Annotated in this window: 210 protein-coding genes, 3 tRNA genes and 1 pseudogene (2 of these 214 running past the window's edge); 97 read left to right on the top strand and 117 right to left on the bottom strand. The window is 68.5% G+C overall.

Translation table 11 applies throughout. The features are described 5' to 3' along the window. The 14 genes in view from G578_RS0108610 to idi are tightly spaced (at most 31 nt apart) and all read left to right on the top strand, a layout consistent with a single transcriptional unit that may run on beyond the window. Positions 1-1237, top strand: the 3' portion of a protein-coding gene (locus G578_RS0108610; protein ID WP_028793887.1) for a ferredoxin:protochlorophyllide reductase (ATP-dependent) subunit N. The gene continues 50 nt to the left of window position 1, outside the view; only the last 1237 of its 1287 coding nucleotides appear in the window; its start codon lies beyond the left edge, outside the window; it ends in the stop codon at positions 1235-1237. Between the two features lie 2 nt (positions 1238-1239). Next, entirely contained in the window at positions 1240-2814 is a 1575-nt protein-coding gene (gene bchB / locus G578_RS0108605; RefSeq protein ID WP_028793886.1) for a ferredoxin:protochlorophyllide reductase (ATP-dependent) subunit B, read from the top strand. Then, a complete protein-coding gene (locus G578_RS0108600; RefSeq protein WP_028793885.1) occupies positions 2789-6535 on the top strand; it encodes a magnesium chelatase subunit H in 3747 nt (1248 codons plus the stop codon). The genes bchB and G578_RS0108600 overlap by 26 nt, the downstream gene beginning before the upstream one ends. Positions 6536-6555: 20 nt before the next feature. Then, on the top strand, positions 6556-7455 hold the full coding sequence (gene bchL, locus G578_RS0108595; RefSeq protein ID WP_051244858.1) for a ferredoxin:protochlorophyllide reductase (ATP-dependent) iron-sulfur ATP-binding protein: 900 nt from the start codon (positions 6556-6558) through the stop codon (positions 7453-7455). Beyond that, complete coding sequence (gene bchM, locus G578_RS0108590; RefSeq protein WP_028793883.1) at positions 7455-8156, top strand: magnesium protoporphyrin IX methyltransferase; 702 nt, start codon at positions 7455-7457, stop codon at positions 8154-8156. The genes bchL and bchM overlap by 1 nt, the downstream gene beginning before the upstream one ends. Next, positions 8153-9589: a BCD family MFS transporter gene (locus G578_RS0108585; RefSeq protein ID WP_028793882.1), complete on the top strand. Its 1437-nt coding sequence runs from the start codon at positions 8153-8155 to the stop codon at positions 9587-9589. Before bchM ends, G578_RS0108585 begins: the two co-directional genes overlap by 4 nt. A 15-nt stretch (positions 9590-9604) precedes the next feature. Then, the gene (puhA, locus tag G578_RS0108580) at positions 9605-10375 is read left to right on the top strand and encodes a photosynthetic reaction center subunit H (protein ID WP_028793881.1); all 771 of its coding nucleotides are present in this window, start codon (positions 9605-9607) and stop codon (positions 10373-10375) included. Next, complete coding sequence (puhB, locus tag G578_RS25440; RefSeq protein ID WP_051244360.1) at positions 10372-11061, top strand: photosynthetic complex putative assembly protein PuhB; 690 nt, start codon at positions 10372-10374, stop codon at positions 11059-11061. The genes puhA and puhB overlap by 4 nt, the downstream gene beginning before the upstream one ends. Positions 11062-11080: 19 nt before the next feature. Continuing rightward, entirely contained in the window at positions 11081-11611 is a 531-nt protein-coding gene (gene puhC / locus G578_RS25435; RefSeq protein WP_051244356.1) for a photosynthetic complex assembly protein PuhC, read from the top strand. After that, complete coding sequence (locus G578_RS0108565; protein WP_245565580.1) at positions 11608-11913, top strand: hypothetical protein; 306 nt, start codon at positions 11608-11610, stop codon at positions 11911-11913. The genes puhC and G578_RS0108565 overlap by 4 nt, the downstream gene beginning before the upstream one ends. After that, positions 11910-12983, top strand: coding sequence for a magnesium-protoporphyrin IX monomethyl ester (oxidative) cyclase (gene acsF, locus G578_RS0108560; protein WP_038013921.1), 1074 nt, complete (start codon positions 11910-11912; stop codon positions 12981-12983). Before G578_RS0108565 ends, acsF begins: the two co-directional genes overlap by 4 nt. A 6-nt stretch (positions 12984-12989) precedes the next feature. Continuing rightward, entirely contained in the window at positions 12990-13835 is an 846-nt protein-coding gene (puhE, locus tag G578_RS0108555) for a putative photosynthetic complex assembly protein PuhE (RefSeq protein ID WP_028793878.1), read from the top strand. A gap of 31 nt (positions 13836-13866) precedes the next feature. Then, positions 13867-15087 (top strand): 5-aminolevulinate synthase, encoded by a 1221-nt coding sequence (gene hemA / locus G578_RS0108550; RefSeq protein WP_028793877.1) that lies wholly within the window; start codon positions 13867-13869, stop codon positions 15085-15087. 5 nt (positions 15088-15092) lie between these two features. Further along, positions 15093-15626, top strand: coding sequence for an isopentenyl-diphosphate Delta-isomerase (idi, locus tag G578_RS0108545; protein ID WP_038013919.1), 534 nt, complete (start codon positions 15093-15095; stop codon positions 15624-15626). 292 nt (positions 15627-15918) lie between these two features. Here the strand turns inward: idi and pufC are convergent, their stop codons facing one another. The 12 genes from pufC to G578_RS0108485 form a co-directional block, all read right to left on the bottom strand. Further along, positions 15919-16962 (bottom strand): photosynthetic reaction center cytochrome PufC, encoded by a 1044-nt coding sequence (gene pufC, locus G578_RS0108540; RefSeq protein ID WP_028793875.1) that lies wholly within the window; start codon positions 16960-16962, stop codon positions 15919-15921. Between the two features lie 14 nt (positions 16963-16976). After that, positions 16977-17936: a photosynthetic reaction center subunit M gene (gene pufM, locus G578_RS0108535; RefSeq protein WP_028793874.1), complete on the bottom strand. Its 960-nt coding sequence runs from the start codon at positions 17934-17936 to the stop codon at positions 16977-16979. Positions 17937-17954: 18 nt separating this feature from the next. Beyond that, positions 17955-18779: a photosynthetic reaction center subunit L gene (gene pufL / locus G578_RS0108530; protein WP_028793873.1), complete on the bottom strand. Its 825-nt coding sequence runs from the start codon at positions 18777-18779 to the stop codon at positions 17955-17957. Positions 18780-18977: 198 nt separating this feature from the next. Continuing rightward, a complete protein-coding gene (pufA, locus tag G578_RS29025; RefSeq protein WP_084618767.1) occupies positions 18978-19109 on the bottom strand; it encodes a light-harvesting antenna LH1, alpha subunit in 132 nt (43 codons plus the stop codon). Positions 19110-19122: 13 nt separating this feature from the next. Next, positions 19123-19350 carry a light-harvesting antenna LH1, beta subunit gene (gene pufB, locus G578_RS0108520; RefSeq protein ID WP_028793872.1) on the bottom strand — a complete coding sequence of 76 codons (228 nt, stop codon included), beginning with the start codon at positions 19348-19350 and terminating at the stop codon, positions 19123-19125. A 138-nt stretch (positions 19351-19488) separates the two neighbouring features. Next, complete coding sequence (locus G578_RS25430; protein WP_038013917.1) at positions 19489-19716, bottom strand: hypothetical protein; 228 nt, start codon at positions 19714-19716, stop codon at positions 19489-19491. A 31-nt stretch (positions 19717-19747) separates the two neighbouring features. After that, positions 19748-21211 carry a chlorophyllide a reductase subunit Z gene (gene bchZ, locus G578_RS0108510; RefSeq protein ID WP_028793871.1) on the bottom strand — a complete coding sequence of 488 codons (1464 nt, stop codon included), beginning with the start codon at positions 21209-21211 and terminating at the stop codon, positions 19748-19750. 3 nt (positions 21212-21214) lie between these two features. Beyond that, entirely contained in the window at positions 21215-22708 is a 1494-nt protein-coding gene (gene bchY, locus G578_RS25425; RefSeq protein WP_084618766.1) for a chlorophyllide a reductase subunit Y, read from the bottom strand. A gap of 11 nt (positions 22709-22719) precedes the next feature. Continuing rightward, on the bottom strand, positions 22720-23691 hold the full coding sequence (locus tag G578_RS0108500) for a chlorophyllide a reductase iron protein subunit X (protein ID WP_028793870.1): 972 nt from the start codon (positions 23689-23691) through the stop codon (positions 22720-22722). After that, positions 23688-24629: a chlorophyll synthesis pathway protein BchC gene (bchC, locus tag G578_RS0108495; RefSeq protein WP_038013915.1), complete on the bottom strand. Its 942-nt coding sequence runs from the start codon at positions 24627-24629 to the stop codon at positions 23688-23690. The genes G578_RS0108500 and bchC overlap by 4 nt, the downstream gene beginning before the upstream one ends. Before the next feature lie 112 nt (positions 24630-24741). Next, positions 24742-25890: a methyltransferase gene (locus G578_RS0108490; RefSeq protein WP_051244354.1), complete on the bottom strand. Its 1149-nt coding sequence runs from the start codon at positions 25888-25890 to the stop codon at positions 24742-24744. A gap of 14 nt (positions 25891-25904) precedes the next feature. After that, positions 25905-26774, bottom strand: coding sequence for a polyprenyl synthetase family protein (locus tag G578_RS0108485; protein WP_028793867.1), 870 nt, complete (start codon positions 26772-26774; stop codon positions 25905-25907). A gap of 105 nt (positions 26775-26879) precedes the next feature. On the opposite strand from G578_RS0108485, the gene crtD reads away from it, so the two are divergent. Together crtD and G578_RS0108475 are read left to right on the top strand one after the other, a co-directional pair. Then, entirely contained in the window at positions 26880-28493 is a 1614-nt protein-coding gene (crtD, locus tag G578_RS0108480) for a 1-hydroxycarotenoid 3,4-desaturase CrtD (protein WP_051244352.1), read from the top strand. Positions 28494-28516: 23 nt separating this feature from the next. Then, positions 28517-29335, top strand: a complete 819-nt coding sequence (locus G578_RS0108475) for a hypothetical protein (protein ID WP_028793865.1) — start codon at positions 28517-28519, stop codon at positions 29333-29335. A gap of 4 nt (positions 29336-29339) precedes the next feature. Here G578_RS0108475 and G578_RS29430 read toward each other — a convergent pair whose 3' ends face one another. Genes G578_RS29430 through bchI form a run of 7 tightly spaced genes read right to left on the bottom strand, consistent with a single transcriptional unit; the run spans position 29340 to position 36259 of the window. Further along, entirely contained in the window at positions 29340-29498 is a 159-nt protein-coding gene (locus G578_RS29430; RefSeq protein WP_156907238.1) for a hypothetical protein, read from the bottom strand. 4 nt (positions 29499-29502) lie between these two features. Then, complete coding sequence (locus tag G578_RS0108465; RefSeq protein WP_093148360.1) at positions 29503-29976, bottom strand: TspO/MBR family protein; 474 nt, start codon at positions 29974-29976, stop codon at positions 29503-29505. Between the two features lie 11 nt (positions 29977-29987). After that, on the bottom strand, positions 29988-31064 hold the full coding sequence (locus G578_RS0108460; RefSeq protein WP_156907237.1) for a phytoene/squalene synthase family protein: 1077 nt from the start codon (positions 31062-31064) through the stop codon (positions 29988-29990). Then, positions 31045-32586 carry a phytoene desaturase family protein gene (gene crtI, locus G578_RS0108455; protein ID WP_051244855.1) on the bottom strand — a complete coding sequence of 514 codons (1542 nt, stop codon included), beginning with the start codon at positions 32584-32586 and terminating at the stop codon, positions 31045-31047. Before crtI ends, G578_RS0108460 begins: the two co-directional genes overlap by 20 nt. 20 nt (positions 32587-32606) lie before the next feature. Beyond that, positions 32607-33557 (bottom strand): alpha/beta fold hydrolase BchO, encoded by a 951-nt coding sequence (bchO, locus tag G578_RS25420; RefSeq protein WP_051244347.1) that lies wholly within the window; start codon positions 33555-33557, stop codon positions 32607-32609. A gap of 9 nt (positions 33558-33566) precedes the next feature. Further along, positions 33567-35309, bottom strand: a complete 1743-nt coding sequence (locus G578_RS0108445) for a magnesium chelatase subunit D (protein WP_051244345.1) — start codon at positions 35307-35309, stop codon at positions 33567-33569. Continuing rightward, positions 35294-36259 carry a magnesium chelatase ATPase subunit I gene (gene bchI, locus G578_RS0108440; protein WP_342664895.1) on the bottom strand — a complete coding sequence of 322 codons (966 nt, stop codon included), beginning with the start codon at positions 36257-36259 and terminating at the stop codon, positions 35294-35296. Before bchI ends, G578_RS0108445 begins: the two co-directional genes overlap by 16 nt. A gap of 246 nt (positions 36260-36505) precedes the next feature. Here bchI and G578_RS0108435 point away from each other — a divergent pair, with 246 nt between their 5' ends. Next, positions 36506-36934: a c-type cytochrome gene (locus G578_RS0108435; protein WP_028793859.1), complete on the top strand. Its 429-nt coding sequence runs from the start codon at positions 36506-36508 to the stop codon at positions 36932-36934. 4 nt (positions 36935-36938) lie between these two features. On the opposite strand, the gene G578_RS0108430 is transcribed toward G578_RS0108435, so the two are convergent. The 5 genes from G578_RS0108430 to G578_RS0108410 all read right to left on the bottom strand — a co-directional run bounded on the left by G578_RS0108430 (position 36939) and on the right by G578_RS0108410 (position 41291). Further along, the gene (locus G578_RS0108430; protein ID WP_028793858.1) at positions 36939-37388 is read right to left on the bottom strand and encodes a hypothetical protein; all 450 of its coding nucleotides are present in this window, start codon (positions 37386-37388) and stop codon (positions 36939-36941) included. Then, on the bottom strand, positions 37385-38137 hold the full coding sequence (locus G578_RS0108425) for an enoyl-CoA hydratase-related protein (protein WP_028793857.1): 753 nt from the start codon (positions 38135-38137) through the stop codon (positions 37385-37387). The genes G578_RS0108430 and G578_RS0108425 overlap by 4 nt, the downstream gene beginning before the upstream one ends. Next, positions 38134-38934 (bottom strand): competence/damage-inducible protein A, encoded by an 801-nt coding sequence (locus tag G578_RS0108420; protein WP_028793856.1) that lies wholly within the window; start codon positions 38932-38934, stop codon positions 38134-38136. Before G578_RS0108420 ends, G578_RS0108425 begins: the two co-directional genes overlap by 4 nt. Positions 38935-39033: 99 nt before the next feature. Then, entirely contained in the window at positions 39034-39801 is a 768-nt protein-coding gene (locus G578_RS0108415; RefSeq protein ID WP_028793855.1) for an SDR family NAD(P)-dependent oxidoreductase, read from the bottom strand. Then, entirely contained in the window at positions 39798-41291 is a 1494-nt protein-coding gene (locus tag G578_RS0108410; protein WP_028793854.1) for an ABC transporter substrate-binding protein, read from the bottom strand. The genes G578_RS0108415 and G578_RS0108410 overlap by 4 nt, the downstream gene beginning before the upstream one ends. Positions 41292-41364: 73 nt before the next feature. Here G578_RS0108410 and sfsA point away from each other — a divergent pair, with 73 nt between their 5' ends. From sfsA to radC, 3 genes are all read left to right on the top strand, one after another. Next, positions 41365-42075 carry a DNA/RNA nuclease SfsA gene (sfsA, locus tag G578_RS0108405; protein ID WP_028793853.1) on the top strand — a complete coding sequence of 237 codons (711 nt, stop codon included), beginning with the start codon at positions 41365-41367 and terminating at the stop codon, positions 42073-42075. A gap of 70 nt (positions 42076-42145) precedes the next feature. After that, the gene (map, locus tag G578_RS0108400; protein WP_051244342.1) at positions 42146-42949 is read left to right on the top strand and encodes a type I methionyl aminopeptidase; all 804 of its coding nucleotides are present in this window, start codon (positions 42146-42148) and stop codon (positions 42947-42949) included. Positions 42950-43109: 160 nt separating this feature from the next. Beyond that, on the top strand, positions 43110-43808 hold the full coding sequence (gene radC / locus G578_RS0108395) for a RadC family protein (protein WP_028793851.1): 699 nt from the start codon (positions 43110-43112) through the stop codon (positions 43806-43808). Here radC and G578_RS0108390 read toward each other — a convergent pair. The 4 genes from G578_RS0108390 to G578_RS0108375 all read right to left on the bottom strand — a co-directional run bounded on the left by G578_RS0108390 (position 43805) and on the right by G578_RS0108375 (position 49220). Then, positions 43805-45085 carry an MFS transporter gene (locus tag G578_RS0108390; RefSeq protein WP_028793850.1) on the bottom strand — a complete coding sequence of 427 codons (1281 nt, stop codon included), beginning with the start codon at positions 45083-45085 and terminating at the stop codon, positions 43805-43807. The two genes, radC and G578_RS0108390, sit on opposite strands and share 4 nt — an antisense overlap. A 389-nt stretch (positions 45086-45474) precedes the next feature. After that, positions 45475-47211 carry an IlvD/Edd family dehydratase gene (locus tag G578_RS0108385; protein WP_028793849.1) on the bottom strand — a complete coding sequence of 579 codons (1737 nt, stop codon included), beginning with the start codon at positions 47209-47211 and terminating at the stop codon, positions 45475-45477. A 161-nt stretch (positions 47212-47372) separates the two neighbouring features. Continuing rightward, complete coding sequence (locus tag G578_RS0108380) at positions 47373-48575, bottom strand: pyridoxal phosphate-dependent aminotransferase (protein WP_028793848.1); 1203 nt, start codon at positions 48573-48575, stop codon at positions 47373-47375. Positions 48576-48761: 186 nt separating this feature from the next. Further along, the gene (locus G578_RS0108375; protein ID WP_211228880.1) at positions 48762-49220 is read right to left on the bottom strand and encodes a hypothetical protein; all 459 of its coding nucleotides are present in this window, start codon (positions 49218-49220) and stop codon (positions 48762-48764) included. A 386-nt stretch (positions 49221-49606) separates the two neighbouring features. Between G578_RS0108375 and G578_RS28300 the strand changes: the two genes are divergently transcribed. From G578_RS28300 to G578_RS0108360, 3 genes are all read left to right on the top strand, one after another. Further along, the gene (locus G578_RS28300; RefSeq protein WP_051244339.1) at positions 49607-51973 is read left to right on the top strand and encodes a methyl-accepting chemotaxis protein; all 2367 of its coding nucleotides are present in this window, start codon (positions 49607-49609) and stop codon (positions 51971-51973) included. Between the two features lie 80 nt (positions 51974-52053). After that, complete coding sequence (locus tag G578_RS0108365; RefSeq protein ID WP_169400838.1) at positions 52054-52692, top strand: PAS domain-containing protein; 639 nt, start codon at positions 52054-52056, stop codon at positions 52690-52692. Beyond that, positions 52689-53339 carry an RraA family protein gene (locus G578_RS0108360; protein WP_028793845.1) on the top strand — a complete coding sequence of 217 codons (651 nt, stop codon included), beginning with the start codon at positions 52689-52691 and terminating at the stop codon, positions 53337-53339. Before G578_RS0108365 ends, G578_RS0108360 begins: the two co-directional genes overlap by 4 nt. 83 nt (positions 53340-53422) lie before the next feature. On the opposite strand, the gene G578_RS0108355 is transcribed toward G578_RS0108360, so the two are convergent. The 9 genes from G578_RS0108355 to msrP form a co-directional block, all read right to left on the bottom strand. Beyond that, positions 53423-53776, bottom strand: a complete 354-nt coding sequence (locus G578_RS0108355; RefSeq protein WP_028793844.1) for a tRNA-binding protein — start codon at positions 53774-53776, stop codon at positions 53423-53425. 310 nt (positions 53777-54086) lie between these two features. Then, positions 54087-54518, bottom strand: a complete 432-nt coding sequence (locus G578_RS0108350) for a phasin family protein (RefSeq protein WP_028793843.1) — start codon at positions 54516-54518, stop codon at positions 54087-54089. 204 nt (positions 54519-54722) lie between these two features. Next, positions 54723-55547 carry a hypothetical protein gene (locus G578_RS0108345; RefSeq protein WP_028793842.1) on the bottom strand — a complete coding sequence of 275 codons (825 nt, stop codon included), beginning with the start codon at positions 55545-55547 and terminating at the stop codon, positions 54723-54725. Between the two features lie 104 nt (positions 55548-55651). Continuing rightward, the gene (locus tag G578_RS0108340) at positions 55652-56803 is read right to left on the bottom strand and encodes a M24 family metallopeptidase (protein ID WP_028793841.1); all 1152 of its coding nucleotides are present in this window, start codon (positions 56801-56803) and stop codon (positions 55652-55654) included. A 23-nt stretch (positions 56804-56826) separates the two neighbouring features. Next, entirely contained in the window at positions 56827-57591 is a 765-nt protein-coding gene (gene pgeF / locus G578_RS0108335; RefSeq protein ID WP_028793840.1) for a peptidoglycan editing factor PgeF, read from the bottom strand. Between the two features lie 44 nt (positions 57592-57635). Continuing rightward, positions 57636-58721: a class I SAM-dependent methyltransferase gene (locus G578_RS0108330; RefSeq protein ID WP_028793839.1), complete on the bottom strand. Its 1086-nt coding sequence runs from the start codon at positions 58719-58721 to the stop codon at positions 57636-57638. Positions 58722-58731: 10 nt separating this feature from the next. Then, on the bottom strand, positions 58732-59544 hold the full coding sequence (lgt, locus tag G578_RS0108325) for a prolipoprotein diacylglyceryl transferase (protein ID WP_028793838.1): 813 nt from the start codon (positions 59542-59544) through the stop codon (positions 58732-58734). Between the two features lie 38 nt (positions 59545-59582). Next, positions 59583-60332 (bottom strand): SDR family NAD(P)-dependent oxidoreductase, encoded by a 750-nt coding sequence (locus tag G578_RS0108320; protein ID WP_028793837.1) that lies wholly within the window; start codon positions 60330-60332, stop codon positions 59583-59585. 106 nt (positions 60333-60438) lie between these two features. Then, positions 60439-61440 carry a protein-methionine-sulfoxide reductase catalytic subunit MsrP gene (gene msrP, locus G578_RS0108315; protein WP_028793836.1) on the bottom strand — a complete coding sequence of 334 codons (1002 nt, stop codon included), beginning with the start codon at positions 61438-61440 and terminating at the stop codon, positions 60439-60441. Between the two features lie 137 nt (positions 61441-61577). Here msrP and G578_RS0108310 point away from each other — a divergent pair, with 137 nt between their 5' ends. Continuing rightward, positions 61578-62894: an MFS transporter gene (locus G578_RS0108310; RefSeq protein ID WP_169400837.1), complete on the top strand. Its 1317-nt coding sequence runs from the start codon at positions 61578-61580 to the stop codon at positions 62892-62894. Positions 62895-63106: 212 nt separating this feature from the next. Then, a complete protein-coding gene (locus G578_RS25405; RefSeq protein WP_084618763.1) occupies positions 63107-65179 on the top strand; it encodes an elongation factor G in 2073 nt (690 codons plus the stop codon). Between the two features lie 11 nt (positions 65180-65190). Here G578_RS25405 and G578_RS0108300 read toward each other — a convergent pair whose 3' ends face one another. From G578_RS0108300 to G578_RS0108290, 3 genes are all read right to left on the bottom strand, one after another. Further along, positions 65191-65496 carry a 4a-hydroxytetrahydrobiopterin dehydratase gene (locus G578_RS0108300; protein WP_028793834.1) on the bottom strand — a complete coding sequence of 102 codons (306 nt, stop codon included), beginning with the start codon at positions 65494-65496 and terminating at the stop codon, positions 65191-65193. A gap of 117 nt (positions 65497-65613) precedes the next feature. Next, a complete protein-coding gene (locus tag G578_RS0108295; RefSeq protein ID WP_084618762.1) occupies positions 65614-66768 on the bottom strand; it encodes a patatin-like phospholipase family protein in 1155 nt (384 codons plus the stop codon). Further along, positions 66768-67553 (bottom strand): 3-hydroxybutyrate dehydrogenase, encoded by a 786-nt coding sequence (locus G578_RS0108290; protein WP_038013909.1) that lies wholly within the window; start codon positions 67551-67553, stop codon positions 66768-66770. The genes G578_RS0108295 and G578_RS0108290 overlap by 1 nt, the downstream gene beginning before the upstream one ends. A 159-nt stretch (positions 67554-67712) precedes the next feature. Between G578_RS0108290 and G578_RS0108285 the strand changes: the two genes are divergently transcribed. Then, positions 67713-68159, top strand: a complete 447-nt coding sequence (locus G578_RS0108285) for a metallopeptidase family protein (protein ID WP_028793831.1) — start codon at positions 67713-67715, stop codon at positions 68157-68159. Positions 68160-68267: 108 nt separating this feature from the next. Here the strand turns inward: G578_RS0108285 and G578_RS0108280 are convergent, their stop codons facing one another. After that, positions 68268-69029 (bottom strand): SDR family NAD(P)-dependent oxidoreductase, encoded by a 762-nt coding sequence (locus G578_RS0108280; RefSeq protein WP_028793830.1) that lies wholly within the window; start codon positions 69027-69029, stop codon positions 68268-68270. A 102-nt stretch (positions 69030-69131) separates the two neighbouring features. Here G578_RS0108280 and G578_RS0108275 point away from each other — a divergent pair, with 102 nt between their 5' ends. Then, a complete protein-coding gene (locus tag G578_RS0108275) occupies positions 69132-69596 on the top strand; it encodes a DUF3429 domain-containing protein (RefSeq protein ID WP_028793829.1) in 465 nt (154 codons plus the stop codon). A gap of 159 nt (positions 69597-69755) precedes the next feature. Here the strand turns inward: G578_RS0108275 and G578_RS25400 are convergent, their stop codons facing one another. The 3 genes from G578_RS25400 to G578_RS0108260 are packed head-to-tail and all read right to left on the bottom strand — an operon-like array spanning position 69756 to position 73375. Further along, complete coding sequence (locus tag G578_RS25400; protein WP_051244334.1) at positions 69756-70715, bottom strand: D-2-hydroxyacid dehydrogenase; 960 nt, start codon at positions 70713-70715, stop codon at positions 69756-69758. Next, on the bottom strand, positions 70705-72513 hold the full coding sequence (locus tag G578_RS0108265) for an adenylate/guanylate cyclase domain-containing protein (RefSeq protein WP_028793828.1): 1809 nt from the start codon (positions 72511-72513) through the stop codon (positions 70705-70707). Before G578_RS0108265 ends, G578_RS25400 begins: the two co-directional genes overlap by 11 nt. A 28-nt stretch (positions 72514-72541) precedes the next feature. Next, positions 72542-73375, bottom strand: a complete 834-nt coding sequence (locus G578_RS0108260; RefSeq protein WP_028793827.1) for a ferritin-like domain-containing protein — start codon at positions 73373-73375, stop codon at positions 72542-72544. A gap of 108 nt (positions 73376-73483) precedes the next feature. Between G578_RS0108260 and G578_RS0108255 the strand changes: the two genes are divergently transcribed. Continuing rightward, positions 73484-74887: a M20/M25/M40 family metallo-hydrolase gene (locus G578_RS0108255; RefSeq protein WP_028793826.1), complete on the top strand. Its 1404-nt coding sequence runs from the start codon at positions 73484-73486 to the stop codon at positions 74885-74887. Between the two features lie 154 nt (positions 74888-75041). On the opposite strand, the gene G578_RS0108250 is transcribed toward G578_RS0108255, so the two are convergent. Continuing rightward, on the bottom strand, positions 75042-75494 hold the full coding sequence (locus G578_RS0108250) for a tRNA (cytidine(34)-2'-O)-methyltransferase (RefSeq protein WP_028793825.1): 453 nt from the start codon (positions 75492-75494) through the stop codon (positions 75042-75044). A gap of 189 nt (positions 75495-75683) precedes the next feature. Here G578_RS0108250 and petA point away from each other — a divergent pair, with 189 nt between their 5' ends. From petA to G578_RS0108225, 5 genes are all read left to right on the top strand, one after another. Then, entirely contained in the window at positions 75684-76214 is a 531-nt protein-coding gene (gene petA / locus G578_RS0108245; protein WP_028793824.1) for a ubiquinol-cytochrome c reductase iron-sulfur subunit, read from the top strand. A 16-nt stretch (positions 76215-76230) separates the two neighbouring features. Beyond that, positions 76231-77484, top strand: coding sequence for a cytochrome b (locus G578_RS0108240; protein WP_028793823.1), 1254 nt, complete (start codon positions 76231-76233; stop codon positions 77482-77484). After that, positions 77484-78266, top strand: a complete 783-nt coding sequence (locus G578_RS0108235; protein ID WP_028793822.1) for a cytochrome c1 — start codon at positions 77484-77486, stop codon at positions 78264-78266. The genes G578_RS0108240 and G578_RS0108235 overlap by 1 nt, the downstream gene beginning before the upstream one ends. A gap of 108 nt (positions 78267-78374) precedes the next feature. Further along, positions 78375-79262, top strand: a complete 888-nt coding sequence (locus G578_RS0108230; protein WP_028793821.1) for an S-methyl-5'-thioadenosine phosphorylase — start codon at positions 78375-78377, stop codon at positions 79260-79262. Between the two features lie 6 nt (positions 79263-79268). Continuing rightward, positions 79269-79691, top strand: a complete 423-nt coding sequence (locus tag G578_RS0108225; protein WP_028793820.1) for a tetratricopeptide repeat protein — start codon at positions 79269-79271, stop codon at positions 79689-79691. A gap of 207 nt (positions 79692-79898) precedes the next feature. Here the strand turns inward: G578_RS0108225 and G578_RS0108220 are convergent. Both G578_RS0108220 and G578_RS29020 read right to left on the bottom strand, forming a co-directional pair. Continuing rightward, a tRNA-Ala gene (locus G578_RS0108220) sits at positions 79899-79974 on the bottom strand. Between the two features lie 88 nt (positions 79975-80062). After that, positions 80063-80485 carry a TIGR02300 family protein gene (locus G578_RS29020; RefSeq protein ID WP_084618916.1) on the bottom strand — a complete coding sequence of 141 codons (423 nt, stop codon included), beginning with the start codon at positions 80483-80485 and terminating at the stop codon, positions 80063-80065. Positions 80486-80827: 342 nt separating this feature from the next. Here G578_RS29020 and aroA point away from each other — a divergent pair, with 342 nt between their 5' ends. The 4 genes from aroA to ihfB all read left to right on the top strand — a co-directional run bounded on the left by aroA (position 80828) and on the right by ihfB (position 85229). Continuing rightward, positions 80828-82156 (top strand): 3-phosphoshikimate 1-carboxyvinyltransferase, encoded by a 1329-nt coding sequence (aroA, locus tag G578_RS0108210; protein WP_028793819.1) that lies wholly within the window; start codon positions 80828-80830, stop codon positions 82154-82156. Next, on the top strand, positions 82153-82779 hold the full coding sequence (gene cmk / locus G578_RS0108205; RefSeq protein WP_028793818.1) for a (d)CMP kinase: 627 nt from the start codon (positions 82153-82155) through the stop codon (positions 82777-82779). The genes aroA and cmk overlap by 4 nt, the downstream gene beginning before the upstream one ends. A 242-nt stretch (positions 82780-83021) precedes the next feature. Then, positions 83022-84725 carry a 30S ribosomal protein S1 gene (gene rpsA, locus G578_RS0108200; protein ID WP_028793817.1) on the top strand — a complete coding sequence of 568 codons (1704 nt, stop codon included), beginning with the start codon at positions 83022-83024 and terminating at the stop codon, positions 84723-84725. A gap of 222 nt (positions 84726-84947) precedes the next feature. After that, entirely contained in the window at positions 84948-85229 is a 282-nt protein-coding gene (gene ihfB / locus G578_RS0108195) for an integration host factor subunit beta (RefSeq protein ID WP_028793816.1), read from the top strand. Positions 85230-85313: 84 nt separating this feature from the next. Here the strand turns inward: ihfB and pdxR are convergent, their stop codons facing one another. Beyond that, entirely contained in the window at positions 85314-86804 is a 1491-nt protein-coding gene (gene pdxR / locus G578_RS25390; protein ID WP_038013907.1) for a MocR-like pyridoxine biosynthesis transcription factor PdxR, read from the bottom strand. An 89-nt stretch (positions 86805-86893) separates the two neighbouring features. Between pdxR and G578_RS0108185 the strand changes: the two genes are divergently transcribed. The 5 genes from G578_RS0108185 (at position 86894) to G578_RS0108165 (ending at position 90841) form a co-directional block, all read left to right on the top strand. After that, positions 86894-87511 carry an FMN-binding negative transcriptional regulator gene (locus G578_RS0108185; RefSeq protein WP_028793815.1) on the top strand — a complete coding sequence of 206 codons (618 nt, stop codon included), beginning with the start codon at positions 86894-86896 and terminating at the stop codon, positions 87509-87511. Between the two features lie 174 nt (positions 87512-87685). Next, on the top strand, positions 87686-88054 hold the full coding sequence (locus G578_RS25385) for a LapA family protein (RefSeq protein ID WP_051244330.1): 369 nt from the start codon (positions 87686-87688) through the stop codon (positions 88052-88054). After that, positions 88054-88764, top strand: a complete 711-nt coding sequence (pyrF, locus tag G578_RS0108175) for an orotidine-5'-phosphate decarboxylase (RefSeq protein WP_028793814.1) — start codon at positions 88054-88056, stop codon at positions 88762-88764. The genes G578_RS25385 and pyrF overlap by 1 nt, the downstream gene beginning before the upstream one ends. Continuing rightward, positions 88761-89444: a phosphoribosylanthranilate isomerase gene (locus G578_RS0108170; protein WP_028793813.1), complete on the top strand. Its 684-nt coding sequence runs from the start codon at positions 88761-88763 to the stop codon at positions 89442-89444. The genes pyrF and G578_RS0108170 overlap by 4 nt, the downstream gene beginning before the upstream one ends. Beyond that, positions 89441-90841, top strand: a complete 1401-nt coding sequence (locus tag G578_RS0108165; RefSeq protein ID WP_028793812.1) for a dipeptidase — start codon at positions 89441-89443, stop codon at positions 90839-90841. The genes G578_RS0108170 and G578_RS0108165 overlap by 4 nt, the downstream gene beginning before the upstream one ends. 4 nt (positions 90842-90845) lie before the next feature. Here G578_RS0108165 and G578_RS0108160 read toward each other — a convergent pair whose 3' ends face one another. The 3 genes from G578_RS0108160 to G578_RS25380 form a co-directional block, all read right to left on the bottom strand. Then, positions 90846-91325: a hypothetical protein gene (locus G578_RS0108160; protein ID WP_028793811.1), complete on the bottom strand. Its 480-nt coding sequence runs from the start codon at positions 91323-91325 to the stop codon at positions 90846-90848. A 203-nt stretch (positions 91326-91528) separates the two neighbouring features. Continuing rightward, the gene (locus G578_RS0108155; protein WP_028793810.1) at positions 91529-92122 is read right to left on the bottom strand and encodes a carbonic anhydrase; all 594 of its coding nucleotides are present in this window, start codon (positions 92120-92122) and stop codon (positions 91529-91531) included. Positions 92123-92217: 95 nt separating this feature from the next. Then, positions 92218-93405, bottom strand: a complete 1188-nt coding sequence (locus G578_RS25380) for a pyridoxal-phosphate-dependent aminotransferase family protein (protein ID WP_169400835.1) — start codon at positions 93403-93405, stop codon at positions 92218-92220. A gap of 168 nt (positions 93406-93573) precedes the next feature. Between G578_RS25380 and G578_RS0108145 the strand changes: the two genes are divergently transcribed. From G578_RS0108145 to uvrB, 3 genes are all read left to right on the top strand, one after another. Continuing rightward, positions 93574-94311, top strand: a complete 738-nt coding sequence (locus G578_RS0108145; RefSeq protein ID WP_028793809.1) for an SDR family NAD(P)-dependent oxidoreductase — start codon at positions 93574-93576, stop codon at positions 94309-94311. Between the two features lie 162 nt (positions 94312-94473). Next, positions 94474-95892 (top strand): ATP-binding protein, encoded by a 1419-nt coding sequence (locus G578_RS0108140; protein ID WP_084618760.1) that lies wholly within the window; start codon positions 94474-94476, stop codon positions 95890-95892. A 107-nt stretch (positions 95893-95999) separates the two neighbouring features. Beyond that, entirely contained in the window at positions 96000-98192 is a 2193-nt protein-coding gene (gene uvrB, locus G578_RS0108135) for an excinuclease ABC subunit UvrB (protein ID WP_028793807.1), read from the top strand. A 34-nt stretch (positions 98193-98226) separates the two neighbouring features. Here the strand turns inward: uvrB and G578_RS0108130 are convergent, their stop codons facing one another. The 3 genes from G578_RS0108130 to G578_RS25375 all read right to left on the bottom strand — a co-directional run bounded on the left by G578_RS0108130 (position 98227) and on the right by G578_RS25375 (position 102580). After that, the gene (locus G578_RS0108130; protein ID WP_028793806.1) at positions 98227-100134 is read right to left on the bottom strand and encodes an AsmA family protein; all 1908 of its coding nucleotides are present in this window, start codon (positions 100132-100134) and stop codon (positions 98227-98229) included. An 88-nt stretch (positions 100135-100222) separates the two neighbouring features. Next, positions 100223-100465 carry an HP1242/YdcH family protein gene (locus G578_RS0108125; RefSeq protein ID WP_028793805.1) on the bottom strand — a complete coding sequence of 81 codons (243 nt, stop codon included), beginning with the start codon at positions 100463-100465 and terminating at the stop codon, positions 100223-100225. Between the two features lie 69 nt (positions 100466-100534). Next, entirely contained in the window at positions 100535-102580 is a 2046-nt protein-coding gene (locus G578_RS25375; protein ID WP_051244320.1) for a monovalent cation:proton antiporter-2 (CPA2) family protein, read from the bottom strand. A 283-nt stretch (positions 102581-102863) separates the two neighbouring features. On the opposite strand from G578_RS25375, the gene G578_RS0108115 reads away from it, so the two are divergent. The 3 genes from G578_RS0108115 (at position 102864) to uvrC (ending at position 107039) form a co-directional block, all read left to right on the top strand. Beyond that, positions 102864-103835: a calcium/sodium antiporter gene (locus G578_RS0108115; RefSeq protein ID WP_028793804.1), complete on the top strand. Its 972-nt coding sequence runs from the start codon at positions 102864-102866 to the stop codon at positions 103833-103835. Between the two features lie 24 nt (positions 103836-103859). Next, positions 103860-104639: an SDR family oxidoreductase gene (locus G578_RS0108110; RefSeq protein WP_028793803.1), complete on the top strand. Its 780-nt coding sequence runs from the start codon at positions 103860-103862 to the stop codon at positions 104637-104639. Positions 104640-105083: 444 nt separating this feature from the next. Continuing rightward, the gene (gene uvrC / locus G578_RS0108105) at positions 105084-107039 is read left to right on the top strand and encodes an excinuclease ABC subunit UvrC (RefSeq protein WP_425425913.1); all 1956 of its coding nucleotides are present in this window, start codon (positions 105084-105086) and stop codon (positions 107037-107039) included. Between the two features lie 294 nt (positions 107040-107333). On the opposite strand, the gene pgsA is transcribed toward uvrC, so the two are convergent. Further along, entirely contained in the window at positions 107334-107912 is a 579-nt protein-coding gene (pgsA, locus tag G578_RS0108100) for a CDP-diacylglycerol--glycerol-3-phosphate 3-phosphatidyltransferase (RefSeq protein WP_028793801.1), read from the bottom strand. A 134-nt stretch (positions 107913-108046) separates the two neighbouring features. Beyond that, the gene (locus tag G578_RS25370) at positions 108047-108952 is read right to left on the bottom strand and encodes a LysR family transcriptional regulator (protein WP_084618758.1); all 906 of its coding nucleotides are present in this window, start codon (positions 108950-108952) and stop codon (positions 108047-108049) included. Positions 108953-109038: 86 nt separating this feature from the next. Between G578_RS25370 and G578_RS0108090 the strand changes: the two genes are divergently transcribed. Beyond that, positions 109039-110235: an MFS transporter gene (locus G578_RS0108090; RefSeq protein ID WP_028793800.1), complete on the top strand. Its 1197-nt coding sequence runs from the start codon at positions 109039-109041 to the stop codon at positions 110233-110235. Between the two features lies 1 nt (position 110236). Here the strand turns inward: G578_RS0108090 and G578_RS0108085 are convergent, their stop codons facing one another. After that, a complete protein-coding gene (locus G578_RS0108085) occupies positions 110237-110770 on the bottom strand; it encodes a DUF2062 domain-containing protein (RefSeq protein ID WP_245565579.1) in 534 nt (177 codons plus the stop codon). 122 nt (positions 110771-110892) lie between these two features. Between G578_RS0108085 and mobB the strand changes: the two genes are divergently transcribed. The 5 genes from mobB (at position 110893) to G578_RS0108060 (ending at position 114195) form a co-directional block, all read left to right on the top strand. Beyond that, positions 110893-111405, top strand: a complete 513-nt coding sequence (gene mobB, locus G578_RS0108080) for a molybdopterin-guanine dinucleotide biosynthesis protein B (protein WP_028793798.1) — start codon at positions 110893-110895, stop codon at positions 111403-111405. Then, complete coding sequence (locus G578_RS0108075; protein WP_028793797.1) at positions 111402-112661, top strand: molybdopterin molybdotransferase MoeA; 1260 nt, start codon at positions 111402-111404, stop codon at positions 112659-112661. Before mobB ends, G578_RS0108075 begins: the two co-directional genes overlap by 4 nt. Further along, positions 112658-112909: a molybdopterin converting factor subunit 1 gene (moaD, locus tag G578_RS0108070; RefSeq protein ID WP_028793796.1), complete on the top strand. Its 252-nt coding sequence runs from the start codon at positions 112658-112660 to the stop codon at positions 112907-112909. Before G578_RS0108075 ends, moaD begins: the two co-directional genes overlap by 4 nt. A gap of 2 nt (positions 112910-112911) precedes the next feature. Beyond that, positions 112912-113361, top strand: coding sequence for a molybdenum cofactor biosynthesis protein MoaE (locus tag G578_RS0108065; protein ID WP_028793795.1), 450 nt, complete (start codon positions 112912-112914; stop codon positions 113359-113361). Positions 113362-113454: 93 nt separating this feature from the next. Beyond that, a complete protein-coding gene (locus tag G578_RS0108060) occupies positions 113455-114195 on the top strand; it encodes a metallophosphoesterase family protein (RefSeq protein ID WP_028793794.1) in 741 nt (246 codons plus the stop codon). A gap of 130 nt (positions 114196-114325) precedes the next feature. Here the strand turns inward: G578_RS0108060 and clpA are convergent, their stop codons facing one another. The 3 genes from clpA to G578_RS0108045 form a co-directional block, all read right to left on the bottom strand. Next, the gene (clpA, locus tag G578_RS25365; protein ID WP_038013901.1) at positions 114326-116686 is read right to left on the bottom strand and encodes an ATP-dependent Clp protease ATP-binding subunit ClpA; all 2361 of its coding nucleotides are present in this window, start codon (positions 116684-116686) and stop codon (positions 114326-114328) included. Between the two features lie 4 nt (positions 116687-116690). Continuing rightward, positions 116691-117017, bottom strand: coding sequence for an ATP-dependent Clp protease adapter ClpS (gene clpS, locus G578_RS0108050; protein WP_028793793.1), 327 nt, complete (start codon positions 117015-117017; stop codon positions 116691-116693). A gap of 262 nt (positions 117018-117279) precedes the next feature. Then, a complete protein-coding gene (locus tag G578_RS0108045) occupies positions 117280-117804 on the bottom strand; it encodes a phasin family protein (protein ID WP_051244314.1) in 525 nt (174 codons plus the stop codon). A gap of 314 nt (positions 117805-118118) precedes the next feature. Here G578_RS0108045 and G578_RS0108040 point away from each other — a divergent pair, with 314 nt between their 5' ends. Further along, positions 118119-119363 (top strand): D-alanyl-D-alanine carboxypeptidase family protein, encoded by a 1245-nt coding sequence (locus G578_RS0108040; RefSeq protein WP_084618756.1) that lies wholly within the window; start codon positions 118119-118121, stop codon positions 119361-119363. Between the two features lie 18 nt (positions 119364-119381). Then, positions 119382-119435: pseudogene (locus G578_RS30395) on the top strand (pentapeptide repeat-containing protein); the annotation flags it as partial. 18 nt (positions 119436-119453) lie between these two features. Here the strand turns inward: G578_RS30395 and pgmG are convergent. The 5 genes from pgmG to G578_RS25360 all read right to left on the bottom strand — a co-directional run bounded on the left by pgmG (position 119454) and on the right by G578_RS25360 (position 124709). Further along, complete coding sequence (gene pgmG, locus G578_RS0108035; protein WP_028793790.1) at positions 119454-120851, bottom strand: phosphoglucomutase/phosphomannomutase PgmG; 1398 nt, start codon at positions 120849-120851, stop codon at positions 119454-119456. Positions 120852-120863: 12 nt separating this feature from the next. Further along, entirely contained in the window at positions 120864-122207 is a 1344-nt protein-coding gene (locus tag G578_RS0108030) for a UDP-glucose dehydrogenase family protein (RefSeq protein WP_028793789.1), read from the bottom strand. A 65-nt stretch (positions 122208-122272) separates the two neighbouring features. Continuing rightward, complete coding sequence (gene galU / locus G578_RS0108025; RefSeq protein ID WP_028793788.1) at positions 122273-123142, bottom strand: UTP--glucose-1-phosphate uridylyltransferase GalU; 870 nt, start codon at positions 123140-123142, stop codon at positions 122273-122275. Between the two features lie 103 nt (positions 123143-123245). Next, positions 123246-123962 (bottom strand): DnaJ domain-containing protein, encoded by a 717-nt coding sequence (locus G578_RS0108020; protein ID WP_028793787.1) that lies wholly within the window; start codon positions 123960-123962, stop codon positions 123246-123248. Positions 123963-123965: 3 nt separating this feature from the next. Next, positions 123966-124709: a vWA domain-containing protein gene (locus G578_RS25360; RefSeq protein WP_051244312.1), complete on the bottom strand. Its 744-nt coding sequence runs from the start codon at positions 124707-124709 to the stop codon at positions 123966-123968. 143 nt (positions 124710-124852) lie between these two features. Between G578_RS25360 and G578_RS25355 the strand changes: the two genes are divergently transcribed. Together G578_RS25355 and G578_RS0108005 are read left to right on the top strand one after the other, a co-directional pair. Further along, positions 124853-125347 (top strand): GNAT family N-acetyltransferase, encoded by a 495-nt coding sequence (locus tag G578_RS25355; protein WP_051244309.1) that lies wholly within the window; start codon positions 124853-124855, stop codon positions 125345-125347. 305 nt (positions 125348-125652) lie between these two features. Further along, complete coding sequence (locus G578_RS0108005; RefSeq protein ID WP_156907234.1) at positions 125653-126132, top strand: hypothetical protein; 480 nt, start codon at positions 125653-125655, stop codon at positions 126130-126132. A 72-nt stretch (positions 126133-126204) separates the two neighbouring features. Here the strand turns inward: G578_RS0108005 and G578_RS0108000 are convergent, their stop codons facing one another. Beyond that, complete coding sequence (locus tag G578_RS0108000; RefSeq protein ID WP_028793785.1) at positions 126205-127092, bottom strand: division plane positioning ATPase MipZ; 888 nt, start codon at positions 127090-127092, stop codon at positions 126205-126207. A 231-nt stretch (positions 127093-127323) separates the two neighbouring features. Beyond that, a complete protein-coding gene (locus G578_RS0107995) occupies positions 127324-129381 on the bottom strand; it encodes a molybdopterin-containing oxidoreductase family protein (RefSeq protein WP_028793784.1) in 2058 nt (685 codons plus the stop codon). A gap of 166 nt (positions 129382-129547) precedes the next feature. Between G578_RS0107995 and G578_RS28290 the strand changes: the two genes are divergently transcribed. Then, entirely contained in the window at positions 129548-130660 is a 1113-nt protein-coding gene (locus G578_RS28290; RefSeq protein WP_051244306.1) for a matrixin family metalloprotease, read from the top strand. A gap of 24 nt (positions 130661-130684) precedes the next feature. Here the strand turns inward: G578_RS28290 and G578_RS0107985 are convergent, their stop codons facing one another. Then, positions 130685-131782, bottom strand: a complete 1098-nt coding sequence (locus G578_RS0107985; RefSeq protein ID WP_028793783.1) for an ATP-dependent 6-phosphofructokinase — start codon at positions 131780-131782, stop codon at positions 130685-130687. 93 nt (positions 131783-131875) lie between these two features. Here G578_RS0107985 and G578_RS0107980 point away from each other — a divergent pair, with 93 nt between their 5' ends. From G578_RS0107980 to G578_RS0107970, 3 genes are read left to right on the top strand one after another with little or no spacing between them, the layout of a single operon-like run. Further along, a complete protein-coding gene (locus G578_RS0107980) occupies positions 131876-132775 on the top strand; it encodes an amidohydrolase family protein (protein WP_038013900.1) in 900 nt (299 codons plus the stop codon). Positions 132776-132835: 60 nt separating this feature from the next. Next, positions 132836-133675: a thioesterase family protein gene (locus tag G578_RS0107975; RefSeq protein WP_028793781.1), complete on the top strand. Its 840-nt coding sequence runs from the start codon at positions 132836-132838 to the stop codon at positions 133673-133675. 2 nt (positions 133676-133677) lie between these two features. Further along, positions 133678-134148, top strand: coding sequence for a GNAT family N-acetyltransferase (locus tag G578_RS0107970; protein WP_038013898.1), 471 nt, complete (start codon positions 133678-133680; stop codon positions 134146-134148). A gap of 130 nt (positions 134149-134278) precedes the next feature. Here the strand turns inward: G578_RS0107970 and G578_RS0107965 are convergent, their stop codons facing one another. The 3 genes from G578_RS0107965 to G578_RS28285 are packed head-to-tail and all read right to left on the bottom strand — an operon-like array spanning position 134279 to position 137068. Continuing rightward, positions 134279-135205 (bottom strand): DMT family transporter, encoded by a 927-nt coding sequence (locus tag G578_RS0107965; protein ID WP_245565578.1) that lies wholly within the window; start codon positions 135203-135205, stop codon positions 134279-134281. Further along, positions 135195-136415, bottom strand: a complete 1221-nt coding sequence (locus G578_RS0107960; protein ID WP_028793778.1) for a CaiB/BaiF CoA transferase family protein — start codon at positions 136413-136415, stop codon at positions 135195-135197. Before G578_RS0107960 ends, G578_RS0107965 begins: the two co-directional genes overlap by 11 nt. Before the next feature lie 32 nt (positions 136416-136447). Continuing rightward, positions 136448-137068 carry a glutathione S-transferase family protein gene (locus tag G578_RS28285; RefSeq protein ID WP_028793777.1) on the bottom strand — a complete coding sequence of 207 codons (621 nt, stop codon included), beginning with the start codon at positions 137066-137068 and terminating at the stop codon, positions 136448-136450. A 202-nt stretch (positions 137069-137270) separates the two neighbouring features. On the opposite strand from G578_RS28285, the gene G578_RS0107950 reads away from it, so the two are divergent. Next, entirely contained in the window at positions 137271-138152 is an 882-nt protein-coding gene (locus tag G578_RS0107950) for a DUF305 domain-containing protein (RefSeq protein ID WP_028793776.1), read from the top strand. A 29-nt stretch (positions 138153-138181) separates the two neighbouring features. Here G578_RS0107950 and G578_RS0107945 read toward each other — a convergent pair whose 3' ends face one another. The 6 genes from G578_RS0107945 to G578_RS0107915 all read right to left on the bottom strand — a co-directional run bounded on the left by G578_RS0107945 (position 138182) and on the right by G578_RS0107915 (position 147544). Next, entirely contained in the window at positions 138182-139915 is a 1734-nt protein-coding gene (locus G578_RS0107945; protein ID WP_028793775.1) for a thiamine pyrophosphate-binding protein, read from the bottom strand. Positions 139916-140130: 215 nt separating this feature from the next. Further along, positions 140131-141102 (bottom strand): alpha-ketoacid dehydrogenase subunit beta, encoded by a 972-nt coding sequence (locus G578_RS0107935; protein WP_028793774.1) that lies wholly within the window; start codon positions 141100-141102, stop codon positions 140131-140133. Between the two features lie 13 nt (positions 141103-141115). Further along, entirely contained in the window at positions 141116-142132 is a 1017-nt protein-coding gene (locus G578_RS0107930; protein WP_028793773.1) for a thiamine pyrophosphate-dependent dehydrogenase E1 component subunit alpha, read from the bottom strand. A 97-nt stretch (positions 142133-142229) separates the two neighbouring features. Next, positions 142230-143249, bottom strand: coding sequence for a methylmalonyl Co-A mutase-associated GTPase MeaB (gene meaB / locus G578_RS0107925; protein WP_051244303.1), 1020 nt, complete (start codon positions 143247-143249; stop codon positions 142230-142232). Positions 143250-143405: 156 nt separating this feature from the next. Continuing rightward, on the bottom strand, positions 143406-145556 hold the full coding sequence (gene scpA / locus G578_RS0107920; protein WP_028793771.1) for a methylmalonyl-CoA mutase: 2151 nt from the start codon (positions 145554-145556) through the stop codon (positions 143406-143408). Beyond that, on the bottom strand, positions 145556-147544 hold the full coding sequence (locus tag G578_RS0107915; RefSeq protein ID WP_028793770.1) for a methylmalonyl-CoA mutase family protein: 1989 nt from the start codon (positions 147542-147544) through the stop codon (positions 145556-145558). Before G578_RS0107915 ends, scpA begins: the two co-directional genes overlap by 1 nt. A 137-nt stretch (positions 147545-147681) precedes the next feature. Here G578_RS0107915 and G578_RS25340 point away from each other — a divergent pair, with 137 nt between their 5' ends. Continuing rightward, complete coding sequence (locus G578_RS25340) at positions 147682-148590, top strand: potassium channel family protein (RefSeq protein ID WP_051244300.1); 909 nt, start codon at positions 147682-147684, stop codon at positions 148588-148590. Positions 148591-148714: 124 nt separating this feature from the next. Next, complete coding sequence (locus G578_RS25335) at positions 148715-150238, top strand: ArnT family glycosyltransferase (RefSeq protein WP_051244297.1); 1524 nt, start codon at positions 148715-148717, stop codon at positions 150236-150238. Positions 150239-150668: 430 nt separating this feature from the next. On the opposite strand, the gene cydC is transcribed toward G578_RS25335, so the two are convergent. Next, positions 150669-152327: a thiol reductant ABC exporter subunit CydC gene (gene cydC, locus G578_RS25330; protein ID WP_038013896.1), complete on the bottom strand. Its 1659-nt coding sequence runs from the start codon at positions 152325-152327 to the stop codon at positions 150669-150671. Further along, positions 152320-154080 carry a thiol reductant ABC exporter subunit CydD gene (gene cydD / locus G578_RS25325; protein WP_051244293.1) on the bottom strand — a complete coding sequence of 587 codons (1761 nt, stop codon included), beginning with the start codon at positions 154078-154080 and terminating at the stop codon, positions 152320-152322. Before cydD ends, cydC begins: the two co-directional genes overlap by 8 nt. Before the next feature lie 96 nt (positions 154081-154176). Between cydD and G578_RS0107890 the strand changes: the two genes are divergently transcribed. Beyond that, positions 154177-155094 carry an amidoligase family protein gene (locus tag G578_RS0107890; RefSeq protein WP_051244290.1) on the top strand — a complete coding sequence of 306 codons (918 nt, stop codon included), beginning with the start codon at positions 154177-154179 and terminating at the stop codon, positions 155092-155094. After that, the gene (locus tag G578_RS0107885; protein ID WP_038013894.1) at positions 155094-155798 is read left to right on the top strand and encodes a gamma-glutamyl-gamma-aminobutyrate hydrolase family protein; all 705 of its coding nucleotides are present in this window, start codon (positions 155094-155096) and stop codon (positions 155796-155798) included. Before G578_RS0107890 ends, G578_RS0107885 begins: the two co-directional genes overlap by 1 nt. On the opposite strand, the gene G578_RS25320 is transcribed toward G578_RS0107885, so the two are convergent. The 7 genes from G578_RS25320 to G578_RS0107850 all read right to left on the bottom strand — a co-directional run bounded on the left by G578_RS25320 (position 155759) and on the right by G578_RS0107850 (position 165229). After that, positions 155759-157321 carry a glycosyltransferase family protein gene (locus G578_RS25320; protein ID WP_038013891.1) on the bottom strand — a complete coding sequence of 521 codons (1563 nt, stop codon included), beginning with the start codon at positions 157319-157321 and terminating at the stop codon, positions 155759-155761. The two genes, G578_RS0107885 and G578_RS25320, sit on opposite strands and share 40 nt — an antisense overlap. 408 nt (positions 157322-157729) lie before the next feature. Further along, complete coding sequence (gene metH / locus G578_RS0107875; protein WP_028793767.1) at positions 157730-160393, bottom strand: methionine synthase; 2664 nt, start codon at positions 160391-160393, stop codon at positions 157730-157732. Next, complete coding sequence (locus tag G578_RS30390) at positions 160390-161451, bottom strand: homocysteine S-methyltransferase family protein (protein ID WP_028793766.1); 1062 nt, start codon at positions 161449-161451, stop codon at positions 160390-160392. The genes metH and G578_RS30390 overlap by 4 nt, the downstream gene beginning before the upstream one ends. An 18-nt stretch (positions 161452-161469) precedes the next feature. Then, the gene (locus G578_RS0107865) at positions 161470-162366 is read right to left on the bottom strand and encodes a homocysteine S-methyltransferase family protein (RefSeq protein WP_028793765.1); all 897 of its coding nucleotides are present in this window, start codon (positions 162364-162366) and stop codon (positions 161470-161472) included. Beyond that, complete coding sequence (gene metF, locus G578_RS0107860) at positions 162363-163229, bottom strand: methylenetetrahydrofolate reductase [NAD(P)H] (RefSeq protein WP_028793764.1); 867 nt, start codon at positions 163227-163229, stop codon at positions 162363-162365. Before metF ends, G578_RS0107865 begins: the two co-directional genes overlap by 4 nt. Positions 163230-163242: 13 nt before the next feature. Next, positions 163243-164226 (bottom strand): metalloregulator ArsR/SmtB family transcription factor, encoded by a 984-nt coding sequence (locus G578_RS25315; protein ID WP_051244287.1) that lies wholly within the window; start codon positions 164224-164226, stop codon positions 163243-163245. Between the two features lie 88 nt (positions 164227-164314). Next, positions 164315-165229, bottom strand: coding sequence for an SDR family oxidoreductase (locus G578_RS0107850; protein WP_051244284.1), 915 nt, complete (start codon positions 165227-165229; stop codon positions 164315-164317). A gap of 35 nt (positions 165230-165264) precedes the next feature. Here G578_RS0107850 and G578_RS25310 point away from each other — a divergent pair, with 35 nt between their 5' ends. Beyond that, positions 165265-165786 carry a GNAT family N-acetyltransferase gene (locus tag G578_RS25310; RefSeq protein WP_084618753.1) on the top strand — a complete coding sequence of 174 codons (522 nt, stop codon included), beginning with the start codon at positions 165265-165267 and terminating at the stop codon, positions 165784-165786. A gap of 194 nt (positions 165787-165980) precedes the next feature. On the opposite strand, the gene G578_RS0107840 is transcribed toward G578_RS25310, so the two are convergent. From G578_RS0107840 to G578_RS0107830, 3 genes are read right to left on the bottom strand one after another with little or no spacing between them, the layout of a single operon-like run. Further along, complete coding sequence (locus G578_RS0107840; RefSeq protein WP_156907233.1) at positions 165981-168038, bottom strand: ASKHA domain-containing protein; 2058 nt, start codon at positions 168036-168038, stop codon at positions 165981-165983. Between the two features lie 56 nt (positions 168039-168094). After that, on the bottom strand, positions 168095-169003 hold the full coding sequence (locus G578_RS0107835; protein WP_028793761.1) for a methyltetrahydrofolate cobalamin methyltransferase: 909 nt from the start codon (positions 169001-169003) through the stop codon (positions 168095-168097). Between the two features lie 31 nt (positions 169004-169034). After that, entirely contained in the window at positions 169035-169961 is a 927-nt protein-coding gene (locus G578_RS0107830) for a methylenetetrahydrofolate reductase (RefSeq protein WP_028793760.1), read from the bottom strand. A 212-nt stretch (positions 169962-170173) separates the two neighbouring features. Here G578_RS0107830 and G578_RS0107825 point away from each other — a divergent pair, with 212 nt between their 5' ends. The 3 genes from G578_RS0107825 to G578_RS0107815 all read left to right on the top strand — a co-directional run bounded on the left by G578_RS0107825 (position 170174) and on the right by G578_RS0107815 (position 171933). Next, positions 170174-170656 (top strand): PaaI family thioesterase, encoded by a 483-nt coding sequence (locus tag G578_RS0107825; RefSeq protein WP_028793759.1) that lies wholly within the window; start codon positions 170174-170176, stop codon positions 170654-170656. A 247-nt stretch (positions 170657-170903) separates the two neighbouring features. After that, entirely contained in the window at positions 170904-171461 is a 558-nt protein-coding gene (locus G578_RS0107820; RefSeq protein ID WP_028793758.1) for a helix-turn-helix domain-containing protein, read from the top strand. A gap of 4 nt (positions 171462-171465) precedes the next feature. Then, positions 171466-171933 (top strand): DMT family transporter, encoded by a 468-nt coding sequence (locus tag G578_RS0107815; protein ID WP_028793757.1) that lies wholly within the window; start codon positions 171466-171468, stop codon positions 171931-171933. Between the two features lie 84 nt (positions 171934-172017). On the opposite strand, the gene G578_RS30295 is transcribed toward G578_RS0107815, so the two are convergent. The 6 genes from G578_RS30295 to G578_RS0107785 all read right to left on the bottom strand — a co-directional run bounded on the left by G578_RS30295 (position 172018) and on the right by G578_RS0107785 (position 174984). After that, the gene (locus G578_RS30295) at positions 172018-172143 is read right to left on the bottom strand and encodes a hypothetical protein (RefSeq protein ID WP_281169156.1); all 126 of its coding nucleotides are present in this window, start codon (positions 172141-172143) and stop codon (positions 172018-172020) included. A gap of 23 nt (positions 172144-172166) precedes the next feature. Further along, on the bottom strand, positions 172167-172406 hold the full coding sequence (locus tag G578_RS25305; RefSeq protein WP_038013883.1) for a hypothetical protein: 240 nt from the start codon (positions 172404-172406) through the stop codon (positions 172167-172169). A 45-nt stretch (positions 172407-172451) separates the two neighbouring features. After that, positions 172452-172982: a GNAT family N-acetyltransferase gene (locus G578_RS0107800; RefSeq protein ID WP_028793756.1), complete on the bottom strand. Its 531-nt coding sequence runs from the start codon at positions 172980-172982 to the stop codon at positions 172452-172454. Further along, on the bottom strand, positions 172979-173821 hold the full coding sequence (locus tag G578_RS0107795; protein WP_028793755.1) for a S49 family peptidase: 843 nt from the start codon (positions 173819-173821) through the stop codon (positions 172979-172981). Before G578_RS0107795 ends, G578_RS0107800 begins: the two co-directional genes overlap by 4 nt. Before the next feature lie 24 nt (positions 173822-173845). Further along, positions 173846-174589, bottom strand: a complete 744-nt coding sequence (locus tag G578_RS0107790) for a tRNA1(Val) (adenine(37)-N6)-methyltransferase (protein WP_342664894.1) — start codon at positions 174587-174589, stop codon at positions 173846-173848. A gap of 176 nt (positions 174590-174765) precedes the next feature. After that, a complete protein-coding gene (locus tag G578_RS0107785; protein ID WP_028793753.1) occupies positions 174766-174984 on the bottom strand; it encodes a putative signal transducing protein in 219 nt (72 codons plus the stop codon). Between the two features lie 140 nt (positions 174985-175124). On the opposite strand from G578_RS0107785, the gene G578_RS0107780 reads away from it, so the two are divergent. Both G578_RS0107780 and G578_RS0107775 read left to right on the top strand, forming a co-directional pair. Then, complete coding sequence (locus tag G578_RS0107780) at positions 175125-176153, top strand: polyprenyl synthetase family protein (RefSeq protein WP_028793752.1); 1029 nt, start codon at positions 175125-175127, stop codon at positions 176151-176153. A 108-nt stretch (positions 176154-176261) separates the two neighbouring features. Further along, the gene (locus tag G578_RS0107775; RefSeq protein WP_028793751.1) at positions 176262-176894 is read left to right on the top strand and encodes a glutathione S-transferase family protein; all 633 of its coding nucleotides are present in this window, start codon (positions 176262-176264) and stop codon (positions 176892-176894) included. Between the two features lie 80 nt (positions 176895-176974). Here the strand turns inward: G578_RS0107775 and G578_RS0107770 are convergent, their stop codons facing one another. Next, entirely contained in the window at positions 176975-178000 is a 1026-nt protein-coding gene (locus tag G578_RS0107770; RefSeq protein WP_028793750.1) for an Ldh family oxidoreductase, read from the bottom strand. Between the two features lie 245 nt (positions 178001-178245). On the opposite strand from G578_RS0107770, the gene G578_RS0107765 reads away from it, so the two are divergent. Further along, positions 178246-178322, top strand: a tRNA-Pro gene (locus G578_RS0107765). Positions 178323-178490: 168 nt separating this feature from the next. Here G578_RS0107765 and G578_RS0107760 read toward each other — a convergent pair. From G578_RS0107760 to G578_RS0107725, 8 genes are all read right to left on the bottom strand, one after another. Next, positions 178491-179186: an HTTM domain-containing protein gene (locus G578_RS0107760; RefSeq protein WP_028793749.1), complete on the bottom strand. Its 696-nt coding sequence runs from the start codon at positions 179184-179186 to the stop codon at positions 178491-178493. Beyond that, positions 179183-179650, bottom strand: a complete 468-nt coding sequence (locus tag G578_RS0107755) for a hypothetical protein (RefSeq protein WP_028793748.1) — start codon at positions 179648-179650, stop codon at positions 179183-179185. Before G578_RS0107755 ends, G578_RS0107760 begins: the two co-directional genes overlap by 4 nt. 11 nt (positions 179651-179661) lie before the next feature. Next, on the bottom strand, positions 179662-182556 hold the full coding sequence (locus G578_RS25300; protein WP_038013875.1) for a CHASE2 domain-containing protein: 2895 nt from the start codon (positions 182554-182556) through the stop codon (positions 179662-179664). A gap of 44 nt (positions 182557-182600) precedes the next feature. Then, entirely contained in the window at positions 182601-183647 is a 1047-nt protein-coding gene (locus G578_RS28280; RefSeq protein WP_051244277.1) for an OmpA family protein, read from the bottom strand. A 4-nt stretch (positions 183648-183651) separates the two neighbouring features. Continuing rightward, entirely contained in the window at positions 183652-184110 is a 459-nt protein-coding gene (locus G578_RS25290; RefSeq protein WP_038013871.1) for a FecR family protein, read from the bottom strand. A gap of 125 nt (positions 184111-184235) precedes the next feature. Beyond that, a complete protein-coding gene (locus tag G578_RS0107735; protein ID WP_028793747.1) occupies positions 184236-185348 on the bottom strand; it encodes an NAD(P)/FAD-dependent oxidoreductase in 1113 nt (370 codons plus the stop codon). Positions 185349-185470: 122 nt separating this feature from the next. Further along, a complete protein-coding gene (locus G578_RS0107730; RefSeq protein ID WP_038013868.1) occupies positions 185471-186253 on the bottom strand; it encodes an SDR family oxidoreductase in 783 nt (260 codons plus the stop codon). Between the two features lie 131 nt (positions 186254-186384). Then, positions 186385-187041: a flavin reductase family protein gene (locus G578_RS0107725; RefSeq protein ID WP_028793745.1), complete on the bottom strand. Its 657-nt coding sequence runs from the start codon at positions 187039-187041 to the stop codon at positions 186385-186387. 360 nt (positions 187042-187401) lie between these two features. On the opposite strand from G578_RS0107725, the gene G578_RS25285 reads away from it, so the two are divergent. Beyond that, positions 187402-189525 (top strand): PAS domain S-box protein, encoded by a 2124-nt coding sequence (locus G578_RS25285; RefSeq protein WP_051244272.1) that lies wholly within the window; start codon positions 187402-187404, stop codon positions 189523-189525. An 11-nt stretch (positions 189526-189536) separates the two neighbouring features. Here G578_RS25285 and G578_RS0107715 read toward each other — a convergent pair whose 3' ends face one another. Next, positions 189537-190346, bottom strand: a complete 810-nt coding sequence (locus G578_RS0107715; RefSeq protein WP_038013865.1) for an alpha/beta fold hydrolase — start codon at positions 190344-190346, stop codon at positions 189537-189539. Between the two features lie 296 nt (positions 190347-190642). Here G578_RS0107715 and G578_RS0107710 point away from each other — a divergent pair, with 296 nt between their 5' ends. Continuing rightward, the gene (locus G578_RS0107710) at positions 190643-191212 is read left to right on the top strand and encodes a PAS domain-containing protein (RefSeq protein ID WP_028793743.1); all 570 of its coding nucleotides are present in this window, start codon (positions 190643-190645) and stop codon (positions 191210-191212) included. An 85-nt stretch (positions 191213-191297) separates the two neighbouring features. Here the strand turns inward: G578_RS0107710 and G578_RS0107705 are convergent. Together G578_RS0107705 and G578_RS0107700 are read right to left on the bottom strand one after the other, a co-directional pair. Then, positions 191298-191373 (bottom strand) — tRNA-Ile (locus tag G578_RS0107705). 190 nt (positions 191374-191563) lie between these two features. Continuing rightward, entirely contained in the window at positions 191564-193078 is a 1515-nt protein-coding gene (locus G578_RS0107700) for an ABC-F family ATP-binding cassette domain-containing protein (protein ID WP_028793742.1), read from the bottom strand. Between the two features lie 395 nt (positions 193079-193473). Here G578_RS0107700 and G578_RS0107695 point away from each other — a divergent pair, with 395 nt between their 5' ends. From G578_RS0107695 to G578_RS0107675, 5 genes are all read left to right on the top strand, one after another. Next, complete coding sequence (locus G578_RS0107695) at positions 193474-193773, top strand: hypothetical protein (protein ID WP_028793741.1); 300 nt, start codon at positions 193474-193476, stop codon at positions 193771-193773. Positions 193774-193904: 131 nt separating this feature from the next. Further along, positions 193905-194804 (top strand): pantoate--beta-alanine ligase, encoded by a 900-nt coding sequence (panC, locus tag G578_RS0107690; protein WP_051244269.1) that lies wholly within the window; start codon positions 193905-193907, stop codon positions 194802-194804. 88 nt (positions 194805-194892) lie between these two features. Beyond that, positions 194893-195957 (top strand): tartrate dehydrogenase, encoded by a 1065-nt coding sequence (locus tag G578_RS0107685; RefSeq protein WP_028793739.1) that lies wholly within the window; start codon positions 194893-194895, stop codon positions 195955-195957. 11 nt (positions 195958-195968) lie between these two features. Beyond that, on the top strand, positions 195969-197087 hold the full coding sequence (locus tag G578_RS0107680) for a threonine synthase (RefSeq protein ID WP_038013862.1): 1119 nt from the start codon (positions 195969-195971) through the stop codon (positions 197085-197087). Between the two features lie 5 nt (positions 197088-197092). Further along, on the top strand, positions 197093-197545 hold the full coding sequence (locus G578_RS0107675; RefSeq protein WP_028793737.1) for a MaoC family dehydratase: 453 nt from the start codon (positions 197093-197095) through the stop codon (positions 197543-197545). Positions 197546-197701: 156 nt separating this feature from the next. Here the strand turns inward: G578_RS0107675 and G578_RS25280 are convergent, their stop codons facing one another. The 3 genes from G578_RS25280 to acdA all read right to left on the bottom strand — a co-directional run bounded on the left by G578_RS25280 (position 197702) and on the right by acdA (position 201444). Continuing rightward, on the bottom strand, positions 197702-198427 hold the full coding sequence (locus tag G578_RS25280) for a class I SAM-dependent methyltransferase (RefSeq protein WP_051244266.1): 726 nt from the start codon (positions 198425-198427) through the stop codon (positions 197702-197704). A 98-nt stretch (positions 198428-198525) separates the two neighbouring features. Continuing rightward, positions 198526-200151, bottom strand: a complete 1626-nt coding sequence (locus G578_RS0107665) for a thiamine pyrophosphate-binding protein (RefSeq protein ID WP_028793736.1) — start codon at positions 200149-200151, stop codon at positions 198526-198528. A gap of 54 nt (positions 200152-200205) precedes the next feature. Continuing rightward, positions 200206-201444: a 3-sulfinopropanoyl-CoA desulfinase gene (gene acdA, locus G578_RS0107660; protein WP_028793735.1), complete on the bottom strand. Its 1239-nt coding sequence runs from the start codon at positions 201442-201444 to the stop codon at positions 200206-200208. Positions 201445-201547: 103 nt separating this feature from the next. Here acdA and G578_RS0107655 point away from each other — a divergent pair, with 103 nt between their 5' ends. After that, a complete protein-coding gene (locus G578_RS0107655) occupies positions 201548-202411 on the top strand; it encodes a LysR family transcriptional regulator (RefSeq protein ID WP_028793734.1) in 864 nt (287 codons plus the stop codon). Positions 202412-202681: 270 nt separating this feature from the next. Here G578_RS0107655 and G578_RS0107650 read toward each other — a convergent pair whose 3' ends face one another. Next, on the bottom strand, positions 202682-204355 hold the full coding sequence (locus G578_RS0107650; protein ID WP_038013859.1) for a formate--tetrahydrofolate ligase: 1674 nt from the start codon (positions 204353-204355) through the stop codon (positions 202682-202684). Between the two features lie 168 nt (positions 204356-204523). Here G578_RS0107650 and G578_RS0107645 point away from each other — a divergent pair, with 168 nt between their 5' ends. After that, positions 204524-205252 (top strand): VIT1/CCC1 transporter family protein, encoded by a 729-nt coding sequence (locus G578_RS0107645; RefSeq protein WP_028793732.1) that lies wholly within the window; start codon positions 204524-204526, stop codon positions 205250-205252. Positions 205253-205281: 29 nt separating this feature from the next. Here G578_RS0107645 and G578_RS0107640 read toward each other — a convergent pair whose 3' ends face one another. Beyond that, positions 205282-205950 carry a hypothetical protein gene (locus G578_RS0107640; protein ID WP_028793731.1) on the bottom strand — a complete coding sequence of 223 codons (669 nt, stop codon included), beginning with the start codon at positions 205948-205950 and terminating at the stop codon, positions 205282-205284. 278 nt (positions 205951-206228) lie between these two features. Between G578_RS0107640 and G578_RS25275 the strand changes: the two genes are divergently transcribed. Both G578_RS25275 and G578_RS25270 read left to right on the top strand, forming a co-directional pair. Then, on the top strand, positions 206229-207257 hold the full coding sequence (locus G578_RS25275) for a GlxA family transcriptional regulator (RefSeq protein ID WP_051244263.1): 1029 nt from the start codon (positions 206229-206231) through the stop codon (positions 207255-207257). A gap of 133 nt (positions 207258-207390) precedes the next feature. Further along, positions 207391-208656, top strand: coding sequence for an Hsp70 family protein (locus G578_RS25270; RefSeq protein ID WP_038013855.1), 1266 nt, complete (start codon positions 207391-207393; stop codon positions 208654-208656). A 270-nt stretch (positions 208657-208926) separates the two neighbouring features. Here the strand turns inward: G578_RS25270 and G578_RS0107625 are convergent, their stop codons facing one another. Further along, a complete protein-coding gene (locus G578_RS0107625; protein ID WP_051244260.1) occupies positions 208927-209670 on the bottom strand; it encodes a DUF1045 domain-containing protein in 744 nt (247 codons plus the stop codon). A gap of 123 nt (positions 209671-209793) precedes the next feature. On the opposite strand from G578_RS0107625, the gene G578_RS25265 reads away from it, so the two are divergent. Continuing rightward, positions 209794-210939, top strand: a complete 1146-nt coding sequence (locus G578_RS25265; protein WP_038013853.1) for an alpha-D-ribose 1-methylphosphonate 5-triphosphate diphosphatase — start codon at positions 209794-209796, stop codon at positions 210937-210939. 95 nt (positions 210940-211034) lie between these two features. On the opposite strand, the gene G578_RS25260 is transcribed toward G578_RS25265, so the two are convergent. After that, positions 211035-212918: a monovalent cation:proton antiporter-2 (CPA2) family protein gene (locus G578_RS25260; RefSeq protein WP_051244257.1), complete on the bottom strand. Its 1884-nt coding sequence runs from the start codon at positions 212916-212918 to the stop codon at positions 211035-211037. Positions 212919-213113: 195 nt separating this feature from the next. Here G578_RS25260 and G578_RS0107610 point away from each other — a divergent pair, with 195 nt between their 5' ends. Next, complete coding sequence (locus tag G578_RS0107610) at positions 213114-214283, top strand: iron-containing alcohol dehydrogenase (RefSeq protein ID WP_028793729.1); 1170 nt, start codon at positions 213114-213116, stop codon at positions 214281-214283. Between the two features lie 35 nt (positions 214284-214318). Here G578_RS0107610 and G578_RS0107605 read toward each other — a convergent pair whose 3' ends face one another. Further along, the gene (locus tag G578_RS0107605) at positions 214319-214804 is read right to left on the bottom strand and encodes a thioesterase family protein (RefSeq protein WP_038013850.1); all 486 of its coding nucleotides are present in this window, start codon (positions 214802-214804) and stop codon (positions 214319-214321) included. Between the two features lie 48 nt (positions 214805-214852). On the opposite strand from G578_RS0107605, the gene G578_RS0107600 reads away from it, so the two are divergent. From G578_RS0107600 to G578_RS0107585, 4 genes are all read left to right on the top strand, one after another. Next, on the top strand, positions 214853-215785 hold the full coding sequence (locus G578_RS0107600) for a hypothetical protein (protein WP_028793727.1): 933 nt from the start codon (positions 214853-214855) through the stop codon (positions 215783-215785). Between the two features lie 226 nt (positions 215786-216011). Then, positions 216012-217700, top strand: a complete 1689-nt coding sequence (locus tag G578_RS0107595; protein WP_139189093.1) for a tetratricopeptide repeat protein — start codon at positions 216012-216014, stop codon at positions 217698-217700. A 244-nt stretch (positions 217701-217944) separates the two neighbouring features. Continuing rightward, positions 217945-218715 (top strand): MlaA family lipoprotein, encoded by a 771-nt coding sequence (locus G578_RS0107590; RefSeq protein WP_245565576.1) that lies wholly within the window; start codon positions 217945-217947, stop codon positions 218713-218715. 92 nt (positions 218716-218807) lie between these two features. Then, entirely contained in the window at positions 218808-219431 is a 624-nt protein-coding gene (locus tag G578_RS0107585) for an MlaC/ttg2D family ABC transporter substrate-binding protein (RefSeq protein ID WP_084618748.1), read from the top strand. A gap of 259 nt (positions 219432-219690) precedes the next feature. On the opposite strand, the gene ettA is transcribed toward G578_RS0107585, so the two are convergent. Next, positions 219691-221373, bottom strand: coding sequence for an energy-dependent translational throttle protein EttA (gene ettA, locus G578_RS0107580; RefSeq protein ID WP_028793723.1), 1683 nt, complete (start codon positions 221371-221373; stop codon positions 219691-219693). A gap of 237 nt (positions 221374-221610) precedes the next feature. On the opposite strand from ettA, the gene G578_RS0107575 reads away from it, so the two are divergent. From G578_RS0107575 to G578_RS0107550, 6 genes are all read left to right on the top strand, one after another. Continuing rightward, entirely contained in the window at positions 221611-223212 is a 1602-nt protein-coding gene (locus G578_RS0107575) for an ABC transporter substrate-binding protein (protein WP_028793722.1), read from the top strand. 195 nt (positions 223213-223407) lie between these two features. Then, entirely contained in the window at positions 223408-223794 is a 387-nt protein-coding gene (locus tag G578_RS0107570) for a hypothetical protein (RefSeq protein ID WP_028793721.1), read from the top strand. Between the two features lie 128 nt (positions 223795-223922). Then, positions 223923-225137, top strand: a complete 1215-nt coding sequence (locus G578_RS0107565; RefSeq protein ID WP_028793720.1) for a BtaA family protein — start codon at positions 223923-223925, stop codon at positions 225135-225137. A 5-nt stretch (positions 225138-225142) separates the two neighbouring features. Continuing rightward, entirely contained in the window at positions 225143-225835 is a 693-nt protein-coding gene (locus tag G578_RS25255; protein WP_084618747.1) for a class I SAM-dependent methyltransferase, read from the top strand. Between the two features lie 291 nt (positions 225836-226126). Next, positions 226127-227053 carry a class I SAM-dependent DNA methyltransferase gene (locus tag G578_RS25250; protein WP_051244248.1) on the top strand — a complete coding sequence of 309 codons (927 nt, stop codon included), beginning with the start codon at positions 226127-226129 and terminating at the stop codon, positions 227051-227053. Between the two features lie 111 nt (positions 227054-227164). Beyond that, complete coding sequence (locus tag G578_RS0107550; protein ID WP_245565575.1) at positions 227165-227521, top strand: DMT family protein; 357 nt, start codon at positions 227165-227167, stop codon at positions 227519-227521. A gap of 69 nt (positions 227522-227590) precedes the next feature. Here the strand turns inward: G578_RS0107550 and G578_RS0107545 are convergent, their stop codons facing one another. After that, on the bottom strand, positions 227591-227725 hold the end of the coding sequence (locus tag G578_RS0107545) for an HpcH/HpaI aldolase/citrate lyase family protein (protein ID WP_028793718.1). It continues 762 nt past the right edge of the window; the window shows 135 of its 897 coding nt (coding positions 763-897); its start codon lies off the right edge, out of view; the stop codon is at positions 227591-227593.

Raw genomic sequence — 227725 nt, 5'->3', positions numbered from 1 at the left:
CGCCCCGATCCTGCGGGAGCGCGGCCAGCGTGAGGTGTTCTGCGGTCTGACCGGGATCATCTGGCTGCACCGCAAGATCCAGGACGCGTTCTTCCTGATCGTCGGCTCGCGCACCTGCGCCCATCTGATGCAGTCGGCCGCCGGCGTGATGATCTTCGCCGAGCCCCGCTTCGCCACCGCGATCATCGAGGATCGCGACCTGGCCGGGCTGTCCGACGCCAATGACGAGCTCGACCGGGTGGTCGAACGGCTGCTGGCCCGGCGGCCCGACATCAAGCTGCTGTTCCTGGTCGGATCCTGCCCGTCGGAAGTGATCAAGCTCGACCTGTCGCGGGCCGCGGCGCGCCTGTCGCAGCGTTATACGCCAGACGTGCGGATTCTGAACTACTCGGGCAGCGGCATCGAGACGACCTTCACCCAGGGCGAGGACAACTGCCTCGCCTCCCTGGTGCCGACGCTTCCGGAGGCGGACGCCGACACGCCGTCGCTTCTGGTGGCCGGGACCATCGCCGATGTTGTCGAAGACCAGCTCTGTCGCCTGTTCGAAGGGCTGGGCATGCCGGCCCCCGCGTTCCTCCCGGCGCGACGGGCCGGCGATCAACCGCGGGTCGGCCCCGGCACCCGGTTCCTGCTGGCCCAGCCCTATCTGCCGGAAACCGCCCGCCTGCTGGAGGCGCGTGGCGCCACGCGGCTGGCGGCTCCCTTCCCGCTCGGCGCCGACGGCACCACCGAGTGGCTGCGGGCCGCGGCCGATGCCTTCGGCGTCTCTGAAGAGCGGTTCCAGGCGGTCACCAAGCGCCCCCGGGCGCGGGCCGTGGCCGCCCTGCAGCATCACCGCGCGGCACTCGAAGGACGCTCGATCTTCTTCTTCCCGGACAGCCAGCTCGAGATCCCGCTGGCCCGCTTCCTGTCGCAGGAACTGGGGATGCGGCCGGTCGAGGTCGGCACGCCCTATCTGCACAGGGGCATCATGGATCCCGAACTGGCGCTGCTGCCGCACGGCACACGGCTGTCCGAGGGCCAGGATGTCGACCGCCAGCTCGCCCGCTGCCGCGCCGACGCGCCCGACCTCGTGGTCTGCGGCCTGGGCCTCGCCAATCCGCTGGAGGCCGAGGGTATGGCCACCAAGTGGTCGATCGAGCTCGTCTTCACCCCGGTCCAGGGCTACGAGCAGGCGGGCGACCTCGCCGGTCTGTTCTCGCGCCCGCTGGACCGCCGCACGCGGCTGGAGGTCTGACCATGAAGCTCGCGGTCTGGACCTACGAAGGACCGCCCCATGTCGGCGCGATGCGGGTCGCGACGGCGATGCACGGGTTGCACTACGTCCTGCACGCGCCCCAGGGCGACACCTATGCCGACCTGCTGTTCACCATGATCGAGCGGCTGCCGCACCGGCCGCCGGTGACCTACACCACCTTCCAGGCCCGCGACCTGGGCAGCGACACCGCCGAGTTGTTCAAGCGCACGCTGGGCGACGCCTACGAGCGCTTCAAGCCGCAGGCCATCATGGTCGGCGCCTCCTGCACGGCGGAACTGATCCAGGACGATCCCGGCGGACTCGGGCGCACCCTCGGCCTTCCGGTGCCGGTGGTGCCCCTGGAACTGCCCTCGTATCAGCGCAAGGAGAACTGGGGCGCGTCGGAGACGCTGTACCAGCTCGTCCGCGCCTTCGCCGGGGCGAACGCGCCGGAGCCGGGGACGCACCGTCCGCCGCGCGATCCGGCCGCCCGCCCGAGCTGCAACATCCTCGGCCCGACGGCGCTCGGCTTCCGCCACCGCGACGACGTGGACGAGATCACGCTTCTGCTCCAGCGCCTCGGCGTGGAGGTGCGCGTCACCGCCCCGCGGGGCGCGTCGCCCGCCGACCTGGCCCGGCTGGGGGAGGCGGATTTCAACGTGGTGCTCTATCCGGAGACCGGCGAGGCGACGGCGCGCTGGCTGGAGAAGACCTTCGGTCAGCCGCGCACCCAGACGGTGCCCATCGGCATCGGCGCCACCCGGGCCTTCATCCGGGAGGTGGCCGAGCTCGCCGGCATCGATCCGTCGGCCGAGCTCGACCGGGAGCAGTCCCGCCTGCCGTGGTACTCGCGCTCGATCGACAGTACCTACCTGACCGGCAAGCGGGTCTTCATCTTCGCCGACGCGACCCATGCGGTTGCCGCCGCCCGGGTCGCGGCCCACGAATTCGGTTTCGAGGTGGTCGGGGTCGGCACCTACGACCGCAGCTTCGCCCGGGATGTCCGCGCGGTCGCCGAGGAACTCGGCACCGAGGCGCTGATCACCGACGACTACCTGGAAGTGGAAGACCGGATCGCCGAGCTGCGGCCGGAGCTGGTGCTGGGTACCCAGATGGAGCGCCACATCGCCAAGCGGCTCGGCATCGGCTGCGCCGTGATCTCCGCCCCGGTGCATGTGCAGGATTACCCGGCCCGCCGCTCGCCGCAGATGGGGTTCGAGGGTGCCAACGTGCTGTGGGACACCTGGGTCCATCCGCTGATGATGGGGCTGGAGGAACACCTGCTCGGGATGTTCCGGGGCGATTTCGAGTTCCACGACGACGCCGGTGCCTCGCACCACGGCGCCGCCGCCACCGCCCGCCCGGCCGAGCCGGCGCCCGAGCCGGAGCCGGAGCAGCCGGCGAACGACGCCGACGGCCCGCACTGGAGCCAGGACGCCGACCGCGAGCTGCGCAAGATCCCCTTCTTCGTGCGCGGCAAGGCCCGCCGGAACACCGAGACCTTCGCGCGGGAGCGCGGGTTCGACACCATCACCATCGAGACGCTGTACGATGCCAAAGCCCATTTCGCGAGATAGGGCCGCCCCGCCCGTGCGGGTGGTGGTCGTCACGATGGACAGCCATCTGGCCAATGTCGTGCTGCGGGCCGGCGCCGAGCTGCGCCGCGACCTGCCGGGCCTTCGGATCGACTATCACGCCGCCTCGGACTGGGGCGACAATCCGAGCGCCCTGGAACGCTGCAAGGCGGACATCGCGGTGGGCGACATCGTCATCGTGACGATGCTGTTCATCGAGGAACACATCAAACCGATCCTGGAGGATCTGCGGGCGCGCCGCGACCACTGCGACGCCATGGTGTGCTGCCTGTCCGAGGGCGAGGTCGTCCGCCTCACCCGCCTCGGCAGCTTCAAGATGGACGGCAGCCAGAAGGGACCGCTGGCGCTGCTGAAGAAGCTGCGCGGGTCGAAGAACTCGAAGTCCAGCAGCGGCGCCGGCCAGATGGCCATGCTGCGCCGGCTGCCGCGGATCCTGCGCTTCATTCCCGGCACCGCCCAGGACATGCGGGCCTATTTCCTCAGCCTGCAGTTCTGGCTCGCCGGCTCCGACGTCAACGTCGCCAACATGGTCCGGCTGCTGGTCGACCGCTATGCGGACGGGCCCCGGCGCGTCCTGCGCGGCAGCCTGAAGGTCGGCGCGCCGATCGACTATCCCGATGTGGGCCTCTACCACCCGACGATCGAGGGCCGGATCGCCGAGCGACTGGACCAGCTTCCGCGCCGCAAGGGGGCGAAGGGCCGGGTCGGCGTGCTGGTCCTGCGCTCCTATGTGCTGGCCGGCGACACCGGGCACTACGACGCCATGCTTCAGACCCTGGAAGCCCGGGGTCTGGAGGTCGTGCCGGCCTTCGCCAGCGGGCTGGACTGCCGCCCGGCGGTCGAAGCGTTCTTCATGAAGGACGGCAAGGCCACGGTGGACGCGGTCCTGTCCCTCACCAGCTTCTCCCTGGTCGGCGGCCCCGCCTATAACGACGCCGCCGCGGCCGAGGACATGCTGGCGCGGCTCGACGTGCCCTACCTGATCGCCCAGGCGGTGGAGTTCCAGACCCTGGAGCAGTGGCGCGCCGACGACCGGGGCCTGCTGCCGGTGGAAAGCACCATCATGGTGGCGATCCCCGAGCTCGACGGCGCGATCGCCCCGACCGTGTTCGGCGGCCGCACGGGGACCACGACCCGCTGCGCCGACTGCGACCCGAGCTTCTGCGCCAACCGGGAAGGCGCGCGGGCCATGTGCCCGGACATGGAGCGGGTGCACAGCCTCGCCAGCAGGGTGGAGAAGCTGGTGGCTCTGCGCCATACGCCGATCGACGACCGCAAGGTCGCGGTCGTCCTGTTCAACTTCCCGCCCAACAGCGGGGCGACGGGCACCGCCGCCTATCTCTCTGTCTTCGAATCCCTGTTCCGGGTGCTCAAGGGCATGGCCGCCGCCGGATACCACGTCGAGCTGCCGGCCGACGTGGAGGATCTCCGCCAGCGCATCCTGACCGGCAACGCCGCCCAGTTCGGGGCCGACGCCAACGTGCTCGCCCGCATCCCGGCCGACGACCATGTGCGCGGCGAGCGGTATCTGAGCGAGATCGAGGCGGTCTGGGGCCGGGCCCCGGGCCGGCATCAGACGGACGGTCGCGCGATCCAGGTCCTGGGCGCCGCCTTCGGAAACGTCATAGTCGGAGTCCAGCCGGCCTTCGGCTACGAGGGCGACCCGATGCGGATGCTGTTCGAGAAGGGTCTGGCGCCGACCCATGCCTTCTCCGCCTTCTACCGCTGGCTGCGCGAGGATTTCGCCGCCCATGCGGTGCTGCATTTCGGAACCCACGGCGCGCTTGAATTCATGCCCGGCAAGCAGACCGGCGTGTCCGGCGCCTGCTGGCCCGAGCGGCTGATCGGCGACCTGCCGAACATCTATCTCTACGCCGCCAACAACCCGTCGGAGGGCACGATCGCCAAGCGCCGGGCGGCGGCGACCCTGGTCAGCTACCTCACCCCGCCGGTGACCAATGCCGGGCTCTACAAGGGCCTGATCGATCTCAAGGAGGCGGTGACGACGTGGCGCCAGCTGCCGCCCGACGCGGAGACCGAACGCGCCCGCCTCGCCCCGGTGATCCAAGCCCAGGCCGCCGGATTCGAGATGGCCGAGGCCGAGCCGGCCTGGAGCGACGCCGAGGCCGAGCAGAACATCCTCCGGCTCGCCGACCAAGTGACGGAACTGGAGCGCACCCTGATCCCGCACGGCCTGCATATCGTGGGCAAGCCGACCGGCCCGGAGGAGCGGTTCGACCTGCTGATGGCCGTCAGCGAGGCCCGCACCGGTGTCGAGCCCGACCCCGCCCTGGTCCGTGCGGTGGTCGCCGGTGCCGCATCCGATGCCGCGGCTCACGCGCAGACACCGGCGCTCCGGGAGGAGTTGGCCCTGCTCGCCGACATGAACGCCAAGCTGCAGGAATGCGTCGAGATCGATGCCCTGCTGCGGGCGCTGGACGGCCGCTACATCCGCCCCGTGGCCGGCGGCGACCTGCTGCGCACCCCGTCGATCCTGCCGACCGGCCGCAACGTCCACGGCTTCGATCCCTACCGGCTGCCCAGCGCCTTCGCCGTCGCGGACGGCGCTGCTCAGGCGGAGCGGCTGATCGCCCGCCATATCGAGGACGGCAACGCCCTGCCCGAGACCATCGCCATCGTGCTGTGGGGCACCGACAACCTGAAATCCGCCGGTGCGCCGATCGGCCAGGCCCTGGCCCTGCTCGGCACCCGGCCGCGCTTCGACAGCTACGGCCGGCTCTGCGGCGCCGACCTGATCCCGCTGGAGGAACTGGGCCGGCCCCGGATCGACGTGATGATGACCCTGTCCGGCATCTTCCGCGACCTGCTGCCGCTGCAGACCAAGCTGCTGGCCGAGGCCGCCTACGAGGCGGCGGCGGCCGAGGACGAGCCGGCCGACATGAATTTCGTGCGCAAGCACGCGCTGGCCTATCAGGCGGCCCAGGGCTGCGACTTCGAGACCGCCGCCCTGCGGGTCTTCAGCAATGCCGACGGCGCCTACGGCGCCAACGTCAACCTGATGATCGACAACGGCGCCTGGCAGGACGAGGACGAGCTGGCGGAGACCTATACCAACCGCAAGTGCTACGCCTACGGCCGCTCCGGCCGCCAGCAGCGCCAGCACGACCTGCTGGAGCGGGTGCTCGGCGACGTCCAGCTCGCCTACCAGAATCTGGAATCGGTCGAGCTCGGCGTGACCACGGTCGACCATTACTTCGACACGCTGGGCGGGATCGGACGCGCGGTGCGCCGCGCCCGGGGGTCGGAGGTGCCGGTCTATATCGGCGACCAGACCCGCGGCGCCGGCCTGGTGCGCAGCCTTGGCGAGCAGGTCGCCCTGGAGAGCCGCACCCGGGTCCTGAATCCGAAATGGTACGAGAGCATGCTCGAGCACGGCTACGAGGGTGTCCGCAACATCGAGGCCCAGGTCACCAACACCATGGGCTGGTCGGCGACGACCGGACAGGTCGCCCCCTGGGTCTACGAGAAGATCACCGAGACCTTCGTGCTCGACGCCGCCATGCGCGAACGGCTCGCCACCCTGAACCCGAAGGCCTCGGCCCGGGTCGCCAACCGCCTGCTCGAAGCCCACGAGCGTCACTACTGGTCACCGGATCCCGACACCCTGTCCGCCCTGCGCGAGGCGGGGGATGAGCTGGAAGACCGGCTCGAGGGCATCACCACCGGGACGGCCGCAGCATGAGGCACGGAAAGGACATCACCATGACACCGCCAGACGGCATCACCGGAACCGGCCCCCGCCAGGACGGCGAAGGCAGCGTCCAGGTCAAGATGGACCCGGCGCTCGACATCGGCAAAGCCAAGGTCTTCGCGGTCTACGGCAAGGGCGGGATCGGCAAGAGCACGACCTCATCCAACCTGTCGGTCGCCTTCTCCAAGCTCGGCAAGCGGGTGCTGCAGATCGGCTGCGATCCCAAGCACGACAGCACCTTCACCCTGACCAAGCGGCTGGTGCCCACGGTCATCGACGTGCTGGAGAGCGTGGACTTCCACCCCGAGGAGCTGCGGGTCGAGGACTTCGTCTACGAGGGCTACAACGGCGTCATGTGCGTCGAGGCCGGCGGTCCGCCGGCCGGCACCGGCTGCGGCGGCTACGTGGTCGGCCAGACGGTGAAGCTGCTCAAGGAGCATCACCTGCTCGACGACACCGACGTGGTGATCTTCGACGTGCTAGGCGACGTGGTCTGCGGCGGGTTCGCCGCCCCGCTCCAGCATGCCGACCGGGCGCTGATCGTCACCGCCAACGATTTCGACTCGATCTACGCCATGAACCGCATCGTCACGGCGATCACGGCCAAGGCGCGGAACTACGATGTCCGGCTCGGCGGGGTGATCTGCAACCGCAGCAACGCCACCGACCAGGTCGACAAGTACAACGCCGTCGCCGGCCTGCAGACCATGGCGCATTTCCCCGACCTCGACGCCATCCGCCGCAGCCGACTGAAGAAGGCGACGATCTTCGAGATGGACGACGCGCCGGAACTGGAAGCGGTTCGTGCCGAATACCTGCGGCTGGCCGCGGCCCTATGGGCCGGTGTCGAGCCGATGGAAGGCACGGCAATGCGCGACCGCGACCTCTTCGAACTCCTGGGATTCGACTGATGCTGAGCGCCACCTACACGGATCGCCGCCAACAGGTCGAAGCCTATTTCGACCGCACCGCCGCCGATGCCTGGGCGCGGCTGACCTCCGACGCACCGGTCAGCGGCATCCGGGCGACCGTGCGGGCCGGACGGGACCGGATGCGCCGCCTCCTGCTGGGGTGGCTCCCCGAGGATCTCGCGGGCCGGCGAGTCCTCGATGCCGGTTGCGGCACGGGTTCCCTGGCGGTCGAGGCGGCGCGCCGCGGTGCCCTTGTGACGGCGATCGACATCTCGCCGACGCTGATCCAACTCGCGCGCGAGCGGACGCCCGAGGACCTCGGCGCCGGACGGGTGGAATTCCTGGTCGGCGACATGCTGGACCCGGCGCTCGGCAGCTTCGACCACGTGGTGGCGATGGACAGCCTGATCCACTACCGCACCGAGGACGCCGTGCAGGCTCTGGGCCGACTGGCGCCGCGGACCGCCGGCTCGATCGTCTTCACCTTCGCCCCGCGCACCGCCCTGCTGACGGTCATGCACACGGCCGGCCGGCTGTTCCCCCGGGGCGACCGCGCCCCGTCGATCCAGCCCACCGCCCATGCCCGCCTGCGCGCGGCCCTCGACCGCGAGGGCTGGGTGTCCGGCATGCGTCCCTGCCGCAGCGAGCGGATCGACAGCGGCTTCTACATCTCCCAGGCCATGGAGCTCGCCCGGTCATGACGGAGAAGCGTCGCAAGCTGTCGGCCTTGTGGATGGAGGTGGGTCCCCGCTTCCTGCCCTTCGCCGACGCGGCGACGCCCGACCTGCCGCTCGGCCGGCTGCTGCGCCTGTCGCTGTTCCAGGTCTCCGTCGGCATGGCGATCGTGCTGCTGAACGGCACCCTGAACCGGGTGATGATCGTCGAAATGGGCGTGCCGACCTGGCTGGTGGCGATGATGATCTCGCTGCCGCTGCTGTTCGCGCCGTTCCGCGTGCTGGTCGGCCACCGCAGCGACACCTACCGATCCCTGCTCGGATGGCGCCGGGTGCCGTTCCTGTGGATGGGCTCGCTGCTGCAGTTCGGCGGGCTGGCGATCATGCCCTTCGCGCTCATCATCCTGTCCGGCGACATCACCACCGGCCCGCAATGGGTCGGCTATGTCGCCTCCGCCCTGGCCTTCCTGCTGGTCGGCATCGGTCTGCACACCACCCAGACCGCCGGTCTGGCGCTGGCCTGCGATCTTGCGACCGAGGAGTCCCGGCCGCGGGTGGTGGCGATGCTCTACGTGATGCTGCTGGTCGGCATGGGCGTGTCGGCCCTGGTGGTCGGCGGGCTGCTGCAGGATTTCAGCCAGCTGCGGCTGATCAAGGTGATCCAGGGTACGGCGGTGGCGACCATCGTGCTGAACCTGATCGCCCTGTGGAAGCAGGAGGCGCGGGATCCGTCGCGCACCCGCCCCGACCGGGCGCGGCCGAGCTTCGGGGAGTCCTGGACCGACTTCGTCCGCGGCGGCCGGGCCGGACGGCTGCTGCTCACCGTGTTCCTCGGCACCGCCGCGTTCAGCATGCAGGACATCCTGCTGGAGCCCTATGGCGGCGAGATCCTGGCCATGTCGGTCGGCGAGACCACGCGGCTGACCGCGCTGTTCGCTGCCGGTACCCTGGCCGGCTTCGCCATCGCCGCCCGCGATCTGGCCCAGGGCGGCGATCCGTGCAAGCTCGCCGCCTTCGGCTGCGTCGTCGGCGTCTTCGCCTTCTCCGCCCTGGTCTTCGCCTCGCCCCTGCAGTCGGCCGCCCTGTTCCAGGGTGGCACCGTGCTGATCGGGCTGGGCGGCGGCATGTTCGCCATCGGCACGCTGGTCGCCGCCATGTCCCTGGCGGAAGCCGGCGGCGGCGGCCTGGCGCTGGGCGCCTGGGGCGCGGTCCAGGCGACCGCGGCCGGCGGCGGCATCATGGTCGGCGGCGCGCTGCGCGATCTGGTCTCGCAACTGGCCGCGCGGGACCTGCTGGGCACCGCCCTGAACCACCCCGCCACCGGATACGGCGCGGTCTACCATCTCGAAATCGTTTTGTTGTTCGCGACCCTGGCCGTCGTCGGTCCCCTCGTCCGCTATGCCGGCGGACAACCGGGACCGTCACGGCAGAAGTTCGGGCTCGCGCAATTCCCCGGATAAGGGAGGGAGGAAGCCATGGAAATCGGCTCAGTGATTGGCAATATCGATGTGGCGCAGGTCGTCCTTTACGCCTTCTGGATCTTCTTCGCGGGGCTGATCTACTATCTGCGCCGCGAGGATCGCCGGGAGGGCTATCCCCTGGAAGACGCGGTCACCGGCAAGATGTGGCCGGTCGGCGCGCTGACGATGGCTCCGGTCAAGCGCTTCGCCCTGCCGGAAGGCGGCTATGCCGAGGCGCCGAACTACCTGCGCGAGGCCCGCACCCTGAATGCCGAACCGGTGGCCCGCTTCCCCGGCGCTCCGCTGCGCCCGGTCGGCGACGCCATGCTGGCCGGTGTCGGTCCGGGCGCCTGGGCCGAGCGCAAGAACATCCCCGACCTCACCGCCGACGGTGCCCCCCGGATCGTGCCGATGCGCTCGGTCGACGATTTCGGCGTGGTAGAGGGCGATCCCGATCCGCGCGGCATGCCGGTGGTCGCCGGTGACGGCAAGGTCGCCGGCACGGTCACCGAGCTCTGGGTCGATACCGCCGAGGTGCTGATCCGCTTCCTGGAGGTCCGGCTCGGTACCGGCGAGGAGGCCACCCAGGTCCTGCTCCCCGCCGGCTTTGCCGAGGTCGGGCGCGGCCGGGTCTCGGTGCCATCGATCCTGTCCACCCAGTTCGCCGCCGTCCCCGGCATCGCCGGTCCGGACCGGATCACCCGGCTGGAGGAAGAGCGGATCATGGCCTATTTCGGCGCCGGGCTGCTCTACGCCGACTGGCGCCGGCAGGAGCCGCTGCTATGAGCAACAGCGCGGTGATCTTCGGCGAGTTCGACGACTCCCGCCCGGTAACCGACGCCCCGGCCGCCATGGCCGGCGACGAGCGGATCGTGTGGCAGGGCGCGCCGGACTGGCGGCGCTTCGCCCTGTCGGTGATGAAGCTCCGCACCATCGCCCTGTATTTCGCCGTGATCATGGCCGCCCGTTTCGCCGCCGATCTGGTGGCGGGACAGGGTGCCGGCGCCGGTCTGATTTCCGCCGCCTGGACCCTGTGCCTGGCGGCTCCGGTCCTGGCCTTCCTGGCGCTCTACGCCAGGCTGGTCGCCCGGAGCACCCGCTACACGGTGACGACGCGGCGGATCGTCCTGCGCATCGGCGTGGCCATGCCGATGACCGTCACCGTCCCGGTCGGCCTGGTGGACACCATCGACCTGCGGCGCAACGCCGACGGTAGCGGCGACATCCTGATCGGCGTCCTGCCGGAGCAGCGCCTGTCCTATTCGGTGCTGTGGCCGCATGCCCGCCCCTGGTGCTTCAGCCGGCCTCAGGCCGCGCTGCGCGCCGTGCCGGACGCAGAGGCCGTCGCCGAGACGATCGGCCGGATGCTGGCCCGCCAGACGACCAAGGCGCCGGCCCAAGAGTCGGTGCAGGGGTCGGCCGCCAAAGCGCCGGCACGGGACACTGGCTCCGTCGCCGCGGCGGCGGGCTGAGAGACGAGGGAGGATGACGATGGCCACCCAAGCCCCCCCAGCCAGCGGCGCCCCCCGCGACGACGCGCCCCAAAACGACGCTCCTCATAACGACGTTCCCAGGGGCGCGCTGATCGCCGCCGGCATCCTGGTGGCCTTCTCCATCGCGCTGGCCGGCGCCACCCGGCTGCAGGGCGGCCACACCATCGCGCCGCCCGCCGCCGAGACGGTCGAGAGCCGGGCGCTGATCTTCCAGGACCGGACGGACCGCGGTATCGCCGTGCTGGACGCCGCCTCCGGAGAGGTGATCGCCGACCTCGCCCCGGGCACCCACGGCTTCGTGCGCGGCATGCTGCGAGGTCTCTCGCGCGACCGCTACGTCCACGGGGTGGGCGCCGAGATCCCGTTCACCCTGACCCGCTGGTCCGACGGCCGCTATTCCCTGAGCGACCCGGCCACCGGCAGCGTGCTGCATCTGGCGGCCTACGGCTTCGCCAACGTGCACGAATTCGCCACCTTCCTGCCCGGCCCGGCAGGAACCACAGCCCAGATGAAGGAGGCACGCCCATGATCGGGATGTTCCTGGTCGACCGTCAGGTATTCGACGTCGACTGCACCATCGACGTGGAGTGCTCGATCGAGAGCTTCCACGCCCATGTCGAGTTCGAGGGCGACCGCACGCTCCAGCCCGGCGATCAGGTGCTCGTCCATGGCGAGCCGATCACCGTGCCCTATGGCGAGAAGCGGCAGATCACCCGCCGGGCCACCGTGACCCGGGCCGGCTGGCTCGAGCAGCAGTGGACCCGCCTCGCCGCCCATCTGGAACTGACCGAGCTCTACGATCTCAGCTTTACCGAACGGAGGGATCTATGAACGCCGCCGTCGCCGACGCGCTGGACGCGCGCTACGACACCACGGGCATGGCGCGGGAAGACACCGTGCTGAGCCCGCATTTCTACACCACCGATTTCGACGCCCTGGACCGCATCGACGTGGAGCCGGTACGCGCCGACTGGGACCGCCTGATGGAGGAGTTCCAGGCCGACGACAACCGCGGCCATTTCAAGCGGACGCAGGAATGGGGCGAGGTCGATTTCGACGGCTACTCGCCGGAACTGCAGCGCGAGCTGGTCGACTTCCTGGTCAGTTCGGTCACATCCGAATTTTCCGGCTGCGTGCTCTACGCCGAGACCAAGAAGCGGGTCGCCAACCCGGAGATCAAGCGGCTGTTCCGCTTCATGGCCCGGGATGAATCCCGCCACGCCGGCTTCATCAACGACACGCTGAAGGATTTCGGCATCGGCGTGAACCTCGGTTTCCTGACCAAGTCCAAGAAGTACAAGTATTTCAGCCCGAAATTTATCTTCTACGCGGTCTACCTGTCGGAGAAGATCGGCTACGCCCGCTATATCACGATCTACCGCGAGCTCGAAAAGCACCCGGAGAACCGGATCCACCCGATCTTCAAATGGTTCAAGGAGTGGTGCAACGACGAGTTCCGGCACGGCGAGGCCTTCGCCCTGCTGATGCGGGCCAATCCGCACCTGCTCAAGGGCCGCAACAAGCTGTGGATCCGCTTCTTCCTGCTGGCGGTCTACGCCACCATGTACGTGCGCGACCACAACCGCCCGCACTTCCACGCCGCCCTCGGCCTGGATCCGACCGAGTACGATCTGCAGGTGTTCCGGGTCACCTCGGAGATCTCCAAGCAGGTCTTCCCCTTCACCCTGCAGACCGACGCCCCGGCGTTCCGCGCCGGGCTGGAGCGGCTGCGGCGGATCGCCGACGGCATCGCCGAGGCCCGGGCGGAAGGCGGCCTCATGGGCGGCCTGCGCCGGATCGGCCTGACGGCGGCGGCCGGGGCAACCCTGCTGCGGCTGTATCTGCATCCGGTGCGCGACCACGAGGTGCCCGCCTCGATCCGTCTGGCCCCGACCTGGTAGGCGGCGGTGCCGGACCTCGCCACATACGCCCTGCCCCTGCTGTTCGCGCTGGGGCTGTGGTGGTTCAGCACCGGGCTGATCCTGTGGCTGGTCCGGCTGCCGCGGCACCACCGACCGGTCGTCCTGACCGGTGCGACCACGGTGCTGGCGGTCGCCCTGATCGCCATCGTGCGGACCGCCGACGATACCGCTGCCGCTGCCGGTTACCACGGCTTCGCGGCGGCCCTGGCGGTGTGGGGCTGGCACGAGCTGGTCTTCCTGCTTGGGCTCGTTACCGGGCCGCGCAAGACGGCCCTTCGGCCCGGTGCGACCGGCGCCGAACGGTTCCGCCAGGCCACCGCCGCCATCGCCTATCACGAGGTCGCCCTGGCGGCGACGGCCGGCCTGCTGTTCGTGTTGACCTGGGGGGCGGAGAACCAGGTTGCGGCCTGGACCTTCCTCGCCCTGTTCGCCAGCCGGCTGAGCGCCAAGCTGAACCTGTTCCTGGGGGTCCCGCATTTCGCCGACGAGCTGATGCCCGACCACCTGCTGCATCTGCGCAGCTATTTCGCCGTGCGGGCCATCAACCCGCTGTTTCCCCTGTCGGTGACCGCGATCACCGCGGCCGCCGCCCTGACTCTGGCCGCTGCCTGGCATCCCGGCACCGCGCCCGTTGCGGTGGCCGGGCTGATCTGTATCGCCGGCCTGCTGCTGCTGGGCGCGGTCGAGCACTGGTTCATGGTGCTGCCGATCCGCGACGCCGCCCTTTGGCGCTGGGCCGCCGGGCGGACCGCGCCGACGGCGCCGGCATCGATCGACCCGGACACGACCCGTTTCGAACCACGCCCGACCCCGGCGACCGGCTCTGGATGAGCCCGGCACCGCGACGACACAGGAGGTGACCATGAACTACGAATCCTTCTTCGAAGGCCAGTTGGAGGCCTTGCGGGCCGAGGGCAGATACCGGGTTTTCACCGATATCGAGCGCCACCGGGGTGCCTTCCCCCGGGCACGCCGCCATGCCGAGGACGGATCCGACCCCTGCGATGTGACGGTCTGGTGCTCGAACGACTATCTGGGCATGGGCCAGTTCCCGCCGGTGCTCGAAGCGATGCACGCCGCGCTCGACCAGTGCGGCGCCGGCGCGGGCGGGACGCGGAACATCTCCGGCACCAACCACCACCACGTGCTGCTGGAGCGCGAGCTGGCCGATCTGCACGGCAAGGAGGCCGCCCTGCTCTTCACCTCCGGCTACGTGTCCAACTGGGCGGCGCTCAGCACGCTGGCGGCGCGGATCCCGAACTGCGCGGTGCTGTCCGACGAGTCGAACCACGCCTCCATGATCGAGGGCATCCGCCACAGCCGGGCCGAGAAGATCCTGTTCGCCCATAACGATCCGGAGGATCTGAACCGCAGGCTGGCGGCCCTGCCGGCGGACCGGCCGAAGCTGGTGGCCTTCGAGAGCGTCTATTCGATGGACGGCGACATCGCGCCGATCGCCGAGCTCTGCGACGTGGCCGAGGCCCACGGGGCCATGACCTATCTGGACGAGGTCCATGCGGTCGGCCTGTACGGTCCGCGCGGCGGCGGCATCTCGGAGCGCGAGGGCCTGGCCCATCGGCTGACGGTGATCGAGGGCACGCTCGGCAAGGCGTTCGGCGTCATGGGCGGCTACATCGCGGCCTCGGACGCCTTGTGCGACTTCGTGCGCAGCTTCGCCTCCGGCTTCATCTTCACCACCGCCCTGCCGCCGGCGGTCGCCGCCGGCGCCGCCACCAGCATCCGCCACCTGAAGACCAGCCAGGTGGAGCGGGAGCGCCAGCGCGACCGGGTGGCGAAGGTGCGCGCCGGCCTCGATGCCGCCGGCATTCCCCATCTCGCCAACCCGAGCCATATCGTGCCGGTGATGGTGGGCGATCCGGTGCACTGCAAGCAGATCAGCGACACCCTGCTCGACGAGTTCGGAATCTACGTCCAGCCGATCAACTATCCCACCGTGCCCCGCGGCACGGAACGGCTGCGCATCACCCCGTCGCCGATCCACTCCGACGCCGACATCGACCATCTGCTGACGTCGCTGGGCAAGGTCTGGGCGCGCTGCGGCCGGAGCCGGATGGTGGCCTGAGCGGCATGGGCACGGCGGCCGTACAGGACCCGAAAATCCCGGCGGTCGCCGCCGACGGCTCGCTCTACCCGATCGGCAAGATGGCGGCGCACCGCCAGGGCGTCCTGCACTTGGCGGTATCGATCTTCGTGACCTGTCGGGGACGGCTGCTGATCCAGCGCCGCGCCCTGTCGAAATACCATTGTGGCGGGCTGTGGGCGAATACCTGCTGCAGCCACCCCCACTGGCGCGAGACGGCGGCCGATGCGGCCCGCCGGCGCCTCGCCGAGGAACTCGGCATCACCGGTGTCACGCTCAGCCCCATGGGGGAACTCGCCTATCGGGCCGATGTCGGCGGCGGGCTGGTCGAGCACGAGCATGTCCACCTGTTCCATGGCGCGGCCCCGGACGCCCTGACGCTCGACCCGGATCCGGAAGAGGTCTCCGACACGCGCTGGATCGGCGTCGAGGAGCTGCGCGGCGAGCTGGGGAGCGACGCCTCGCGGTTCGCGCCGTGGTTCCGGATCTATGCCGACCGCCGTCCCGACCTGATGGGCTGATCCGATAACCTGAACATCTGCCTCACCCCTTCTCCCACCCTCCCCCACCCGCGCACTCCCCGGATTTAGTCCGGGGCCCACGCATTTCTGCGGCAGTGAACTCACCGCGCAACCGCCAGCGTCCGTGTTGCGGACCAGTGGGCCCCGGAATAAATCCGGGGAGAGAGCGGGAGGCGGCGAGGGTCGGCTGCACCGGGCAAAAAAATTGGGCCGGTCAGCGGTACGCTGGATCCGGCCCAAGGAGAGGGATGAGAAGGGCGCCGGCTTGGATTGGCGCTCTTCCCGGACGCCGTCACTTCATAGGGGCGAGTGACGGGTACTTGTCGAGCATCGTCGCGCCGTAGAACGGCTTGAAGACACCCTGGTGGCAGGTGGCGCAGTTCGCCTTGGCCACGTCGCCGGTCGGGCCCAGACGGTTCTCCGGGAACGTGCCCTGCAACGGCGCCAGGTAGTCGGCGTTGATGCCGCGGACCATGCGGATCCCGTGCCAGGCGGTGGTGCGGGTCGGCGGGCTCATCTCCCAGCTCCCGATCGCCTGGGTGTTGTGGCAGTAGGTGCACCCGACCCCGAGGCTGCTGGACATGTGCATCATCAGCCCGTAGGTCTCCTCGGTCTGCTTGATCGAGGCGCCACCGGCATCGGTCGGCAGGGCCGCCGTGGCCTGGACCCGGATGTTGCCGTCCCCCGCCAGATAGCTGGCCAGGGAGGTCGCCGGCAGCGAGGTATAGCCGTTCTGCGCCGACGGACGGTTCTGGTCGTGGTTCCACCCCAGCATGCCCTTGCCGGCATAGCGCTGCGGCTCCTCGTCGAACCAGACGTTCTCCGGCACCGGATTGCCCCGGTGGCAGGTGTAGCAGGTCACGCCGGTCTCCTTGACGTGGTCCTGCCAGTTGGCGTTCACGTCACGGGTCATCTGGATCATCCGGCGGGCGACCACCTTGGTGTAGACCGAGTCATCCGCCAGGTTGTCCGGGTTGTGGCAGTAGTTGCATCCCTGCTCCGGCGAGACCCACTCGGTGATCGCCGTCATCAGGCGGATGAACTGCGGCTCCGGAAGATCGCCCAGCACCTGGACGTTCTCGTAGACATCGCCCGCCTTGTCCGCCTGGGCCAGGTCGGCCGGGCTGTCGAGCGGATAGATCTCCTCCGGGATCGCGTTCAGCGCGGCCAGCATGGCCTGTTCCCGAGGGTTGTTGGGCTCCTGCATGCCGGTACCGCGGTACCCGGTCTGCTCGTAGCCGATCGGCGGACGCTCCCAGCCCACGGTGAAGAGGAAGGCGATCACCAGGAGGGCCGCGAAGGGCAGGATGGCCGCTAAGATGCCGAAGTTTTTCATCACACAGGCCCTCCTTACTGGGTCGGATCCGGGGTGGGCGCCCACATTTCCGGATAGGCCGGCGCAAAGTCGTGCTTCACCGCCCACAGGTACCAGTTATCGACCACCGTCCCGGTGAGCAGGATGCCGATGCCGCCGGTCAGCGGACACAGCACCGCGAACCACCAGGCCCAGCGGTGGATCGATTCCATCGAGGCGTTGAAGCCCATGGTCCAGCGCCAGAACAGGGCGGCACGCTCCGAAGCCGTACCGCGGTCGACGATCTGTTCGATCTCGCGCTCGCCGCCGTAGCGGCCCACGGCCAGGATCGTCGCGCCGTGCATGGCGAACAGCAGGGCCGAGCCGTACAGGAAGACGATCGAGAGGGCGTGGAACGGGTTGTAGAACAGGTTGCCATACCGGATCGAGAAGGCCGCCGTCCAATCCAGGTGCGGGAAGATCCCGAACGGTACCGCCTCCGACCAGCTCCCCATCAGCAGCGGCCGGATGAAGCCGAGCACCAGGTACAGCCAGATCGCCGCGGCGAAGGCCCAGGCCACATGGGTGCCCATGCCGAGCGCGCGGGCCCGGGAGTACATGCGCATCCACCAGAGCATGATCGAGGTGGTCAGCATGAACCCGGTGAACAGCCACCAGCCGCCCTCGTTCATCGGTGGGATGGAGAGCCCGTATTCCGGCGACGGCGGCTCCAGGGCGAGCCAGGGAAGCTGTCGGACGAACTCGATCGGGTTCCAGTCCACCGAGGCCCACATGTTGAGCCCGATGGTGACGAAGGCCGTCAGTCCGAAGGCGAGCGAGGCGAGGCCCAGCGACCCCAGATAGATCGGCCCGATCTGCGCGTTGCCGATCCATCCGAGGAACGGGGCGACGATCGGCGTACCGATCCTCGGCTCGTCGCCGGCGGGTAGCGGGACACCGTAGTGCGGATGTCCCTCAACCCGGACGCGTGTGAAGATATTCTGATAATGAGCCATTTCTCCCTCCTCCCCCGACTAGCCCCAGACCGGCAGGTCGAGCCACCAGTTCCACCATTCGGGCCAGCCGCGGGTCCAGAAGGGCCCGCTGATGACGATGCAGACCGCACTCCAGAACCCGGCGTTCAGCGCCACGAAGAGGCCGAGCCGGTGAATTCCCAGCGTGCCGACCGAGTAGCCGATCGTGTCGCGGACATAGGTGTCCTCGTGTTCCGGCGTCTTGATGGTCTCCCCCGGTTGCGGGTTGACCGACGACAGGACCACGGCCCCGTGCAGCGACAGCAGCAGGCAGGTGGTGAAGAAGAACGACACCGCCAGCATGTGCGCCGGGTTGTAGTGGAAGTGCAGGAACTGGTAGCCGACGTTCGACACCCAATCGAGGTGGCTGAAGATGCCGTAGGGAAAACCGTGTCCCCAGGCCCCCAGCAGGAACGGCCGGATCACCACCAGCGTCACATAGGCGAAGATCGCGACGCCGAAGGCGATCGGCACGTGATAGCCGATGCCGAGCTTGCGGCAGATCTCGACCTCGCGCAGGGCCCAGGACACGAAGGCGCCGATGGCGCACATGGTGATGATCTGCCAGAGCCCGCCCTCGGCCAGCGGCGCCAGCGCCAGGCCGTAACTGATGTCCGGCGGCGCGATGGAGATGAGCCAGGGATTCCAGGTCGGGCCCAGGGCCGCCCCCCAGAAGATCAGGGCGGTGCCGAGCACCGAGAAGAAGATCGTCAGGACGCCGAAGAATCCTACATAGAAGGGACCAAACCAGAAGTCGAAGAGGTCACCACCGATCAGCGTTCCGCCGCGGACCCGATATTTGCGTTCGAAACTGAGCAAAGCCATTGTCGCGCTCCTCGCATGGCCGCCTTGTTGTCACTCCGCAGGGAAAAGGGTCGGTCAGCGGCCGAAGGAGTCCCGCGGTTTTGGGGACGGACGGGGCTGTTGAGGCGCACCGTCCGTTCCCGAATTGGGTGCCGGGCGTCTGGATCGGCAGGTTCATTGTCTGAGCCTCCGATCACGATCGTCCCGGCATAGCCGTCGTCAGCCACCCAGCCAGTTGAAGCGATCTGTGCTCAACAGGATGAAATGGATCAAGAAGGCCAGGATCCCCAGGAAGACGAACTGCCCTACGAGCACCCGTCTCGGATCCATGATTAGCCAAACTCTCCACATTGCCCGTCCCTCCCTAGACCAGGTTGACCAAAGAAGTCGCTGCGACCTTGACGCCGTCGATCATCGACTGCGCATAGCCGTCAGGACCAGGGATCCAGGGGCGCCACATCCACACCAGGATGTGAGCGACCACCGCGATCGCCGTGAAGATCAGGAACCCCTGCATATAGAAGCGATGGAATTCCTGCGCCTCACCTTCGGTGAGTCCCGAAAGAGAGTCGGCCCGATTGGAATCTACCATTTTGTTTCCCTTCGGATTCTTTCTCGTATGCGTTACCGCGCTTCTCCCGCACGGCAGAGAATCCGTCGATGCCGGGCTAGGCCCGATCAATCTCGGCGGATGTCCGTCCGGCCGGAACCGGACGAACCTCGGGACCCGCTAGCCCATCATCGCGTAGGGCAGGTAAGCGCCGGCAGCGGCGCGTGCCTCCGCGAAGATGGAGCGGGTGGACTGGTCGGATGGCGGCCAGGGACGCCAGCGCGCAGGTAGGACCTTCGCGACGATGGCAGCCGACAGGAACAAGGGCAGAGTGAGGACGAAGAGCAGCCGGTAGTCCCGGTCGTCCGTGCCGTGGCCGCTTCGCCGCGGAGGCTTGTGCGTGTGCATCTGCTATTCCTCCCGTCTTGTCTTACGATCGTCAGGCCGCCCGTCCCTCCTTCATGGCGAACAGCGCCTGAGTGACTCTTTGCACCGTGATCCGGTCCTCGCCGGCCGCCTGGGCGTCGCGTTCGACGCGATCGCGCAGCTGCTTGGTGGCGGAGATCCGGACCAGGAAGGGGACGGCCTCCACATGCCGGTCGAGCATCCCCTGCGCGTCGGCGTCCCAGGGACGCGTGGACGCGTGGGCCGCCTTGACCGGCGTCGCGTCGACCCGGTCCATGTCGACCGACAAAGGCAGGATGTGGAACAGGGCGTCGAACAGGGCGTTGCAGTATTCCTGCACCACGTAGGTCGCCCCGGCGTAGCCCATGAACGGCGTGCCGGTGGACCGTCGGATGATCGCGCCCGGGAACGAGGCCGGAATGTACTGCGCCCGGCAGCCCAACTCGGCGGCGTAGAGCCGCTCGTTGTAGGAGCCGAACAGCACCAGCGGCGGGGTCTTGGCCAGCGCGTCCTTCACGGCGACGTTGTCCGACTTGGTGCCGGCCGTGCGCGATACCGAGAAGGCGCAGGGGATGCCGAGTTCCTCGGTCAGGAACTGGGTGAGGCCGCGGGTATAGGTGTCGGTCGCCACGACGGCGTAGGACGCGGTCGGGAAGAAGTCCTGGGTGACGCTGCGCCACAGGTCCCAGATCGGCTTCAGCGTCGTCTGCTTCTCGCGGGCGATGAACGGCTCCGGATCCAGGCCGGTCAGCTCGCCCAGCTTGCGCAGGAAATTCGTGGTGGCGTGCATCCCGATGGGCGCCTGCAGATAGGGCCGGTCCATCTCCTCGCAGAGATTGCGGCCGAACTCCCGGTACAGGCAGATGTTCACATCCGCGTCGGGGAGCTTCTTGATGTCCTTCAGATGGCTGCCCAGCGGGAAGACCATGTTGATCTCGCAGCCGATGCCTTCCACCAGCCGGCTGATCTCCGCCAGGTCCGAGGGCATGTTGAAGGTGCCGTAGATCGCGCCGATGATGTTCACGCGCGGCTTGGCCCCCTCCTTCTTCTTCATCTCGGCACGGGCCGGCACCTTCTTCGGGCCGAACTCGGTCCACAGCCAGTACAGGGCGCGGTCCGCACTCTGCCACTGGTCCTCGTCGATAGTGCGCGGCAGGAAGCGGCGGATATTGGAGCCTTCCGGCGTCACGCCGCCGCCGATCATCTCGGCGATGCTGCCGGTGACGACCACCGCCGGGATGCTCTCGTCCTGGGTGGCACTGGCGCGGCGCAGCGCCTGCTCGGTGCCGTTCATCGACAGCTCGTCCTCGGACAGGCCGGTGACGGTGACCGGAAGCTCGTGCGGCGGCAGGCCGTCGGTGTAGTGCAGGACGGCGGTGACCGGCAGGTTCTCGCAGCCTACCGGGCCGTCGATGACGCAGCGCAGACCCTTGATGGCGGTGAAGGCATAGACCGCCCCCCAGTAGCCGCCCGCGCGATCGTGATCGAGGACCAGCATGGCTCAGTCTCCCGCCGACATCGGTGACGCCGCCGCGCGGGACGGCACGGTGTAGCCGGCGGTCTCGCCGGTGCCGACACCGTCGAAGAAGTCGACCATGTCGGCGAAGCGGGCCCGTCCCCCGGTCTGTGCCGCCACGATGCCGGCCATTGAGGCCGCACCGGCGGGACCGAACAGGGGCCGGGCGGAGACCATGTTCGTGAAGTAGACCGCCGGCGTTCCTTGCTCCTTGGCAGCCTGCACCAGAGGCGTGGTCCCCAATGCGAGGTCGGGTTTGACGTCCTTCATCGCGGCGAGGTCCTGCTCGAGCGAGGCGCGGTACTGCACGTGGCAGCCCTTGGCCTCCAGCCACTCGCGGTCGTCCTTGCTCCACTCGGTCTTCGGGCAGGCGGTGCCGACATAAGGCACCCGCGCGCCGGCCTCGATCAGCAGGCGGGCGACCAGCAGCTCGGAGCCCTCGTAGCCGGAGACCGTCACCGTCGCCTTCACCGGATTGCCGGCCAGCGCGCCGCGGATCGCCGGCAGGGCGGCGGACTTAGCGGCATCGATCTGCTTCTCGGACACGCCGGCGGCGGCACCGATCTTTTCCAGCCAGGCGGCCGTGCCGTCGACCCCGACCGGGCCGGAGCCGACCACCGGCCGACCGGCGGTCGCGAACTCGCGCACGCTGGCGATATAGAAGGGATGCACGGCGGCGGCCACGCGGCTGTCCAGGCAGGCATAGAGGTCGCGCCATTCCCGCGAGGGAAGCTGCGGCGCCACCGACAGGCCCATGGGATCCAGCAGCGCGCCGATGCCGACCGGATCGGCCGGGAACAGCTCGCCGATCAGGGTGACGGTCGGCCGGTCGTCCTTGAGCGAGCGCGGGCGGGCAACGGGCCCGGCTTCGATTTCCTTGCGGGCATAGCGCAGCATCGCGCCGGCCAGCACGTCCTTGGCTTCCGCATGGGTCGGTACGCCGAAACCGGGGACGTCGATGCCGATGATCCGCACGCCGTCGATCTGCGGCGGCAACCGGTCGAGCGGGACGCCCGACGCCGTCGGCACACACAGGTTGATGACCACGACCGCGTCGTACTTCTCCGGATCCGCGATTTCCTTGGTGGCGTCGCGGATGTCCTCGTAGAGCTGGCCGGTGACCAGGGTCTCCGAATTGAACGGGACGTAGCCGACCGTGCGTCGCGCACCGTAGAAATGCGAGGTGAAGGTCAGGCCGTACACGCAGCAGGCAGAGCCGGACAGGATCGTCGCGGTGCGTCGCATCCGCAGGCCGACGCGCAGGGCGCCGAAGGCCGGACACATGGATTGCGGCTGATCGTGCGGGCCCTTGGGATAATCGGCGGCGAGCTGGTCGAGGGTGTCGCTCTTGCCGGCCGACCGGGCCGCGTCTTCCATCACGCCGGGGCCGGCATGGCAGCCGAGCAGGGCCTTCTCCGCCTTCTTCTTGGCGGCGGAAGGCGCTGAAGCCTTGCGGGGATCGGGACCGATATCTTGCATCTCGACTGCCCTCACACGCCTTCGTAGACGACTTCGAGGGACGGCCGCGGGGCGTAGGCGGCCCCGCACATGTCGGCGAGGGACGCCGGCTGCAGGGTCACGCCGCGCCCGACCGCGTCGCCCTTGAACAGGCCGAGCAGGTCGTCGTGGCTGAGCGGGGTCGGACGCACCGGCGGCGCCTCGGCGGCACGGGCCGCGAGACCTTCGAACAGGGAGGCCCATTCGGTGCCGGGCCGGCCGATGATCTCGTAGTTGGCGCTCTTGCGGCGGATGTCCTCGTGGGCCGGGATTTCGGCCAGGACCGGGATGCCGACCGCCTTGGCGAAGGCCTGGGCCTCGCCGGTGCCGTCGTCCTTGTTGATCATCAGCCCGGCGACGCCGACATTGCCCCCGAGATTGCGGAAGTAGTCGACCGCCGAGCAGACGTTGTTGGCGACATAGAGCGACTGCAGGTCGTTCGAGCCGACGACGATGACCTTCTGGCACATGTCGCGGGCGATCGGCAGACCGAAGCCGCCGCACACCACGTCGCCCAGGAAGTCGAGCAGGACGTAGTCGAAGTCCCAGTCGTGGAAGCCGAGCTTCTCCAGCAGTTCGAAGCCGTGGATGATTCCGCGTCCGCCGCAGCCGCGCCCGACCTCGGGACCGCCGAGCTCCATGGCGAAGACGCCGTCCCGCATGAAGCAGACGTCGCCGATCTCGACAGTCTCGCCGGCCGCCTTCTTCTTCGAGGACGTCTCGATGATCGTCGGGCAACTCCGCCCGCCGAACAGCAGCGAGGTGGTGTCGCTCTTCGGATCGCAGCCGATCAGCAGCACCCGCTTGCCCTGCTGGGCCATCATGTAACTGAGGTTGGCGAGCGTGAAGCTCTTGCCGATCCCGCCCTTGCCGTAGATCGCGATGACCTCGGTCTTCTTGGCCGGCGCATGCTCGATGTCGGTGTCGGTAGCGAGCGTGGCGTGAGCTGTCAGGGTCGGCGTCATGAGAACGCTCTCCAATCCATGATCATCTTGAGACAGTCGGCATCCTCGAAGGCGGTGCGGTACGCACCCTCGGCCTGGGCGGCATCGACGCGGTGGGTGATCAGGCCGTCCAGCGACAGCCGACCCTCGTCGATCAGCGCGATCACGGCCGTGAGATCGGCCGGCTTCCACTCCGCGGCGATGCGGATGCGCGCCTCGCGGATGAAGGCCGGCGGAAAGGCGAAGCCCAGGGGCTTGCTGTAGAACCCCGCCAGCACGATCTCGCCACCCGGGGCGAGGCAGGCGATGACGGTGTCCAGAATCTCGGAGTCGCCGCTGACGTCGCAGATCACCGGGTAGTTCCGGCGGTCATCATCCATCGGATGCACGACCTCGTAGCCGACGGCGCCGGACCGGCGGCCGGCGTTGGTCTCCCACACCACCGGTGCGGGTGTGCCGCGTTCGGCGGCGAGAACCGTCGTGATCCGGGCGATCAGGCGACCCAGCACGCCGTGCCCGACGATGAGCTCCGGCAGGCGCGCCTCGGGCGCGGCGAGGGCGTGGTAGGCGGTGGCGGCCAGCGCCATCAGCGTACCGCGCTCGCCCAGTCCGTCGTCGATCCGCACGGCCCGGGCCGAGGGCACCACCAAGCGCGAGGCGGAGCCGCCGAACAGGCCGCGGATCTCACCGAAACACTGGGCGCCTGGAACGAAAACCCGCTCGCCCGATCGGGCACCACCGGCGATCCGACCGACCGTTTCGTACCCCGGAACCAGCGGATATCCCATGCCCGGGAAGGCCGGCATCTGGCCGGAATACAGCAAGCGCTCGGTCCCGGTGCTGACCCCGGTCCAGTCGATGTTCACCACCACGTCGTCCGGGCCGGGCTCGGTCAGATCGACCGCGCGGAGCGACAGGCGCTCGGGCTGTTCGAGGACGATGGCGGTAGCGGAGATCATCAGACGGGTTCCTCCGGGTCGGCGGCTTGGGTCCGCTCTATCTAGTGTTGTCAGTCTAGCTTTACATTTTAGAGTGTCAAATCTTTTTGACATCTTTTCTTAACCAATTGCCTTACACCTCGGCCGTCAGAAGACGGGCCAGCATCGGCCGGCGGGTGGGCACCTCGCGGACCGCCCGGAAGCCCGCCTTGCGCAGCATGTCCCGCAGTTTCTCGACGCTCCGGCAGCGCCCTCGCCCCATGGCCAGGAGATAGAATCCGAAATACGCGTCGCCGATCGGCTCGGGCCTCTCAGCGTCGGTCATCACCTCGGCCAGCAGCAGCCGGCCACCCGGCGCCAGGGCCGCGCGCACCTGGCCGAGCAGGCGGGCGACACGCGCGTCGTCGTGGTCGAAGCACACCCGGATCAGGGTCGCGACATCCGCCCCCACGGGCAGCGGATCGCGATGGAAATCCAGTCCGGCGACCTGCGCCCGCCCCTCGAGCCCCTCGGCCGCGAACCGGTCCCGCGCCAGCTCCGCGACCGACGGCAGATCGGCGACGACGGCGTGCAGTCCGGGGTGGCGATGGAGAGCGGCGGCGACGAAGCGGCCCGACCCGCCGCCCACGTCCATGAGCAGCCTGCGGCCGTCCAGGGGATGGGCATCCAGAACGTCCTCGGCGACCATCGGCACCGAGGCCGCCATCAGCTCGCTATAGGCCGCGACCCGGTCGCCGCTCAGCCCCGACGCCGCCTCGGCGGTGGCGTAGCCCCAATAGTGTTCCAGCGCCCTTTCCCCCGAACCGCCGCGCAGCAGGGCGGTCGGATCGGCGAGGTCGGCGTAGAGGGCGGCGTGATGCTCGATCATCTCGGCCACGCCGGCATTGCCCAGCAGGGCCGCGCCGAGGTCGGCCAGCCCGTAGACCCCCTCCCCGCAGCGACGGGTCAGGCCGAGGGCGGTGGACGCCCGCAGCAGCCGCTCCACCGCGTCGGCATCGAGCGACAGGTCGCGGGCAAGCGCCACCACCGGGCGGGGACCGCCGGCCAGATGTTCCGCCACACGGAGCCGCACGAAGGCGACAAGGATCTGGGAGTAGACGAAGCCGGCGCAGAGGTCGAACAGCGCCCGCCCCTTGCGCCGGGCGATCCAGCGGGTCGGCGGAAACCCCGCGGCGAAGCGCTGGAAGGTGGGATCGGCGATCAGCCGTATCCGGAAATTCTGCCACCGATCCCGCCAGGAGCGGGCCGCAGGGGGATGGATCGGGGTCGCGTGATCGGCCATGGCCGGTGCCGCCGTCAGGCGGCGTGGCGGACCGCGCCCTTGGGAAGGATCTTGCCGCCCTCGGCCATGACCATCGCGCACAGGCCGTCACGGCCGGGACAGTCGGGGATCGACTCGACGGCCCGGCGCATCAGTGTCGCCAGCCGCTTCTTCGCCCCCTCCAGCCCAAGCTCTCGGGCGGCGTTGGGACGGGCATGCGCCTGGTCCTGTCCGACCGGCTTGCCGATCACCTCCGGGTCGGCGATCAGGTCGCAGATATCGTCCGCCACCTGATACGCTTCGCCCAGGCCGTTGCCGAAGGCCATCCAGGGCTCTCCAACGCGACCGGCGGCGATCGCCCCGGCGGCGGCGGCGCCGGCGAACAGGGCGCCGGTCTTGGCCCGCTGATAGGCCGACAGATCCACCTTGGCCTCGCCTTCCCAGGCCTGACCGGCGCAGATGCCGCCCGGTGTGCCCACCGCGCGGCCCACGGCCGCGACCAAGGGGCCGAGACGCTCCGGCCGCCCGCCCGCGCCCCGCGCCAGGGTCTCGAAGGCCATCACGATCAGGGCGTCGCCGGTCAGCACGGCAAGCGGCTCGCCATAGGCGCGGTGCAGCGACGGCTTGCCCCGCCGCGTCGAGGCGCCGTCGAAGGCGGGCAGGTCATCGTGAGCGAGGGACGCGCAGTGCAGCAGCTCGATCGCCGCGGCCGCCGCGTCGCTCACCTCCGGCGCGTCGTCGTCGCAGGCGGCGGCAACACCGAGAAGGATCCGCGGTCGGATCCGGTGCCCGGCGGGGAACACAGCATAACGGATGGCGGCCGCCAGTCCGGGAGGAGCCTCCTGGGTCTCTCCCGCCGACACTGCCGCCTCGAGGGCCTGCTCGATCCTGAGCCTGATGTCCATCTCCGCCTCCCTCGTGTTTTTCTGTGTATTTCTTATTGGACATTTTAATGTGTCAATTATTTTATACACACGTTGAATTCCCCGGCAACGAACGATTGCGACCCCATGATCCGATCGGACCGGAAGCGCATCTCCCACGAGCCGGCCCCGACGAGCGACCGGGTGATCATCGTGGGCGCGGGAATGGCGGGCCTGTCCGCCGCCGTGCTGCTGGCGGCGCGCGGCCTCGCGGTCACGGTGGTGGAAGCGGCGGATCATGCCGGCGGCAAGATCCGGGCGGTTCCGGTCGCCGGCCGGCCAGTGGATTCCGGCCCGACCGTGGTGACCATGCGCTGGGCCTTCGAGGAGCTGTTCGACGACGCCGGAACCCGGCTGGACGATCATCTGACACTGCGGCCGGCGGAGATCCTGGCCCGCCATGCCTGGAGCCGGGACGAACGCCTGGACCTGTTCGCCGATCCCGAACGCTCGGCCGCGGCGATCGCCGATTTCGCCGGGATCGCGGAAGCCGACCGGTACCGGGACTTCTGCGACCACGCGGCGCGGGTCTACCGCAGCATGGAAGCGCCGTTCATCCGCGGGCCGCGGCCCACGCCGATCGGCCTTTCCCTGGCCGGGGGATTGTCGGGCGCGCGCGACCTCGCCGCCGCCCAGCCCTTCGCCACCCTGTGGGACGCGCTCGGCCGACGGTTCCGCGACCCGCGGCTGCGCCAGCTCTATGCCCGCTATGCCACCTATTGCGGCGCCTCGCCCTTCGCGGCGCCGGCGACGCTGATGCTGATCGCCCATGTGGAGCAGTCCGGCGTGTGGACCATCGACGGCGGCATGACGCGCCTGCCGGAGGCCCTGACGGCCGTCGCGGCATCCCACGGCGCCGCGTTCCGGTTCGCTACCGGTGCGGAGACGATCCTGACCGACGGCGGACGGACGACCGGCGTTCGGCTGGACGACGGCGAAACCCTGCGCGCCGACGCCGTGCTGTTCTGCGGCGATGTCAGCGCGCTGGGTAGCGGCCTATTGGGCGAGGCGGTGCGCGGTGCCGCGACGGCCACCGCACCGGGCAGGCGCTCCCTATCCGCCCTCACCCTGTCGATGGTGGCCGAGACCGACGGGTTCCCCCTGGTCCGGCACAACGTCTTCTTCGGCGACGACTATCGCGGCGAGTTCGAGGACCTGTTCCGGCACCGCCGCCTGCCGCACCGGCCCACCGTCTATCTCTGCGCCCAGGACCAGGATGCCGGGGACGGCGAGGGTGACCGCACAACCGGGCCGGAGCGACTGTTCGCCATCATCAATGCCCCCGCCACCGGCGACACCGAGACCTTCGAGGACGAGGAGACACAGCGATGCACAGAGAGCGCGATGGCCCTGATGGCGCGCTGCGGCCTCACCCTCGCCGGCAACCCGGCGCAGAGGGTGGTGACGAGTCCGGCGGATTTCGCGCGCCGGTTTCCCGGCACGGGGGGCGCGATCTACGGACCGGCGGGACACGGGTGGAAGGCGGCGTTCGAGAGGAACGGGGCGCAGACCCGGCTGCCGGGGCTGTACCTGGCGGGGGGCAGCGTGCATCCGGGGCCGGGAATCGCGATGGCGGCGCTGTCGGGCCGGCGCGCGGCCGAGCGGATCCTGACGGACCTGACTTCGCGCAACCGGTCCCGCCGGGTGGCTATGCCTGGTGGTATGTCGATGCGATCAGCGACGACGGGACCTGCGGACTGACGATCATCGCGTTCGTCGGCAGCGTGTTCTCGCCCTATTACGCCTGGGCCGGCCGCCGCGAGCCGGAGGATCACTGCGCGATCAACGTGGCGCTGTACGGCGCCCGGTCGGATCGCTGGGCGATGACCGAGCGTGGCCGCGGCGCCCTCGGCCGGACGACGAACCACTTCACCCTCGCCGGCTCCTCGCTGCACTGGACCGGCACCGAGCTGGTCATCGAGCTCGATGAACGGGCCACACCGCATCTGACCCCGATCCGCGGCACCGTCACCCTGACCCCGGAGGTCCTGCCCGGCCGCCAGTACCCGCTCGACCCCGAGGGCCGTCACGTCTGGCGGCCGATCGCGCCGCTGGCCCGGGTGACCGTCGCGCTCGACAGCCCGCGCACTCGGTGGCAGGGCCACGCCTATCTGGACGCGAACCGGGGCGAGGAGCCTCTGGAAGACGGCTTTCGCCGGTGGGACTGGTCGCGGCTGCGCCGAGGCGACGGCGCCGTCGTTCTCTACGACGCCGAGCGCCGGGACGGCAGCGACCTGCGCATGGCCCTGCGCTTCGATCCCGACGGCGCGGTGGAGGATTTCGTGCCGCCGCCGCAGATCTGCCTGCCCGATGGGTTCTGGGGCGTGCGCCGGAAGACCCGGGCGGATACCACCAACGGCGCGGTCATCCGCCGGGTGCTGGAGGACAGCCCGTTCTACACCCGCGAGATGCTGGACCTGCGCCTGGACGGCACGGAATCGGTGGCGATCCACGAAAGTCTGGACCTGGACCGCTTCGCCCACCCGGTGGTCAGGCTGATGCTGCCGTTCCGCATGCCGCGCTGGACCGCCGGTCTGCCCTGACCGCTCAGCACGGCTCCGTCTCTTTCTCGCGCGCCGCCTCGCGCTCGCGGCGCTCGCGCTCCCGCTTCAACTGGTTCAGCTCCCGCAGCTGCCAGAAGCCGAGCCCGAATGCGACCACCACGATGAACAGCGGCTCGATCAGCGCCAGCATGTCCGACGACACGGCCCTACCCCCTGGCTTCGACCGGATTCAACCGGACGATGCTGAGATTGAGCGCCCCGGCGAAGGTCACCCAGGCGAGGTAGGGAACCAGCAGCCCGGCCGCGAGCGGCGAGATCGGCAGGAAGGCGATGATGGTCGCCAGGATCGACGTCCACAGCAGCAGCAGCTCGTAGAACGCCAGATCCGGCCGGCGCAGTCCGAAGAACAGCGGGCTCCAGCCGGCGTTCAGCAGAAGCTGCACCCCGTAGATCGTCAGTGCCGGCGCCATGGCCGGCCAGGACGAGGCTTTCCAGACCAGCCAGCCCGAAATGGCGATCATGGCGTAGAGGATCGTCCAGGCCGGACCGAACAGCCAGTTCGGCGGCCGCCACCACGGCTTGGCGAGCTGCTCGTACCACTGGCCGGGCTTGAACAGCACGCCGGTCAGCGCGGCCGCCGTGCAGGCGACGATGAAAACGATCAGGGCCGGATCGAACAAGACTATCTCCCTCAGGCCTGGCCGAGCGATGCTCCACCCGACACCGATCTAGGCCTTCGATCGTTGAGTTCCAGGCGCATGACCAGATCGGCGGTCCACACGGCGCGCTCGCCGAAGCTGCGGCCGGGCTGCGGACGCGGGGCCGGACCGGCCTCCACCGCCGCCACCAGGAACCGGTTCTCCGCCAGGGGCTCGTCGCGCAGGCCGGGCATGATGCGCTGCCCGGTCAGTATGGCGCGGGCCAGGAGGGCGAGTTTGCGTTGCCGTCCGACCACCGCGCGGCCGTCCACGCCGTTATAACCGCGCCGGGCCACCTCGCGGCCGATCTCGGCATAGAGCAGATGCGCCGCCCGCACGCCGGTCCGACAGCCGATCGGCAATTGGCCGATGCCGGCATGGGAGCGGACGTAGAGCCGGTCCGCCTCGTCCAGCAGCCGGCGCACCACATGGCCGAGGGCCGCATCGTGCCGTGGGGCGGCGCGCCAGACCTCAGGGTCGAGTCCGACCTCGCGCATCCACGCCTTCGGCAGGTAGAGCCGTCCGAGCCGCGCATCGGCGCCGACATCACGGGCGATGTTGGTGAGCTGCATGGCGACGCCCAGATCCGCCGCGCGGGCGATGACAGGCCCGGCGCGGGCGCCCATCAGCACCGTCATCATCGCGCCGACACTGCCGGCCACCCGGGCGGCATAGGCGCGCAGTTCGCCGATTGTCTCGTAGTCCCGACCGAGCGCGTCCCAGGCGAAACCGTCCACCAGCGCATCGGGCAGCGCCCGCGGCAGGGCGAAGCGCTCCACCACCCGGGTAAAGGCGCGGTCGACCGGGTCGCCATCCGCCTGTCCGGCATAGATCCGGTCGAGGCGCCGCCGCACCGACTCCACCGCCGCCTCCACCTGTCCTGGCTCGGCCTCGTCCACTGCGTCGTCGGCGGTCCGGCAGAAGGCGTAAAGCGCCAGGGCCGGTTCGGCGACCGCGGCCGGCAGCAGGCGCGAGGCGGCATGGAAGCTGCGCGACCCCTGGGCGATCAGCGCCCGGCAGGCCTCGCGGTCCGCCGCCTCTCGCATCATGTCAGCGGATCGCATCGGCATGGGGCACCACCGCGTCGAGAATCTTGGCCGAACACAGCACGCCGGGCACGCCGGCGCCGGGATGGGTACCCGCACCCACCAGATACAGGCGTTCCAGTTCCTCCGAACGGTTGTGCGGCCGGAACCAGGCGCTCTGGGTCAGCAGCGGCTGCAGCGAGAACCCGGCGCCCAGCGGCGTATTCAGACTGTCGCGGAAATACGGCGGCGTGACCACGCGCGAGGTCACCACCGACCGCTCCAGACCGGGCAGGACGGTCGCCGACAGATGCGCCTCGATGCGCCGCCGATAGGGCTCGGCCGCCGCCTCCCAGTCGATGCCGGCGGCCAGGTTGGGCACCGGCGACAGCACGTAGAAGGCGTCGTGACCCGGCGGTGCCAGGGCCGGGTCGGTGGCGGTCGGCCGGTGCAGATACAGGCTGAAATCGTCGGCCAGCACGCCGCGCCGGAAAATGTCCTCCAGCAGGCCGCGATAGCGCGGACCGAGCAGGATGCTGTGATGGGGCACGTCCTCGTAGCGCCGGTCGGTGCCGAAATACCAGACGAACAGGCTCATGGAATACCGGGCCCGGGCGACCCGCCGGTCGGTCCAGCGCCGCCGGGCCGTGCGCCGCAGCAGATGCCCGTAGGTCCAGCCCGGATCGGCGTTGGAGACGACCAGATCGGCCGCGACCGTCTCGCCGGACGCCAGCCGCACGCCGACGGCACGGCGGCCGCTGGTGACGATCTCGTCGACCTCGGTGCCGCAGCACAGCGTCCCGCCCTGCCCCGCGATCAGGCCCGCCAGGCCTTTGACCAGCGCGCCCGTTCCGCCCATGGCGAAATGCACCCCCCAGCGTCGCTCCAGCTCCGGGATCAGGGCATAGACCGCGGTGGTGGCGAAGGGATTGCCGCCGATCAGCAGGGGATGGAAGCTGAGGATCGCCCGCAGGCCGGGATCGCGGACGTATTTCGCCGCCAGCCCGTGCACCGAGCGCAGCGCGCCGTGGGTCAGCAGGTCCGGGGCCAGCTTGGCCATGCCCAGCGGGTCGTGCATCGGCCGGTCGCCCTGGCCGAGAAAGGCGAGATCGCAGAGCCGCCGGCATTCCGCCTGGAACCGCACGAAGCCCGCCCCCTCTCCCGGGAACAGCGCCTCCACACGGGCCCGCATCTCGTCCTCGTCGCGGCAGACGTCGATGAACCGGCCATCGGCAAGGCTGATGCGATAGAACGGATCGAGTTCGCGCAGGTCGATGTCGTCGGACATCCGGCGGTCGGCCAGGGTCCAGAGTTCCTCGAAGACATGGGGCACGGTGATGATGGTCGGACCGGCGTCGAAGGTGAAACCGTCCTGTCGGAAGACGAACGCCCGGCCGCCGGGGGCGTCGAGCTTTTCCAGGACGGTGACCCGATAGCCCCGCGCGCCGAGTCGGACGGCAGCGGCCAGTCCGCCGAACCCCGCGCCGATCACCACCGCATGAGGCCGTGGATCGCCCGGCCGGTCGGGCACCCGCGTCGGGGGCCGCTGCCGGTCAACACGCCCCATCGGGAGATCGAGTGTATCCATTAATTTACAGTACGTGTGTCCATTTTATTTTCCAAGCACGAAGCGGCCATATCGCCCGGCGCGGGCAGAACGCCGGACTCGCGGGCGACGCGGCGGATCAGGGCGGCGATCTCCGCCGGCCGTTCCTCATGGGCGAGATGGCCGCCCCAGGGCAGGGTCTCCAGCCTGGCGGACGGGATGCGGCCGGCGAGGTCGGCGGCCTGGCCCGGCGGAACGGTCCGGTCGCCGGCCGCCGCCACCAGCAGCAAGGGGATGCCCAGTTCCGGCAGTTCCCGCGCGAGGCGCCGCAGGTCCCAGTTGGCCATCATCCCCAGAGCGCCCGCCACATGCCGCGGACTGGACGCCAGACGCCGATAGAGCGCCGCGCTGGACGGATCGACGCTGGACCCCGTGCTAGCGATGAGCCGCCCGAACGCCTCCGGTCGGGACAAGCGCCAGGACAGGAAGCCCGGCGTCACCGGGTTGATCGCCATCAGTTTGGCCAGGGGGGAAAACAGGCGTCCGGCGACCCCGGCGAACGGCACCAGCGCACCGTTCAGGCTGACCAGCGCCCGGAGCGACGGCCGACGATCCAACGTGCAGCGGGCGAGGATGGCCGCGCCCGCCGAATGGCCGACGCCCATGGCCGGCCGCACCTCCAGGGCGTCGACCAGCTCGGCGATCCCGTGGGCCATGCCCGGCAGGGAGAGACCATACTGGGACGCGGCCCCGGTAAAGCCGTGGCCGGGCAGGTCGGGGGCGACCACGGTGAAATCCCGCGCCAGCTCCTCGACCATGCCGGCCCAGCTATGGGTCGAGGCGCCGGTACCGTGCAGCAGCAGCAGACCCGGGCCGGCGCCGGCCACCTGCACATGCCAGCACAGCCGGCCCGCACGCACGAACCGGCTGTGGACGACGTTCGGCCAGTCGGGGCCGTCCCGGTTCCAGTCGAGGTCGCGGCCGGAGGTCATGCATCCGGCCTAGCCGCCGCGCGCGGCGATCACCGCCCGGGACACGGCGGCCGCATCCGCCTGGGGCAGCGGCAGATAGAGCCCGGCCATGGCGCGGGCGAGGTCGGCCGCTTCCGGCCGGGGCCGCGGGCTGGTGTCCAGCACCAGGGCGGGCAGGCTCTCGCCGGCGATCCGCCGGGCCGCATCGGTGGCGTCACGGCTGGCGGCCTCGCGGCCGGGCGCACCGTCGCGGCCGATATTCGCCCGCCCATCGGTCAGCACGACCAGGGAGGGCGACCGCCCCTCGCGCCGGATCGCCCGCGCCAGCCCCGCCGCCATGTCGAGGCCCGAGGCCAGCGGCGTGCCCCCGCCGCCGGGCAGCCCGGCCAGCATCCGCTTGGCGCGCACGAGCGAACGGGTCGGCGGCAGCAGAAGGTCGGCCGCCTCTCCACGGAACGCCAGCAACGCCACCTGATCGCGGCGCACGTAGCATTCCGCCAGCAGCAGTTCGACCGCGCCCTTGGCCTCGGCGAGGCGGTGCAGCGCCGAGGAGCCGGAGGCGTCGACCACGAACACGGTCACGCTCTCGCTGCGGTGGCGGTAGCGCACGACGCGGAAATCCTCCGGCCGGACGATGACCGCCGCTCCCTGCCGTCCGCGCAGCCGCTGCCAGGGCGCCGCCGCCCGCAGGGTGTCCGCGAGGTTCAGACGGTCGCCGCGCCGGGGATCGCCGGGCACGCTGCCCAGCGGTCGGCCGCGGCGCCGCGAGGCCGCCCCCTCGCCCCGACGCCCGGCGGTGTTTCCCGGCCGCCGCGGCGCGAGGCCGGCGGCCAGCCGGGCCAGGAGATCTGGCGGCAGGACGGCACGGGCCACCTCCACCAGACGGTCACCGGCCGGGTCGCTATCGGCGTGATCGGGGGATTGGTCGGTTTCGTTCGGCGCGCTGGGCGGCGGGTCGGCATCCTCGGCGGCCGCCTCTTCCGGCTCCGCCGGCATCCGGGTCGCCCGCAGGGCGAAGACGAGCCGCACCGCGGCCTCGAGATCCGCGCCCTCGACCGTCTGCCGTCCGACCCAGGCGGCATGCGCCCGGGCGGTTCTCAGGGCGGCCACGGCCATGCGCATGGAGTCGACCCCCAGCGCCAGACCGGCGGCACAGAGGGCTTCGCGCTCCCGCTCTTCGACCCGGACTCCGGCAAGACCGCGCCGTGCCCGGTCGACGGCGTCGGGCATCGCCCCGGGATACTCATCCGGCGCGGCGGCGAGGTCGACGGCGAGCGCCAGACGGTCGAGCAGGGCGGCGGGCACCGGCTCGTCATCGTCCCGTCCCTCGTCGATCGCGACCACGGCGAGCCGAGCGGGCCAGACGGCGCTGATCCCCTCGCGCTCGGCGACCACCGTCGCGGTGTCCAGCGTGGCGGCGAGCCGGGAGGCGGTGGCGCCGGTCATGCGTTCCGCCATCGGCACGATCAGCACGCCGCCGTCGCACGCCGCCAACAGGCCGCGTTCGACCACGGTCCGGCCGCTGCGCAGAGTGGCGGCGAGGTCGATCCCGCCGATCAGCCTGTCGTCGGCCACATGGATCGGCAACCGGCGCACCGGCGTCTCGTCCGGCAGGCAGGCGCGCAGGAACGCCGTCCACCCATCCAGCGCCGGTCCGACCCGCGCCCGCACCCAGATACCGCCCAATGCGGCCGGATCGACCGCGAGCAGCACCGCCGCCAGCGCGGCATCGCAGAGGGGCGGTGGCGCCGGCGCGTTCACGCCGCGTAGCATTCGTCGAGCACCCGCTCGACCCGAACACTGGCACCGACATCGTCCAGCGGGTCGCGCCGCAAGCGATGGCGCAGGGTCATGGGGGCGACCCGGCGCAGGTGATCGACGGAGGCCACCTTGGCACCCTCCAGCGCCGCCACGGCCCGGGCCGCGCGGATCAGGATCAGCTCGCCCCGCAGTCCATCGGTGCCCAGCGCCAGACAGATCTCCGCCGCCCGCTGCACCACGCTGTCCGGCATCTCGATCTGGGAGAGCAGGCGCCGGGCACGGACGATCTTGCGCCGGATCGCGGCTTCCTTGCCGGTCCAGGCGGCGACGAAGCCGTCCCTGTCCCGCTCGAACGCCTCGCGGCGGCGCACCACCTCCACCCGGTCCTTCAGGTCCTTCGGCGTCGTCACCTCCACCGACAGACCGAAGCGGTCGAGCAGCTGCGGGCGCAGCTCGCCCTCCTCCGGATTGCCGCTGCCCACGAGAACGAAGCGCGCCGGATGACGCACGCTCAGCCCCTCGCGCTCGACCACGTTCTCGCCGGAGGCGGCGACGTCCAGCAGCAGGTCGACCAGATGGTCCTCCAGCAGGTTGACCTCGTCGATGTACAGGAAACCGCGATGCGCGCGGGCGAGCAATCCGGGTTCGAACCGCTTCTCGCCACGGCTGAGGGCCACTTCCAGGTCAAGGGCGCCGACCACCCGGTCCTCGGTCGCACCGAGCGGCAGGTCGACCACCGGAATCGGTATCTCGCCGGTCTTCGGCCGTCCGCCCTGCTTGCCGCAGGCGTGGCCGCAGAGGTCGGCGGGCTTGGCCGGGTCGCAGTTGAAGCGGCAGCCGTCGACGACCTTCATCGTCGGCAGGAGATGGGCCAGGGCCCGGATCGCGGTCGATTTTCCCGTCCCGCGCTCGCCGAAGATCAGCACGCCGCCGACGCTCGGATCGACAGATGCAACTGTCAAGCCGAGCAGCATCTCCGACTGTCCGACGATCGCACTGAAGGGATACAAAGGCGCCATAGATTCCATGATGTCGCGTAGTGCGATTGATCACAAGCGCGGAAACCAGGGAATTTATGACGGCGGCGTTTGCGCGAGTCACACAAACGGCAGGCCTTGCCCGCCGGCGGACGTGTCGCGTAGGCTTGACACTCGAAGTCGGCGGAACAGATAGGTCGACGCGATAAATCGACTTAAGGGAGTATAATCGTGCTAGTTCGAGTATCGACTGCCGCCGCCCTCCTGATCAGTCTTGCCCTGCCCGGCGCCGCCCATGCGGCGGGCGACGCCGATGCCGGCAAGAAGCTGTTCGTGAAATGCCAGGCCTGCCATTCGCTGGCGGACGGCAAGCGCAAGGTGGGGCCGTCCCTCTACAATCTGTTCAATCGCAAGGCGGGCAGCTTCCCGGGCTTCAACCATTCCGACGACATGGCCGCCGCCGGCGACACGATCGACCCGTGGGACGCGGACCACTTCAGGCAGTACATCGTCGATCCGAACGGCTACATCGGCTCGGTGATCGGCAAGGACAAGGCGCGGACCAAGATGACCTTTCCCGGCCTGAAGAACGAGAAGGAGGCCGAGGACATCCTGGCCTATCTGCAGCCGTTCTTCGAAGGCAAGGAAGAGGGCAGGTAGACGCCTACCGGGTCATCGGGTTCAGCGGCCGGTCGGGGCAGCGCCTGTAGGTGAGCCGGGGTGCCGGCTCCAGGCGCAGCAGCACATCGGCCACCGGATCCCAATGGAACACCTGACGCGGCTCCGGCCGGGCGAAGGACAGGGTCGGCGCGATCTCGACCCGGTCGCCGGCAACGGCGTAGGTCGAGGTCCCGGCGACGCTGTCGCGCTTGCCCTGGGTCGTGCCGACATCGAGCATGGCCTTGGCGTAGGTGCCGTCGCGCAGCACCATGACCAGGGTGGCGCAGTCCACCGTGCCGCCCCGGTCCATCCCCCAGATGCCGTCGAGCGACGCCGCCGCGGCGGCCGTCCCCGGCAACAGTGCCAGCGCCAGGACCGCGGCCAGGCCGGTCGTTTTCCGCCGGATCACGTCCGCCCAGATCATTTCCGCCCAGATCGTTTCCGCCCAGTTCATTTCCGGCCGGCCATCGCCGCCGCCAGCCGGTCGCGCGGCGCGCTGGTCCGGTAGCTGTCGGCGAATTCGCGGACGCTCGCCTCCACCGCTTGCTCGATGGTCATGTCGTCCCAGGCGCGGATCAGCCGCTTCTGGGCCCGGATCGCCAGCGGGTCGGCCTCGGCGATCTCGGCGGCCAGGGCGCCGGCGCGGAACATCAGATCGTCGGCGGAGACCAGTTCCTCGACCAGCCCCCAATTGAACGCCGTCTGCGCGTCGATGGTCTCGCCGGTGAGCACCATCCTCGCCGCCTTGCCCCGGCCCATCAAACGCGGCAGCAGCGCCGCCTCGATTACCGAGGGCACCCCGATCTTCACCTCGGGCATGGAGAAATGCGCGTCGTAGGTCGCGATCCGCATGTCGCAGCCCGCCACCAGCTCCAGCCCGGCGCCGACACAGGCACCACGGATCGCGGCGATGACCGGCACCGGACAGGTCATGGCGGCGGCGATGGCCGCGTGCAGACCGCGGATGAACGAGTCGGCCGTCTCAGGCGTGAGCGCGGCCAGTTCCTTCACATCGGCGCCACCGCAGAAGCTCGGCCCTTCCCCGGACAGCACCACCACCCGCAGGTCGTCGGCATCGGCCAGGGCGAGGAACGCCGCCGTCAGCTCGGCGGCGACATCGCTGCTCATCGCATTGCGCTTGGCCGACCGGTCCAGGGTGACGCGGGCGACATGCTCGTAGCGTTCGACGCGGACGTGGCTCACGACGCGGCCTCCTCGACCCCTTTCTCCGACCCGTCGTCGATGTCGATCGGCTCGCCGCCCAGCGAGCGGACCAGCTTGCGCACCTCCTCGGTCGCCGCCTCCAGCCGGGCCTCGTCGGTGCCGCGCAGGACCAGGCTCGTGCCGAAGGCGCCGGCGCGGAAATACGGATAGCTGCCGATCTCGATATCGGGGAATCCGACCTGGATCTGGCCCAGTCCGCCGGCCACGGTGCCCTCGCCGACCGTGCAGGCCACGGTCCGCGACAGCATCTCGGCGCCGCCGGTCAGCATCGGCTTCAGCCCCTCGAACATCGCCTGCAGGATGCGCGGCACCCCGGCCATGACATGGACGTTCTTCAGGATGAACCCCGGCGCCGCCGAGACCGGATTGTCGATCAGATCGGCGCCGACCGGGATCTCCGCCATCTTCTGCCGGGCGGCGTTGAACTCCACCCCGCTGTTGGCGTAGTGCGCGGTCAGCCTGCGCATCGCCTCGGGGTTGCGCTCCACCGCGGCGCCGAAGGCCTTGGCGATGCAGGCGGTGGTGATGTCGTCATGGGTCGGGCCGATGCCGCCGGAGGTGAAGACGTAGGTGTAGCGCTCCGACAGCACCGTCACCGCCTCGATGATCGCCGCCTCGTCGTCGCGCACCACGCGCACCTCCGACAGCCGGATGCCCATCGCCGTCAGTTCCTCGGCGATGTAGCCGACATTCTTGTCCTTGGTGCGCCCCGACAGGATCTCGTTGCCGATGATCAGCATGGCGGCGGTGATGGTCGGGGGCGATGGGTCGGTCATTGCGGGCTCCAGGCGGACGGTAGGGCGACAGAGGATGGTGCAGCGACCCGCCGACAGCAAGGGACCAGCGCGCGCCGACCCCGGATCGACCCGAATTGCTCAGCCGTCCTGCCGTAAGGTCGGCAGGCCGATGCCGGCCGCGTCGAAGCCGCCATCGACCGCCAGGGTCTGGCCGGTGATGTAGCTCGCCCGGTCGCTGCACAGGAAGAACACCGCGTTGGCGATCTCCTCCTCCAGCCCGTAGCGGTTCAGCGGGATCGCGTCGTGATAGTCGGCCCGGATCGCCGGGGTGTGGACCTCCTTGGCCATGGCGGTGTCGACGGGCCCGGGGGCGATCAGGTTGACCCGCACGCCGATCTCGCCGAGTTCGGTCGCCTGCTGCTTGGTCAGGTGCATGAGCGCCGCCTTCGACGTGCCATAGGCGACCCGCAGGGTGCTGGCGCGCAGGCCGGAGATCGAGCCGATATTCACCACCGCCCCGCCGCCGGTCTCCGCCATCAGCCGGGCGGTCTCCTGTACCATCAGGAACGGGCCGTTCAGGTTGACCGCCAGCACCCGCGACCACTCGTCGTAGCTGGTGTCGAGCAGCGGCTTGAAGACGGCGATCCCGGCGTTGTTCACCACCGCGTCGATCCGCCCGAACCGCTCTATGGCGACGCCGGCGACACGGCGCACCTGCACCGGGTCGGACACGTCGCAGGCCTGGGCCACCGCGTCCCCGCTGTCGAGATCGGCCTCAGCGGCGAGCAGCGCCTCGACCTCGATATCGACCATGACGACCCGCCAGCCCTCGGCCAGGAACCGCCTGGTCACCGCCAGCCCGATACCGCGCGCCGCGCCGGTCACGATGGCCACCTTCTGCGTCATGTCCGTTCTCCCTCTCCGCCCGTAAGGGCCGGCAGCAATGTTACGTCGAGAACGCCGTCGCCGCGCACCGGGCAGGTGTCCAGCGCCACGGTGGACGCCACGCCGAGGCGATGATGATAGAGCGGCAGCCAGGCCGGGTCCGCCTGCAGGGCACGGTAGGCATCGCCGTAGAGCCGGCCCCGCGCACCGTCCTCCACCGTCCGGCGGGCCTGGTCGAGCAGGCGCTCCACCGTCGGATTGGCATAGCCCTGCCACCAGGAACCGGCGACCCGGCTGTCGATCTTCTCGTAGAGCACCCGGAAGGTGCTCATCGGGCTGGAGTCGAAGACGCAGAGGTCGCCGATGCGCTTGTCGCGCACCCGTTCGGCATAGGCGACGCGGTCCTCGGTCACGCGGGGCTGCAGGGTGATGCCGACCGCGGCGAGTTGCTCGCCCAGCGCGGCGGTCAGCGCCTGCGCCTCGTCGGGCAGACGGGTCGGCGTGTCCACCGTGAGAACCAGTCCCGCGCCATGCCCGGCCTCCGCCAGCAAGGTCCGCGCCGTCTGCGGATCGAACAGCCCACCCGGCGCCCCATCCCCCTGCGCCCCATCGCCCGACGGCGTCGGCGCACCGAAATGGGCGGCGCTGACGAAACCCTCCAGCCTGTCGCCGTCGCCTGCGAGCACCGTGTCGATCAGCCGGGGCCGGTCGACCGCCAGCGTCAGCGCCCGCCGGACGCGGGCATCGGCGCAGGGACCGTGCGCGGCGTTCAGCAGGTAGATGATCGATGTGGGATCGGTGTACCCGGACCAGAACCGGCCCGCGCGCTCGACCGCCGGCCGCTGCGGCGAGGCCCGTATCCGGGTCGCCAGGGCGACCTGTCCCGACGCGACGGCCGCCGCCCGCCGATCCGCGTCCGGCTCGCAGCGGAAGACCAGTCCGGCGTTCTCGACCGGCCCGCCCCACCAGTGCGGATTGGCGGCCATCCGGACCCCCTCGCCCGGACGCGACGACTCGACCCGGTAGGCGCCGGTGCCGATCGGGTTTCGCCGGAAGTCCGGGTCGTCCACCTCCGGCGGGACGGCATAGGCGGAGGCGAGAATGTCCAGCAGATCGGCCAGTGGCTCCGTGGCGGTGATCGAGACCGTCCGCGCATCGACCGCCTGGATCGCCGCACCCGCGAGGTACTGGCCCCAAACCGCCGGCGCCCCCAGGGTGGCCCCGACATCCGGCCGCTTCATCCGCGCGATGGAGGCCGCCATGGCGACGGCATCCAGCGGACGTCCGTCATGGAATGTCAGCGCCGCGCGGAGCGTCAGGGTCCACGTGCGGGCGTCATCGGAGACGGTCCAGCTCTCGGCCAGCGCCGGCGCGTAGCCCCCGTCGGCCCGCCGGCGGACCGGGGCATCGAACACCGCCTCCAACAGGGCGAGGGCATCGCCGCTGTCGGTACAGTCGTGCGGGTCGCGGAGGTCGACGGAGGCCTGCAGGATCACGGCATGGTCGGTCATCGTTCCGTCTAACCACGAACCGGCGCGGGGCGGAAGGGATGACATCGACCCGGCGCCCGGCTAGCGTCCGGCGATGGACCTGCCCACTCCCCTGCACGAAGGCCGCCTGATCAGGCGCTACAAGCGCTTCCTCGCCGATATCGATCTCGACGGCGCGGTGGTGACCGCCCATTGCCCGAACCCGGGTGCGATGACCGGGCTGAAGGATCCGGGTCTGCGGGTCTGGCTGTCGCGCTCGCCCGATCCCAAGCGCAAGCTGCCCTACACCCTGGAGCTGGTCGAGACCGAAGGCGGGCTGGTCGGCATCCATACCGGGCGGCCGAACGCCATCGTCGCCGAGGCCATCGCCGCCGGGCTGATCCCGGAGCTGGCCGGCTACGAGACCCTGCGCCGCGAGGTGAAGTACGGGGTGAACAGCCGCATCGACATGCTGCTGGAAGCTCCGGGCCGGCCGCCCTGCTATGTGGAAGTGAAGAACGTGCATCTGGTCCGCCCGGACGGCCCCAATCCCGGCGCCCACGAGTTTCCCGACAGCGTGACCGCCCGCGGGGCGAAGCACCTGGACGAGCTGGCGGCCATGGTCGCGGCGGGACACCGGGCGGTGACGCTGTTCTGCATCCAGCGCATGGACGGCGACCGACTGGCACTGGCCCGCGACATCGACCCGAAATACGGCCTCGCCTTCGACCGGGCCCGCGCCGCCGGGGTGGAGGCGCTGGCGTGGGAATGCGACGTGACGCTGGGCCGCGTGGTGCTGAACCGCCCGGTGCCGGTGTCGGGATAAGCCCCGAACCTTGACCTTCCCGCCCGGTGGCAGCAGATTGCAGCCACGTTACGAAGCAAGGAAGATCGCGATGCAGCAGCTCGCCGAAGCGCGCCAGATCGTGCGCCATGGGCCTGAGGATTTCGAGGGTATGCGCAAGGCCGGACGCCTCGCGGCTGAGATCCTCGACATGATCACCGACCATGTCGCCCCCGGCGTGACCACCGACGAGCTGGACCGGCTCTGCCACGAGATGACGCTGGCCAATGGCGCCACCCCGGCGCCGCTCGGCTACAAGGGCTTCCCGAAGTCGATCTGCACCTCCATCAACCACGTGGTCTGTCACGGCATTCCGGGCGACCGCAAGCTGGTGGAAGGCGAGATCGTCAACATCGACGTGACCGTGATCCTCGACGGCTGGCACGGCGACAGCAGCCGCATGTACCTCGTCGGCGACAAGATCCCGGTGAAGGCCAAGCGGCTGGTGGAGGTGACCTACGACGCCATGATGCTGGGCATCGATGTGATCCGTCCGGGCGTGCATCTGGGCGCCATCGGCCACCGCATCCAGACCTTCGCCGAGGCGCAGCGCTTCTCGGTGGTGCGCGACTTCTGCGGCCATGGCCTGGGCCGCACCTTCCACGCGCCGCCGAGCGTGCTGCATTACGGCCACCCGACCGACGGCCCGATGCTGGAGCCGGGCATGTTCTTCACCGTCGAGCCGATGATCAATGCCGGCAAGTTCGCGGTGAAGATCCTGGAGGACGGCTGGACGGCGGTGACCCGTGACCGGTCGCTGTCGGCCCAGTTCGAGCACTCGATCGGCGTGACCGAGACCGGGTTCGAGATCTTCACCCTGTCGCCCAAGGGCTATACGAAGCCGCCGTACATTTGAGAACTCCCCCGTCGTCCCGACGCACGTCAGGACCGAGCTGCGGGCGTTCGAGTCGTGATCCTGACGTGCGTCAGTACGACGGGGGAAGGCTGAGTGCCGTCCCATTCCGCCCCCGCCCCTTCCATAGCCCGGCCGTGACCGCGAGCCAGGGAGGTCGGGCGTGTATGACGGGTTGGGCGAAGTGCAGGATCCCGGGCCGGAGGGCCACCGGCAACGGTTACGCAGGCGGTTCCTCGCCGCTGGGGCGGATGCGCTTGCGGATTACGAACTCATCGAACTTCTGCTGTTCCTGGCCAAGCCGCGCGGTGACGTCAAGCCGCTGGCCAAGCGGCTGATCGCCCGGTTCGGGTCCTTCGCCGAGACGATCAGCGCCGAGCCTCGGGAACTGGCGAAGGTGGACGGCATGGGCGAGGCCTCGGTCGCCGCGCTGAAGACCGCCAAGGCGGCGGCCGACCGGCTGCTGGGCGAACCGCTGCTGAAACGGCCGGTGCTGTCCGGCTGGAAACAGCTTCTCGACTACTGTCACGCCGCCATGGCGCACGAGCCGGTGGAGGTCGTGCGCGTGCTCTATCTCGACAAGCGCAACCGGCTGATCCAGGACGAGTTGCAGGGCCGCGGCACCATCGACCACACCCCGCTCTATCCGCGCGAGGTGGTGAAGCGGGCGCTGGACCTGGGTGCCTCGGCGCTGATCGTGGTGCACAACCACCCCACGGGCGACCCGACGCCGTCCCAGGCGGACATCTCCACCACGGCCCAACTCAAGGAGGCGGCGGCGACCCTGGGCATCGTGCTGCACGACCACCTGATCGTCGCCCGGCACGGCCATGCCAGCTTCCGCGCGAAGGGGTTGCTTTAGGACTCGACCGACTTGCCGTGGGTTTCGCGCACCACCAGGGCGACCAGCAGACCGAAAACGCCGATCACCGGCAGGACCAGGAAGGCGCGCTCATAGGCGGCGGCGGTGTAGACCCGGGCACCCTCCAGCATCGTGCCGTCCCAGGCGAGGTCGAGCACCCAGCCGAGCAGCGGCTGCAGCACGGCACCGGAGCCGACCACGCAGCCGTTGATGATCCCGATCGTGGCCCCGGCCGCCCAGAGCGGCGTGTTCTCGCGGCCGACCGAGAAGGACAGCACCATGGAGGAGGCCCCCAGCCCCTGCACGATCAACGCAGCGGCCAGGGTGACGTCGCTGACATGGGGCAGGTAGACGGCCGCGGCGATGCCGGCGGTGGACAGGATCGCGCCGAGGATCATGAAGGGCTTGCGCCGGCGATAGCGGTCGGCGAGCCAGCCGAACAGCGGCGCGCCCACGCCCCAGCCGATGAACAGGCAGCTCACCAGCAGCGCGGCTTCGGCCTTGGGATGGTCGTAGGCCTGCATGACATAGGGCACGCCCCAGAGGCCGCCGAAGGCCAGCATGGCGCTGGTCATGGCCAGCCCGAACATGGCCGCCAGCCAGACCTGGCCGCTGCCCGCCGCCCGCTTCAGCCCGGCCAGCAGGCGCGGCCGCGGCGCCGCACCGTCGACACGCGGACGGTCGCGCAGGATGAAGCCGCAGGCGATCGCCAGGGCGGCGCCGAACACGGCGACCACCAGCATCATCGGCCGCCAGCCGAACGCCTCCACCGCCGCGCCGAGGGGCGCCTGACCGGTGATGCCGCCGATCACGCCGAGCATCTGGGCGCCGCCGCTGAGCGTGGCGAAGCGGTGGGCCGGCATCCAGATCGCCGCATAGTTCAGGGCGCCGGCGAAGCTGAATGCGCAGCCGAAGCCGATCAGCATCCGGCCGAGATAGGCCATCCACAGGGTCTCGGCCCCGGCGAAGACGAAGCTGCCGACCGCCACCAGGCCGACGGCCACGGTGATCAACCGGCGCGGCCCGAAGCGGTCGAGCATCACCCCGACCGGGATCTGCGAGCCGGCATAGGCGTAGTAGTAGAAGGCCGAGAGATTCCCCACCAACGCCCCGCCGACCGCGAAGTCGCGCATCAGCTCGTCGACCATGACCGAGGGCGCGACCCGCTGGACGAAGGCGTAGAAGAAGAACAGCGCGCACAGGAACCAGCCGATCCCGAGCAGGGTGCGGGATGGGGTCGGGGTCGGACGCGAAGCGGCTGGCGGGGCGGAGCTCATGGTATCCGTGGCGGTTGGAAGGTGGGCAGGCCGGTTGGGTCCTGACGTGCATCAGGATGACGGCAAAGGTGGGAAATCCGGCACCGGAACGGGCCGGATAGGACTGATGTGTAGCGCAACCAAGAGCCAAAGCCGAGATCAAGCGGATCCGAGCGCGCCGCTGCCCATGATCCGGCTGTCGCACCCGGCTGTTAGATCCGAACCTTGAACCCAGCCGCTGGAGCCGGCCGTCAGGCCCGGCGCCCTCCACCCATCCCGTCATCCTGACGCACGTCAGGATCAAGCCGCTGCCGCAGGTCGACCGTCCATGCGCGGGTCCTGACATGCGTCAGGACGACGGGGGAGGAGCACCGGCTCCTCGCCCCAATGGCTCACCGCAATGGCCCGCCTCAATGGCTCTCGCGCATCAGCGGGGTGCCGGAATTACCGACCAGGAAGTCCAGATCCGCGCCCTTGTCCGCCTGGTTGACGGTCTCGACATAGAGCTTGGAATAGCCGCGGTCGTAAGGGCTCTTGAAGGCTGCCCGGGTGGCCCGGCGCTTCTCCAGCTCGGCGTCCGACACGTCCAGGTGCAGGCGCCGGTTCGGCACGTCGACCTCGATCATGTCGCCGCTCTGCACCAGGGACAGCGGTCCGCCGGCCGCCGCCTCGGGCGCGCCGTGCAGGATCACCGTGCCGTAGGCGGTGCCGGACATGCGGGCGTCGGAGATGCGGATCATGTCGGTGATGCCCTTGCGCAGCACCTTCGGCGGCAGACCCATGTTGCCGACCTCCGCCATGCCCGGATAGCCGATCGGACCGCAGTTCTTCAGCACCATGATGCAGGTCTCGTCGATATCGAGATCCTCGTCGTCGATCCGCGCCTTGTAGTCGTCGATATCCTCGAACACCACGGCCCGGCCGGTATGCACCATCAGCTCCGGCGTTGCGGCCGACGGCTTCAGGATGGCGCCGTCGGGCGTCATGTTGCCGCGCAGCACCGCGATGCCGCCATTCGGCTTGAACGGCTCCTTCAGCGGGAAGATGACGTCGCGGTTGTAGCATTCCGCGTCCTTCACGTTCTCCCAGATGGTCTTGCCGTTGGCGGTGACGGCGTCCTTGTGCAGGGAGTCGCCGATCTCCCGCAGCACCGCCGGCAGGCCGCCGGCGTAGTAGAAATCCTCCATCAGGTGCTCGCCCGACGGCATCAGGTTGACCAGGCAGGGCATGTCCTTGCCCAGCCGGTCCCAGTCGTCGAGGCCGATGTCGACGCCGAGACGGCCGGCGATGGCCTGCAGGTGGATGACCGCGTTGGTCGACCCGCCGATGGCACCGTTGGTCACCATGGCGTTCTCGAACGCGTCCTTGGTCAGGATCTTCGACAGGCGCAGATCCTCGATCACCATGTCGACGATGCGCTTGCCGGACATGTGGGCCAGCACGTAGCGGCGGCTGTCCACGGCCGGGATCGCGGCGTTGGCCGGCAGGGACACGCCCAGGCTCTCCACCATCGACGCCATGGTCGAGGCGGTACCCATGGTCATGCAGTGACCGGCGGAACGGTGATTGTCCTGCTCCGCGCTCATGAAGGCTTCGATCGACATCTCGCCGGCGCGGACGGCCTCGGAGAACTTCCAGACATGGGTGCCGGAACCGATCTTCTCGCCCTTGTAATAGCCGTTGAGCATCGGGCCGCCGGATACGCAGATGGTCGGCAGGTCGCAGCTCGACGCGCCCATCAGCAGGGCCGGCGTGGTCTTGTCGCAGCCGACCAGCAGCACCACGCCGTCCATCGGCAGGCCTCGGATCGCCTCCTCCACGTCCATGGACGCGAGGTTGCGGTACAGCATCGAGGTCGGCCGGAGCTGGCTCTCGGAATTGGAGAAGACCGGGAATTCGAGCGGGAAGCCGCCCGCCTCCCACACGCCGCGCTTCACATGCTCGCAGATCTTGCGGAAATGGCCGTGGCAGGGATTGAACTCGCTGAACGTGTTGGCGATGCCGATGATCGGCCGGCCATCGAAGACCTCGGCCGGAAAGCCCTGGTTCTTCATCCAGGACCGGTGGGCATACCCGTCCTTGTCGATCTTGCCATACCACTGTGACGAGCGGCGTTTGCCCTTCATGGGATCGGGACGGTCGGTCATCGCGCATTTCCTCCGGTCGAGCGACTATACCGGCCCTTTTTGATGGAATTCTTGGAGGCCGGCGAGCGGAAGGGTGCGCTGTGTCGGGCGCCTGGGTCAAGGCAGGCAAACGCCGGCGCGAGAGACCCGCGCCGGCGTCAGGAATACGACAGTTGTAAAGCTCAGCTCAGCGAGCCGCAGAACCGCTGGATGCGCTCGCAGGCTTCCTCAAGCACCTTGGTCGAGGTCGCGTAGGAGATCCGGAAATGCGGGCTCAGGCCGAAGGCCTCGCCCTGCACGGCGGCCACGCCCTCGCTCTCCAGCAGCGCGGTGACGAAGTCGCTGTCGCTCTCGATCACCTTGCCGTCCGGCGTCTTCTTGCCGATGCAGCCCTTCACCGACGGGTAGACATAGAACGCGCCGTCCGGGGTCGGGCAGGTGATGCCGGCCGCCTGGTTCAGCATGGAGACCACCAGGTCTCGGCGCTCCTTGAAGACCTTGTTGTTCTCGGCGATGAAGCCGTGATCGCCGGTCAGCGCCGCCACGGAGGCCGCCTGGCTGACCGAGCACGGGTTGGAGGTCGACTGCGACTGGATGTCGGTCATCGCCTTGATCAGGTCCGCCGGGCCGCCGGCGAAGCCGATGCGCCAGCCGGTCATGCAATAGGCCTTGGACACGCCGTTGACCGTCAGGGTGCGGTCGTACAGGCCGGGCTCGACCTGGGCCGGGGTGCAGAACTCGAAATCGTCGTAGACGAGATGCTCGTACATGTCGTCGGTCATCACCCAGACATGCGGATGCTTCATCAGCACGTCGGTGATCTTCTTCATGTCCGCGCGGGTATAGCCGGCGCCGGTCGGGTTGGACGGGGAGTTCAGCACCACCCATTTGGTCTTCGGGGTGATCGCCTTCTCGAGGTCCTCCGGCTGCAGCTTGAAACCCTGTTCCTGCGGGCAGTCGATGAAGACCGGCTTGCCCTCGGCCAGGATCGCCATGTCCGGATAGCTGACCCAGTAGGGGGCGGGGATGATCACCTCGTCGCCCGGATCCAGGGTCGCCATGAAGGCGTTGTACAGGACCTGCTTGCCGCCGGTGCCGACGACGATCTGGTTGCGGGCGTACTCAAGCCCGTTGTCGCGCTTGAACTTCAGCGCGATGGCGTCCTTCAGCTCCGGCGTGCCGCCGACGGCGGTGTATTTGGTGTTGTTGTTGTCGATCGCCGCCTTACCGGCATCCTTGATGTGCTGGGGCGTGGGGAAATCCGGCTCGCCGGCGCCCAGGCCGATCACGTCGTGACCCGCCGCTTTCAGTTCCATGGCCTTGGTGCTGACGGCGATCGTCGGCGACGGCTTCACGCGGCTCAGCCGCTCGGCAAGGATGCCCATCTCTCGAAAACTCCCAGGAATTCGCGGTTCGCGGAATGCCGGGCACGCTACGCCCGACCTATTCGCAAAGCAAGGTAGCCGGGCGTCCCGGAGACAAAAAAACGGGCCGGTTGGGAAACCGGCCCGAGGGAGCACCCGGGAGGGATCGGGGAGACGCCTCTCCCCGTCGGGCATGCGTCGCTGCGTTCAGTCCAGTTTCTCGACGTTGATGCCGATGGTGATGGCGCCGATCGCCTGACCGGTCGCCGGATCGACGACGGTGGCATTGACCTGGCTCTGGAACTGGCCGCTGGAATCGTCGAACTCGACCTCGTCGATGAACACCGCGTCCGGACCCACCGGATAGGTCTTCTGCCACTTGTCCTCGTCACCCTGCATGTAGTCGGAGGTGACGTCGCTCTGACCCACGTTCAGGCCCTTCGCGTCCATGACGAAGACTTCCGAATACAGGCCGTTGGAAGCGGCCTTCTTCTCCTTGAGGAAGGCGGAGAGCTTGCCGGCGAGCACCTTGTCGATCAGCGGCCCGCTGCCGGCTTCGGCCTCGGCGCGCCACTGCTTGTCGAGGGCATCGATCTCGGCCTCCGAGAGGCCGGCGGTCTCGGCGTTCTGCGCCTTCACGGCCTCGATGACCGTCGGATCGCTCAACCAGGGCCTCACCTGTTTGCTCAGAACGTCAGTAATCTGCGATGCGAAATCATTGGCGGACGCTGCTCCGGCACTAAAGGCCACGACCGTCGCCACCACACCCAGCGTTTTCAGATATCGACCCAAGGTCATCTAGGTTTCTCCCTTATCTCTTTATTTCGCCTGCCACATTCTCTGACGGGCTGTCAGCGGACGTAGCTTCGAGACGGACAAAGGAACACTCGTTTCCATGGAAGCCCGACTTCACTTCCGAAACTGCACTCAAAGGTGTTAATAAAAACTAAAAGCCCCGAAAGAGTGAGACAGAAAAGCAATATACTTTAATAAACGTCTTCTTAACGATACGCGAATACCGTTAACCGTCGCACAGCGTGAAGGGGCATCACATGCGCATTGGATTTCGGATCGGAGCAGGTTTCGCTGGGGTCGTCGCATTAACCCTGGTTCTCGGCGCCACGGGGTGGCTGGCACTGGAGCGGTATTCCGACCAGGTCTCCCAGGCGGACCGGGTCGCCGACATCCAGCGGCTGATCCGAAGCGCGCAGATCTCGGCCAGCGCCTATCGCCTGTCCGGGGAGCAGGCCGCGCGGGACGCGACGCTTGCCCATCTGGAGCAGGCCGCCGCTCTGGCTGAGGCCGTCGGCGAGCAGGACACGGCGGGGACAATCCTTGAATACCGCCGGCAGTTCGACACCCTGGTAGCCGCCCGCGCAAGCGCCGACCAGCTGATCGCCGAGATCCAGTCGAACAATGTCGAGTTCGAGCGGGTGGCCACCAATATCCGCCGGGATCAGGACAACCGCCGCACCGCGCTGAGCACGCAGCGCGACGCCGCCCTGGCCGAGCAGAACGAGAAGCTGCAGATCGAGGAACTGACCCGCACGCTGATCATGGCGACGCTCAGCGCGCGCCGCGACGAGGCGGTCTATCTGCGGACCCGGTCCGCGGAGGACGCCGCCGCCGCGCGGGAGGGCACCAAGGACATGTTCCTGACGGCGATCAAACTGAAAAAGCTCACCGCAGGGACCGACGACGAGAAGCCCGTGGCCCTGCTGGCCGCGGCGGTCGGCGGGTACCGCAAGGCATTGGAGGCGATGTTCGCCGCCGTCGAGGCGGGTCAGGACGAAACGGAGGTCGTGGCCGAACTCGAGAGCGTGTCGAAGAAGATCAACGCCTTCGCGACCGCCCTGGCCCGCAAGGAGACCGCCGCCTATGCAAAGGCCCGTGCCGCGGCCCAGGCGGCGACGGCGGAGGCCCAGGCGGCGTCCGACATCGCCACCCAGGCCGCCGATCTGCTGACGGCGGTCAAGAAGATCGACGCGAACACCAAAGAGGTTGTCGCCGCCAACGGCCAAGGTGCCGCTGCCATGGCGCAGGTCTTCGCCTTCGGAGCCCTCGAGAACACCATTCGCGCCCTCGCCGGCAGCCTGCCGGAGGGATCGTCCATCGATCAGTTCAGCGACATGGTGGTCACCGCGAAGAAGAAATTCGACACCCTGGTGACCGCCCTGCAGACCCGGACGGCGGCGGCCGAGGAGATGACGGCCGCGGCCGCGGCCGTGGCCGAGCAGGTCGAGGCCAGCGTCGCCGCCTCCATCGTCACCCGCACCGACGACAAGCTGCTGTCGACCCTGCTGATCCTGGCCGGAACCGCCGCGGCCGCGGTGCTGGCCGTGATCCTGGCCCTGTTCCTGGGCCGCGGGATCACCAGCCCGCTGCGGGCGATCACCCAGGCCATGGAGCGGTTGGCGGATAACGACCTGGACGTCGAGATCCCCGGCGTGAACCGCAAGGACGAGATCGCCGACATCGCGCGCTGCGTGCAGGTGTTCAAGGACAACGCCCAGCGGGTCCGGCGCCTGGAGCAGGAGCAGGAAGAGGCGGACGCCCGCGCCGAGGCCGAGAAGCGCCGGTCGCTGGAAGCCCTGGCCGCGAGCTTCGAGCAGTCCGTGGGCACGCTGGTGGCGGGCCTGACCGCCCAGGTGGCGGATGTCCGCGCCCGGGCGGAGGCCATGGCCACGTCCTCGAACGCCTCGCTGTCGCGCGCCGATGCGGTGGCGGCGTCTTCCGAGCAGTCGACCGCCAACGTGCAGGCCGTCTCCGAGGCGGCCGACGAACTGGCCGCCGCCTCCTCGGAGATCGGGTCCCAGGTGGCCCGCGCCGCCGAGATGGCCCGGGGCGCGAGCACCCAGGCCGGCATCGGCAACGAGCGGATCGCCGCCCTGGCGGAGACCGCGACCCGGATCGGTGCGGTGATCGCCCTGATTCAGGAGATCGCCGAACAGACCAACCTGCTGGCCCTCAATGCCACGATCGAGGCGGCGCGCGCCGGCGATGCCGGCAAGGGCTTCGCGGTCGTCGCCTCGGAGGTGAAGAACCTCGCCACCCAGACCGCCAAGGCGACCGACGATATTCGCCAGCAGATCGAGCAGATGCAGGGCGCCAGCGGCGAGGCCGTCAAGGCGATCGATACCGTCGCCCGGGCGGTCGCCGGGCTGGACGACATGAACGCCGCCGTGGCCGCGGCCGTCGAGGAACAGGCGGCGACCACCTCGACAATCGCCGGCAACAGCCAGGAGGCCGCGGCTCAGACCTCCAAGGTCTCTTCCGAGATCGCCGAAGTCAGCGAAGCGTCGCGCGAAACCGGACAGAGCGCCGGTGAGGTTCTCAGCACCTGCAATGTCCTGGAGGCCGAAATGCAAACCCTGGAACGAGAGGTGTCCGGCTTCCTGCAGCGCATCCGATCAAGTTGAGGTAAATTCGCCCCAATTACTTGACGAATCATGCCCGACATCGTGAAATTGTCTTCTCTGCGGCGATCTAGGTGAAGAGCGTGTCCCCTTCCAAGAGCTCTCCCGTTGTGGATGCCGATGTGACGACGTCGGGCCGTCTGGTGGGCCTGCCGTCGCTGTCGACCGCCTGGACCGTCACAGTGGTGCCTGGCAACGACGGCGTGCCGCCGGATATAGAGCGGCGTCGGTACGACGCGACCTACGACAGCCTGGAGGTTCAGGAGCGGCCGCGGCACGACGGTGTCGCCGATTTCGCGGCGCTCTGGGGTTCCAGGCGCCAGGGTGCCTGCCTGCCGTCGCGCGGGGATTTTCCGGTGGAGGATCTGAAGCGCTGGTTCGGCCATGTGCTGATCATGGATGTCGGACCGGATGCCGAGGATTTCCGCTACCGGATGATCGGGACCGACATCACCGCCTTCCGGGATCGCGACTACACCGGCAAGTGGATTTCGGAATGCAGCTTCGGCGAATCCCGAGAGTCCATGGTCGCCACCTTCCGCAATCCCGTCCTCCAGCGCCGACCGGTCTTCCGCTGCGGCTGGGTGCAATGGCCGGTGGACGGATCCTGGCGCAGCTTCGATAGTGTCCACTGTCCGCTCGCGACGGACGGTCGCACGGTCGATATGACCATCGGCGTGCTCTACTTCGATGCGTTTCCCCCGCCTGGACTGGAAGAATGACGGATATTGCCTCGCTGGTCGCCGGATTCCGCGACATCGCAACCCCCACCATCGCCAACGCCCTCGACGAGCTCGACCTGAACGGCGTGATCACCGGCCTGAACGCCGTGGTTCCGGGGACCAAGGCCGTCGGCCCCGCCGTCACCGTGCGCCAGCAGACCGGCGCCAAGGGCACCTTCCCGGTGGAGGACTTCAAGGTCGGTCACATGATCGAAGCGGCCGGTGCGGGCGACGTGATCGTCGTCGACAACGGCGGCAATCCGGTCTCGACCTGGGGCGGCATGGCGAGTTACGCGGCCAAGATCCAGGGCATCGAAGGCCTGCTGGTCGAGGGCGGCGTGCGCGACTGGGAGGAGCAGCAGGAGTTCCGCTTTCCGATCTTCGCCCGCCACATGGTGCCGACGCCCGGCAAGACCCGCCTGAAGGTGGAAGCCATCGGCGAGCCGATCACCATCGAGGGCGTGCTGATCCGGCCGGGCGACCTGATCGTCGCCGACGGGTCCGGCATCTGCGTGATCCCGATCGACCGGGCCGCCGAGATCCTGGAGATGACCCGGCGCTACGCCGACGACGACGCCCAGGCGATGAAGGAAATGGACAACGGCCTCACCTTCCGCGAGGCGCTGGCCAAGTTCGCCAAGATCTGAGGCGCTCCAACCACCCTCACCCCATTCCCCGGCCCAGGGCCGGGGGAGTCATCTGGGTCGGAAATGCCCGTTCGCCCCGCCGCTCAGTGCAGGCGACCGCCGTTCGGGACCTTGGTGGTCGGGGAGACCAGAACCACCGCACCCTCCTCGTCCATGAAACCGAGGGTCAGCACCTCGCTCATGAACGGGCCGATCTGGCGCGGCGGAAAGTTGACGACCGCGGCGATCTGCCGACCGACCAGTTCCTCCGGGGTGTAATGCACGGTGATCTGGGCCGAGGTCTTCTTCACCCCGATCTCCTCGCCGAAATCGATCCACAGCTTGATCGCCGGCTTGCGCGCCTCCGGAAACGGCTGCGCCTCGACGACCGTCCCAACCCGGATGTCGACCTTCAGGAAATCGTCGTAGGTGATCTCCGGTGCCCGCGCGTCCGCCATGTTCGCTCCCGACTGATTGGCTGCCACAGGCAGTGCCGGTAGCACGCGCCACCGTCCGACCGCAACCATGCGGCGCCGCCCGCAGTCCTGCTAGAGCGGATCGTGCGGTGGCGAGATCACTTCGTGATCGCGTCAGCGTGCGTGAATCTGCTCTATCTTATTGGTTTAGAGACAAATTCACCGACCATATTGAATCATAAAATGATTCAATATGGTCGGATTTGGCTCTAGAAACGAAAAGGGGCCGCCCGATCACTCGGACGGCCCCTGCACCTCGCGCCCCTCGGGACAGGGCTTGAGTATCGCGTGATTACGACTTGGTCTTCTCGATCGCGGTCTTGACCTCGTCGAGCGACTCCATGATGCGCTTGTTGATGATGCCCGACGCCTCGGCGTTGGACTTCGCGACCATCTCCTGAAGCTCCTTCAGGTTGCCCAGCGCCTGCTCGAGGGTCGACTTGGCGATCGAGGCCTGCTGCGCCAGCTTCTCTTCCGGCGCGCCCTGGGTGGCGATCGCCTGCAGGTTCGACTGAACCTCGACGATGGCGGCCTGAGCGATCTCGCTCTGGCGCTTCATGATCGCCTGCATGCCCTCGGCGGCGATCTGGTTCGCCTGCGCGATCGCATCGAAATTCTTCTTGTGGGCGGCGACGATGCCGTCGACATCCACGTTCGGGATCTTGAACTCGCCCATCATCTTCTGAACGTCAAAGTCCATGAAGGGGTTCTTGAACTCGGCCATTTCCACTCTCCTCTTTGAACGGCTGGGAACTTGCGGGAGGCAGGCCCAGCCGGCGCAGTCGTTGCTGCACTGCACAATCACCACAGATAAATGGGACCGGTGCGGACCAGAGTCAATCGAATTTTGTGCACTGCAGCATAAATTGCGCAACTGCAGGCGCCGAGCAGGGCGATAGCCGCGGCGTTCGGCCGGAAACCGGTTGATCTACTGGCTTGAAATGAGCTCGAGATGACGCTCGATCAGGGTCACGATCCCGGGCACCGCCGCCTTGGCGATCGGCGAAGCCACCGGCCCCCAGTCCGTGTCCAGGGCCCCGGACGCGACCGTGTTGGACTGGTCGATCGTACCGAGCTCCCGCCCGATGCCGTCCATCACCGTCCAGGAGATCTTCACCAGATCGCCGCCGAGCTCCTTCGGCTCGATCGACACGTAACCCTGGACAACGAACCCGTCGGGCGGCGGGAAGTCGGCGACCGCGACATCCGCCCGCTTCAGGGCGAAAGCCATGGCCCGGCGCAACATGTCGTTGCCGTTGCCCGGCGCGCCGCCGACCTCGTAGACCGTCACGGAGAACGGCGGCGGCTCGATATCCATGCGCCGGGCATTCGGTACGATCCAGCGCGCGACCTGGGTCACCGCCTGCTCGAAGCGGGGGTCGCTGGCGATGGCGTCCACCCGGGTGCCGACGATCTCGCCGTTCGGTCGGCTCAGGGTCCAGATGATCTTCAAGGCCCCGTCGGCCTGCCGCTCGCCCGACGTGCTGAGCATCAGGCTGGACCGGTTCGACGCGTTGGAGCTCGCCGCCACCCCCCGCTTCTGCAGCGCGTCGACGGTCATCTCGGTGATCAGTTCGGCGGTGTCGTCGGGGACGCCGACCATCGGCCACACGAGCACGCCCTCGGTCGCCGGAGCGATCAGGAACGGCGCTTTGGCGAGGTTCGCCTCGTCCTTGGAAAAGGGCTGCGGCAGTTGCCCGCAACCGGCCAGGACGACGAGCGCGAACAGCAGGAAGAGCAGACGCACGATCATACGATGACGCAGCTCACCAGCAGGCCCAGAAACAGGAAACCGAGAAAGATCCACAGATGCGGCATGGCGGTGGTATGCCGCGCCGCACCCGGTCTTGCCAAGAGCTACTTGGTCACGAGTTCGAGCGGCATGGCCGACAGCCGTTCCGGCGCGCCGTCGGTGACGATGACCGTCTCGCCCAGGGACATGGCGAGCTGGGCATCGCTGTCCATCAGGATCATGTGCAGGAAGAACACCATGCCCGGTGCCGCCTCCACCGGATTGCCGTGATAGAACATCGGGAAGTCCATCCAGATCGGCGCGAACACCGCCCCCAGGGAATAGCCGCAGGCGTTCAGCCGGGCATGGCGCAGGCCGTTGGCGTCCATCACCTGGGCATGGGCGTCGAACACCTCGCCGATCGGCCGGCCGGGGCGCAGCGCGGCCTTGCAGGCCTCCAGCGCCTCGGCGCAGGCGTTGAACATATGGACCTGGTGATCCGGCACCGGTCCGACCGGGATCGTGCGCATCATACAGGCGTGGTAGTGCCGGTATGCCCCGGCGAACTCCAAAGTGAGTTGGTCCTGCGCCGCCAGGGTCTTACGGCCGGTGAAGTAGCGGCACAGCAGGGCATCGCCGCCGCTACCGATGATGAACTCGTTGCCCGGGTAGTCCCCGCCGCCCTTGAACACCGCCCCCTGCATGGCGGCCAGGATCTCGCCTTCGTCCACCCCCGGCCCGGTCAGCCGATGCGCCTCCTTCAGGGCGTCGTCGGCCAGCACGCCGGCGCGGCGGACATACTCCAGCTCCGCCGGCGACTTCACCAACCGCAGCAGCGACACCAGCTCCGAGGCGTCCTCCAGGGCGGCGAAACCGTCCAGGGCGGCGTCCAGCCGCTTGCCGTTGCGGGCGTTCAGGCCATAGGCGTCGTACTCCACCCCCAGACGCTTGCCGCGCGCGCCGACCTCCGCCAGCACCTCGCGCAGGTCGTCGGCCGGGGTCGCCCCATCGCGATCGACCCAGATGCGGATGTCCTCGATCGTGGAGGTGTTCTGCGCCTGGCGCAGGTCCGGCGCGCGGGTCAGCAGCACGACCCTGCCGTCAGACCCGAGATACAGGCACTGGAAGAAGCAGAACCCGAAGGTGTCGTAGCCGGCGAGCCAGAACATGCTCTCCTGGCGGAACATCAGCAGCCCGTCGAGGCCGGCCTTCTCCATCGCCGCCAAAGTCTGGGTCTTGCGCGCGTCGAACTCGGCGCGGGTGAAATGCAATGCCATTGTGCCCCCCTGGGAACGGGCGATCAGACGCCCAGCGTGATGGCGGCGAGCTGCCGCCCGTAATCCGGCTCGCCCCGGTGGCGGGACCGGCGGTAGCTGAAGAAGTTCGCCTCGTCCCGGCAGGTGTCCGAGGCCATGCGCACGACCTCGCCGAGGCCGAGGCGCGAGAGCCGATGCACCAGATAGCCGGACAGGTCGAACAGGAAATGCCCGTCGCGCTCCGCCTTCTCGAAGAACCGTCCGTTGGCCGAATCCTGCTCCAGGAAGGGGGCCGGGAATTCCGGGCCGACCTCGTAGGACTCCACGCCGATGCACGGGCCGACCGCCGCCTTGATCCCGTCGGCACGCACGCCGAGGTCGATCATCGCGTCGACCGTCGCGTCGCAGACCCCGTCCAGCGCGCCGCGCCAGCCGGCATGGGCGGCGCCGATCACCCGGTCGCCAGGGGCGGCGAACAGTACCGGCGCGCAGTCGGCGGCGAGCGCCCCGATCACGATGCCCGGTCGGTTGGTGACCAGGGCATCGGCCTCGCGCTTGGCATCCGGCTCGCCGGTCTCGTCGATGACGACGACCTTGTTGGAATGGATCTGGTGGTTGGTGAACAGGGTGCCCGGCGGCATGTCCAGGGCCGAGGCGGCCCGCGCCCGGTTCGCTTCCACCGCCTTGGGATCGTCGCGCGACCCACGCCCGCAGTTCAGGGAGGTGTACAGACCACGGCTCACCCCGCCGCGGCGCGAGAAGAAAGCGTGGGCGATGCCGTTTTCGTCGAAACCGTCGATCTGGAACAAGAACCGTGTCTCGCTGTCGGCCGATCCTGGTGTCGGGCCGGGGCCTAAGCCTCGAACCCGGGCGGGGGGCTGGCCGCCGGACCGGTCCAGGCTGCGACCTTGAACAGGGTGCCCATTTCGCCGGGGTCGATCAAGCGGACCTTCGCCGCCTCGATATCGCGTGCCTGTGCCGGTGTCGCCCGTGCGGCCAGTGCCTCGGCCCGCTGGACGATGCCGAGGGCGGAGAGGAAGACGCCCTGGGGGAGCGGACCATGGGCCACCCCACCCGCCTGGGTCACCGCCCGCGCCAGGGCGGCGAAGTCCACATGGGCGGTCACATCCGCCTCGCCCAGGGTCGACAGCACGTCCACCGGCTCGTGCGCCTTGACCGCCTGCAGGGTGTCGCCGGCGGCGCTCTCGCCGTGACCGTAGTCGATCACCAGCGCCGCCCCGCCCTCGCGCACGACCCGCCGGGCCAGAGCATCGGCCACCGACAGGGAGGTCGGCGATACCTCCACGATCTCCCCGGGCCGGGCGCTCATCAGCACGCTGGGATGCAGCAGCGCCGCCAAGGGGGTGATCCCCGGCGTCAGGGTCCAGATCGGCGCACCGCCCTCCGGATCGAAGGCCAGGCGCCGCTCGTGCCATCCGGCGCCCGTGCGCATGAGTTGGACGATCGGCAGCGCGTCGAAGAACTCATTGGCGATGACAATGGCCGGGCCGTCCGGCACGCCGGAAATGTCGTCATGCCAACGCGGCGCGTAGCCGGAGAGCGCGCGGTCCTGCATCTCCCGCAGGGTCCGACTCGCCTCCACCAGATGGAGATCGGCCGCCGCATGGAAGCCCGGAACCGAGCGGGTGGCGCGCAGGGCGTCGGCCATCAGCGTGCCACGTCCGGGGCCGAGCTCGACCAGATGCACCCGGCCGGGCGACCCCATCTGCTGCCAGACCACCGCCGCCCATAGTCCGATCAGCTCGCCGAACATCTGGCTGACCTCGGGCGCGGTGACGAAATCGCCGGCCGCGCCGAACGGATCGCGGGTCGCGTAGTAGCCGAAGCGCGGATGGGTCAGGGCATCCGCCATGACGTCGGCAACGGAGAGCGGCCCTTCGGACGAGACCCGCCGGCGCAGATGATCGAGCAGGCTCATTGGCGGCCGGTCACTTCGAGACGACGGGGTCCCGCCGCGCCGCCCACAGAATGATCGCGGTCCCGACGACGATCATCGGCAGGCTGAGGATCTGCCCCATGGTCACATGCGGCAGGATGAAGCCGAGTTGCACGTCGGGTTCGCGGAAGAACTCGCAGATCGTCCGGGCGATTCCGTAGCCGGCGAAGAAGGCGCCGATGACGATGCCCGGCCTCCGCCGGATGCTCTCGCGCCGGGCCAGCAGGAACAGCACCACGAGCAGCACCAGCCCTTCCAGCGCCGCCTCGTAGAGCTGGGACGGGTGTCGCGGGATCGGCCCGCCATGGGGAAACACCATGGCCCAGGGCACCTCGGGGGCCGCCCGGCCGAACAGCTCGCCATTGATGAAATTGGCGATCCGCCCGAAGAAGATCCCGATGGGCGCGGCGGCGGCGACGAGATCGCCGATCGCCAGCACGGGCGCCCCCACCTTGCGGGCGAACAGGGCGGTGGCGGCGACCACGCCGAGGAAGCCGCCGTGGAACGACATGCCCCCCTGCCAGACCATGACGATCTCCAGCGGATGGGACAGGTAGTAGCCGGGATTGTAGAACAGCACGTAGCCGAGCCGCCCGCCGAGCACGATGCCGAGGGTGGCGTAGAACACCAGGTCGTCGATCAGCTTGGCCTCGAAGAAGACCGGCCGCCGCCTGGCCAGCCAGACCGCGTATTTCCAGCCCAGCAGGATCCCGGCGATATAGGCGAGCGCGTACCAGCGGATCGCGAAGGGTCCGATGGCGACCGCGACCGGATCGATCACCGGGAACGGGATGGCGGGCAGGATCATGAGGCGGCCTTCGCGATCTTACGTCGGGGCTGGTGTCAGTGCGCGCTCGCCCCGCTCTCGGCCGGATAGATCGCGCCGGTGATCTTTCGTGACTCGTCGCTGGCGAGATACAGCGCCAGATAGGCGATGTCATCCGGTTCCATCGGACCCATCAGGGATTTGATGGCGATCGGGTTGGTTTCCGGGTCCAGCATCGCCGCCACCCGCTCGGTCAGCACCATGCCCGGCCCGATGGCGTTCACCCGGATGCCCGCCGTGTGCCACTGCATGGCCAGCGCCTTGGTCAGGGCGATCACCCCGCCCTTGGCCGAGGAATAGGCATCCGCCCCGGCGGTGCCGGTGAGCGCGCGGATCGACGTGGTGTTGATGATCGAGCCGCCGCCGCCCCGCTCCATATGCGGAATGGCGAAGCGGCAGCCCAGGAACGGGCCGAACAGGTCGACGGAGATGGTGCGCCAGAACTCGTCCAGCGGCATCTCGGTCACCTTGCCGTCCTTCGGCGTGGCGCCGCCGGCATTGTTGTAGAGCACGTCGATCCGGCCGTGGCGTTCCACCGTGCCGTCGATCAGGGCGCGGACGTCATCCTCCTTGGAGACGTCGGTGGTCACGAACTCGGCCGTCCCACCGGCATCTCGGATCGCGGCGGCGGCGGTCTCGCCGAGATCGGCCTTGACGTCGGCCATCACCACCGTCGCCCCCTCGCGGGCGAACAGCGCCGCCGAGGCCTTGCCGATGCCGGCCGCCGCCCCGGTGATGATCGCGATCTTTCCGTCGAGCCTGCCCATGTCTTTCCCTCCCTGCTTTTTCGGTCGGGGCGCCGAAGACGACAAAGCCGGCACCGCACGGCGGTCCCGGCCCTATCGGTTCAGCGCGCCCCGTTGCCGGGGAGGATCACATATAGAGGCTCTCGCCCTCCAGCCCCTTATACAGGTCGGCCACATACTCCCCGTAGCCGTTGTACAGGAGCGTCGGCACCTTATCGCCGGATCCCAGCACCCGTTCGGACGCCTGGCTCCAGCGCGGATGGGAGACCTCGGGGTTCACGTTGGCCCAGAACCCGTACTCGCTGGCCTGAAGCTCCTCCCAGAACGAGACCGGGCGCTTGTCGGTGAAGGTGAAGCGGACGATCGACTTGACCGACTTGAAGCCGTATTTCCAGGGCACCGCCAGCCGCAGGGGCGCCCCGTTCTGGCGCGGGATCGGCTTGCCGTAGAGGCCGGTGGCGATGAAGGCCAGCTCGTTGGTGGCCTCCTCGATCGTCAGCCCCTCCACATAGGGCCAGGGATACCAGACCTGCTTCTGCCCCGGGGCGATGTCGGAATTCTGGAAGGTCTGCATGACCACGTATTTGGCCGAGGACAGCGGCTTGGCGTACTCGACCAGCGACCTCAGGGCGAAGCCCGACCACGGCACGGTCATCGACCACGCCTCCACGCAGCGGTGGCGGTAGACCCGCTCCTCCAAGGGCATGGCGGCCAGTAGATCGTCGATGGCGACGGTGCGCTCCTGCTCGACCATGCCGTCCAGGGTCACGGTCCAGGGGCGGATCGGCAGATCCTGCGCGGCGCGCCAGATGTTCTTGGACGAGCCGAACTCATAGAAATTGTTGTAGGTGGTCGCCAGATCCTCCTCGGTGATCGGCCGGTCGACCGTGTAGCGCGCGTTGCGTTTCACCGGATAAAGACCGGCGGAGGGATCCGGCGGCAGGTCGGCCAGTTGGACGGCCTCGTTGTCGGCGGACGCCTCGTCGCCGCAGGCGGCCAGTGCGCCGGTCCCGGCCAGCACCGTGCCGATGCCGAGGCCGCGCAGCAGCGCGCGGCGGTTCATGTACACGCTCTCCGGCGTGGCGAGGCGTTCCGGCAGTTCCCACCCCTTGGGCCGCTTGATCAGCATGGTCACGCACTCCCTTGTCGCATTCGTATCAGACAGGTAGCGCGCGGCGTCGCGCACGCCAAATCAACTCGGGGTGAGAGGCTTTCCCCAGTCGCAGGGCCTTTGCCTTTTCGCGGCCGCAGTCCATGTTTGACGGAATGACGACCGACACGCCCGCCCCCGCCCCCTCGAAACTGATCCATCTGCTCGCCGGAGACGCGGCCGACTCCCTGGCCGCGCAGCCGAAGGCGACACGCGCCTATCTGCTCAACGTGGCCAATGGCGCCTGTACGAAACTGGCGGAGAAACTGGCCGGGCCAGACCTGGTGCTGCCGTGGCTGCTGGGCGCGATCGGCGCGCCGTCCGGGATCGCCGCCATGCTGATGCCGGCCAAGCAGTCGGGCTCCCTGCTGCCGCAGCTCATGATCTCCGGCTGGATCCGCACCCGCCCGCGGCGCAAGTGGGTCTGGGTCGCCGCCGGTGCCTTCCAGGCGCTCTGCCTGACCGCGATGGTCGCGGCCGCCCTCTGGCTACCCGCCGCATCGGCCGGGTGGAGTATCGCCGGCCTCCTGCTCGCCTTCAGCATCGCCAGTGGCTGCGGTTCGGTCTCTTTCCAGGATGTGACGCCGAAGACCGTTCCGTCGGGCGCGCGCGGCCGGATGCTGGCGAACCGGTCGGCCATCGGCGGCGCCTTCGCGCTGGCGACCGGCATCTGGCTCTCCACCGGCGTCAAGGGCACCGACGCGCTGGCCCCGCTGCTGACCCTGATCGGAGCCGCGGCCGTGCTCTGGGCCGCCGCTGCCATCCTGTTCGCCGCGATCCCGGAGGAGAAGAGCGAGCCCGGCGAGGGACGCGACCCGCTGGAGGAGATGCGCCGCGGCCTCGCCCTGATGCGCCAGGTCACCGGCTTCCGCCGTTTCCTCGCCGCTCGCTCGGCGCTGCTGTCGATCGAGGTGGCGACGCCGATCTTCGTCCTGTTCGCGCAGGAACACGCGGGCGCAACCCTCGACGACCTCGGGTTCTACATGGTGGCGACCGGTCTGGCGGCGGTGCTGTCGAGCCCGTTCTGGGGTGCCTTCTCCGACGACTCCGCCCGCAAGGTGATGACCACCAGCGCGGCGCTCGGCGTGGTCGCCGCGGCCGCCGCCCTGGCGCTGCCGGCGCTGGTGCCCGAAGAGATCCGGCATTGGGCATTCGCGGGCGTGTTCCTGGTGCTGGGCGTGGCGGTGGCCGGGGTTCGGCTCGGGCGCAAGACCTATCTGGCCGACGGCGCCCCGGAGGACGAGCGGCCGCTCTATATCGCCTTCTCCAACACCGCCGCCGGGATCGTCGCCATCGGCTTCATGGGGCTCGGCATCGTCACCGAGGCGACAAGCGTCGCGACAACGGTCGTCGTGCTCGGCGGGCTCGCGGGACTGGGCTTCGTGCTGTCGCGCACCATGCCGAAGGCCAGCCGGATGGCGCCATCCGGCTGACGGGCCGCGGGGCGAGCCGACGGGCGGGCGAATCGGCTTGCACCCTCGCCTTGGGAGTCCTTCAATACCCGGACATAGACGCCGGTCGTCCCGGCGCTTGCCATCGGGCCCTCGGGGCGGCCTCGGGCACATGACCCGGGACACCCCCGTTTAGCGCCTTTCCCAGGCCTCCCTCGGGGATCTCCACCCGGGCGAGCGAAGGGAGAGACAGCATGGCCTCCAATCCCAACGGCACACCCGGAGCGACAGAACGCGGCAGAGAAGGTGGCGGCGCGACCCGCTGCGCCGCGATCCTCGGCCCCTACCAGTCCGGCAAGACCAGCCTCCTCGAGGCCCTGCTCCACGCCGCCGGCACCGTGGAGCGCAAAGGCACGGTCAAGGACGGCAACACGGTCGGCGACACGGCCCCCGAGGCGCGGGAGCGCGGGGCGAGCACGGAGCTGTCGATCGGCCACGGCACCTATCTGGGCGACAGCTGGACCTTCATCGACACGCCCGGCGGCATCGAATTCACCCTGGATTCCCGCCACGCCTGCATGATCGCCGACGTCGCCGTCGTCGTTGTCGAGCCCGAGGCGGCCAAGGCCGCGGCCGCCGGCCCGATCCTGAAGTTCCTCGACGACCACGACATCCCGCACGTGGTGCTGATCAACAAGATGGATCAGGCGTCCGAGAGTGTGCGCGACATCCTCGCCGCCTTGCAGGGCTTCTCATCCCGCCCGCTGGCGCTGCGCCAGGTGCCGATCCGCGACGGCGAGAAGGTGACCGGCTATGTCGATCTGGTGAGCGAGCGGGCCTACCGGTACCGCGAGGGCGAACCTTCCGCCCTGATCGAGCTGCCCGGCTCCGTTGCCGGCCGCGAGGCCGAGGCCCGCAACGAGCTGCTGGAGACCCTGGCGGATTTCGACGACCACCTGCTGGAGCAGCTGCTGGAGGAGATGGATCTCGACAAGCAGGAGGTCTACGCCCATCTGGCCGAGACCCTGAGCGCCGACAAGCTCGTACCGGTCCTGCTGGGCGCCGGCGAGCATGACCATGGCGTGCAGCGCCTGCTGAAACTGCTGCGCCACGAGACCCCGGACCACACCGCCACGGTCGAGCGACGCGGCCTCGGCGACGGCGAGGTGCCGATGGCGCAGGTGTTCAAGACCATCCACGCGCCGCATATGGGCAAGCTGTCCCATGTCCGAATCTGGCGCGGCACGGTGAAGGACGGCGACACCCTGAACGGCGCGAAAGTCTCCGGCATCTATGCCGCCAGCGGCGGCAAGCTGGACAAGCGCCCCTCGGCCGCCCCCGGCGACGTGGTGGCGCTGGGCCGCATGGACCCGATCCAGACCGGCGACGTGCTGACGCCGAGCGGCGGCATGCCGGATAGCGGCCTCGGCTGGCCGGAGGTGCCGCAGCCGGTCTTCGCCCGGGCGTTGAGCGTGTCGGAGCGCAACGACGAGGTGAAACTGTCCGGCGCGCTGGCCAAACTGGCCGAGGAGGACCCGTCGCTGCTGGTGCGCCAGGACCAGGAGCTGGGCGAGCTGACGATCTGGGGTCAGGGCGAGACCCATCTGCGGGTGACGGCGGAACGGCTGAAATCGCGCTTCAAGCTGGATGTGAGCCTGAGCGAGCCGGCGGTCGCCTACCGCGAGAGCATCCGCAATCCGGTGGACGAGCACGCCCGCCACAAGAAGCAGTCGGGCGGCCACGGCCAGTTCGCCGATATCCGCATCAGCGTGGAGCCCACTTCCCGTGGATCGGGCTTCGCCTTCGCCGAGAAGGTGGTCGGCGGCTCGGTGCCGAAGAACTACATCCCGGCGGTGGAGGAAGGCTGCCGCGAGGGCTGCAAACGCGGCCCGCTCGGCTTCCCGGTGGTGGACGTGAAGGTGACCCTGACCGACGGCCAGCATCACTCCGTCGACAGTTCTGACATGGCGTTCAAGATCGCCGCCCGCTCAGGTCTTCAGGATGCGTTGGCCAAGGCCGGCCCGGTGCTGCTGGAGCCGATCCATCAGGTGACCATCGCCGTGCCGTCGGAGGCGACCAGCAAGGTGCACGGCATCCTGTCGTCCCGGCGCGGGCAGATCCTGGGCTTCGACGCCAAGGACGGCTGGCCCGGCTGGGACGCGGTAACGGCCTATCTGCCGGAGGCGGAGATGCACGACCTGATCCTGGATCTGCGGGCCCAGAGCCAGGGGCTGGCCTCCTTCACCTGGACCTTCGACCACCTGCAGGAGCTGACCGGCCGGCTGGCCGACAAGGTGGTGGAGCATCACATGGCGGCGGCGGGGTAGCGCCCCGGCCGCTACTTCGCCCCGGTCTGCGAGGCCGCCACGTCCATGTACTCGGCCAGTTCGATATCCAGCGTCGTGACCCCGCCCACGTCATGGCTGCTGAGCTCGACCACAACCTTGTTGTAGGCGTTCGACCAGTCCGGGTGGTGGTCCATGCTCTGCGCCCTGATCGCCACCCGGGTCATGAAGCCCCAGGCGGCCTCGAAGCCGTCGAACTTGAAGGTCTTGGTGATCGCCTTGCCGTCCTGCGCCTCGGCCCATCCATCCATGGCGGCGAGTTGGGCGGTGCGGTCGTCGGCGGTGAGTTTCTCGGCCATTGCGGTGTCGTCTCCCGTCCGGTTGGGTGTTGGATTGGCGCGGGACCGGAAGCGGCCCCGTCCCCGTCAAGGTTGGGGCAGGTCACCGCGATGCAAGGTGCCGGCCGCAGGTCGCGCCTACAGAAACGTGCCCCGCACGTCGATCGAGGACTGGGTGCCGACGCAGCCGAAGCTCTCCTCCAGCCAGGTGGTCGCGACGGTGCGGCCGATGTCGCGCAGATGGTGGAGGAACGCCCGCTCCGCGTTGAGCTTGGAGGACGCATGCATGTCCTGCATCTCCTCCGACGCCTCGATCATGTGGATGCGGGTCACCCGGTACGCCTCCGGGTCGAGCTTGCCGGCGGCGATCAGCCGGTTCACGAAATGGATCGCCCGCATCTCCCGCATCAGGGTGGAGTTGAATGAGATCTCGTTCACCCGGTCCATGATCTCCCGCGCGTCCGTGGGGACGGTGTCACGGTACATCGGGTTGATCTGCACGATGACGATGTCGCGGCATTCGGAATTGTAGATCAGCGGATACAGGGCCGGATTCCCCATATACCCGCCGTCGTAATAGTGCTCGCCCTCCACCTCCACCGCCTGGAACATGGTCGGCAGGCAGGCCGAGGCCATGACCGCGTCGATCGACAGCTCGTGATTCTCGAACACCCGGATCTTGCCCGAGCGCACGTTGGTGGCGCTGATGAACAGCTTGATGTCGGCCTCGTGCCTGGCCTTGTCGATATCGACCAGATCCACCAGCACATCGCGCAGCGGATTTATCTTCAGCGGATTAGTCTGGTACGGTGACAGGAACCGGCTGAGGAAATCCAGCGTCAGGTAGCCGGGCGAGCTGTCCACCCGCCAGTTGCCCAGCAGCCGGTCCGTCCAGGTACGCTGGATCGGGCTGAACCGGCCGGCGTCGGCGACCGCCTCCCAGAAGGCGTCAAGCTTGTCGCGGGCCCCCTGCCGCCCGTTCTCCGCCCAGCCGGCCGCAAGGACGACGGCGTTCATCGCACCGGCACTGGTGCCCGAGATGGCGTCGAAGGTAACCCGCGGGTCTTCCAGCAGCGCATCGAGCACGCCCCAGGTGAAGGCCCCGTGCGAGCCGCCGCCCTGGAGCGCCAGGTTGATCCGCTTGACCTGCGGGCCGGCCTTCGAGCGGGGCCGCTTCGGCTCGACGGCCGCCTCCGCCTCCGCGCGGAGCCGGGCCGGAACCTTGGCCTCGTGGCGGGCGGGATCGTCCTTTCCGTCCGACCTGCGCCCCGGGGATTTGGGGCGGGGAGCCATCAGCGGGCGACCCAGCCGCCATCGACCTGCAGAGCGGCCCCGGTGATCGAGCCCGCATGATCGCCGGCCAAAAACACCGACAGCGCGCCCAGATCGTCGACCTCGACGAATTTCTTGGTCGGCTGGCTGGCCAGGATGACCTCACGTACGACCTGTTCCTCGGTCATGTTGTTGGCCTTGGCCTGCTCGCCGATCTGGCCTTCCACCAGCGGAGTCTTCACAAAGCCCGGGCAGATCGCGTTGCAGGTGATGCCCTGCTCGGCGGTCTCCAGCGCCACCACCTTGGTGAAGCCGACGACCCCGTGCTTGGCGGCGACATAGGCGGCCTTGTACGGAGAGGCGACCAGACCGTGGGCCGAGGCGATGTTGATGATCCGGCCCCAGCCGCGCTGCTTCATCCCCGGCAGGGCGGCCTTGGTGGTGTAGAAGTTGGACGACAGGTTGAGGGCGACGATCAGCTCCCAGCGGTCCTCGGGGAACTCGTCGACCGGCGCCACCGTCTGGATACCGGCGTTGTTCACCAGGATGTCGACCTTGCCGAACGCGGCCTCCGCGTCGGTGACCAGCTTCTTCGCCTGGTCGCCCTTGGTCAGGTCCACGCCGCTGAAGGCGGCTTTCACACCGAACTCGGTCTCCAGGCCGGCGCGGATCTGCTCGATCTCCCCCGCATCGCCGAAACCGTTGAGCATGATGTCGGCGCCGGCGCCGGCGAGCGCCCTGGCGATTCCGAGACCGATGCCGCTGGTCGATCCGGTGACGACGGCGGATTTACCCTTGAGGCTCATGTCGATTTTCCTCTGGTTCGTGGGACGGCGGATTGGGCCGGCCGAGAATACGTTGCACCGCACAAATTGAGACGCTTCGGCACGGGTACAACCCTATCAGCCCGTCCCCGCGGTGCGGCAAACTTTCCCTGTGCCGCGGAAGCGGTTATAGCTGCGCTCATGTGCGCACAGAAAGCCCGTCCTGGAATCCTCGCCCCCACCATCGACCAGATGGCGGCGCTGGCGGAAGACGCCCTGTCGAACGTTCCCCAGGAGCTGCTAAAGCCGCTCTCCGGGCTCGCGATCCTTGTCGAGGACTTCCCCGACGAGGAGATCTGCGAGGCCATGGACCTGGAGACGCCGTTCGACCTGCTCGGCCTGTACCAGGGGGTGCCGCTGGGTCACCGCTCGACGGGGGAGACGCCGGCCGATCTCGACCGGGTGTTCCTGTTCCGCCGCTCGATCCTCGACTACTGGATCGAGAGCGGCGACGACCTCTACTCGGTGGTGCGCCACGTCCTGATCCACGAGATCGGCCACCACTACGGCTACAGCGACAGCGAGATGGAAGAGCTGGAGCGCTTGGCCGAAGAGGAAGAGACCAATGCCCCGGCCGGGCGGGCATAAATACCCGTCGTCCTGAACTCGCTTCAGGATCAAGCCGCCCACGCCGACGGACCGAGCCCAGATCCTGACATGCGTCAGGATGACGGGATGGGTGGAGGCGCGGCGCCCCTACTTCGCCCCCATGCGGATCGCCCCATCCAGCCGAATCGTCTCGCCGTTGAGCATCGGGTTGTCGACGATGCTCTCCACCAGCCGGGCGAACTCCTCCGGCTTGCCGAGGCGCGAGGGGAACGGGATCTGGGCGGCGAGGCTGTCCTGCACCTCCTGCGGCATGCCGAGCACCATCGGCGTGCCGAAGATCCCCGGCGCGATGGCGCAGACCCGGATGCCGGTGCGGGCGAACTCGCGGGCCGCCACCAGGGTCAGCGAATGCACGCCCCCCTTGGACGCGGCATAGGCCGACTGGCCGATCTGCCCCTCGAAGGCGGCCACGCTGGCGGTCGACACGATGACCCCGCGCTGGCCGTCGCCGTCCGGCTCGTTGCCGGCCATGGCCGCGCCGGCGAGGCGGATCAGGTTGAAGCTGCCGACCAGGTTGACGTCGATCACCTTCTTGAAATCGGCCAGACCCATCGGCCCGTCGCGGCCGACGATACGCTTGGCGGGCGCGATGCCGGCGCAGTTCACCAGCACGAGGGGCGCACCATGGGCCTCGCCCGCCTGCGCCACCGCCGCTTCGGCCGAGGCCGCGTCGGCGACGTCGCAGGACAGCGCCAGCCCGCCGATCTCGTCGGCCAGAGCCTTGGCGGCATCCAGGTTCACGTCGAGCAGCGCCACCTTGGCCCCGCGCGCCGCCAGCGCCCGCGCCGTCGCCGCCCCGAGGCCGCTGCCGCCGCCCGTCACCAATGCGCCCTTGCCCTTGAGATCCATCGTCTTCCTCCGGTCGCGGTCTATCTGTTCACGCGGCACCGGTGATATCAGATCGCGGCGGACCGCACGAGCCACGCCGCATGAGATGGAGACCCAGACCCCATGGCGACCCTGAGCGATATCCCGACCCCCGCCCGAACACTCGGGTTCGCGGGCGCCCTGCCCTTTATCGCCGGGGCGGCCGGCGTCTGGGTGCTGGAGACGCCCTGGGACTGGGTCGTGCTGAACGCGCAGGTCTATTACGGCTGCGTGATCCTCTCCTTCCTCGGCGCGGTGCATTGGGGCCGGGCGCTGGGCGGCGGGATAGAGGGCGGCATGGAGGGCGAGGCGCTGTGGCGGCCGCTGGCCTGGAGCGTGACGCCCTGCCTGCTGGCCTGGGTCGCCGCCTTCGCCAAGCCGGACCTGGCGCTCGTGATCCTGATCGGCGGGCTGGTCGCGGCGTTCATGGTCGACCGCTCGGCCACGGCGCTGGGGTGGTTCCCGGCCTGGTACGGGGTACTGCGGAAGGTCCTCTCGGCCATCGCGGTGGCGAGCCTGGGGGCGAGTTTGATCAAGGTGCTCGCGTAAATACCGAAACAGCTCCCTCCTCTCGTCTCCCCGGCCGTGCGCCGGGGTCCCGGCAAGGGATATGATGGAGCGTTGGGGATCATCCTGAAACGCTCCAACACGCTTTGGGCTCGGTCCCGGCTCAGGGCCGGGAAGACGACATGGAGAGGATCGAGCGCCTCAGTACCCCCGCTCGCGGTCGACCTGGTGCAGCAGCGCGCGGCCGTCGAGATATCTGGCCGTGTTCTCCACCACCAGCCCGGCGACGATGGCGTCGCGGTCCGGATGCAGGCCGCCCACATGCGGCCATACGCTGATCCCCGGCGTGGTCCAGAACGGGTCGTCGCTCGGCAGCGGCTCCTGCCGGAACACGTCGAGCACCGCCCCGGCTATGGCACCGCCGGTCACGGCGGCGATCAGGTCGGCATCGACCACCGTCGCGCCGCGCCCGAAATTGAGGAACCACGCCCCCGGCTTCATCGCCGCGAAACGCTCGGCGTTCATGAAGTCCACGGTCTCCGGCGTCACCGGCAGCAGGTTCAGCACGAAATCGGACTCCGCCAGCATCCGGTCGATGTCCTGCGGCGCGTAGACGGTGTCGACATGCTCGACCTCGCCCGGCGAGCGGCGCACACCGACCACCCGCAGCTCCAGCGCGGCCGCCTTGCGGGCCAGCTCCGCGCCGATGGTGCCGAGGCCGAGGATGCCCAGGGTCTGGCCGGCCAGCGGCACGGCGACCCGGCGGGTCCAGGTCGACGAAAGCTGGTCGATGGCGGCGGCGGCGATGGGCTTTGTCGCATGGAACAGGGCGGCCAGGATGTTCTCCGGCATCTGCACCCGGTGCACGCCCTTGGCCGCGGTCAGCAGCAGGCCATCGGACAGGTCCGGGCGGGACAGCCAGGCCTCCACACCGGCGGTGGTGGTCTGCACCCAGCGCAGTTTCGGCATCTCGGCCAGCAGCCCGGCCGGCGCGCCCCAGGCCAGCATCATCTCGGCCTCCGCCTTGTGCGCGTCGCTCGGTGCCTTGGACCGGTCGATCCCTTCCAGCCGGAGCCGGTCGCCCAACCCCGCGGCGGCGAGCGCCTCCACATAGATCGGCGCGCCGTCGGTCCACAGCAGCATCAGCGGCTTATCCGCCATTCGTCTTCTCCTCAACAACTGGATCGCCGGGAAGCCTCACGACCTCGACCGGCTCGGCGATGCCCCGCACCCGTGCGCGCTCGCGCCGACCCTCCGCCACCAGCGGGGCGACGGACGGGTCCTGGGCGAGCTGGCCGCTCACCACCACCTCTCCGCCGGCGGCGAGCCCCTGGACCCGGGCGGCCAGATTCACCATGGAGCCGAAATAGTCCAGACGGTCGTTCAGCGTGACAGCAATGCTGGCGCCGGCATGAACGCCGATCTTGATGGAGATCGCCTCGCCGCCCTGGTCCCGGTTGAACGCCTCGGTACCCTGCTGCACGTCAAGCGCGGCACGCACCGCATCCGCCGGCTCGGCGAAGGCGGCCATCACCGAGTCGCCGATCGTCTTGACGATGGCCCCCCGGTGGCCGCGCACGATGCGGCCGAGATAGGCGAAGTGCTCGCGGACCAGATGGTAGGCGCTGGCGTCGCCGATCCGTTCGTACAGCGCGGTGGATCCCTTCAGATCGGTGAACATCAGGGCAATCTGGGCGATCGACACCTGATCGCCCGGATGCAGGACGGCGTTGGAGAACAGGTCCCGGAACGCCTGCAGGGTGGTGACCTCGTGCGCCGTCAGCGCGTCGGCCACCCAGGCGCGGGACTCCACCACCAGGGTGCGGCGCGCGTCGCCCTGATTCTCCAGCGTCACGGTGCCGGGCGCCGACGGCTCGCCGGCCTGGACGACCGCCCCGTTCACGATCACCTGCGGCGCCGGCCCGTCGATCGCCACGTCGCACTGTCCGCCGGTTTCCAGTGTGCGGTACCGGTAGGCGCCGGGCGCAAGATCGGCCGGGACGGTCCGGCTCTCCCCCGGGTCCAGGGCGACCTGCAGGATCACATGCGGCATCGACATCGGCCCGAACAGGCAGAACTCGCCGTCCTGTACCGGCCGGACCGCCGGGGCCGGCTGGAAGCTGAGCTCGACGTTGCGGGAGAAGTCGCGGTCGTAAGTGATGTTGCAGGAGTCGCAATGGGCGGTCTCGGGAACCTGATCGAGCGACGAGGCGGAGAGCTTGGCGCCGCGGCAGCGCGGACAGAGCAGGTCCCAGCGCGATTCCAGCAACCCGTCCCGGACCGCCTCCAGGCAGAGTTCGATGACCGGCAGGTCCTCCTCTCCCCACTCCCGGGCGAGCCGGCGCGGACGCATCCGGATCAGATCCATTTCCTGCGCGTCGAGAACGTAGTCGGCCAGCCGGGTCCCCAGGCCGTGCCCGTTCGGGCTGGCATTGATCTCGGCGACAATCCGCTCCAGGCGCAGCGCACGCGCCTGGTCCAACGCCACCCGCTTGGTCAGAAAGGGGCGCTTGCTGGCTCCCGCCGCGAACCGGCGAAGATCGTCCACAAGCCTGTCGAAATTCTTCCCGGCGTCGTCAAAGAAGCGGGTCGCCAGCAACAGGCGGCCGATCAGATTGGCCGGCGCCGCTTCCATGCGGTAGATGCAGCGGCATCCACCCGGCGTCGGTTCGAACTCGGCGGTTGCGATCAGCACGGCCAGGGGGCCGCGGGAGAACCGCCGTTCGTGCCGGAACCAGCGATCGGTCACCCATTCGACCGGAATCTCCTCCCAGGCCAGGGTGAACGGACCGGCCTTGGCCTCCGCGAAGAACCGGACCGTGCCGTCGGCCTGTTCGACCTCGCGGATCCGATGCTTGGGAAGACCCGCCGCCTCGTTGATACGCCCGGTATCGGCGAACAGCGGCCATATCACGTCCGGCGGCTGATCGAACTCCCACACAATCGTGTGGCTTTTCATGGGCGAATGGCTCTTCACGGGCCTCTCCTCACTCGGCGGCGCCCCGCTGGCTGTCGAGATACTCATCGCCGAGCGGACCGTAGAAGGCCGCGTCGAACCCAGCCGCCTCGCGCGACGGGATGTTGAACGGTGGCTTCACCCCGCCGCGGAACCGGGCGCGCACGATCGCCTGCCAGGTGGCGACCGGCTCCAGCTTGCGTTCCGCGCACAGATGGTCGAACCAGCGCTTGCCGACGGCCACATGGCCGATCTCGTCGTCATGGATGACCTGCAGGATGTCGGCAGAGGGATCGTCGCCGACCTCGCGCAGCTTGGCGATCATCGGCGGGGTGACGTCCAGGCCGCGCGCCTCCAAAACCAGCGGCACCACCGCCTGGCGGGCCAGGGGGTCGTCCGCCGTCTCCACCGCCGCCTGCCACAGCCCGTCATGGGCCGGCAGGGCACCATAGCGCGATCCCAGCGCCTCCAGGCGGTCCGCGATCAGCAGGAAATGCTTCGACTCCTCGTCCCCCACACGCACCCAGTCGTCCGCATAGGCGCGCGGGAAGCCGGCGTCGGGAAACCGCGCGACCGCGTCCCAGGCGAGATCGATGGCGTTCAGCTCGATATGCGCCAGCGCGTGCAGCAGGGCCACCCGGCCGCGCGTCTCGGCAGTGATCTTGCGCTTCTTAACCCGCCTGGGCGGCAGCAACGGCGGCTCCTCAGGCCGACCCGGCCGGTCCGGCGGAAAGACGGAATAGGCAAAGGGCAGCGCGCCGGACCGCCAGGCTGCCGCGGCGCGACGGCCGAGCTCGGCCTTCGCCCGGGCATCGGCGGTTCGGAGGACCGCGACGGCGGCCTGGCTGAGATCGGAGAACTCCATGGCGGGACATGATGTAGCGCGACTGCGTATTCCGTGCACCCGCCGCGACGCTTATGCTCACACCCAAGCCCCGACTAGGGCGTTTATCCAATGCAGAGGTGAGTCCCTATGACTACGCGTGAAGCCGCGCTCGATGCGGTGCGGGAGTATTTCGACACGGGCGGTTTCCGCACCGAACTGACCGAACGGGTGGCCGTTCAGACATCGAGCCGCGAGGAGGAGCATCGCGCCGATCTGATGGATTATCTGGACCGGCTGATGCGCCAGCGCTTCGAGGCGATGGGCTTCAGCGTCGAGATCCATCAGAACACGCTGCTCGACCGCGCGCCGTTCCTGGTCGCCAAGCGGATCGAGGATCCGAGCCTGCCGACCCTGTTCTGCTACGGCCACGGCGACACGGTACCGGGCGAGGAAGGCCGCTGGGCCGACGACCGCAACCCATGGCGCCTTGAGGTGGCAGACACGCCGTCCGGTGAGCGCTGGTACGGCCGCGGCACCGCCGACAACAAGGGCCAGCACGCCATCAACATGGAGGCGATGCGCCACGTCCTCGAGACCCGGGGCAAGCTCGGCTACAACGTCACCTTCCTGATCGAGATGGCCGAGGAGATGGGCTCGCCGGGCTTGGCGGAATTCTGCCGCGACAACAAGGAGATGCTCGCCGCCGACCTGCTGATCGCGTCGGACGGGCCGCGCTTCTCGACGGACGGGCCGGACATCAAGCTCGGCACCCGCGGCGGGCTGAACATCCGCTTCCGCCTGGAATACCGCGAGGGCGGCCACCATTCCGGCAACTGGGGCGGCCTGCTGGCCAACCCGGCGATCGTGCTGATGCACGCGCTGACCGGCATCGTCGGCCGCGAGGGCAAGATCCTGCTGCCGGACCTGAAGCCGGCGCAGATCAAGAACTCTGTGCGCGACGCACTCGGCCACGTGAAGGTCGTCTCCGGTCCCGACGATCCCGAGATCGACCCGTGGTGGGGCGAGCCGGGGCTGACCCTGGCGGAGAAGGTGTTCGGCTGGAACACCTTCGAGGTGCTGTCCTTCATCACCGGCGACCCGGAGAAGCCGCAGAACGCCGTGCCGCCCTTCGCCGAGGCGATCTGCCAGATCCGCTTCGTGGTCGACACCGACCCGGACGTCTTCCTGCCGACGATCCGCGAGCATCTGGCAGCCAACGGCTTTGGCGACATCACCGTGGAGCCGGCCCGCATGTCGATGCTGCGCGCCTCGCGGCTCGATCCGGACCACCCGGCGGTGCCGTGGGCGGTCGCGTCGATGGAGAAGACCACCGGCAAGGCGGTCACGGTGATCCCCAACGCCGGCGGCTCCCTGCCGAACGACATCTTCCTCAACGGCATCGGCATGCCGACGATCTGGGTGCCGCACAGCTATACCGGCTGCTCCCAGCACGCCCCGAACGAGCATGTGCTGCCGCATCTGATGCGCGAGGGGCTGGAGATGATGACCGGCCTGTTCTGGGACCTGGGCGAGGGTTTCCCGGGAAAGTGACGTAACGTCGGCGGACCGGGGCACCGGGTCCCGGTCCGCCCCCGGATCAAGTCCGGGGAGCGACCGGGATGACGGGTTTGGGATCCGCGTCTTCCCCGCATCGTCATCCCGGACAGCCCCGGACTTGATCCGGGGGCGGGCCGGGACCGTGCCCCTACCCCGGCCAACCGCCGGTCTGACGCAGGCCTTCGGACAGCAGGATCCCCGCACTCACCGCCACGTTGAGCGACCGCGCACCAGCCACCATCGGCACCTTCACCGCCAGATCGGCCGCCGCGTGCACGTCGTCGGGCACGCCGGCGCTCTCGCGGCCGAGGATAAGATGATCCTCCGCGTCGAACCGCGCGTCGGGGAGCGTCACCGCGCCCTTCGTGGTCGCCAGGACCAGCCGTCCCGGTTCCCGCGCGGCCAGGAACGCGTCCCACGAGCTGTGCCGTCGCACCGCGGCGAATTCCAGGTAATCCATGCCGGCACGGCGCATCCGGCCCTCCGACCATACGAAGCCGCAGGGCTCGATCACATCCACGCCGACACCGAGGCAGGCGGCAAGCCGAAGGATCGTTCCGGCGTTCTGGGGGATGTCGGGCTGGTACAGGACGAGGCGCATAGCCGCATCTAAACGCCTCGCGATGCTTTGCAAAAGGCAAACCTCTGCGCTATACGCATGCCGGATCGGGGCGGAGGTATTTGCGACAGCGGGTCGCGTTGCGTTCCTGCGCCATTGGTCGATAGTGCCTGACGATCCGGCACGCGGGCCGGAAACCCGTCGAGCGCCACATAAGACGAGTGGAGAACCATGGCCGAAACCCACGAAGGCGACTCCCGCCGCGACTTCCTGATTATCACGACCACCGCCGTAGGCGCGGTGGGCGCGGCTTGCGTCGCCTGGCCGTTCATCGACCAGATGAACCCGGCCGCTGACACCCTGGCGCTCGCCAGCATCGAATTTGACGTCTCGACAGTCGCGGAAGGCCAGTCGGTCACGCTGACCTGGCGCGGCAAGCCCGTGTTCGTGCGGCATCGCACGCCCGCGGAGATCGAGGAGGCGCGCGAGGTTCCGCTCGACGACCTGCGCGATCCGCAGACCGACGCCGAGCGTGCCGAGAAGCCCGAGTATCTGGTGATGGTCGGCGTCTGCACGCACCTCGGTTGCGTGCCGCTCGGCCAGAGCGTGTCCGACCCCAAGGGCGATTTCGGCGGCTGGTTCTGCCCGTGCCACGGCTCGCACTACGACACGTCGGGCCGCATTCGCCGAGGCCCGGCGCCTCTGAACCTCGCCGTGCCGGAATATCAGTACATTTCCGACACCGTCGTCCGTATCGGTTAAGAGGGAGCGCCGGAGCATGGCTGCGAATTTCTCAAATCCGGTGGTGCGGTGGATCGACCACCGCCTCCCCGTCTTCACCTTCATGCACCACGAGCTGCATGAGTACCCCACCCCGAAGAACCTGAGCTATTGGTGGAACTTCGGGTCGCTGGCCGGTATCGCCCTGGTGATCATGATCGTCACCGGCATCACGCTGGCGATGCACTACACGCCGCACGTGGACTACGCCTTCGCCAGCGTCGAGCGCATCATGCGCGACGTGAATTACGGCTGGCTGATCCGCTACATCCACATGAACGGCGCCAGCTTCTTCTTCATCGTCGTCTACATCCACATCTTCCGGGGCCTGTATTTCGGCTCCTACAAGGCGCCGCGCGAGATCCTCTGGATGCTCGGCGTGGTCATCCTGCTGCTGATGATGGCGACGGCGTTCATGGGTTACGTGCTGCCGTGGGGCCAGATGAGCTTCTGGGGCGCCACTGTGATCACCAACCTGTTCTCGGCGATCCCGCTGGTGGGCGAGTCGATCGTCACCTGGCTGTGGGGCGGATTCTCGGTCGACAACGCGACCCTGAACCGGTTCTTCTCGCTGCACTTCCTGCTGCCGTTCGTGATCGTCGGCGTGGTCGTGCTGCACATCGTCGCGCTGCACCGCTTCGGGTCGAACAACCCGCTGGGCATCGACGTGAAGGGCCCGAAGGATCAGATCCCGTTCCATCCGTACTACACGATCAAGGACGCGTTCGGACTGGGTGTGTTCCTGATCTTCTTCTCGGCCTTCATCTTCTTCGCGCCGAACTTCCTGGGCCACCCGGACAACTACATCCCGGCCAATCCGTTGGTGACGCCGGCGCATATCGTGCCCGAGTGGTATTTCCTGCCGTTCTACGCGATCCTGCGTGCGATCCCCGACAAGCTCGGCGGCGTGCTGTTCATGTTCGGCGCCATCGCCGTGCTGTTCGTGCTGCCGTGGCTCGACCGCTCGCCGGTGCGCAGCGGCCAGTTCCGCCCGATCTTCAAGATCTTCTTCTGGATCCTGGTGGTCGACGTGGTGGCGCTGACCTATCTCGGCGGCAAGCCGGCGGAGGGCATCTACGTGATCCTCTCCCGGATCGCCACGGCCTACTACTTCATCCACTTCCTGATCATTCTGCCGGCCCTGAGCATCTTCGAGACGCCCAAGCCGCTGCCGAAGTCGATCAGCGAGCCGGTGCTTGGCGCCGGGGGCGGATTCGCTGCAGCCACCGCCGCACCGAGGGAGAAAGTCTGATGATCGCGCGTCTCACCACCACCATCGCGGCCGTCGCGATCGCGGCCGGCGCCTGGTCCTTCGCTCTCTCCACCCCGGCTTCGGCCGCGGGAGAGGCGATCGATCTGCCGCAGCACGACTGGTCGTTCAGCGGCCCGTTCGGCACATATGACCGCGGCGCGCTGCAGCGTGGCTTCCAGGTCTACAAGAACGTCTGCGCCGGCTGCCACGCACTCAGCTACGTCGCGTACCGCAACCTCGAGGACCTCGGCTACAACGAGGACGAGGTCAAGGCGATCGCGGCCGAAGCCAGCGTGACCGACGGCCCGAACGACGACGGAGAGATGTTCGAGCGGCCGGGCAAGCCGTCCGACAGGTTCGCCTCGCCGTTCCCGAACGAGCAGGCGGCCCGCGCGGCCAATGGCGGCGCCTATCCGCCGGATCTGTCGCTGATCGTCAAGGCCCGTCCGGACGGCGCCAACTACGTGCGTGCCCTGCTGATCGGCTATACCGAGCCGCCGGCCGACTTCAACCTGATGGCCGGTATGAACTACAACGCCTACTTCCCGGGTCACCAGATCGCCATGGCCAAGCCGCTTTACGGCGACGACGTGACCTACGAGGACGGCACCCCGAGCACGATCGAGCAGGAGGCGGCGGACGTCGCCGCCTTCCTCGCCTGGGCTTCGGAGCCGGAGATGGATGAGCGCAAGCGGGCGGGCGTCATGACGCTGCTGTTCCTGCTGGTCTTCACCGGCCTGCTCTACGCCACCAAGCGGAAGATCTGGGCCGACGTCCACTAAGCGCCGGCACAATCAGGCAATTGCAGAGGCCGCGGTTCGTCCGCGGCCTTTCGCGTTCCGGGCCCGGCGCGGTATACCTGTGGCACAGACATTCGGAACGGGACGGACATGAGCAGTCAAACACGCAAGGCCCTCGTCGCGGTCATCGGCGGCAGCGGCGTCTACAATATCGACGGCCTTGAGAACGCCCGCTGGCAGACCGTCACCTCGTCCTTCGGCGAGCCGTCGGACGAGCTCCTGTTCGGCGAGCTCGACGGCCAGCCGCTGGTCTTCCTGCCGCGCCACGGCCGCGGTCACCGGTTAAGTCCGACGACGATCAACTACCGCGCCAATATCGACGCCCTGAAGCGCGCCGGCGTGACCGACATCATCTCGGTCTCCGCCGTCGGCTCGCTGAAGGAGGAATACGCGCCCGGCCATTTCGTGCTGATCGACCAGTTCATCGACCGCACCTTCGCCCGCGAGAAGACCTTCTTCGGCACCGGCTGCGTAGCCCACGTGTCGATGGCCCATCCGGTCTCCACCCGCCTCATGGATGCCCTGGAGGCTTCCTGCAAGCAGCTCGGCCTCCCCTATGCCCGCGGCGGGACCTACGTGACCATGGAGGGCCCGCAGTTCTCCACCCAGGCCGAGTCGTTCCTGTACCGGTCGTGGGGAGCCGACGTGATCGGCATGACCAACATGCCGGAGGCGAAGCTCGCCCGCGAGGCGGAGATCCCCTACGCCACCGTCGCCATGGTCACCGACTACGACTGCTGGCACCCGGACCACGATCACGTCACCGTCGAGGCCGTGGTCAAGGTGCTGACCGCCAACGCGGACAACGCCCGCTCCCTGGTCAAGACCGTGGCGCCGAAGATCTACGACCGGCCGTTGGTCGACGCGCAGGGCGGCGATCACGCCCTGGAGTTCGCGCTGATCACCCATCCCGAGGCGCGCGACCCGGAGATGGTCGCCAAGCTGGACGCGGTCGCCGGACGCGTGCTGAAGGGCTGAGCGGTCATGGCGGGACGTGGCGACGGAATCGGGCGGCTGGAGGGGCTCTACAACCGGGTCACCGCCGACACGCCCGACGGCGCGCGCACGCTGAACGTCAAATCCGTGATGGCGCTGGACAACGACCGGCCGAACGAGGCGGCCGAGCTGATCGGCCGCGCCCTGGTCATCGAACCGGCGGAATACGCCTATCTCTTCCACCTGGCCAAGGTCTGCGCCAAGGCCGGGTGGTGGAGCCACTGCGTCGATGCTTTGCGCCGGGCGATCTACGTGGACCCGGTGAACCCAGAGGCCTGGTACGGGCTGGGCCGCGCCTTCGAGGAGCTGGACAGCATCGGGGACGCCGAAGTGTGCTGGCGCCAGTGTCTGGCCCTGGACCCCAAGCATATCGGCGCCCGCGAGGCACTGGTCGCCCACGCCCGGCGGTAGCGGTCCGCTCACTCCCCCTTCTCTAAACCGTCATCCCGGACGGGCCCGGACTTGATCCGGGGCCGGGCCGGGACCTACCTGCCTGCACGGTCAACCGGGTCCCGGTCGACCTCCGGGTCGAGCCCGTCGTTCGCCGGGATGACGATGAAAAGAGAACCTGGGCAAAGAAACGAGTCGGGGCCCCTTGGTTTCCCAAGGGGCCCCGGTTGGTGGAGCCAAGGAGGATCGAACTCCTGACCTCTACAATGCCATTGTAGCGCTCTCCCAGCTGAGCTATGGCCCCGTATCTCGCTGGCGGCTCTGGGTGCCGCCGGAGGCCGCTTATCTATCCCCTCGGTCTTCGATGATCAAGAGGTTAGCGGCACAAAAAATCATTTAGTTTCGTCGTCATTCTCGCCGTCGATCGGCAGCTCTTCATCGTCGTCGTCATCCGGGAGGAGCTCGTCGTCATCATCGTCGTCGGCGAGCGGATCGACGACCGGACGCTTCTTCACGACGTCGCTTTCCTCCTCCTCGTCATCGACGGGAACGTCGTCGTCGAGAAGGTCTTCCTCCTCCTCTTCTTCGACGTCCTCCTCGTCCTCCGTCTCCTGATCTTCCGCCTCTTCGTCCACCGGACGCTTCTTCGGCTTCTCCTCAGGCGGGAGGGATCGGGTGCGACGGCTCTTCAGAACCGCTTCCGGATCATATGGCGTGTCACAGGCCGGGCAGACGATCGGCAGACGCTCAAGGTCATAGTACCGAGCGCCGCAGGACTGACAGACCCGCTTGATTCCCCATTCAGGCTTCGCCACGGTCAACTCCGCGTCGCTTCATCAGAAACCTACCTTTACGGTGTGGCGCGGGAATATCCACGATAGCCAAACCATGTCAAAGGCAAATTTGCCGGCCCGGGACCGGACCGATGCAAATGCGCCTTCACAGCAGCCCGCAAAACCCGCCCGGATCACACCGGGAAAGCCGAGGCCGCCCTCCGTTTAATGCATAAAGGCCGGCCTGTGCACCCCGTCGCACCAAACGCGTCCATTTTGCCGAGACGCCGGACGGACGCGCAGCCGCTCGCGATGGACAATCGGGCGTGATATGACCGGCCGCAGTTGAACCGTTCCGACCCAACCGCCCGCCGGAGACTACCCATGCCGCAGCCGCTGATCTCGTCGCGCGCCCGTCCGCTGACGGGGACCCTGCGCATTCCCGGTGACAAGTCGATTTCCCACCGCTCGCTGATCCTCGGCGGGCTTTCCGTCGGCGAGACCAGGATCGAGGGGCTGCTGGAAGGTGAGGACGTGCTCGCCACCGCCGCCGCCATGCGCGCCTTCGGCGCCACCGTCGAGCATCTCGGTCCGGGAAGTTGGCGCGTCGTCGGCCGCGGCGTCGGCGGGCTGGACGAGCCGGCCGACGTGATCGACTGCGGCAACGCCGGCACCGGCATGCGCCTGCTCATGGGCACGGCCGCGGGCCAGCCGATCACCACCTTCTTCACCGGCGACGGCTCCCTGCGCCGCCGTCCCATGGGTCGGGTCGGTGCGCCGCTGGCGCAGATGGGCGTGAGGATCGTCGCCCGCGAGGGTGGCCGCCCACCGCTGGCCGTCACCGGGCCGGAGACCCTGACCCCGATCACCTACACCCTGCCTGTCGCCTCCGCCCAGGTGAAGTCGGCGATCCTGCTGGCCGGGCTCGCGGCACCGGGCGAGACCACCGTGATCGAGCCGAAATGGACCCGCGATCACACCGAGACCATGCTGCGCCATTTCGGCGCCGAGGTCCGGGTGGAGGACACCGCCGAGGGCCGCCGCATCACCGTGGTCGGCGAGCCGGAGCTGACCGGCCGACCGGTGGTGGTCCCAGCCGACCCTTCCTCCGCCGCCTTCCCGGCCGTCGCCGCGCTGCTGGTGGAGGGCTCCGAGCTGCTGCTGCCGGGTGTCGGCACCAACCCGCTGCGCTTCGGCCTGTTCGAGACGCTGCTGGAGATGGGAGCCGATATCGAGCTGACCAACAAACGCATCGAGGCCGGCGAGCCGGTGGCGGACCTTGTCGTGCGGCACTCCCGTCTGAAGGGCATCGAGGTTCCGGCGGAGCGTGCGCCGTCGATGATCGACGAATACCCGATCCTGGCCGTGGCCGCCGCCCATGCGGAGGGCACCACGATCATGCGCGGGTTGGACGAGCTGCGGGTGAAGGAGAGCGACCGCCTCGCGGCCACCGCCAACGGCATGGCCGCCTGCGGCGCCCGGGTCGAGGTGGACGGCGACGACCTGACGGTGCACGGCGCCGACAACGGGGTGGCCGGCGGGACCACCATCCCGGTCGATCTCGACCACCGCATCGCCATGGCGTTCCTGGTGCTGGGCATGGTCTCGGCCGATGCGGTCGCCATCGACGACGAGGCCGCCATCGCCACCTCCTTCCCCGGCTTCAGGGAGCTGATGAACGGGGCGGGTGCCGCCATCGGGACCGGCGCATGATCGTCGCCATCGACGGTCCGGCCGGCGCGGGCAAGGGCACGCTCGCCAAATCGCTCGCCGCCCATCTCGGCTACCCGCACCTGGATACCGGCGCGCTCTACCGGGCGACGGCGCTCGCCGTGCTGCGGGCCGGCGGCGACCCCGACGATCCGGCCGCGGCCGAACGGGCCGCCCGCTCCCTCGACACCGCCATCCTGGACAGCCCCGACCTGCGCTCGGCCGAGGTCGGCGCCGCCTCCTCCAAGGTCGCCGCCATCCCCGCCGTGCGGGCCGCCCTGCTGGATTTCCAGCGCGATTTCGCCCACCGCCCGCCCGGGGCCGTGCTGGACGGTCGCGACGTCGGAACCGTGGTCGTCCCTGAGGCCGAGGCGAAGCTGTTCGTGACCGCCTCGGCGGCGGTGCGGGCGCAGCGCCGGCATCAGGAGTTGCAGGAGCGGGGCGAGGCCAGTATATATGCGCGCGTTCTCGCCGATATTGAGGCGCGGGACGCACGCGATGCGGGTCGAGCGGATGCTCCGATGCGCAAGGCCGACGATGCCGTCGAGATCGATACCTCGGATCTCTCGCCGTCGGACGTTTTCAAGCGTGCGCTCGCCGTTATCGAGGCGGCAGGAACGAGCTAAGGCGCCGACCGCCTCCGAGATGGAGGACCGGCATATGTCAACCAACCCGGCGGCCGCGGAATTCGGTCGATGCCCGACACAGGAGAGTCGGGCCGCCCGCGAAGGATCGGGCACATTATCTTCCCGATGGCCGAAACAGCCTCGGACGGAGATTCGATCCAGACATCGCAAGCCGCCGCTAACCGGACATGCCGCCCGAAGCCTTGGGCCATGGTCCGTATACGTGTTTCTGAGGAGAACTAATGGCTGAAGCCGCTTACGCCGACGAATTCGAATCCATGCTGGAGGAGTCGTTCGGCCAGGTCACCTCGATCGAAGGCAGTGTCGTCAAAGGCATCGTCGTCGAGGTGGAGAACGACCACGCACTGATCGATGTCGGCCTCAAGTCCGAGGGCCGCGTCGCGCTGAAGGAATTTGCCGCCCCGGGCCAGAAGGCCGAACTGAAGCCGGGCGACGAAGTCGAGGTCTATGTCGAGCGCCTCGAGGACCGCAACGGCGAGGCGATGCTGAGCCGCGACAAGGCCCGCCGCGAAGAGGCCTGGGCCGCGCTGGAGCGGGCGTTCAACGACAACGAGCGGGTCACCGGCGTGATCTTCTCGCGCGTCAAGGGCGGCTTCACCGTCGACCTGTCGGGTGCGGTGGCGTTCCTGCCGGGCTCCCAGGTGGACATCCGCCCGGTGCGCGACATCGGTCCGCTCATGGGCACCCCGCAGCCGTTCCAGATCCTCAAGATGGATCGCCGCCGCGGCAACATCGTTGTGTCCCGTCGCGCCGTGCTCGAAGAGAGCCGTGCCGAGGCCCGCAGCGAACTGGTCGCCTCGCTCAAGGAGGGCATGGTCCTTCAGGGCGTGGTCAAGAACATCACCGACTACGGTGCGTTCGTTGACCTGGGCGGCGTCGACGGGCTGCTGCACGTCACCGACATCGCGTGGCGCCGCATCAACCACCCGACCGAGGCCCTGCAGATCGGCCAGACCGTGAAGGTCCAGGTGATCCGCTTCAACCCGGAAACCCAGCGTATCTCCCTCGGCATGAAGCAGCTCGAGGCGGATCCGTGGGAAGGCGTGGAGCTGCGCTACCCGGTCGGCACCAAGTTCACCGGTCGCGTCACCAACATCACCGACTACGGCGCCTTCGTGGAGCTGCAGCCGGGGATCGAGGGTCTTGTCCACGTCTCCGAGATGAGCTGGACCAAGAAGAACGTGCATCCGGGCAAGATCGTCTCCACCTCCCAGGAGGTCGAGGTGATGATCCTGGACGTCGATCCGAACAAGCGCCGCATCTCGCTTGGCCTCAAGCAGTGCCTCGGCAACCCGTGGGAGGACTTCGTCGAGAAGTACCCGGCGGGCACCGAGCTCGAGGGCGAGGTCAAGAACATCACCGAGTTCGGCCTGTTCATCGGCCTGCCCGGCGAGATCGACGGCATGGTGCATCTCTCCGACATCGACTGGGATACCCCGGGCGAGGAGGCGATCCAGACCTACAAGAAGGGCGACATGGTTCGCGCGAAGGTCCTGGACGTCGATGTCGAGAAGGAGCGCATCTCGCTCGGCATCAAGCAGCTGACCACCGATCCGTTCGAAGCCGGCTCGGCCGGCGTCCGCAAGGGCGCTGTCGTGACCTGCACGGTGACCCAGATCACCGATGGCGGCATCGAGGTCAGCGTCGGCGAAGGCATGACCGGGTTCATCCGGAAGGCCGAGCTGTCGCGTGACCGGTCCGAGCAGCGCCCCGAGCGTTTCGCCGTGGACGAGAAGGTCGACGCCAAGGTCACCAATATCGACAACAAGACTCGCAAGCTGACCCTCTCCATCAAGGCCCGTGAGGTCGAGGAGGAGAAGAAGGCGATGCAGGAGTTCGGTTCGTCCGATAGCGGTGCCAGCCTGGGCGACATCCTGGGTGCCGCGCTGAAGCAGCGCGAAGAGGCGGCTAAGGGCGACGAATAAGTCTCCTTTCGCTTAGAAACCCCTAAAATTGAGGCCGTCCGCACCGCGGGCGGCCTCTCTTTTTGGGCGCGTTCTAACTGAGTAGGCGAAAATGGTTCTATTAGAGATACTTAGACTTGACGCTACCGGGACGCGCTGGCACATTTTCGATGGGGCGGAAAGGTGCGTCGACTTGGTACGTACCGGCCGCTCCGCGATTTGACCTCGCGGAGGCTCGGAATCATGACCAAGTCCGAACTGATTGCGCGCCTTGCGGAAGCAAATCCGCATCTTTTTCAGCGGGACATCGAGCGGATCGTCTCGACTGTGTTCGAAGAGATTGCCGAGGCCCTGGCGCGGGGTGATCGGGTCGAACTGCGCGGCTTCGGAGCGTTCTCCGTCAAGCAGCGTGAAGCGCGGGTCGGGCGCAATCCCCGTACCGGCGAGTCCGTGAAGGTGGACAGCAAATCCGTTCCGTTCTTCAAGACCGGCAAGCTGCTCCGCGAAAAGCTGAACAGCGACTGATCCTCCTGAAAGGCCCGCGATAGGGCCTCCCTCTCCCCCAATCTCCCTATACGACCGCCCGCAGGCGATCCCGCATGGGTTCCGTCACGTCCGGGCGGCATCGATCGCGGCCTTCACGCAGCCCGCCGCCCAGCGCGCCCGCGCCCGGGGCAGCGACGCAAAGCCGACCAGCAGGCCATTGCGCCGGGTCGGATCGCGGAAATAGGTGGAGATCGGCGCCGGCCGCACGCCGAGCGCCATGGCCTTCTCCACCACCGCCCGATCCTCGGGTCCGCCCTCCAGCGACACCACCAGATTGATCCCGGTCTCCGGCCGCTCCACGGTGAAGCGGCTGTCCAGCACCGCCTCCAGGGCATCCGCCAGGGCGTCGCGGCGTTCGCGATAGAGGGTCCGCATCCGCCGCAGGTGGCCGGCCATGTGCCCCTCGTCCAGGAACCGGGCCAGCACCGCCTGGGTGTCGAGCGCCGGCTGCCGGTCGAAATGGCCGCGCAGCCGCACCAGCGGGTCGACCAGCCGCTGCGGGGCGGCGATGAAGCCGATGCGCAGGGACGGCGCCAGCGCCTTCGACACGGTGCCGACATAGAGCACCCGGTCGGCGCCATCGAGCGCCTTCAACGGCGGCACCGGCTTGCCGGCATAGCGGAACTCGCCGTCGTAATCGTCCTCCAGCACGAAGGGGCCGCCGCCGCTGGCCAGGTCGCCCATGGCCCAGTCCACCAGGGCGCGGCGCCGCGACAGGGACAGGGTGACGCCCAGCGGAAACTGGTGGGTCGGGGTGACCGTCACCAGCCGCGCATCAGGGGCGAGCGACCGGGCGCGGGCCACATCCAGCCCGTCGGCATCCACCGGTACGGTGACCAGGCGGGCGCCGGTGGCGACCATCGGGCCGCGCAGTCCGGGATAGCAGGGCTCCTCGATCACTGCGGTATCGTCCGGGTCGAGCAGGGCGCGTGAGATCAGGTCGATGGCCTGCTGCGCGCCCGACGTGACGATCAGGGCATCGGGATCGACGATCAGTCCGCGGAAGGCCCCGAGATAGCGCGAGATCGCAAGCCGCAGATCGATGAAGCCGGCCGGATCGCCATAGCCGAAGGCGGTCGCCGGCGTCTCGCGCCAGAACCGTCCGGCCAGCCGCGCCCAGATCCGGCCCGGAAAGGCGTCGAGGCCGGGGCGCCCCGGCTGCAGCGGTCCGTCCACCGCGCCGATTCCGACCCGCTCTGCCATCATCTTCTGCGCCGCCCCCGACAGCCGGACCGGTGCCTGAGGCACGGCCGGGGCCGGTTGCGCCGGCACCGGCGGCTTCAGGTCCGGCAGGTCGTGGGCGACCCGGGTACCGCCACCGCGCCGGCCGACCACATAGCCCTCCGCGGTCAGCCGCTCATAGGCAAGGCTGACCGTGTTGCGGGCGACCACGAGCTGCTCGGCGAGCTGGCGGCTCGACGGCAGGCGGGCGCCGGGCGCCAGCCGGCCCTCGGCGATCGAGCGACGGAAGAAACCGGCGATCTGCTCCTGCAGCGGCGTCGGATCGCCCCGGTCGGGCTGGAACACGCCCCAGACGGGCAAGGCATCGGCCATCTCTTGGACCCATATCGAAACGGACTTTGGTGCATATCATACGACCAAAAGAGCGGTAGACAACCCAACCAACGGACCGGAGCCGCGCCATGTACATCCCTCCCGCCTTCCGCCTCGAGGACCGCGACGCCATCGTCGAGGTGATGCGCGACAACGCCTTCGCCGTGCTGGTCGCCCATCGGGGCGAGACGGTGGAGATCAGCCATCTGCCGTTGATGGTCGAGGAACGCGGCGCGGACCTGGTCATCCGCGGCCACGTCGCCCGGGCCAATCCGATCGTCGCCCTGATCGAGGCAGGGGCGTCGGCCACCGCCGTGTTCAGCGGACCGCACGCCTATATCTCGCCGGACTGGTACGCCAGCGCGGATCAGGTGCCGACCTGGAACTACGTGGCCGTGCATGCCGGCGGACGGCTGCAGGCCGTGCCGGCGGCGGAGGACACGACCGCCCTGCTCGCCGATCTCTCGGCCGAGCATGAGACCCCGCTGGCGCCGAAACGGCCATGGACCCACGGGAAGATGCGCGACGGTCTGATGGCGCGGATGATCAAGGGCGTGCTGGCCTTCGAACTGCCGGTCGAGCGGCTGGAGGCCAAGTCGAAGATGGCCCAGAACAAGAAGCCCGAGGACATCGCCGGAGCGGTGAAGGGTCTGCGTGGCCGCGGCGATGTGGGGAATATCGCAGTTGCGGAGATCATGGAGGGCTGAGCGTCAGCCTCCGCTGTTCTGTGCAAGGCGAGGTCCCGAAACGAGTTCGGGACCTCCATCCGGCCACACCGGCCCCACCGCGCATCCCCATTTCGAAACCCGCGTCCCCCTGTAGCGTTGTCCTAGCGGCGCAGCGTCGCTAGATTGTGGCCACCGTAACCGTCGAGGTACGCCATGGGGCATCGCAACTGGGCAACTGCCCTGATCTCCTTCTGCATCAAGCTTCCGATCACCGTCGTGGTCGTGCTGTTCGCCGTGTCGAACTGGAAGCCGGTGTCGATGGAGCTCTGGCCGCTGCCGGGAGCGCTGGACGCGCCGCTGTCGCTGATCTTCCTGCTGGCGGTCGTCGCCGGCTTCATCCTGGGCGCGGTGATCGCCTGGAGCGGGGAGCTCGGCCACAAGATGCGGGCGAACCGGGCCGAGAAACGCGCCGAGGATCTGGAGCGCGAGCTGGCGGTGATGCGGATTCGCGAGGAGGAGATCCGGGCTCAGGTGCCCGCTTCGCCGAAGCGTCCCGCCCTGGTCGACAAACGAGCGAGCTGATGCAGCCCCACGAGAGAATCCTGGTCGCCATCGACACCCCCGACATGGCGACGGCCCGGGCGCTCGCCGCCAGGGTGCGCGCGCATGTGGGCGGCATCAAGCTGGGCATGGAGTTCCATAACGCCAATGGCCCCGAGGGCGTGCGCGAGATCGCCGGGGACACGCCGCTGTTCCTCGACCTGAAATATCACGACATCCCGAACACGGTGGCGGGCGCGATTCGCTCCGCCGTCACCACCTGCCGGCCGAGGATCATCAACATCCACGCGTCGGGCGGACCGGCGATGATGCGGGCCGCCGTCGTCGCCAACAAAGAGGCGGCGGAGAAGATCGGCATCGAACCGCCGCTGATGATCGCCGTCACCGTGCTGACCAGCATCGACGACAGCGATCTGGACGCGGTCGGCCAGGCCACGCCGTCCGGCGACCAGGTCAAGCGCCTCGCCCTGCTGGCCAAGGCGGCGGGCTGCGACGGGGTGGTCTGCTCGCCGCACGAGATCGCGGCGCTGCATGCCGCCTGCGGCGACGACTTCACGCTGGTGGTGCCCGGCATCCGGCCGGCCGACGCGGCCGAGGACGACCAGAAGCGAAAGATGACCCCCGCCGATGCGGTCGCCGCCGGGGCCGACTATATCGTCATCGGCAGGCCGATCACCCAGGCCGCCGACCCCGCCGCCGCCGCCAAAGCGATCGCCGAGAGCCTGTTGTGACCCGTTCCCGCAAAACGACCCAGCCGCTGGTGAAGATCTGCGGCCTGAACACGCTTACCGTCGTCGACGCCGCCGTCGATGCCGGGGCCGACATGATCGGCTTCATGTTCTACGCGCGCAGCCGCCGCGCGGTGACGCCCGATCTGGCCCAGGCGCTGGGGGAGGAAGTGACCGGCGTCACCCGGGTCGCCATCGTCGTCGACGCCACGGATGCGGAAATCGACGCGATCACGGCGACCGGTGTGATCGACATGATCCAGGTTCACGGCAAGGAGGACCCGGCACGGGTGGCCGAATTGAAGGCGCGCACCGGCCTGCCGGTGATGAAGGCGCTGCGGGTCGCCACGAAAGAGGATATCCGCGAGGCCGAGGCCTTTTTCGGGGCGGCCGATCACCTGCTGTTCGATGCCAAGGCGCCGAAGGACATGAAGGGTGCGTTGCCCGGCGGCAACGGCCTGACCTTCGACTGGACCCTGCTGGACGGCCTGAAGATCGACATGCCCTGGATGCTGTCCGGCGGCCTGACGGCCGACAACGTGGCCGAAGCCATCCGCCTGACCGGCGCGCCCGGCGTCGACACGTCGTCCGGTGTGGAGGACAAGCCCGGTGTGAAGAGCCCCGAACGGATCCGCGCCTTCCTGGCCGCGGTCAAGCAAACCCATCTGGAGACCGCGACATGACCGCCCTGCCGACCGCGAAGGTTCTGGAGCATGTGGATGCCAACCTGGACGCGTCGGTGGAGCGGCTGTTCGACGTTCTGCGGATCCCGAGCGTGTCGACCGATCCGGCCTTCGCCGCCGAGGTGCAACGCGGTGCCCAGTGGATGGCCGACACCCTGAGCGGGCTCGGCTTCGAGGCCTCGGTGCGCGAGACCAAGGGTCATCCGATGGTGGTCGCCCATCACGCCGGTCCGGGCGGCGACGCGCCGCATATCCTGTATTACGGCCATTACGACGTGCAGCCGGCCGATCCGCTGGAACTCTGGGAGTCCGGTCCGTTCGATCCGGTGCTGGTCGATGCCGAGCGCGGCAAGCGGATCGTCGCCCGCGGCGCGGTGGACGACAAGGGACAGGTCATGACCTGGATCGAGGCGTTCCGCGCCTGGATCGCCGTGCACGGCACCCTGCCCTGCCGCATCACCGTGCTGCTCGAAGGCGAAGAGGAGACCGGCAGCCCGTCGCTCGACGCCTTCATCAAGGCCAATGCCGACGAGCTGAAGGCCGATGCCTGCATCGTCTGCGACACCGGCATGTGGGATGTCGCCCAGCCGGCGATCACCTACAGCCTGCGCGGCCTCGCCTATCTGCAGGCGACGATCAAGGGACCGGACCGCGACCTGCATTCCGGCCTGTTCGGCGGCACCATGGTCAACCCGCTGAACCTGATCGGCCGCATCGTCGGCGAACTGCACGACGAGAAGGGCCGCATCCAGATCCCGCATTTCTACGACGACGTCATTCCGGTCGGCGAGAACGAGCGCGCCCAGTGGGAGGCGCTGGGCTTCGACGAGGCCGGGTTCCTCGGCGAGGTCGGACTTAAGACGGCCGGCGGCGAGGCCGGGGTCGGCGCGCTGGAGCGGCAGTGGGGCCGCCCCACCTGCGATGTGAACGGCATCCTCGGCGGCTATGTGGGCGACGGGGCGAAGACCGTGATCGCCCGCGAGGCCATGGTGAAGATCTCCTGCCGCCTGGTCCCGGACCAGGATCCGCGTGCCGTGCTCGACAACCTGAAGAAATTCATCACCGACCGGCTGCCGGAGGAATACACCGCCTCCTTCGTCGAGCTGGGTGAGGCGCCGGCGATCCGCGTGCCGACCGATTCCCCGTTCCTGCAGGCGGCTCAGGCCGGGCTGAAGGACGTGTTCGAGCGCGACGCCTACCTGATCGGCTCCGGCGGCTCGATCCCGGCGGTCGGTTCGATCAAGCGGTATCTCGGGATCGAATCGATCCTGCTCGGCTTCGGGCTGGCCGACGACCGGGTGCACTCGCCGAACGAGAAGTTCGAGCTGGTATGCTTCCACAACGGCATCCGCTCGAACGCCGCCGTACTCGCCCGGATCGCCGAGCTGCGGGGATAGCGCGTCAGGGCGCTGAGTCGGCGGTGTACCGCTTGTTCAGCACCAGCACGAGCTTTCCGATCGGCCGTTCGACCCCGGAGAACAGGAACAGCCCGCGGGTGATCTGAATCGCGGGCCAATCCCCCTTGGCGATGTCAGAGCGGGACAGGATGGCGCGTCCGCTGTCCACCGCCTCCGCAATCTCGGCGCGCAGGGTGTAGGTGATGTTGTACTGCAGGACGTGACCGACCTTCTGGCCGATCACCGAGGTGCCCAGCAGGGCGCGCACCGCACCACCTTGCAGCGTGTAGACGAAATGGTCGGGCGTCGGCGCATCTTCGGCTTCATAGGCCGGCTGGCCCAGGGCGATATGGGCCACGACATGCGAGGGGACGGAGCAGATGTCGAACTGATCCCAGCGCGGCAGCCCGCCCCCGGCCAAGGACCGGTAATAGCGGTCGAATTGCCGAACCGGGTTGTCCGGGTCGAGTGTATCGGCGGACACCCGCCCATATGCGGCCCGCGCCCAACCTTCGGTAAGGTCCGGCGACGACGCCTCAAGCTGCAAGCCGTACATGCATCCCCCTGGTTCACAATACCGGCGGGCCCCCAACCCATCTGCCGGCATGCGTCTTCACTCTTCCGCTCAGACTAGCGCTTAACTGGTTAACAAATCCTTTCCGGGTCTCGGGATCACGCCCGTTCCGGTCACGACTGGCGCAGGCAAAGCTCGTTCAGAATGCCATCTTTCAGGCTGTAGACGACTCCGTGCACCTGCAGCTTGCTGCCCTTCGCCCAGGCGTCGCGGACGATGGTGGTGCGGCAGACATTGTCCACCTGCTCGACGACATTGAGCTCGCAGAGGCGGTCGAGCGCCTCCTCCTGCAGCATGTCCTCGGGCAGGTCGCGCGCATGCAGACGGTGGACGAGCCGGATGTGGTTCAGCCAGTTGTCGATCAGGCCGTTGTCGTCCTCGGCCATCGCCGCCCGCACGCCGCCGCAGCCGTAATGGCCGCAAACCAGGATATGGCTGACGCCCAGGACCTCGACGGCGAACTGCAGGACGGAGAGGCAGTTCAGGTCCGACGGCACCACGACGTTGGCGATGTTGCGGTGAACGAAGACCTCGCCCGGCGGCAGGTCCAGGATCTGGTTAGCCGGGACGCGGCTGTCGGCGCAGCCGATCCACAGGATGTCCGGCGCCTGCTGCAGCGACAGCTTGGCGAAATAGTCGGGATTGGCCGCCTTGATCCGATCCGCCCACTGGCGATTGCGATCCAGGATTTTCTCGAATTCGTCCATTAATCACCCGCGCTTTGACCGTTTCGATGCCTATATCACAGCGGCATCAAAATGTTCACGTCCGGCGAAAAATCCACCGCACGGGCGCCGACGGGTCAGGCCGACAGCTTGGCGGCGGTCGCGGCCATCGCGCCGCCCTCGTCGGCATTGCGGCCGAGATCGGTCATCGCCTGGGAGATCTGGTGGATATCGGTCAGGATTTCGCCGTCGGTGACGTATCCCATCGTCCCGATGCGCACCAGCCGGTCCTTCAGGTCCTCGAAGCGGGTGCCGGCGATCATGGCGTTGTAGCCGTCGGACAGCCGCTCGATCAGAGCCGGCGCCGACAGACCTTCCGGGGTCTTGGCCACCACCAGGGTCGGGCTCGGCGTGCCGGTGGGGAACACGGAAAAGCCCAGGGCCTCCAGCCCCGCCGTCAGCGCGGCGTTCAGCCGTGCGTGCCGGGCAATCGCCGCCTCGATCCCCTCCTCGCCGATCATGGTCAGCGCCTCGTCCAGGGCATTCAGCATGGCGACGGGGGCGGTGTAGGTCGGCTCCCCCTTCTCCGCCATGGGCCGGAAGCGGCGGTAGTCGAAATAGCTGCGCGGCCCCCGGTCGTCGCGGTTGATGAGATCCCAGGCCTTCTCGCTGATGCTGGCGATGCCGAGGCCCGGCGGGCACATCAGCGCCTTCTGCGACGCCGAGACGACCACGTCCACGCCCCATTCGTCGGCCCGCATCTCGGCCCCGCCCAGACCGCTGACACTGTCGCAGGCCAAGACGGCCTCGCTCTCCGCGACGATGGCGCCCAGCGCCTTCAGGTCGGTCAGCGCGCCGGTGGAGCTTTCGCTGTGCACGGTGAAGACCGCGTCGTAGCGCTTGTCCTTCAGCGCCCGACGCACGCCGTCCAGGTCGATCGGCGCGCCCCGGTCGGACACGACCTCGTCGACCTCGGCGCCGATCGCCTCGGCGAGCCGGCGGAACACCGGGCCCCATTGGCCGTTGGTGGTGATCAGCACCCTGGCGCCCGGCCCGGCGACGTTGACCATGGCGGATTCCATAGCGCCGATGCCGGTGGACGCGAAGAGGAAGGGCGGCACGCCGCTGCGCCCCAGGATCGGCTGCAGCCGGCGCTGGATCGCCTGGAACCGGTCCAGGAACTCGGGCCCGCGATGGGCGACCATCGGCCGCGACGCCGCCTTCAGCACACGCTCGGGCACTGCGGTCGGCCCCGGGAGGCGTAGTCGATAGGGCAACGCCACCCCGGCAGTGGCACCGGAGGAGGCAGCGCGTGAATCGGTCATCGTCGGTTCTCGGCAAGCGGTTGGAACGCTATCGAAGCAGGGGGCGGCGGTTTCGGCAAGACCGGCTCTTCGCCGACCTGCGGCCGATCGCGCGGAGGGGCATTGGGTGTCTTGGCGCTGCCTTGCACCGCACCTAAAGTCACCGCTCATCGTTTTCAGGAGACGGATATGGATCTCGGACTTGCGGGCAAGGGCGTCATCGTGACCGGCGGCACACGGGGTATCGGCCTCGCCATCGCCAGGGCCTGCCTGGCGGAAGGGGCGACGGTCTCGATCTGCGGCCGCAGCCGGGAGTCGCTGGATGCCGCCCTGGCCGAGCTAGGGGAAGGAGCCCACGGCGCCATCTGCGACGTCGGCGCCGCCGAGGCGCTTGCCGCCTATGTCGACGCGGCGGCCGGGGCCCTGGGCGGTCTCTATGCGCTGGTCAACAACCCCTCCGGCTTCGGCGCGACCGACAACGAGGACGGCTGGAAGAAGGGCATCGATGTCGACCTGATGGGCGTGGTGCGCGCCACCTGGGCCGCCGCCCCGCATCTGGAGAAGACCGGCGGCAGCGTGCTGAACATCTCGTCCATTTCCGGCATCGGCCCGAGCGGGTCGATCCCCTATGGCGCGGTGAAGGCGGCGGTGATCCAGCTCACCCAGTCCCATGCCCTGCACTATGCCCCGCAGCGCATCCGGGTGAACTGCATCGCACCGGGCTCGATCGAGTTCCCCGGCGGAAGCTGGGAGTGGCGGCGCTACAACGACCCGAGCAAGTATTTCGCCACCCGCGACAAGATCCCGTTCGGCCGCATGGGCACCCCGGACGAGGTCGCCCGGGTCGCCGCCTTCCTGGTCTCCGACGCGGCGGGCTGGGTCACCGGTCAGACCGTGGCCGTGGACGGCGGTCAGAACTTCGGCTGACCGCCCGCCACTGCACATGACGGCTCCGGGGCGGCTCCGGGTCGACCCCTGATCACATTCGTCGCACGCGCGAGACGGTCGCAGACCTGCTATTATCGGGCCGAGTGACAACGCCCAGGTGTCACGTCGAGTGACAACGCCCAGGCCCGGAGCATCTGTCCCATGGCGGAGATCACCCGAGACGGCCCCTCCCTTCCCGGCGCACGGACCGACGAGGCCTCGCTGAGCCGGCCACGCGCCGCCGACCCGCCCGGTTCGGCGAAGAAGCGGCTGAAGCGCTACCTGCCGAAGACGCTGTTCGGCCGGGCGCTGCTGATCATCGTCACCCCGCTGGTGCTGATGCAGGTCATCTCGACCTACGTCTTCTACGAGCGCCACTGGGAGATCATGACCCGGCGTCTGGTGCACAGCCTGGCCGGCGACATCGCCTTCCTGATCGAGGAACTGAGGCCGCCGATCAGCCAGGAATGGGTGGCGGAACTGTCGGAACGCGCCGACCGGCATTTCGACATCGAGCTGCATTGGCAGCCCGAAGCGATCCTGCCGAACCAGCCGAGCTACTCGGTCTTCGACCAGACCCAGGAGGCGATGAAGGACGCGATGGAGACCAAGGTCCACCGTCCCTACATCATGAACACGGACCTGATCGACAGGCGCATCGAGATCCTGGTGCAGCTCCCCTCCGGCGTCCTTCAGGTCCTCGCCCACAAGAAGCGGCTGTTCACCTCGACCACCTACGTCTTCATGCTGTGGATGATCGGCTCGTCGCTGGTGCTGTTCGCCATCGCCATCGTCTTCATGCGCAACCAGATCCGCCCGATCCGCCGGCTGTCGATCGCCGCCCGGGCCTTCGGCCTCGGCCGGGACGTCACCGGCTTCAAGCCCGAGGGCGCGACCGAGGTGCGGCAGGCCTCGGCCGCCTTCCTGCAGATGCGCGACCGCATCAACCGGCAGCTTTCGCAGCGCACCGAGATGCTGGCCGGCGTGAGCCACGACCTGCGCACGCCGCTCACCCGAATGAAGCTGGAACTGGCCATGCTCGGCGACAACGAGGACATCGCCGAGTTGAAGGCGGACGTGACCGAGATGGAGCGCATGGTCGAGGGCTACCTCGCCTTCGCCCGCGGCGAGGGGGCGGAGGTGCCGGTCGAGATCGATGTCGGCATTCTGGTGAACGACCTGATCGCCAACGAGCGGCGCGGCGGCACCCGCATCGTCTACGAGCAGCCGGACGACGGCGCGGCGGTGCTGCCGGCCCGCCATGACGCCCTGCGCCGGGCGGTGGCCAACCTGATCCAGAACGCGGCACGCTACGGCTCGCGGGTCAACGTGGCGGTGGTACGCGCCGGCGAGATCGTCGAGATCACCGTCGACGACGACGGCACCGGCATTCCGGAGGACCGGCGGGAGGAGGCGTTCCAACCGTTCAAGCGCCTGGAGCCCTCGCGCAACCAGGAGACCGGCGGCACCGGCCTGGGCCTGACCATCAGCCGCGACATCGTGCGCAGCCACGGCGGCGACCTGACCCTGGAGGACTCGCCGCTCGGAGGGCTCAGGGCGGTGATCCGGCTGCCGATCTGATCCGCCCTTAGACAGGCCGCAAAGGTGTTCCCTTTTCGTACCCCCGGCCCTATCTTCCCCCCATGAGCACAGACCTGATCGAAGCCCAGCTTGAGCATCTCCGCGGCATGCGTCAGGAGGTGACGGCCACGAACCGTGCGATCACCGCCGAGATCAAGGCCGATGTCGCCGCCCAGGACGCCGGGGTGCCGTTTCAGGTGGTGTCCGAGTACACGCCGGCCGGCGACCAGCCCCAGGCGATACAGGAACTGATCAAGGGCATCCATGCCGAGGAGCTGGATCAGATCCTGCTCGGGGTGACCGGCTCGGGCAAGACCTTCACCATGGCCCACGTCATCCAGGAGGTGAAGCGCCCGGCGCTGATCCTGGCGCCGAACAAGACGCTGGCCGCCCAGCTCTACGGCGAGATGAAGAGCTTCTTCCCGCATAACGCGGTGGAGTATTTCGTCTCCTATTACGACTACTACCAGCCGGAAGCCTATGTGCCGCGCACCGACACCTTCGTGGAGAAGGAATCCTCGGTGAACGAGCAGATCGACCGGATGCGCCACGCCGCCACCCGCGCCCTGCTGGAGCGCGAGGACGTGATCATCGTCGCCTCGGTGTCTTGCATCTACGGCATCGGCGCGGTCGAGACCTACGGCAACATGATCCTGAAGCTGAAGGTCGGCGAGCGGGTCGACCGCACGGCCACCATGCGCCGGCTGGTCGAGCTGCAGTACAAGCGCAACGATGCCAGCTTCCACCGCGGCACCTTCCGGGTGCGCGGCGACAGCCTGGAGATCTTCCCGGCCCACTTGGAGGACCGCGCCTGGCGGCTGTCCCTGTTCGGCGACGAGCTGGAGGCGATCCAGGAATTCGACCCGCTGACAGGCGAGAAGACCTCGGCCCTCGATCAGGTGCGCGTCTTCGCCAACTCGCACTACGTGACGCCGAAGCCGACGCTGCAGCAGGCGGTGCGCCTGATCAAGCAGGAGTTGAAGGTGCGGCTCGACGAGTTGAACCGGGCCGGCAAGCTGCTGGAGGCCCAGCGGCTGGAGCAGCGCACCACTTTCGACATGGAGATGATCGAGGCGACCGGCTCCTGCGCCGGGATCGAGAACTACTCGCGCTATCTCTCCGGCCGCAATCCGGGCGAGCCGCCGCCGACCCTGTTCGAATACCTGCCCGAAAACGCCATGCTGATCGTCGACGAGAGCCATGTGACGGTTCCGCAGATCGGCGGCATGTTCAAGGGCGACTACGCCCGCAAGTACACCCTGTCGGAATACGGCTTCCGCCTGCCGTCCTGCATGGACAACCGCCCGCTCAAGTTCGAGGAGTGGGAGGACATGCGGCCGCAGACGGTGTTCGTCTCGGCCACCCCCGGCCCGTGGGAGCTGGAGCGGACCGGCGGCGTGTTCACCGAGCAGCTCGTGCGGCCGACCGGCCTGATCGATCCGGTCTGCGAGATCCGCCCGACCAAGAGCCAGGTCGACGACTGCATCGCCGAATGCCAGGACGCCGCCGCTCGCGGCCACCGGGTGCTGATCACCGTCCTGACCAAGAAGATGGCCGAGGCGCTGACCGAGTACATGAACGAGGCCGGCATCAAGGTGCGCTACATCCACTCCGACGTGGACACGCTGGAGCGCATCGAGATCATCCGCGACCTGCGGCTCGGCATCTTCGACGTGCTGATCGGCATCAACCTGCTGCGCGAGGGGTTGGATATCCCGGAATGCGCCCTGGTCTGCATCCTCGACGCCGACAAGGAGGGGTACCTGCGCTCCAAGACGTCCCTGGTGCAGACCATCGGCCGGGCGGCGCGGAACGTGGACGGCCGGGTGCTGCTCTACGCCGACACCATCACCGCCAGCCTGGAATACGCGCTGAGCGAGACCGAGCGCCGGCGGCAGCGCCAGATCGAATACAACACCGAGCACGGCATCACGCCGGAAAGCGTGAAGAAGAACATCGGCGACATCCTGCAGAGCGTCTACGAGCGCGGCGACCACGTGTCGGTCGACACCGGTACCGGCGAAGGCGAGCTGATCGACAAGCCGATCCGCCAGATCATCGAGGAGCTGGAGGTCCGCATGAAGGCGGCCGCCGCGGACCTGGAATTCGAGGAGGCGGCCCGCATCCGCGACGAACTCAAGCGCCTCGAAGCGGCGGAACTGGGCGTGACCACCGACGGCAAGCCCCTGCCCCGCGGCGGCGTGGTGCGCCTGAAGATCGCCATCCAGCCGCCCAGCGGCCGCCCGCCGGAGAAGGGCAGCGGCGGCAAGGGCAAGACGCGGAAGCGTCGGGGGCGCTGAGAGCCCTCAGCCGAGTTCTATTACCCGCGCTCCATCACTCGCCCTGCATCACCTGCTGGCGCAGGGCGCCGCAGTCGACGTCCTGGGCCTCGCCCATCTCGAAGAACGGCAGATCCGGCTTGTCCGGCTCGATGCTGGTCTCCGGACTGCCGAGCGGGCCCCTGACCCGGACCGGCGCCTCCAGGTCGATCAGGCTGAAATCCTTGGCGTCGGCGGTGATGTAGAGATCCACCGTCTGGTCCAGCAGATTCACCCCGCCCCGGGCGTACAGCACGGAGTCGGCGGTATCCACCACCACCCTGTCGAACTGCGCCACCCCGTCCCTGACCACCGCCCGTCCGGCGCCGCAGCGGATCGGAACCCGTGCGTCGTCGCCGACGAACAGGATCAGCGTCTCCACCAGATCGACGCTGGCCGCCTCGATCAGCAGGCCGCTGAAGGCGCCCTTGGACACCTCGATCACCCCGTCGCCATCGGCCGTCGCCATGATATCGGCCAGCGACCGTCCGCTGCCGATGATGTACAGCGCGCCGGACAGGGTGCCGCCCATGGTCTCGAAATACTTGCTGTCCTCGAAGAACGCCGCGAGCGCCAGGTCCTGGAAGGTCACATCGGCGTCGGCGGACGGCACCTCGTCGCGGGCGTTCAGCACCAACTCGCCGGAGAGCACGCCATCGGCCACGCCCATCCGGAAGGGATTCGCCACTGCCCGTCCGTTATCCAGCGTCACCGTCGCCTGCAGGGAGGTGATGGCGAGCTCGGTGCTGGAGAGCACGTTGGGCGCGTCGAAGGTGACGTTCATGTCCATCAACCGCAGGCGCTCGACGGCGATGGGAATGTCCGGGAACAGCTTGCCTTCTTCCACGAGCCTGCGGCCGATGCGCTCCTGGTCCGGCGACGCCGTCTCGCCCTCGCCATAGGCCGGCGTGGCGCCGACCAGGGGACCCAGATCGTCGAAATCCAGCTTCTGCGACACCAGATCGGCCGTCAGCATCGGCCGCTCGGGTCGATAGTCGAGAGTGGCGGAGCCGGCGATATCGCTGTCGCCGATCCGTCCGTCCAGGTTCGTCACCTGCCAGACCTTACCGTCGCGGGTTACCCGGCCGGCCAGCGAGTAGGGCGGGGTCGGCGGGGTCGGCACGCCGAACAGCAGGAAGAGGTCGGCCAGGTTCGGGCCGCTGAAATCGATCGCCACATCGGCGCCTTCCAGGGCGATCGGATCGGCGAAGGTGCCCGTCAGGGCGAAGTCGGTGCCGCCGGCGAGGATCTTCAGCTCGACGGGATAGGGCTCGTCGCCGTCGCGCAGCTCCAGGATGGAACCGCCGGTGAAATCGATGGCGAGCGGCCGGTCCTGCAGCGTTCCCTCCAGCTTCAGGGCCAGCGGTTCCGGGGCGTCCATCTCGCCGCTGCCGGTCGCCACGGTGCCTTCCACCTCGATCCCGCGTGCGGGATCGCGATAGGCCAGACGCCCGTCGCGTATCTCCAGGCGGCCGATCCGCGGGGCATCGTCGCGGTCCTCCGGGGAGACGCTCTCCGCCGCGGCCCCGGCAACCGGGTTCTCGCCGAAGCTCCAGTTCGCCCGGCCCTCGGCGTTGCGCTCGAGATCGATCCGCGGAGCCTGCAGGGTGAGGTAGTCGAGCACGATGTCGCCGCGCAGCAGCGGCCAGGGATGGATCTGGAACGCAACGCGCTCGGCACGGATCAGGTCGTCGGCGCGGGCCCAGTCGGCATTGGCGAGCCGCAGCCCGGTCACCTCGACCTCAGGACGCCAGCCCCAGTCGATGCGCATGTCTTCGACGATGATGTCGCGGCCGACGCGCTCGCTCACCTGACCGGCGGCCCAGTCGCGACCGCCGTCGGTGGTCAGCCACCACATTCCCGTGGCGAGCGCGGCAGTGACGACCACCACAAGGCCGCCCAAGATGATGAGCAGGACGCGCATTCGCCCAGGGTTCCTGTTTTATGAGAACGCTCTGGGGAACGCGCGATCTGTCGCCGGGTTCCCGACCCTCGCTTTCCGCCGTCGGGGATCAGCCGGCCTTCAGCATGGAGAAGATCTCGTCCTTCAGGGCCAGACGCTTCTTCTTGCACTCCTCGGCATAGGCGTCGGAAGCCGGCGCGACCTCCGCCTCGATGCGCGCGACCTCGCGGTCGACCTCGTGATAGGCGTCGAACAGTTTTGCGAAATGCGCGTTCTCGGTCTTGAGTACGTGGATCTTGTCCTTCAGCTCCGGGAATTCCGTGCCGATGTCGTGATGCAGATCCGTTGTCATGGTGTGTCCCTTCTCGCGTCGTGATGCGGTGACGCTATGAGGGTCAGGTGGGCGGGTCCTTGACCAAGATCAATCCCGCGAGCGTCTCTCTGCGGCGTCGTCACGCACCGGGGCTGCCGTCGCTTCGCTGTCCCCGGCCTCGGCGCCGCGGGAGCGGTCGGCGTCGGACGTCTCGTCCGTCAGCCGCGGGTCGCCGATCGCCTCGTCCTGCTTTGAGGGAGCACTTTGGGACGCCTCCACCTCGGGCGTGGTCGCCGGCATGGAGGCGTCGGGCTTGCGGTTGCGCGCCTTCTCCTCTTCCTCCTCCGCCCACAGGGCAGCCGCCAGCAGCGGATCCTCCGGCGGGGCCGCGGCCCCGGAGTCGCCGTCCGGGCGCTCGCCGATCTTGCGGCCGATGCCGTCCACCATGCGCAGGCTCTTGATGAGATCCTCGATCTCCCCCCATTCGGTGCCGGTCTGCCGCAGGACCGCGCCGCCGAGCTGAAGGCTGGCCTCCATCGTCTCCACCACGGTGCCGGCGGCGCCGAGCTCTTCCAGCCGGCGGGCATGCAGCGGATCGCGGGCTCTGGCAAAGATCGGCAGGTCGGGCAGGCGGCTGACGAGATGCTGTACCGTGCGTTCGACCGCATGACCGCCCGTGGACATGGTCAGGACGACCGCCCGGGCGTTCTCGCCGCCGAGCTTGTGCAGCACCTCCGGCCGACTGGCATCGCCGTAATAGACGCTGTGCCCGTCGCGCCGGCCGTCGCGTACGTTCTGGGCGTCGGTATCAACGGCCACATAGGGGACCATCTTGGCGTCGAGCAGGCGGGCGATGGTGTGGCCGACCCGCCCGAACCCGGCGATCACCACGTGGTCGTGCATCTCATGACCGCCGTCGAAATCGGCCGACAGCTGGGCGTTCTCATGGTTCTCGAAGAGCACGGCCGCCTTGCCGATCGCCCAGACGATCACGGGGGTGACGGCCATCGAAATGGCGACCACCAGGAACATGAGATTGACGGTATCGTCGGCGACCACCGAGGACGCGGCGGCGATGCCGAGAATGACGAAGGCGAACTCGCCGCCCTGGGCCAGCAGGGCCGCGCTGCGCAGGCTGACCGCGAAGGGCATCCGGAAGGCCATCGCCAGTCCCAGCACCACCACGAACTTCAGCGCGACCAGTCCGCCGAGATAGCCCAGCACCGTGAACACTTCGCGGAACGCCAGGCCCAGGTCGATCGACATGCCGATGGTCATGAAGAACAGGCCGAGCAGGATCCCGCGGAACGGCTCGATATCGGCCTCCACCTGGTGCCGGAACTCGCTTTCCGACAGCAGCAGGCCGGCGAGGAACGCCCCCAGGGCCATGGAGAGCCCGACCTGCTGGGTCGCCCAGCCGATGCCGAGCACCACCAGCAGCGTCATGGCGGTGAACAGCTCCGGCGCGCCGGCCGACGCGATGACATGATACAGCGGCCGCAGGAGCTGGCGGCCGGCGACGACGATGACCGCCAGAGCCACGAAGGCGGTGCCGGTGACCTTGAGCAGTTCCAGAAGGATCGTTAGCCCGTCCATCTCGCGCCCCAGGAGCGGGACGACGATGACGATCGGCACCACGGCGAGGTCCTGGAACAGCAGGGCGGAGAACGCCGCGCGGCCGTGACGGGTCGCGAGCTCGCCGCGCTCGTTCATCAGCTGCAGCACGAAGGCGGTGGAGGACAGGGCCAGGGCGGCGCCGATGGTCACCGCCGCCCCGTAGGTCTGGCCCATGAACAGGGATATGACGGCGACCAGAAAGCCGGTCAGCACCACCTGGGCGGTGCCGAACCCGAAGACCAGGCGGCGCATGACCTTCAGGCGGGCGAAGGACAGCTCCAGGCCGATGGTGAACAGCAGGAAGACGACACCGATCTCGGCCAGCTCGCGGGTCTCGGTGACGTCGTCGATGATCGACAGCCCGTGCGGGCCGATCATCGCACCGGCCGCGAGATATCCCAGAACCAGACTGAACTTCAGGCGGCGCAGCAACGGGGCGAATAGGACCGCCGCCGCCAGAAAGATCAGAGCATCGCCAATCGGGCTGCCATGGCCGCTCGACTGCATGGTGTCGAAGGCGTCCAGCAGGCTTTCCAACGACTTTTCTCCAAATGGGTCTCGGCACAATGCCGGTCCCGGCGACCGGCGGAGCGATCCTAGACAATCGTTCCGGAACGGGCTACCGGCACCACGAAATCTCTGCGTATACAATCATTGAAATTTCGTCGCCGCTCCCCATTCCTATGGGTCACGCGCGCCACGATCCCGCCACTAACCCTCAGATTTACATGACCCGATCGCCAGCCCGCCAGACCGCCCCGACGTGCCAAGACAGAGAAGTCCGAATGCACTCGACCGGCGATTGTTCCTGGAGGGCGGCATGATATCGGCAGGGTTGATTTTTGCCGGACTGGTCCTGCTTCTGGTCGGCGCGGAGACGATGATCCGCGGCGCCGTGGCCATCGCCCGGCGCCTGAACATCAGTCCCCACGTCATCGGCCTGACAGTCATCGCCTTCGGCACCTCGGCCCCCGAGCTCTTCGTCAGCCTCAAGGCGGCGATGAACGGGTCGCCCGGCATCGCCATCGGCAACGTCATCGGCTCCAACATCGCCAACATCCTGCTGATGATCGGCACAGTCGGCGTGATCTCGCCCTTTGTCTGCGGCGGTGCGCCCCTGCGCCGTGACGGGCTTGCCCTGGTGCTGGGTACGATCCTGTTCGTCGGCGTCGGGCTCCACGGCATCATCGAGCGCTGGCACGGCGCGGTGATGCTGGCGCTGCTCGTCGCCTATCTCCTCTACTGCTATTTCGAGGAGCGTCGGCGCCCGGACAGCGTCCACGCCAAGGAGGTCGAGGAGTTCGATGCCCTGCCGACCAGCACCTGGCGCAGCGTCCTTTATACGGTGGGCGGCCTGATCGGCGTCCTGGTCGGCGCCCGCCTGCTGGTGGACGGCGCCGTGGAGGTCGCGAACCGGGCCGGCATTTCCGAGACGGTGATCGGCATCACCGTCGTCGCCGTCGGCACGTCGCTTCCGGAGCTGGCCACGACACTGGTCGCGGCGCTGCGCCGGCACAGCGACGTGGCCCTGGGCAATATCATCGGGTCGAACATTTTTAATACGCTGGGGATTCTAGGGACGGTTGCGTTGGTCAGCCCGCTGCCGATACCGCCGGAGGTGATGTCCCTGGACCTGTGGTTCATGCTTGGCGTGACCATCGTGTTCGTCGCCATGGCGATCAAGCTGCCGTCGTTCAGCCGGCCCTGGGCGCTGGTCTTCTTCGCCACCTATGTGGCATTCATTACCAATCAGTTCGTCCCGGTCGACACCTTGAACTTCGCGTCCTACTGAGTTCCGCTACTGTCGAGTATCGCCATGGCACAGCGCGTCCCGCAGCCCGTTCCGAAAACAGCGCTGGTGACCGGGGCGGCGCGCCGGGTTGGCCGGGCGATCGCCCTGGCTCTGGCGGGCGACGGCTGGAACGTGGCCGTTCATTACGGCGCGTCCGGCGATGCGGCACAGGAGACGGCCCGGGAGCTGCAGGCCCTGGGCGTGCGTGCCGAGGCGATCGGCGCCGACCTTTCCGACGAGACCGACCTCCGCAGCCTGATCGAACGGTGCGAGGCCGCACTCGGCCCGGTCGGGCTGCTGGTCAACAATGCCTCCACCTTCGAGCGCGACAGCCTGGCGACGGCCACGCGCGCGTCCTGGGACCGGCACATCGACCCGAACCTGTGGGCGCCGCTGGTCCTGATGCAGGACTTCGCCGCGCGCCTGCCGCAGGGCAATGACGGGGCGGTGGTGAACATCATCGACCAGCGGGTCTGGAACCTGAACGAGGACTTCCTGTCCTATACGATGTCGAAGGTCGGGCTGTGGGGGGCGACGCGGACCCTGGCCCTGGAACTGGCGCCTAGGATCCGGGTGAACGGGGTCGGCCCCGGTCCGATCCTGCCGAGCGTCCACCAGGACCAGGACCGGTTCGACAGCCAGGCGCGGGCGACACCGCTGCAGCACGGCGCCAGCCCGGACGAGGTCGCCGCGGCGGTGGTGTTCCTGGCCGCGGCGCAGTCGGTCACCGGCCAGATGATCGCCGTCGACGGCGGGCAGCATCTGGGCTGGGCGCCGCCCGGACCGGACACGCCGCGCGACTGATCCGACCGTCCCCCGGGACAAAGGTGGCGCGGCGGTCCCGGCGATCGTTTAATCTTCCACTCGATTTCGTGAAATAACCGACAAGATACCTTTCGTTAAGATCTTGTACGGACTGCGATAGCGGCCAAGTCCACCCCGACACTTGTTCACACGGACTGGTCCGGGGAAGGCGCGTAACCTAGCTGTAATGGAAGTTTCGTACAGAGATGACGCAGGGCCGGGCACGACAAATAAATTCGTTTAAATACAAGGAGTTATTTTGATGCCCAAAATTTAGGCATTCGGGTGTTGGGCCACGGAGTCTGCGGTTTCCAGATGGCTCCTCCTGGCTTTTCCACCCAGTTTTCCACAGGAACAGTGGATTACGAAGCCGCACGTTGTGCGTGTTCAGGCAGGCCTGGAATTCACTTTGAAGAGCGCGTTGAAGAGTCCATGACCAAGTCCTTGGAAGACACCGATATTAGCGATCCCCCCTCGGGCACCGAGCGGGCACGGCGCGGCCGGAAGACCGTTCCGGATATCGAACGCGGGGTCTCCGTCATCCGAAATCAGGTACGCACGCTGCCAAATGCTCCCGGTGTGTATCGCATGCTCGATGAGAACGGCGACGTCCTCTATGTCGGTAAGGCACGCAGCCTGAAGAAGCGCGTGGTGAACTACACCCACGCCGCGAAACTCGAGCACCGGATCTTCCGCATGGTCAGCGAGACCGCGTCCATGGAGATCGTGCGCACCCACACCGAGGTGGAGGCGCTGCTGCTCGAGAGCAACATGATCAAGCGCCTGAAACCGCGCTTCAACGTGCTGCTCCGCGACGACAAGTCGTTCCCGCACATCCTGCTGACCGGCGACCACCCCTACCCGCAGATCACCAAGCATCGCGGCGCGCGCAAGCGGAAGGGCCAGTATTTCGGCCCGTTCGCCTCGGCCGGGTCGGTCAACCGCACGATCACCGCCCTGCAGCGCGGCTTCCTGCTGCGCAACTGCACCGACAGCATGTTCTCCAACCGCCAGCGCCCTTGCCTGCAGTACCAGATCAAGCGCTGCTCGGCCCCCTGTGTGGGCTATGTGACCGAGGCCGAATACGCCCGCCAGGTCGAGGACGCGACCCGTTTCCTGACCGGCCAGAGCAACCAGATCCAGCGCGAGTTCGCCGCCCGCATGCAGGAGGCGGCCGAGCAACTGGAGTTCGAGACCGCCGCGATCTACCGCAACAGGATCCGCGCGCTCACCGCCGTGCAGGCGAACCAGGACATCAACGTCGAAGGACTGGAGGAGGCCGATGTCATCGCCATGTACGGCGAAGGCGGCAACACCTGCATTCAGGTGTTCTTCTTCAGGGCAGGCAGTAACTTCGGCAACCGCGCCTATTTTCCGGCCCACGACAAGCAGACCGAGCCGGAGGACGTGCTCGCCGCCTTCATCGGCCAGTTCTACGACGACAAGGTGCCGCCCCGGCTGGTGCTGATCAGCCAGGACATTCCGGAGCAGGACCTGGTCGCCGAGGCGCTGTCGACCCGGGCGGACCGCAAGGTCGAGCTGTCGCGTCCGCAGCGCGGCGGCCGGCGCAAGCTGATGGACCACGCGCTGACCAACGCCCGCGAGGCCCTGGGCCGCCGCATGGCCGAGAGCGCCTCCCAGCGCAAGCTGCTGGAGGGGGTCGCCGCCGCCTTCGGCCTGGACACCACGCCGGAGCGGATCGAGGTCTACGACAACTCCCACATCCAGGGCTCCAACGCGGTCGGCGCGATGATCGTCGCCGGCCCCGACGGGCTGATGAAGAGCGCGTACCGCAAGTTCAACATCCGCAACGTCACCGGCCGCGAGAGCACGGCGCAGGAAGGCCTGGCCGAGGTCGAGGCGGGCGACGACTACGCGATGATGCGCCAGGTGCTGACCCGGCGGTTCGGCCGGGCCCTGAAGGAGGATCCCGAGCGCGCGACCGGGGTCTGGCCCGACCTGATCCTGGTCGATGGCGGCCAGGGCCAGCTCACCGTGGCCACCGAGGTCTTCGCGGAACTCGGCATCGACGACGTGGCGGTGGTCGGCGTCGCCAAGGGGCCGGACCGCGACGCCGGGCGCGAGCGGTTCTTCATGCCCGGCCGCGAGCCGTTCCTGATGGAGCGGCGCGACCCTGTGCTCTACTTCCTGCAACGGCTGCGCGACGAGGCCCACCGCTTCGCCATCGAAACCCACCGGGCCAAACGAACTAAGGCGATCGGCGCCAACCCGCTGGACGAGATCGCCGGCATCGGCGCCAAGCGCAAGAAGGCGCTGATGCACCATTTCGGCTCCGCCCGCGGCGTCTCCCGCGCCGGGCTCGGCGATCTGGAGGCGGTGGAAGGGATCAGCAAGGCGGTGGCCCGCAAGGTCTACGACCACTTCCACGAGGACGGTTGAGGGGCATTCGCTTCCTCTCCCTGGTCACTCCCCGGATTTATTCCGGGGCCCACCCTCAAGCTCGCTGCGTCCTGGATAGGCCTCGCGCCAGCCTCAACGCTTGCCCCGGAATGAATCCGGGAAGTGAAAGAAGAGGAAGGAGCAGTGTACTTCCACCTCCCCTCTCTTCCCGGCCCTGCGCCGGGACCGAGGGCGCCGCTTGCCGGAACGGTTCGATGAACGCGCTGCGCTTATTCTAGGCCCCGGCGCGAGGCCGGGGAGACGGAAGGAAGATCGGTGGGGTATTGGGAGCCCCTACTCCCCCGGCGCGCGATCCGCCTGGGCGGAGACCTGGCGCAGGCCGGCCAGCAGGTAGTCCCAGCCGGTATAGAGCGTGAGCACGGCCCCGATCCACAATCCGATCTCGCCCACCAGGCGGGAATCGATCCACGCGGGCGAATCGTCGCCGATGATCAGGAAGCCGATGGCCAGGAGCTGCACCGTCGTCTTCCACTTGGCGAGCCGGCTGACCGGCATGCTGACCCGCAGCTCCGCCAGGAACTCGCGCAGGCCCGACACCAGGATCTCGCGCAGCAGGATCACCAGGGCCGCCAGCACCGTCAGCCCGGAGATATGGTCCAGCGCCACCAGGATCAGCAGCGAGGCCCCCACCAGAAGCTTGTCGGCGATCGGGTCGAGCAGCCGGCCCAAACCGGACTGCACCTGCATGGCCCGGGCGAGATAACCGTCCAGGTAGTCGGTGATGCTGGCGAAGGCGTAGAAGCCGAGCGCCACCCACCGCAATGTCTCGCCACCGAACCACAGGCAGACGACCACCGGGACAACCGCCAGGATGCGGGAAATCGTCAGCAGATTGGGCAATTGGGCTAGCATTTCGATCCAATCCGCCGTTTCAGGCGGTTAAGTCTGTCGGCCCTATGGCCGAACGGCCTCTGAAGTGGCATTACGCCATAGCATGCAGGCGAAGGAAATGGGCGATCCGGTGTGCACCTTATGCCACCGAAACCTCAGGTGAACAGATCCCACAAGGTGTCGGCGAAGGCGCCGGGTCCGGCCGACGGCGGCTCGGGGCAGTAGAGCAGCAGATCGAGCTGCGGCAGGTCCGGCAGGGAAGCCGCGTCGCCGACCATCCGAAGTCCATGCCCGACGGCGCTGACCGGCATGACGGTGACCGCGATACCCGCCGTCACCGCCGCGCTCAACCCCAGGGAGTTGGCGCTGCTGTAGACCAGCCGATAGTCCCGCCCATTCGCGTCAAGCTGCTGCAGCACTGCGTCGCGATAGATGCAGCCCGGGGCGAACAGGGCAAGCGGCAGGGGCTCGCGCGCCTCGGCCTCCGCATCGACCGAAGCAACCCAGACCAGCGGCTCGCGCCACAGCAACCGCCCGCCCTCATGGTCGCAGGGCTGGGTGACCAGGGCGAGGTCGATCTTGCCCGCCTCCAGATCCGCCAGCGCCTCCCAGCTGCGTCCGCAGGTCATCTCCACCTGGACGAGCGGGCAGCGTTCGGCGAAGGCCCGCAGGATCCGGCTGACATAGATCATCGAGGTGTCGGTCACCCCGACACGCACCCGCCCGGTGCGCGCGCCCCGATCGAGCGAGCCCAGCGCCTCGTCGTTCAGCCGCAGCAGCCGGCGGGCATAGGACAGCAGATGCGCGCCGTCGGCGGTCAACTCCACCCGGCGCCGGGCTCGCGACAGGATCTGGCAGCCCGTGAGATCCTCCAGCCGTTTCATTTGCATACTGACGGCGGACTGGCCCCGGTTCAGCCGCTCCGCCGCCCGGGTGAAGCTGCGGGTCTCGGCCACCATGACGAAGGCGCGCAGGACATCGAGATCCAGGCTGCGCAGGGAAACCCCAAGCCCCTGTTCCTGTACCTGAGCCTCGGGCTGGATTTTCACATCAGTTTTCATGATGAATCCATCAGATTAATTCGCTTCTGGAATGGTAGACCGGTCGCTACCGTCTCGCCTACACAAACTGATCGGAGCGCCATGCGATGGCCCTCAGACTTCTGATCCTCGTCCTGTGTGCCGGCAGCATCATGGGCATCGCCATCGGCTTCCGGCAGGGGCTTGGCCTCTACCTGCCCTTCCTCAGCGATGAGTTCGGCGGGCGGGAGACCTTCGCGCTGGCCATGGGCCTGATGAACCTGTGCTGGGGGCTCGGGGCGCCCATCGCCGGTGCGATTGCCGACCGCTACGGGCCGGGTCGGGTGGCGGCGGCCGGCGGCCTCGCCTACGCGCTCGGGCTCTGGCTGATGGTTATCGGCGGCGCGGACGGGCTGCTGGCAGGCGGCGTGCTCATCGGGCTCGGGCTCAGCGGCAGCGGCTTCACGGTCCTGCTCGGTGCGGTCGGACGGGCGGCACCGCCGGAGCAGCGCGGCAAGGCGCTCGGTCTGGCGGCGATGGGCGGATCCCTGGGCCAGTTCCTCGCCCTGCCCTATGTCCATTTCCTGATCGACGGCACCGGTTGGCAGACCAGCCTGCTGATCTTGGCCGCCTCGGCCCTGCTGATCGTCCCCCTGGCGCTCGGCACCGCCGGCCGGCCAGCCGAGAGCCCGGACGGCCAGAGCCTGGATGGCCAGACCGAGAGCGGCCAGAGCATGGGCGACGCCTTCTCACAGGGCCTGGCGTCCCGGGATTTCTGGCTGCTGAACAGCGGTTTCTTCGTCTGCGGCTTCCACCTGGCGTTCGTCGCCATCCATCTGCCGGCCTATCTGTCCGACCGCGGCTTCGAGCACTGGCTAGGAGCGGCGGCCCTGACCGTCATCGGCTTCGCCAACATCATCGGCAGCTACGTCTGCGGCGCCCTGGGCGATCGGTACATGAAGAAGAACGTGCTGGCCGTCCTGTACCTGATCCGCGCCGCCGTCTTCGCCGGCTTCCTGATCCTGCCGATGACCCCTGCCATGGTTCTGGTGCTCGCCGGACTGCTGGGGCTGACCTGGCTCGGCACGGTCCCGCTCACCAGCGGGCTGGTCGGCACGATCTTCGGCATCCGCTATATGTCGATGATGTTCGGGCTGGTCTTTGTCGGCCACCAGATCGGCAGCTTTCTCGGCGCCTGGATCGGCGGTGTAGCCTTCGACGTCTTCCAGTCCTACGACGTGATGTGGCAGCTCAGCGTCGCGCTTGGCGTTCTCTCGGCCGTGCTGCACTGGCCGATTCGCGAGGTCCGGCTGCTCTCCGCGTGACCTATTGGGCGGATTGGATGGACTGGGCGGCGCGCAGTTCCTGCTCCCGGCGCCGGCGGGCGAGCTCCAGCAGACGGACCCGACGGCGCTGCGCGCGGGCCTCCAGCAGCCGCTCGATCACCCGACCGAGAAAGTAGCCGGCGGGCAGGCCGGCGACCATGAAGGGCACAGAGCCGAGCAGAATGGCGCCGGTGCCCTCACCGAGCGCGAAAATGAAGTCCTTGATATGCTCGGCGTCCTTGAACTCGACCAAGCTGGAGCAGGTCATCGCCTGGCAGCCGATCCAGTAGTAGAAGGTATAGGTCGGCACCATGGTCAGCGGGTTGACCACCAGCGACCCGACCAGGGCGATCACCCAGTCGAACATCGCCGGGCGCCAGAACCGGTTGCAGACCAGCGCGATCACGAAGCACAGCACCGCCTGCAGCCCGACGGTCGGGGAAAAGCCGACCGCCATGCCCATGCACATGGATCGCGAGATCACACCGGGAGACATGCTGGTCCTGCGCCACTGACGCAGGATCTTGCCCACCATTCTGATCTGCAATCGCCGCACGCGCCTCACCCCGGAACCAACAACGCTGGCGAACCTATATTTGCGATCCGCTCGAAACAACCTTATCCAAGCATTTATGTCGAACTCGTAAATCCGGTACGATGAAACGCGTGTTTGGGATTGCCGGCTGGTCCGGCAGTGGGAAAACGACCCTGCTTCGGGCGCTCATTCCGGCTCTCTGCGAAGGTGGGGTTACCGTGTCTACGATCAAGCACGCACATCACGATTTCGACATCGATCGGCCGGGCAAGGACAGCTACCTGCACCGCACCGCCGGTGCCCACGAGGTGATGATCAGTTCCGGCCACCGTTTCGCGCTGATGCACGAGCTGCGCGACGCGCCGGAACCGACCCTGGCCGAACTCGTCGACCGGCTGGGGCCGGTCGACATCGTGCTGGTCGAAGGCTTCAAGTTCGACCCCGTGCCCAAACTTGAAGTTCATCGCCCCGCCCTCGGCAAGCCGCCGATCTGGCCGGGCGAGCCCCATATCGTCGCCATCGCCGCCGATGTCCCCCTGCCGAACTGCGAGCGCCCCGTCTTCGGTCTTGATGACATCGCCTCGATCGCCGCCATGGTGCTCGACAGGGCCGCAGAAATGGAAGCGACTCAATGACGCGGCTGGCCGACGACTGCTTCGCCGCCGATCCCGTCCCGCTGACGGTGGAGGCGGCGCTGGAGCGGATCCGCGACCGGCTGCAGGCGGTGACCGGCACCGAGACCGTGCCCCTGGACGCCGGCCTGGACCGGGTGCTGGCCGAGGACGTGGTGTCGCCGATCGACGTCCCGCCCCACGACAATGCGGCGGTCGACGGCTACGCGGTGCGGTCCGCCGACCTCGCGCCCGGCGGCGGCGAGATGGCGGTGGCCGGGCGGGTGGCGGCGGGGCATCCGCTGGACCGGACGCCCTCGGCCGGGGCGGCGCTGCGGATCTTCACCGGCGCGCCCGTTCCCGAGGGATTCGACACGGTGGTCATGCAGGAGGACTGCTGGGAGAGCGACGGCCGGGTGCGGCTGCCGGTCGGCCTGCGCCCCGGGGCCAATGTCCGGCTGCGGGGCGAGGATGTGCGACGCGGCGCGGTATCGCTTGCCGCCGGACGACGGCTCGGCCCGGGTGATCTCGGCCTCGCGGCCTCGATCGGCCGCACCGCGCTGACGGTGCGCAAGCGCCTGCGGGTGGCCGTCGCCTCGACCGGCGACGAGGTCACCGAGCCGGGCGAGGACCTGCGCCCCGGCGCCGTCTTCGACGCCAACCGCCACACGGTGAAGGCCCTGCTCGCCCGGCTCGGCTGCGCCGTCACCGATCTCGGCATCCTGGAGGACGACGCCGGCACCATTGCCCGGTTGCTGGCGGCGGCGGCGGAAGACCACGACGTGGTGATGACCTCCGGCGGGGTATCGACCGGCGAGGAGGATCACGTCCGCGCCGCCGTCGCCGCCCATGGCCGGATCGACGCCTGGCGGCTGTCGGTGAAGCCGGGCCGGCCGGTCGCCCTCGGCGTGATCGGCGGCCGCGCCTTCATCGGCCTGCCGGGCAATCCGGTCGCCGCCGTCGTCGCTTTTGTGACCTTGGCCCGGCCGGTGCTGCTGGCGCTGGCAGGCGCGCGGATCGCGGCACCAGCCCGCTACCCCGTGACGGCCGGCTTCAGCCATGCGAAAAAGCCCGGACGCCGCGAGTTCCTGCGGGTGCGCCTGGAGCCGGGCCTGGAGCTGGGCCGGCCGCCGGTCGCGGTGAAGGCCGGCCCGGACGGCTCCGGTATTCTGTCCGCCCTGGCCGCCGCCGACGGGCTGATCGACCTGGGCGAGGACTCCGAGGGGCTGGCGAAGGGGGAGACGGCCGCCTATCTGCCGTTCAACGAGGTGATGCGATGAAACTGATGTATTTCGCCTGGGTGCGCCAGCGCATCGGCGCCGCGAGCGAGACCGTCGAGGCCCCGGCCGAGGCGGCCACGGTGGAGGGTCTGGTCGCCTGGCTGAAGACCCGCGGCCCCGGTTACGCGGAGGCGTTCAAGGACACCCGCGCCATCCGTTACGCGGTGAACCAGGAATATGTCGAGCCGACCCACCCGGTGGCGGCGGGCGACGAGGTCGCCTTCTTCCCGCCGGTGACCGGAGGCTGACCATGGCCGTCCGCGTCCAGGAGGAGGATTTCGACATCGGCCGCGAGCTGGCCGCGCTGACCGCCGGCAATCACGCCATCGGCGGCCTCGGCGTGTTCGTCGGCCTGGTGCGCGACATCGCCGGCGGCCAGTCGGTGAGTGCCATGTCGCTGGAGCACTATCCCGGCATGACCGAGCGGCAGCTCGAGGAGATCGAGCGCGAGGCCCATGCCCGCTGGCCGCTGGACGCGAGCCTGATCATCCACCGGGTCGGCGACCTGGCCCCCGGCGACAACATCGTGCTGGTCGCCTGCGCCTCCGCCCACCGCCAGGCCGCCCTGGACGCCACCGGCTTTCTCATTGACTGGCTGAAGACCAGGGCGCCGTTCTGGAAGCGCGAGGACACACCGGACGGCGCGCGCTGGGTCGATGCCCGCGAAGCCGACGATACTGCCGCCGCCCGCTGGGGCTGAGCGACCTTCCCCGGCCGCCCCCTTCCGCGGATTGCCAGCCGGCTCTCTCCAATCGAAGATCGGTCGATCGAACCGACGGTTGAGGAAAGATGCATGCGCATTGCGGCCATTGCCGACATTCACGGGAACCACTTGGCGCTCCAGGCCGTGCTGGCCGATATCGCGCGGGTCGGGGTCGATCTGACGGTCAATCTGGGCGACCACCTGAGTGCGCCGCTGGAGGCGGGCAAGACCGCCGACCTGCTGTTGGCGACCGACATGATCTCGATCCGCGGCAACCACGACCGCTGGATCCTGGAGAAGACGCCGCAGCAGATGGGAGCGTCGGATCGCTGGGCGCATGATCAGCTCACCGAGGCGCACAAGACCTGGCTCGCCGCCCTGCCCGCGACCCGGACCGTGGAGGGTCGGATCTTCCTGTGCCACGGCACCCCGACCGACGACACCGCCTATTGGCTGGAGCGGGTGCTGGACGGCGGCATGGCCATGAACCGGATCGACGCGATCGAGGCGGCGGCGTCGGGGATCGACGTCCCGCTGCTGCTCTGCGCCCATAGCCACATCCCACGGGCGGTGCGCCTGTCGGACGGGCGGTTGGTGGTGAACCCCGGCAGCGTCGGCTGCCCCGGCTACGAAGACCCCACACCGCCCAATCCGCATGTCATGCAGGCCGGCACCCCCGATGCCGCCTATGCGATCCTCGAGGAGGCCGGCGACCGCTGGAGCGTGACCTTCCGCCAGGTGCCCTACGACAATCAGGCGATGTCCCGCCTGGCGGCCGAGCGGGGCAACAAGGCCTGGGCCAGCGCGCTGGAGAGCGGCTGGATCCGGTAGCAGCTTACCCCCTTCCCTGACCGTCCCCGTCGTCCTGACGCACGTCAGGATGACCAGGGGAGCTGGTCAATCGAAACGGCCCCCTCCCGTGGGGGAGAGGGCCGCGAACTTGGTGTCGGGAGAACCCGGCCTAGTCGACCAGTTCCTCGACCTTGCCGGTGTCCTTGCCGCCGCCACCGCCCTTGCGGCCCTTGGTCTTGGTCGGCTTTTCCGGCTTCTCCGGGGTCGGGTCGTCGTCGAAGTCGAAGGCCAGCTTGCCGTCGACCAGGCCGATGCGGACCACCCCGCCCTTGACCAGGCGGCCGAACAGCAGTTCCTCGGCCAGGGGCTTCTTGATGTGCTCCTGGATGATCCGCGACAGCGGCCGCGCCCCATAGAGCCGGTCGTACCCCTTCTCGCCGAGCCAGGCACGGGCCTGCTGACTCGCCTCGATCGTCACGCCGCGATCGGCAAGCTGGGCCTCCAGCTGGATCAGGAACTTGTCCACGACCCGGCTGATCACCTCCGGTCCCAGGGCCTTGAAGCCGACGATGGCGTCGAGGCGGTTGCGGAATTCCGGCGTGAACATCCGGTTGATCGCCTCGGTGTCGTCGCCCTCGCGCTGCGACCGTGCGAAGCCGATGGCTTCCTTGGCGAGATCGGCGGCGCCCGCGTTCGTGGTCATGATCAGGATCACGTTGCGGAAATCGACGTTCTTGCCGTTGTGGTCGGTCAGCTTGCCGTGATCCATGACCTGCAGCAGCACGTTGAACAGGTCGGGATGCGCCTTCTCGATCTCGTCGAGCAGCAGCACGCAGTGCGGATGCTGGTCGATCTGGTCGGTCAGCAGGCCGCCCTGGTCGAAGCCGACATAGCCCGGAGGCGCGCCGATCAGGCGGCTGACCGAGTGCCGCTCCATGTACTCCGACATGTCGAAGCGGATCAGCTCCACGCCCATGATCAGGGCGAGCTGGCGTGCCACCTCGGTCTTGCCGACGCCGGTCGGGCCGGAGAACAGGTAGTTGCCGATCGGTTTGTCGGCTTCGCGCAGACCGGCACGGGCCAGCTTGATCGCCGTGGACAGGGACGAGATCGCCTCGTCCTGGCCGAACACCACCGTCTTCAGATCGCGCTCCAGGTTGGCGAGCACGGTCTTGTCGTCGGTCGACACGCTCTTCGGCGGGATGCGGGCGATCTTGGCGACGATGTCCTCGACCTCCTTCACGCCGATGGTCTTGCGGCGCTTCGACGGCGAGACCAGCATCTGCGCGGCACCGACCTCGTCGATCACGTCGATCGCCTTGTCCGGCAGCTTGCGGTCGCCGATGTACTTGGCCGACAGCTCCACCGCGGTCTTCAGCGCGTCGTTGGTGTAGCGGACCTTGTGGTGCTCCTCGTAGTAGGGCTTCAGGCCCTTGAGGATCTTGATCGCGTCCGGGATCGACGGCTCGTTGACGTCGATCTTCTGGAACCGGCGCACCAGGGCGCGGTCCTTCTCGAAGTAGCTGCGGTACTCCTTGTAGGTGGTCGAGCCGATGCAGCGCAGGCCGCCCGACTGCAGCGCAGGCTTCAGCAGGTTGGAGGCGTCCATCGCCCCGCCGCTGGTCGCCCCGGCGCCGATCACCGTGTGGATCTCGTCGATGAACAGCACCGCCTGCGGGTTCTGCTCCAACTCGTTGACGACGGCCTTCAGCCGCTCCTCGAAATCGCCGCGGTAGCGGGTGCCGGCGAGCAGCGCGCCCATGTCGAGCGAGAAGATCTGGGCGTCGATCAGCACTTCCGGCACGTCGCCGTCGACGATGCGCTTGGCCAGACCCTCGGCGATGGCAGTCTTGCCGACGCCCGGATCGCCCACATAGAGCGGGTTGTTCTTGGTACGGCGGCACAGGATCTGGATCGTGCGCTCGACCTCGTGCTCGCGGCCGATCAGCGGGTCGATCTTGCCGGACGCGGCCTTCTTGTTCAGGTCGACGCAATAGGCGTCCAGCGCCTCGTGGCCCTGCTTGTTGACCTGCTCGCCCTTGGACTCCTCGTCAGCCCCGTCGACCGAGCGCTTGGGCTCGGCCTGCTGCTGGCCGTGGACCTTGGCGATGCCGTGGCTGATGTAGCTGACCGCGTCGAAGCGGGTCATCTCCTGCTCCTGCAGGAAGAACACCGCATGGCTCTCGCGCTCGGACAGAAGGGCGACCAGCACATTGGCGCCGGTGACCTCCTCGCGGCCGGACGACTGCACATGGATCACCGCGCGCTGGACCACGCGCTGGAACCCGGCGGTCGGCTTGGCTTCCTCGAGCGCACTGCCGACCAGGCCGTTGAGCTCGGTGTCGATGTAGGTGATCAGGTCGTCACGCAATTTGGTGACGTCCACACCGCAGGCCTTGAGAACGGCGAGCGCATCCTGATCGTCCGTCAGCGAGAGCAGCAGGTGCTCCAGCGTGGCGTACTCATGGCGCTTCTCGTTCGCAAGGCCGAGGGCGCGGTGCAGGCTCTCTTCGAGGTTCTTCGACAGCATGTCGTCAATCTTTCTCCAAGGTGCACTGCAAAGGATGGTGATGCTGACGCGCGAAGTCCATGACCTGCGTGACCTTGGTCTCGGCCACCTCGTAGGTGAAGACCCCGCACACCCCCACCCCGCGCTGGTGTACGTGCAGCATGATGCGGGTCGCTTCTTCACGATTCTTATTGAAGAATCTTTCCAACACGTGAACGACGAACTCCATCGGAGTGTAATCGTCGTTCAGCATGATGACCTTGTACATCGACGGTTTCTTGGTCTTCGGACGCGTCTTAACGACCACGCCGGTGTTGGTGCCGTTGCCGTTTCCGCGATCGTCGTCACTCATTCTAAACCCGTGGGCGTCTGGTGATATCCCCGGCGTTCGGCAGCCCCCGGCCGCCGAAAGGTGCGCGGCCGTGGAACCGCGCAGGCGGCGCCGCTCCCTTGAGAATATGAGATTCATCCGCCCCGGGGGAAGGGGGCGCAGTGGCACTTGGGTCAATTCGCCGGCAGCACCGGCCAGAACGCGCAGAGGCCCGGGCGATAACCGCCCGGGCCTCTGATGCTCAATGGCTGTGGCGGGCGCGCCGCAGCGCGCACCGGCCGTCTTAGGCGGCAACCTTCGAGATGCTGACCACGGTCTCATCGACCCGGGCCTTGATCGGCTCGATCGCCTCGTTGGCGGTCTTCACCGACATCTCGGAGAGCTTGGTGCTCTCGGCGACGAAGCTGTCGAAGGACGACTTGGCGAAATCGCTCTGCATTTCGACGATCTCGTTGACGCTCTTCGCGCCCATCACCTTCTTCGAGAAGTCGACGCCGGCGTCGACGGAGGTCTGGGTGTAGGTGAACCAGGCCTTGGAGACGTCCTCGAAGCCCTTGGTCATGATGCCGAAGGACTTGGTGATCGCATCGTAGTTCGCCTGGGAGTAGGTCGCGTACTGATCGTAACCCTTGAACGCGGCGGCCGAGGCCTTCTCCATGTTCTCCTTGGCGACGGTCACGGCCTGGTCGAAATTCTTCTGGCCGGTCTCTTGAGTCAGCTTGGTCATCTTTTCCATGGTCTCCTTACCAGCGGCGACGGCTGCGTCGACCGGCGTGGCACTGCGTGCAGTGGTTTTCTTCGTGGTCATCTGTCTCTCCATTCGGTCGATGGCGCGTCGCGATCCGGATACGGGATCCGGAATTGTGCATCGCAACATGACCGATATGTAGGAAATCCGGCGAAAGGGTCAAGGGATTTTTTGTGCACCGCACAATAAACCCCCGCAGTGCAGCAGAACAGGAGATCCAATGACCCGGGGCCTCGGCAAACTCGTGATCCTGAATCAATCGGTTATGGACAGAAGCTCATGCGACGTCTAGGGTATCGTCTGTTGATTCGGTGGTCGCAGCGTCGACCCCAGTTCCGTTCGAGCCCCAGCCCAAACGGCAATGGAGTGCACGCATGCGGCGGATCGGTCCGGTCTTGGCAATACCGTTCCTCGTCCTCGGTCTGTTGGCCGGGTTGACGACGGCCCCGGCCAATGCAGCCACGAAATACGCGGCCCTCGTTCTCGACGTCGAGAGCGGCAAGGTGCTGTTCGCCCGCCATGCGGACGCCAAGCGCCATCCGGCGTCGCTTACCAAGATCATGACCCTCTACATGGTGTTCGAGGCCCTGGAGAAAGGCAAACTGTCGCTGAACCAGCGTCTGACCGCCTCCGCCCGCGCCGAGGGGCAGGCCTGCTCCTGTCTCGGTCTGCGCCGAGGCGACACCATTCAGGTCCGCGACGCCATCAAGGCCCTGGTGACCAAGTCCGCCAACGACGTCGCCGTCACGGTGGCCGAGGCGCTGGGCGGCACCGAGTACCGCTTCGCCGTCTCCATGACGGAGCGGGCGCGGGAACTGGGCATGACCTCGACCCGGTTCATGAACGCGTCCGGCCTGCACGACAGCCGGCAGGTGACGACCGCGCGGGACATGGCCCGGCTGGCCATCGCCATCCGCCGCGATTTTCCGGGCTACTACGGCGAGTTCTCGACCCGGAGCTTCACCTACAAGGGTCGGACCTACAGCAACCACAACAAGCTGCTCGGCCACTACGAGGGTACGGACGGCATCAAGACCGGGTACATCAACGCCTCCGGCTTCAACCTCGTCGCCTCGGTCGTGCGCGACGGAAGCCGGCTGATCGGCGTGGTCTTCGGCGGTCGCTCCGGCACCCGGCGCAACGCCCACATGAAGGATATTCTGACCGACGGGTTCAGGCAGGCCGAGAAGATCCGGATCGCGTCCTTCAAGCCGCCCCTGCCGGTCGCCCGCCCGACCATCATGGCCGCGGCCGTCGCGCCGACACCGGCGCCCGCGCCGCGGCTGGTCGCCGCGCTCAGCGACGCCCGCGAGGACGACGTCGCCGCCCGCGACAATCCCGAGGAGGAGGTCGGCTCCCGCGACGATTCCGGCGCCTGGGGCGTGCAGGTCGGCGCCTACTCCACCGAGGTCCGCGCCCAACGCTCCATCGCTACCGCCCGCGGCCTGCTGCCCAGCCTGCTGAACGAGACCGAAGGCAAGGTCGAGCCGCTGACCAACCGCGACATCCCGATCTACCGGGCCCGCCTCATCGGCCTGCTGGAAAAGGATGCCCGGTCGGTCTGTCTCGATCTGAAGCGCCGCAAGCTCCCCTGCGTGCCGGTACCGGCCGGCGGCTGAACGCCAGCCGGTCTCTCAGGCGCCAGTCTCTCTAGCGCCAGTCTCTCTGGCACCGATCTCTCGGGCGCCGTTCTCTCGGAATTTGGCTTCTCAGAAGTCGGGAACGTCCAGGCCGACGGCGCGGACCGCGTCGCGCACCTGATCCTTCAGCCGCTCCAGAGCCACGGCACTCTGCGCCTCGCAGCGCGCCACCAGCACGTCCTGGGTGTTCGACGCGCGCAGCAGCCACCAGCCGTCCTCCGAGCTGACCCGCACCCCGTCGATGTCGTTCACCGAGACATCGGTCCGGCCGTCGAGCGCGGCCTTCACCTCGGCGATCGCCCCGAACTTGCGCTCCTCCGCACAGGGGAAGCGGAGCTCCGGCGTGTTCAGGACGGTGGGCAGGTCGTCGCGCCAGGCGGAGACCGGCCGGTCCGAGGCGCCGATCAGCGCCAGCAGCCGAACCGCCGCGTAGGGGGCGTCGTCGAAGCCGTAGTACCGGTCCTTGAAGAAAAGATGCCCGCTCATCTCGCCGGCCAGGGGCGCGCCGGTCTCGGCCATCTTGGTCTTGATCAGCGAATGGCCGGTGCGCCACATCAGCGGCACCCCGCCCAGCTCGGCGATCCGGTCGAACAGCACCTGGCTGGCCTTCACGTCGGCGATCACCGTCGCGCCCGGCTGCGCGGCAAGGATCTCGGTGGCATAGATCGCCACCAACTGGTCGCCCCAGATCACCCGCCCGGTCTCGTCGATCACGCCGATGCGGTCGCCGTCGCCGTCGAAGGCGATGCCCAGGTCGGCACCGGCATCCGCCACGGCGGCCCGTAGGCCCTCCAGGGTCTCCGGCACGGTGGGGTCGGGGTGATGGTTCGGGAAGGTGCCGTCGACCTCGGGATACAGAACCTTGTGGGTGCCCGGCAGTGCCTCGGCCAGCGCCGTGATCACCGGACCGGTCGCCCCGTTGCCGCAGTCCCACACCACCGACAGCGCTCGCCCCGGCCGGTGATCCCGCAGCAGGCGGGCGACATAGGCATCCAGCACCGGGGCCGCCTCGACCGCCCCCTGCCCCGTGGCGAAGCTCCCGGTGCCCGCGATCTCGCCGAGCCGCTGGATGTCGGCCCCGAAGAACGGGGCGGTCCCCAGCATCATCTTGAAGCCGTTGTAGTCCGGCGGGTTGTGGGAGCCGGTGATCATGATCCCGCCATCCGCCGCCAGATGGTGAACGGCGAAATACAGCGCCGGGGTGGGACATCCGCCGACGTCCAGGACGTCGATTCCGGCGGCCCGCAGTCCCTCGATGGTGGCGGCGGCGATCTCCGGCGACGAGATCCGGCCGTCACGGCCGACGGCGACCCGGCGCCCACCGCCTTCCGCGACGATCGTGCCGAAGGCATGACCAAGCGCATGGGCATCGGCCGCGTGCAGAGTGCTTCCGACAATTCCGCGCACGTCGTACTCGCGCAGGATGGTCGGGTCGAACCGGTGAGAAGACGATACCGACTCCGCCATCGCTCCGGCCCTTTACTGGGCCGCCTCGCTGGCGGCGCCGCCGGTCCGCTCGGTACCGCGCCCGATGCAGGTATAGGCGAAGCCGGCGGCCCGCATCTCCTGCGGGTCGTAGACATTGCGCAGGTCAATCATCACCGGCGCCTTCAGAAAGGTCTTGATCCGGTTGATGTCGAGGGCGCGGAACTCGTTCCACTCGGTGACGATGGCGACCGCGTCAGCCCCGTCCATCGCCTCGTAGGCGCTCTGGCAATACTTGATGTCGGGCAGCAGCTTGGCCGCCTCGTCCATGCCCTCGGGGTCGTACCCGCGCACCGTTGCACCGGCCCTGATCAATTCGGGCACGATGTCGAGCGACGGGCTGTCGCGCATGTCATCGGTGTTCGGCTTGAAGGTCAGGCCGAGCAGGGCGACCGTCTTGCCGTCGACCGACCCGCCGCAGGCGGCGACGATGCGCTCGGCCATCGCCCGCTTGCGCCTGTCATTCACGTCGACGACGGTCTCGATGATCCGCAGGGGCGAGCCGTAGTCCTGAGCCGTCTTGACCAGCGCCAGGGTGTCCTTCGGGAAGCACGAGCCGCCATAGCCGGGACCGGGATGGAGGAACTTGCGGCCGATCCGGCCGTCGAGGCCGATGCCCTTGGCCACGTCGTGCACGTCCGCGCCCACCCGCTCGCACAGGTCGGCGATCTCGTTGATGAAGGTGATCTTGGTCGCCAGGAAGGTGTTGGCGGCGTACTTGATCATCTCGCTCGTCTCCAGCTCGGTGAAGACGATCGGGGTCTCGATCAGGAACAGGGGCCGGTAGAGCTGGCGCATCACCTCGCGGGAGCGGTCGCTGCCGGCGCCGATCACCACCCGGTCGGGGCGCATGAAGTCGTTGATCGCCGCGCCCTCGCGCAGGAATTCCGGGTTCGAGCAGACGTCGAAATCGCCGTCGGGCCGACGCTGGCGGATGATGCGCTCGACCTCGCGGCCGGTACCGACCGGCACCGTCGACTTGGTCACGACGACCGTATAGCGGTCCATGTTGTCGGCGATCTCGGCCGCCGCGGCGTAGACGTAGCTGAGATCGGCATGGCCGTCGCCGCGCCGGCTCGGCGTGCCGACGGCGATGAACACCGCGTCGCAGCCCTTCATCCCCTCGGCGAGGTCGGTGGTGAAGGACAGGCGGCCGGCCTTGACGTTATTGGCGACGAGATCGTCCAGGCCGGGCTCGAAGATCGGGATCTCCCCGGCCTTCAGCCGGCGGATCTTCTCTTCGTCCTTATCGACGCAGACAACGTCCACGCCGAATTCTGAAAAGCATGCGCCGGTGACAAGGCCAACATAGCCCGTGCCGATCATCGCGATGCGCATCGATGTCTCCCTGTCCCCGGGCCCGGCCGCTCATGCCGAACCCTCCGCAACTCTGTCAGCAGACGCTAGACGTACTCTTTGAGGAACGCCTTGATGTCATCGCGCATATCGTCGCGCGCCAGGGCGAAGGCGAGGTTGGCCTCCAGGAAGCCGACCTTGTTGCCGCAGTCGAAACGCCGGCCCTCGAACAGCACGCCGTTGAACGGCTGCAGGCCGAGCTGGCGGGCCATCGCGTCGGTGAGCTGAATCTCGCCGCCGGCCCCCTTCTCCATGCGGCCCAGATCCTCGAACACCTTCGGCTGCAGGATGTAGCGGCCGATCACGGCGTAGTTGGACGGCGCCTCTTCCGGCTTCGGCTTCTCAACCATGCCGCGGACCTCGACCAGATTGCCGGTGACCTCGCCCGGCGTGACCACGCCATAGGCGGAGATCGCGTCGCGCTCGACTTCCATCAGCGCGACCATGTTGCCGCCGACCTCGTTATAGGCCTCGATCATCTGCTTCAGGCAGCCGGGCTCCGACAGGATGAGGTCGTCGGCCAGCAGAACGGCGACCGGCTCGGAGCCGACGAAGTTGCGGCCGCACCACACCGCGTGGCCGAGGCCCAGGGGCTCCTGCTGGCGGGTGAAGGCGGTGCTGCCCGGCGCGGGAATGGTGGCGCTGAGAAGCTTGAGCGCGTCATGCTTCTGACGCGAGGTCAGCATGTCCTCGAGCTCGTAGGCGACGTCGAAATGGTCCTCGATGGCGCTCTTGCCGCGTCCCGTCACGAAGATCAGTTCCTCGATACCGGCCTCGCGCGCCTCCTCCACCGCGTATTGGATCAGCGGCTTGTCGACAACGGTGAGCATCTCCTTCGGCATGGATTTGGTTGCCGGCAGAAAGCGGGTACCGAGGCCACCAACAGGAAAAATGGCCTTGCGGACGGGTACAGGCATCGTCTCCTCACAATCCGGGTATCAGTTAGACGGGATGTGCCTATGAGTTGGGGGGTTATCGCGCAATGCCAAGGTCTCGCGCAAGCGCGCCCCTGTGAACGCTCTATGAACCCGGGCGCAGCAGGACGTCCTTGGCGAGGTTGATCTGGGTCGCGAGCCACGAGGATCCGCCGTGATCGGGGTGATTTGCCAGCATCAGCCGACGATGGGCCTCGCGGATCTCCTTGTCGTCCGCATCGGGCCCGACCCCGAGGATTTCGCGGGCGCGCGCGGCGGTCATCACCGACTCGTCGTCGCTCCCGGGCGGCGGCGGCGCGTCCGGCCCGGCATCCCCGGTCTCCGGGCCCATCCGGTCGAGCCATGCGTCGAACACCTGGCGGGACTCGGTATCGCCGTCCAGCTCATCCGCCAGGGCCGACAGCTCCTGCGGAGAAAGCTCGGAGAGCCACCGTCCGGCGAAGGGGCCCTGCAGGATCTCCCCGTCCATGGCGCCGGTGTCGTGGTCGAGGGTCATGGCGAGCCAGCGCGTGCGGACCCCGGTGCTCTGCCCCGGCGTCGGCCCGCGCGCCGCCTTGGCGGCATTGCGCAGCGCCTGCCAGATGCGCCGCCCACGGAACAGGAACACCAGGAGCGGTGGCACGGCGATGGCCAGACCCTGCAGGCCGACGCGGAACAGCATGAACCCGGCGACGCCGGCCACGACGACGAGGCCGAGCCATTTGGCCGCCCGCAGGACATGACGCGGCTCGGCGTTCAGCAGCCATCGGCCCATGAGCGTGAGGCCGACGACCACACAGAGCGCCAGAACCACATACTGCACCGGTCAGCCCCCGACCTGGCGGGTCAGCAGCTTCACCGCCTCGCCCCGCCCCTCGCCGTAGCTCAGCAACGCCCGGCGCCCGCCGGCGGCATAGACGGCGACGGCCGCCAGCAGTTCCTTCAGCCGGTCGGCGCTGGACAGGTCGAACGGGCAGTAGGCGCCGCGTGTCAGGGTGGCGATCTGCTGGAAGGCGCGCGCGACCACCGGGTTCCCGCCCTCGTGAAAGGCGAAGACCGGCACGCCCAGGACCCCCAACTCGCCGGCCGAATTACACACCGCGTCGATATCCTCCTCGAACGCGTCGCCGACGAAGATCAGCGCCCCGACCTTCTCGCGCTTGGTCTCCTTGATCGCGTGTTTCAGGATCTTGGCGATCTGGGTCTGCCCGCCGAGACAGCGCACGCCGGTCATCACCTTGCCCAGCGCCTTGGGGTCGGAATGCCACTTGGACGCCTTGCACTCGCCGAAGCCGCGATAGAACACGAGCTGCACGTCGAGCCCGCCCAGGGCGGCGGTCTGGTGGAACATCTCCGCCTGGATGTGGCAGGCCCGATCCCAGGTCGGCTCGCGGCTGGCGGTGGCGTCGAGCGCGAAGACCAGCCGGCCGCGCCGGCCGGTCGACTCCTGCTTCGGCATGGACCGGACGGTGGACAGGAAGGCGTCGACCTCCGATCTGGTGGAGATCTCTCCGCCGGCCTGTCCAGGCTCCACCGGGAGTTTGCGGTCGCGGTCTTCCTTGGTACCCATCACATGCCCGTTTCGCGAGTCTGACCGCCGCCTATACGGGGCCGTGCGTTCCCTTACAGGGGTCCGTCCCCTTAAGATCGGTGCTCCGGCGTCCGATGCCAACACTATAGCGCCAAGAACGCGGCGACCGGGGAGAGGAAGCGATGCAGGAGCAGGCCGACCGCCCGGATTTCTCCATCCGGCCCATGGACGCGGATGACGCCGATCGGGTCATCGCCATGATCGCTGCCCTGTCCGCCCATGAGGGCGCGCCGCCGCCGCCGATTGACGCCGCCTCGCTCGTCCGCTGGGGATTGGGGCCGGACGCCCGGTTCGCCGCCCTGGTCGCCGAGCGGCGCGCCAAGGCCGTGGGCTATGCCCTGTTCCACGAGAGTTTTCATATCGGCCGGGCCCGACCGGGAAGCGTGCTGATGGATCTGTACGTGGACCGTGGCCACCGGCGGCGGGGAATCGCCCGCGCCCTGCTCGCCGCCGTGGCCCGCGCCACCCGAGCGCGCGACGGCGACTGGGTGACCTGGCAGGCGCATCCGCGCAACGTCGAGGCGATCGCCTTCTACGAAGCGATCGGCGCCCGCCGCTATGCCGCTGCGGATTTCGAGCTGGCGGACGCGGCAATGGCACGGATCACTCTCTCATAGCGGGAAATTTCACTAATCTATACCTACATAACAGGATACTCTTTCCCGCGACAGATATCGCTGGAGGGAGGTTTCCATGGCGTCCGACTTCTGGTCATCGCCGCCGGTGCCTTCTTCCTGATCGGCGCCGGTCAGGGAGCGGACATCGTCCTCGGCCTGTCGCGCGGCGTGGCGCAGGAGATCGGGCTGTTCTATTTCGGGCTGGGCCTGTGGGCCTGGCAGAGCTGGTTCTGGGCGCGCTAAATCCTGATCACCCGCGGCCTGGACCGGCGCCGGGGGGTGCCGAGACCGTCGAGGCGGAGGCGGTGTCACCGCCCCTCTCTCCCGGCGAGCGCCGGGTGGTCTCCTGGTATCGGCGCCTGCTCGGCCTGATCGCCTATCTCTGCGCCATCTCGATCCTGGCGACCACCCACGGGGTCGCCGACTGGCTGACACTGGTCGCGGTCGCCCTTGCGGCGGTCTACCTGGTCGCCGTCTGGAAGCGTACGGCCATCGGCAATCCGCGGTTTCAGACCGGGGCCAACTGGAAGGGACGGGGAAGCCTCGGCCTGATCGTGCCGGTGACGGTCGGACTGTCGCTGCTCACCGCGGCCGTCGGCGGGGTCTTCGCACTGGCCGACCCGGTCGCCTATGGCTTCGCGGTGGGCTCGGCCCCGGTGCTGTTCCTGGCGCTCGCCTCTATCCTGACGGCCGGCAGATGGCGGGCTGCGAGGACACGTTCGAGATCGAGCCGCCGCTCGGCTGGGTGCTCTCCGCCGAAGCACGGGCCTCGATCACCGAGATGATCCGCCGCATGGCGCACAACGCGGAGGAAATGACGAAACTGGTCGCGGCGATCCGCACCGCGGGCGGAGAGGTCAGCCGGTCTGGCGGGCCCGCGGCCGGCGCTCGGGAAGCTGCAGCGCATTGATCAGCGCGCGCACCTCCTGACGGGCGGCGACATGGGACATGCGCGGGCGCGCGGCGTCCGGGCGGGCCTTGTCGTCGAACATGTCCAGCATGGTCAGCCCCTGCAGGAACAGCTCTCGGAAGATCACCCGCTCGCTGAAGCCCGGCGCCATGCGGAAGCCGATGCGGCGCGCCAGGCGCTGCAACACGTCGGCCATTTCCTTCTTGTTGTTCGCCTCCAGCGTGGACAGACGGTTGCGCATCACGATCCAGTCGATCGAGCCGCCGTCACGCTGGGCCCGTGCCTTGCGCTGATCCCAGACCATTTCCGCGTAGACGCTGGGCCGGGCCATCTCGCCAGTCTGGCCGTCCACGTGGGCGACCACGTCCAGGTCGATGAAGCTGTCGTTCACCGGGGTGACCAGGGTGTCGGCATAGGAATGGGCGACGCGGGCGAGGTAGCTGTCGGTGCCGGCGCAGTCGATGACCACGTAATCGACCAGGCCGCGCAGCTTCTCCAGGATCGCCTCGAACCGGGCCCGGTCCTCGGCCCGAGCCTCGTCGCGCACCGGCTGCTCGGACGGGGCCAGGAAGAAGTGCCGGGGCATCGGCAGCTTGCGTTTCTCGCGCTGGATCGTGGTCGCCCGGTTCGACAGGTAGCGGGTCAGCGTCCACTGGCGCGCGTCCAGATCGATGGTGCCGACCGCGTAGCCGAGCCGCAGCAGGGCCACCGTCAGGTGCATGGAGGTGGTGGATTTGCCGGACCCGCCCTTCTCGCAGCCGACGACGATGACGTGCGCCGGCTCGCCCGGCAGGGCGTCGTTGGCGGGGGTCGAGTCTACGGCTGTATCGGCCACGGCGATTTTATTCCATGCGATTTCATCACTATGACTCGTTACAGGCGGAAAGGGTTCGGCGCAAGCGTGGGGTGCGGTGGACGGGGGTGGACCCCGTTCCGCCTTCTCGTCTTCCCGGCCCCGCGCCGGGATCCAGAACAAGAACTGCTGGAGGGGTCGGGATGAGTCGGCGATGGCCTCTCTAGGCCCCGGCGCGGGGCCGGGGAGACGGTTGGGGGTGGGGGCGAGCGCCTAAGCCTTCCGCACCCAGACCGCGGTGTCGTGGAACACCGCCCCACCCATCGGCGGTGGGCTGTCGGCGGAGGTCAGCAGGTTGATGCCCACCCCCTCCTCGAAGGCCGCGTTCGGCCAGACCGATTCGACGATCACCGTGCCCTTCTGCACCCCATCGAACAGCCTTGCGTGCAGCACCACGGAGCCCTGCCCGTTGCCGAGCCGCACCCGTGCGCCCTCCTCCACGTCCAGCTCGGCGGCGGCATCGGGATGCAGCATCACCGTCGGCCGCCCTTCGCGCTTTTTGCTGGTCGCCGTCTCGGTGAAGGAGGTGTTCAGGTAGTTGCGGGCGGGGGCCGTGACCATGCGGAACGGCTTGTCCCCGGTCGCCCGGTCGACGATGTCCACATGATCGGGGAATCCCTCGATCCCCGCACCGCTCGGCCCCAGGGCGGACCAGTCGGCGCGGAACCGGAATTTCCCCGAGGGCGTCGGGAAGCCGTTGGCGAAGCGCCTGTCGGCCTCCTCCTTCGGCCCGACATCGAGCCAGCGCCGCTCGACCATCTCGGCGAAGCCCGGATAGCCGGATTTCCTCAGCGTGGCGTCCAGCAGCTCGGCCTCGCTCATGTGGCAGGACGGATGGTCGCCGCCGAGCTTCAGGGTCAGCTCGTTCAGCAGCCGGTGGTTGCTGCGGCACTCCCCGGGCGCGTCGATCACCGCGTCGTGCACCTCCAGGTGCGGGTGCCCGCCGGCGGTGTAGAGATCGGCATGCTCCAGGAATGTGGTCGCCGGCAACACCACGTCGGCATGGCGGGCGGTCTCGGTGAGAAACTGCTCGTGCACGGCGACGAACAGATCGTCGCGGTTGAAGCCCTTCAGCACCCGGCCGGTATCCGGTGCCACGGCGACCGGATTGGTGTTCTGGATCAGCATGGCGGTGACCGGCGGGCCCTGGCACACGACCGCGTCCTCGCCGGTGAGCACCGGGCCGATGCGCGACATGTCGAGCACCCGGGTCGACGGGTCGAGCCGGTCGGTCGCCTCGATCAGCGACTTGTCGACCTTGTAGTAGCCGTCGACCTTCCACAGCGCCCCGCCGCCCTCGTACTGCCATTTGCCGCCGACGGTCGGCAGGCAGGCGACGGCGTGGACCTGCATCGGCCCGTTGCGCGAGCGCGCGAAGCCGTAGCCGACCCGGATATAGGCCCGCTGGGTTTCGCCATAGCGTTTGGCCAGCGCCTCGATCTGGGCGGCCGGCACGCCGCTGATCGCCTCGGCCCATTGCGGGGTGCGGGGCTTCAGATGCGCTTCCAGCTCTGCCACGTTCTCGGCGAAGCGGGCCATGTAGGCCCGGTCGGCGTAGCCATCGCGGAACAGCACATGCATCATCGCGGCGGCCACCGCCCCGTCGGTGCCGGGCCGCACCATCACATGCTCGTCCGCCGCCTCAGCGCTGGGCGTGCGGTAGGGATCGACCACTACGAAATGGGCGCCGCGCTCCTTTCGGGCGCGGGCGACATGGGTCATCACGTTGACCTGGGTGGAGACCGGGTTGCCGCCCCACATGATGATCAGGTCCGCCTTGGCCATCTCGCGCGGGTCCGTGCCCTTCACGTCGCCCATCCCGGCGATCCACCCGGCGCGCACGACCGTGGTGCAGATGTTCGCGTCCTGGCGGGAGTAGCCCATGACGTTGCGCAGGCGGTTGATCCCGTCGCGGTTCACCAGGCCCATGGTCCCGGCGAAATAGTACGGCCAGACCGTCTCGGCACCGTGCTTTGCCGTAGCCTCGGCGAAGGCGCCGGCGACCCGGTCCAGCGCCTCGTCCCAGGCGATTTCCTTGAACTGGGTGGAGCCCTTCGGCCCGGTGCGCAGCAGCGGCTTCATCAGCCGGTCGGGATGGTGCACCCGCTCGGCATAGCGCGCGACCTTGGCGCAGATCACCCCGGCCGTGTAGTCGTTCGCCGCGGCCCCGCGGATCCGTCCGATCGTCGAACGGTCGATCCGCTCCACCTCCAGGGCGCAGGCGCTGGGGCAGTCGTGCGGGCAGACGGAGGGGACGGTGTCGAGCGGCATGGGGGGAGCGTAAACACAGCCGGATGGGACGTCACCGGGTGTTTCTGCACGCGCCATCGGAAATGCCCGGTGCGCTGGAATGTCTAGGCTGGACTGGTCCAGATTTTGCTTGTCGTCGATGCGCAGTCGGACGCCCTGTCCCCGCCAACCGGAGCCGTATCGAGCCATGCCACAAGCTTCCGATTATCTCGACGCCCACTGGGAAGTGGGACAGCCGATCACCTACTCCTTCAACGTCGGCGCGACCGGAGCCTCCGAGTTCTCGGCGTCCTACCGGTCCCTGTTCGAGGCGGCGATGTCGCAATGGTCGGCCGTCGCCAATATCACATACCAGGAGATTTCGGACCCCTGGACTGCCGACTGGATCATCGGCTGGGACCCATTTTCCGATGGCTATCTCGGCGTGCTCGGATGGGCTGCCAACTATGACTACGACAGCGACGGCATTCTCGGCTCCTCCGAGTTCGAGTTCTCGCAGATCGCCATGGACCCGAACGACACCTGGATCTTCTACGCGACGGCGGTGCACGAGGTGGGGCACGCCCTCGGACTCGGCCATATCGACCATACGCCCTCGATCATGTCGACCTTCGCCGACGGGCAGGAGGAGCTGACCGCCTACGACATTGAGGTGATCCAGTCGATCTACGGTGCCGGCGGGACCATCGTCACCCAGCAAACCGGCACGGACGTGGCCGACATCCTCGTCGGTACAGGAGCCCGCGACACGCTCTGGGGTGGCAGCGGTCAGGACACCCTGTCCGGCGGATGGGCCGGCGATCTCCTCTACGGCAACCGTGGCACGGATCACATTTTGGGCGGCGCAGGCGCAGACACCCTCTACGGCGGACAGAACGACGGAACACCGAGAGGCGCCCCGCTCGCCCAGCGCGACGGCTGGGATACTCTGAGCGGCGGCGACGGCAACGACGTGATCTACGGAAATATGGGTAGCGACGTCCTCGTCGGCGGCGACGGGTGGGATTCCATCTACGGCGGACAGGACGACGACAGCATCTTCGGCGGACTGGGCCAGGACGACATGTACGGCAATCGCGGCGCCGACATCTTCGTCTTTACCGACGCCAACGAAGGGTTCGATTACATCGTCGATTTCGACGTGACACAGGACCGCCTGCAACTCGTCGGATCGGTCTCGATCACCTCCATTTCTCCCGTAACCGACGCGACCTATGTCGGTCTGACCTCGGGCACCACCATCAAGCTGGTCGGCGTATCGGTCTCCGACGTCTCGGCATTCGTCGACTACGTCACGTAGGGCCGTCTCTCCGTCCGGACCGTTTCAGGGCTGGTGCGCCAACGGCACGTCCCCGAGGTAGATCCCCAGCCCCAGGGCCGTCCGCACGACGATGTCGTCGGCCGAGACCGGGCGCTTGTTCGACACCACGTCCTCGATGGACACGTCGCCCACGCCCCGGTTGCGCCAGACCGCGACCCGGCCGGTCTTGCCCTTGGCCATCAGGTCGACCGCATGCACGCCCAGCGCGCTGGCCAGCACCCGGTCGGCGGCGTTCGGCTCGGCCCCGCGCTGGACATGGCCGAGCGTGGTCACCCGCACGTCGGCGCCGATCCGCTTCTCCAGCTCGTCGCCGATCCACTCGCCGATGCCGCCATAACGCTCGCCGCCGCCGGGACGCGGCCGCATGGCCTGGGTGCCGTCCGATTTCGGCGTCGCCTCGGCCACCACGATCAGCGAGAAGCGGCGGCCGTGATGGCCCACGCTCTGGATCGCCTCGACCACGCCGTCGATGGAATAGCGGAACTCCGGGATCAGACAGACATCGGCGCCGCCGGCGACCGCCGCATGGGTGGCGATATGGCCGGCGTCGCGGCCCATGACCTCCAGGATCATCACCCGGTTGTGGCTCTGCGCCGTCGGATGCAGCCGGTCCAGCGCCTCCACCGCCACGGTAACCGCGGTGTCGAAGCCGATGGTCGTGTCGGTGCCGAAGACGTCGTTGTCGATGGTCTTGGGAATCCCGATGAACGGCAGATCGGCGCGCTGCATGATCTTGTCCAGGATCTGCATGCTGCCGTCACCGCCGATGCCGATCAGCCCGTCGATGCCGAGATCCTTCAGCCCGGTCACGATCTCCTCCGAGCGGTCGACCGGCCCGTGCGGCGAGGGGAAGGCGAAGGGGTCGCCGGTGCTCACGCTGCCCAGCATCGTGCCCGCGCGGCGCAGCAGGTGACCGTCGAAATTGGACGGGGCGAGCGGATGGACCCGCATCGGACGCTCCATCACGCCGCGGGTCCCATCCTCGATTCCGATCACCTCCCAGCCGTAGATCGTATTGGCGTGCAGGACGACCGCGCGGATCGCGGCGTTCAGGCCGGCGCAGTCGCCGCCGCTCGTCAGTACCGCAATCCGTTTGGTCATGCCTGTTCCTCGCTCATGTTACCGGTGCATCCCTTGGCCCGCGGCGCCGGCCCGTGCCATGCTTGATCAACAGGATTGAGCCGGACCCGCCGCATGACCGACCTGAAGATTGTCGACTCCCACCACCATCTCTGGGACCTGGAGGCGAACTATTACCCCTGGCTCAGCGACCGCCCGGAACCGCATTTCTTCCTCGGCGACTACAGTGCGTTGAAACGCAACTATCTTCCAGAGGACTACAAGCGAGATGCGGTCGGTTTCAACATCGTCAAGACCGTGCACTGCGAAGCCGAGTGGGATCGGGACAATCAGGTCGCCGAGACCGAATGGCTGACGGGCCTCGCCGCACGCGACGGAATGCCGAACGCCATCGTCGGCCATGTCTGGCTGGACGACCCCGATGTGGAAGCAAAGCTGGAGGGCCATTGCCGCTCGCCGCTGATGCGCGGCATCCGTTCCAAACCGGTGACGTCAGCGACACTCGACGCCCCCCGTCCGGACGGGCCGCGCAGCCTCACCGACCCGGCCTGGCGCCGCGGCTACGAAGCGCTCGGACGATACGGCCTCAGCTACGACCTGCGGGTGCCGTTCTGGCATCTGGGCGAGGCCGCAGAGCTGATCGAGAAGCATCAGGAGATCCCGGTGGTGGTGAACCATACCGGTTTCCCCTGGGACCGCTCGCCGGAGGGACTCGCCGCCTGGCGGGTCGAGATGAAGCGCATCGCCCGGATCCCCTGGGTTCACCTGAAGCTGTCGGAACTCGGGCTGAAGGATGCGCCCTGGAGCGTTGAGAGCAACCGGGCCGTGGTGCTGGAGGCGCTGGAGATCTTCGGCCCGGAGCGCTGCATGTGGGCCTCCAACTTCCCGCCGGCCAGCCTGCGCGTCGGCTTCCGCGACCAGCTGGAGGGCTTCCTCGACATCCTGTCCGGCCTGACCCGGCCGGAGCTGGACGCGGTCTTCCACGACACCGCCACCCGCTTCTATCGTCTGTGACTGCCACCGTCTGAGATTGCCACCAGCTGAGATTGCCACGAGCCTTTGGGGGACGACCGCGTGACCGATTTCCACGAGACCTTCCGATCCGCCGTCCCGCCCTGGGAATGCGACATCGTCGAGCATTTCACGGTGGCCTATTACTACGAGAAGTTCCGCGCCGCCGGCGACCGCGCCCTGCTCGGCCTGGGCGTGCTGGCCAAGGAGGCGCGGACCACCTCCTGCTACACCCGCTACAAGAAGGAGCTGCGGGCCGGCGACACCTACCGAATCGTCTCCGCCCCGATCCGCGCCACCGGCGGCGATGCCGGCGGCGGCTGGGGCGGCGGCCTGACCATCGGCCACAAGCTGATCGACATGGAGGCGGACGCCGTCGCCGCGACGACCGAGCAGACCTTCGCCCTGGACAGCCCGGTCTCCCTCGACGGCTATGCCGACTGGGACGGCGAGGTCCGCGAGGCACGGCCGGCGGTCGGCGCCGGGGCCACCTGGGTCCCGGCCGCCACCGATGTGGTGCTGCCCAAGGACGTGGACGCGGCCGGACGCCTGACCCTCGACGCCATGGTCCACCGTTTCACCGCGGCCGGCGGACACCTGCTGAACGCCATCGGCTGGACCGCCAGCCATATGCGCGACAACCGGGTCGGCTACTCCACCTTCGAGTTCCAGATGACGCTCGGCGCCCTGCCCTGGGTCGGCGTGCCGCTGGACACCGAGTCCACCATCGGCGCCATCGGCCGCTCCTCCATGCGCATGGTGCACCGGATGATCCGGGCCGATACCGGCGACCTGGTGGCCGAGCTGTCCCAGTTCGGCGTGCATCTGGACATGAACGCCCGGCGCCCCTCGTCCATACCGACGGAGATCGCCGAGGCCGCGCGCGCCCTTAGGGGAGAGTGACGATGACGGCCCTGCCCGAGATTCGCGAGGGCGGCCTGGACCTGGCCGAGGTCCACGCCCTGCTGCAGACCCATCTCGACACCATGGCGCTGCACTCGCCGGCGGAAAGCCGCCATGCGCTTGACCTGAGCGGCCTGCGGGTGGCCGAGGTGACGTTCTGGAGCGTGTGGGAGGGCGACGCCCTGATCGGCTGCGGCGCGCTGAAGGAGCTGTCGTCCGAGCATGGCGAGATCAAGTCGATGCACACCGCCGCCGCCCATCGCGGCAAGGGCGTGGCGGGGAAGATCGTCGAGCACGCCATCGCGACGGCCAAGGCGCGGGGCTACACGCGGCTCAGCCTGGAGACCGGATCGCCCGACGGCTTCGCGGCGGCGCGGACGCTGTACGCGCGCTACGGCTTCACCGAGTGCGGCCCGTTCGGGGATTACCGGGAGGACCCGTACAGCGTGTTCATGACGCTGGAGTTGGGGTGAGCCGCCCCCCTCCCCTTCACACTCCCCGGATTTATTCCGGGGTCCACGCCCAGGGTCGCACGATCCCTTGAAGCGAAACGCAGGTTGAACCGTGGGCCCCGGAATAAATCCGGGGAGTGTTTTGAGGCGGTTAGCTCTCCGCCACGCGATTCACCCGCTCGCGCCAGACCAGCACGATCGCGCCGGTGACGATCAGCGCCGCGCCGGCAATGGAGAGCGGCACCGGGATCACGCCGAACACCGCCGCGTCGTACAGGGCGGCGAAGACCAGGGCGGCGTAGAAGAACGGGATCACATAGCTCGCATCCGCCCGCTTCATCGCCTGGATGAACAGGCTCTGCGCCGTGACCATGACCAATCCGATGGCGACCAACAGCAGCCACTGCTGCGGTGTCGGCCACTGCCAGACGCTCAGGGCCACGCAGAGCGCCACGGTGGCACCGATCGTGTTGTTGACGAACAGGATGCGGATGGCGGGCTCGCCACCGCCTTCCGCCTTGCCGGTCAGCATCTTGATGAAGATCACCTCGAACGCCCCGAACAGCGCCGCGCCGAGCGCGATCAGCGCCGCCGGCTGGAACGCCGCCATGCCGGGCCGGATCAGAACCAGCGCGCCGAGCACCGCCATGCCCGCCGCGCCCCAGCGCCACGGCCCCACGCGCTCGCCCAGCAGCGGGATCGCCAGAACCATGGCGATCAGCGGGTTGAGGAAGGAGATCGCCGTCGCATCCCCCAGCGGCATGAGGGCGGCAGCGGTGAAGATGCAGGTCACCGTCGCCCATCCCGCCACCGAGCGGGCCGCGTGCAGGCGCCAGCGCGTGCCCTGGAAGCCGGGCCGCATCACCAGGATCACCGGCACCAGCGCCATCCAGGCGAACAGGAAGCGCCCTGCGCTGACCATGAAGCCCGGCAGCGGCGGTCCCAGCAGATCCTGGCCCAGCACCTTGGCCATCAGCGTGGTGGCGGCCACCAGCGAGGCCGCCCCGGTCATGAACAGGGCGGCGACCGTCAGCCGGCGGCGCGCGGAAACCTGCTCAATCGTCAGGTCAGACGGCACCCTTGTCCCTTTCGGCGGCGATCTCCGCCTCGGACAGGCCGAGGATCTCCGCCAGCACCTCGTCGGTATGCTGGCCCAGGGTCGGCGGCGCGTAGCGGTAGCGCACCGGGGTGCCGGACAGCTTCACCGGGTTGGCGATCAGCGGCACCGTCCCCTCGCCGGCCAGCGGATGCGGCAGGTCGATGCGCATCCCTCGGGCCTGCACCTGCGGGTCGGCGAAGGCACGGTCGATCGTGTTCACCGGCCCGCACGGCACCTTGGCCGCCTCCAGCGCCGCGACCCATTCGTCGGTGGTCTTGGTCATCATGTAGTCTGGCATGGCGGCATATAGCGCGACCCGGTTCTTCAGGCGCAGCGGGTTGGTCGCGTAGTCGGGATTGTTCTTCAGCTCGTCCGCCCCGGCCACGTCGCACCAGCCCTGGAACTGCCGGTCGTTGCCGCAGGCCAGGATCACGTGACCGTCGGCGGTGGGGAACACCTTGTAGGGCACGATGTTCGGATGCTCGTTGCCCAGCGGCTTCGGCACCTCGCCGGAGACCAGGTAGTTGGTCCCCTCGTTCACCAGCCAGGCGACCTGGGTGTCCAGCAGACAGACGTCGATATGCTGGCCCTTGCCGGTGCGGTCGCGGTGGCGCAGGGCGGCCAGGATGTTGGTGGCGGCGTACATGCCCGTCATCACGTCGGCGATGCCGACCCCGACCTTCACGGGCTCCACCCCCGGCGTGCCGGTGACCGACATGATCCCGCCCATGCCCTGGGCCAGGAAGTCGTAGCCCGCCCGCTCGGCATAGGGGCCGGTCTGCCCGAAGCCGGTGACGGAGCAGTAGACCAGGCCGGGGAACTCGTCCTTGAGCTGGTCGTAGCCGAGGCCGAGCTTGGCGAGCGAGCCGACCTTGAAGTTCTCCACCAGCACATCGCATTCGCCGATCAGCCGCTTCGCCAACGCGATGCCGTCGACGCTGGCGAGGTCGATGGTGATCGAGCGCTTGGACCGGTTGGCGCAGAGGTAATAGGCGCTCTCGGAAGTGTCCTCGCCGTCCGGGCCCTTCACATAGGGCGGGCCCCACTTGCGCGTGTCGTCGCCCTGGCCCGGCCGCTCGATCTTGATCACGTCGGCGCCGAGATCGCCGAGAAGCTGGGTGGCGGTGGGGCCGGCAAGGATGCGCGTCAGATCGAAGATGCGGACGCCGTCGAGCGGAAGGGCGGACATGGAGGCCTCGTATGCGGGTCTGGGTGAGCTGTTCAGCGGGTCAGAGGCCGCAGCGCGTCCTGACTGGGCTTGCTGGTGGCGATGGATTCGACGGTGTCGTAGGCGTCCGACCAGGCGGCGAGGGTCGGATAGGTCTCGCGCCAGTCCGGCACCAGCTCGTAGAACTCCATCATGCCGATCCCGGCGACGAGGCAGAGCGCGTCGAAGCTGATCGGCGGGGCGCCCTCGGGGACCGTCACGGTCTTGTTCAGGTGGGCGAGTCCGCGCCGGACCTGGATGTCGGCCACGTCGAGCATGAACTTCGAGCGGTCCTCCTCCTGGCGCCGGGTCTCGCGGGACCAGACGGTGACGACGTCGAGGAAGGCGAGCGACTGGGCCTCGGCCGCCACCGCGTGCCAGTCGCCGTAGCGGGCGACGGTCCGCTTGCCGGATTTCTCGTCGAGATAGGCGCAGATGTGGCGGGCCTCCGACAGGACGAGGTCGCCATCCTCCAGCAGCGGCACCCGGCCGAGCGGCGAAATGGAAATGACCGGGCTGTCCGGCGTGCGCAGCCCGACCCAATCCAGCTCCAGCCGGTCGCCCAAACCGCCTTCGATCGCGGTGATCCGGCAGATCCGGGCATAGGGCGAGTTCGGGGTGTAGTAGAGCTTCATGGCGGCCTCCCGGTCGGTTCTTCTGAGCGGCCGCCACCCTACCTCAGTGCGCGCGTCGTGGGAGGGGACAGATTTGAACAGCGATGGAACACCTCGCCGCTGGTCACCCCAGGTCTAATTGCCCGTAAGAAATTTCACGAATTACGCAACCTTCCAGGGCGGTAACGACGTTGGCACTTCATGACACTATCAGGAGGTTGTCATGAAATACCGCCGATTTTTCGCAATGATCGCCACGTCGACTGTGGTGATGCTCGGCTTAATGTATCTGAACACCTACCTCTTCAGTCATGTCTTCTGGTCGGAAACGCGTGCGTATATGGCGATCCTCATGGGCGCGACGATGGCCATTGTCATGCTGGCGTTCATGCTCTCCATGTACACGAACCGCGCCGCGAATGCCGCGATCTTCATCGGAGCGGCCCTGCTCTTTGGCGGCTCGCTCTGGCTGGTCCGAGGGCAGGCAACGGTCCAGGACCGGTCGTACATGAGCGCGATGATCCCTCACCATTCGATCGCGATCATGACGTCGACACGTGCCGGCATCTCCGACCCGCGGGTCCGGAAACTGGCCGACGAGATCATCTTCGCCCAGGATAAGGAAATCGCCGAGATGCGGTATCTGATCTCCGATATCGACCGCAATGGCGACGGCACGGAGGCGGATCCGGCTCCAGCCACGATCGTCTCCCTTGAGGAGGCGCTATCCACCGCGGAGGTGTCCGTCCTGGACCCGGAATTCATGCGGGATGAGGAGATGGGTCAGCTCTTTGCCGGACAACCGGACTGTATCTTCACCTACACCCGGGACAGCCATCCGGTCCTGGCCGTGGGCAACCAGCAGGGAAGCGCAGCCGCGCTCCTGAAGATCAGCGGCGACCTCGTGCGGCTCTCGCCGGACGCGCGCTCCACCGCAAACGCCCCGGTCCTGTCAGCCCCTGGCATCACCCTTCGTGTCTCCGGCAGAGACGGTGGCGAGCTCGCATCCGAGGGACCGGGAGAGCCCGTGGAGGCGGATCTCGTGCTGAATCTGGAGCGTGGGCTGACGGCGGGATATAGCGGCTACTATACCTGCCGAGGCTGAAGGCTCGGCTCCGGCGGACGGGCCGCTCGTTAAGCCACCCGGTCGCCCTTCTTGACCTGCACGGTGCGGTTATCGACCGCCGGCAGCATCTTCGCCGGGTCGCGCGTCACCACCACGTCGAGCACCGTCGGCCGGCCGGTCTCCGCCAGGGCCTTGGCCAGCGCCGGGGCGATCTCGTCCGGCGTCTCCACCCGGATGCCCTGGCAGCCGAACGCGCTGACCACCTCGGCGTAGTTGGTCTCCGCCAGGTCGGAGGACTGGTAGTTGCCCTCGCCGTACATCAGGTGCTGCAGCGCCTTCACGTAGCCCGACGCCGCGTTGTTCACCACGATCACCGTGAAGGCCAGCCCCAGGCGCCGGGCCGTCTCCAGCTCGCCCAGCACCATGTTGAAGCCGCCATCGCCGGTCAGCGCCACCACCGGGCCGAGCCCGTCATGCTGCGCCCCCAGCGCCGCTCCGATCCCACCGGGCACGCCGTAGCCGATGGACGCGAACCCGCGGTCCGGCACGAAGCCGCGCCCGGCCTGCTTGGTGTCGTAGACCAGCCCGCCCCAATGGGCCGCGAAGCCGCCATCGGCCACCAACGTGGCATCGGCGGGCAGCGCCTTGTTCAGCTCGTTCAGCAGCCGTGCCATGTTGATCGGCGAGGACTCGTCGTTCAGCCGGCCGTCCACGTCCTGACGCCAGGCGGCCATGCGCTTGGGCACGTCGGCGGCCCAGTCGGCCAGCTTGTCCTTCAGGCCGCGTTTGCCCAGAGCGACGCGCAGCTCGTCCAAGGTCGCCTTGGCGTCGCCCCACAGGCTGAGCGCCGGCATCAGGGTGCGGCCCATCTCCTCGGCGACGATGTCCAGGTGGATGACGGTCTTGCCCTTGGGCGGCACGGTGTAGCGCTTGGTGGCGATCTCGCCGAGCTTGCAGCCGACCACGAACAGGACGTCGGCCTCCTCGATCAGCTTGTTGGCGATCCGGTCGTAACGGCCGAACAGACCGGCGGAGAGAGGATGGGTGCAGGCGATGGCGCCCTTGCCGGACATGGTATGGGCCACCGGCATGTTGGTCGCCTCGGCGAAGGCGGTGACGCTGTCGGCGGCCCGGCTGATATGGACTCCGCCGCCGCAGAGCATCAAAGGCCGCTCGGCCGAGGCCAGCATGTCGACGGCGGTATCCAGCGCGGTGGCGTCCGGCCGGCTGCGCAGGGCCGGGGCGGCGCGGTGGATCGGATCGACGACGAACTCCTCCTCGTCGAAGCCGTAGGTCCCGTGGCAGATGTCCTCCGGCACGTCGAGCACGACCGGGCCGGGTCGTCCGGACGTGGCGACGGCGAAGGCGCGGCGGACCAGTTCGGGAATGCGCTCGATATACTCGACGCGCAGCACCTCCTTCACCGCGGGGCGCAGGATGTCGAGCTGGCGGGACTCCTGGGTCATGTTCTTCCAGGAATGCATCCGGTGGCTGTCGCCGATCAGGGCGACGATGGGAATGCCGGCGTTCAGGCTCTCGACCAGGGCGGTGACCAGGTTGGTCGCACCCGGGCCCAAGGTGGCGTCGACCACGCCCACCCGGCCGGTGACCTTGGCATAGGCGTCTGCCGCGAAGGCGCCGCAGCGCTCGTCGTTGATCAGGTAGTGCTTGAGCCCGAGGCGGCGGGCGGCGTCGTAGAACGGCAGGAGCTGGAAGCCGCCCATCCCGAACATCGGGCCGATCTCGAAGGCCTGCAGCATCCGCGCCAAAGCCTCGCCGCCGGTCATCTCGTTGGTGGTCATGCGCTCACTCCTGCAATTTCATGTCGTCATCCTGACGAACGTCTGTGTCGTTGTATCCGCTCGTGGCCACCCTCACGTCATCCTGACGCACGTCAGGATCAACGCTCCGCCATCGACGCTTCCGTTTTCCCCCGGCTCCGCCGTTCGTGGCTTGGTCCTGACTTGCGTCAGGACGACGGATGGGGCGGGGCCGGGGCGTGTCGAAGAACCGTCCGTCACATCTTCATCAGCTTCCGCGCCGTCTCCGCGATCATCGCGGCGGTGACCCGCACCGTGTCCTCCAGCGGCGGGGCATAGGCGATGGGCACCCGCGGCGCGCCCAGCCGCTTCACCGGGGCCTTGAGGTCGCGGAAGCAGACATCGGACACGGTCGCGGCGATCTCGGCGCCGAACCCGCCGGCCTGCACGCTCTCATGGGCCACGATCAGCCGGCCGGTTTTCTTCACGCTGTCGAACACCCGCTCCTTGTCCCAGGGCCACAGCGTGCGCAGGTCGATCACCTCCACCGAGGCACCCGCATCGTTCAAAGTCTTCGCCGCCGCCATGGTCTCGTGGACCGTGTCCGACCAGGACACCAGGGTGATGTCCGTTCCCTTGCGCAGGAACCGGCAGCGGCCCAGCGGCAGCGGGTCGTTGTTGTCGACCTCGCCCTCCAGCGCCCAGAGGTTCTTGTGCTCCATGTAGACGACCGGGTCGTCGCAGCGGATGGCGGATTTCAGCAGGCCGTAATTGTCCACCGGACTGGACGGGCAGACCACCACCAGCCCCGGGATATGGGTGTACCAGCTCTCCAGGCTCTGGGAGTGCTGGGCGGCGGACGACCGCCACATGCCCATGGGCTCGCGCACGACGATGGGCACCTTGGCCTGGCCGCCGAACATGTAGCGCGCCTTGGCCGCCTGGTTCACCAGCTCGTCGACGGCGCAGAGCGCGAAATCGGCGAAGCGCATCTCCACCACCGGCCGCGTGCCGGACAGGGCGGCCCCCACCGCCACGCCCATGATCGCCGCCTCCGAGATCGGCGCGTCGGAGATCCGGTCGGGGCCGTAGATTTCGGGCAGGCCCTTGTACTGGCCGAACACCCCGCCCCGGCGCAGGTCCTCGCCCAGCGCCCAGACGGTGGGGTCGCGCTGCATCTCCTCGTGCAGGGCGTTCTTGGCGGCCTCGCCGTAGGTCATCGTCACCATATGCGGGGCCTCCTCAATAGGCGCCGTTGCGCGGATCGCCGACGTCCTGGACATCGGCAAAGGCGCGGGAGAGCGGCGGCCAGGGGGCCGCCTTGGCGTCGTCATAGACCGCGTCCATCTCCTCGATGGCGTCGCGCTCATGGGCGGCGAGCTGGTCGCCGCGTACCCCGGCATCGGCCAGGGTCTGGGCCAGGCGGGTGATCGGGCAGCGCTTCCAGGCGGCGGCCACGTCGTCGCGCGCGCGGTAGCCGTCCGGGTCGGCGGCGGTATGGCCGGTCAACCGGTAGGTCTTGGCGTTGATGAAACGCGGCCCGCCGCCGGCGCGGATTGCGGCGACCGCGTCGCGCACCGCCTCGTCCAGGGCGACCACGTCGTTGCCGTCGACCTCCATCGCCGGCAGGCCGATCGCCTCGGCCCGGGCGGCCGGGCCCTTGCCGGCGGTCATGTCGGCGGTGCGGGTGGTCGAGGCGTAGCCGTTGTCCTCGCAGACGAACAGCGCCGGCAGCTCGAACACCTTGGCCCAGTTCAGCCCTTCGAGGAACGGTCCCCGGTTGATCGCGCCGTCGCCGAAGATCGAGCAGGCGACCCGGTCCTCGCCGCGCAGCTTGATCGCATGGGCGGCCCCCGCCGTGATGTGGATGTTGGCGGCGACAACGCCGTTGGCACCCAGCATCCCAACCGAGAAGTCGGCGATGTGCATGGAGCCGCCCTTGCCGTGGCTGGTCCCGCCCTCGCGGCCCAGCAGCTCGCGCATCATGGCGGTTGGATCGGCGCCCTTCGCCAGGGTGTGGCCGTGGCCGCGATGGGTGGAGGCGAGGATGTCGTCGGTGCGCAGGTTCGAACAGACGCCGACGGCAATGCCTTCCTGGCCGATGGAGGGATGGATGGCGCCCAGCACCAGCTTATCGGTATTGGCCCGGAGTGCCGCCTCCTCGAAGGCGCGGATCCGCCACATCAGCTTGTGATGGGCGAGCAACCGGTCGAGATCGAGATTCCGCGCCGCCTGCGGCGCGCGTGGGTCTGCCGTCACGAGTACCTCCCCGCAGGAACCCCGATCTTGTCGCCGGGTGGCGAAACCTTAGAGAGCGGCGCGATGCGGGGTCAAGACGACGATGGTTGTGGGGTGCTCAGGCATGGTCGAGCCCGAACGCTTCCAGGATGCGGGTCGCCGCCACCGCCGGGGTGGTATCGCCATCGACCACGGCGGCCTCCAACTCGGGCACCAGGGCCTTCACCTCCGGGTGGCCCTCCAGGGCGCCGATAAGCCGGTCGCGAACCATGGCCCACATCCAGCGGACCTGCTGGCCGGCGCGCTTGCGCTCGAAGGAGCCTGCCGCCTCCAGTGCCTGGCGGTGCTCCTTCACCGTGCCCCAGACCTCGTCGATCCCCTGCTTGATCAGGGCCGAGCAGGTCAGCACGCGGGGCGACCAGTCGGGATCGGCCTGCTGCAGGATGTGCAGGGCGCCCTTGTACTCACGGGCCGCCCGCTGGGCGCGGTCCTTGTTGTCGCCGTCGGCCTTGTTGATCACCAGCATGTCGGCGATCTCCAGGATGCCCTTCTTGATGCCCTGCAGCTCGTCGCCGGCGCCCGGCAGCATCAGCACCATGAACATGTCGACCATGTCGGCGACGGTGACCTCGCTCTGGCCGACGCCGACGGTCTCCACCAGCACCACGTCGAAGCCGGCGGCCTCCACCACCACCATGGTCTCCCGGGTGGCGCGGGCGACGCCGCCGAGGGTGCCGGCCGAGGGCGAGGGACGGATGAAGGCGTTCTCGTCCTGGCCGAGATCGGTCATCCGCGTCTTGTCGCCCAGGATCGAGCCGCCGGAGCGCCCGCTGGTCGGATCGACGGCGAGGACGGCGACCTTGTGGCCGCTGCCGGTCAGGTGCTTGCCGAGCGCCTCGATGAAGGTGGATTTGCCCACGCCCGGCACACCGGTGATGCCGACCCGGTGGGCCGCCCCCGCATGGGGCAGCAGGCGGACCAGCATTTCCTGCGCCAGCTCCCGGTGGGCCGGCTTGCGGCTTTCCACCAGGGTGATGGCGCGGGCGATCACCGCCCGGTCGCCGGACCGCACGCCGGCGACGTAGTCGTCGACCGACAGGGTACGGCGGCGGGGCGATGTGGCCGGGGCGTCTGTCATGGGATCCTTCGAATGAACTGTATCTTGATCACTCCCCGGATTTATTCCGGGGCCTACCCGCCAGCGTGCCTCACCTTCAACGATCGAGCGAACTGACGGGTGGGCCCCGGAATAAATCCGGGGAGTGAGTGAAGAGAAAGAGGGTGTGCGCTTCCCTCAGGCCGCGCGGGTTTCGTCGCCGAAGGTGTCGAGCAGCTTCTTCAGCAGGTCGATGGCCGCCTCCGCGATCACCGTGCCCGGCGGGAAGATCGCCGCCGCGCCGGCCTCATAGAGCGCGTCGTAGTCCTGCGGCGGCACCACGCCGCCGACAACGACCATGATGTCCTCGCGCCCCAGCTTGGCCAGTTCCTCGCGCAGTTCCGGCACGAGCGTCAGATGCCCCGCCGCCAGCGACGACGCGCCGACCACATGGACATCGTTCTCCACCGCCTGGCGCGCTGCCTCGGCCGGGGTCTGGAACAGCGGGCCGATATCCACGTCGAAGCCCAGATCGGCGAAGGCCGTAGCGATCACCTTCTGGCCGCGGTCGTGGCCGTCCTGGCCCATTTTGGCGATCAGGATGCGGGGGCGCCGGCCCTCCTGCTCCTCGAACTCGGCGACAAGCTGCTTGACCTGGTTCACCACGGCGCTCTCCCCCACTTCCTTGGAATAGACGCCCGAGATCGCCTTCACCTCGGCGACGTGACGGCCCCAGACCTTCTCAAGCGCCAAGGAGATCTCGCCGACCGTCGCCCGGGCCCGGGCGGCGTCGACGGCCAGAGCCAGCAGGTTGCCTTCCCCGGTCTCCGCCGACTTGGTCAGCGCGTCGAGGGTGGCGTCGACCTTGGACTGGTCCCGCTCGGCCCGCAGGCGGGCGAGCTGTTCGAGCTGGCCCTTGCGGACCTTGGCGTTGTCGACCTTCAAGATCTCGATGTTCTCGGGATCGTCGGTCCGGTACTTGTTCACGCCGACGATGGTCTGGCGCCGGCTGTCGATGCGCGCCTGGGTGCGGGCGGCCGCCTCCTCGATGCGCATCTTCGGAATGCCGGCCTCGATCGCCTTGGCCATGCCGCCGTAGCTTTCCACTTCCTGGATATGCGCCCAGGCCTTCTCCGCCAGATCGCGGGTCAGTCGCTCCACATAGTAGGAGCCGCCCCACGGGTCGATCACCCGGGTCGTCCCGGTCTCCTGGGCGATGAGAAGCTGGGTATTGCGGGCGATGCGCGCCGAGAAGTCGGTCGGCAGGGCCAGCGCCTCGTCGAGGGCGTTGGTGTGCAGCGACTGAGTATGCCCATGGGTGGCGGCCAGCGCCTCCACACAGGTGCGCGTCACGTTGTTGAACACGTCCTGGGCCGTCAGCGACCAGCCGGAGGTCTGGCAGTGGGTGCGCAGCGACAGCGATTTGTCGGACTTCGCCCCGAACTCCTTCACAAGCTTGGCCCAGAGCAGGCGCGCGGCCCGCATCTTGGCGACCTCCATGAAGAAGTTCATGCCGATCGCCCAGAAGAACGACAGGCGCGGCGCGAACCGGTCCACGTCCAGCCCGGCATCCATGCCGGCGCGGATGTACTGCACGCCGTCCGCCAGGGTGTAGGCGAGCTCAAGGTCCGCCGTCGCCCCTGCCTCCTGCATGTGATAGCCGGAGATCGAGATCGAGTTGAACTTCGGCATCTTCTCCGAGGTGAAGGCGAAGATGTCGGAGATGATCCGCATGGAGGGGATCGGCGGGTAGATGTAGGTGTTGCGGACCATGAACTCCTTGAGGATGTCGTTCTGGATGGTCCCGCTCAGCTTCTCCGGCGCCACACCCTGTTCCTCGGCGGCGAGGATGTAGAGCGCCATCACCGGCAGCACCGCGCCGTTCATGGTCATCGACACGCTCATCTCGTCCAGCGGGATGCCGCCGAACAGGGTCTGCATGTCCATGATGCTGTCGATCGCCACGCCGGCCATGCCGACATCGCCGGCGACGCGCGGATGGTCGCTGTCGTAGCCGCGGTGGGTGGCGAGGTCGAAGGCGATGGAGAGGCCCTTCTGCCCGGCCGCCAGGTTGCGGCGGTAGAAGGCGTTGCTCTCCTCCGCCGTCGAGAAGCCCGCGTATTGGCGGATCGTCCACGGCTTGGTCACATACATGGTCGGGTACGGGCCGCGCAGGAACGGCGGAATGCCCGGCCAGGTGTTCAGGTGGTCGAGGCCTTCCAGGTCCTCCGCCGTGTAGAACGGCTTCACCGCGATGCCTTCCGGGGTCACCCAGGGCTCGGCGTCGGGGGCAGAAGCGGCGGCGCCGCGGCCCAGGTCGAGGCTGGCGAAATCGGGTATCCGGCTCATCACTGGCCTCCCTCGTTCAGAACGCCGAGACGGCTGAGCACGCCGCGCACCGTGGCGAGCGTGTCGTCGCCGGCAAAGAGGTAGCCGTCGATCCCAGCCTGGGCCCAGGCGGCCTCGTGGTCGCCGGGACGCCCGGCCAGCAGCACCTCGCGGGCGCCGGCGGCCTTCAGGGCTTTGGCGGTCTCCGCCGCACGCTCGGCATAGATGCTATCACTGGAGCAGATCACGGCCAAATCGGTCCCGGCCTTGGCCAGGACCGCTTTCAGGTCGCCCGTGTCGCCGTCCGCATCCACACAGGCGACGCCGCCGGTGCCCAGATGGTTGCGCGTGAAGGTCGCGCGCGCCGTCGACATGGCAGGGCCGCCGAGCAGCACCAGCAGGGCCGTCGGCCGTCTGGCGGCGGCGTCGGCGGCATCGCGCAGGATCTCGAACGCCTCGCCCAGGCGGTGGGCGGTTGGCGCGGTGATCGTTTCGGGCGCACCCTCGGCTCCCAGCAGCCCGTCCAGCGTCTGATCGCCGGCCAGCCCCTGGGCGGCGGCCGCGACCAGCGCCTTACGGTCCACGCTCTCCAGATCGACCGGCGTCTCGTCCACCTTCGGGAAGGCGTTGACGCCGGTCAGCTCCTCGCGCCGCCCGGCGATCCGCCGCTCGCGCTCGGCCCAGGCCTCCGCGCACTCCTTCGCGGCGGCACCGGAGGTCAGGTGCCTGGCCATGCCGCCGGCCGCCTCGATCGCGCGGAACCGGTCCCAGGCCTTGGCCGCGAGCTGGTCGGTCAGGTTTTCCACGTACCAGCTGCCGCCGGCCGGATCGCCGACCTTCGCCAGATTGCTCTCCTCGGCCAGGATGATCTGGGTGTTGCGGGCGATGCGCCGGGCGAAGCCGTCGGGCAGGCCGCAGGCATGGCTGTAGGGCAGCACGGTGATGCTGTCCGCCCCACCGACCGCGCCGGCGAAGGTCGCGACCGTCGCCCGCAGCATGTTCACCCAGGGATCGCGGCCGGCCCAGGCATTCGGCGCCGTCACGACGTGCAGGCGCATCGTTCGGGCGTCCTGCGCCACGCCGCAGGCGCCGAGGATCTCGGCCCAGAGCCGACGGGCGGCGCGCAGCTTAGCGATGCCGAGGAACACGTCCACACCCACCGGGAGCGAAAACTCGATCTGCCGGGCGGCAACTTCCACCGACAGACCCGCCGCTTCCATCGCCCGCAGATAGGCCACACCGGTGGCCAGGGCGTAAGCCAGATCCATCGCCTCGTTCGCCCCGGCGCCATGATAGGCGGAGGTGTCGACGGAGACGGCCGTGACCTTCGGATAGGCCTTCGCCGTCTCGGTTGCCAGCTTGGCCATCCGGTTCAGCGAGGCGTCCAAGGGCTCCGGCAGCATGCCCTCGGCGGCAAGCGCACCCAACGGGTCGGCGCCCAGATGGCCCAGCACCTCCGCCTTGCCGATCCCGCGCCGCTCCCACAGCGCCCGCATCATCGCGGCGGTGGCTCCGAAGGCTCCGCCGGGCTGCAGCGAGACCGTGGCCGCTTCCAGGAACACGCCGTTCAGGGCGGTGTCGAGGGCATCCACGGAGTGCAGAAGGACGCCGTCGACACCGGCGTTCTCGGGATCGTCCGCCGCCGTGCCGCCGCGCCGGCCGGCCTTGTCCAGGCGCAGGATCACCGAATTGACGCCGCGTTCCAGGTCGGCCAGCGCAGACTTGTTCACCGCCTCGGGGTCCGGATGGGCGTGGAGCTGGCGGATATCCCAGCCCAGGGCCACCCGCTCCAGCGCCCCGGCATTGCGGGTCGCGGCATCGGCCGGCGTCTGACCGGTATCGGCGGCATAGATCGGGTCGGTGACGATGCCCTCGGCCAGGCGCCTTGTCAGCGCCTTGTCGAACGGAGCGCCCTTCAGTGCGGCTTCCGCCAGCTTGCGCCAGGCTTCGCGATCTGCCGCCGGGAAATCGGCAGCGAGCGTCAGCGCTTCGGTATCGGCGTCACTCATGGCAGTCCCCGTGCCCGTCTCTGCATGAACCGTCATTCATCAGATACGACTTGCTCAGCAAAGAGGCAACCGACCGAGCGCATTCCGGAAACGGCAGAACCCGTGACCGGACGCCGCGTTGGTGGCAAAAGAACACCATGAGACCGAGCGACGACCACCGCCCGCACTGGCTGGCCCCCGCCATCGCAACCGTCATCCTGCTCGTCCTGGTGGCGACGTCGGCGGGCGGGGCGAACTGGCAGCTTACGACCGTGGTGCTGATCACGGTCGCCGTGGTCGTGGCCCTGCTGCACCGCCTGCTGCCCGGCAGCCGGTTCTTCTCGATCACCTTCGCCAACGCGATCAGCGTCTATGCCTGCGTCTATGTCTCGTTTTTGGAGGCGCGGTTCGCGCCGACCAGCCGGCTGATCGAGGTGGTCGCCTTCCTGCTGCCGATCCTGGGCTTCGCGCTGGCGGTCTATCTCCGGCGCCAGGGCATCCGGTCGGTGATCCTGTCCGAACATCCCCGCATCGAAACCCGGTTCGGGCGGGTGTTTCTGTGGCTGCTGCCGGTGACGGCGATCGGGGTGCTGAACTTCCTGGTTCCGCTGGAGAACTGGGATGTGCAGCAGCGGGGGGCGTGGCTGCTGGGGGCGATGTCGGTGATCGCCATGGTGATCTTCTTCGCCGGGCACAGCGTGGCTGTGTTCCTGGTCGATACCGGCCTGCTGTTCGAGGATTTTTACGAAACCGCGGCCCGGCTGATCAAACCGGCCTTCGCCTTCCTGACCTTCTATTCGCTGATCACCGTGGTCTTCGCCGCCCTGTACCGGCTGATCGACCGGCTGGACGGCGTCGACACCTTCAGCTTCTCCGGCTTGGCCCGCGACATCGGCTTCGCCGAAAGCCTCTACTTCTCCATCGTCACGCTCTCCACGGTGGGGTATGGAGACATCGTTCCGCTGACCTATGCGGTACGGGCCGTGGTGGCGGTGCAGATCGTGCTGGGCATCATCCTGCTGCTGTTCGGCTTCCAGGCGGTGTTGCGCGCCACGCGGGACACCTAGAGCAGATCGCGAGCAGATGATTCCATCTGCTCGCGTGAGTCTGCTCTATCTTCAATAGATTGCGAGCATTTCCCGCTCACGGGTGATCGGGAAAGGCTCTAGACGCGACCGACCCCGAGGCTGCATGACCTCCCCTGCGATGCCGACCCAGCCCTCCCCGCCCCTGCCGGAGACCACCCATCTGCGCATCGCGCTGGCCTGGGTGATCGGCCTTACGACGCTGAGGCTCTTCGCCAACGCGCTGACCGGGCTGGAGCTCTACGGCGACGAGGCGCAGTACTGGACCTGGGCCCAGACCCTCGACCTCGGCTATTTCACCAAGCCGCCGCTGATCGCCTGGATCATCGCCGCCACCACCTCGGTCTGCGGCGACGCCGAGGCCTGCGTGCGCGCCTCCTCGCCGCTGCTGCATGCCGGCACCGCCCTGGCGCTGTACGGGCTCGGCCGGTCGGTCGCCGACAGCCGGGTCGCCATGTGGTCGGCGCTGATCTGGATCACCCTGCCCTCGATCGCCTTCTCCAGCCTGATCGTCTCCACCGACGTGCCGCTGCTGTTCTGCTGGGCGCTGGCCGCCACAGGCTACCGCCGGCTGCTGGACACGCGCGCCTGGCGCTGGGCCGTGGTGGCCGGCCTCGCCATCGGCGTCGGCATGCTGGCGAAATACGCCATGGCCTATGCCTTTCTCGGCATCGCGCTGCATCTGGTGGTCAGCCCGCGCGACCGCTGGATCCTGCGCGACCTGCGGGGCCTGCTGGTCCTGGCGCTGGCGCTGCTGATCCTGTCGCCGAACCTGTACTGGAACGCCGCCAACCACTTCGCCACGGTCGCCCATCTCGGCGACAACACCAACCTGGGCGCCGACCCGTCGCAGAAGTTCCGGATCTCCAAGGCGCTGCAGTTCCTCGGCGAGCAGGCCGGCGTGTTCGGACCAATCCCGTTCGCCATCCTCGCCTGGCGCCTGATCGCCTGGATCCGCGGTCGGGCGAGCGACACCGAGAAGTTCCTGCTGGCCATCGCCCTGCCGCCGCTGGCGGTTATCACCTTCCAGGCCTTCCTGTCGCGGGCCAATGCCAACTGGGCGGCCACCGCCTACCCCACGGCGACGGTGCTGGTGGCGCTATGGCTGGTGGGACAGGCGCCGCGCTGGATGCGCTACGCCACGCTGGTGCCGCATGTGGTCGCCTGCCTCGCCTTCGCGGTGGTCGTCGCGGTCTGGCCGACCCTGCGGATCCCGCTGACCGACCGCGGTTTCTCGCGGATGGCCGGCTGGGAAAAAGTGGCCGAGGCCGCCCGGCCCGAAATCCTCACCAATCCGGACCTGCCGGTCCTGATGACCGACCGCATCGCCATGGCCTCGCTGCTGTACTACATGCGCGATCAGCTCGGCGTCGGCGATCTGCAGCCGGGCAAGCGGCCGGTCTATGTCTGGGACTGGAACCGCCAGCCGGAACATCACTACGAGCTTGCCGTCCCCTACGACCCGGAAAAGACCGACCGGGCGCTGATGATCACCGAATGGGAGACGCCGGCGGCGATCCTCGACCATTTCGAGGCCACCGAGCAGGTCCGGGTGATCTCCATCACCAGCTACGGGCGCACCAGGCGCCTGGAGGTCTGGCTGGTCAGCGGCTTCAAGGGCTGGGAATAGGGCGGCGACGCCCCCCTTCACCGCAACCTAGAGCAGATCGTGCGGTGACGGGATCACTTCGTGATCGCGTCAGCGTGCGTGAATCTGCTCTATCTCATTGTTTTAGAGACAAATTCACCGACCATATTGAATCATGAAATGATTCAATATGGTCGGATTTGGCTCTAACCTCCCGGAGTTGGGGCGCAGGACAGCCGGAACACCCCCGCGTCACTGTCGACGCTCCAACGGATCGCAACCCTGGACCCCGGCGCAAGGCCGGGGAGACGGGGGGGGGTGACGGTAGCAACCTCCTTCGTCTTCCCGGCCTTGCGCCGGGACCTAGAGGGGAGACCGCTGGAACCCCGCCGATATCGTCTCGGCGGATGGCCCCCAAATCCCCGCACACAGCAAATCACCGCGCACGGCCGGAACGCCGCAGACCCTCGACCTACGGAACCAGCCGCCCGTCCTCGATGCGCACGATCCGGTCCATCGCCGCGGTCACCGCCGGGCGGTGGGTGATCATCACCACGGTCCGCCCCGCCATCACCTCGTCCAGGGCGGCCAGCACCGCCCGCTCGGTTTCCGCGTCCAGGCCCTCGGTCGGCTCGTCCAGCAGCAGGATCGGGGCGTCGCGCAGGATCACCCGGGCGAGCGCCACCCGCCGGGCCTCGCCGCCGGACAGCGCCACCCCCGCCTCGCCGAGCCAGGTGTCGAGCCCGTCCGGCAGATCGGCGACCATCCGGTCCAGCCCGGCGATGCGCAGGGCGCGGGCCACGGACGCCTCGCCCGCCTCGGGGGAGCCCAGCAGCAGGTTGTCGCGCAGGGTGCCGGCCAGGATCGGCGTGCCCTGGGACAGCACGCCCAGGCGGGCGTGATGATCCGCCTGGGTCAGCGCGCGCAGGTCCGCGCCACCGACCCGCACCGTACCCGAGTCGGGATCGTGGAACCGCATCAGCAGCGCGAACAGGGTCGACTTGCCGGAACCGGACGGCCCGACGATCGCCACCCGCTCGCCCGCCTCGATCTCCAGATCGACCGCGTCCAGTGCCGGCCGGACGGCGCCCGGATAGGCGAAGCGCACACCCTCCAGCCGAATATCGCTGCCCTCCGAGAGGGGCTTGGGTGGGGACAGGGACTGGGACGGATCGGTGACCGTCGGCGCCATCTCCGCCACCTCGCGCAGGCGCCGGGTCGCCGCCCGCGTGCGGCCGAGCATCTGATAGGCCAGCGGCAGGGGGGCGACCGCCTCGAACGCCGCCAGAGTCACGAACGCGCCGATGGCCAGCATCGGCCCGACGCCCTCTCCGGCCCCGCCGGCGACCGCCACGCCGACCAGCAGCACGGCGACCAGCGCCGCCTGGGTGAGCATCTGCGTCGCCGCGGCGCCGACGGCGGCGATCACCGCCTGGCGGCGCACCGCCGCGCCATGGCGCTCGGACACCCGATCGATCTCAGCCAGCGCCCGACCGACCGCGCCATGGGCGATCAGGTCGGTGAGACCCTGGGTCAGGTCGATCACCTGCTGGCGCAGCTCGGCCGCCCGCCGCACCTGCTCGAGCCCCGCGGACCGGCCCGCCCGCTCCGTCAGCGCCGGCACGCCGAGCCCGGCCAGCGCCAGGATCAGCAGCACGGCGACGGCGACCGGCGGGGCCACCGCCGACAGGATCGCCGCCAGGGCCAGCGCCGCCAGCAGCGCCACCACGCTGGGCGTCACGAGCTGGATGTAGAGCCCGTCCAGCGCGTCCACGTCGCCCACCAGCCGGGACAGCAGATCGCCGGCACGCAATCCCCCCGTCGCCTGTCCGCCGATCCGCCCCGGTACCAGTGGCACCAGACGGTCGAAGAACCACAGCCGGATATCGGCGAGGATGCGAAAGGTCGCCTCGTGGGTGGTCAGCTTCTCCAGATAGCGCGCCGCCGACCGGCCCAGCGCCACCGGCCGCAGTAGCCATGCCCCGCCCGCCAACGCGCCGACCGCGACCGCCCCGGCGAGCCCGAGCAGGGCCAGCCCGAGCCCGACCACCAGCACCGCAAGCACGGTGCCGAGCAGCATCCATCCCGCCCGACCTTTTGTCAGACCCAGGAAATACAGGAGGTCAGCCATTCGGCGCCCCCTCGGTCTGCCCGGCCGCGCGGGTTTCGACCACGCGGCCCCGTTCCAGCCGCACCACCCGGTCCGCCAGGGCGATCACCGCGGGGGAATGGGTGGCGACGAGCACCGTGCGGCCCCGGGTCAGGCGGCGCAGCGCCGACAGCACCGCCGCCTCGCTGTCCCGGTCGAGATTGGCTGTCGGCTCGTCCAGCAACACCAGCGGGGCGTCGCGGACCAGGGCCCGGGCTAGCGCCACCCGCCGCGCCTCGCCGCCGGACAGCGCCCGCCCGCCCTCGCCGACCACGGTGTCGAGCCCATCCGGCAACCGGTCGACCACCGGACCGAGGGAGGCGGCGTCGAGCGCCTCGGTCAGCACGGCATCAGCCGCGCCCGGCCGGCCGAGGGTCAGATTGTCGCGCAGGCTGGCCGACAGGATGCGCACCCGCTGCCCCGCCCAGGCGAGCGACGGCACCAGCGCCCTGCCGTCCAGCGGCACGCCGTCGACCAGCACCCGACCGGCGGTCGGCCGGCGCAGACCGAGCAGGACGGACAGCAGGGTCGACTTGCCCGACCCGCTCTCTCCGACCAGAGCCACCACCTCGCCGGGCGCCACCTGGAAGCTCACGCCGTCCAGCGCCGTCCGCCGCCCGCCGGGATAGGCGAGCGACAGCCCCTCGAACGCGAGGCCCGGCGCCCCGGTGCGCGACACGGGGGCGGCGCGTGCCGGCAGGTCGTCGGCGGCGTCGAGGATCTCCAGGAGCGCCTCGGCCGCGCCCACGGCGGCGGCCTTGTCGTGATAGTGGGCGCCGAGGCGGCGCAGCGGCTGGAAGATCTCCGGCACCAGGATCAGCAGGAACAGCCCCTCGGCCAGCGCCATGCCGTCGCCCTGGAGCAGGCCGCCGGCAAGATGCACCGCCACCAGCGCGAGGGCCAGGGACGACAGCAGCTCCAGCGCCGTGGAGGACAGGAAGGCCAGCCGCAGCACGCCCATGGTCCGGCGGCGCAGATCATCGGAGACGGCGCGCATGCGGCCGCGCTCGCGGTCGATCTCGCCGAACAGCTTGAGGGTGGCCAGCCCCTGCAGCCGGTCGAGGAAGTAGCCGTTGGCGCGCTTCATCGCGGTCACCTGGGAGCGCGCGTGCACGCCGGTGCGCCAGCCGACCAGCCCCATGATCACCGGGGTCAGCGCCCCCGCCGCCAACAGCATCCAGCCCGAGGGCGGGTCGACCAGGAACACCGGCACCAGCAGGGCGACCGGCACCGCGCCGGCGAGGATCTGGGCCGGATAGAAGCGGGCGATGAACCCGTCCAGGGCCTCGACCTGATCGACGGCCGTCGTCGCCACGGCGCCGCTGGCGCGCTGGTCGAACCAGGCGGGACCGAGATCGGACAGGGCGGCGAGAACCTGCCCGCGCACCGCCTGCTTGATCCGATGGGACGCGGCGGCACCGACGACCTCCGAGGCGACGGAGAGCGCACCGCGCAGGACGATCAGGACAAGGGCCAACAATGCCGGCGGCCACAGGGCGGAGAGACCGGCGCCGTCGATGGCATCGGCGATCAGACCGGCGATCACCCACGCCTGGACAACCGCGACGCCGGCGGCCAGCAGACCGGCGCCCACCATCGCCGCGAGCGCCGCTCCCTGACCGGTGGCGAGCCGCTTCAGCCAGGCCGTGCGCCGACGCTCCGCCGGTCGGTCGCCGGCGGCGGTGGAAGGCGATGCGGCGTCGGGTGCCGGGGCGGAAGCGGAGATCTCGACCATCGGCGTTGCGGTAGCGCGGGGGCGGGGGAGTGTCAAACCCGCCCGTAATCCGGGGGGCTGGTTGATAAGGCCAAAGAAGTTCATATTTCCCAGACTATGGCTGTCCCCCCTCCCTCGGCCTTGGGCCGGAGCGTCGACCGAAAGGTTGGCGTCGAGATCGAATTCGGCGGTGTCGGAACCCTGGAGACCGCCTGGATCGTGGCCGACCGGCTGGGCGGCACCGTCGAGCACTCAAGCCCGTATGCCGCCGTGATCCGCGACACCTCCATCGGCGACGTGTCCGTCGAGCTCGACTGGTCGTGGATCCAGAAGGCCGGCGACGACGGCGGCATCCTGGATCAGACCAAGGAACTGCTGGCCGAGCTCGGCCGCGACGTGGTGCCGACCGAGATCGTGGCTCCACCGTTGGAGGGCGACAGGATCGGGGAACTGGACCAGTTGGTGCGCGCGCTGGCCGAAAACGGCGCCAAGGGAACCCGCGCCGGGCTGCTGAACGGCTTCGGCATGCATCTCAATCCGGAACTCTGGGAAACCGACCTCAACGCCACGGCGCTCCGCAAAGTGCTGCAGGCCTATCTGCTGATGTCGGCCGGCCTGCGCGAGGCGATACAGGTCGATTTCACCCGGTCGCTCCTGCCCTTCGTCGCCACGTTCGGCGACGATTACATGCGTCATGTGCTCCGGAACGACTATGCTCCGGACATGGATACCCTGATCGACGACTACATCTCGTTCAATCCGACGCGCAATCGCGAGCTGGATATGCTGCCGGTCTTCGCGCATATCGACGGCCGGCGCGTGCGTGCGCGGCTGCACGACCAGAAGATCTCCAGCCGTCCGACCTTCCACTGGCGCCTGCCGAACGCCGATCTCGAGAGCCCGTTCTGGTCGATCACCCGCGAGTGGGAACGCTGGCTGACCGTGGAGGCGCTGGCGCTCGACGACCGGGCGCTGTCGGATCGGATCGACACCTGGGCCCGGGAGCGGGCCCGACCGTGGTTGGAACGCATCTGATGCGCCCGCGTATCGGCATCACCACCGGCAAGCGCAAGGGCCGGGCGATGCGTCTGGCCAACGCGTTCAACGTGCTGCTGGCCGGGGGCTGGCCCGTGACCATCGGTCCTGGCATCCGCGAGAGCTTCGACGATCTGGACGGGCTCATCATCGGCGGCGGCGTCGATATCGAGGCGCGGCTCTACGGCGTCGACACCAGCGACGAATGGCCCTACGACCCGGACCGCGATGCGCTGGAACTGGCCGGAATCGCCTGGGCCGATGCGGTCGGCGCGCCGATCCTGGGGATCTGCCGCGGAATGCAGCTTCTGAACGTCCATCGCGGCGGCACCCTGCTGCGCGATATCGTGACCGCCAAGCCGGGCTATCGGAACAAGCGATCGCTGTTCCCCTGCAAGACGGTGGAGATCAAGGAACAGACCCTGCTGTCGCGGATCACCGGAACCAAGCCGCTGACCATCAACGCCCTGCACCATCAGGCGGTCGACGTGGTCGGTAACGGGCTGGTCGTCGCCGCGCGGGAGACCGCCGGGTTCATCCAGTCGGTGGAGACGACGGACGGGCCGATGCGGCTGGGCGTCCAGTGGCATCCGGAGCTCATGCCCTGGAGCAGCCGCCATCGGGCGGTCTTCTCGACCCTGATCGGTGCCGCGCGCCGGCGCGACTACCGGCAGCCGCCGATCCCCTCGGCGATCAGCGCGTAGCCGAGCACGGGGGCGGGTCGGCCGGTCAGCGGCAGGTCCGCGGTCAATGTGCCCACCACCGCATGCGCCGGCAGGGGCTCTCCGATCTGACTGACCGGCGCCGCGCGCAGCGAGTCGAGTGTGGCGGGATATCGCGTCTCGTTCCACACGACGACGCAGCCGCCGGGCTCCGCCAGAGGCGGTGGCGAATAGAACGGGCGCTTGTTGGTCCACACGCGGACGGTCTCGAGATGGCGGCGCAGATTCGGGCCCGCATCCGTCGAGGGCGAGTCGAAGCTGACGATGGTACCGCGCTCGAATCCGGCGGCGCGCAGTTGCCCTGCATAGTCCGACCACGGCATCACCAGGCGGCATTTGCTGCAGTCTAACGGCGCGACCATTGCCTGGGCCGCCAGACCGCCCAGCGCGGTGACCGCCAGGAGGCAGAGCACGGCGAGATACCCGCCGACCACCCGGCCCCCGACCCCGCCCGGCGGCACCAGCGCGAACAGCAGGATCGGCAGCGGGATCAGCACGAACAGGTAGTGTTCCCGCAGCTTGTCGACGCCGGCGACCGCCATGGCCAGGCCCAGGGAGAACAGCACCAGGACCACCCACAGGCCGAGCCACAGGACAACCGGGCGCTGGGTGACGGGCAGCGCCTGCGTGCGCAGCGTCCACAGCGCCCGGCCGAAGAACAGAACGAACAGCGGCAGCAGCGGCAGGGAGAAGTCAAAGGCCGCCTTCAGCGCCAGCAGCCCGCGCTCCAGCGGCCCCTCCGGCGGATGCGCGGCGATCGCACCGTCGAGGATGCGGGCCTCGGCCACCGCCAGCCAGGTCTCCATCTGCGCGAGGACGTAGCCATGGGCCGGTGCGGCGAGGATCACGCCGCCGGCGACCGCGATCCAGAACCGGCGGTCGGCCACCACCGCCCGCATCCGGGGCACCGCCAGGGCCGAGAGGATCAGCAGGACCAGGACCGGCCCGTAGCTGAACTTGCTGAGCAGCCCCAAACCGATCACCGGCAGAAGGCAGAGGAAGCCCGCCGTCGTGGGCAGACGCGACAGCCTGAGCATCAGCCAGACGGTCGTGGCCAGGGCGACGATCAGGGCGAGGCTGTCCATGTAGACGGTCAGCGAGGCCCAGCCGAGAAACCAGAACGCCACCGGCGACAGGGCGGCGGCGACGGCCAGCCGGCGGTCGGCGATCGCGTCGCGCGCGGCGCCCAGCATGGCGGCGAAGAACAGGGCCAGCAGGCCGTAGCGGATCGCCACTGTCGCCCCCAGGGTCGGCCCGACCACCCACTCCGCCACCGCCGCCAGCCACCCGGCGACCGGCGGATTCCCGAAATCGTAGCCGAGCGCGAAGCTCTGGCCGTACAGCATGAGCTGGGCCTCGTCCCCCGAGGATCCCGACAGCAGCACCATCCGGATCAGCCAGCCGGCGCCGTAGTACAGCGCGACCGCGGCGAGGAACACCCGCACACGGCTCAGCGCGAGCGCCGCGGCGATGGGACGGTCGAGGAAGCTGAGCAGACGGGACATGGGCCACAGGGCGGCGATCGAAGACCCAAGGCTTCAACCACGGGACGCCAAAGGCTGCAAGCGGGATGGCAGGCGGGGGTGGGGTAACCGCAGCGGCGAGTTGCTGCCGTACCCCCTTACCCGCACTCCCCGGTCCTGTGCCGGGGCCACGCCTCACCCGGCACCGGCGGTCGGGATCGGAAGTCCAGCCGATCCGCGTTTGACGGATCGACCCCGGCACAAGGCCGGGGAGTGATCCGAGAGCAACGGGGTGGGTTTGTAACCGGATGGGTCAAACCATCCAAAATGGGCACCAGGTCCCGGACGACGCTGTCGCGTCTCCGGTCGAGGGAGAGGTGAGGCCATTCCCTCGTCCGACCGGAGTCCCCACAAAGGGGCGTCCGGGACCCAGATCTCTCGCGCGACGCCTCAGGCGGCTTCGCGCTTGTTGCGTTCCTCGTCCGGATCGTAGGCAAGCGACGGCGCCATCCAGCGCTCGACCTCCTCGACGGACATGCCCTTGCGGCGCGCATAGTCCTCGACCTGGTCGCGCTCGATCCGACCGAGTCCGAAATAGCGGGCGTCGGGATGGGAGAAGTACCAGCCGGAGACCGACGACGCCGGCCACATGGCGAACGACTCGGTCAGCTCGACCCCGGTCTGCTTCTCCGCGTCCAGCAGCTCGAACAGCGTGCCCTTCTCGGTGTGGTCCGGGCAGGCCGGATAGCCGGGCGCCGGACGGATGCCCTGGTAATCCTCGGCGATGAGCTGCTCGTTGGTGAGCGTCTCGTCGGCGGCATAGCCCCAGAACTCGCGGCGCACCCGCTCGTGCATGTGCTCGGCGAAGGCCTCCGCCAGACGGTCGGCCAGGGCCTTCACGAGGATCGAGTTGTACATGTCCCCGTCGTCCTCGAACTCCTTGGCCTTGTGCTCGATCTCGAGGCCGGTGGTCACCGTGAAGCCGCCGAGCCAGTCGCCGCCCTCGGGCGAGATATAGTCGGACAGGGCCAGGTTCGGCTTACGGTTCTCGGACTCCGCGCCGCGCGGCATCTGCTGGCGCAGGGTGTGCACCACCGTCTCGCCCGCCTCGGTCTTCAGGCGGATGTCGTCGCCCTCGGCCTTGGCCGGCCAGAAGCCGATCACGGCGCGCGGCTTGGCCCAGCCGCCGTCGACGATCTGCTTCAGCATCTCCTGGGCGTCGTTCCACAGCGGCCGTGCGGCCTCGCCGACCTTCGGGTCGTCGAGGATGTCCGGGAACCGACCGCGCAGCTCCCAGGTGGCGAAGAACGGCTGCCAGTCGATCCGGTCGACCAGGTCCTGCAGCGGATAATCCTCGAAGGTCTTGATGCCTTCGAAGGCCGGCTTCGGCGGCTGGTAGCCGCTCCAGTCGATCTTCGCCTTGTTGGCCCGCGCATCGGCGATGCTGATGCGGTCGCGATCGACGCGGCCGGTGCGCCGCTTCTCGGCCATCTTCTGGTAGTCGGCCCGGATGCCCTCCGCGTAGGCCGCCTTGCGGTCGCGCGACAGCAGTTCCTGCACCACGCCGACGGCGCGGCTGGCGTCGATCACATGCACCACCGGACCCTTGGCATATGCCGGGTCGATCTTGACCGCGGTGTGCATCTTCGAGGTCGTCGCCCCACCGATCAGCAGCGGCAGGTCGAGCCCTTCGCGCTGCATCTCGGAGGCGACATACACCATCTCGTCCAGGCTGGGCGTGATCAGGCCGGACAGGCCGATGGCGTCCACCTTCTCCTCGGCGGCGACCTCCAGGATCTTCGCGCAGGGCACCATCACGCCGAGGTCGATGACCTCGTAGTTGTTACACTGCAGCACCACGCCGACGATGTTCTTGCCGATGTCGTGGACATCGCCCTTCACGGTCGCCATCAGGATCTTGCCCTTGGCGCTCTGATGTTCGTCCTTCTCCGCCTCGATATGCGGCAGCAGGACGGCGACCGCCTTCTTCATCACGCGGGCCGACTTCACCACCTGGGGCAGGAACATCTTGCCGGCGCCGAACAGGTCGCCGACGACGTTCATGCCGTCCATCAGCGGGCCCTCGATCACGTGGATCGGCCGGTCCGCCTTCAGGCGCGCCTCCTCCACGTCGGCCTCGACGAAATCGCCGATGCCGTGGACCAGGGCATGCTCCAGACGCTTTTCGACCGGCTCCTCGCGCCACTTGTCGTCGATCACCTTGGCGGCACCGCCGGCGCCGCGATACTGCTCGGCGATCTCCAGCATCCGGTCGGTCGCGTCCTCGCGCCGGTTCAGCAGCACATCCTCGATCCGCTCGCGCAGATCCTCGGGGATGTCCTGATAGACCGGCAGGGCGCCCGCGTTGACGATGCCCATGTCCATGCCATTGTTGATGGCGTGGTACAGGAAGCAGGCGTGCATCGCCTCGCGCACCGCGTTGTTGCCGCGGAACGAGAAGGACACGTTCGACACGCCGCCGGAAACCAGGGCGTGCGGCAGGTTCTCCTTGATCATCCGGGTGCCCTCGAAGAAATCGACGGCGTAGTTGTTGTGCTCCTCGATGCCCGTGGCGACGGCAAAGATGTTCGGGTCGAAGATGATGTCCTCAGGCGGGAAATCGACCTTCTCCAGCAGCAGGTCGTAGGCCCGCTTGCAGATCTCGAACTTGCGCGCAGCCGTATCGGCCTGGCCCTGCTCGTCGAAGGCCATGACCACCACGGCGGCGCCGTAGTGGCGGACCAGACGCGCCTGCTGCAGGAACTGCTCCTCGCCCTCCTTCAGGCTGATCGAGTTCACGATGCCTTTGCCCTGCAGGCATTTCAGCCCGGCCTCGATCACACTCCACTTGGAGCTGTCGACCATGATCGGCACGCGGCTGATATCCGGCTCGCTGGCGATCAGGTTGAGGTAGGTGGTCATCGCCGCTTCGCTGTCGAGCAGGCCCTCGTCCATGTTCACGTCGAGGATCTGGGCGCCGTTCTCGACCTGCTGCCGGGCGACCTCCAGCGCGGTCTCGTACTCGCTCTCGGCGATCAGCTTGCGGAAGCGAGCGGAGCCGGTGACGTTGGTCCGTTCGCCAATATTGACAAAAGTTCCCTGGCGCTCGGTCAAAATGCACTCCTCAGATCGAAAGGTTCTAGGCCGGACAGACGCATGCGGATTGAGAGCTGGGGCACCACCCGCGGTGCGGCCGCCTTGACCTGCCGGGCGATGGCGGCGATGTGCGCGGGCGTTGTGCCGCAGCACCCGCCGACGACGTTCACCAAGCCGTCCTCCGCCCAGCCGCCGAGATGGGCGGCGGTCTGTTCCGGCTTCTCGTCATAGCCGCCGAATTCGTTCGGCAGACCGGCATTGGGGTAGGCGGAGACCCGGACGTCGGCCACCCGCGACAGCTCGGCCACGTGCGGGCGCAGGTCCTTGGCGCCCAGCGCGCAGTTGAAGCCGACGCTGAACGGGTTGGCGTGACGCACCGAGTTCCAGAACGCCTCGGGCGTCTGGCCGGACAGGGTGCGGCCGGACCGGTCGGTGATCGTGCCGCTGATCATGATCGGCAGCCTGGTGCCGCTCTCGTCGAACGCCTGCTCCACGGCGAACAGGGCCGCCTTGGCGTTCAGCGTGTCGAAGATGGTCTCCACCAGGATGATGTCGGCGCCGCCCTCGATCAGGCCGAGGGTGGCCTCCAGATAGGCCTCGCGCAGCTCGTCGAAGTTGGTGTTGCGCGCGCCCGGATCGGAGACGTCCGGCGAAATCGAGGCGGTGCGGTTGGTCGGGCCGAGGGCGCCGGCGACGAAGGTCGGGCGCCCCTCCTCCTCGCGCACCTTGTCGGCGGCGCGCCGGGCGATCCGCGCACCCTCGACGTTGATCTCCTTGGCCAGGTGCGACAGGCCGTAATCCGCCTGGCTGATCGAGGTCGCGTTGAACGTGTTGGTCTGCGCGATATCGGCGCCGGCCTCGAAATACTGGCGGTGGATATCCTCGATCATCTCCGGCTGGGAGAGGTTGAGGATGTCGTTGTCGCCCTTCAGGTCGTGGTTCGCGTCGGTGAAGCGATCCCCGCGGAAGTGCTCCTCGGTCAGGCTGAGCCCCTGGATCATGGTGCCCATGGCACCGTCCAGGATCACAACCCTCTGCTCCGCGAGGCGCGAGAGTTCTCGTGCCGCTTCAGTCATTCGGACTCTCCAAATCGGTCAGTAGCTGCGGGCGGCCGGTCTCGGGCCCGCATCGTTCGCCGGCGCCGGACGGGCCGGCGCCTCGGTATCGTCCAACGGCTCCAGGCGGCGCCCGGCAGCCCAGGCGATCCGGCGCCGCAGATCCGTCTCCGCCACCGCCGCCCAATGGGGCGAGGACGGCGACAGATCGACGAAGAGCGGGCCGCCATAGGCCGTGGCCACCGCCCGCAGGGTCTCCGCATACGGCCGGTCCAGGTTGTCCGGCGCCAGAGACAGGCCCTGGGCGCCGATCCCGGCGACGGCCGCCGCCGCCCGGGCCAGCCCGTCGGTGATCGCACCGCGCGCCAGCGCGCCCAGCCGCGTCTCGTAGCGCAGCTTCACCAGCACCGGGACCGCGCGGCCGGCATCGGCCATGCCGCGCCGGGCGCCGGCCATGGCGGCGACGATCCGCGCCGGACACTGCGCCGTCTCCAGCAGCAGCAGGTCGGCACCGCCGCCCACCAGCCCGGAGGCCATGGTGCGCGACGCCGCCTCCACACGGTCGAGCGGCAGGAAGCCGATCAGCGGCGCCAGGGCTTCCACCCGGGCCACGCCCATCACCCGCCGGTCGCCGCCATGGCTCCGTGCCGCCTTGGAGGCGTGTTCGGCCGCCATGTAGGAGACGATGAACGCCTCGTCATGCATGCGGTAGCGGTCCAGCCGCTCCGGCGAAGCCCCGCCGGTATTGGTGCGCAGGATCTCCGCGCCCTCGTCCAGATGCCGGCGGTGCACGTCGATCACCGCCTTGGGGTCGGTGATGTTCAGCTCCTCCAGGCAGGACGACCCGGCACGCGCCGACAGCTCCCCGAACCCGCCGGAGACCAGCGCGGGGCCGGTCCTGGAGCCAGCCTTGGGTTCGGTGAAGCGAGTTGTCACGCCGCGGCCTCCATTTCCGGCCGCAGGCCGAGACGGCGGCAGATCGCGGCGGTGAGCTGGGGCCGGTTGAGGGTGTAGAAGTGGAAATCCTCCACCCCCTCTTCCATCAGCTTCATGCACAGGTCGCTGGCCGTGGTGGCGGCGACGAGCTGTCGGGTCTCCGGATCCTCGTCCAGACCGTCGAACAGCTCGGCCATCCAGGCGGGAACGATCGCGCCACAGGCGTTGGAGAAGCGCACCACGGTCTTGAAGTTCGTCACCGGCAGGATGCCCGGCACGACCGGCACGGTGATCCCGGCCTTGTCGCAGACATCGCGGAACCGCAGGAACGTGTCGGCGTCGAAGAAATACTGGGTGATCGCCCGGGTGGCCCCGGCATCGATCTTCCGCTTCAGATTGTCGAGGTCGGCCGCCGGGGTCGGGCTGTCCGGATGGACGTCCGGATAGGCGCCGACGGAAATCTCGAAATCGCCGATGCGGCGCAGGCCCTCGGTCAGCTCCGCCGCGTTGGCGTAGCCGCCGGGATGCGGCTCGTACTTCTCCGCATCGGCCGGGGCGTCGCCGCGCAGGGCGACGATATGCTTGATGCCGGCGGCCTGCCATTCGCGGACGATGTCGTCGACCTCCTCACGGGTGGCACCGACGCAGGTCAGATGTGCCGCCGGGGTCAGGCTGCTCTCGCGGGCCAGGCGCTTGACGATGCGGCTGGTGCGCTCGCGGGTGCTGCCGCCGGCCCCGTAGGTCACCGAGACGAAGGACGGGCAGTAGGGCTCCAGCCGGGCAACCGTGTGCCAAAGCTTGGCCTCGCCGTCCTCGTCCTTGGGCGGGAAGAATTCGAAGCTAACGCGTGGAGTGTCGGACATGACGCTCATCCCCTCAGGACGCCGCGCGCAATTCTGCGGCGCCGGTGTTTCCGGTTGTCAGATCAGTGCTGTCGGCCTTGCGGGCGCTCCACAGGCAGACGGTTAGCGGGTCGCCGGTCAGGCTTACCGCCGGTTCCAGGCCGAGACCGGCGCTGTGCGCCATCCGGCCGATTTCCTCACCGGAGAAGCCGAGCCAGCGATGGGTATGCTGCTCGCGAAGTTCCTCCAGCTCGTGCGGGGCGAAGTCGACCAGGATCACCCGGCCGCCCGGCTTCAGCACCCGGGCCGCCTCGCGCAGGACCTCGCCCGGCATCTCGGCGTGATGCAGGACCATGTTCAGGGTCACCGCGTCGAACCGGTCGGCCGGGAACGGCAGGTGATACATGTCGGCCAGGCGGACCTGGCAGTTGTTCACGCCGGCCCGGTCCAGCTTGTCGCGGGCGATCTCCAGCATCGGCTTGGCGTTGTCGATGCCGACCGCACTGGTCACGTGATCGGCCAGCTGCTCCAGCACCCGGCCGGTGCCCGTGCCGATATCTAACAGGCTGTCCACCGGCTCGGCCCGCACCGCTTCCATCAGGCTGGCATCCACCAGACCGTCGTCCACATACAGGCCGCGCAGATCCTCCCAACGGACCGCGTTCTCCTGGAAATAGGCGACGGCCCGCTCCGAGCGGCGGGTACGGATCGTCTCCAGACGGGCCAGATCGGTGGCCATCATCGCGTCGTCCACCGGCACCAGCGGCGTCAGCGCCCGGGCGACAGCGCCACCCGAACTCCGCTCCGCCACCCGGTAGTAGGCGCGAGCGCCCTCGCGGTTCCGCTCCAGCACGCCGGCCTCGACCATCAGCTTGAGATGGCGCGACACCCGCGGCTGGCTCTGGCCCAGGATGTCGACCAGATCGGTGACCGACAGCTCCGAGCGCGCACACAGAACGAGAATCCGCAGCCGGGTCGGCTCGGCAATCGCCCTCAGTCCTGCAAGCACGTCATCCATGCGGTCACCTCCAATAACGACATAAGGATATCTTTATGTGTTTATCGAAGCAAGGCCGAATTCCGTTCTCAGTCGACCGAAACTGTCTTCATGACGACACACCGGCCTCCCGAGCGATGGCCCGCAGGCCTTCGCGGTAGGTCGGATAGGTGAGGCGCACGCCCAGTTCCCCGGTCAGCCGGCTGGTGTCGAGCCGCTTGCATTCGCTGTAGAAACTGCGCGCCATCTCGGACAGCTCGGCGCTGTCGAAGGGGATGGCGGGCGGCGGGTCGATGCCGAGCAGGCCGGCGGCGAAGACGATCGGGTCGGCGGGGGAACAGGCCTCGGTGTCGGCCACGTTATAGATCCCCCCGTCGCGCGGCCGGGCCATGGAGGCGAGCAGGATCGAGCCGATATCGTCCACATGGATGCGGTTGAAGACCTGCCCCGGCTTGTCGATGATCCGCGCCTTGCCGGCTTTCAGTTGCTCGATGGCGTTGCGCCCCTCGCCGGGACCGTAGATGCCGGCGACCCGGAACACCTGCACCGCGACGTCCGAGTCGGCAAAGGCGTCGAGCCAGGCGCGCTCCGCCGCCGACCGCAGCTCACCGCGTCGGCTGCCGGGGGTCGGTGGCTCGTCCTCCGTCACCACGCCGCCCTGCCGGTCGCCATAGACCGCCGGGGTGGAGAGATAGCCGATCCAGCGCAACGTCTCGCAGGCCCGCAGGTCGGTGCCGTGCCGGTCCAGTGCCGGCACCAGGATCTCGCGCGGCGGCACCGTGTCGACCAGATGGGTGACCCCGGCGAACGGGTCGGCGGCGGCGATGGGGGCCGTGCCGTCGAAGGCGTGGACGGTCATCCCTTCCGCCTGCGACACGGCGGCGGCCTTTTCCGCCGAGCGCACGGTGCCGGAGACGCTCCAGCCGGCATCGCGCATCCGTCGGGCGAGGCGCAGGGCGGTATAGCCGAGGCCGAAGAAGAAGACGTGGCCGGGAGCGATGGTCGGAGCGGGAAGGTCGGGCATGGCGGCGCCTCTGGATCAAACGGGACGCCTTCAACATGTCACGCGTTCGGCATATTGCCACCCGCCGCCACCCGGGTATCGTCGATGCCATGGGATTGATCGGACGCAAACAGGCAGCGCCGCCGGTGGAGGCACGGTCGCGGCGCGGTGTGCCGGAGGACATCGAGCGCCTGTACCAGATCGTCGCCGCCGTGCGCGAGAATCGTCAGTTCGAAACGGCGGCCAGCTTCGACGCGGCGGTGCATCCGTTTCTGAAGGCTGGGCTGTGCTGGGTGCTGTCGATCGGGCCGGCCATCGTCGGATTCGTCGCCGTCGACGCAAGGGCCGGGTCGGTGGAAATGCTGTACGTGCACCCCGCCCATGAGGGCAAGACCATCGGCCGCGCCCTGATGCGCCGGGCCCTGGGCGATCTGATCCGCCTCGGCCACCGCATCGCCTGGCTGGTCACCGCCCGGGAGACCCGGGCCGAGCGGTTCTACCGCGCCCAGGGCTGGGTCGAGATGGCCGAAGCTGGACGGGGGTCGGTAAAGCTGGCGAAGAAGCTGAGCGGGATGTGAGGGGGCGCTTTCTCTACCCGCTCTCTCACCCTCTCACTCTCTCACTCTCCCTATTCCGTCTTCCCGGCCTTACGCCGGGACCGAGAATGAGAGCCGCTGGAGCGGTCGAGAAATCTCTGAGGCGTTCAGGCAAGCGTCCCCCTGAATCCCGGCGCAAGGCCGGGAAGACGGGTGGGAGGCTGAAAGAAGCCGCCCTACCCCCCCCGTCTGCGCCGGCGTCGACGGCCGTCGCCCTCGCTGCCCGCCTCGGCCGGGTCGGACCGCTCGGGGAGAGTCACCGCTGCCGACAGATTCGGGAACGGTGCCGTGCGGTGCGGCAGGGCCATCGCATCGATGAAATGCTCCTGGAACTTCGGCTCGACCGCCGTCTCCACTTTCTCCACCCGGCGCACCACGCGCTCGATCTCGCGCCGCGCCTCGGCGTTGAGCAGCGCCATGCGGGCGCCGGTGCCGGCGGCGTTGCCGACCGACCAGACCTTGTCCAGGCGGCAGTCCGGAATCATGCCCAGGATCATGGCGTATTTGGTGTCGATATGGCTGCCGAAGGCGCCGGCCAGGATGATCCGGTCGACGGTTTCCACCCCCAGCTTGTCCATCAGCAGCGCCGCCCCGGCATAAAGCGCCGCCTTGGCAAGCTGGATCGCCCGCACGTCGGTCTGGGTGATCACCACCTCCGGCGACAGGCGGTAGGAGAAGGTGCGGCCGTCGCTCTCGATCCGCGGCGTACGCGCCGCCATGGCGCCGTCGATCGTACCGTCGGTCTTCAGCAGCCCGGTCAGCACCATCTCGGCCAGTACCTCGATGATGCCGGAACCGCAGATGCCGGTGACCCCGGTGCGCCAGGCCTCGGACTGGAAGCCGTCCTCGTCCGACCAGACATCGACGCCGATCACCTTGAACCGGGGCTCCAGGGTCTCCGGATCGATGCGCACCCGCTCGATGGCGCCGGGGGCGGCGCGCTGGCCGCAGGTGATCTGCGCGCCCTCGAAGGCCGGGCCCGTCGGCGACGACGCGGCGAGCAGCCGCTGGCGGTTACCCAGCACGATCTCCGCATTGGTGCCGACATCGACGATCAGGGTCATCTCGTCCTGGTGGTGCGGGCCCTCCGACAGGATCACCGCCGCGGTATCGGCGCCCACATGCCCGGCGATGCAGGGCAACCCGTAGGCGCGGGCGTCGGGATGCAGGGTGATGCCGAGTTCGCCGGCATGCACGTTCACCGCCGTGTCGATGGCCAGCGCGAAGGGCGCGCCGCCCAGCTCCGTCGGGTCGATGCCCAGCATCAGGTGGTGCATGATCGGATTGCCGACGAAGACCAGGTCGACGATGTCCTCCACGTCGATCCCGGCCTCCTGGGCGACCTGGGAAGACAGGTGGTTCACCGCCTCGCGCACGACCTTGGTCAGCTCGACCTCGCCGCCCGGGTTCATCATCACGTAGGAGACCCGGCTCATCAGATCCTCGCCGAAGCGGATCTGCGGGTTCATCACGCCGCTGGACGCCGCCACCTCGCCGGTGGCGAGATCGCAGAGATGGGCCGACATGGTGGTGGAGCCGATATCGACGGCGAGGCCGTAGATCTTGCCCTTGAAGCCCGGCCACACGCCGGTGACCCGTCGCCCCTCGCGCAGGCAGACCGTCACCTTCCAGTCGCCCTCGCGCAGCGCCTTCTGCAGATAGCCCAGCACCGGCAGGTCGCAGGTCACGTCGTCGGCGATGCCCCAGTCCGGCCACTGCTCGCGCAGGCTCTCGCACAGGCGCCGGAAATCGCCCGACGGCTCGTGCATGTCGGGCTGGCGCACTTCCACGTAATGCAGCTTGTGGATCGGGTTGATCTCGATCGCCCGAACCTCGGCGCGCTTGCGCACGATCTGGCGGTGGACCTGGCTGGTCTCCGGCACGTCGATGACGGCATTGCCGAGAAGCTGGGTCGAGCAGGACAGCCGTCGGCCGGGAGCAAGGCCGCGCTTGTCGCGGTAGCGCAGCTCGTTGCGCGCCGGGTCGGAGAGGTTGGCGGCCCGGCTGTCGACCTGGAACTTGGTGAAGCTGCCTTCGCTCAGCGTGACCTGGCAGCGGCCGCAGATGCCGCGCCCGCCGCAGACCGAGTCGATATCGACACCGAGCGCCCGGGCCGCCTGCAGCACCGGCGTTCCGATCGGGAAGGTGCCGCGACGGCCGGATGGCGTGAAGACAACGAAAGCCTCCCCCGCCTCGTCGTTCGAGGCGGGCCCGGTCGGGCCGGCGGTGGGCATCACGTCATCCATAGGCGCTGCGGCGTTTCTCCGGTGTGTGGCTCGTCGGTTGCTCCTCAGGCCCGGCGGCGCCGGCGCTCGCGGCCGCCGCGCGCGCCCAGTGCCTCCTGACCTTCCGCCGCCGGCTCGCGGAAGCGCTTGATCCAGCGCCGGCACTCGGGGTCGTGGCCCATCATCACGTCGGCGCCCATGACGCCGGCCATCTCCTCGGCATGCAGCGGGTTCATGATCGCCGAGGTCATGCCGGAGCCGATCGCCATCGACAGGAACGACGCGTTCAGCGCGTGGCGGTTCGGCAGGCCGAAGGAGATGTTCGAGGCGCCGCAGGTGGTGTTCACGCCGAGTTCGTCGCGCAGCCGGCGGATCAGGCGCATGGCGGAATGGCCGGCCCTGTTCAGCGCGCCGACCGGCATGACCAGCGGATCGACCACCACGTCGGCCCGGGAGATGCCGAAATCGGCGGCTCGCTCGACGATCTTCTTCGCCACCTCGAAACGCACGTCCGGGTCCTCGGAGATGCCGGTCTCGTCGTTGGAGATCGCGACCACGGCGGCGCCGTATTTCTTGATCAGCGGCAGGACGACCTCCAGCCGCTCCTCCTCGCCGGTGACGGAGTTGACCAGCGCCTTGCCCTGATAGACCGCGAGCCCCGCCTCCAGCGCCTCGACGATCGAGCTGTCGATCGACAGCGGTACGTCGGTGATCGACTGCACAAGCTTGATCGACTGGGCCAGGATCGCCGGCTCGTCGGCCAGCGGGATGCCGGCGTTGACGTCCAGCATGGTGGCGCCGGCCTCGACCTGGGCACGGGCGTCGGACTCGACCCGGCTGAAGTCGCCGGCGGCCATTTCGGCGGCCAGCAGCTTGCGGCCGGTCGGGTTGATCCGCTCGCCGATCACGCAGAACGGCCGCTCGAAGCCGATGGCGATTTCCTTGGTGGCGGAACTGACGATGGTATCGACCATGGGGCGCGTCTCCGAATGCGGGATGGCGGGGTCAGGAGGCCGCGCGGGCCTGGTCGGACGCGCCGAGAAGGATAGCGGCCTTGCGGTCGTCCACGATGAAGTCGCCGGATGCCACCGCGTTGGCCCACTCCGCCGTCTTGGCGAGGCCGCCGAACGGGTAGAAGTGCAGCTTTTCGATGCCGCAATCCGGGTCGCCGGCCTGGTAGGCCGCGAGATCGAGCAGCAGCCGGTCGGGCGCCTGCACCAGCATCAGCTTGGCGAGGTTCCGCGCCTGTCGGGTCAGCACGCGGATGGACGGGCCGATGCCTGACATCTGGGCGAATTTCAGCAGGGTCTTCAGGGTCGCCAGGCCCGGCACGCCGAGATGGATCGGCAGGGTGTTGCCCCAGCTCCGGATCCGCCTGTCCCAGGCGATGATGGCGGCGGCGTCGAAGCAGAACTGGGTCTCGATATACATCTCCAGCCCGCGCTCGGCAGCGAAGCGGTTCTTCCAGAGCAGCGCGTCCTTCAGGGCCGTCTCGTCGATATCGGGGCTGCCCTCGGGATGGCCGGCGACTCCGATCTTGGCGATCCCATGCGCCTCGAACTGGCCGGTGGCCAGCAGATCCATGGACGACGCGAACGCGCCCAGCGGGTGGTCGAGCCCGCCGGCGATGACCAGGGCCTGGGTCACCCCGGCCTCGTCCTTCAGCCGGCCGAGCGTACGGTCCAGCATCGCGCTGTCGGCGATGGAGCGGGCGGCGATATGCGGCACCGGCTCGAAGCCTTCGCGGCGCAGGCGTGTCGCCACGGCGATGGTGTCGTCGATCGCGCTGCCCGGCAGGAAGGTGACGTTGACCGTGGTTCCAGGGGCCAGATGGTCGGCGAAGCAGTCGACCTTCGCGGCGGAGGCCGGCGTGGTCTCGACGGAGAAGCCGTCGATCAGGCTGATCACGTCACGCGCGCTCGCAGGTGCCATCCCAATCCCCTTTTTCCCTGCCGGCCCCATTTCCTTCGGGTCGCGCCGGTCTCTCGCCCTATATGAGGCCAGCCGGCCGAGACGGATTGCCGCATCTCGCCATCCTCAATCCCAAATCCGACAAACGGCCATGACGAGGATTGGATTGCGCGCCCGCACCGCCTGGGGCACAGGAACTTCGGCGACCATCACTCTTACGAAGGCGAGACCCGATGTCCGAGCGCAGCCGCACCTATTCCTGGGCCGACCCCGCCCCGCTTAGCGAGGCGACCCGTACCCTGGACGGCCTGACCCTGCTGACCCGGATCAAGGACGGCGACCTGCCGGCGCCGAGCATCGCCGCCACCATGGGCTTTCGCCTGGCCGAGGTCAGCCAGGGCCGGGCGGTGTTCGAGGGCGACTGGCAGGCGTTTCTCACCAACCCGGCCGGCACCCTGCATGGCGGCTGGTACGGCACGATCCTGGACAGCGCCATGGGCTGCGCGGTGCATTCCACGCTGCCGGCGGGCACCGGCTATACGACGCTGGAATACAAGGTCCACATCACCCGGGGCGCCGGACCGGACACGGGCGTGCTGCGGGCGGAGGGACAGGTCGTCCACAGCGGCCGCCGCACCGCAACGGCGGAGGCGAAACTGGTCGACGGCACGGGCAAGGTCTTCGCGCACGCGACGACGACGTGCCTGATCCTTTAGAGGACCGCCCCACCGCGGAGGACCGCCGCACCTCCCCTCGCCCGTCTTCCCGGCCCTGCGCCGGGACCGAGGGTGACGCCCGCCGGAGCGCCGCAGAGCGTTCTCGACCGTTCCGGCTGCTCCCGCTTCTAGATCCCGGCTCAGGGCCGGGAAGACGACGAAGGTGAAGTGTGAGAGCGAAAGCCGCTTGACTGACGGCCGTCACATTATCTCATAATTGGGAAATATTCCCTAGTACGAGAATGCCATGCCTTTCGACGACTTCACTCCCCGCCTCGCCGACCGGCTGAAGCGTCTGCGCCAGGAGGCCGGCTGGTCGCTGGACACCCTGGCAAAACTCAGCGGGGTCAGCCGCGCCACTCTGTCTCGCATGGAGAATGCCGAGGTCAGCCCCTCGGCGGAGGCGCTGGGCAAGCTCTGCGCGGCCTACCGGATGCCGATGTCGCGGCTGATCCAGATGGTGGAGCAGGGTTTCGCCGCCAAGGTGCCGGCCGAGGCCCAGGCCGCCTGGCACGACCCGGCCACGGGATTCGCCCGCCGCGCGGTCTCCCCACCGGCCGAGGCGCTGCGCGGCGAGGTGATCGAGGGCACGTTGCCGGCCGGTGCTCGGATCGCCTACGAGGTCCCGCCGGTGGAGGGATTGGAGCACCATCTGGTCATGCAGTCGGGCGGCCTGACCCTGACGGTGGACGGGGCCGATCACGTGCTCGGTCCCGGCGACTGCCTGCGCTACCGGCTGCACGGGCCGACCGTCTTCCAGGCCGGACCGGATGCGCCGGCCCGGTACCTGCTGTTCCTGGTGTAGCGCGATGGCTGCCGTTCCCGGGGCCGGTACCGCCCTGCTCATCCTGCTGGCCGTGATCGGCGGCGCGCTGATCGCCGCCCAGGGGCCGATCTTCGCCCGGCTGGCCGGCAGTGTCGGCGGCACCCTGCCGGCGGCCCTGCTGTCCTTCACCATCGGCACCAGCGCGCTGATCGGCCTGATCCTGGTCGCCGGCGCGCCGTTCCCGAAGCTGGCCGACATGCGCGCGGCCCCGGTCTGGGTCTGGGCCGGCGGGCTGATCGGCGCCTATCAGGTGATGCTGTCGATCACCGCCGTGCCGAAGATCGGCGTCGTCGCGTTCCTGACCGCCGTCATCGCCGGCCAGCTCATGGCCGCCATCGCCTATGACCAGTTCGGCGCCTTCGGGCTGGCGGTGCGGGCGCTGACGGTGACGAAGATGGTCGGGATTGCCTTGCTGGTCGGCGGGCTGGCGCTGATCGTATGGGAGCGGTAGCTCATTGATTCCACGCGCACTCCCCGGATTTGTTCCGGGGAGTGCTGGAAGATAAGGAGGTGTGTCAGAAGAAAGACCGTCGGATTACGCCCGCACCAGTTCCCGCGACAACCCATCCAGCACCTCGGGCGCGCCGTCGGTGACCACCACCGTTTCGCCGAGGCCCATGGCGAGGCGGGTGTCGTATTCGGCGTCGGAAAACGGACGCACCGCGGCGGCGAAGGGCGGCTCGGTCAGGTTCGCTCGTCCCGTCTGTCGCGGGTCACATATTCGCCGGTGCGCTCGTCGCGGACCAGGTCGACGACATCGTCGCGGCCATGGGTCCCCTCGGGCCGGCCGCGATCCTGGCGCCCGTCGGCCTTCTCGGAAGCCTTGGCCTTGCGCGCCGCGTCGAGGCGACCGATCAGGCGAAAGCCGAACCAGACGATGCCGATGATGGCCGCAAGGGCTACGAGTTTAGAGATACTGAACATGAACCTAGAATTGACCCAGGAGCTGGCCCCGCGCAAGACCCATGGTCACGGTCCCGCCGGTGCCAGCGCTTCGAAATGGACGACCGAATAGTCGCCCTTCTCCCGCTCCCACACGAGCGAGAAGCCGAGGGATTCGAGCAGCGTGCGCGAGATCACGTTGTCGCCGCGGGCGAAGGCCACGATCCGTCGCAGGCCGAGCGGGCCGAAGCCGTGGCCCATGGTCGCCACCGACGCTTCGCGGGCATAGCCCTTGCCGCGCCCCGACGTGTGCAGACCGTAGCTGATCTCCGGCACGGTCCCGTCCTCCAGGAAACGCAGGCCGCACTCCCCGAGAAACGCCCCGCTGTCGCGCTCGATCACCGCGTACATGCCGAATCCGTGCTCCCGCCAATGGACGATCATGTCATCGACGACCGCCGATGCGGCGGCGACGTCGAGCACGCCAAGCTTGCGCACGCTCATGACCTCGGGCGTGCCGAGAAAGGCGATCAGGTCCGCCCGGTGGCGTTCGTCCACCGGCTGCAGGATCAGCCGGTCGGTCTCGACCGTGGCGAATACCGCCGCCGTCGTGTTCACAGGCCGAACCGGGACCACACGGCCCGCTCTCCGATCGCCGTCAGGGCACCCTCGCCGATCGCGACCGGATCCGCCGACGCGCCGAACCGCAGGCGCTCGAACAGCGAGCGGCGGCGCTCGACCTGCCGGAACCGGGTCTTGTCGCCATGGCGGGCGCGCATCACGCTGCGCAGCTCGCCCTCGCCGTCGGCCAGCCCGATGGCGATGCCGCGCCTTCCGGTCCAGAACTTGCCCTCGAACAGCTCCGGCTCCTCCTCGGCCTTGAGGTTGTCGCCGCGCCGCTTGCGGACCCAGTCGATGAAGAGCTGGTGCAGCTCGACCTGGACCGCCTTGAGGTAGGAGACGTCCTCCTCGCGCTCGGGGCTGAACGGATCGAGCAGCGCCTTGCGCGAGCCCGCGGTATGGATGCGCCGCTCGACCCCCAGCTTGTCCAGCGCCTCCACGAAGCCGAACCCGGCGCTGACCACGCCGATCGACCCGACGATGGAGGCCGGATTGACCAGGATCTCGTCGGCCGCGCAGGCGATCCAGTAGCCACCGGATGCGGCGACGTCCTCCACGAAGGCGGTGACCGGCTTCTCGTGCTCGGCCGCCAGGTCGCGGATGCGCCGGGCGATCAGATCGGACTGTACCGGCGACCCGCCGGGGGAATTGACGATCAGCGCGACGGCGGTGGTGTGTTTGTCCTTGAAGGCCGTCTCCAGCACGGGAGCGACGGTTTCCAGGGAGAGGCCGCGCCGCGTCGGGCCGAGGCCGCCGATGACGCCGCGCAGGGTGACGACGGACACGGTCGGCGGACGCTTGCGGAACCGGTCGAGAATGGGATCTAGAATTGCCATGGCGGATAGATAAGGCGGCGGACCTCAAAGATCGAGAGGCGCGCCCCGAAGGATCGCCTCCGCCGCCGCGGTATAGGCGCCATCGGCCTCGTGCAGGACCAGCCCCGGCGCCAGGCGCAGCGGCGCCCGGCCGCCCCGCATGGCGCGCACCAGCACCCGCCCGGCATCCCGTCCGGCCTTGGGAAACAGCGGGAAGATCACGACCGATCCGAAGCCCCGGGACAGGGCCGACAGGATGTCGTCCAGCCGGTCGGCCCGGTGCACCACGGTCACCGTCCCCTTGTGCCGCAGGCAGCGCCGCGCCGCCGCCATCCAGTCGGCGAGGTCGGACCCCGCCTCCACCCCGGCGGCAGCGCGACCGGCATCCGGCGAGGGGTCGGCCCGGTCCGACGGCAGATAGGGCGGGTTGGCCACCACGTGGTCGATCCTGCCCGCCTCCCAGGTGGCCGGCAGGTCGGTCAGATCGGCGGTCTCGATGCGTCCGGTGAAGCCATTAAGGTCCAGGGCGCGGCGCGCGAGATCGGCCATCGCCGGATCGCGCTCGACGCCGATCACCTCCACCCCGGCCACCCGGCCGGCGAGACAGGCGAAGACGGCCCCCGCGCCGCAGCCGAGATCCACCGCCCGCTCCCCTGCCCGCGCCGGGACCGAGGCGGCGAGCAGCACCGGATCGACGGCGGCCCGGTATCCGGTCTTCGGCTGGATCAGCCGTACCCGGCCGTCGAGCAGCAGATCCTCGGTGGTTTCCATCGCGCCCAAATCACTCACCTACCATTCACCCCCAACCTCCAGTCGCTCCCCGGATTGATTCCGGGGCCTACCCAAAACGCGGCACTGATTGCGGAAGATAGAACGCCGGCATCCGGAAAGCCCACAAGTAGGCCCCGGAATGAATCCGGGGAGTGAGACAGGGTTATGGGGAGGAAGGTTAAGGAGTCTGAGCCCTATTTCGGGTCCAGGGTCTCGCCCGCCTCTTCCAGCAGCGCCTTGGCGGCGGCGAAATCGTCGTTTGCCACCATCAGCCGGCGTGGAATCGCCCCCGCACTGCCCTCCATGACGCTCATCCCGCCGTCCAGCACCAGGGGCTCGATGCCTTCCGAGGTCAGCAGGGCTTGAAGATAGGAAAGCCGGACCAGATCGTTGGTGCGCAGAAGTTCCCGCATACGGCACTGCCTCCGGACGTTCGCGGTGGACGGTTGTGGCGCAGGGCCGGGGCGAGACGCGGTTGACTTCGCCTCGCGACCGCTCTTTCTATGCTCGCACAGCACACAGAGGCGTCAAGCGACGCCGCAGGAGCGAACCCGTGTCCGTTACCGCATCGGCATCCCAGTCCGGCCCCGAGGCCGCCGACCGCAGGCCCAGCTTCGACGCCCTGCGCGCCCTGGTCGCCGACGACATGGCCAAGGTCAACGAGACCATCATCCGCGAGATGCACAGCCCGGTGGCGCTGATCCCGCAGCTCGCCGGCCATATCGTCGCGTCGGGCGGCAAGCGGCTGCGGCCGATGCTGACCCTCGCCGCCGCCGGCCTGGTCGGCTACGAGGGCAGCCGGCACATCGACCTCGCCGCCTGCGTGGAGTTCATCCACACCGCCACCCTTCTGCATGACGACGTGGTCGACGAGAGCAACCTGCGCCGCGGCAAGGACACCGCCAACGCGGTCTGGGGCAATCAGGCCAGCGTGCTGGTCGGCGACTTCCTGTTCAGCCGCGCCTTCCAGCTCATGGTGGCCGACGGCTCGCTCAAGGTGCTGAAGATCCTGTCCGACGCCTCGGCCGTCATCGCCGAGGGCGAGGTGCATCAGCTCGTCACCACCAACGACATCGAGACCACGGAAGCCGCCTATCTCCAGGTGATCGAGAGCAAGACGGCGGTGCTGTTCGCCGCCGCCTCGCAGATCGGCGCCGTGGTCGCCGAGCGCCCGGAGAGCGAGGAGCGGGCGCTGGAATCCTTCGGCCGCAACCTGGGCGTGGCGTTCCAGCTCGTCGACGACGTGCTCGACTACTCGGCCCAGCAGGAAGCGCTGGGCAAGACGGTCGGCGACGATTTCCGCGAGGGCAAGATGACCCTGCCGGTGATCCTGGCCTATGCCGCCGGCGACGCCGAGGAGCGGGCGTTCTGGAGCCGGGTGATCGGCGACATGGAGCAGGACGAGGGCGACCTCGCCTTCGCCCAGGCGCTGATGGCCAAGCACGGGACCCTGGCGAAGAGCCTGAACCGGGCCCGCGACTACGCCGAGGCGGCGCATCGCGACCTCGACCTCTTCGCCCCCACCGCCCACCGCCGGGCGATGGAGGAGGTCATCGATTTCTGCGTCGACCGGGCGTACTGAGCGGCGGCCGCCTCTTCTCAGCAAGCATGGACCTCATGCGCTGAAGCGCCCTTGTCCGGCAACCGCATGCAACCGAGCATGGCTCCTCAACAGAGAGGGGCAAACCCCATGACGATCCGCATTCTCGGCCGCGCCAATTCCTTCAACGTACGCAAGGTGCTCTGGGCCAGCGACGAGCTCGGCGTGGCCTATACCCGCGAGGATTGGGGTCGCGGCTTCCGGCCGACGACGGATCCCGAGTTCCAGGCGATCAACCCGATCGGGCTGGTGCCCGCGGTGGTGCTGGAGGACGGCACCGTGCTGCGCGAGAGCAACACGATCATCCGCTACCTGGCCACGGTGTCCGGCGACACCGCCCTGTATCCCGTCGACCCGGTCGCCCGCGCCGGCGTGGAGCAGTGGATGGACTGGGCGAATTACGAGACCTCCATCTCCCTGCGCGGCGCCTTTCTCGGCGGCCAGCTCGACGAGCCGCCGTGGAACCACCCCTGGTTCGTCGAGCAGGGCCGCGCGCACATCACCAGGGAAGTCGGCCAGCTCGACGCCCATCTCTCCCGGACCGGGCCGTATATGACCGGGGAACGCTTCACCCTGGCCGACATCCCGATCGGGCTGGTGGTGAACCGCTGGTTCAACCTGCGCTTCGACGGCAAGCCGGACTATCCGAGCGTCGCCCGATACTACGAGACCCTGAGCGAACGGCCGGCCTATCTGAAGCACGGAAGGAACGGGCTGCCTTAAGGGGTCACTCCCGGGCCCCACCCGTCATCCTGAATTGAATTCAGGACGACGGTGGGTGACTCGCGCAGAACAACGGCTCCCTACCCGCAGAGCCCAACGATCTCCGCATGCAGCGCCGCCGGGATGGAGGCACCCTCGGTCGCCGTCTTCGCCCGGTTGGCGTGGCGGCGGCCCGCCGGGAGGCGGGTTCCCGCCTCGGCCAGGATGCGCTCGAACAGCAGCTCGGCATGGGCGGCCCAGCCGTTGGTGTCGCCGAGACGCCCCGGGTCGATCGCCAGCATGAACTCGCCGCCATTGGGCGGGCCGCCGTCCTTGGGATCGCTCTCGAACGCCTCGAAGCTGAACTTGTCGCCGATCAGCGCGCCGGCCAGCAGTTCCACCATGAGCGCGATGGACGCGCCCTTGTAGCCGCCGAAGGGGAGCTGAGCGCCGCCGTCCAGAATCGCCTTGGGGTCGGTGGTCTCGTTGCCGTCCCGGTCGATCCCGGTGCCCGGCGGCACGTCGTGGCCGTCGCGGGCGGCGATCATGATCTCGCCCCGGGCAAGCGCGGAGGAGGCCTGGTCGAACACCATCGGCGCCTTGCCCGGCCGCGGCCAGCCGAAGGACATCGGGTTGGTGCCGTAGATCGGCGTGCGCCCGCCCGGATGGACCACATAGGGGAAGGCGGCGGTGAAGGCGAAGGCGCAGAGCCCCGCCTCGGCCAGCGGTTCGACCTCGTACCACAGGGCCTGGAAATGGTGGACGTTGGTGATCGCCAGGGCTGCCACGCCCTGGGACCGGGCGCGCTCGATCAGCGGCTCGCGGCCGAGTTGCTGGGCCAGCGGGGCAAAACCGCCGTCGCCCGCCACCCGAAGCACCGCCGGGGCCAGGTCCTCCAGCACCGGCACGGCATGGCCGTTCGCCTTGCCGCTCTTCAGCGACTTGACGTAGCCGGGCACCCGGAACAGGCCGTGGCTCTTCGCCCCGTCGCGTTCGGCATTGTGGATCACGTCGGCGACCGCTTCGGCATTGGCCGCGTCGCAGCCATTGGCCAGGAAACACCGGATGGTGAGGTCGCGGACCTCGTCCAGGGTGAGGGTGACGGTCGCGCTGTCGCCGGCGGACATGGGCGGGCCTCCGTGGTGCCGTTGGGATCGGGCCGGCGCCCCGCCGACCACGCAGCCAGCAAAGCAGAGCCGGGCGGCCGGCGGAACCCCGGAGTTTGCCGGATCCGCGCCGATCGCGAAGCCCGGGCCGATCGCCAAGGAAGTGCATCGTGCGGTGAGTTCGTTCTTGATGCGCCGCAGCCGGTCCGCTATATGACGCCCTCGCCTCCCGGCGGGCCGTCCTTCGGCCCGTCTCAAGGTCCGGTCGGGGAGTAGCTCAGCCTGGTAGAGCACTGTCTTCGGGAGGCAGGGGCCGGAGGTTCGAATCCTCTCTCCCCGACCATCTTCTCGCTGCCCGAGGCACGTGTCTGCCTTGCGCGCAGCCTCCCCGACACAAGCTCCGGGCCGGCTCACGACGCGGTCCCTGGCCTCGACATCCGGCGGCGCCATGCCCCGGCTCTCCCGTCTGCTCACCCCGCCTGCTCAACCCCGTCTGCTCAACCCCGTCTGCTCACCCTTGCCAGAAGGGCTCCAGCCGGGCCTGCAGCCAGATCAGCGACGGATAGGCGGCGACCCACACCCAGACGAACCGGTTGAACCCGAACAGCACGAAATTCGCCAGGTGGAACACGAGCATCGCCGCCAGGGCCGCGACCAGCGCCGGCTGGGAGATCAGCGCCAGGGGGAACAGCAGTTCCAGCAGGATCACCGCCCAGGACATGGCGCAGAGCAGGCGCGGCCACCCGGTCCAGCCGCGCGTCGCCGCGCTGACCGGATAGGCCGAGAACAGGAATACGTCCCGCAGCGCCCGACCGCTGCGCCAGTCCGCCTGCACGACCTTGGACCAGCCCGACTTGAAGTAGGAGAAGATCACCTGCAGGGCGAGATAGCCGAAGACATACTCCTGCCAGCGCGCGGTCGGCATCAGATGAACCGCGCACAGGGCGGTGATCAGCAGCAGGCTGAGCAGGTCGCTGCCGCCGTTATACGGCCCCTGGAACCGGCGCAGGATGAACAGGGCGTTGACGAACAGGGCAGCACAGATCCAGGCGGGCTGGACGCCGGCGATCAGCAGGGCCGCCAGGATCAGGCGGAGGGCGTAATGCAGGCGCTCGTCCGGCAGGCCGAACAGGTGCTCCAGGCTCTGCTGGATCAGGGCGACCGAGAGCAGGATCTCGGTCAGGCGGATGGCGTCGTCGAGGATCATCGGTCCTGCGGATCGACCGTGGGATAGGCGGGCGAGACATAGGCCACGTCCCGGCGCAGGCGCTCGCCCTGCCGGCTGACGAAAACGAGGCGGAAGCGGAAATAGGCCGCGCGGGGCTCCTCGGCCGCCTGAGACTCGTCCCTCTGCGAGGCCAGATCGCGCCGCAGCCGGCGGCGGATCTCCCGGCCGGGGTGTTCGCCCGCGTCCTGCATCAGCCGCTCGGCGCAGGTGGCCAGGTACAGCGTCTCGTTCCACTGCGGATTCCAGAACAACGACACGATCCGGTCCATCGGACCCAGGCGCGCCGGCGTCGGCCGGCACGTGCGCCAGGCGTCCTCGTCCGGTTCGCCCAGCGCCGGAGTGTCGACCATCGCCACCTCGATGCGCGGCGACGGCGCAATCACATCGAAGAACCGCCAGGACGGGAACAGGGCCGGCATCAGCAGTTTGAGCGCGTGCAGCACGGCGGGCCGCCTCAGACCGTCCGATAGGACGGGAAGGTCACCGTCATGGTGGTGCCCGCTCCCAGCCTGCTGTCCACCGAGAGGTCCGCGTCATGGGCCTGCACATGACCGCTGACGATGGCAAGGCCCAGCCCGACCCCCTCGTGCGAGCTGGTCATCGCGTCGGGGTGCTGCCAGAACGGCTGGGTGATCTGGCCGATCAGGTCCTGCGGAATGCCGATGCCCTCGTCCGCAACGGTCAGGACGATGCGGCGCTGCTCGTCCAGGCCGACCGCGACCCGGACCCGGGACCCTTCGGCGGAGAACTTCACGGCATTGGCCAGCAGGTTCTGGATGATCTGGTAGAGCATCTGCGGGTCGGCGCGCAGGGCGGGCAGCGACGGCTGGATCGAGGGGTCGATCTGCACGCCGTGCTCGCGCGCCGCGGGGGTCAGGTCGGTCACCGCCGCGAGGACCGCCGCCGTCACGTCGATGCCGCTCTCGTCGATATTCGACTGCAGCCGCTCCAGTCGGGCGAATTCCAGGATCTGCTCGATCATCTTCAGCAGGCGCGACCCGCTGCCGGAGATGTCACGGGCATAGCCGAGATAGCGGTCGCTCCCGAGCGGACCGAACGGCTGGCTGCGCAGCATGTCGGCGAAGCCGATGATGGCGTTGAGCGGGGTGCGCAGCTCATGGCTCATATTGGCCAGGAACTGGGACTTGGCCTGGCTGGCCAACTCGGCCCGCTCCATGGCCGTCCGCAGCTCGCCCTCACGGTCCTTGATCACCGTGATGTCGGAGTAGATGCAGACCATGCCGCCCTCGGCGGTGCGCCGCTCGTCCACCTGGTACCAGCGGCCGTCCGTGGTCGCCATCTCGTAGCGCTGGCTGTGGGCGGCGAAGACCGACAGGCGAGCCTCGATCCACTCCGCCTCTCGTCCGACCGCCTCGGCCGGGCAATGGCGCCCGGCGACCAGGGTCTGCAGCAGCGTGCCGTAGGGAGTGCCGTCCGAGCCGTCGATCTCGGCATCCAGCATGTCGCAATAGGCGTCGTTGCAGCGCAGCAGCCGTCCGTCCGGCGCGAACAGGGCGAAGCCGTCGGAGATCGCATCGACCGCGTCATGCAGCCGCTGGGTGGACAGTGCGGCGAAGGCCTCCGCCGCCCGGCGGGCACTGACGTCCCGCAGCACCAGGATGTAGATCCGCTCCGACCCGGCCATGGATTCGGCAAGGGTGATTTCGGTCGGCACGGTCCCGGAACACTCGGGCCCGTGCGATTCCACCTCGATGGTCTCCGGCCGGTCCGCCGCCCGTGACAGGGTCGCCACCGGCTCCCGGTCCAGCTCCGCCGCCCAGGGCCCCGTGAGCCGCTGATAGATCGGCTGACCTAAGAGCCCCCGTTGTGGGTACCCCAGCAGGGCGCAGGCCGCCCGGTTCGCCGTGCGGATCCGGGCGTCGTCGCCGATCGTCACGATGGCGTCGAAACTGGCGTCGATCACCTCGCGGATATAGGCGTCGTGGCGCTTCAGGGCCGCCTCGTTGCGCCGGCGCAGCACGGTCTCGGTACGGTAGTCGCCGATCACGAAGCTGCCGACCAGGAGGATCGAGGTCGCGGAGAAGAAGGTGGGGTCCACCAGGGCGCCGAAACCGGCCTGGGCATAGGCGGACACGCCGAGCGCGGCCGCCATGAGCCCGACGCCGACGGCGGGCTTCAGATGCGGGCTGAGGCGCGGCAGCAGGCCGATCAGCAGCAGCCCGGCCAGGGCCGTGGCCAGAAGCTCGACCCAGCCGAAGATCGGATCGCGCCAGGGTGCGCGGCCGGTGAGGATGGTGTCGACCGCGAGCGCCTGAAACTGCAGGCCGGAGACCGCCCCCCCGAAGCCGACGCGGACCCGGTCGCCCACCCCGGCGGCGGAGCTGCCGATCACCACGATGCGCCCGGCGACGTCCGCCCCCGAAACCCCGCCGGACAGCACATCGAGCGCCGAGACCGTCGGCACGCGGTCCGGCCGGGCGGTATCGACCCACAGCCTGCCCTGGGAATCGGTGGGCACGAACAGCGGGCCGACCGACACGCCGGTCATGCCCAGGGGCGACGGCATCTCGACCAGCATGTTCGGCTGCTGCAGGGCCACGCGCGCGATGTCCAGCGCCATGCCCGGCTGCAGGGTGGCGCCGACCCGGAAGATCGTCGGAACCCGCCGGGCCGTGCCGTCCGGCTCCGGCAGCAGACTGACCACCCCCTGCCCACGACTTGCCTGGTGGATCGGGGCGACGTTCTCGATGATCGCGCCGATGGCCGGAAGATTCTCGAGATCCTGATGGCCGCGTACGGCGATCCGGTTGTGGGCGCCTTGTCCGGGCGTGGCGTCGCCGGACCCCGGAATGGCGGCGACGGCGATGACGCTCGGCACCCGCCGCATGGCGCGGGCCAGCGCCTCGTCGTATCCGCCGAGGGCTTCCAGTTCCCGGCGCAGCTCGATGTCGAGGTCCGGCAGCGACCGGGCCAGCACGGTCGGCGACATCCGGTCCGGCTCGGCGAACAGGATGTTGAACGCGGCCGTCCTGACGCCGGCGGCGGACAGCCGGTCGACGAGATCGACCAGATGGCGCCGGGGCCAGGGCCACTGGCCCATGGCGGCGAGGCTGCGGTCGTCCACGTCCACCGCCAGGACCGGCGAGGGATCGGCGGCGGGCGCGCGCGTCTGCAGCTGCAGATCGAACCCCCAGAGCCGCAGGATCTGCAGCGGGGCCACGTCGAGGACGCGCAGGATCAGCAGAACTCCCAGCAGGCCGGCGGCGATCAGCCGGCCATGGCGCACGAGCCGGGAGAGTCGGCCGTCCTCCGGCTCGTCGAGCCATTGGAACTCGCTCGTCACCCCGACCTGCCGGATGTCGGCGCTGCCCGGTGTCCTGCTCTCCATCGCTCCCTCAGCCGTTGACCCATACGCGCGACCCGTCTCCCGTCCTACCGGACCACGATCTCGACCCGGCGGTTGCGGGCCTCGGACACGCCGTCGGCGGTGGGTACCACCGGCGCGCGCTCGCCATAGGAGACGACCGTCACCACCCGCTCCGGCACGCCGAGGCCGAGGACCTCCTGGGCCACCAGTTCCGCCCGATCCTGGGCGAGCTGGTCGTTGAACGCGGCCGAGCCGCTCCGGTCCGTATGGCCGGAAACCTCGACCTGAGGCAGCTTGCGCTGGCCCACGACCTCCAGCACCTCGCTCAGCTTGCGGGCCGAGTCCGGCGTCAGACGGTCCGTCCCCTGCTCGAAATACAGCAGAAAGGCGACCGGCGGCGTCGGTCCGGCGGCCAGGGCCGCGCCGAACACGGCCTCCACATCGGCGACCAGGAAGGTACCGGTCGACTGCGGCGCGCTCTGGGTATCGCCGGTCACCGCGCTTTCGCGCTCGCGCTCGAGCACCACAGAACCCTGCGGGGTCTCCACCCGGATCATGCCGACCACCCCGTCGGTGTCCGGCAGCAGCACGATCAGCGCCCCGTCGACCGCCGACTCGATCGCCGTCACGGCGGCCAGGAAGATCTCGCGGCAGCGGGCGATGTCGTCCGCCTGATGCCCCTCCTCCTGTTCCTGCATCCAGCAGTCGAACGCCGCCTGGCCGCGGGCGCTGTCGGGCCCCACGATCGAGCGCGCGCCGGCGCCGAACAGAGCGACCAGACGGGCCCGGGCGGCGCCCAGTTCCTCCCGCGCCGCGTCGGACAGGGCGCGGTCGTCGAGCCGCTCCGGCGGGAAGGCCTCACCCTTGGCGGCGCGGATCGCCCGGTCGTAGAAGCGGGCCGTGTCCGGCCAGTCGTACTCGGCGCGTTCCATGTCGCCGAGCGCCGCGTATTCGCGGCTCAGATCCCGAAGGAACGGCGAGTCCTGCGGCGGCAGGTCCGACAGGCCGTCGCTGTCATAGGGGCCGGCCGCGCAGGCGGCGAGGCTCAAGAGCGCCCCCACGACCGCGAGGCGGCGGAGGCGAAGGACGAGCGGTGCGAGATGAACGGTCATGGCATCAGTTCCCCGCCGGCGCCGGCACGCGGACCGCGAACCGGGTGCCCCGGACCGCGACGACCGAGAGCGGCGTCTTTATCTGGATGTTCTCCGGCGCGATCTTCCCGATCCGGCCGGACTGATAGACCATGGTTCCCTGCAGGATCTGGCCGAAGAAGCCGAACGCGTCGCGCTGCGGCGCGAACTCGAAGGAGGACAGCTCGAACCGCGAGTTCGGGCCCAACGAAATAAGAGTGCCGTCGTTCAACGTGACGCCGACCGCGCCGGCCGCGCCGGTCCGCAAGGTATCGGCCCGATGGACATCCAGCCCCTCGACCGCCACGATCACAGCGCCGGCCCGTTCCACGGCCGCTTCGCCATCTACTACCTTGACCGTCCCGATGGCCGGCCCGAAATCCTGCGCGCTTGTCGGCAACACGACCGAGAGCGCGAGGAGAAGCCCCAAGAGCAACCCACGCATTTTCTGTCTCTTTGTCCGTTTCTTATTGCCCCCACCCCCGTGCGGGCTAAGGCGGAACTCTACCTTCCCGGAGCAACGCGGTCGACAGTTCCGCTGCAATCTGGACAGCGCGTACCGACGACCTGTCAGCCGGCCGCGAAACGGCCAAAGGCGAACGGGGCGAGCAGATCCGGGCGGCGATCCTCGAGCGCCCAGTCGGCCAGCAGTTCGGTGACCGCCGGCGCGATCGCCCAACCGTGGCCGGTCCAGCCTGCCGCGTAGATCACATGCGGATTGCCGGGCAGCCGGTCGATCACCGGAATGCCGTCGATGGAGTCCGCCTCCAGGTGATCGGTATCCGCCGCGTCGATCTCGATGCCCTCCAGGGCGGGATAGACCGCGACCGCGTCGGCGACGTTGGCGACGACCTCCTCCGGAATCGGCGTGCCGCGGCCGGTGGCGTGATTCCAGGAGCCGAGCCGGCCGCCGGAGATCATCAGCCGCCCGTCGGGCTCGCGCTTGAGCGAGAGGATGCGGCTGGCATGGCCGACCAGGTGGCGAACCGGGTTGTCGGTCAGCGGCTTGGAGACCAGCACCTGCAGCGCAAGGTTCCAGGTCGGCAGGTCGAGCCACGGACTGATCAGCGACCGCACGCCGCTGTTGGCCAGGATGAACAGGCGCCCCGGCACCGGAATCTCGTCGCCGTCGGCGGCCGCCACGGCGACCACCTTGCCGTCCCGCGTCACCAGGCGCTCGACCTTCACGCCTTCGCGGATCGTCGCACCCGCCTTCACGGCCATCTCGGCATAGGCCTTTGTGGTTCGGGCGTGGAACGCCACCCCGTCCCCCGGACAGTGCAGGGCGGCCTGAACGAAGGGCGCGACGCCGGGCTCCAGCTCCCGCATTTCCGCCTCGCTCAGGAACGACGTGGGAATGCCGAACCGGGTCTGCAGGGCGGCGCGGGTCTGCGCCCTGGGCAGGTCCACCGGCCGTTCGATCAGTTGTAGATGTCCGGTTTGCTCGAACAGCGGCTCGGTGCCCAGGGTCTCGTGCAGCTCGGGCCAGATCCGCCGCGCCCGTGCCATCAGCGGCAGCTCGCGATGATCGCGGCAGTTGGCCCGCACGCCGCGCCGTCCCGGCCCGCCGGAGGCGCCGGAGGCGACCGTCTTCGCTTCCAGGAGCTCGACCGCCTCGCCACGCTTGGCCAGATGCCACGCCACGGCCGCCCCGTAGACGCCGCCGCCGATGATGAGGGTCATGCGATCTCCCGTGGGCCGTACCGTTGCGACGGCGCCATCTTCGAAGATGCCCGGGCCGGGCGCCAGGGGCTGAATGCAGTATGATGGCTCGGGCCGGGACCGTCAGGCCAGGGCCGGAACCGTCAGGCGAGGGAATGGGTGTGCCCGTCCACTGGGAGGGCCAGGCCGGAGATCTTCGCCCCCGCCGGCGAGGCCAGGAACAGGGCGGCATCGGCCACATCGTCGGCGCTCACCCAACTGCGCAGGGACACGCCGGCGACGTATCGCGCCCGCAGTTCCGCCTCGGTCAGGCCCGTCGCCTTCGCCTCGTTGGCGAGCACCCGGTCCATGCGCTCGCCCTCCACCGAGCCTGGGCAGATCGCGTTCACCCGCACACCGTAAGGCCCGAGTTCCATGGCCAGGGTCTTCATCAGGCCGATGATGCCCCATTTGGACGTGGCATAGGGGCTGCGGTTCGGATAGCCGTGCAGCCCGGCCGAGGACGACATCAGGATCAGGGAGCCGCCGCCGCCCTCCTTCAACACCCGCGCCGCCCAGCGGCAGGTCAGGAAGGCACCGTCGAGGTTGACGGCGAGGCAGGCGCGCCACGCCTCCAGGCTATGGCTCTCGATCAGGCCGGCCGGCCCTCCGGTGCCGGCATTGGCGATCACCACGTCGGCGCCGCCCCATCGCTCCTCCACCTCCAGGAAGAACGCCCCCATCTGGGCCTCGTCGGTGACGTCGGCCGGACGGGCGATCGACCCGTCGATGTCCGCGCCGACGGCGGCCACGGCGGCCGCGTCGACATCGCACAGCGCCACCCTGGCCCCCGCGGCGGCGAAGCGGCGGGCATAGACCAGACCGATCCCGGACGCGCCGGCGGTGATGACGACACGGGCGTCGCGGAACGTGTCTTCGCTATACATGGGAAGCCTCGGCGCGGTGGATGCGAATGTGGCCTCCTAGAGCAAATCCCGATCGGATGGAAACACCTGATCGTGCTCTGGAGCACACGGACCGTCGCTTCAACCGGTCGCCTTCCCGAGGCCGGGCCGGTTCAGCGCGACCGCCCCTCCAACCCGGCCGCCGCCGCGCCGCTCGCTCCCGGGACCCGCATCTCGAAGACCTCGGTCACGCTGGTGTAGTCGTAATAGCCGAGGCGGGCGAGCGGCCGGATCCTGGGAATGTCGAGCTTGCCCTCCGGCGTCACCACCGCGTCATCCACGTGGATACGGACCACCTCGCCATAGACCACGTCGACCCAGCCGTGGTTCGAGTTGCCCTGAAGACGGTGCGTGGACAGGTAACGGCACTCGAAATGCGCCGGGCTCTCGGCGACCCGCGGTCCCGGGGCGTCGATACAGGGCGCCTTGGTCACCCCGGCGCGCTCGAACTCGTCGACCTCGCACGGCAGTTCCATGGCGGTGATGTTCACCGCCTCGCGCAGGTCGTAGGTGGCCATGTTCCAGACGAACCAGCCGGTCTGCTCGGCGTTGACCACCGTGTCCTTGCGCCGCCCGTCGCTGAGTTGGTTGGCGGCGAACATGACCATCGGCGGATCGAAGGTCAGATTCTGCCACTGACTGTACGGCGCCAGGTTCGGCACGCCGTCGGTGGAAACCGTCGACAGCCAACCGATCGGCCGCGGCACCGTGCAGCTCTTGAAGGGCGAGAACGGCAGCGGGCAGGGCTCGCTCGCGGGGGCGTAATGCATCGGGTGTCTCCTCGTCGCTGTCGCAAGACCGTAGGAGAGATCAGCGCGCCGCGAAACCGCGTCGATGCGCGGAGCCCGGGGATGCGACGACCGCCGGAAAATTTCACCCCAACGGAGAAATTAACCAATATATCTAGGATTTTACGAATATAGGCAGCTGTAAAATCCTGGGCCTCGCATGATCCGATCAAAGCCGAGGATCGTATGATTGTATTCAACAATCCATTCCCTCGGCGGGCAGAGTAGTGCTAAGCACTCGGCGCCAATCTTCGCCCGTTCAACTTTCCCATCACCGCTCCGCCCAAGAGAGCAGCATGTGGCTGATCGGAACTCCGGAATACACACACTAGGAGAGTTGCATTGTTTGAGCTTCTGACCGGCGGTCTGGGCATGCGCTCGACTGGCGCGACTCTAGGCGCGCTGAGCAAATCACAGGCCATCATCGAGTTCACCCCGAAAGGCAAGATCCTGCGGGCCAACAAGAACTTTCTGGACGCGATGGGCTACCGGCCGGGCGACGTCATCGGCAAACACCACTCGATGTTTGTCAGCAAGGACTATGCGGGATCGAAGGAATACCGGGAATTCTGGGAGACGCTGGCCAAAGGTCAGTTCCTGCGCAGCGAATTCCGCCGGGTCCGCAAGGACGGCTCGGAGATCTGGCTGCAGGCTTCCTACAACCCGGTCAAGGGCTTGGGCGGGCGCGTGGTGAAGGTGGTGAAGCTGGCCACCGACATCACGGAGGAAAAGCGCCGCGCCGCCGAAGTCCAGGGGCAGATCAACGCCATCCGCCGGTCCCAGGCGGTGATCCATTTCGCGCTCGACGGCACGATCCTGGAAGCGAACGAGAATTTCCTGACGACCATGGGCTACTCGGCCGAGGAGGTCGTCGGCAAACACCACTCGATGTTTGTCGAAGACACCGAAAAGCACTCCGGCGAATACAATCAGTTCTGGGATTCCCTCGGCCGCGGCGAATTCCATGAAGGGCAATTCCGGCGGCTGGCCAAGGGCGGGCGCGAGATCTGGATCCGCGCGACCTACAACCCGATCCTCGATGCCGCCGGCCGGCCGTACAAGGTGGTCAAGTTCGCCTCCGACATCACCAGTTCCAAGCTGCGGTTCGCCGATGTCGAGGGCCAGATCGAGGCCATCAACAAATCCCAGGCGGTCATCGAGTTCGACCTCGACGGCACGATCCTGAAGGCCAACGAGAACTTCCTGAAGACCATGGGCTACTCGGCCGACGAGGTGGTCGGTCGACATCACCGGATGTTCGTGGCGCCGAACGAGGCCAAGGCCTCCGCCTATGAGAGTTTCTGGACCAATCTAGGCCTCGGCCACTACCAGTCGGGTCAGTACAAGCGGATCGGCAAGGACGGCCAGGAGGTCTGGATCGAGGCTTCCTACAATCCCATCCTCGATATGAGCGGCCGGCCGTTCAAGGTGGTGAAATACGCCACGGACATCACCGCGGATATCCGCCAGAAAGAGCATTTCAACATCCTGTCCCTGGTCGCCAACGAGACCGACAACAGCGTCATCATCACCGACGCGGAAGGCCGGATCGAGTATGTGAACGCCGGCTTCACCCGGCTCACCGGCTACGGCGCGGACGAGGCCATGGGCAAGATCCCGGGCCGGATGCTGCAGGGCGAGAACACCGATTCCGAGACGGTGCGGCGGATCCGCGAGAACCTGTCGCTGCGCAAGCCCTTCGTCGAAGAGATCCTGAACTACACCAAGGACGGCCAGCCCCACTGGATCTCGCTGTCGATCAACCCGGTCTTCGACAAGACGGGCAAGCTCGAGCGCTATGTGTCGGTGCAGGTCGACATCACCGAGACGAAGCTGCGCGCCCTGGAAGCCGGCGCCCGGATCACCGCGATCGAGCAGTCGAACCTCGTCCTGGAATGGGACAGCGAGGGCCGGTTGTCGGCGGCGAACGAACTGGCCCTGAGCGCGCTCGGCGCGCGGTCGGTCGACGCCGCGCGGAGCATCGCCGGGCTGTCGCTCGACAGCCTGTTCGACCCGGCGACACGCGATCAGCTCCATGCCGGAGAGGCCGTGGTGCGCGAACTGTCGGTGAACATCGGCAACGCAGCCCGGCTCTATCTCGCCGCGACCGTCCAGCCGCTGCGCGACGTGCACGGCTCTCTGCAGCGGGTGGTCATGTACGCCACCGACACCACGGCAAGCCGGACGTCGATCGAGAAGACCCGGGAGATCATGGACGAGGTGCTGAACCGCATCCATGTCACCGCCGGCAACATCTCGGGGGTGTCGGAACAGACCAATCTGCTGGCCCTGAACGCCACGATCGAGGCGGCGCGGGCCGGGGATGCGGGTCGCGGCTTCGCCGTCGTCGCCTCCGAGGTGAAGATCCTGGCGTCGCGCTCGGCCGAACTCTCCACGGAGATCGCCAGCCTGATCTCGGAGACCCAGCAGCAGATCGAGCAGTTCCGCTCCGGCACCAACGGGTGAGCGGAACGCGATCAGAGGCCGTCGAGGAAGGACTTCAGCGCGGCGTTATAGGCGGCGGTGTCCTCCAGATACGGCGCGTGGCCGACCCTCGGCAGGACGGCGGTGCGAACCCGCGCCGACCCGCGCGCCAGGGCATCCAGCAGAGCGCCGCTCAGATCTGGGGTGACCGTGCGATCCTCTTCCCCGGTCAGGACCAGGACCGGAATCGACAGGGCGGCCAGGGCGTCGGTGTTGTCGGCCTCGGCGATCAGGCGCATGGCCTCCGCCAGCCCCTCGCGCCGGGTCTCCGCCGCGATGCCGGCCAGGCGCTCGATGATCTCCGGGGCGCAGCCCGGCGCCGCCATGCTCTTCGCCCGCCGCGCGCCGTATTCCCGTGCCGGCAGGGTTTCCAGTTCCGTCAGACGGGCGAGATAGGGCTCGCTGAGCGGCGTGCCCGCCGGTTGGCGCCGGCCCAGCAGCGTGCAGGACAGGGCCAGCGCGCGCAGCCGGCCGGGATACGTGCCGGCGAAGCGTCCGGCGACGACGCCACCCATCGAATGGCCGAGCAGAACGAAGGTCGGCAGATCCAGCGCGTCCACCAGTGCCGCCAGCGTCGCCGCATAGGCGTCCACGGTCGGGGCGACCGTGTCGGACAGCCCGTATCCGGGCGCATCCCACGCGGTCACGCGCCACGAGCCGGAAAACGCTTCGATCTGCTCCTCCCAGGTGCGGGAATTGCCGGCGAGGCCGTGCAGCAGGACCAGATCGGGTCCGGATCCCGCCTGCCGGTACGAAATGCGGCCATGGTCGAGGTCGAGGGTCTGTCGGTCGGGGAAGGCCATGGGCGTCAACTCCGAAGAAGTCCGGCCCGTTCCGGGAGGCATTGAGGCGGGCTTTACCATCCGTAGAGCCAACCTGGCCCCCCATCAATGGCTTAACGCGTGCGCGCCCCATTTCCGCTGGGCGGGATTCGACGGTAACGAATATGCAGCAATTTAAATTAATTAGTTCTTATGACTTGGCCCTTACGGTCCACAACAGATCGCGATTGGAGGATGTGCAGGTGCCGAACCCTGGGACCAATAACCTTCAGTGTGGGGAGCTGTGCGCCGGCCGCAAGCTGCCCCTCGGAGAATACGTGCCTGCCTGCGCGTGCGACCGCGGCGACATCCCGGCGGCCTTTCCCAGGTTCGGCGACGACACGCTGAAGGGGTTCCTGCGGTACTGGCTGACGCTATACGTCGACGGCCGCGTGCCCGAGCGCAAGGATTTCGACCCGACGCGCGTCCCGTCCCTGCTGAGCCGCTTCTGGATCATTCAGCGCGAGCCTGGCACCGGCCGCTACAAGTTCCTGCTGGCCGGCGAGCAGATCCGCGCGCTGTTCAACCGCCGCGTGGCGGACATTTACGTGGACGACCTGTTCAAGGACCACGAGACGGAGATGCACCTCGCCCTGAGCGAGGTGATCGACACCCCGGCGATCCATTATGCGGTGGGGCCGCTCTACCGGGCCGGCATGTATCCCCTGCATACCGAGCGCCTGGCCCTGCCGATGGCGGAGGACGGCGTGGTGACGTCTGTCTACGGCGCGACGCTGTATCGCCGTCCGACCGCCGCGCCGAGCACCGACACCGAATTCATCGACGGCGCAAAGCCGATCGTTCTGCCGATCCGCAACCTGCCCTGCCCGGGCTGCCTGATGCTGTGAGGGGCTACCTCGACCGGCGCTGCCACACGGCGGGGCGAACCGCCCCCGCAAGGTCCGACGCCCGATAGCCGGGCCACCCTGGAAATGGTGGGCCCGGCAGGATTCGAACCTGCGACAACACCGTTATGAGCGGCGCGTTCTGACCGCTGAACTACGGGCCCCCCGGCCGCGGCGCGAAGCCGCAACCTCCGCCACCACTTATCGTCGCGCTGTCGCCACATTGTCAACGCGCGTAACCGGATCGACCGCATCCGGGCCGCTTTCGTCGCCCGCATCGGGGCCGATGACAGGCGCCCCGGAACGGGACCCGGTGGCGCCGTCTCCCGGCCGCCCGGTTCCCACGGCACCGGATCATCCGGCCATCAGCCGGTCGAAGACCGGATCCGGATCGTCGACCTCGACCAGCCGCCTGTCCTCGATCACCCAGACCCGCGTGGCGACGGCCCGCACGAAGGCGCGGTCGTGGCTGACCAGCAGGCAGGCGGCCTGGTGACGGATCAGTTCCTCCTCCAGCATCTCCTGCCCTTCGATGTCCAGGTGGTTGGTCGGCTCGTCCAGCAGGAAGAAGTTCGGTTCCGTCAGACGAAGCAGCAGCATCGCCAGCCGCGCCCGCTGACCGCCCGACAGACGGGCGATGGGCGCGGTTTGCGCATCGACGCCGATCCCCGCCCCGGCCAGTTGCGAACGCGCCACATGGTCGCTCAGCCCGCTGGACTGCTTGACCGCTTCCCACGGCGTGGCGAACCCGTCGAGCTGCGACAGCGCCTGGTTCGAATAGCCGAGCCTGAGGCTTGCCGCACCGCGGATCTGCGGGTCCGCGTCCGACAGGGCGGCCCGCACCCGTTCGACCAGCCGGGTCTTGCCGCTGCCGTTCTCACCCAGCAGCGCCACCCGGTCGCCATTCTTGATCAGCGCCTTGCCGATCTTCACCAGCACGCGTCCGTCCGGCGTGGCGATCTCGGCCCCTTCCACCGTGACAAGAGCCTTCGCATGGGTACCGCTTGCGGTCAGGCGGATGTTGCCGGCGGAGCGCTCGTGATGGGCGGGGCGAGCCCGCTCCTCCAGCCGGTCGGCCCGGTCGGAAAGTTGCTTGGTCTTCACCACCAGCAGGTCGGAGCCGGAGTTGATGCCGATGTTCTTCAGCTTGGCCGCCTGCTGGCGCAGGGTCTTCACCTTGCGCATGTCGTTCTCGAACTGCCGGTCGCGGGCGGCATCGCGTTCCTCCAGCGCGTGCAGGGCGGCGGTGTACGACAGGGCGAAATCGGCGCTCTCCTGGGGGCGCAGGAAGAGGGTGCGGTTGGTCACGTCGTCGAGAAACGCGCGGTCGTGGCTGGCCGCCACCACGGCACAATCCCGCGGCAGGCCGGCCAGAAACCGCTCCAGCACGCCGATGCGACCGATATCCAGATGGTTCGTCGGCTCGTCCAGCAGCAGCAGGTCCGGCTCGACCACCGCCGCACGGGCGAGCAGCATGGTGCGCTGCCACCCGCCGGACAGACGGTCGACGGCGGTGTCCCGCGTCGCCTGCTCCACGGCGAGGTCCTCGAGCAGGATGTCCACCCGCCAGCTTTCCGTCTCCGCGATCTCCGGCGCGAGCGCGTCGCGCACCGCATCGTACAGACTGAGGGACAGCAGGCGCTCGGGCGGATCCTGGGGAGCGAAGGCGACGACCAGCCCCCGGGAGCGCGTGACGCCGCCGGTGGTGGCGTCCTCCCCGCCGGCCAGGATGCGCAGCAGGGAGGACTTGCCGCGCCCGTTGGCGGCGACAAGGCCGAGGCGGTCGCCCCGGGCGATCGAGAGGTCGAGCCCGGCGAACAGGGTCTCGGCGCGAATCAGGGAAAGGTCTTTGACGGCGATCAGGGACATGACGGTCTCATCGGAAGTCAGGATGGCGCGACACGCGCGCCGGAGAGGCTGACGGATGAGACGGCGATGCGTTTCCCGGTCAGCCCCGCGAGATCAGGCGCGGGGCGTGGACAGGTCCTCGGGTACGGTCATGGAAGCGCTGGTAGAGCACCGGCTTCCCCCTTCTTTCTTCGGCATCAGGGACACCGATTGATAGCCACACCGGCGCATCGTGACAAGCCGGACGTGCGACCGACACAAAACTGCAAAATAGGTCTGCATCACTGACCTTTGCTGCGATGCACAATTTCCCTTGTGCATCGCAGCAAAGGGGCTATCTTCAGCGTCAGGACGTAATCGCGTGAGCCGTCGAGAAACGATGGTCAGGGGAGCAATAAGAAGCCTAGATCCGGGAGGTGGACGTCTGCCAACACACCAAGGTGATCCACATGCATCCCTATACCGCGCAGGAAAACGAGTGGCTGTCCGGCCGCAATGCTAGCGAAGCCTCGGCCAGCACCGCCTCTGTCCCCCCTCTCACCAAGCCGGTCGCCGTGATCGACGACGCCGTGATCCGCATGCACATGCGCCGCGGCGAGCGCATGCGCGCCGAGGAAGTCCGGCGCTGTGTCGTGGCCCTGTTCCGGCTGCCCATCATCGGCCTTCGGGCGCTGGGCGCCTATCTGAACCCGCCCGCCGCCAAGCCGCACCACTGAGCGGCAACACCCCGTCGCATCCGCCCCGGCCAGTGTCGGGGCGGTATGCGGGGGCGGTATGCGGAACGGGGCATCACGTCATGCGCAGTCGGAGACTGTTCGCCCGCCGACCGGTTTGATAGACCGGCGCCATGACCCAGACCCCCGCCCCCGGGGCCGCCTCCCGCTCGCCGAAGGATGAGCCGGTCGTCGCCCGCACAATTGCCGATCTCCGCTCCCTCGTCGCCGCATGGCGCCGCGCGGGCCTGTCCGTCGGCCTCGTCCCCACCATGGGTGCCCTGCATGCCGGGCATCTGAGCCTGGTGGCCGCCTCCCAGGACGTCTGCGACCGCACCATCGTGTCGATCTTCGTCAATCCGAAGCAGTTCGCGCCGGGCGAGGATCTGGACACCTATCCGCGCACCTGGGATAGCGATCTGGCCGCCCTGCGCGACGTCGGCGCCCATGCGGTCTTCGCGCCGATCCCGTCCGAAGTGTACCCGGCGGGTCATGCCACCACGGTCTCCGTCGCCAACCTGACCGACTGTCTCGACGGCATCGCCCGCCCCGGCTTCTTCGACGGGGTGGCCACGGTGGTCGCCAAGCTGTTTCTGCAGTCCGGCGCCGACAAGGCGTTCTTCGGCGAGAAGGACTTCCAGCAGTTCCTGGTGGTCCGCCGCATGGCCGCCGATCTGGACATACCCATCGACGTCATCGGCTGCCCGACCGTGCGCGAGGCCGACGGGCTCGCCCTGTCGTCGCGCAACACCTACCTCTCCGCCGCCGAACGCGCCCAGGCGCCGCGGTTGCACCAGGAGATGGTGAAGGCGGCCCATCGCATCCGCTCAGGCGACGGGGACATCTCCGCCGCCTGCGCCGATGCGATCGCCGCCCTGTCCGCCGAGGGCTTCGGGCCGATCGACTATATCGAGATGCGCGACGCCGAGACCCTGGCCGCCCTCAGCGGCACCGATCCGGTCATCCGTCCGGCCCGCCTGTTCGCCGCCGCCCGTCTGGGCGAAACTCGGCTGATCGACAATATCGGGGTGTGAGTCGCCCCCTTCCGCCGCCAACGCCTGCCCTCTATAACCGCGGACAAGGTCTTAAGAGAGCCAATCGACACGCGGGAGGACAGGCGGCATGGCCGAGAAGTTGAAGATCGCGGTGATTCCGGGCGACGGCATCGGCTGGGAAGTCGTGCCCGAGGGCATCAAGGTGCTGGAGGCCGTCGGCGCCAAGCACGGCCTGGAGTACGACTTCACCGAGTTCGACTGGAGCTGCGAGCGCTTCCACAAGACCGGCAAGTTCATGCCCGATGACGGGCTGGAGCAGCTCAAGACCCACGACTCGATCTTCCTCGGCGCCGTCGGCTTCCCCGGCGTGCCGGATCACGTTTCCCTGTGGTCCCTGCTGATCCCGATCCGCCGGTCGATGAACCAGTACATCAACCTGCGCCCGGTGCGGATGATGAAGGGCATGAAATGCCCGCTGGCCGGCCGCGGCCCCGAGGACATCGACTTCTGGGTCGTGCGCGAGAACAACGAGGGCGAATACTCCGAGATCGGCGGCCGCCTGTTCCAGGGCACCGACAACGAGATGGCCATGCAGGAGACGGTCATGACCCGCAAGGGCTGCGACCGGGTCATGCGCTACGCCTTCGACCTGTGCCAGCGGGTCGGCAAGAAGAAGGTCACCTCGGCCACCAAGTCGAACGGCATCATCCACACCATGCCGTTCTGGGACGAGCGCTTCGAGGCGATCGCCAAGGAATACCCGGACATCGCCACCGACAAGTTCCACATCGATATCCTGACCGCGCAGTTCGTGCTGCATCCGGACTGGTTCGACGTGGTGGTCGGCTCCAACCTGTTCGGCGACATCCTGTCCGATCTCGGCCCGGCCGTGGCCGGCTCCATCGGCATCGCGCCCTCGGCCAACATCAATCCGGAGGGCGACTATCCCTCCATGTTCGAGCCGGTGCACGGCTCCGCTCCGGACATCGCCGGCAAGGGGATCGCCAACCCGATCGGCCAGATCTGGTCCGGGGCGATGATGCTGGAGCACCTGGGCCACCAGGCGGCGGCCGACGACATCGTCAAGGCGATCGAGACCGTGCTGTCCGAGGCCGGCCCGAAGACCCCGGATATCGGCGGTCAGGCGGCGACCAAGGATCTGGGCGATGCGATCGCGGCTGCCGTGAAGTGAGCGCGCCAGAATTGACCGCCTACGTCACCCGCGACGGCGCCCATCGTTATCCGGTCGACACGCCGATCTGGCGGTGCCCCGAAACCGGGGCGCCGGTCAACCTCACCGAGGGCGAAGGTCTAAGCCGGGACGACATCGACATGGCCGAGCGCTCGCTGTGGCGCTACGCGTCGGCGATCCGGGTCGACAAGGCGTCCCGGGTGCCGCTGGGTGAGGGCTGCACCCCGCTGATCCCCATGGCGCTGGAGGGCGGCAATGTCCGCCTGAAGCTGGAATCCCTGATGCCCAGCGGCTCGTTCAAGGACCGCGGCATGGCGGTGCTCGTCGCCTACCTGAAAGCCCACGGCATCAGCGAGGTGATGCTCGACAGTTCCGGCAACGCCGCCGGCTCGCTGGCCTGCTATGCCGGCGCGTCGGGGATCAAATGCACGGTGCTGGTGCCGGCCAGGACCTCGGCCGCCAAGGTGGCGCAGATGCGGGCCTATGGGGCCGTGGTCGAGCTGGTCGAAGGCACCCGCCAGGACGTGGCTGCCAAGGCGCTGAAGCTGGCCGAGGCGGGCGTGTTCTACGCCTCCCACAACTGGCAGCCGTTCTTCATCGAGGGTACGAAGACGCTGGCCTATGAGATCTGGGAACAGTCCGGCTTCACCGTGCCGGACAACATCGTGATCCCGGTCGGCTACGGCTCCAACCTGCTGGGCTGCCGGATCGGCTTCGACGAGTTGAAGCGGCGCGGCGAGATCGACCGGGTGCCGCGCCTGTTCGCCGCCCAGCCGGCCAATGTCGGCGCCCTGGTCCGGGCGTTCGTGGCGAATGCCGACACGCCGGTCGACTTCACCCCGCAGCCCACCATCGCCGAGGGCGTGGCCGCCGCCAAGCTGGTGCGCACGGCCGAATGCGTCGCCGCCCTGCGGGATACCGGCGGCGGAGCCGTGGCCGTCGCCGAGGAGAAGATCCTGCCGGCGGTCCGCATGCTGGCGTCCAAGGGCGCGCTGGTGGAGCCGTCCTGCGCGCTCGCCGCCACCGGCTACGACCAGCTCGTCGCCGACGGGACGATTTCCCCGAACCAGGACACGGTGGTGGTGATGACCGGCAACGGGCTGAAGAGCCTCGACGCCCTGATGGAGTAGTCCGCGTGCGCGAGAAGAAGTATTTCGAGGATTTCCAGGTCGGCGACGTGCTCACCGGCCAACGGGTGACGGTGACCGAAAGCCAGATCGTCGACTTCGCCTTCAAATGGGACCCGCAGCCGTTCCACGTCTCCAAGCCGGATGCGGAAGCGACGATGTTCGGCGGCCTGATCGCCAGCGGCTTCCATACCCTGGCGTTGACCTTCCGCCTGATCTGGCAGGCCGGCCCGCATCAGGAGACCAATGTCGGCGGCACCGGCATGGACAACCTGCGCTGGCCCCGCCCGGTGCGTCCGGGCGACACCCTGTCGGCGACGGCCGAGGTGATGGAGCTGATACCCTCCTCGTCCCGCCCGTTCGGCCGGGTGAAGCTGGCCTATACGACGAAGAACCAGAACGACGAGGTGGTGATGACCTGCGAGATGCACCACCTGCTGGCGACGCGGCCCAGCGAATAACGCCCTTGTCACTCCTGCCTTTGTCATCCCGGTGAGCTCCGGGCCTGACCCGGAGGTCGGCCGGGACCCAGCCGCACAAACCCTTGGTCCCGGCCCAAGCCCGGGTCGAGCCCGGTCGTGTCCGGGATGACGGTGAACGCGCAACAGAACGGGGTCCTAGCCCCGGACCCCGCTCATGATCACGTGGCCGGCCTTCATCCAGTGCAGATCGACGCCGGTGAACCCCGCCGCCCGCAGCCAGTCCAGCAGGTCCGTCACGCTCGACGGTTTGTCCATCGGGTCCGGCCCCGGCAGGCGGTAGTAGTTCCAGTCCTCGGCCACGAACCGCTCGTAGCCGCCCAGCGTGCCGTCGGTGTCCGGCGCCCGGCGGCGGGTCTCGGCGTCCCAGGCATCGCCGGCGATCCTGCGACCCGCCGCCGTCACGGGCTCGACCAGATCGGCCATGACGAACACGCCGCCGGGCTTCAGCGCGGCATGGATGTCGGCGAAGAGCCGCTGCTTGCCCGGCCCGTCCAGATGGTGGATCGCCAGCGACGAAACGACCGTGTGCAGCGGCTCGGGAGGCGTTCGCCAGGCCGTGTCGGCGATGTCGATGAGTGCCGTGTCCAGCCGCTCCGCGTCCCTGCCGGCCGCCGCCCGCATGGTTTCCAGCATGCTTTGCGACCCGTCCAGCGCCAGCACCCGCAGGGTCGGAAACCGTTCCAGCATCGCCGCCGTCAGCCCACCCGCCCCACAGCAGATATCCATCGCCAGGGCCGCACCATCGGGCTGCGGGATCAGGGAGAGGATCGTCTCCACCTGCAGCTCGCGCTCCGGCACGGCGTAGTGGGCGAGGTCGCGGAAGGCGGCGCTGGTGTCTTCAGTCCAGACGGGATCGGACATGTCGGTCTCCGGTGCTGGGTTCCGGCCCAATCCCGGATCAAGTCCGGGTTTGGCCGGGATGACGAAATTTGAACCGAAGGGTGAGCGCCCGCCAGGGGCTAAATCCGGCCGTCGTAGCTCTTGCGATCGATGCGGCAGGCGCAGACGGTGAAGGTGTCAGCCTTCAGACCCTCGCTCACTGCCGTCCCCAGGCTTTCCCGATCCTCGCAGACCACGCCGCGGCCGCCGAGCACCCTCGCCAGAGCGGCGAAGTCGGTCTCGGGGAAGTCCACCCCGGCATTGGCATAGGTCATCGCGCGCTGCTTCAGCTCGATCAGCGCCAGGGACGCATCCACGAAGACCACGACCACCACCGGCACCTTGGCGTCACGCAGGGTGACCAGCTCGCCCAGGATCATCTCCAGCCCGGCATCGCCGGTGAAGGCGACCACCCCACGATCGGGTGCCGCCATCTTCGCGCCGATGGCCAGCGGCAGGGCGCAGCCCATGGTGCACAGCCCCGTGGATTGCAGCACCGCATGCGGCACGAAGCTCTCCCAGACCTGGCTCGCCAGGATGCGGTGGGCGCCGCTGTCCACGGTGATCACGCCGTCGCGCGGCAGCGCCTTGCGCACGGTGGTCACGATGGCGGCAGGACCCCAGGCCTCGTTCTGGCCATAGGCGCCGGCCAGGGCCTGACGGGCCGCCGCCGGCTCTCCCCCCGGCCAGCGGGTCGGCTTCGCCGTCACACGGTCGCCGATTACCGACAGGGTCTTGCCCACATGGCCGACGAAGGCGAGGGAGGCCTGGTGCATATAGGCGGTGTTGGGCGCCGCGGTGATGTCGATCACCCGCTGTTGTGTCGGGTCCCAGACATCGCGCCAGCCGACCCGCATCTCGATCGGATCGTAGCCGGCCAGCAGGATCAGATCGGCCTGCTTCAGCAGCGGCAGGATCTGCTTGTCCGCGACCGGGGAGAGCCCGGCCCCGCCCAGCGACAGCGGGCTGTCGTCCGGCACCACGCCCTTGGCCTTGTAGGTCGCGACCGTCGGGATGGCGAACCGTTCGGCGAAAGCCCGAACCTCGTCGGCGCAACCCTGGGTCACCACGTCGAGGCCGACGACCATCACCGGCTTCTCCGCCTCGGCCAGCCACGCGCAGGCGGTCTCGAGGTCGGGGCCTGCCGCGGGCACGGCGGCCATGTCCGGCACCCGGCGGATCGGCCGCGCAGGGACGGGCACCTCGGCGGCGGCGACGGCGATCGGCAGATCCAGATGCACCGGGCCGGGACGCTGGTCCAGGGCGATGGCCACCGCCTTGTCGGCCAGGGCGTCGATCGCGCCGGCGCTGACCCGGAAGCTCGCCTTGGTGATCGGGCGGAAGATCTGCTGGTGGTCGAAGACCTGGTGGTTGTAGGTGACCGCCTCGTCCTCGTCGACGCAGCCGGTGATGACGATCAGCGGCACCCGGTCCTGCTCGGCATTGGCGGCGACGTTGACCGCGTTCGCCGCCCCCGGACCCACGGTGCAGACCAGAATGCCGGGCGCGCCGGTCATGTGGTGCACGCCCTCGGCCATGAAGCCGGCCGCGTTCTCGTGCTTGGCGAGGCGGAACTCGATGCCCGCCTTCTCCAGCGCGTCGACGATGGTCAGCACTTCGCCGCCGGGGATGCCGAAGGCGTAGCGGCAACCGGCTTCGTACAGGCGCCGCGCGAGCAGGTCGGCGGCGCGCACCATCTCGGTCATGGGAGTCCTCGGCTGTATGGCGGCGGCTGTATGGCGGCGGCTATATGGCGGCGTTTATTCGGCGGCCTGGATGCGGGCGGCCTGCTCGGCCTCGGCCAGCTTGTGGTGTCCGTCGCGGGTCTGCGGCAGCTTGCGCTCCAGCAGGCGCGAGGCGACCACCGTGCGCAGGATCTGGGCCGTGCCGCCGCCGATGGTGAACATCCGGGCGTCGCGCTGGATCCGCTCCATCGGGTAGTTGCGGGAATAGCCGCGCGCGCCGAACACCTGCAGGGCGTCGGTCGTCACCTTGATCGCCATCTCCGAGGCGAAGATCTTCGACTGGGCCGCCGCCAGACTATCCGGAAACGGGCTGCCGTTGGTGCCCTCGGTCGCCGCCGCCCGCCAGATCAGGGCACGGGCCGCCTCCACCTGCACGCTCATGTCGGCCAGCATCCATTGCAGGCCCTGGAACTCGGCGATCGGCCGGCCGAACTGCTCGCGCTCCTTGGAGAAGGTCAGCGCCCGGCGATAGGCGCCCTCGGCCAGCCCCAGCGCCACCGTGCCGGCGCCGACTCGCTGGGCGTTATAGGCGTTCATCAGGTCGGCGAAGCCGCGCTTCAGCCCGCTCGGCGGCATCACCAGCCGGTCGGCGGAGAGTTCCAGATTCTGGAACAGCACTTCGGTCTCGGGAATGCCGCGCAGGCCCATGGTCGGCTCGCGGGTGCCGATGACCAGCCCCTTGTCCTCGTCGCGGAAGGCGATGAACCCGCCGATGCCGAGTTCCTCGCCGCTCTCGTCGAACACCCGGGCGAAGATCAGGTGCAGCTTCGACACCCCGCCGCCGGTGATCCAGTGTTTCTTGCCGTTCAGGACGTAGGTGTCGCCCTTCCGGTCGGCGCGGGTCGTCATCTGGGTGGCGGCGGAGCCGGCATCGGGCTCGGTGATGCAGATCGCCAGCTTGTCGCCGGACAGCACATGCTCGGCGGCGATCCTGCGCTGCCACTCGCTGCCGTACTGGAGGAGCGCGGAGATCGCGCCCATGTTGCCTTCCACGACGATGCGGCCGGTGACGCCGCATTGGGCCGCCATCTCCTCGATGACCAGCACCACGTCGAGGAAGCTGTGGCCCGCGCCGCCCAGTTCCTTCGGCACGGTCATGCCCATGAAGCCGGCCTCGGTCAGCGCCTTCACGTTGTCCCAGGGATACTGCTCGCTGCGGTCGACCTCGGCGGCGCGCGGCGCGATCACGGTCTCGGCCAGATCGCGGGCCTTGGCGCGCAACTCTTCCTGGGCGGCGGTCAGGGCAAAGCTCATGGATTTCCTCCCTCACGAAAGCGTGAGCTATCCTCGCGCCGCACCCGACTTCAAACAAGCGAATAATCTTGATCATCTTCTTCAGTTATCCTTACTTTATGCCATGAACATCCGGCATCTCGAGACCCTGCTCGCCATCGCCGACAGCGGCAGTTTTGCCGCCGCCGCCGAGCGGGTCGGCGTGACCCAGTCGGCCGTCTCCATGCAGATGAAGACCTTGGAGGAGGAGCTGGGGGCCGCCCTGTTCGACCGGGCGCGGCGGCCGCCGGTGCTGAACGACACCGCCGACGGGCTGCTGTCCCGGGTGCGCGAGCTGGTACGGCTGTCGGAGGATATCCGCGCGGTCGCGGCGGGGACGAGCGCGCGGGGCCGGCTGAGGCTGGGGATCATCCCGACGGCGGCGACCGGGCTGGTGCCGGCGGCCCTGGCCCGGCTGGCGGTGCGGGCACCGGAGCTGCGCATCCGGGTGGAATCGGGCCTGTCCGCCGACCTGCTGCGCCGGGTGGCTCAGGGCGCGCTGGACGCCGCCGTGGTGACCGAGACACCGCGGCTGGAGCGCGGACTGGTGCTGAACCCGATCCACGAGGAGCCGCTGGTGGTCGCCGCCCCGATCGGGGCCGCTGGGCGCACCGACCGGGACCTGCTGCGCACCCTCCCCTTCGTGCGCTTCAACCGGCGCACGGGGGTCGGCCGGGTGATCGACACGGCGTTACGCCAGCGCCGGATCGTGGTGTCGGAGGCGATGGAGCTGGACTCGATCGAGGCGATCCTGGCGATGGTCTCGCGCGGCCTCGGCGTGGCGGTGGCCCCGGCGGAGTCGGTGACCGAGGAACTGCGCGAGACGGTGCGCACGGTGCCGTTCGGCAATCCGGCGGTCGTGCGCCGGGTCGCCCTGGTCGAACGCGAGCGCGGCGACGTGACCGCGGCGACGGCGCTGCTGCTGGAGGAGCTACGGGCGGGAGGCTAGCTCCGCATCTCCCCCCGTCATCCTGATGGCAATCAGGATCTGCGGTGCACCGGCGCCGGCAGCTTGGTCCTGACCTTCGTCAGGACGACGGGAGGGGTTGAGGAATAGGACGGCCGAAAACCAAACCCGTCATCCCGGACGGCCCCGGACTTGATCCGGGGACGGGCCGGGACCCAGCATACGCGTCCACATCAGGATCCCGGCCCAAGCCCGGATCGGGTCCGGGCTTGTCCGGGATGACGATGCTGAGTTGACGGCGCTACCGCAGGCTTAGAACAGCCCCTCGATCTGACCCTCGGCGTTCAGGGTGATCTTGTTCGCCGCCGGGACGCGCGGCAGGCCCGGCATGGTCATGATCTCGCCGCAGACCGCGACCACGAACTCCGCCCCGTTCGACAGCCGCACCTCGCGCACCGGCAGGGTGTGGCCGGTCGGCGCGCCCTTGGCGTTCGGGTCGGTGGAGAAGCTGTACTGGGTCTTGGCGATGCAGACCGGGTAGGAACCGCCGCCGTTCTTCTCGATATCGGCAATGGCGGTGGACGCCTTGCCCTCGAACACCACGTCGTCGGCCCGGTAGACCTCCTTGGCGATGGTGCGGATCTTGTCCTTCAGGCCGAGTTCGTCGCCGTAGAGCGGCTTGAACGCCGCCGTGCCGCCCTCGACCAGACCGACCACGTGATGGGCGAGCGCCTCGGTGCCGGCCGAGCCGTCGGCCCAGTGGGTGCACTCGATGGCCTCCACGCCCAGACTCTCCAGCTCCTTGCGCACCGCCTCGATCTCGGCGTCGGTGTCGGTGATGAAGCGGTTCAGGGCGACCGCCACCGGCACGCCGAATTTCTGTGTGTTCTCCACGTGGCGGGCGATGTTGGACACGCCCTTGCGCACCGCCTCGAGGTTCTCGTGGCCGAGATCCTCCTTGGCCACCCCGCCATGCATCTTCAGCGCCCGCACCGTGCCGACGACGACGGCGGCCGCCGGCGACAGGCCGGCCTTGCGGCACTTGATGTCGAAGAACTTCTCCGCCCCCAGATCGGCGCCGAACCCGGCCTCGGTCACCACGTAATCGGCGAGCTTCAGCGCGGTCTGGGTCGCCATCACCGAGTTGCAGCCATGGGCGATGTTGGCGAACGGGCCGCCATGGATGAAGGCCGGGTTGTTCTCCAGCGTCTGCACCAGGTTCGGCGACAGCGCGTCCTTCAGCAGCACGGTCATCGCGCCGTCGGCCTCGAGCTGGCGGGCGAAGATCTGGTCGCGGTCGCGGGTCTGGCCGACCACGATCTGGCCGAGCCGGCGCTTCAGGTCGTCCAGCGAGGTCGACAGGCACAGGATCGCCATGATCTCCGAGGCGACGACGATGTCGAACCCGTCCTCGCGCGGGAAGCCGTTGGCCACCCCGCCGAGCGAGTTGACGATCGAGCGCAGGGCGCGGTCGTTCATGTCGAGCGCGCGGCGCCAGCCGATGCGCCGCGGGTCGAGCCCGACCGCGTTGCCCCAATAGACGTGGTTGTCGATCAGCGCCGCCAGCAGGTTGTTGGCCGCGGCGATGGCGTGGAAATCGCCGGTGAAGTGGAGGTTGATGTCCTCCATCGGAACCACCTGGGCATAGCCGCCTCCGGCCGCCCCGCCCTTGACCCCGAAGCAGGGACCGAGCGACGGCTCGCGCAGGCACATGGCGGCCTTCTTGCCGATCCGGTTCAGCGCGTCGCCGAGGCCGACGGTGGTGGTGGTCTTGCCCTCGCCGGCGGCCGTCGGGTTGATGCCGGTGACCAGGATCAGCTTGCCGTCGGGGTTGGAGGCCAGGCTCTCGATATAGCCGAGATCGATCTTCGCCTTGGTATGGCCGTAGGGCATGAGGTGCTCGGGCGCGATGCCGAGCTTGGCGCCGATCTCCATGATCGGCTGCATCTTGGCCTCGCGGGCGATCTCGATATCGGACTTCACCATGGCCGGCCCCTCCCTTCGGGCGATCCCCATCGGCGGTTTCGATGGGTTGATTGACGCTACGCGCCGGAGACTAGCGGCAACGGCCGGGGATGTGGTTGCCGAATTGCGACACTCATGGGCTTAGGGACGCCGTGTCGCGAAACGGGGTTCGCCGCTACACTACCGCCCATGCCGCTCGAACACGCCCATGACCCCGCCTCCATCCGCCGCCGCATCGCCGGGCGGCCGGACGCGATGTATCTGCGCGACTGGATCTATGGCGGGATCGACGGGGCCGTCACCACCTTCGCCATCGTTGCCGGCGTGGCCGGAGCCGAGCTGTCGGTCGGAGTCATCCTGATCCTCGGTTTCGCCAACCTGATCGCCGACGGGTTCTCGATGGCCGCCGCCAACTACTCCGGCACCAAGGCCGAGAAGGACGACGCCGCCCGGGTGCTCGCCATGGAGCACCGGCACATCGCCGCCGAACCGGACGGCGAGCGCGAAGAGATCCGGCAGATCTTCGCCGCCAAGGGGTTCGAGGGCCGCGCCCTGGAGCGCGCCGTCGACACCATCACCGCCGACGAGGAGCGCTGGGCCAAGACCATGCTGGTCGAGGAGCACCACCTGGCTCCCGTCACCCGCTCGCCCTGGACGGCGGCGTGGGTGACGTTCTCCGCCTTCGTGGTCTGCGGACTGGTGCCGCTGATCCCGTACATGGCCGGCGGCGGACTCGCGGTGTCGACGGCGGTGACGGCGGCGGTGTTCTTCGCCATCGGCTCGGCCAAGGCGCGCTGGTCCCTGGCCCCCTGGTGGCGCTCGGGTGCGGAGACCCTGGCCATCGGCCTCGCCGCCGCCGGGATAGCCTATGCGGTCGGCCATCTGCTGCGCGGGCTGGTCGGCGACGCCGGCCTCTAAGGCCAGCCTCCATTCTCCGAGGCCCGTCTCTAAGGCTGTCGGGACCGGGGCAGGAAGGCCGCCATATGGAAGGCCTGCTGCTCCGGGCCATAGGCGTAGTCCCGGCCCACCGGGCAGGCATGGCGGGCCAGGCAGCCGCCGTCTCGACAGGCCGCTCCGTCGGGGCCGCCGGCATGGCCGCGGCAGGCGTCTACGTCGTAGCCGGACGCGTCGAACGCGCCGACCGGACAGGCCGACAGGCACGGCCGCCCGACACAGGTCTCGCAGGGACCGGCCGCCGTCGGCGGCTCGGGCAGCCCGATCGCGGTCGGGAACAGCAGCGCCGCGCGATAGGCGTGCCAGAGCCCGTACGCGGGATGGATCAGCAGGCCCAGCGGCGCGGGATGCACCGGCTCGGCGCGCATCGCCCATTGCTGGAACGGATGATAGGGCGGCCCGTCATCCGGCATCGCAACCCGGGCGCCGACGCGGCGCGCCACCGGCTCCAGCGCGCGGCGCACCCAGGCATCCAGCGGATCCGGCTCGGTCCGACGCCCCGCCGCGAAGGCCGGCCAGAATGCGGGTCCCGCGTTGCCGACCAGCACCAAGGTCGCGACGCCATCCAGGCCGTCCTCGGGCCGAACGGCGAAGCCGCCGCGCGCGATCAGGCCGAGCGCGGACAGCTCTGCGGCGAGATCGGCATAGGACGACACGATCATTCCCGGACGCCCTCCCCGACGGCAACTCTCTTGCCAGGATCCGACCAAGGCGCGGGAGCCGGCCGGCCTCGCGCGACCGTCTCCCGGCGGCCGAAGCATGATCGCACTTGCTCTCGGCCGCTGTAAGTGTATACGGCGTTAACCCTTTTTCGGGACCTGAGACGATTTTGTGAATGCGTGGGATCCGGGAATCGCAGTAGTCTGCGCCCGACACCTGATGCTCACGCACCCGGGCCGTCAAAGCGTCCAATGAGGCTAGCTGGGAGTGCAGTCTCGCGATGTTTGATGATCCAAACGAAATTCCGACGCGCATCGGGTTTCTGCTCGTCAACAATTTCTCGATGATGGCCTTCGCCTCGGCGGTGGAGCCGCTGCGCTCGGCCAACCGGATGGCGAACGAGACCCTCTACGAGTGGCGGGTGTACAGCGTCGACGGCAGGCCGGTCTCCGCCAGCAACGGCATCGAGGTGGTGCCCGACGGGCCGATGGCACAGCTCGACCGCGAGAAGGTGGTCGCCGTGGTCGCCGGCATCGACGTGCAGAAATTCGAGGACGAACGGGTGCTGGGCTTCCTGCGCCGCGCCTCGCGCCAGGGCCGGGCGGTGGGCGCGCTGTGTACCGGCAGCCACGTGCTGGCCAAGGCCGGGCTGCTGGACGACCGGCGCTGCACGATCCACTGGGAGAACCTGGGCGGCTTCACCGAGGAGTTCCCGGAGATCGAGGTCTCCTCCGACCTGTACGAGATCGACCGCGACCGCTTCACCTGCTCCGGCGGCACCGCGTCGCTGGACATGATGCTGCACCTGATCGGCCGGCAGCACGGCCAGACCCTGGCCAACCAGGTGTCCGAGCAGTTCATCCACGACCGCATCCGCGAGCCGCACGACCACCAGCGCATGGAACTGCGCGCCCGGATCGGCGTCAGCCACCCCAAGCTGATCTCGGTGATCAGCGAGATGGAAGCCAACCTGGAGGAACCGCTGACCCAGACCGATCTGGCCGAGCGGGCGGGCCTGTCCACCCGGCAGCTGGAGCGGCTGTTCCGCAAGTATCTGAATGCCACGCCGACCCGCTATTACCTGACCCTGCGCCTGCAGCGGGCGCGGCAGCTGCTGACCCAGACGTCGATGTCGATCCTGTCGGTGGCGCTGGCCTGCGGCTTCGTGTCGGCCAGCCACTTCTCCAAGTGCTACCGCGAATGCTTCGGCCGCACGCCGCGGGCGGAGCGGGCGATCGGCGGGGTGACCGGCAGCGCCCGGATCGCGCTGATGGCCGACGAACTGCCGGTGCTGGCCGGACAGGCCTGAGCCGAGACACTTCCGAGTGACAGCCCGGCGGCAAATCGACTAGGGTCCGCCTCGATTTTCAGGACATCTCACGGGCCCCTGCCGACGCAGGGGCCCTTTTATGCTTTGGTCGATCGGGCGGGGGGACGGGTTCATGGGCGCGCAAGGGCTGGCGGCCGGGCTGGATTTCGGCACGTCGAATTCCGCGATCGGATTCGTGCGCGACGGCGCGCCGGTGCTGCACCGCTTCGAGGACGGCCGCACCCTGGTCCCCAGCGCCCTGTTCTACAGCGAGGACGAACGCGCCCTGCTGTTCGGTACCCAGGCGGAAGCCTGCTTCCTGGCCGAGGATGACGGCCGCTATCTGCGGGCGCTGAAGAGCATCCTGGGCACCAGCCTGACGGAGGAGCGCACCATCCTCGGGGGTCGCCCCTGGCCGTTCCGCCAGCTTCTGCTGCGCTTCGTGGCCTTCCTGAAGGCGGATGTGGAACGCCGGGAGGGCGCCTCCCTCACCACCCTGGTCGCCGGTCGGCCGGTACGGTTCAACGACGACCCCGAGCGCGACGCCGAGGCCGAGGCCTATCTGCACGGGATCTTCCGGGATGCCGGCTTCTCCCGGGTGCGGTTCGTCTACGAGCCGGTCGCCGCGATGATCGACGCGGGCGACCTGATGGAGGATCCAAGGCTGGTGATGGTCGCCGATATCGGCGGCGGGACCTCGGACTTCTCGGTCGCGCGCTGGCATCCGGGCGGTACCGGCAGCGGCGAGAACCGGTTCGAGATCCTGGCGAATTTCGGCGTGCGCATCGGCGGCACGGATCTCGACCGGCGAATCTCCCTGGACACGGCGATGCCGCTGCTCGGACTGGGCTCGCAGACCCGCAGCCTGACGTCGAAGGAGATCCTGCCGGTGCCCGCGTCGTATTTCAGCGACCTGGCGACCTGGCACAAGATCCACCTGTTCTACTCGGCCAAGAACCGCAGCGAGATCGTCGATATCCAGCGCCTGGCGCTGGAGCCGGAGAAGATTGACCGGCTGCTGCATGTGATGGATCGCCGGCTCGGCCACCGGCTGGCGGCACGGGTGGAGGCGCTGAAGATCCGCCTGGGCTCCGGCGGGGAGACCACCTTGGCCCTGCCGGATCTGGACGGTGCGCCCGCGCCGGTGGTCGACGAAAGTCGGCTGCGCCACGCCATCCGCCACGAGCTGGAGAGCCTGCGCCATGCGGTGACGCATACGCTGGAGCTTGCCGGCGTGGACGCGCGCGACATCGACCACATGGTTCTGACGGGAGGCACCACGCTGCTCCCGGTCGTGCGCGACACCCTGGCGGCCGGGGTTCCGGGGGCCAAGCTGGTGTCGTCGGATCCGTTCTGCGGCGTGGTGAACGGGCTGGCGAAGGCGGCTGCGGTCAAATAGCCGATCGTCGTCCTGAACTTGATTCAGGACCGAGCTGCTGACGTTCGGGTCCCGGCCCGTCCCCGGATCAGGTCCGGGGTCGTCCGGGATGACGAGTAGAGCTATGATTTAACTAAATAAAACACCGTCATCCCGGCGACCTCCGGGCTCGACCCGGAGATCGGCCGGGACCCAGTCCCCAACGCCGTATACCGGGTCCCGGCCCCCAGCCCCGGATCAGGTCCGGGGCTCTCCGGGATGACGGGAGAGGGATGAGCGTGAGGGCGGTCGCTACCCTCCAAACCCGAACCGCTCGACCTGGATGAAATCCGCCCCCTTGCGCGGCTGCTTGAACAGCGCCACCGCGTCCACCCGGAACGGCTCGGCGGTGACCGCCTCGGCGCGCGGGGTCAGGGCGGCGACCATCGCGTCGCGCTCCGGACCGTCCGGCAGGCGGGCCGACAGGGTCATGTGGAAGCGGAACTCGCCCATCACATAGGGATACCCCCACTGCTGCAGCAGGGTCTCCTGCTGGGCCGACAGGCCGGCCGTCCGCCGCCGCGCCAGCTCCGAGTCGCCGGGCAGGGCCCGAAACGGGTCCAGATCGCGCACGGCATCGGCGGCCAATGCGCTAATCCGGTGGTCCGGCGGCGTCATCATCAGCGCCAGGAACCCGCCGAGCGAGCGCAGCCCGAGCTGTACCTCGAACGGCTCACGCCCCTTGGCGAAGTCGGCAAACGCGGCGAGCAGCTCGTCTTCGCTGCGTCCCTCGCGGAGGTAGAAGGGCGGCTTGATGGTGGCGTGAAAGCCGTAGCCGCGCGCGCTCTCGGTCAGTTCCGCCAGCCGGTCCGCGCTCAGCCCCTGGACGGCCGGCTGAACCCGGCGCTCGCCGGTCGCGCAGTCCCGCCCCAGCCAGTCGGCCCCGAACTCCGCCAGCGGCGATCCCGGCTCCGGCGCCACATACAGGGCATAGCGCGGCGCCGCAGGGTCCGGTTCGTCTGTTGCGCCGCCAGGAAAGCTGGGGAACTCGACCATTGTGACACTCCGGTGAAATTCACTCTGGCATATGGCGCGAACCGGCCCGAAACGGGTATCTAGAAGCACCAGCCTCTCGGCGCGCCGGTTATGCCATGCGTGCCCCCACAGGAGAAGACGGCGATGAAAAGAGGGATCGCGAGCCGGCGCGTGCTGCTGGCCGACGGCACGGTCGCGGATACGGTGGTCACGATCGAGGACGGGGCGATCTCCGCCATCGGCGCCGAAAGTTCCGGCAATGTCTGGGACGCGGGCGACGCCTGGGTGCTGCCGGGGGTCATCGATCTGCACGGCGACGCCTTCGAGCGCCAGATCATGCCGCGGCCGGGCGTGCATTTCCCGATGGACCTCGCCCTGCAGGATACCGACGCGCAGATGCTGGCGAACGGTATCTCCACCGCCTATCACGGCGTCACCTATTCCTGGGAGCCGGGTCTGCGCGGTCGGGAGTCGACCCTGAAGGTCAAGGCGGCGATCGAAGCGGCCAAGCCGCGTCTCGGCTGCGACACCCGCTTCCACCTGCGCCACGAGACCCACAACCTCGCCGCCGAGAAGGAAGTGCTGGACTGGCTGGCCGACGGCACGGTGGACCTGCTGGCCTTCAACGACCACAGCCATGTGAGCCTGCGCGAGATCGAGCAGAACGGGAAGTCGACCGCCACCTATGTCGGCCGCACCGGCCTCAGCCACGACCAGTTCATGGACCTGCTGCGCGAGGTCTGCGGCCGCCAGCCGGACGTGCCGGCCTCCATCGAGCGGCTGTCGAAGGCGGCGCTGGACAACGGCGTGGCGCTGGCCAGCCATGACGACGACGATCCGGATCTGCGGAGCTGGTACCACGGCCTGGGCTGCCGCATCGCCGAGTTCCCGATGAACACGCCGACGGCGGAGAAGGCGGTGGCGCTGGGCGATCCGGTGATCTGCGGCGCGCCGAACATCATCCGCGGCGGCAGCCATATGGGGACGCGCGGCGTGCGGGCGGCGACCGAGGTGAAGGAAGGACGCTGCACCATCCTGGTGTCCGACTACTACTATCCGGCGCTGGTGCAGGCGCCGTTCCGGCTGGTGCAGGACGGCGACTGCGATTTCGCGACGGCCTGGGGACTGGTCTCCACCAACCCGGCAAGGGCGGCGGGGCTGGACGACCGGGGCACGGTGACAGCGGGCAAGCGCGCGGATCTTGTAGTGCTCGACCAGCGCAACGGCGTGCCGGCGAAGGTCCTGGCCACGGTGGTTGAAGGACGAGACGCGTATCGGACGACGGCGTAGGAACCCTTTACTCTCCCAACTCTCCGTCATCCCGGTTCATCCCCGGGCTCGACCCGGGGTGAGACCGGGACCGACCGGGATGACGAATAGAGAAGCTATTCCGCCGCCGTCTGACGAGGACGCTCCACCGGACGCGGTGCCTCGCCCGAGGCCTTGGCCGCTTCCTCTTCTGCCTCGAGTTCGGCCGCTTCCTGGTCGTGCTCGAACAGGCTCGCGAGATGGGCGGCGGCTTCCTTCTGGGTGCGGATCATCTCCGCCTCGTCGCGATGGATGGCGTATTGCTCGCGCAGGAGCTGCTCGTCGTATTCCTTGAAGCGCTTCACCATCTGGTCGGCCTTGCGGCCCGGAACGCCGAGTTCGCGGAACACCCGACCGGCCATGTCGAGGCTGCTGTCGAAATACTCGCGCACCACCTGGTCGACCCCGAGTTCCATCAGCCGGTAGACGTGGAACCGGTCATGGGCGCGGGCGAAGAGCTTCAGGTTCGGGAAATGCATGCCGGCGACGCGCGCCACCGAATCCGCACGCTCCGGATCGTCCACCGCGATCACCAGCAGTTTGGCCCGCCCCGCCCCGGCGGCTTCCAGAATCTGCAGGCGCGAGGCGTCGCCGAAATACGCGTCGTTGCCGAAGCGCCGGGCGATGGCGATGCGATCGTGGTCGCTGTCCAGCGCCACGAACTTGATCCGGCGCATGTTCAGCATGCGGCCGATCATCTGACCGAAGCGGCCGAAGCCGGCGATGATCACCTGGGCGTCGTGATCCTCCATTTCCTCCGTCGTCGCGGGGCCGGCCACCTTGCGGGAGAACCGGTTTCGCGCCGCATCGGCGAGCTGGACGGCGAAGGGCGTCATCGCCATGGAGATCGCCACCACCAGGATCAGGAAATCGGCGGTCGAGCGATCCACCGCGCCGACATTGATCGCCTCGCCGAACAGCACGAAGGCGAACTCGCCGCCCTGGGGCAGCACGGCGGCCAGCGCCAGGGCCGCCTCCCATTTCATCCGCACCGCCCGGGCCAGGACGAAGATCGCCAGCCCCTTGACCGCGACCAGGCCGAGTGCGGCGCCGAAGGTCTTGAGCGGCGCGTCGAAGAAATGCGCCAGGTCGATCGACATGCCGACGGCAATGAAGAACAGGCCGAGCAGCAGCCCCTTGAACGGCTCGATATCCGCTTCCAGCCGGTGCCGATACTCGCTGTCGGCAAGCAGCACGCCGGCGAGGAACGCGCCGAGCGCCATGGACAGGCCGATCCGCTCCATCGCCAGCGCCATGCCGAGCACCACCAGCAGGGCGGCGGCGGTGAACAGTTCCTGCACCCCCGTGCTGGACACCACCCGCAGCAGCGGCCGCAGCACCTTGCGGCCGACCACGATGATCAGCGCGACAGTGACGATGGAATAGGCGATGGAAAGATAGTCGGTATCCGCCAGCACCGCCTCGGTCGCCCCCTCCTCCACCAGCCCCGGCGCCTGGGCGATCCAGGGCAGGACCGCCAGGAGCGGGATCACCGCCATGTCCTGGAACAGCAGGATGGAAAAGGCGGCGCGGCCCTGCTGGGTGCGCAGCTCGCCCCGGTCGGCGAGGGTCTGCACGGCGAAGGCTGTGGACGACAGGGCCAGCACGAGCCCGATGACGATCGCCGTCTGCACGCCGAATCCAAGCGCATAGGAGCCGAGGCCGATGAGCGCCGCGCTGATCGCCACCTGGGCGGTGCCCAGTCCGAAGATCGGCCGCCGCAGGGCCCAGAGACGGGCCGGCATGAGCTCCAACCCGATGATGAACAGGAGCAGCACCACACCGAACTCGGCGAAGTGCAGAATCGCATCGACGTCGTCGATCAATCCCAGCACCGACGGGCCAATCGCAATCCCCGCGCCGAGATATCCCAGCAGGGCGCCGAGGCCGGCCTTACGGAACACGGGCACGGCGATGACCGCCGCCGTCAGAAAGACCACCGTGTCCTGGATGCCGGCCATGCGCGTTCCCGTTCAATCGTCGGTGTCGGGCCGAATTGATGCCCGGTCGGATTAGTTTAACATGGATGGGCCTTGGCGCGGTGAGAGACCCGCGAGTGGGAGTGCTGCAGCGGCGCTTGCGGCTTTTTCCGTGCCTCGCGTATCGTGCGCGCCCACACAATCATCAAACATCGCAATGCTATTGGGGGATGCGTCATGAGCGCCACGATCTTTGGGCCGAGAATCATGCTGATCGGCGGCGGGTCGATCGGCCGGGTCGGCGAAGTGCTGGCGAAGCTGCAGGTCAGCCGGCCGCTGATCGTCACCGACCCGTTCATGGTCTCCTCCGGCATGATCGCGCAGCTCACCGACCCGCTGTCCAAGGCGGGCATCGCCTATGACGTGTTCTCCGACACCGTGCCCGACCCGACCACCACGGTGGTGTCGGCCGGCACCGAGCGGCTGCGCTCCGGGGGGTTCGACGGGCTGATCGGCTTCGGCGGCGGCTCGCCGATGGACACCGCCAAGGCGATGAACATCCTGGCCGCCCATGGCGGGCAGATGCGCGACTACAAGGTGCCGAACGGCGTCGATACCGCCGCCGTGCCGCTGCTCTGCATCCCGACCACCGCCGGCACCGGCTCGGAGGTCACCCGCGGCACGGTGATCACCGATGTGGAAACCGACGAGAAGATGCTGGTCATGTGCCTGGCCGGCCAGGCGGACGCGGCCATCGTCGACTTCGAGCTGACCATGAAGAAGCCGTTCCGCCTGACCGCGGATACCGGCATCGACAGCTTCACCCACGCCCTGGAGGCCTTCGTCAGCCAGAAGCGGAACCCGTATTCCGACAGCATGGCGATCGCCGCCATGCAGCGGATCGGCGCCAACCTGAAGACCGCCTGCTTCGAGCCGGACAACCGCGCGGCGCGCGAGCAGATGATGCTGGGGGCGACCCAGGCGGGCCTGGCCTTCTCCAACGCCTCGGTCGCCCTGGTGCATGGTATGAGCCGGCCGATCGGCGCGCATTTCCATGTGCCGCACGGCCTGTCCAACGCCATGCTGCTGCCGGCGGTGACCAAGTTCTCGCTGGAGGCGGCCCTCGACCGCTACGCCCAGGCGGGCCGTCTGATCGGGGCGGCCGACGCCAAGGACAGCGACGAGAATGCCGCCAACAAGCTGTTGGACTGGCTGTACCAGACCAACGAGGATCTGCAGGTCCCCACGCCGCCGGCCTATGGCATCGAGGAGGCGAAGTGGACCGGGCTGATGGAGACCATGGCGTCCCAGTGCATCGCGTCCGGCTCCCACGCCAACAACCCGCGCATCCCGGAGCACGGCGAGATCGTCGAGCTGTACAAGCAGGTCTGGGCCGCCAATCGCTAAACTTCAGGGGGAGAGGGCGGCGGCCCTCTCCCACCTCAGCCCTTGCGGCGGATGCCGATCTTGCGGCCGATACCGTCGAGCTCGCCCGCCGCCCGATGCTGGGCGTGCAGCGCCTCGACCTTGGCCAGGGCCTCCGCCGGCATCGGCGCCGAGCGCTTGGCCGTCAGGTCCATATGCATGCACATCAGCTCGTTGGTCGCCGCCAGGAAGCCTTCCTCGGCATGGTACATGTGATGGATCAGGTGGAAGCGTTTGGCGTCGTGGTCGACGATCCGCGAGCGGAATGCCAGCGGCGCGCCCTCGCCCACTTCCCGGTCATAGGTCACATGCGCCTCGAGAACGAAGATCGACGCGTCCTTGGCCCGACGGTAGGATTCGCCGATCCCCAGATGAACGCACACTTCCTCGGTCGCGATATCGAACGCGACCAGGTAGTAGCCGACATTCATGTGGCCATTGTAGTCGATCCAATCCGGGCGCACCTTGGCCGCCCCCGAGTCGAACCATCCCGCGTCGTTCATGCCTTGCTCCAATAGTCCCGTTTCGAAGATCCGTCTGAGCGGCGGATCATGACCGCGCTTGCCTGGATGGGCAAACACGCGACGGCCCTGCTGGCCGCCGGCGTGTTCGTCGGCCTCGCCCTGCCGGACCTCGCCACGATGGCGCGGCCGCTGCTGGTGCCTTCGATCGTCGTGATGCTGGTGTTCTCGCTGCTGCGCCTGCAGCCCGCCGCCATCGTCGAGGCCGCCCGGTCTCCCGGCCGGGTGCTGCCGGTGGTCGGATTCGTGCTGCTGGTGTCGCCGGCGATCGGCTGGGCCGGGGTCTCGGCGTTCGACCTGGAAGGCATGTTCGGCATCGGCGTGGCGGTCGCAGTCGTGGTGTGGACGGCCTCGCCGCCGCTGGTCTCGGTCACCGCGCTGGCGACGATCCTGCGCCTGGACGGTGCGCTGTCGCTGATGGTCATGACCCTGGGCGGGCTGCTGATGCCGCTGACCCTGCCGCCGCTGATCCTCGGTCTGATCGGGGTCGAACTGCATATCGGGGTGGGCGAGCTGATGCTGCGGCTGACCGGCATGCTGGCCCTGGCCGGCTGCATCGCCGCCGTGATCCGCGCGGTCGCCGGCCGCGCCCGCATCCAGCGCTATTCCGACGCCCTCGACGGCGCCTTCGTCCTGGTCATGCTGGTCTTCGCGGTGGCGGTCATGGACGGCGTGACCCAGGCGGCGATCGCCGACCCGGTCAAGGTCGCCGGGATGATCGCCCTGGTGTTCGCCGTCAGCCTCATCCTGCAGGGACTCGGCTTTCTGCTGTTCCTCCCGGCCGGACGCCGGACCGCGACGACGGTGGCGCTGATCGCGGGCAACCGGAACATGGCGATCGTGCTGGGCGCCGCGCCTGCGGCATTTCATCCGGACGCCTTCCTGTATCTGGCCGTCCTGCAGTTTCCGATCTATCTGCTGCCGGCCCTCCTGCGGCCGGTCTATCGCCGGCTTTCCACCTGACGGAATCGCGCCCTCGCGGGCGGCTTGCGGTTGGAGGGGACGGCAAAATCGGCGATACTGTTGGCTCGTGACCCTGGCACGCATTTCCGGTTCCGACCGTGATCCCGCGTCAGCCCGGCGCAGGCGTTTCAGCAGCGACGACGCTCAACAACAGGGACATCGGACGGTGAGAGCTATCAACAGTGCCCGCAGACGCGGGAACCTGGGCGCTCTCCGTCGCCGATTGGTGCTGTTCGCGCTCACGCTGTTCGCGGCGGGCGTGAGCTACATCTTCACGATCGACAGCAACATCAACTTCCAGCACATGGCGGCGCTGACGGTCGGGTTGATCGGCTTGATCGTGATCGCCATCGACTGGTGGATCGGGCGCGACATCAAGCGCGCCGGCGGCGTTCAGGCGATGCGCTCCGGCGGCATGCTGTCCACCGGACCCGGCGCCTCCGCCGGCCGGCTCTGGGCCCAGGGCGAGGGGTTCCGGCTCAGCGGCCTCGCCGACGACGCCCGCAAGAACTTCAACGAGGCGTCCAATCTGTTCCGCGAGGTCAAGGACCGGGCCGGAGAGATCCTGGTCAAACTGAGCCAGGCGGATCTGGCCGCCGAGACCGGCGAATACGAGACCGCCGAAGGCCACTACAGAGCCGCCGAGACCGGCGCCAAGGACCTCAAGGACGTGCGCAGCGAGGGCCGGGCGCTTGTCGGCCTCGCCTCCATGAACCTGCAGCGGCGCAGCTACGAGGCCGCCCGTCAGCAGTTCGAGGACGCACGCCGGGCCTTCTCCGCCGATATCGACCGGTTCGGCGAGGCCGGTGCCCTCATGGGGTTGGGCGAGGCCTGCATAAGACTGTCGAAGAACGAGGAAGGCGGCAGCCATCTGGACCAGGCCCGATTCCTGTTCAGCCAGGTCGGGGACCGGATCGGCGAGGCCCACGCGCTCTATTCCCGAGGCGAAGTGTTCCGCCAGGAGCGCAACATGGCCGAGGCGCAGAACCGTTTCGAGCGCGCGCTCGCCCTGTACCGGCGCACCGGCGATTACGTGGGCGAAGGCATGGTGCGGCTCTGTCTCTCCGACGCCTACCGACGGATGCAGCGCGGCAACGACGCCCGCGAGACCGCCCTGGAAGCCTGCCTGCGCTTCAAACAGGCCGGCCGCCGCGTCGGCAACAGCGAGCTGATCGCCGGCCGGGGCGATACCCGGCGCGCCCGAATCCGCTTCGAATGGGCCCGCAGCAACGGCACCTCCGCGCGCAACCTGTTCGTGGAAACCGGCGAGCGGGACAACGAAAGCCGCATCATGATCGGCCTGGGCGAGATGGAGCGCATGGCCGGGAACCTGGAAGACGCCCGCAACCTGTTCGACCGGGTGATCGCCCAGTCGAAGAGTTCCAACGACCTTCTGATCCTCGCCGACGCCCAGAAGGGACGCGGGCATGTCGATATCGCCCGCGATCAGAAGCGGTCCGCCCGCGAGGTCCTGAAGGAAGCCTACGGCCACTACCAGAATGCCGGCGGCGCCCGCGACGCGGCCCAGGCGCTGATGGACATCGGCCAGTTGGACATGCTGATGGAGAACTTCGACCGGGCCCGGGTCGATTACGCCCAGGTGCGCGGCATGTACCACAAGCTCAACGACCCCCATGGCGAGGGCACGGCCGTGCGGGCGATCGGCGATCTTGAGGCCGCCCAGGGACGCCTTCAGCAGGCGCAGGAGGCCTATGCCGAGGCCCGCATCCTGTTCCAGAGCGTCGGCGACCGGCTGGCCGAGGCCGACGCCGCGCTGCAGATCGGGCTGCTGGCCGTCAACCGGGACAACGCCACCGCCGCGGCACTTTTGGTGCAGGCCGGGCGACTTTATCGAGCGGTGGGTGCAGTGGAATGGCAGCGCAAAGCGCACGGCCTTGCACGTCGAGTGAGGTAACCCACAAATACTTGCGGAAAACGCGACATTTCTGCAACACCCCCGCCTAAGCCTTGGCGCTGCCCTGCCGCAGACTGGCAAACGAAATCACCTTGTGATACTCGAATTGAACGTCGCTGGGAGCAGTCGCGTCGAGATCGACGGTGGCGACATTGGTTCGCTTGCAGTGTAAATAGGCGTGGATCTGAGCCGCGCGGATGGAAAGGGCTAGGCCTCGATGCGTCGGGTAACGTTTGGAACCTCATTGGCCCTGTTCTTGCTGGCCGGTTGCGCGTCGCAAGGTACCGTCGAGGACGGTGCCGTCTACGACCCGATCGAGCCGGCGAACCGTCTCGTCTTCGCGGTGAACGACGCCGTCGACACGGTGGTGCTGCAGCCGACCGCCTACGTCTACAAGGAAGTGGTTCCGGCGCCGATCCGCGAGGTCGTGCGCAACTTCCTCGACTGGCTGAGCTCTCCGGTCTACATCGCCAACAGCGCCCTGCAGGGCGATCTCGACGGCCTGAAGCACAACGCCGCCCGTTTCGTCGCCAACTCTCCGATGTTCGGCATGGTCGACAGTGCCACCGGGCTCGGCCTGGAGCGACGGCCGGAGGATTTCGGCCAGACGCTCGCCGTCTGGGGGGCGGAAGACGGCCCTTATATCGTTTTGCCGCTGTTCGGCCCCTCCAACCTGCGGGACACCGGCGGCCTCGTGGTCGATCACTTCATGGATCCGATCAACTATATCGGTGACGACGAAGACGCCCGCTTCCGCTTCCAGGTCGCGCGTCGGGTTGTGGGCGCGGTCGATTTCCGGGCGCAGAACTTCCAGCAGATCAACGACCTGAAGGCCACGTCGGTCGACTACTACGCCCGCGTCCGCACGATCTACAAGCAGCGCCGGGAGGCGTTGATCCGCAACAACACTCCTCCGCCGATGGCGGCAGCCGGCGGCTCGTCGTCCGGCGAGTTCGAGGAGTACCAGCCGTCCAATGCGCCGATCGAACAGAGCGGAAGCCGGTCGATCGATTGACGGCCCGGACCGGTCCTGCACCCGCAGCCAGCTCCGACCATTGCAGCACTGACGCCGTCACGCAAACTCGACTGACACGCGAGGATCGGTAAATGGGCAGTATTCTCCGGGCTTTGACCCTCATTGTTCTGATCGCCGGAGGTCTGACCGCCGGGCCGGCCGCCCCCGCCCGGGCGGCATCGGATGCCGGCGCCTTCGTTGGAGAGTTCGCGGACAAGGCGATCGCCCTGGTGTCGGCGGACGTCAGCACGGCGGAGCGTCGCGACGCGTTCAGCAAGCTGGTGCGGGATTATTTCGACATGCCCGGCATCGGACGGTTCCTGCTGGGCCGCTACTGGCGCACCGCCACCGAAGCGGAGCAGGAGGCCTATCTGAAGGCCTTCACCGAGAACATGATCTACACCTACTCGCGCCGGTTCGACGAGTATGGCGGCCAGAAGCTGGTGATCGACGGCACCCGCGAGGACGGCCGGTTCGACGTCGTTTCCAGCCGCATCGTCTCCCCGAACAGCAACGAGGAATACCGGCTGGAGTGGCGGGTGATCGAGACCGAGGGCGGCAAGAAGATCGTCGACATCGTGATCGAGGGGGTGAGCATGAGCGTCACCCAGCGTCAGGAATACGCCTCGGTGATCCAGAACAACGGCGGCAAGGTCCAGGCGCTGATCGATGCGCTCAACCGCCAGATGGCCGGCCTGAGGTCGTCCGGAGGCTGACGCCTGTCCACTGCTGAAGCATCGAGAGCCGGTCCGGATCGCCCTGGGCCGGCTCTTTGCGTTTCAGGAGAGCGCGAGAAGCCGTCCCTCTTCCCACCACACACTCCCCGGATTCACTCCGGGGAGTATGAAGAGAGCGCCGGAGAGGGAGCGCCTGGAAGGGAACCACGGGAACCGAACCGTCCATCCCCCGAAGCGAAACGGGCGGACCCGAAGGCCCGCCCGTTGAAGAAATCGGCTCCGATGAGCCCCGGCCGGATCAGGCGCGCACCACCGGCTTGTAGCGGATGCGGTGCGGCTGCAGGGAATCCTCGCCGAGGCGACGCTTCTTGTCGGCCTCGTAGGCCTCGAAGTTGCCCTCGAACCACTCCACGTGGCTGTCGCCCTCGAAGGCCAGGATGTGGGTGGCGACGCGGTCCAGGAACCAGCGATCGTGGCTGATCACCACCGCGCAGCCGGCGAATTCGAGCAGGCCCTCTTCCAGCGCGCGCAGGGTATCGACGTCCAAATCGTTGGTCGGCTCGTCGAGCATCAGCACGTTGGCGCCGGACTTCAGCATCTTGGCGAGGTGCACGCGGTTGCGCTCACCGCCGGAGAGCTGACCGACCTTCTTCTGCTGGTCGCCGCCGCGGAAGTTGAACTGGCCGCAATAGGCGCGGCTCTGAATCTTGCGGCGGCCAAGGTCGATCTCGTCCAGTCCGTCGGAGATCTCCTCCCAGACCGTCTTGTTCGCATCCAGGCTGTCGCGGCTCTGGTCGACATAGCCGAGCTTCACCGTATCGCCGATCCGGATCACGCCGTCATCCGGCGTCTCCTGCTCGGTGATCATGCGGAACAGGGTGGTCTTGCCGGCGCCGTTCGGGCCGATCACGCCGACGATGCCGCCCGGCGGCAGCTTGAAGGTCAGGTCCTCGATCAGCAGCCGGTCGCCGAACGCCTTGCTCAGCCCCTCGGCCTCGATCACCACGTCGCCAAGGCGGGGGCCGGCCGGGATGACGATCTGGGCGGTATCGGGCGCCTTCTCCTTGCTCTGGGCCAGCAGCTCCTCATAGGCCTGCACGCGCGCCTTGGACTTCGCCTGGCGGGCCTTCGCCCCCTGCTGGATCCACTCCAGCTCGTTGCTGAGGGTGCGCATCCGCGCCACTTCCTGGCGACCCTCCTGCTCCAGCCGCTTCTGCTTCTGCTTCAGCCAGCCGGAATAGTTGCCCTCGTAGGGAATGCCGCGGCCGCGGTCGAGCTCCAGGATCCAGCCCGCCACCTCGTCCAGGAAGTAGCGATCGTGGGTCACGGTGACGACGGTGCCGGCATAGTCGGCGAGCATGCGCTGCAGCCAGGCGACGGACTCGGCGTCCAGGTGGTTGGTCGGCTCATCGAGCAGCAGCATGTCGGGCTGCGACAGCAGCAGGCGGGCCAGGGCCACGCGGCGGCGCTCACCGCCCGACAGCTTGCTCACGTCCGCGTCGCCCGGCGGGCAGCGCAGGGCGTCCATGGCGATATTGACCTTGCGCTCCAGGTCCCAGGCGTCGGCCGCGTCGATCTGCTCCTGCAACTCGGCCTGTTCGGCCAGCAGGGCGGTCATCTCGTCGTCGGTCATTTCCTCGGCGAAGCGGGCGCTGACCTCGTTGAAGCGGTCGACCAGTTCCTTGATCGGCCCGAGCCCGCGCATCACGTTGCCCTGGACGTCCGTGTCGGTGTCGAGCTGCGGCTCCTGCGACAGGTAGCCGACCTTCACCCCATCGGCGGCCCAGGCCTCGCCATTATATTCGGTGTCCACGCCGGCCATGATTTTCAGCAGGGTCGACTTACCGGCGCCGTTGACGCCGAGCACGCCGATCTTGGCGCCGGGCAGGAAGGACAGACGGATGTCCTTCAGCACCTCGCGCCCTCCAGGATAGACCTTGGAGAGCCCGTTCATGACATAGATGTACTGGTAGGAGGCCATGCGGCACGATCCTTTGACGGCGAAGATGTGTGAACGGGGCGGTTCTAGCCCATAGGCCGGGGGTGCGGCAATGCGGGTGTGGGGCCGCGCGGGTTGCCGCGGCGCGGACGCCCGAAACCGGACCGATCCCGGTACCCGAATATGCAGACATCCGCTTGAATAGGTGACATTCTCTCCATACGGTAGGTTCGCTGGTTATGATCGACCATTAAGCAGGGGATGGAGGAGAAAACCACTATGAAGTCTAAACGCGGAATCGCCCAATACCTGATCGCTGGACTGGGGGCCGGGGCTATGCTCCTGACGGCCTCATTCGCCGAGGCCAAGACATTCAAATGGGCCTTCCAGGGTGACGCCCAGTCCCTTGATCCCTACTCGCTGAACGAAACTTTCACCCTCAGCCTGCTCGGCAACGTATACGAGGGCCTGATCCGGCGCTCCTCGTCGCTGGAAATTCAGCCGGGGCTGGCCGAGAGCTGGGAGATCCTGGAGCCGACCAAGTGGCGCTTCCACCTGCGCCAGGGCGTGAAGTTCCAGAACGGCAACGATTTCAACGCTGACGACGTGTTGTTCTCGGCCGAGCGCGTGCGCAAGGACGGCTCGGACCTGAAGACCCGCCTTGCCGGCGTGACCGACATCATCAAGGTCGACGACTACACCGTCGATTTCGTCACCGAGGCCCCGAACCCGATCCTCCACTACGAGTGGGCGACCTGGTACATCATGGACAAGGAATGGGCCGAGGCGAATGGCGCCGAGGCTCCGACCGACGTCACCGGCGGCACCGAGAACTACGCCACCCGGAACGCCAACGGCACCGGGCCGTTCATGATCCAGTCGCGCGAGACCGACGTTAAAACCGTCCTGGTCCCTCACGAGGGCTGGTGGGATGCGGCGAACAAGCAGCACAACCTGACCGAGGTCATCTTCACCCCGATCGGTTCGGACGCGACCCGCGTCGCGGCTCTGCTCTCCGGTGAGATCGACATGATGTATCCGGTCCCGGTGCAGGACATGGAGCGCATCGAGAGCGACCCCAACGCCGAGGTCCTGGCCGGTCCCGAGCTGCGGACGATTTTCCTGGGCATGGACCAGGAGCGCGACGAGCTTCTGTACTCCAACATCAAGGGCAAGAACCCGTTCAAGGACGCCCGCGTCCGCGAGGCGTTCTACCGCGCGATCGACGTCGAGCTGATCCAGAAGAAGGTGATGCGCGGCCTGTCGACCCCGTCGGCCCTGATGATCTCGCCGTTCCTGTTCACCCATTCGGACGAGTTCACCCGGCTGGAGCCGGATGCCGAGATGGCCAAGAAGCTGCTGGCCGACGCCGGCTATCCGGACGGCTTCGAAGTCACCATGGACTGCCCGAACAACCGCTACGTCAACGACGAGGCGATCTGTCAGGCGGTCGTGGCGATGCTGGCCCGGGCCAATGTGAAGGTGAACCTGCTGGCCCAGCCGAAGGCCCAGTACTTCGCCAAGATCCTGGCGCCGAAGCGCGACACCAGCTTCTATCTGCTGGGCTGGACTCCGGGCTCGTTCGACAGCTGGAACGTGATGTACAACATCATCGCCACGCCGGACGAGAGCGGCCGCGGCAAGTTCAACATCGGCGGCTACTCCAACGCCCGCTTCGACGAGCTGACCGATATGGTCCTGTCGGAGACGGATGCGGAGAAGCGCGATGCGATGATCCGCGAAGCCTTCACCATCCTGCACAACGAGCGGGGCTACATCCCGCTGCACCAGCAGGGTCTGGCCTGGGGCAAGCGCGCCAACGTGTCCCTGGAGCAGCGGGCCGACAACCAGTTCGACATGCGGTACGTCTCGATCGACTGATCGCGGCCGCACGTCCCACACCTTCCGCACCGACGTCTCACTTCGAGATGTCGGTGCGGTCGTTTTCACGCTACCCCCTCGAAGCATTCAGAAACCGCCGTCACCCCGCCATTTTTCAGACGGCGTTATGGGGACGTTAACCGTCGGTCCCCTACAGCTTTGCTCGACTGCCCGCTTCCCGACGAAGGCCCTCCCATGCCCTCTGAGTTCCGGTTCATCGTCTTCACGCCGCACGAGGCGGCGCAGGCCCTGGTGAAGTTCTGCCAGAAGAGCGGCCGCAAGCTGCCGATCGGAACCGTCGTCGGAGCGGACCCGGTCGGCGGGGTGGCCGGCGAGGCGCCCCCGACCGGCCTGCTGCGTCTGCTGCCGGACTCCGGCGTGGAGATCAAGGTCAAGTTCGAGCCCCAGGAAGTCGTCGGCGCCCTGCTCCTCTTCGCCCTCGACCGCAAGATCCCGATGCCGCGGGACAGCGAGAAGGTGCTGGAGTCGATCCGCAATCGATTCGCGCTCAGAATAGGGTACTATCCCCTCGAAGGCGGCGCTGCCGGGAAGCCCGAGACCGCGAAAGCGCCCGGCAAATAGCCTGAAAACGGCCGTGTTCCGTGGTGAATGGCGGCAGGCGTGAAGATTTGATGAAATCGCCATTCGATCGGACGCTGTGAACCCGTGTCTCGGCTAGTGTGTGCCGTCGATCCCTGGAGGCGTGAGAGATGAAAAAGAACCCCCTGCTGTCGGACGCCGTGACCCCCCACCGCCGCTTCACCAAGCGGGGCGTGCTCGATCGTGCCTTCATCGTGATGTTCCACGGCCTGGTGTATCCGCAGATCTGGGAGGATCCGGAGGTCGACCTTAAGGCCCTGCGCCTGACCCCGGAGAGCCGGATTCTCACGATCGCGTCCGGCGGCTGCAACGTTCTCAACTATCTGACCGAGAGCCCGGAGCGGGTGACCGCCGTCGATCTCAATCCGCACCACATCGCGCTGTGCCACCTGAAGATCGCCGCGCTCAAGCACCTGCCGAGCTACGAGTCGTTCTTCCGGCTGTTCGGCCATGCCGACGAGAAGGGCAACGTGCGCGCCTTCCACAAGCATGTGCGCGATCATCTGGATCCCGAGACCCATGCCTACTGGATGCGCCGCGGCCTGACCGGCCGGCGGATCAACCTGTTCGCCCGCAACATCTACAAGCACGGGGTGCTCGGCCGGTTCATCGGCCTGCTGCATCTGGTCGCCCGGCTGAGCGGCAAGAACCCCAAGCGTCTGCTGACCGCGCGCAATCTGGCGGAGCAGCGCTGGCTGTTCGAGACGCTGATCGAGCCGATCTTCGAAACGGCGGTCATGAAAGCCATCTGCCGCCTGCCGGTGAGCTATTTCGGCCTCGGCATCCCGCCGGCACAGTTCCAGGAGCTGTCCGCCTCCTCAGGCGGCAACATGGCCGGGCTGATGCGCTCCCGGCTGGAACGGCTGGCCTGCGACTTCCCGTTCACCGACAACTACTTCGCCTGGCAGGCCTTCGGCCGCGGCTACGACAAGGTCGACCGCATCGCCGTGCCGCGCTACCTGCAGGAGCATCACTACGACGAGCTGCAGACCAAGCTCGACCGGGTGGAGTTCAAGCAGACTTCGGTGACCTCCTACCTGGAGACCCAGCCGGATCAGTCGCTGGACCGCTACGTGCTGCTCGACGCCCAGGACTGGATGACGACGGAGCAGCTCAACGAGCTGTGGGGCGAGATCCTGCGCACCGCCAAGCCGGGGACCCGGGTGATCTTCCGCACCGCCGGCGAGGACAGCATCCTGCCGGGCCGCATCCCCAACGAGATGCTCGACCGCTTCCAGTACCACGAGGCCGAGAGCAAGCTGCACACCGCCGCCGACCGCTCGTCGATCTATGGCGGCTTCCACCTGTACACGCTCAAGGACTGACCAGCATGGCGGACGATGTCCGCGGCCAGGACGGGACCGGCGGCGATACCAGTGTCGTCCATCGCAAGATGGACGACATGTACCGCCTGCAGCGCCATATCTATGACCTGAGCCGCGCCTATTATCTCCTGGGTCGCGACCAGCTCATCGCCGAGCTGGACCTGAACCCGGGAGAGACGGTGTGCGAGATCGGCTGCGGCACCGGGCGCAACCTGGTGCTGATGGCCCGGCGATACCCGCAGGCCCGGCTGATGGGCCTGGACGCGTCGACCGAGATGCTGCGCTCCGCCCGGGCCAAGGCAGACCGCGCCGGGCTCGCCGGCCGCCTGCCGCTGGTGCACGGCTTCGCCGAGCAGTTCGACCCGGCCGCCGCCTTCGGGCTGACCGAGCCGCTGGACCGGATCGTGTTCTCCTATTCCCTGTCGATGATCCCGCCCTGGCGAGGGTCGATCGAGCACGCCCTGCGCTCGCTGAAGCCGGGAGGCCGTGTCCATATCGTCGATTTCGGCGACCAGGCCGGCCTGCCCGGCTGGTTCCGGGGTATGCTGTTCCGGTGGCTCGACCTGTTCGGCGTGCATGTGCGCCCGGAGCTGCTCGGCTATCTGCGCGAGCTGAAGGCGTCCGGGCGGGCCGAGGTCGATATCCGGCCGATCTTCCGCGGCTACGCCTTCCGCGCCGATCTGCGCCGCCTGCCCTGATCGGCCCTACCGCCAGCGCTCCAATCGGATCGCCGCCACGGCCGACAGCAGCCCCGCGAATGACGCCGCGAGCATCAATGCCGGGCGTCGCCCCGACCCATGCGCCTGAGCGGATCCGAATACGCAGCAAAGGCCCTATCCGCCGGGGGCGCTTGGGAGTAAACGTTTCGTCATCTCAGGCTTTTCGGAGGGTCGGGCAGCCCAGGCGCGCCGACCGCGCGCGCAGGTACCGTCGCTCACATCATGACATCCAGGGATCCCAGGGCCGACCGTCGCGTCGGTTATGCGCGCATGCTGATCGACCAGGGCGACCTGGCCGGCGCGCTGTCGCTGCTCGACCAGACGCGGGAACTGGCGCCGGACTGGGCCGATCTGATCGTCCTGACCGGCGAGACCCAGGCCAGGCTGGGCCTGCGGGACGAGGCGGTGGCCAGCTTCCGGCGCTATCTCGGCCTCAGCGATGCGGACCGCCATGGGGCGATGCTCCATCTCGCCCTGCTCGGCGCAGCCCCGGCGCCGGACATGACGCAGACGCCCTATGTCCGGGCGCTGTTCGACGACTTCTCCGACCGGTTCGATCGCTCGCTGCTGCAGGATCTCGCCTATCGGGGGCCGGCCCTGGCGGCCGAGCTGATCGGCACCGGCGGGCCGGACGGCCTGGGCAGCGTGCTGGATCTCGGCTGCGGCACCGGTCTGGTCGGCGAACGCCTGCGCGTGCACTGCGCCTGGCTCGACGGCATCGACCTGTCGGACGGCATGCTGGAGAAGGCGCGGGCGAAGAAAATCTATGACGGCCTGTACCAGGGCGACGTCGCCGCCTTCCTGTTCGACCCGCCGCGGCTCTACGACTGGATCGTCGCCGTCGATGTGCTGAACTATGTGGGCGCGCTGGATCAGGTCATGACCGGTCTCGGCCTGGCCCTGCGTTCCGGTGGCCGTGCCGTCTTCACCGTGGAGGCGCTGGACACGTCCGGCGCGGCCGAGCGCGAGGTGATGCGCCTGCTGCCGACCCTGCGCTACGGCCATTCGGCCGAGTACGTGCGGGCGATGGCGGCGGCGGCCCGGCTGACCGTGCTCGACCAGCGCACCGAGGTCCTGCGCCTGGAGGCAGGCAAGCCGCTGTCGGCGCATGTCTTCACCGTGCAGCGTCCGGCCGACGGCGCGGTCGTGGCGGCCGGGTCGGGCGAGCTGGATCCGGAGCCCAGGATCAGCTCCTGACCGTACGTCCCCGCGGTCTCGCGTCGAAATCGAGCCGCCGCGCGGCGTATGCTGGGGCGTGTTCCTTCCCCGGACGGCCGGAGGCGGCCGCCATGATCCCCGGAGACCCGCGTGACCCCGACCATGAGCTATCTGCTGCCGCCGCTGATGCTGGTGGCGTCCAACGTCTTCATGACCCTCGCCTGGTACGGCCACCTGAAGTTCAAGGCCACGCCGCTGCTCGTCGTGATCCTGGTGAGCTGGGGCATCGCGCTGGCGGAATACTGTCTGGCGGTGCCGGCCAACCGGATCGGCCACGGGGTCTACAGCGCCGCTCAGCTCAAGACGATCCAGGAGATCATCACCATCGCCGTCTTCGTGGCGTTCTCCTTCCTGTACCTGAAGGAGAGCATCGCCCCGAGTCAGCTCCTCGGCCTGGCGATGATCGCCGGCGGCGCGGCGCTGGTGTTCTTCAAGCCCTGGGGGTGACGGTGCCCTCCCCCTCTCGTCTTCCTGACCTTGCGCCGGGAAGACGAGAGGGGGATGCGGGGAAGTCGCCTACCGTTTCAGCCGCGCGGCCACCGCCATGATCCGCTCGGCGCGGTCGACGATCGGCTTGTCGATCATCTTACCCTTGTAGGCCACCGCGCCCTTGCCCTGGGCCAGCGCGTCCTTGAAGGCCGCGAGCAGACC

This window comes from Thalassobaculum salexigens DSM 19539 (assembly GCF_000423805.1).
In the GTDB taxonomy this organism is placed as follows: Bacteria; Pseudomonadota; Alphaproteobacteria; order Thalassobaculales; family Thalassobaculaceae; genus Thalassobaculum; species Thalassobaculum litoreum.
Note: the sequence above shows the minus strand (reverse complement) of the source record. Positions and strands in the feature narration are given on the sequence as shown.

Excerpts from the sequence above, each read along its gene's own strand:
- bchB (WP_028793886.1), top strand. The coding sequence starts at position 1,240 with ATGAAGCTCGCGGTCTGGACCTACGAAGGACCGCCCCATGTCGGCGCG.
- G578_RS0108600 (WP_028793885.1), top strand. The coding sequence starts at position 2,789 with ATGCCAAAGCCCATTTCGCGAGATAGGGCCGCCCCGCCCGTGCGGGTG.
- bchL (WP_051244858.1), top strand. The coding sequence starts at position 6,556 with ATGACACCGCCAGACGGCATCACCGGAACCGGCCCCCGCCAGGACGGC.
- bchM (WP_028793883.1), top strand. The coding sequence starts at position 7,455 with ATGCTGAGCGCCACCTACACGGATCGCCGCCAACAGGTCGAAGCCTAT.
- G578_RS0108585 (WP_028793882.1), top strand. The coding sequence starts at position 8,153 with ATGACGGAGAAGCGTCGCAAGCTGTCGGCCTTGTGGATGGAGGTGGGT.
- puhA (WP_028793881.1), top strand. The coding sequence starts at position 9,605 with ATGGAAATCGGCTCAGTGATTGGCAATATCGATGTGGCGCAGGTCGTC.
- puhB (WP_051244360.1), top strand. The coding sequence starts at position 10,372 with ATGAGCAACAGCGCGGTGATCTTCGGCGAGTTCGACGACTCCCGCCCG.
- puhC (WP_051244356.1), top strand. The coding sequence starts at position 11,081 with ATGGCCACCCAAGCCCCCCCAGCCAGCGGCGCCCCCCGCGACGACGCG.
- G578_RS0108565 (WP_245565580.1), top strand. The coding sequence starts at position 11,608 with ATGATCGGGATGTTCCTGGTCGACCGTCAGGTATTCGACGTCGACTGC.
- acsF (WP_038013921.1), top strand. The coding sequence starts at position 11,910 with ATGAACGCCGCCGTCGCCGACGCGCTGGACGCGCGCTACGACACCACG.
- hemA (WP_028793877.1), top strand. The coding sequence starts at position 13,867 with ATGAACTACGAATCCTTCTTCGAAGGCCAGTTGGAGGCCTTGCGGGCC.
- idi (WP_038013919.1), top strand. The coding sequence starts at position 15,093 with ATGGGCACGGCGGCCGTACAGGACCCGAAAATCCCGGCGGTCGCCGCC.
- pufC (WP_028793875.1), bottom strand. The coding sequence starts at position 16,962 with ATGAAAAACTTCGGCATCTTAGCGGCCATCCTGCCCTTCGCGGCCCTC.
- pufM (WP_028793874.1), bottom strand. The coding sequence starts at position 17,936 with ATGGCTCATTATCAGAATATCTTCACACGCGTCCGGGTTGAGGGACAT.
- pufL (WP_028793873.1), bottom strand. The coding sequence starts at position 18,779 with ATGGCTTTGCTCAGTTTCGAACGCAAATATCGGGTCCGCGGCGGAACG.
- pufA (WP_084618767.1), bottom strand. The coding sequence starts at position 19,109 with ATGTGGAGAGTTTGGCTAATCATGGATCCGAGACGGGTGCTCGTAGGG.
- pufB (WP_028793872.1), bottom strand. The coding sequence starts at position 19,350 with ATGGTAGATTCCAATCGGGCCGACTCTCTTTCGGGACTCACCGAAGGT.
- G578_RS25430 (WP_038013917.1), bottom strand. The coding sequence starts at position 19,716 with ATGCACACGCACAAGCCTCCGCGGCGAAGCGGCCACGGCACGGACGAC.
- bchZ (WP_028793871.1), bottom strand. The coding sequence starts at position 21,211 with ATGCTGGTCCTCGATCACGATCGCGCGGGCGGCTACTGGGGGGCGGTC.
- bchY (WP_084618766.1), bottom strand. The coding sequence starts at position 22,708 with ATGCAAGATATCGGTCCCGATCCCCGCAAGGCTTCAGCGCCTTCCGCC.
- G578_RS0108500 (WP_028793870.1), bottom strand. The coding sequence starts at position 23,691 with ATGACGCCGACCCTGACAGCTCACGCCACGCTCGCTACCGACACCGAC.
- bchC (WP_038013915.1), bottom strand. The coding sequence starts at position 24,629 with ATGATCTCCGCTACCGCCATCGTCCTCGAACAGCCCGAGCGCCTGTCG.
- G578_RS0108490 (WP_051244354.1), bottom strand. The coding sequence starts at position 25,890 with ATGGCCGATCACGCGACCCCGATCCATCCCCCTGCGGCCCGCTCCTGG.
- G578_RS0108485 (WP_028793867.1), bottom strand. The coding sequence starts at position 26,774 with ATGGACATCAGGCTCAGGATCGAGCAGGCCCTCGAGGCGGCAGTGTCG.
- crtD (WP_051244352.1), top strand. The coding sequence starts at position 26,880 with ATGATCCGATCGGACCGGAAGCGCATCTCCCACGAGCCGGCCCCGACG.
- G578_RS0108460 (WP_156907237.1), bottom strand. The coding sequence starts at position 31,064 with ATGCCGATGCGATCCGCTGACATGATGCGAGAGGCGGCGGACCGCGAG.
- crtI (WP_051244855.1), bottom strand. The coding sequence starts at position 32,586 with ATGGGGCGTGTTGACCGGCAGCGGCCCCCGACGCGGGTGCCCGACCGG.
- bchO (WP_051244347.1), bottom strand. The coding sequence starts at position 33,557 with ATGACCTCCGGCCGCGACCTCGACTGGAACCGGGACGGCCCCGACTGG.
- G578_RS0108445 (WP_051244345.1), bottom strand. The coding sequence starts at position 35,309 with ATGCTACGCGGCGTGAACGCGCCGGCGCCACCGCCCCTCTGCGATGCC.
- G578_RS0108430 (WP_028793858.1), bottom strand. The coding sequence starts at position 37,388 with ATGAACTGGGCGGAAACGATCTGGGCGGAAATGATCTGGGCGGACGTG.
- G578_RS0108420 (WP_028793856.1), bottom strand. The coding sequence starts at position 38,934 with ATGACCGACCCATCGCCCCCGACCATCACCGCCGCCATGCTGATCATC.
- G578_RS0108415 (WP_028793855.1), bottom strand. The coding sequence starts at position 39,801 with ATGACGCAGAAGGTGGCCATCGTGACCGGCGCGGCGCGCGGTATCGGG.
- G578_RS0108410 (WP_028793854.1), bottom strand. The coding sequence starts at position 41,291 with ATGACCGACCATGCCGTGATCCTGCAGGCCTCCGTCGACCTCCGCGAC.
- sfsA (WP_028793853.1), top strand. The coding sequence starts at position 41,365 with ATGGACCTGCCCACTCCCCTGCACGAAGGCCGCCTGATCAGGCGCTAC.
- map (WP_051244342.1), top strand. The coding sequence starts at position 42,146 with ATGCAGCAGCTCGCCGAAGCGCGCCAGATCGTGCGCCATGGGCCTGAG.
- G578_RS0108390 (WP_028793850.1), bottom strand. The coding sequence starts at position 45,085 with ATGAGCTCCGCCCCGCCAGCCGCTTCGCGTCCGACCCCGACCCCATCC.
- G578_RS0108385 (WP_028793849.1), bottom strand. The coding sequence starts at position 47,211 with ATGACCGACCGTCCCGATCCCATGAAGGGCAAACGCCGCTCGTCACAG.
- G578_RS0108380 (WP_028793848.1), bottom strand. The coding sequence starts at position 48,575 with ATGGGCATCCTTGCCGAGCGGCTGAGCCGCGTGAAGCCGTCGCCGACG.
- G578_RS28300 (WP_051244339.1), top strand. The coding sequence starts at position 49,607 with ATGCGCATTGGATTTCGGATCGGAGCAGGTTTCGCTGGGGTCGTCGCA.
- G578_RS0108360 (WP_028793845.1), top strand. The coding sequence starts at position 52,689 with ATGACGGATATTGCCTCGCTGGTCGCCGGATTCCGCGACATCGCAACC.
- G578_RS0108355 (WP_028793844.1), bottom strand. The coding sequence starts at position 53,776 with ATGGCGGACGCGCGGGCACCGGAGATCACCTACGACGATTTCCTGAAG.
- G578_RS0108350 (WP_028793843.1), bottom strand. The coding sequence starts at position 54,518 with ATGGCCGAGTTCAAGAACCCCTTCATGGACTTTGACGTTCAGAAGATG.
- G578_RS0108345 (WP_028793842.1), bottom strand. The coding sequence starts at position 55,547 with ATGATCGTGCGTCTGCTCTTCCTGCTGTTCGCGCTCGTCGTCCTGGCC.
- G578_RS0108340 (WP_028793841.1), bottom strand. The coding sequence starts at position 56,803 with ATGGCATTGCATTTCACCCGCGCCGAGTTCGACGCGCGCAAGACCCAG.
- G578_RS0108330 (WP_028793839.1), bottom strand. The coding sequence starts at position 58,721 with ATGAGCCTGCTCGATCATCTGCGCCGGCGGGTCTCGTCCGAAGGGCCG.
- G578_RS0108320 (WP_028793837.1), bottom strand. The coding sequence starts at position 60,332 with ATGGGCAGGCTCGACGGAAAGATCGCGATCATCACCGGGGCGGCGGCC.
- msrP (WP_028793836.1), bottom strand. The coding sequence starts at position 61,440 with ATGCTGATCAAGCGGCCCAAGGGGTGGGAACTGCCGGAACGCCTCGCC.
- G578_RS0108310 (WP_169400837.1), top strand. The coding sequence starts at position 61,578 with ATGACGACCGACACGCCCGCCCCCGCCCCCTCGAAACTGATCCATCTG.
- G578_RS25405 (WP_084618763.1), top strand. The coding sequence starts at position 63,107 with ATGGCCTCCAATCCCAACGGCACACCCGGAGCGACAGAACGCGGCAGA.
- G578_RS0108300 (WP_028793834.1), bottom strand. The coding sequence starts at position 65,496 with ATGGCCGAGAAACTCACCGCCGACGACCGCACCGCCCAACTCGCCGCC.
- G578_RS0108295 (WP_084618762.1), bottom strand. The coding sequence starts at position 66,768 with ATGGCTCCCCGCCCCAAATCCCCGGGGCGCAGGTCGGACGGAAAGGAC.
- G578_RS0108290 (WP_038013909.1), bottom strand. The coding sequence starts at position 67,553 with ATGAGCCTCAAGGGTAAATCCGCCGTCGTCACCGGATCGACCAGCGGC.
- G578_RS0108285 (WP_028793831.1), top strand. The coding sequence starts at position 67,713 with ATGTGCGCACAGAAAGCCCGTCCTGGAATCCTCGCCCCCACCATCGAC.
- G578_RS0108280 (WP_028793830.1), bottom strand. The coding sequence starts at position 69,029 with ATGGATCTCAAGGGCAAGGGCGCATTGGTGACGGGCGGCGGCAGCGGC.
- G578_RS0108275 (WP_028793829.1), top strand. The coding sequence starts at position 69,132 with ATGGCGACCCTGAGCGATATCCCGACCCCCGCCCGAACACTCGGGTTC.
- G578_RS25400 (WP_051244334.1), bottom strand. The coding sequence starts at position 70,715 with ATGGCGGATAAGCCGCTGATGCTGCTGTGGACCGACGGCGCGCCGATC.
- G578_RS0108265 (WP_028793828.1), bottom strand. The coding sequence starts at position 72,513 with ATGAAAAGCCACACGATTGTGTGGGAGTTCGATCAGCCGCCGGACGTG.
- G578_RS0108260 (WP_028793827.1), bottom strand. The coding sequence starts at position 73,375 with ATGGAGTTCTCCGATCTCAGCCAGGCCGCCGTCGCGGTCCTCCGAACC.
- G578_RS0108255 (WP_028793826.1), top strand. The coding sequence starts at position 73,484 with ATGACTACGCGTGAAGCCGCGCTCGATGCGGTGCGGGAGTATTTCGAC.
- G578_RS0108250 (WP_028793825.1), bottom strand. The coding sequence starts at position 75,494 with ATGCGCCTCGTCCTGTACCAGCCCGACATCCCCCAGAACGCCGGAACG.
- petA (WP_028793824.1), top strand. The coding sequence starts at position 75,684 with ATGGCCGAAACCCACGAAGGCGACTCCCGCCGCGACTTCCTGATTATC.
- G578_RS0108240 (WP_028793823.1), top strand. The coding sequence starts at position 76,231 with ATGGCTGCGAATTTCTCAAATCCGGTGGTGCGGTGGATCGACCACCGC.
- G578_RS0108235 (WP_028793822.1), top strand. The coding sequence starts at position 77,484 with ATGATCGCGCGTCTCACCACCACCATCGCGGCCGTCGCGATCGCGGCC.
- G578_RS0108230 (WP_028793821.1), top strand. The coding sequence starts at position 78,375 with ATGAGCAGTCAAACACGCAAGGCCCTCGTCGCGGTCATCGGCGGCAGC.
- G578_RS0108225 (WP_028793820.1), top strand. The coding sequence starts at position 79,269 with ATGGCGGGACGTGGCGACGGAATCGGGCGGCTGGAGGGGCTCTACAAC.
- aroA (WP_028793819.1), top strand. The coding sequence starts at position 80,828 with ATGCCGCAGCCGCTGATCTCGTCGCGCGCCCGTCCGCTGACGGGGACC.
- cmk (WP_028793818.1), top strand. The coding sequence starts at position 82,153 with ATGATCGTCGCCATCGACGGTCCGGCCGGCGCGGGCAAGGGCACGCTC.
- rpsA (WP_028793817.1), top strand. The coding sequence starts at position 83,022 with ATGGCTGAAGCCGCTTACGCCGACGAATTCGAATCCATGCTGGAGGAG.
- ihfB (WP_028793816.1), top strand. The coding sequence starts at position 84,948 with ATGACCAAGTCCGAACTGATTGCGCGCCTTGCGGAAGCAAATCCGCAT.
- pdxR (WP_038013907.1), bottom strand. The coding sequence starts at position 86,804 with ATGGCCGATGCCTTGCCCGTCTGGGGCGTGTTCCAGCCCGACCGGGGC.
- G578_RS0108185 (WP_028793815.1), top strand. The coding sequence starts at position 86,894 with ATGTACATCCCTCCCGCCTTCCGCCTCGAGGACCGCGACGCCATCGTC.
- G578_RS25385 (WP_051244330.1), top strand. The coding sequence starts at position 87,686 with ATGGGGCATCGCAACTGGGCAACTGCCCTGATCTCCTTCTGCATCAAG.
- pyrF (WP_028793814.1), top strand. The coding sequence starts at position 88,054 with ATGCAGCCCCACGAGAGAATCCTGGTCGCCATCGACACCCCCGACATG.
- G578_RS0108165 (WP_028793812.1), top strand. The coding sequence starts at position 89,441 with ATGACCGCCCTGCCGACCGCGAAGGTTCTGGAGCATGTGGATGCCAAC.
- G578_RS0108155 (WP_028793810.1), bottom strand. The coding sequence starts at position 92,122 with ATGGACGAATTCGAGAAAATCCTGGATCGCAATCGCCAGTGGGCGGAT.
- G578_RS25380 (WP_169400835.1), bottom strand. The coding sequence starts at position 93,405 with ATGACCGATTCACGCGCTGCCTCCTCCGGTGCCACTGCCGGGGTGGCG.
- G578_RS0108145 (WP_028793809.1), top strand. The coding sequence starts at position 93,574 with ATGGATCTCGGACTTGCGGGCAAGGGCGTCATCGTGACCGGCGGCACA.
- G578_RS0108140 (WP_084618760.1), top strand. The coding sequence starts at position 94,474 with ATGGCGGAGATCACCCGAGACGGCCCCTCCCTTCCCGGCGCACGGACC.
- uvrB (WP_028793807.1), top strand. The coding sequence starts at position 96,000 with ATGCGTCAGGAGGTGACGGCCACGAACCGTGCGATCACCGCCGAGATC.
- G578_RS0108130 (WP_028793806.1), bottom strand. The coding sequence starts at position 100,134 with ATGCGCGTCCTGCTCATCATCTTGGGCGGCCTTGTGGTGGTCGTCACT.
- G578_RS0108125 (WP_028793805.1), bottom strand. The coding sequence starts at position 100,465 with ATGACAACGGATCTGCATCACGACATCGGCACGGAATTCCCGGAGCTG.
- G578_RS0108115 (WP_028793804.1), top strand. The coding sequence starts at position 102,864 with ATGATATCGGCAGGGTTGATTTTTGCCGGACTGGTCCTGCTTCTGGTC.
- G578_RS0108110 (WP_028793803.1), top strand. The coding sequence starts at position 103,860 with ATGGCACAGCGCGTCCCGCAGCCCGTTCCGAAAACAGCGCTGGTGACC.
- pgsA (WP_028793801.1), bottom strand. The coding sequence starts at position 107,912 with ATGCTAGCCCAATTGCCCAATCTGCTGACGATTTCCCGCATCCTGGCG.
- G578_RS25370 (WP_084618758.1), bottom strand. The coding sequence starts at position 108,952 with ATGAAAACTGATGTGAAAATCCAGCCCGAGGCTCAGGTACAGGAACAG.
- G578_RS0108090 (WP_028793800.1), top strand. The coding sequence starts at position 109,039 with ATGGCCCTCAGACTTCTGATCCTCGTCCTGTGTGCCGGCAGCATCATG.
- G578_RS0108085 (WP_245565579.1), bottom strand. The coding sequence starts at position 110,770 with ATGGTGGGCAAGATCCTGCGTCAGTGGCGCAGGACCAGCATGTCTCCC.
- mobB (WP_028793798.1), top strand. The coding sequence starts at position 110,893 with ATGAAACGCGTGTTTGGGATTGCCGGCTGGTCCGGCAGTGGGAAAACG.
- G578_RS0108075 (WP_028793797.1), top strand. The coding sequence starts at position 111,402 with ATGACGCGGCTGGCCGACGACTGCTTCGCCGCCGATCCCGTCCCGCTG.
- moaD (WP_028793796.1), top strand. The coding sequence starts at position 112,658 with ATGAAACTGATGTATTTCGCCTGGGTGCGCCAGCGCATCGGCGCCGCG.
- G578_RS0108065 (WP_028793795.1), top strand. The coding sequence starts at position 112,912 with ATGGCCGTCCGCGTCCAGGAGGAGGATTTCGACATCGGCCGCGAGCTG.
- G578_RS0108060 (WP_028793794.1), top strand. The coding sequence starts at position 113,455 with ATGCGCATTGCGGCCATTGCCGACATTCACGGGAACCACTTGGCGCTC.
- clpA (WP_038013901.1), bottom strand. The coding sequence starts at position 116,686 with ATGCTGTCGAAGAACCTCGAAGAGAGCCTGCACCGCGCCCTCGGCCTT.
- clpS (WP_028793793.1), bottom strand. The coding sequence starts at position 117,017 with ATGAGTGACGACGATCGCGGAAACGGCAACGGCACCAACACCGGCGTG.
- G578_RS0108045 (WP_051244314.1), bottom strand. The coding sequence starts at position 117,804 with ATGACCACGAAGAAAACCACTGCACGCAGTGCCACGCCGGTCGACGCA.
- G578_RS0108040 (WP_084618756.1), top strand. The coding sequence starts at position 118,119 with ATGCGGCGGATCGGTCCGGTCTTGGCAATACCGTTCCTCGTCCTCGGT.
- pgmG (WP_028793790.1), bottom strand. The coding sequence starts at position 120,851 with ATGGCGGAGTCGGTATCGTCTTCTCACCGGTTCGACCCGACCATCCTG.
- G578_RS0108030 (WP_028793789.1), bottom strand. The coding sequence starts at position 122,207 with ATGCGCATCGCGATGATCGGCACGGGCTATGTTGGCCTTGTCACCGGC.
- galU (WP_028793788.1), bottom strand. The coding sequence starts at position 123,142 with ATGCCTGTACCCGTCCGCAAGGCCATTTTTCCTGTTGGTGGCCTCGGT.
- G578_RS25360 (WP_051244312.1), bottom strand. The coding sequence starts at position 124,709 with ATGGGTACCAAGGAAGACCGCGACCGCAAACTCCCGGTGGAGCCTGGA.
- G578_RS25355 (WP_051244309.1), top strand. The coding sequence starts at position 124,853 with ATGCAGGAGCAGGCCGACCGCCCGGATTTCTCCATCCGGCCCATGGAC.
- G578_RS0107995 (WP_028793784.1), bottom strand. The coding sequence starts at position 129,381 with ATGCCGCTCGACACCGTCCCCTCCGTCTGCCCGCACGACTGCCCCAGC.
- G578_RS28290 (WP_051244306.1), top strand. The coding sequence starts at position 129,548 with ATGCCACAAGCTTCCGATTATCTCGACGCCCACTGGGAAGTGGGACAG.
- G578_RS0107985 (WP_028793783.1), bottom strand. The coding sequence starts at position 131,782 with ATGACCAAACGGATTGCGGTACTGACGAGCGGCGGCGACTGCGCCGGC.
- G578_RS0107980 (WP_038013900.1), top strand. The coding sequence starts at position 131,876 with ATGACCGACCTGAAGATTGTCGACTCCCACCACCATCTCTGGGACCTG.
- G578_RS0107970 (WP_038013898.1), top strand. The coding sequence starts at position 133,678 with ATGACGGCCCTGCCCGAGATTCGCGAGGGCGGCCTGGACCTGGCCGAG.
- G578_RS0107960 (WP_028793778.1), bottom strand. The coding sequence starts at position 136,415 with ATGTCCGCCCTTCCGCTCGACGGCGTCCGCATCTTCGATCTGACGCGC.
- G578_RS28285 (WP_028793777.1), bottom strand. The coding sequence starts at position 137,068 with ATGAAGCTCTACTACACCCCGAACTCGCCCTATGCCCGGATCTGCCGG.
- G578_RS0107950 (WP_028793776.1), top strand. The coding sequence starts at position 137,271 with ATGAAATACCGCCGATTTTTCGCAATGATCGCCACGTCGACTGTGGTG.
- G578_RS0107945 (WP_028793775.1), bottom strand. The coding sequence starts at position 139,915 with ATGACCACCAACGAGATGACCGGCGGCGAGGCTTTGGCGCGGATGCTG.
- G578_RS0107935 (WP_028793774.1), bottom strand. The coding sequence starts at position 141,102 with ATGGTGACGATGACCTACGGCGAGGCCGCCAAGAACGCCCTGCACGAG.
- meaB (WP_051244303.1), bottom strand. The coding sequence starts at position 143,249 with ATGACAGACGCCCCGGCCACATCGCCCCGCCGCCGTACCCTGTCGGTC.
- scpA (WP_028793771.1), bottom strand. The coding sequence starts at position 145,556 with ATGAGCCGGATACCCGATTTCGCCAGCCTCGACCTGGGCCGCGGCGCC.
- G578_RS0107915 (WP_028793770.1), bottom strand. The coding sequence starts at position 147,544 with ATGAGTGACGCCGATACCGAAGCGCTGACGCTCGCTGCCGATTTCCCG.
- G578_RS25340 (WP_051244300.1), top strand. The coding sequence starts at position 147,682 with ATGAGACCGAGCGACGACCACCGCCCGCACTGGCTGGCCCCCGCCATC.
- G578_RS25335 (WP_051244297.1), top strand. The coding sequence starts at position 148,715 with ATGACCTCCCCTGCGATGCCGACCCAGCCCTCCCCGCCCCTGCCGGAG.
- cydC (WP_038013896.1), bottom strand. The coding sequence starts at position 152,327 with ATGGCTGACCTCCTGTATTTCCTGGGTCTGACAAAAGGTCGGGCGGGA.
- cydD (WP_051244293.1), bottom strand. The coding sequence starts at position 154,080 with ATGGTCGAGATCTCCGCTTCCGCCCCGGCACCCGACGCCGCATCGCCT.
- G578_RS0107890 (WP_051244290.1), top strand. The coding sequence starts at position 154,177 with ATGGCTGTCCCCCCTCCCTCGGCCTTGGGCCGGAGCGTCGACCGAAAG.
- G578_RS0107885 (WP_038013894.1), top strand. The coding sequence starts at position 155,094 with ATGCGCCCGCGTATCGGCATCACCACCGGCAAGCGCAAGGGCCGGGCG.
- G578_RS25320 (WP_038013891.1), bottom strand. The coding sequence starts at position 157,321 with ATGTCCCGTCTGCTCAGCTTCCTCGACCGTCCCATCGCCGCGGCGCTC.
- G578_RS30390 (WP_028793766.1), bottom strand. The coding sequence starts at position 161,451 with ATGACTGAAGCGGCACGAGAACTCTCGCGCCTCGCGGAGCAGAGGGTT.
- metF (WP_028793764.1), bottom strand. The coding sequence starts at position 163,229 with ATGTCCGACACTCCACGCGTTAGCTTCGAATTCTTCCCGCCCAAGGAC.
- G578_RS25315 (WP_051244287.1), bottom strand. The coding sequence starts at position 164,226 with ATGGATGACGTGCTTGCAGGACTGAGGGCGATTGCCGAGCCGACCCGG.
- G578_RS0107850 (WP_051244284.1), bottom strand. The coding sequence starts at position 165,229 with ATGCCCGACCTTCCCGCTCCGACCATCGCTCCCGGCCACGTCTTCTTC.
- G578_RS25310 (WP_084618753.1), top strand. The coding sequence starts at position 165,265 with ATGTCACGCGTTCGGCATATTGCCACCCGCCGCCACCCGGGTATCGTC.
- G578_RS0107840 (WP_156907233.1), bottom strand. The coding sequence starts at position 168,038 with ATGCCCACCGCCGGCCCGACCGGGCCCGCCTCGAACGACGAGGCGGGG.
- G578_RS0107835 (WP_028793761.1), bottom strand. The coding sequence starts at position 169,003 with ATGGTCGATACCATCGTCAGTTCCGCCACCAAGGAAATCGCCATCGGC.
- G578_RS0107830 (WP_028793760.1), bottom strand. The coding sequence starts at position 169,961 with ATGGCACCTGCGAGCGCGCGTGACGTGATCAGCCTGATCGACGGCTTC.
- G578_RS0107825 (WP_028793759.1), top strand. The coding sequence starts at position 170,174 with ATGTCCGAGCGCAGCCGCACCTATTCCTGGGCCGACCCCGCCCCGCTT.
- G578_RS0107820 (WP_028793758.1), top strand. The coding sequence starts at position 170,904 with ATGCCTTTCGACGACTTCACTCCCCGCCTCGCCGACCGGCTGAAGCGT.
- G578_RS0107815 (WP_028793757.1), top strand. The coding sequence starts at position 171,466 with ATGGCTGCCGTTCCCGGGGCCGGTACCGCCCTGCTCATCCTGCTGGCC.
- G578_RS25305 (WP_038013883.1), bottom strand. The coding sequence starts at position 172,406 with ATGTTCAGTATCTCTAAACTCGTAGCCCTTGCGGCCATCATCGGCATC.
- G578_RS0107795 (WP_028793755.1), bottom strand. The coding sequence starts at position 173,821 with ATGGCAATTCTAGATCCCATTCTCGACCGGTTCCGCAAGCGTCCGCCG.
- G578_RS0107785 (WP_028793753.1), bottom strand. The coding sequence starts at position 174,984 with ATGCGGGAACTTCTGCGCACCAACGATCTGGTCCGGCTTTCCTATCTT.
- G578_RS0107775 (WP_028793751.1), top strand. The coding sequence starts at position 176,262 with ATGACGATCCGCATTCTCGGCCGCGCCAATTCCTTCAACGTACGCAAG.
- G578_RS0107770 (WP_028793750.1), bottom strand. The coding sequence starts at position 178,000 with ATGTCCGCCGGCGACAGCGCGACCGTCACCCTCACCCTGGACGAGGTC.
- G578_RS0107760 (WP_028793749.1), bottom strand. The coding sequence starts at position 179,186 with ATGATCCTCGACGACGCCATCCGCCTGACCGAGATCCTGCTCTCGGTC.
- G578_RS25300 (WP_038013875.1), bottom strand. The coding sequence starts at position 182,556 with ATGGAGAGCAGGACACCGGGCAGCGCCGACATCCGGCAGGTCGGGGTG.
- G578_RS28280 (WP_051244277.1), bottom strand. The coding sequence starts at position 183,647 with ATGACCGTTCATCTCGCACCGCTCGTCCTTCGCCTCCGCCGCCTCGCG.
- G578_RS25290 (WP_038013871.1), bottom strand. The coding sequence starts at position 184,110 with ATGCGTGGGTTGCTCTTGGGGCTTCTCCTCGCGCTCTCGGTCGTGTTG.
- G578_RS0107735 (WP_028793747.1), bottom strand. The coding sequence starts at position 185,348 with ATGACCCTCATCATCGGCGGCGGCGTCTACGGGGCGGCCGTGGCGTGG.
- G578_RS0107730 (WP_038013868.1), bottom strand. The coding sequence starts at position 186,253 with ATGTATAGCGAAGACACGTTCCGCGACGCCCGTGTCGTCATCACCGCC.
- G578_RS0107725 (WP_028793745.1), bottom strand. The coding sequence starts at position 187,041 with ATGCATTACGCCCCCGCGAGCGAGCCCTGCCCGCTGCCGTTCTCGCCC.
- G578_RS0107715 (WP_038013865.1), bottom strand. The coding sequence starts at position 190,346 with ATGGCCTTCCCCGACCGACAGACCCTCGACCTCGACCATGGCCGCATT.
- G578_RS0107700 (WP_028793742.1), bottom strand. The coding sequence starts at position 193,078 with ATGTCCCTGATCGCCGTCAAAGACCTTTCCCTGATTCGCGCCGAGACC.
- panC (WP_051244269.1), top strand. The coding sequence starts at position 193,905 with ATGACCCAGACCCCCGCCCCCGGGGCCGCCTCCCGCTCGCCGAAGGAT.
- G578_RS0107685 (WP_028793739.1), top strand. The coding sequence starts at position 194,893 with ATGGCCGAGAAGTTGAAGATCGCGGTGATTCCGGGCGACGGCATCGGC.
- G578_RS25280 (WP_051244266.1), bottom strand. The coding sequence starts at position 198,427 with ATGTCCGATCCCGTCTGGACTGAAGACACCAGCGCCGCCTTCCGCGAC.
- G578_RS0107665 (WP_028793736.1), bottom strand. The coding sequence starts at position 200,151 with ATGACCGAGATGGTGCGCGCCGCCGACCTGCTCGCGCGGCGCCTGTAC.
- acdA (WP_028793735.1), bottom strand. The coding sequence starts at position 201,444 with ATGAGCTTTGCCCTGACCGCCGCCCAGGAAGAGTTGCGCGCCAAGGCC.
- G578_RS0107655 (WP_028793734.1), top strand. The coding sequence starts at position 201,548 with ATGAACATCCGGCATCTCGAGACCCTGCTCGCCATCGCCGACAGCGGC.
- G578_RS0107650 (WP_038013859.1), bottom strand. The coding sequence starts at position 204,355 with ATGGTGAAGTCCGATATCGAGATCGCCCGCGAGGCCAAGATGCAGCCG.
- G578_RS0107645 (WP_028793732.1), top strand. The coding sequence starts at position 204,524 with ATGCCGCTCGAACACGCCCATGACCCCGCCTCCATCCGCCGCCGCATC.
- G578_RS0107640 (WP_028793731.1), bottom strand. The coding sequence starts at position 205,950 with ATGATCGTGTCGTCCTATGCCGATCTCGCCGCAGAGCTGTCCGCGCTC.
- G578_RS25275 (WP_051244263.1), top strand. The coding sequence starts at position 206,229 with ATGTTTGATGATCCAAACGAAATTCCGACGCGCATCGGGTTTCTGCTC.
- G578_RS25270 (WP_038013855.1), top strand. The coding sequence starts at position 207,391 with ATGGGCGCGCAAGGGCTGGCGGCCGGGCTGGATTTCGGCACGTCGAAT.
- G578_RS0107625 (WP_051244260.1), bottom strand. The coding sequence starts at position 209,670 with ATGGTCGAGTTCCCCAGCTTTCCTGGCGGCGCAACAGACGAACCGGAC.
- G578_RS25265 (WP_038013853.1), top strand. The coding sequence starts at position 209,794 with ATGAAAAGAGGGATCGCGAGCCGGCGCGTGCTGCTGGCCGACGGCACG.
- G578_RS25260 (WP_051244257.1), bottom strand. The coding sequence starts at position 212,918 with ATGGCCGGCATCCAGGACACGGTGGTCTTTCTGACGGCGGCGGTCATC.
- G578_RS0107610 (WP_028793729.1), top strand. The coding sequence starts at position 213,114 with ATGAGCGCCACGATCTTTGGGCCGAGAATCATGCTGATCGGCGGCGGG.
- G578_RS0107605 (WP_038013850.1), bottom strand. The coding sequence starts at position 214,804 with ATGAACGACGCGGGATGGTTCGACTCGGGGGCGGCCAAGGTGCGCCCG.
- G578_RS0107600 (WP_028793727.1), top strand. The coding sequence starts at position 214,853 with ATGACCGCGCTTGCCTGGATGGGCAAACACGCGACGGCCCTGCTGGCC.
- G578_RS0107585 (WP_084618748.1), top strand. The coding sequence starts at position 218,808 with ATGGGCAGTATTCTCCGGGCTTTGACCCTCATTGTTCTGATCGCCGGA.
- ettA (WP_028793723.1), bottom strand. The coding sequence starts at position 221,373 with ATGGCCTCCTACCAGTACATCTATGTCATGAACGGGCTCTCCAAGGTC.
- G578_RS0107575 (WP_028793722.1), top strand. The coding sequence starts at position 221,611 with ATGAAGTCTAAACGCGGAATCGCCCAATACCTGATCGCTGGACTGGGG.
- G578_RS0107570 (WP_028793721.1), top strand. The coding sequence starts at position 223,408 with ATGCCCTCTGAGTTCCGGTTCATCGTCTTCACGCCGCACGAGGCGGCG.
- G578_RS0107565 (WP_028793720.1), top strand. The coding sequence starts at position 223,923 with ATGAAAAAGAACCCCCTGCTGTCGGACGCCGTGACCCCCCACCGCCGC.
- G578_RS25255 (WP_084618747.1), top strand. The coding sequence starts at position 225,143 with ATGGCGGACGATGTCCGCGGCCAGGACGGGACCGGCGGCGATACCAGT.
- G578_RS25250 (WP_051244248.1), top strand. The coding sequence starts at position 226,127 with ATGCTGATCGACCAGGGCGACCTGGCCGGCGCGCTGTCGCTGCTCGAC.